This is a genomic window from Pseudomonas shahriarae, assembly GCF_014268455.2.
Lineage (GTDB): Bacteria > Pseudomonadota > Gammaproteobacteria > Pseudomonadales > Pseudomonadaceae > Aquipseudomonas > Aquipseudomonas shahriarae.
Genome location: NZ_CP077085.1, coordinates 1,374,686 through 1,605,371, shown reverse-complemented (window position 1 = coordinate 1,605,371; position 230,686 = coordinate 1,374,686). Strand labels below are relative to the sequence as shown.

At 61.2% G+C, this 230,686-nt stretch carries 205 protein-coding genes (1 of these 205 only partly in view); 79 read left to right on the top strand and 126 right to left on the bottom strand.

Going from position 1 to position 230,686, the window contains the following annotated elements; all coding sequences use genetic code 11:
• Positions 1–38 precede the first annotated feature (38 nt).
• The 7 genes from pcaG to pcaR all read right to left on the bottom strand — a co-directional run bounded on the left by pcaG (position 39) and on the right by pcaR (position 6,841).
• The gene (gene pcaG, locus HU773_RS07145) at positions 39–605 is read right to left on the bottom strand and encodes a protocatechuate 3,4-dioxygenase subunit alpha (RefSeq protein ID WP_057958739.1); all 567 of its coding nucleotides are present in this window, start codon (positions 603–605) and stop codon (positions 39–41) included.
• Position 606: 1 nt separating this feature from the next.
• Complete coding sequence (pcaH, locus tag HU773_RS07140; RefSeq protein WP_120731992.1) at positions 607–1,311, bottom strand: protocatechuate 3,4-dioxygenase subunit beta; 705 nt, start codon at positions 1,309–1,311, stop codon at positions 607–609.
• A 27-nt stretch (positions 1,312–1,338) separates the two neighbouring features.
• Positions 1,339–2,544, bottom strand: coding sequence for a 3-oxoadipyl-CoA thiolase (gene pcaF, locus HU773_RS07135; protein WP_169990665.1), 1,206 nt, complete (start codon positions 2,542–2,544; stop codon positions 1,339–1,341).
• A complete protein-coding gene (locus tag HU773_RS07130) occupies positions 2,541–3,320 on the bottom strand; it encodes a CoA-transferase subunit beta (protein WP_057439814.1) in 780 nt (259 codons plus the stop codon). Before HU773_RS07130 ends, pcaF begins: the two co-directional genes overlap by 4 nt.
• Positions 3,320–4,177, bottom strand: coding sequence for a CoA transferase subunit A (locus HU773_RS07125; RefSeq protein ID WP_057439815.1), 858 nt, complete (start codon positions 4,175–4,177; stop codon positions 3,320–3,322). Before HU773_RS07125 ends, HU773_RS07130 begins: the two co-directional genes overlap by 1 nt.
• A gap of 297 nt (positions 4,178–4,474) precedes the next feature.
• Positions 4,475–5,821 carry a 4-hydroxybenzoate transporter PcaK gene (gene pcaK / locus HU773_RS07120; RefSeq protein ID WP_057958737.1) on the bottom strand — a complete coding sequence of 449 codons (1,347 nt, stop codon included), beginning with the start codon at positions 5,819–5,821 and terminating at the stop codon, positions 4,475–4,477.
• A gap of 177 nt (positions 5,822–5,998) precedes the next feature.
• Positions 5,999–6,841, bottom strand: a complete 843-nt coding sequence (gene pcaR, locus HU773_RS07115) for a pca regulon transcriptional regulator PcaR (protein ID WP_057439816.1) — start codon at positions 6,839–6,841, stop codon at positions 5,999–6,001.
• A gap of 618 nt (positions 6,842–7,459) precedes the next feature.
• Here pcaR and HU773_RS07110 point away from each other — a divergent pair.
• Both HU773_RS07110 and HU773_RS07105 read left to right on the top strand, forming a co-directional pair.
• Entirely contained in the window at positions 7,460–7,660 is a 201-nt protein-coding gene (locus HU773_RS07110; RefSeq protein ID WP_029297082.1) for a hypothetical protein, read from the top strand.
• Between the two features lie 329 nt (positions 7,661–7,989).
• Positions 7,990–9,465, top strand: a complete 1,476-nt coding sequence (locus tag HU773_RS07105; protein WP_057439817.1) for an inorganic phosphate transporter — start codon at positions 7,990–7,992, stop codon at positions 9,463–9,465.
• A 144-nt stretch (positions 9,466–9,609) separates the two neighbouring features.
• On the opposite strand, the gene ccoM is transcribed toward HU773_RS07105, so the two are convergent.
• From ccoM to HU773_RS07095, 3 genes are all read right to left on the bottom strand, one after another.
• Complete coding sequence (gene ccoM, locus HU773_RS27585; protein ID WP_029297086.1) at positions 9,610–9,726, bottom strand: cytochrome c oxidase subunit CcoM; 117 nt, start codon at positions 9,724–9,726, stop codon at positions 9,610–9,612.
• Between the two features lie 143 nt (positions 9,727–9,869).
• On the bottom strand, positions 9,870–10,061 hold the full coding sequence (locus HU773_RS07100) for a hypothetical protein (RefSeq protein ID WP_128593654.1): 192 nt from the start codon (positions 10,059–10,061) through the stop codon (positions 9,870–9,872).
• Between the two features lie 25 nt (positions 10,062–10,086).
• The gene (locus tag HU773_RS07095; protein WP_057958736.1) at positions 10,087–10,428 is read right to left on the bottom strand and encodes a hypothetical protein; all 342 of its coding nucleotides are present in this window, start codon (positions 10,426–10,428) and stop codon (positions 10,087–10,089) included.
• A 218-nt stretch (positions 10,429–10,646) separates the two neighbouring features.
• On the opposite strand from HU773_RS07095, the gene rapA reads away from it, so the two are divergent.
• Together rapA and HU773_RS07085 are read left to right on the top strand one after the other, a co-directional pair.
• A complete protein-coding gene (gene rapA, locus HU773_RS07090) occupies positions 10,647–13,493 on the top strand; it encodes an RNA polymerase-associated protein RapA (protein WP_057439822.1) in 2,847 nt (948 codons plus the stop codon).
• A gap of 612 nt (positions 13,494–14,105) precedes the next feature.
• Complete coding sequence (locus HU773_RS07085) at positions 14,106–15,230, top strand: IS481 family transposase (RefSeq protein ID WP_057961168.1); 1,125 nt, start codon at positions 14,106–14,108, stop codon at positions 15,228–15,230.
• 189 nt (positions 15,231–15,419) lie between these two features.
• On the opposite strand, the gene HU773_RS07080 is transcribed toward HU773_RS07085, so the two are convergent.
• On the bottom strand, positions 15,420–16,766 hold the full coding sequence (locus tag HU773_RS07080) for an MFS transporter (protein WP_057958735.1): 1,347 nt from the start codon (positions 16,764–16,766) through the stop codon (positions 15,420–15,422).
• Between the two features lie 245 nt (positions 16,767–17,011).
• Here HU773_RS07080 and HU773_RS07075 point away from each other — a divergent pair, with 245 nt between their 5' ends.
• The 3 genes from HU773_RS07075 to HU773_RS07065 all read left to right on the top strand — a co-directional run bounded on the left by HU773_RS07075 (position 17,012) and on the right by HU773_RS07065 (position 22,137).
• The gene (locus HU773_RS07075; protein WP_057958734.1) at positions 17,012–17,380 is read left to right on the top strand and encodes a YkgJ family cysteine cluster protein; all 369 of its coding nucleotides are present in this window, start codon (positions 17,012–17,014) and stop codon (positions 17,378–17,380) included.
• 143 nt (positions 17,381–17,523) lie between these two features.
• Positions 17,524–19,767 (top strand): putative bifunctional diguanylate cyclase/phosphodiesterase, encoded by a 2,244-nt coding sequence (locus HU773_RS07070; RefSeq protein WP_057958733.1) that lies wholly within the window; start codon positions 17,524–17,526, stop codon positions 19,765–19,767.
• Positions 19,768–19,956: 189 nt separating this feature from the next.
• Complete coding sequence (locus HU773_RS07065) at positions 19,957–22,137, top strand: hypothetical protein (RefSeq protein WP_057958732.1); 2,181 nt, start codon at positions 19,957–19,959, stop codon at positions 22,135–22,137.
• A gap of 305 nt (positions 22,138–22,442) precedes the next feature.
• Here the strand turns inward: HU773_RS07065 and HU773_RS07060 are convergent, their stop codons facing one another.
• Entirely contained in the window at positions 22,443–22,748 is a 306-nt protein-coding gene (locus tag HU773_RS07060; RefSeq protein ID WP_057958731.1) for a DUF2288 domain-containing protein, read from the bottom strand.
• 340 nt (positions 22,749–23,088) lie between these two features.
• On the opposite strand from HU773_RS07060, the gene HU773_RS07055 reads away from it, so the two are divergent.
• From HU773_RS07055 to HU773_RS07015, 9 genes are all read left to right on the top strand, one after another.
• On the top strand, positions 23,089–24,216 hold the full coding sequence (locus tag HU773_RS07055) for a branched-chain amino acid ABC transporter substrate-binding protein (RefSeq protein WP_057958730.1): 1,128 nt from the start codon (positions 23,089–23,091) through the stop codon (positions 24,214–24,216).
• A 228-nt stretch (positions 24,217–24,444) separates the two neighbouring features.
• A complete protein-coding gene (gene livH, locus HU773_RS07050; protein WP_057958729.1) occupies positions 24,445–25,368 on the top strand; it encodes a high-affinity branched-chain amino acid ABC transporter permease LivH in 924 nt (307 codons plus the stop codon).
• Complete coding sequence (locus HU773_RS07045; RefSeq protein WP_032858082.1) at positions 25,365–26,618, top strand: high-affinity branched-chain amino acid ABC transporter permease LivM; 1,254 nt, start codon at positions 25,365–25,367, stop codon at positions 26,616–26,618. The genes livH and HU773_RS07045 overlap by 4 nt, the downstream gene beginning before the upstream one ends.
• Positions 26,615–27,382, top strand: coding sequence for a high-affinity branched-chain amino acid ABC transporter ATP-binding protein LivG (gene livG / locus HU773_RS07040; protein WP_057958728.1), 768 nt, complete (start codon positions 26,615–26,617; stop codon positions 27,380–27,382). Before HU773_RS07045 ends, livG begins: the two co-directional genes overlap by 4 nt.
• Positions 27,383–28,084 carry an ABC transporter ATP-binding protein gene (locus HU773_RS07035; protein WP_029297115.1) on the top strand — a complete coding sequence of 234 codons (702 nt, stop codon included), beginning with the start codon at positions 27,383–27,385 and terminating at the stop codon, positions 28,082–28,084.
• Between the two features lie 235 nt (positions 28,085–28,319).
• Entirely contained in the window at positions 28,320–28,622 is a 303-nt protein-coding gene (locus tag HU773_RS07030) for a BufA1 family periplasmic bufferin-type metallophore (RefSeq protein ID WP_057439836.1), read from the top strand.
• 24 nt (positions 28,623–28,646) lie between these two features.
• Complete coding sequence (gene bufB, locus HU773_RS07025) at positions 28,647–29,528, top strand: MNIO family bufferin maturase (protein ID WP_057958727.1); 882 nt, start codon at positions 28,647–28,649, stop codon at positions 29,526–29,528.
• Positions 29,525–30,289 carry an HvfC/BufC N-terminal domain-containing protein gene (locus tag HU773_RS07020; RefSeq protein ID WP_057958726.1) on the top strand — a complete coding sequence of 255 codons (765 nt, stop codon included), beginning with the start codon at positions 29,525–29,527 and terminating at the stop codon, positions 30,287–30,289. The genes bufB and HU773_RS07020 overlap by 4 nt, the downstream gene beginning before the upstream one ends.
• Positions 30,286–30,771 (top strand): DoxX family protein, encoded by a 486-nt coding sequence (locus HU773_RS07015; RefSeq protein WP_057958725.1) that lies wholly within the window; start codon positions 30,286–30,288, stop codon positions 30,769–30,771. Before HU773_RS07020 ends, HU773_RS07015 begins: the two co-directional genes overlap by 4 nt.
• Here the strand turns inward: HU773_RS07015 and HU773_RS07010 are convergent.
• Positions 30,768–31,676, bottom strand: a complete 909-nt coding sequence (locus HU773_RS07010; RefSeq protein ID WP_057439842.1) for a LysR family transcriptional regulator — start codon at positions 31,674–31,676, stop codon at positions 30,768–30,770. The genes HU773_RS07015 and HU773_RS07010 overlap by 4 nt on opposite strands.
• Before the next feature lie 104 nt (positions 31,677–31,780).
• Between HU773_RS07010 and HU773_RS07005 the strand changes: the two genes are divergently transcribed.
• Positions 31,781–32,380: a short chain dehydrogenase gene (locus HU773_RS07005; protein ID WP_128593658.1), complete on the top strand. Its 600-nt coding sequence runs from the start codon at positions 31,781–31,783 to the stop codon at positions 32,378–32,380.
• Here the strand turns inward: HU773_RS07005 and HU773_RS07000 are convergent, their stop codons facing one another.
• Positions 32,381–32,737 (bottom strand): hypothetical protein, encoded by a 357-nt coding sequence (locus HU773_RS07000; RefSeq protein WP_057958723.1) that lies wholly within the window; start codon positions 32,735–32,737, stop codon positions 32,381–32,383.
• A 170-nt stretch (positions 32,738–32,907) separates the two neighbouring features.
• On the opposite strand from HU773_RS07000, the gene HU773_RS06995 reads away from it, so the two are divergent.
• Positions 32,908–33,579 carry a COG3650 family protein gene (locus HU773_RS06995; protein ID WP_057958722.1) on the top strand — a complete coding sequence of 224 codons (672 nt, stop codon included), beginning with the start codon at positions 32,908–32,910 and terminating at the stop codon, positions 33,577–33,579.
• A 106-nt stretch (positions 33,580–33,685) separates the two neighbouring features.
• Positions 33,686–35,299, top strand: coding sequence for an NAD(P)/FAD-dependent oxidoreductase (locus HU773_RS06990; RefSeq protein ID WP_057958721.1), 1,614 nt, complete (start codon positions 33,686–33,688; stop codon positions 35,297–35,299).
• 67 nt (positions 35,300–35,366) lie between these two features.
• Here HU773_RS06990 and HU773_RS06985 read toward each other — a convergent pair whose 3' ends face one another.
• Entirely contained in the window at positions 35,367–36,461 is a 1,095-nt protein-coding gene (locus HU773_RS06985) for a PLP-dependent cysteine synthase family protein (protein WP_057958720.1), read from the bottom strand.
• Between the two features lie 216 nt (positions 36,462–36,677).
• Between HU773_RS06985 and nhaA the strand changes: the two genes are divergently transcribed.
• Positions 36,678–37,865, top strand: coding sequence for a Na+/H+ antiporter NhaA (nhaA, locus tag HU773_RS06980; protein WP_057958719.1), 1,188 nt, complete (start codon positions 36,678–36,680; stop codon positions 37,863–37,865).
• A gap of 525 nt (positions 37,866–38,390) precedes the next feature.
• On the opposite strand, the gene HU773_RS06975 is transcribed toward nhaA, so the two are convergent.
• On the bottom strand, positions 38,391–38,855 hold the full coding sequence (locus HU773_RS06975) for an outer membrane lipoprotein (RefSeq protein ID WP_029297142.1): 465 nt from the start codon (positions 38,853–38,855) through the stop codon (positions 38,391–38,393).
• Between the two features lie 157 nt (positions 38,856–39,012).
• On the opposite strand from HU773_RS06975, the gene HU773_RS06970 reads away from it, so the two are divergent.
• Entirely contained in the window at positions 39,013–39,258 is a 246-nt protein-coding gene (locus HU773_RS06970) for a hypothetical protein (RefSeq protein ID WP_057439854.1), read from the top strand.
• Positions 39,259–39,327: 69 nt separating this feature from the next.
• Here HU773_RS06970 and pdxH read toward each other — a convergent pair whose 3' ends face one another.
• The 5 genes from pdxH to dinG form a co-directional block, all read right to left on the bottom strand.
• Positions 39,328–39,975, bottom strand: a complete 648-nt coding sequence (gene pdxH, locus HU773_RS06965; RefSeq protein ID WP_057958718.1) for a pyridoxamine 5'-phosphate oxidase — start codon at positions 39,973–39,975, stop codon at positions 39,328–39,330.
• A 27-nt stretch (positions 39,976–40,002) separates the two neighbouring features.
• Positions 40,003–41,013, bottom strand: coding sequence for an OmpA family protein (locus HU773_RS06960; protein WP_057958717.1), 1,011 nt, complete (start codon positions 41,011–41,013; stop codon positions 40,003–40,005).
• A 139-nt stretch (positions 41,014–41,152) separates the two neighbouring features.
• Entirely contained in the window at positions 41,153–42,298 is a 1,146-nt protein-coding gene (locus HU773_RS06955; protein WP_120734402.1) for a serine hydrolase domain-containing protein, read from the bottom strand.
• Between the two features lie 53 nt (positions 42,299–42,351).
• On the bottom strand, positions 42,352–44,616 hold the full coding sequence (locus tag HU773_RS06950; protein ID WP_115127547.1) for a beta-galactosidase: 2,265 nt from the start codon (positions 44,614–44,616) through the stop codon (positions 42,352–42,354).
• 88 nt (positions 44,617–44,704) lie between these two features.
• Positions 44,705–46,849, bottom strand: a complete 2,145-nt coding sequence (dinG, locus tag HU773_RS06945; RefSeq protein WP_186625574.1) for an ATP-dependent DNA helicase DinG — start codon at positions 46,847–46,849, stop codon at positions 44,705–44,707.
• Between the two features lie 99 nt (positions 46,850–46,948).
• Between dinG and HU773_RS06940 the strand changes: the two genes are divergently transcribed.
• Positions 46,949–47,413, top strand: a complete 465-nt coding sequence (locus tag HU773_RS06940; RefSeq protein WP_057439857.1) for a CopD family protein — start codon at positions 46,949–46,951, stop codon at positions 47,411–47,413.
• A gap of 108 nt (positions 47,414–47,521) precedes the next feature.
• On the opposite strand, the gene HU773_RS06935 is transcribed toward HU773_RS06940, so the two are convergent.
• From HU773_RS06935 to HU773_RS06925, 3 genes are all read right to left on the bottom strand, one after another.
• Entirely contained in the window at positions 47,522–48,280 is a 759-nt protein-coding gene (locus HU773_RS06935) for a collagen-like domain-containing protein (RefSeq protein ID WP_057958715.1), read from the bottom strand.
• On the bottom strand, positions 48,273–48,563 hold the full coding sequence (locus tag HU773_RS06930; RefSeq protein ID WP_057439859.1) for a DUF1145 domain-containing protein: 291 nt from the start codon (positions 48,561–48,563) through the stop codon (positions 48,273–48,275). Before HU773_RS06930 ends, HU773_RS06935 begins: the two co-directional genes overlap by 8 nt.
• A 180-nt stretch (positions 48,564–48,743) precedes the next feature.
• A complete protein-coding gene (locus tag HU773_RS06925; protein ID WP_115127545.1) occupies positions 48,744–49,439 on the bottom strand; it encodes a PA1041 family peptidoglycan-binding anchor lipoprotein in 696 nt (231 codons plus the stop codon).
• A gap of 191 nt (positions 49,440–49,630) precedes the next feature.
• Between HU773_RS06925 and HU773_RS06920 the strand changes: the two genes are divergently transcribed.
• From HU773_RS06920 to HU773_RS06870, 11 genes are all read left to right on the top strand, one after another.
• A complete protein-coding gene (locus HU773_RS06920) occupies positions 49,631–50,128 on the top strand; it encodes a DUF6231 family protein (RefSeq protein ID WP_057439863.1) in 498 nt (165 codons plus the stop codon).
• 2 nt (positions 50,129–50,130) lie between these two features.
• Positions 50,131–50,601 (top strand): YchJ family protein, encoded by a 471-nt coding sequence (locus HU773_RS06915; RefSeq protein ID WP_057439866.1) that lies wholly within the window; start codon positions 50,131–50,133, stop codon positions 50,599–50,601.
• Positions 50,602–50,688: 87 nt separating this feature from the next.
• Positions 50,689–51,180, top strand: coding sequence for an LEA/WHy family protein (locus tag HU773_RS06910; RefSeq protein ID WP_057439868.1), 492 nt, complete (start codon positions 50,689–50,691; stop codon positions 51,178–51,180).
• A complete protein-coding gene (locus HU773_RS06905; RefSeq protein ID WP_003189235.1) occupies positions 51,177–51,377 on the top strand; it encodes an SEC-C metal-binding domain-containing protein in 201 nt (66 codons plus the stop codon). The genes HU773_RS06910 and HU773_RS06905 overlap by 4 nt, the downstream gene beginning before the upstream one ends.
• A gap of 155 nt (positions 51,378–51,532) precedes the next feature.
• On the top strand, positions 51,533–52,177 hold the full coding sequence (locus HU773_RS06900) for a glutathione S-transferase N-terminal domain-containing protein (protein ID WP_115127542.1): 645 nt from the start codon (positions 51,533–51,535) through the stop codon (positions 52,175–52,177).
• Positions 52,178–52,406: 229 nt separating this feature from the next.
• On the top strand, positions 52,407–54,848 hold the full coding sequence (locus tag HU773_RS06895) for a penicillin acylase family protein (RefSeq protein ID WP_186625576.1): 2,442 nt from the start codon (positions 52,407–52,409) through the stop codon (positions 54,846–54,848).
• A gap of 216 nt (positions 54,849–55,064) precedes the next feature.
• Positions 55,065–55,847, top strand: a complete 783-nt coding sequence (locus tag HU773_RS06890) for a transporter substrate-binding domain-containing protein (protein ID WP_057958713.1) — start codon at positions 55,065–55,067, stop codon at positions 55,845–55,847.
• Positions 55,848–55,907: 60 nt separating this feature from the next.
• Entirely contained in the window at positions 55,908–56,636 is a 729-nt protein-coding gene (locus HU773_RS06885) for an ABC transporter permease (protein WP_057439877.1), read from the top strand.
• Positions 56,633–57,343, top strand: a complete 711-nt coding sequence (locus HU773_RS06880) for an ABC transporter permease (RefSeq protein ID WP_057958712.1) — start codon at positions 56,633–56,635, stop codon at positions 57,341–57,343. Before HU773_RS06885 ends, HU773_RS06880 begins: the two co-directional genes overlap by 4 nt.
• 9 nt (positions 57,344–57,352) lie before the next feature.
• On the top strand, positions 57,353–58,471 hold the full coding sequence (locus HU773_RS06875) for a succinylglutamate desuccinylase/aspartoacylase family protein (RefSeq protein WP_057958711.1): 1,119 nt from the start codon (positions 57,353–57,355) through the stop codon (positions 58,469–58,471).
• A gap of 13 nt (positions 58,472–58,484) precedes the next feature.
• Positions 58,485–59,249 carry an ABC transporter ATP-binding protein gene (locus tag HU773_RS06870; RefSeq protein WP_057958710.1) on the top strand — a complete coding sequence of 255 codons (765 nt, stop codon included), beginning with the start codon at positions 58,485–58,487 and terminating at the stop codon, positions 59,247–59,249.
• 186 nt (positions 59,250–59,435) lie between these two features.
• On the opposite strand, the gene HU773_RS06865 is transcribed toward HU773_RS06870, so the two are convergent.
• A complete protein-coding gene (locus HU773_RS06865) occupies positions 59,436–59,633 on the bottom strand; it encodes a hypothetical protein (protein WP_029297182.1) in 198 nt (65 codons plus the stop codon).
• Between the two features lie 107 nt (positions 59,634–59,740).
• Positions 59,741–60,307, bottom strand: coding sequence for a dCTP deaminase (gene dcd, locus HU773_RS06860; RefSeq protein ID WP_003219273.1), 567 nt, complete (start codon positions 60,305–60,307; stop codon positions 59,741–59,743).
• A 392-nt stretch (positions 60,308–60,699) separates the two neighbouring features.
• Here dcd and HU773_RS06855 point away from each other — a divergent pair, with 392 nt between their 5' ends.
• Entirely contained in the window at positions 60,700–60,909 is a 210-nt protein-coding gene (locus HU773_RS06855; RefSeq protein WP_002554837.1) for a cold-shock protein, read from the top strand.
• A gap of 189 nt (positions 60,910–61,098) precedes the next feature.
• Here the strand turns inward: HU773_RS06855 and rpoS are convergent, their stop codons facing one another.
• The 8 genes from rpoS to HU773_RS06815 form a co-directional block, all read right to left on the bottom strand.
• A complete protein-coding gene (gene rpoS, locus HU773_RS06850) occupies positions 61,099–62,103 on the bottom strand; it encodes an RNA polymerase sigma factor RpoS (protein ID WP_186625578.1) in 1,005 nt (334 codons plus the stop codon).
• Between the two features lie 105 nt (positions 62,104–62,208).
• On the bottom strand, positions 62,209–63,042 hold the full coding sequence (locus HU773_RS06845; RefSeq protein ID WP_057958708.1) for a peptidoglycan DD-metalloendopeptidase family protein: 834 nt from the start codon (positions 63,040–63,042) through the stop codon (positions 62,209–62,211).
• A 211-nt stretch (positions 63,043–63,253) separates the two neighbouring features.
• Positions 63,254–63,889 (bottom strand): protein-L-isoaspartate(D-aspartate) O-methyltransferase, encoded by a 636-nt coding sequence (locus HU773_RS06840; protein ID WP_169865481.1) that lies wholly within the window; start codon positions 63,887–63,889, stop codon positions 63,254–63,256.
• Positions 63,890–63,930: 41 nt separating this feature from the next.
• The gene (gene surE, locus HU773_RS06835) at positions 63,931–64,680 is read right to left on the bottom strand and encodes a 5'/3'-nucleotidase SurE (protein WP_057958707.1); all 750 of its coding nucleotides are present in this window, start codon (positions 64,678–64,680) and stop codon (positions 63,931–63,933) included.
• On the bottom strand, positions 64,668–65,726 hold the full coding sequence (gene truD, locus HU773_RS06830) for a tRNA pseudouridine(13) synthase TruD (RefSeq protein WP_169990175.1): 1,059 nt from the start codon (positions 65,724–65,726) through the stop codon (positions 64,668–64,670). Before truD ends, surE begins: the two co-directional genes overlap by 13 nt.
• Positions 65,723–66,196, bottom strand: coding sequence for a 2-C-methyl-D-erythritol 2,4-cyclodiphosphate synthase (gene ispF / locus HU773_RS06825; protein WP_029297241.1), 474 nt, complete (start codon positions 66,194–66,196; stop codon positions 65,723–65,725). Before ispF ends, truD begins: the two co-directional genes overlap by 4 nt.
• Positions 66,197–66,250: 54 nt before the next feature.
• Positions 66,251–67,096, bottom strand: a complete 846-nt coding sequence (gene fghA, locus HU773_RS06820; RefSeq protein WP_057958705.1) for an S-formylglutathione hydrolase — start codon at positions 67,094–67,096, stop codon at positions 66,251–66,253.
• 8 nt (positions 67,097–67,104) lie between these two features.
• Positions 67,105–68,217 (bottom strand): S-(hydroxymethyl)glutathione dehydrogenase/class III alcohol dehydrogenase, encoded by a 1,113-nt coding sequence (locus HU773_RS06815; protein ID WP_057439887.1) that lies wholly within the window; start codon positions 68,215–68,217, stop codon positions 67,105–67,107.
• Between the two features lie 109 nt (positions 68,218–68,326).
• Here HU773_RS06815 and HU773_RS06810 point away from each other — a divergent pair, with 109 nt between their 5' ends.
• Positions 68,327–69,223: a LysR substrate-binding domain-containing protein gene (locus HU773_RS06810; protein ID WP_038446476.1), complete on the top strand. Its 897-nt coding sequence runs from the start codon at positions 68,327–68,329 to the stop codon at positions 69,221–69,223.
• 127 nt (positions 69,224–69,350) lie between these two features.
• Here HU773_RS06810 and ispD read toward each other — a convergent pair whose 3' ends face one another.
• From ispD to rpsB, 23 genes are all read right to left on the bottom strand, one after another.
• Positions 69,351–70,058: a 2-C-methyl-D-erythritol 4-phosphate cytidylyltransferase gene (gene ispD, locus HU773_RS06805; protein WP_057958703.1), complete on the bottom strand. Its 708-nt coding sequence runs from the start codon at positions 70,056–70,058 to the stop codon at positions 69,351–69,353.
• Positions 70,055–70,333, bottom strand: coding sequence for a cell division protein FtsB (ftsB, locus tag HU773_RS06800; protein WP_029297251.1), 279 nt, complete (start codon positions 70,331–70,333; stop codon positions 70,055–70,057). Before ftsB ends, ispD begins: the two co-directional genes overlap by 4 nt.
• Before the next feature lie 171 nt (positions 70,334–70,504).
• Positions 70,505–71,794, bottom strand: coding sequence for a phosphopyruvate hydratase (eno, locus tag HU773_RS06795; RefSeq protein ID WP_029297253.1), 1,290 nt, complete (start codon positions 71,792–71,794; stop codon positions 70,505–70,507).
• Between the two features lie 156 nt (positions 71,795–71,950).
• The gene (gene kdsA / locus HU773_RS06790) at positions 71,951–72,796 is read right to left on the bottom strand and encodes a 3-deoxy-8-phosphooctulonate synthase (RefSeq protein ID WP_057439889.1); all 846 of its coding nucleotides are present in this window, start codon (positions 72,794–72,796) and stop codon (positions 71,951–71,953) included.
• Between the two features lie 5 nt (positions 72,797–72,801).
• Positions 72,802–74,433: a CTP synthase gene (gene pyrG, locus HU773_RS06785; RefSeq protein WP_057439891.1), complete on the bottom strand. Its 1,632-nt coding sequence runs from the start codon at positions 74,431–74,433 to the stop codon at positions 72,802–72,804.
• A 273-nt stretch (positions 74,434–74,706) separates the two neighbouring features.
• Positions 74,707–76,026, bottom strand: a complete 1,320-nt coding sequence (gene tilS, locus HU773_RS06780) for a tRNA lysidine(34) synthetase TilS (protein ID WP_057958702.1) — start codon at positions 76,024–76,026, stop codon at positions 74,707–74,709.
• Positions 76,027–76,184: 158 nt separating this feature from the next.
• A complete protein-coding gene (locus HU773_RS06775; RefSeq protein ID WP_029297260.1) occupies positions 76,185–77,132 on the bottom strand; it encodes an acetyl-CoA carboxylase carboxyltransferase subunit alpha in 948 nt (315 codons plus the stop codon).
• Between the two features lie 139 nt (positions 77,133–77,271).
• On the bottom strand, positions 77,272–80,793 hold the full coding sequence (gene dnaE, locus HU773_RS06770) for a DNA polymerase III subunit alpha (RefSeq protein ID WP_057958701.1): 3,522 nt from the start codon (positions 80,791–80,793) through the stop codon (positions 77,272–77,274).
• A 77-nt stretch (positions 80,794–80,870) separates the two neighbouring features.
• Positions 80,871–81,503 carry a ribonuclease HII gene (rnhB, locus tag HU773_RS06765; protein ID WP_057439893.1) on the bottom strand — a complete coding sequence of 211 codons (633 nt, stop codon included), beginning with the start codon at positions 81,501–81,503 and terminating at the stop codon, positions 80,871–80,873.
• Positions 81,500–82,639, bottom strand: coding sequence for a lipid-A-disaccharide synthase (lpxB, locus tag HU773_RS06760; RefSeq protein WP_128593468.1), 1,140 nt, complete (start codon positions 82,637–82,639; stop codon positions 81,500–81,502). Before lpxB ends, rnhB begins: the two co-directional genes overlap by 4 nt.
• 2 nt (positions 82,640–82,641) lie before the next feature.
• On the bottom strand, positions 82,642–83,418 hold the full coding sequence (gene lpxA / locus HU773_RS06755; protein WP_032858160.1) for an acyl-ACP--UDP-N-acetylglucosamine O-acyltransferase: 777 nt from the start codon (positions 83,416–83,418) through the stop codon (positions 82,642–82,644).
• A complete protein-coding gene (gene fabZ, locus HU773_RS06750; protein WP_029297270.1) occupies positions 83,415–83,855 on the bottom strand; it encodes a 3-hydroxyacyl-ACP dehydratase FabZ in 441 nt (146 codons plus the stop codon). The genes lpxA and fabZ overlap by 4 nt, the downstream gene beginning before the upstream one ends.
• A 110-nt stretch (positions 83,856–83,965) precedes the next feature.
• A complete protein-coding gene (lpxD, locus tag HU773_RS06745) occupies positions 83,966–85,021 on the bottom strand; it encodes a UDP-3-O-(3-hydroxymyristoyl)glucosamine N-acyltransferase (RefSeq protein ID WP_057958699.1) in 1,056 nt (351 codons plus the stop codon).
• Between the two features lie 3 nt (positions 85,022–85,024).
• The gene (locus HU773_RS06740; protein WP_057958698.1) at positions 85,025–85,528 is read right to left on the bottom strand and encodes an OmpH/Skp family outer membrane protein; all 504 of its coding nucleotides are present in this window, start codon (positions 85,526–85,528) and stop codon (positions 85,025–85,027) included.
• 45 nt (positions 85,529–85,573) lie between these two features.
• On the bottom strand, positions 85,574–87,961 hold the full coding sequence (bamA, locus tag HU773_RS06735; RefSeq protein ID WP_120731933.1) for an outer membrane protein assembly factor BamA: 2,388 nt from the start codon (positions 87,959–87,961) through the stop codon (positions 85,574–85,576).
• Positions 87,962–88,035: 74 nt separating this feature from the next.
• Complete coding sequence (gene rseP / locus HU773_RS06730) at positions 88,036–89,388, bottom strand: sigma E protease regulator RseP (RefSeq protein WP_057958696.1); 1,353 nt, start codon at positions 89,386–89,388, stop codon at positions 88,036–88,038.
• Between the two features lie 35 nt (positions 89,389–89,423).
• Positions 89,424–90,614 carry a 1-deoxy-D-xylulose-5-phosphate reductoisomerase gene (gene ispC, locus HU773_RS06725; protein WP_057958695.1) on the bottom strand — a complete coding sequence of 397 codons (1,191 nt, stop codon included), beginning with the start codon at positions 90,612–90,614 and terminating at the stop codon, positions 89,424–89,426.
• The gene (locus HU773_RS06720) at positions 90,611–91,417 is read right to left on the bottom strand and encodes a phosphatidate cytidylyltransferase (RefSeq protein WP_057439903.1); all 807 of its coding nucleotides are present in this window, start codon (positions 91,415–91,417) and stop codon (positions 90,611–90,613) included. The genes ispC and HU773_RS06720 overlap by 4 nt, the downstream gene beginning before the upstream one ends.
• Complete coding sequence (gene uppS / locus HU773_RS06715; protein ID WP_057439905.1) at positions 91,417–92,172, bottom strand: polyprenyl diphosphate synthase; 756 nt, start codon at positions 92,170–92,172, stop codon at positions 91,417–91,419. The genes HU773_RS06720 and uppS overlap by 1 nt, the downstream gene beginning before the upstream one ends.
• Positions 92,173–92,189: 17 nt before the next feature.
• Positions 92,190–92,747, bottom strand: coding sequence for a ribosome recycling factor (frr, locus tag HU773_RS06710; RefSeq protein ID WP_057439907.1), 558 nt, complete (start codon positions 92,745–92,747; stop codon positions 92,190–92,192).
• On the bottom strand, positions 92,744–93,487 hold the full coding sequence (gene pyrH / locus HU773_RS06705) for a UMP kinase (RefSeq protein WP_003172271.1): 744 nt from the start codon (positions 93,485–93,487) through the stop codon (positions 92,744–92,746). The genes frr and pyrH overlap by 4 nt, the downstream gene beginning before the upstream one ends.
• A gap of 211 nt (positions 93,488–93,698) precedes the next feature.
• Positions 93,699–94,562 carry a translation elongation factor Ts gene (gene tsf / locus HU773_RS06700; protein ID WP_003172264.1) on the bottom strand — a complete coding sequence of 288 codons (864 nt, stop codon included), beginning with the start codon at positions 94,560–94,562 and terminating at the stop codon, positions 93,699–93,701.
• A 193-nt stretch (positions 94,563–94,755) separates the two neighbouring features.
• Complete coding sequence (gene rpsB, locus HU773_RS06695) at positions 94,756–95,496, bottom strand: 30S ribosomal protein S2 (protein WP_029297291.1); 741 nt, start codon at positions 95,494–95,496, stop codon at positions 94,756–94,758.
• Positions 95,497–95,882: 386 nt separating this feature from the next.
• Between rpsB and map the strand changes: the two genes are divergently transcribed.
• From map to dapC, 3 genes are all read left to right on the top strand, one after another.
• On the top strand, positions 95,883–96,665 hold the full coding sequence (gene map / locus HU773_RS06690; protein ID WP_032858167.1) for a type I methionyl aminopeptidase: 783 nt from the start codon (positions 95,883–95,885) through the stop codon (positions 96,663–96,665).
• Between the two features lie 67 nt (positions 96,666–96,732).
• The gene (locus HU773_RS06685) at positions 96,733–99,435 is read left to right on the top strand and encodes a [protein-PII] uridylyltransferase (protein WP_057958694.1); all 2,703 of its coding nucleotides are present in this window, start codon (positions 96,733–96,735) and stop codon (positions 99,433–99,435) included.
• Positions 99,436–99,581: 146 nt separating this feature from the next.
• Positions 99,582–100,781 carry a succinyldiaminopimelate transaminase gene (dapC, locus tag HU773_RS06680; protein WP_057958693.1) on the top strand — a complete coding sequence of 400 codons (1,200 nt, stop codon included), beginning with the start codon at positions 99,582–99,584 and terminating at the stop codon, positions 100,779–100,781.
• Between the two features lie 80 nt (positions 100,782–100,861).
• Here the strand turns inward: dapC and HU773_RS06675 are convergent, their stop codons facing one another.
• Entirely contained in the window at positions 100,862–102,505 is a 1,644-nt protein-coding gene (locus HU773_RS06675; RefSeq protein ID WP_057958692.1) for a Na+/H+ antiporter, read from the bottom strand.
• 264 nt (positions 102,506–102,769) lie between these two features.
• Here HU773_RS06675 and HU773_RS06670 point away from each other — a divergent pair, with 264 nt between their 5' ends.
• From HU773_RS06670 to HU773_RS06655, 4 genes are all read left to right on the top strand, one after another.
• Positions 102,770–103,078, top strand: a complete 309-nt coding sequence (locus tag HU773_RS06670) for an arsenate reductase (RefSeq protein ID WP_232545463.1) — start codon at positions 102,770–102,772, stop codon at positions 103,076–103,078.
• A gap of 32 nt (positions 103,079–103,110) precedes the next feature.
• On the top strand, positions 103,111–104,145 hold the full coding sequence (gene dapD, locus HU773_RS06665; protein ID WP_057439915.1) for a 2,3,4,5-tetrahydropyridine-2,6-dicarboxylate N-succinyltransferase: 1,035 nt from the start codon (positions 103,111–103,113) through the stop codon (positions 104,143–104,145).
• A gap of 69 nt (positions 104,146–104,214) precedes the next feature.
• Positions 104,215–105,420: an aminotransferase class V-fold PLP-dependent enzyme gene (locus HU773_RS06660; RefSeq protein ID WP_057439916.1), complete on the top strand. Its 1,206-nt coding sequence runs from the start codon at positions 104,215–104,217 to the stop codon at positions 105,418–105,420.
• Positions 105,417–105,830 (top strand): SufE family protein, encoded by a 414-nt coding sequence (locus HU773_RS06655; RefSeq protein ID WP_128593470.1) that lies wholly within the window; start codon positions 105,417–105,419, stop codon positions 105,828–105,830. The genes HU773_RS06660 and HU773_RS06655 overlap by 4 nt, the downstream gene beginning before the upstream one ends.
• A gap of 55 nt (positions 105,831–105,885) precedes the next feature.
• Here the strand turns inward: HU773_RS06655 and tcdA are convergent, their stop codons facing one another.
• Positions 105,886–106,695, bottom strand: a complete 810-nt coding sequence (gene tcdA / locus HU773_RS06650; protein WP_057441812.1) for a tRNA cyclic N6-threonylcarbamoyladenosine(37) synthase TcdA — start codon at positions 106,693–106,695, stop codon at positions 105,886–105,888.
• A gap of 219 nt (positions 106,696–106,914) precedes the next feature.
• Here tcdA and HU773_RS06645 point away from each other — a divergent pair, with 219 nt between their 5' ends.
• The 4 genes from HU773_RS06645 (at position 106,915) to HU773_RS06630 (ending at position 112,151) form a co-directional block, all read left to right on the top strand.
• Entirely contained in the window at positions 106,915–109,506 is a 2,592-nt protein-coding gene (locus HU773_RS06645; RefSeq protein WP_186625580.1) for a glycosyltransferase, read from the top strand.
• Positions 109,507–109,739: 233 nt separating this feature from the next.
• Entirely contained in the window at positions 109,740–110,891 is a 1,152-nt protein-coding gene (dapE, locus tag HU773_RS06640; protein WP_057958687.1) for a succinyl-diaminopimelate desuccinylase, read from the top strand.
• A complete protein-coding gene (locus tag HU773_RS06635; RefSeq protein ID WP_057958686.1) occupies positions 110,891–111,700 on the top strand; it encodes a putative RNA methyltransferase in 810 nt (269 codons plus the stop codon). Before dapE ends, HU773_RS06635 begins: the two co-directional genes overlap by 1 nt.
• Positions 111,701–111,773: 73 nt before the next feature.
• The gene (locus HU773_RS06630; protein ID WP_057445111.1) at positions 111,774–112,151 is read left to right on the top strand and encodes a hypothetical protein; all 378 of its coding nucleotides are present in this window, start codon (positions 111,774–111,776) and stop codon (positions 112,149–112,151) included.
• Between the two features lie 143 nt (positions 112,152–112,294).
• Here HU773_RS06630 and HU773_RS06625 read toward each other — a convergent pair whose 3' ends face one another.
• Entirely contained in the window at positions 112,295–112,504 is a 210-nt protein-coding gene (locus HU773_RS06625) for a cold-shock protein (protein ID WP_057441757.1), read from the bottom strand.
• Positions 112,505–112,683: 179 nt separating this feature from the next.
• On the opposite strand from HU773_RS06625, the gene plsB reads away from it, so the two are divergent.
• Genes plsB through HU773_RS06610 form a run of 3 tightly spaced genes read left to right on the top strand, consistent with a single transcriptional unit; the run spans position 112,684 to position 116,353 of the window.
• Positions 112,684–115,188, top strand: coding sequence for a glycerol-3-phosphate 1-O-acyltransferase PlsB (gene plsB / locus HU773_RS06620; RefSeq protein ID WP_186625582.1), 2,505 nt, complete (start codon positions 112,684–112,686; stop codon positions 115,186–115,188).
• 51 nt (positions 115,189–115,239) lie between these two features.
• The gene (locus HU773_RS06615) at positions 115,240–115,641 is read left to right on the top strand and encodes a YbaY family lipoprotein (protein ID WP_057958684.1); all 402 of its coding nucleotides are present in this window, start codon (positions 115,240–115,242) and stop codon (positions 115,639–115,641) included.
• Between the two features lie 25 nt (positions 115,642–115,666).
• The gene (locus HU773_RS06610) at positions 115,667–116,353 is read left to right on the top strand and encodes a DUF4197 domain-containing protein (RefSeq protein ID WP_057958683.1); all 687 of its coding nucleotides are present in this window, start codon (positions 115,667–115,669) and stop codon (positions 116,351–116,353) included.
• A gap of 83 nt (positions 116,354–116,436) precedes the next feature.
• Here the strand turns inward: HU773_RS06610 and HU773_RS06605 are convergent, their stop codons facing one another.
• The 3 genes from HU773_RS06605 to HU773_RS06595 all read right to left on the bottom strand — a co-directional run bounded on the left by HU773_RS06605 (position 116,437) and on the right by HU773_RS06595 (position 120,933).
• Positions 116,437–116,619, bottom strand: coding sequence for a hypothetical protein (locus HU773_RS06605; protein ID WP_057958682.1), 183 nt, complete (start codon positions 116,617–116,619; stop codon positions 116,437–116,439).
• A gap of 138 nt (positions 116,620–116,757) precedes the next feature.
• Complete coding sequence (locus HU773_RS06600) at positions 116,758–119,823, bottom strand: efflux RND transporter permease subunit (protein WP_057958681.1); 3,066 nt, start codon at positions 119,821–119,823, stop codon at positions 116,758–116,760.
• Between the two features lie 6 nt (positions 119,824–119,829).
• Complete coding sequence (locus HU773_RS06595) at positions 119,830–120,933, bottom strand: efflux RND transporter periplasmic adaptor subunit (RefSeq protein ID WP_057958680.1); 1,104 nt, start codon at positions 120,931–120,933, stop codon at positions 119,830–119,832.
• A gap of 92 nt (positions 120,934–121,025) precedes the next feature.
• Between HU773_RS06595 and HU773_RS06590 the strand changes: the two genes are divergently transcribed.
• A complete protein-coding gene (locus HU773_RS06590; RefSeq protein ID WP_057958679.1) occupies positions 121,026–121,661 on the top strand; it encodes a TetR/AcrR family transcriptional regulator in 636 nt (211 codons plus the stop codon).
• On the opposite strand, the gene HU773_RS06585 is transcribed toward HU773_RS06590, so the two are convergent.
• Entirely contained in the window at positions 121,639–122,433 is a 795-nt protein-coding gene (locus HU773_RS06585; protein WP_186625584.1) for a class I SAM-dependent methyltransferase, read from the bottom strand. The genes HU773_RS06590 and HU773_RS06585 overlap by 23 nt on opposite strands.
• A gap of 95 nt (positions 122,434–122,528) precedes the next feature.
• Between HU773_RS06585 and HU773_RS06580 the strand changes: the two genes are divergently transcribed.
• The gene (locus HU773_RS06580) at positions 122,529–123,149 is read left to right on the top strand and encodes a hypothetical protein (RefSeq protein WP_057441769.1); all 621 of its coding nucleotides are present in this window, start codon (positions 122,529–122,531) and stop codon (positions 123,147–123,149) included.
• A gap of 3 nt (positions 123,150–123,152) precedes the next feature.
• Here the strand turns inward: HU773_RS06580 and HU773_RS06575 are convergent, their stop codons facing one another.
• From HU773_RS06575 to ppc, 7 genes are all read right to left on the bottom strand, one after another.
• Entirely contained in the window at positions 123,153–123,851 is a 699-nt protein-coding gene (locus HU773_RS06575; RefSeq protein ID WP_120731787.1) for an extensin-like domain-containing protein, read from the bottom strand.
• A gap of 3 nt (positions 123,852–123,854) precedes the next feature.
• The gene (locus HU773_RS06570) at positions 123,855–124,682 is read right to left on the bottom strand and encodes an isocitrate lyase/PEP mutase family protein (protein ID WP_186625586.1); all 828 of its coding nucleotides are present in this window, start codon (positions 124,680–124,682) and stop codon (positions 123,855–123,857) included.
• Between the two features lie 25 nt (positions 124,683–124,707).
• Positions 124,708–125,577 carry a DUF72 domain-containing protein gene (locus HU773_RS06565; protein WP_186625588.1) on the bottom strand — a complete coding sequence of 290 codons (870 nt, stop codon included), beginning with the start codon at positions 125,575–125,577 and terminating at the stop codon, positions 124,708–124,710.
• Entirely contained in the window at positions 125,577–125,897 is a 321-nt protein-coding gene (locus tag HU773_RS06560) for a hypothetical protein (protein WP_057441774.1), read from the bottom strand. Before HU773_RS06560 ends, HU773_RS06565 begins: the two co-directional genes overlap by 1 nt.
• Positions 125,898–126,089: 192 nt before the next feature.
• On the bottom strand, positions 126,090–126,773 hold the full coding sequence (gene tsaB / locus HU773_RS06555; protein ID WP_186625590.1) for a tRNA (adenosine(37)-N6)-threonylcarbamoyltransferase complex dimerization subunit type 1 TsaB: 684 nt from the start codon (positions 126,771–126,773) through the stop codon (positions 126,090–126,092).
• A 90-nt stretch (positions 126,774–126,863) separates the two neighbouring features.
• Complete coding sequence (adk, locus tag HU773_RS06550; protein WP_057441778.1) at positions 126,864–127,511, bottom strand: adenylate kinase; 648 nt, start codon at positions 127,509–127,511, stop codon at positions 126,864–126,866.
• A gap of 293 nt (positions 127,512–127,804) precedes the next feature.
• Entirely contained in the window at positions 127,805–130,450 is a 2,646-nt protein-coding gene (ppc, locus tag HU773_RS06545; protein ID WP_057441780.1) for a phosphoenolpyruvate carboxylase, read from the bottom strand.
• 184 nt (positions 130,451–130,634) lie between these two features.
• Between ppc and HU773_RS06540 the strand changes: the two genes are divergently transcribed.
• The 3 genes from HU773_RS06540 (at position 130,635) to lptF (ending at position 132,534) form a co-directional block, all read left to right on the top strand.
• The gene (locus tag HU773_RS06540; protein ID WP_057441782.1) at positions 130,635–130,979 is read left to right on the top strand and encodes a hypothetical protein; all 345 of its coding nucleotides are present in this window, start codon (positions 130,635–130,637) and stop codon (positions 130,977–130,979) included.
• Positions 130,980–131,271: 292 nt separating this feature from the next.
• Positions 131,272–131,697 carry a DUF4398 domain-containing protein gene (locus HU773_RS06535; RefSeq protein WP_057441784.1) on the top strand — a complete coding sequence of 142 codons (426 nt, stop codon included), beginning with the start codon at positions 131,272–131,274 and terminating at the stop codon, positions 131,695–131,697.
• 54 nt (positions 131,698–131,751) lie between these two features.
• Positions 131,752–132,534 (top strand): lipotoxin F family OmpA-related lipoprotein LptF, encoded by a 783-nt coding sequence (gene lptF, locus HU773_RS06530; RefSeq protein ID WP_057958673.1) that lies wholly within the window; start codon positions 131,752–131,754, stop codon positions 132,532–132,534.
• 85 nt (positions 132,535–132,619) lie between these two features.
• Here the strand turns inward: lptF and HU773_RS06525 are convergent, their stop codons facing one another.
• The 16 genes from HU773_RS06525 to HU773_RS06450 form a co-directional block, all read right to left on the bottom strand.
• The gene (locus tag HU773_RS06525; RefSeq protein ID WP_057445117.1) at positions 132,620–132,934 is read right to left on the bottom strand and encodes a hypothetical protein; all 315 of its coding nucleotides are present in this window, start codon (positions 132,932–132,934) and stop codon (positions 132,620–132,622) included.
• Positions 132,935–133,031: 97 nt separating this feature from the next.
• A complete protein-coding gene (locus HU773_RS06520) occupies positions 133,032–133,358 on the bottom strand; it encodes a PA3694 family proteiin (RefSeq protein WP_057441790.1) in 327 nt (108 codons plus the stop codon).
• On the bottom strand, positions 133,355–134,269 hold the full coding sequence (locus HU773_RS06515) for an alpha/beta hydrolase (protein ID WP_057958671.1): 915 nt from the start codon (positions 134,267–134,269) through the stop codon (positions 133,355–133,357). The genes HU773_RS06520 and HU773_RS06515 overlap by 4 nt, the downstream gene beginning before the upstream one ends.
• Before the next feature lie 143 nt (positions 134,270–134,412).
• On the bottom strand, positions 134,413–135,690 hold the full coding sequence (locus tag HU773_RS06510) for a flavohemoglobin expression-modulating QEGLA motif protein (protein WP_057441794.1): 1,278 nt from the start codon (positions 135,688–135,690) through the stop codon (positions 134,413–134,415).
• Between the two features lie 21 nt (positions 135,691–135,711).
• Entirely contained in the window at positions 135,712–136,260 is a 549-nt protein-coding gene (locus tag HU773_RS06505; RefSeq protein WP_057958670.1) for a hypothetical protein, read from the bottom strand.
• Positions 136,261–136,303: 43 nt separating this feature from the next.
• Positions 136,304–137,020 carry a TetR/AcrR family transcriptional regulator gene (locus HU773_RS06500; RefSeq protein ID WP_081044192.1) on the bottom strand — a complete coding sequence of 239 codons (717 nt, stop codon included), beginning with the start codon at positions 137,018–137,020 and terminating at the stop codon, positions 136,304–136,306.
• Positions 137,021–137,129: 109 nt separating this feature from the next.
• Complete coding sequence (gene lysS, locus HU773_RS06495) at positions 137,130–138,629, bottom strand: lysine--tRNA ligase (protein ID WP_057441798.1); 1,500 nt, start codon at positions 138,627–138,629, stop codon at positions 137,130–137,132.
• A gap of 83 nt (positions 138,630–138,712) precedes the next feature.
• Positions 138,713–139,808, bottom strand: a protein-coding gene (prfB, locus tag HU773_RS06490; protein ID WP_104911704.1) for a peptide chain release factor 2 whose coding sequence is annotated in 2 segments (ribosomal slippage) — positions 138,713–139,735 and positions 139,737–139,808 — 1,095 coding nt in all. Because the reading frame shifts where the segments join, the coding sequence is not laid out codon by codon here.
• Positions 139,809–139,977: 169 nt separating this feature from the next.
• The gene (locus HU773_RS06485) at positions 139,978–140,979 is read right to left on the bottom strand and encodes a diguanylate cyclase (protein WP_057441800.1); all 1,002 of its coding nucleotides are present in this window, start codon (positions 140,977–140,979) and stop codon (positions 139,978–139,980) included.
• A 51-nt stretch (positions 140,980–141,030) separates the two neighbouring features.
• A complete protein-coding gene (locus tag HU773_RS06480) occupies positions 141,031–142,041 on the bottom strand; it encodes a chemotaxis response regulator protein-glutamate methylesterase (RefSeq protein WP_120731778.1) in 1,011 nt (336 codons plus the stop codon).
• Positions 142,038–144,344 carry a hybrid sensor histidine kinase/response regulator gene (locus tag HU773_RS06475; RefSeq protein ID WP_120731776.1) on the bottom strand — a complete coding sequence of 769 codons (2,307 nt, stop codon included), beginning with the start codon at positions 144,342–144,344 and terminating at the stop codon, positions 142,038–142,040. Before HU773_RS06475 ends, HU773_RS06480 begins: the two co-directional genes overlap by 4 nt.
• Positions 144,341–145,036 (bottom strand): chemotaxis protein CheW, encoded by a 696-nt coding sequence (locus tag HU773_RS06470; protein WP_120731774.1) that lies wholly within the window; start codon positions 145,034–145,036, stop codon positions 144,341–144,343. The genes HU773_RS06475 and HU773_RS06470 overlap by 4 nt, the downstream gene beginning before the upstream one ends.
• Complete coding sequence (locus tag HU773_RS06465) at positions 145,033–146,301, bottom strand: CheR family methyltransferase (protein WP_120731772.1); 1,269 nt, start codon at positions 146,299–146,301, stop codon at positions 145,033–145,035. Before HU773_RS06465 ends, HU773_RS06470 begins: the two co-directional genes overlap by 4 nt.
• The gene (locus HU773_RS06460; RefSeq protein WP_128593473.1) at positions 146,301–146,822 is read right to left on the bottom strand and encodes a chemotaxis protein CheW; all 522 of its coding nucleotides are present in this window, start codon (positions 146,820–146,822) and stop codon (positions 146,301–146,303) included. The genes HU773_RS06465 and HU773_RS06460 overlap by 1 nt, the downstream gene beginning before the upstream one ends.
• The gene (locus tag HU773_RS06455; protein WP_057958666.1) at positions 146,822–148,444 is read right to left on the bottom strand and encodes a methyl-accepting chemotaxis protein; all 1,623 of its coding nucleotides are present in this window, start codon (positions 148,442–148,444) and stop codon (positions 146,822–146,824) included. The genes HU773_RS06460 and HU773_RS06455 overlap by 1 nt, the downstream gene beginning before the upstream one ends.
• A 147-nt stretch (positions 148,445–148,591) precedes the next feature.
• Positions 148,592–149,302 (bottom strand): tellurite resistance TerB family protein, encoded by a 711-nt coding sequence (locus tag HU773_RS06450; protein WP_057441810.1) that lies wholly within the window; start codon positions 149,300–149,302, stop codon positions 148,592–148,594.
• A 1,036-nt stretch (positions 149,303–150,338) separates the two neighbouring features.
• Between HU773_RS06450 and HU773_RS06445 the strand changes: the two genes are divergently transcribed.
• Entirely contained in the window at positions 150,339–151,964 is a 1,626-nt protein-coding gene (locus tag HU773_RS06445; protein ID WP_057438023.1) for a glucan biosynthesis protein D, read from the top strand.
• A gap of 49 nt (positions 151,965–152,013) precedes the next feature.
• On the opposite strand, the gene HU773_RS06440 is transcribed toward HU773_RS06445, so the two are convergent.
• Entirely contained in the window at positions 152,014–152,199 is a 186-nt protein-coding gene (locus HU773_RS06440; RefSeq protein ID WP_057959557.1) for a hypothetical protein, read from the bottom strand.
• A 253-nt stretch (positions 152,200–152,452) separates the two neighbouring features.
• Here HU773_RS06440 and HU773_RS06435 point away from each other — a divergent pair, with 253 nt between their 5' ends.
• Positions 152,453–153,049 carry a TetR/AcrR family transcriptional regulator gene (locus HU773_RS06435; protein WP_186626217.1) on the top strand — a complete coding sequence of 199 codons (597 nt, stop codon included), beginning with the start codon at positions 152,453–152,455 and terminating at the stop codon, positions 153,047–153,049.
• Positions 153,050–153,051: 2 nt separating this feature from the next.
• Positions 153,052–154,233 (top strand): DUF418 domain-containing protein, encoded by a 1,182-nt coding sequence (locus HU773_RS06430; RefSeq protein WP_186626218.1) that lies wholly within the window; start codon positions 153,052–153,054, stop codon positions 154,231–154,233.
• A 25-nt stretch (positions 154,234–154,258) separates the two neighbouring features.
• Here the strand turns inward: HU773_RS06430 and HU773_RS06425 are convergent, their stop codons facing one another.
• The 3 genes from HU773_RS06425 to HU773_RS06415 form a co-directional block, all read right to left on the bottom strand.
• Positions 154,259–155,368: an NADH:flavin oxidoreductase/NADH oxidase gene (locus tag HU773_RS06425; RefSeq protein WP_186626219.1), complete on the bottom strand. Its 1,110-nt coding sequence runs from the start codon at positions 155,366–155,368 to the stop codon at positions 154,259–154,261.
• 170 nt (positions 155,369–155,538) lie between these two features.
• Entirely contained in the window at positions 155,539–157,248 is a 1,710-nt protein-coding gene (gene recJ, locus HU773_RS06420) for a single-stranded-DNA-specific exonuclease RecJ (protein ID WP_057959553.1), read from the bottom strand.
• Between the two features lie 249 nt (positions 157,249–157,497).
• Positions 157,498–158,040: a YaeQ family protein gene (locus HU773_RS06415; protein ID WP_057438005.1), complete on the bottom strand. Its 543-nt coding sequence runs from the start codon at positions 158,038–158,040 to the stop codon at positions 157,498–157,500.
• A gap of 147 nt (positions 158,041–158,187) precedes the next feature.
• Between HU773_RS06415 and HU773_RS06410 the strand changes: the two genes are divergently transcribed.
• Together HU773_RS06410 and HU773_RS06405 are read left to right on the top strand one after the other, a co-directional pair.
• On the top strand, positions 158,188–159,387 hold the full coding sequence (locus HU773_RS06410) for a CaiB/BaiF CoA transferase family protein (protein WP_186626220.1): 1,200 nt from the start codon (positions 158,188–158,190) through the stop codon (positions 159,385–159,387).
• Positions 159,388–159,412: 25 nt separating this feature from the next.
• Complete coding sequence (locus HU773_RS06405) at positions 159,413–160,297, top strand: TIGR02285 family protein (protein ID WP_057959552.1); 885 nt, start codon at positions 159,413–159,415, stop codon at positions 160,295–160,297.
• A 170-nt stretch (positions 160,298–160,467) separates the two neighbouring features.
• Here HU773_RS06405 and HU773_RS06400 read toward each other — a convergent pair whose 3' ends face one another.
• Complete coding sequence (locus tag HU773_RS06400) at positions 160,468–160,752, bottom strand: DUF3509 domain-containing protein (RefSeq protein ID WP_057438042.1); 285 nt, start codon at positions 160,750–160,752, stop codon at positions 160,468–160,470.
• A gap of 270 nt (positions 160,753–161,022) precedes the next feature.
• Here HU773_RS06400 and HU773_RS06395 point away from each other — a divergent pair, with 270 nt between their 5' ends.
• Positions 161,023–161,685 (top strand): response regulator, encoded by a 663-nt coding sequence (locus HU773_RS06395; RefSeq protein WP_057959551.1) that lies wholly within the window; start codon positions 161,023–161,025, stop codon positions 161,683–161,685.
• 28 nt (positions 161,686–161,713) lie between these two features.
• On the opposite strand, the gene HU773_RS06390 is transcribed toward HU773_RS06395, so the two are convergent.
• The 12 genes from HU773_RS06390 to ffh all read right to left on the bottom strand — a co-directional run bounded on the left by HU773_RS06390 (position 161,714) and on the right by ffh (position 175,632).
• On the bottom strand, positions 161,714–162,943 hold the full coding sequence (locus tag HU773_RS06390) for an EAL domain-containing response regulator (protein ID WP_128593887.1): 1,230 nt from the start codon (positions 162,941–162,943) through the stop codon (positions 161,714–161,716).
• 72 nt (positions 162,944–163,015) lie between these two features.
• Positions 163,016–166,639, bottom strand: a complete 3,624-nt coding sequence (locus tag HU773_RS06385; protein WP_169990603.1) for an ATP-binding protein — start codon at positions 166,637–166,639, stop codon at positions 163,016–163,018.
• 123 nt (positions 166,640–166,762) lie between these two features.
• Positions 166,763–168,172 (bottom strand): threonine synthase, encoded by a 1,410-nt coding sequence (thrC, locus tag HU773_RS06380; RefSeq protein WP_057959549.1) that lies wholly within the window; start codon positions 168,170–168,172, stop codon positions 166,763–166,765.
• Between the two features lie 66 nt (positions 168,173–168,238).
• A complete protein-coding gene (locus HU773_RS06375; protein WP_029296281.1) occupies positions 168,239–169,543 on the bottom strand; it encodes a homoserine dehydrogenase in 1,305 nt (434 codons plus the stop codon).
• Between the two features lie 127 nt (positions 169,544–169,670).
• Positions 169,671–170,402, bottom strand: a complete 732-nt coding sequence (locus HU773_RS06370; RefSeq protein ID WP_057437999.1) for a thioredoxin fold domain-containing protein — start codon at positions 170,400–170,402, stop codon at positions 169,671–169,673.
• A gap of 141 nt (positions 170,403–170,543) precedes the next feature.
• Entirely contained in the window at positions 170,544–171,440 is an 897-nt protein-coding gene (xerD, locus tag HU773_RS06365; protein WP_057437997.1) for a site-specific tyrosine recombinase XerD, read from the bottom strand.
• Positions 171,441–171,564: 124 nt separating this feature from the next.
• Positions 171,565–171,978 (bottom strand): acyl-CoA thioesterase, encoded by a 414-nt coding sequence (locus tag HU773_RS06360; RefSeq protein ID WP_057437995.1) that lies wholly within the window; start codon positions 171,976–171,978, stop codon positions 171,565–171,567.
• Between the two features lie 82 nt (positions 171,979–172,060).
• Positions 172,061–172,411 (bottom strand): 50S ribosomal protein L19, encoded by a 351-nt coding sequence (rplS, locus tag HU773_RS06355; protein ID WP_003175895.1) that lies wholly within the window; start codon positions 172,409–172,411, stop codon positions 172,061–172,063.
• A gap of 45 nt (positions 172,412–172,456) precedes the next feature.
• Positions 172,457–173,230 carry a tRNA (guanosine(37)-N1)-methyltransferase TrmD gene (gene trmD, locus HU773_RS06350; protein WP_024077235.1) on the bottom strand — a complete coding sequence of 258 codons (774 nt, stop codon included), beginning with the start codon at positions 173,228–173,230 and terminating at the stop codon, positions 172,457–172,459.
• Entirely contained in the window at positions 173,212–173,748 is a 537-nt protein-coding gene (gene rimM / locus HU773_RS06345) for a ribosome maturation factor RimM (RefSeq protein ID WP_010565276.1), read from the bottom strand. Before rimM ends, trmD begins: the two co-directional genes overlap by 19 nt.
• A gap of 5 nt (positions 173,749–173,753) precedes the next feature.
• Positions 173,754–174,005, bottom strand: a complete 252-nt coding sequence (rpsP, locus tag HU773_RS06340) for a 30S ribosomal protein S16 (protein WP_003175899.1) — start codon at positions 174,003–174,005, stop codon at positions 173,754–173,756.
• Positions 174,006–174,255: 250 nt separating this feature from the next.
• Entirely contained in the window at positions 174,256–175,632 is a 1,377-nt protein-coding gene (ffh, locus tag HU773_RS06335; RefSeq protein WP_186626221.1) for a signal recognition particle protein, read from the bottom strand.
• A gap of 233 nt (positions 175,633–175,865) precedes the next feature.
• On the opposite strand from ffh, the gene HU773_RS06330 reads away from it, so the two are divergent.
• The 3 genes from HU773_RS06330 (at position 175,866) to HU773_RS06320 (ending at position 179,586) form a co-directional block, all read left to right on the top strand.
• Positions 175,866–176,678 (top strand): cytochrome C assembly family protein, encoded by an 813-nt coding sequence (locus HU773_RS06330; RefSeq protein WP_057437993.1) that lies wholly within the window; start codon positions 175,866–175,868, stop codon positions 176,676–176,678.
• A gap of 12 nt (positions 176,679–176,690) precedes the next feature.
• Entirely contained in the window at positions 176,691–177,929 is a 1,239-nt protein-coding gene (locus tag HU773_RS06325; protein ID WP_057959548.1) for a transporter associated domain-containing protein, read from the top strand.
• A gap of 346 nt (positions 177,930–178,275) precedes the next feature.
• On the top strand, positions 178,276–179,586 hold the full coding sequence (locus tag HU773_RS06320; RefSeq protein WP_057959547.1) for an MFS transporter: 1,311 nt from the start codon (positions 178,276–178,278) through the stop codon (positions 179,584–179,586).
• A 78-nt stretch (positions 179,587–179,664) separates the two neighbouring features.
• On the opposite strand, the gene purT is transcribed toward HU773_RS06320, so the two are convergent.
• The 5 genes from purT to HU773_RS06295 all read right to left on the bottom strand — a co-directional run bounded on the left by purT (position 179,665) and on the right by HU773_RS06295 (position 182,901).
• Complete coding sequence (gene purT / locus HU773_RS06315) at positions 179,665–180,846, bottom strand: formate-dependent phosphoribosylglycinamide formyltransferase (RefSeq protein ID WP_057959546.1); 1,182 nt, start codon at positions 180,844–180,846, stop codon at positions 179,665–179,667.
• A gap of 69 nt (positions 180,847–180,915) precedes the next feature.
• Positions 180,916–181,383 carry a VUT family protein gene (locus HU773_RS06310; protein ID WP_029296170.1) on the bottom strand — a complete coding sequence of 156 codons (468 nt, stop codon included), beginning with the start codon at positions 181,381–181,383 and terminating at the stop codon, positions 180,916–180,918.
• Positions 181,384–181,526: 143 nt separating this feature from the next.
• Entirely contained in the window at positions 181,527–181,742 is a 216-nt protein-coding gene (locus tag HU773_RS06305) for a DUF1289 domain-containing protein (RefSeq protein ID WP_057437987.1), read from the bottom strand.
• A complete protein-coding gene (locus HU773_RS06300; protein ID WP_186626222.1) occupies positions 181,739–182,263 on the bottom strand; it encodes a gamma carbonic anhydrase family protein in 525 nt (174 codons plus the stop codon). The genes HU773_RS06305 and HU773_RS06300 overlap by 4 nt, the downstream gene beginning before the upstream one ends.
• A gap of 35 nt (positions 182,264–182,298) precedes the next feature.
• Entirely contained in the window at positions 182,299–182,901 is a 603-nt protein-coding gene (locus tag HU773_RS06295) for a CoA pyrophosphatase (protein ID WP_057959545.1), read from the bottom strand.
• A 146-nt stretch (positions 182,902–183,047) separates the two neighbouring features.
• Between HU773_RS06295 and HU773_RS06290 the strand changes: the two genes are divergently transcribed.
• The 8 genes from HU773_RS06290 to HU773_RS06255 all read left to right on the top strand — a co-directional run bounded on the left by HU773_RS06290 (position 183,048) and on the right by HU773_RS06255 (position 197,350).
• Positions 183,048–183,596 (top strand): NUDIX hydrolase, encoded by a 549-nt coding sequence (locus HU773_RS06290; RefSeq protein WP_057959544.1) that lies wholly within the window; start codon positions 183,048–183,050, stop codon positions 183,594–183,596.
• Positions 183,597–183,631: 35 nt separating this feature from the next.
• Positions 183,632–184,135, top strand: coding sequence for a L,D-transpeptidase family protein (locus tag HU773_RS06285; protein ID WP_057437979.1), 504 nt, complete (start codon positions 183,632–183,634; stop codon positions 184,133–184,135).
• A 261-nt stretch (positions 184,136–184,396) separates the two neighbouring features.
• Positions 184,397–185,155, top strand: a complete 759-nt coding sequence (locus tag HU773_RS06280; protein WP_057959542.1) for a GntR family transcriptional regulator — start codon at positions 184,397–184,399, stop codon at positions 185,153–185,155.
• Between the two features lie 9 nt (positions 185,156–185,164).
• Positions 185,165–186,271, top strand: coding sequence for an N-acetylglucosamine-6-phosphate deacetylase (gene nagA, locus HU773_RS06275; protein WP_115127494.1), 1,107 nt, complete (start codon positions 185,165–185,167; stop codon positions 186,269–186,271).
• On the top strand, positions 186,252–187,274 hold the full coding sequence (locus HU773_RS06270) for an SIS domain-containing protein (protein WP_115127493.1): 1,023 nt from the start codon (positions 186,252–186,254) through the stop codon (positions 187,272–187,274). The genes nagA and HU773_RS06270 overlap by 20 nt, the downstream gene beginning before the upstream one ends.
• A 36-nt stretch (positions 187,275–187,310) precedes the next feature.
• Entirely contained in the window at positions 187,311–189,824 is a 2,514-nt protein-coding gene (ptsP, locus tag HU773_RS06265; RefSeq protein WP_057960550.1) for a phosphoenolpyruvate--protein phosphotransferase, read from the top strand.
• A 26-nt stretch (positions 189,825–189,850) separates the two neighbouring features.
• Entirely contained in the window at positions 189,851–191,557 is a 1,707-nt protein-coding gene (nagE, locus tag HU773_RS06260) for an N-acetylglucosamine-specific PTS transporter subunit IIBC (RefSeq protein WP_057960551.1), read from the top strand.
• A gap of 81 nt (positions 191,558–191,638) precedes the next feature.
• Positions 191,639–197,350: a membrane-targeted effector domain-containing toxin gene (locus HU773_RS06255; protein ID WP_186626237.1), complete on the top strand. Its 5,712-nt coding sequence runs from the start codon at positions 191,639–191,641 to the stop codon at positions 197,348–197,350.
• 92 nt (positions 197,351–197,442) lie between these two features.
• On the opposite strand, the gene HU773_RS06250 is transcribed toward HU773_RS06255, so the two are convergent.
• Together HU773_RS06250 and purL are read right to left on the bottom strand one after the other, a co-directional pair.
• On the bottom strand, positions 197,443–197,754 hold the full coding sequence (locus tag HU773_RS06250) for a YqfO family protein (RefSeq protein WP_057437975.1): 312 nt from the start codon (positions 197,752–197,754) through the stop codon (positions 197,443–197,445).
• Between the two features lie 4 nt (positions 197,755–197,758).
• Positions 197,759–201,655 carry a phosphoribosylformylglycinamidine synthase gene (gene purL / locus HU773_RS06245; RefSeq protein WP_115127489.1) on the bottom strand — a complete coding sequence of 1,299 codons (3,897 nt, stop codon included), beginning with the start codon at positions 201,653–201,655 and terminating at the stop codon, positions 197,759–197,761.
• Between the two features lie 287 nt (positions 201,656–201,942).
• Between purL and mltF the strand changes: the two genes are divergently transcribed.
• Positions 201,943–203,403, top strand: coding sequence for a membrane-bound lytic murein transglycosylase MltF (gene mltF, locus HU773_RS06240; RefSeq protein WP_128593877.1), 1,461 nt, complete (start codon positions 201,943–201,945; stop codon positions 203,401–203,403).
• A gap of 138 nt (positions 203,404–203,541) precedes the next feature.
• Here the strand turns inward: mltF and HU773_RS06235 are convergent, their stop codons facing one another.
• The 5 genes from HU773_RS06235 to treP all read right to left on the bottom strand — a co-directional run bounded on the left by HU773_RS06235 (position 203,542) and on the right by treP (position 211,034).
• Positions 203,542–203,826, bottom strand: a complete 285-nt coding sequence (locus HU773_RS06235; RefSeq protein WP_128593878.1) for a PTS sugar transporter subunit IIB — start codon at positions 203,824–203,826, stop codon at positions 203,542–203,544.
• 2 nt (positions 203,827–203,828) lie between these two features.
• Positions 203,829–206,360, bottom strand: a complete 2,532-nt coding sequence (gene ptsP, locus HU773_RS06230; RefSeq protein WP_186626238.1) for a phosphoenolpyruvate--protein phosphotransferase — start codon at positions 206,358–206,360, stop codon at positions 203,829–203,831.
• Between the two features lie 169 nt (positions 206,361–206,529).
• On the bottom strand, positions 206,530–207,750 hold the full coding sequence (locus tag HU773_RS06225; protein WP_128593881.1) for a maltoporin: 1,221 nt from the start codon (positions 207,748–207,750) through the stop codon (positions 206,530–206,532).
• Between the two features lie 72 nt (positions 207,751–207,822).
• A complete protein-coding gene (gene treC, locus HU773_RS06220) occupies positions 207,823–209,472 on the bottom strand; it encodes an alpha,alpha-phosphotrehalase (protein ID WP_186626239.1) in 1,650 nt (549 codons plus the stop codon).
• A 119-nt stretch (positions 209,473–209,591) separates the two neighbouring features.
• Entirely contained in the window at positions 209,592–211,034 is a 1,443-nt protein-coding gene (treP, locus tag HU773_RS06215; RefSeq protein ID WP_057437971.1) for a PTS system trehalose-specific EIIBC component, read from the bottom strand.
• Between the two features lie 200 nt (positions 211,035–211,234).
• On the opposite strand from treP, the gene treR reads away from it, so the two are divergent.
• The 3 genes from treR to HU773_RS06200 all read left to right on the top strand — a co-directional run bounded on the left by treR (position 211,235) and on the right by HU773_RS06200 (position 213,132).
• Positions 211,235–211,939, top strand: coding sequence for a trehalose operon repressor (treR, locus tag HU773_RS06210; RefSeq protein ID WP_186626240.1), 705 nt, complete (start codon positions 211,235–211,237; stop codon positions 211,937–211,939).
• Between the two features lie 22 nt (positions 211,940–211,961).
• Positions 211,962–212,732: an APH(3')-II family aminoglycoside O-phosphotransferase gene (locus HU773_RS06205; protein ID WP_169990401.1), complete on the top strand. Its 771-nt coding sequence runs from the start codon at positions 211,962–211,964 to the stop codon at positions 212,730–212,732.
• An 88-nt stretch (positions 212,733–212,820) separates the two neighbouring features.
• Positions 212,821–213,132, top strand: coding sequence for a hypothetical protein (locus HU773_RS06200; protein ID WP_057960560.1), 312 nt, complete (start codon positions 212,821–212,823; stop codon positions 213,130–213,132).
• Positions 213,133–213,211: 79 nt separating this feature from the next.
• Here HU773_RS06200 and guaA read toward each other — a convergent pair whose 3' ends face one another.
• From guaA to HU773_RS06180, 4 genes are all read right to left on the bottom strand, one after another.
• A complete protein-coding gene (guaA, locus tag HU773_RS06195) occupies positions 213,212–214,789 on the bottom strand; it encodes a glutamine-hydrolyzing GMP synthase (RefSeq protein WP_017134673.1) in 1,578 nt (525 codons plus the stop codon).
• An 81-nt stretch (positions 214,790–214,870) separates the two neighbouring features.
• Positions 214,871–216,340: an IMP dehydrogenase gene (gene guaB / locus HU773_RS06190; protein ID WP_003209646.1), complete on the bottom strand. Its 1,470-nt coding sequence runs from the start codon at positions 216,338–216,340 to the stop codon at positions 214,871–214,873.
• Positions 216,341–216,499: 159 nt separating this feature from the next.
• Positions 216,500–217,048 carry a hypothetical protein gene (locus HU773_RS06185; protein WP_057437964.1) on the bottom strand — a complete coding sequence of 183 codons (549 nt, stop codon included), beginning with the start codon at positions 217,046–217,048 and terminating at the stop codon, positions 216,500–216,502.
• Positions 217,049–217,182: 134 nt separating this feature from the next.
• Entirely contained in the window at positions 217,183–217,950 is a 768-nt protein-coding gene (locus HU773_RS06180; RefSeq protein ID WP_120731745.1) for a sulfite exporter TauE/SafE family protein, read from the bottom strand.
• 99 nt (positions 217,951–218,049) lie between these two features.
• Between HU773_RS06180 and HU773_RS06175 the strand changes: the two genes are divergently transcribed.
• The 4 genes from HU773_RS06175 (at position 218,050) to leuA (ending at position 223,248) form a co-directional block, all read left to right on the top strand.
• On the top strand, positions 218,050–218,940 hold the full coding sequence (locus tag HU773_RS06175) for a LysR family transcriptional regulator (protein ID WP_186626241.1): 891 nt from the start codon (positions 218,050–218,052) through the stop codon (positions 218,938–218,940).
• 30 nt (positions 218,941–218,970) lie between these two features.
• Positions 218,971–220,350: an exodeoxyribonuclease VII large subunit gene (gene xseA, locus HU773_RS06170; RefSeq protein ID WP_186626242.1), complete on the top strand. Its 1,380-nt coding sequence runs from the start codon at positions 218,971–218,973 to the stop codon at positions 220,348–220,350.
• Between the two features lie 3 nt (positions 220,351–220,353).
• A complete protein-coding gene (locus HU773_RS06165) occupies positions 220,354–221,175 on the top strand; it encodes a M23 family metallopeptidase (RefSeq protein WP_128593883.1) in 822 nt (273 codons plus the stop codon).
• Positions 221,176–221,568: 393 nt separating this feature from the next.
• Entirely contained in the window at positions 221,569–223,248 is a 1,680-nt protein-coding gene (leuA, locus tag HU773_RS06160; protein WP_057960565.1) for a 2-isopropylmalate synthase, read from the top strand.
• Positions 223,249–224,101: 853 nt separating this feature from the next.
• Here the strand turns inward: leuA and HU773_RS06155 are convergent.
• From HU773_RS06155 to hisS, 6 genes are all read right to left on the bottom strand, one after another.
• Entirely contained in the window at positions 224,102–224,893 is a 792-nt protein-coding gene (locus HU773_RS06155) for an amidohydrolase (RefSeq protein ID WP_057438035.1), read from the bottom strand.
• Positions 224,881–226,029 carry a pyridoxal phosphate-dependent aminotransferase gene (locus HU773_RS06150; RefSeq protein WP_120731741.1) on the bottom strand — a complete coding sequence of 383 codons (1,149 nt, stop codon included), beginning with the start codon at positions 226,027–226,029 and terminating at the stop codon, positions 224,881–224,883. The genes HU773_RS06155 and HU773_RS06150 overlap by 13 nt, the downstream gene beginning before the upstream one ends.
• A gap of 218 nt (positions 226,030–226,247) precedes the next feature.
• Positions 226,248–227,717, bottom strand: a complete 1,470-nt coding sequence (gene der / locus HU773_RS06145; protein ID WP_057437955.1) for a ribosome biogenesis GTPase Der — start codon at positions 227,715–227,717, stop codon at positions 226,248–226,250.
• Positions 227,718–227,851: 134 nt separating this feature from the next.
• The gene (bamB, locus tag HU773_RS06140) at positions 227,852–229,003 is read right to left on the bottom strand and encodes an outer membrane protein assembly factor BamB (protein WP_057437953.1); all 1,152 of its coding nucleotides are present in this window, start codon (positions 229,001–229,003) and stop codon (positions 227,852–227,854) included.
• Entirely contained in the window at positions 228,996–229,637 is a 642-nt protein-coding gene (locus HU773_RS06135; RefSeq protein WP_057437951.1) for a YfgM family protein, read from the bottom strand. The genes bamB and HU773_RS06135 overlap by 8 nt, the downstream gene beginning before the upstream one ends.
• A gap of 41 nt (positions 229,638–229,678) precedes the next feature.
• Positions 229,679–230,686, bottom strand: the 3' portion of a protein-coding gene (gene hisS / locus HU773_RS06130) for a histidine--tRNA ligase (RefSeq protein ID WP_057437949.1). It continues 282 nt past the right edge of the window; the window shows 1,008 of its 1,290 coding nt (coding positions 283–1,290); the start codon falls outside the window, past its right edge; it ends in the stop codon at positions 229,679–229,681.

Below are 230,686 nucleotides of genomic sequence, written 5' to 3'. Positions count from 1 at the left end.
AGAGCGGGCTTGCCCGCGACAGCGCCCTGGCAGGCAACTCAATAATCGAAAAACACCGTCTCTTCATCGGTGCCCTGAAGCACCACATTCCACTGATACACCCCCGACGCATCCGCCTTGGCAACCAACGTGCCGCGCCGCTCTGCCGGCACACACGCCAGCAACGGGTCATCGCCATTGGCCGCTTCGCCGTCGAAATAAATCCGCGTCAGCAAGTGCTTCACCAAACCACGGGCAAACACCAGCACCACCAAATGCGGCGCCTGGGTCGTACCCTTCAGGCCCGGCACGCTACCGGGCTTGATGGTGCTAAAACGGAAACGCCCTTGCGCATCCACCGGCACCCGGCCAAAGCCTGCGAAACTGGGGTCCAGGGCTTTGTCCTGGTCGTCCTCGGGGTGGTCATATTTACCGGCGGCGTTGGCCTGCCAGACTTCCAGCATGGCATCGTTGACCACCTCGCCATTGCCATCCACCACCTGCCCGGTGATGGCCACACGCTCGCCGAGGGTGCCCGCATTCGCCAGGTCTTCGCAGTTCAACCAGGTCAGGCCGATGTGGTAGTACGGCCCGACGGTGTGGGACGTGGTTGCGTTGAGGGTCATGTCATTTCTCCATCGGCGTGGCGTCGCGGCCGCGCAGGACGATGTCCCAGCGATAGCCGAGGGCATAGTGCGGCACGGTCTTTTCCAGGTCGAAACGGGCGATCAGGCGTTCCTTGGCCGAGGTGTCCGGCACGCAGTTGTAGATCGGGTCATAGGCCAGCAGCGGGTCGCCGGGGAAGTACATCTGGGTCACCAGGCGCGTCAGCACACTGGGGCCGAACAGCGAAAAGTGGATATGCGCCGGGCGCCAGGCGTTGTGGTGATTGCCCCACGGATAGGCGCCGGGCTTGATGGTCTGGAACTGGTACCAGCCATCGGTATCGGTGACGGTGCGACCGGTGCCGGTGAAGTTCGGGTCCAGGGGCGCGTCGTGCTGGTCGCGCTTGTGGTTGTAGCGACCGGCGGCGTTGGCCTGCCAGATCTCCACCAGGATGCCCGGCACAGGCAGGCCGTTTTCATCCAGGACCCGGCCGTGAATGATGATGCGCTCGCCTTGGGGCTCGCCCTCGTGCTGGGCGGTCAGGTCGTTGTCGTGCTCGGCAATGCGTTCGGCGCCGATGGTCGGGCCGGTGATTTCCGACAGCGAATGGGGCAAAAACACCAGCGGCTTGGACGGCGAACGCAGGTTCGTCGACTGGTACGCCGGGTGCAGGTAATCAGGCTGAGTACCCGCTTGCGGGCGCCGGTATCCGGGCTTGTCACTCATGGAGCATTCCTCTTTTTCTTGTAGGTCTCAAACGCGTTCGATGGCCAACGCCAAGCCTTGGCCAACGCCGACACACAGGGTCGCCAGGCCTTTGCTGCCGCCGGTTTTTTCCAGTTGATGCAGGGCCGTCAAGACCAGGCGCGCACCGCTCATGCCCAGGGGATGACCCAAGGCAATCGCGCCGCCGTTGGGATTGACCTGGGGTGCGTCGTCCGCCAGGCCCAACTCACGCAGCACCGCCAAACCCTGGCTGGCGAAGGCTTCGTTGAGTTCGATCACATCAAAGTCGCTGACCGCCAGGCCCAGGCGCTCTACCAACTTGCGCACCGCTGGCACCGGGCCGATGCCCATCACCCGGGGTTCGACCCCGGCACTGGCCATGCCCAACACCCGGGCGCGGGCGGTCAGGCCGTGCTTTTTCACCGCGTCCGCGCTGGCCAGAATCAACGCGGCGGCGCCGTCGTTGACCCCGGAAGCGTTGCCGGCGGTGACGGTCTTGTCCGGGCCGTTGACCGGCTTGAGCTTGGTCAGGGCTTCGAGGGTGGTATCGGCACGCGGGTGTTCGTCGTGCTCCACCAGGGTCTCGCCTTTTTTATGGGCGACCCGTACCGGGACGATTTCTTCAGCGAAAAACCCCGCGGCCTGGGCCATGGCTGTGCGTTGCTGGCTGCGCAAGGCGAAGGCGTCCTGGTCGGCGCGCGAGACGTTGTAATCATCTGCCACGTTATCAGCGGTCTGCGGCATGGCATCCACGCCGTACTGGGCCTTCATCAACGGGTTGATAAAGCGCCAGCCGATGGTGGTGTCTTCCAGCTTCATGTTGCGCGAGAACGCGGCGTCCGCCTTGCCCATCACGAACGGTGCACGGGACATCGACTCGACACCACCGGCAATCGCCAGCTCCATTTCGCCACTGGCAATGGCGCGGAACGCGGTGCCGATGGCGTCCATGCCCGAGGCGCACAAGCGGTTGACCGTCACCCCGGGAATGCTCGGCGGCAGGCCGGCCAGCAGCGCGGCCATGCGCGCCACGTTACGGTTGTCTTCGCCGGACTGGTTGGCGCAACCGAGGAACACTTCGTCGACCGCGTTCCAGTCTACCGACGGGTTGCGCGCCATCAGGGCCTTGATCGGCAGGGCCGCCAGGTCATCGGCGCGCACCGTGGACAGGCCACCGCCGAAACGGCCGATGGGGGTGCGGATCGCATCACAGATAAACACGTCGCGCATCAGGCTTCTCCTGGGGTTTGGCCATGGGCCGCGGCGGTACGGGCTTCAAGATCGCGCAAGGCGTTCAGTTCGACTGGCGTGGGTTCGGCGCTGGTGCTGACCTGCTCGGCAAAGCGGATCGCCCAGCCGGTGGCGGCAATCACTTGCTCGCGGGTCACGCCGGGATGCAAGGCGGTGACCACAAATTCGTGGGTGCCCTCCTCCGGCTCCATGATGCACAGGTCGGTAATAATCCCGACCGGGCCTGCGCCTGGCAGGCCGAGGCGCTTGCGCGAGTCGCCGCCTTCGCCATGGCCGACCGAGGTGATGAAATCCAGTTTGTCGACAAACGAACGGGACGACTGCTTGAGGATGATCAACACGCTCTTGGCGGAGCCGGCAATCTCCGGCGCACCACCGGCACCCGGCAGGCGCACCTTGGGTTGGTGGTAATCACCGACCACCGTGGTGTTGATATTGCCGAAGCGGTCGACCTGGGCTGCGCCGAGAAAACCGACGTCAATGCGCCCGCCTTGCAGCCAGTAGCGAAAAATCTCACCCGTGGGCACGACACTGTCGGCGGTTTCCGCCAACTCGCCGTCGCCAATGGACAGCGGCAGGACCGAGGGCTTGGCGCCAATCGGGCCGGACTCGTAGATCAACACCACATCCGGCGACGACGTCAGGCGGGCCAGGTTGGCGGCCTTGGACGGCAGGCCGATGCCGACGAAGCACACGGCACCGTTCTTCAGGCGGCGCGCGGCGGCGACGGTCATCATTTCATTGGTCGAGTAAGTCATTACTTGGCCTCCTGCGCGGCAGCCAGTTTGGCCTGGAATTGACTGAAGTCAGCGGTACCATGGATGTATTCATTGATCCATGCGGTAAACGTCCCACGGTCCCGAGCGATCGGATCCCAGGCTTGATAGAAGCGATTGTCACGCTCGGTGTAACCGTGGGCGTAGGAAGGGTGCGCGCCCCCTGGTACATGGCACACGGCGGTCAGGGCCCAGGTCGGCAGCACGCAGGCGTTCATGGGGGCGTTGAGGTCGTCGACGATTTCTTCGACGGTGACGATGCAACGCTTGGCCGCCAATGCCGCCTCTTTCTGCACCCCGAGAATCCCCCACAACAGCACGTTGCCCTTGCGGTCGGCCTTTTGCGCATGGATCACGGTGATGTCCGGGCGCACCGACGGCACCGCCGCCAGCACTTCGCCGGTGAAGGGGCAGGTCACGGTCTTGATCAGCGGGTTGACCTTGGGCAGGTCAGAACCGGCATACGCCCGCAGCACCGCGAACGGCAGGCCGGAGGCGCCGGCCACGTAGGCGTTGGCCAGGTCCGCATGGCTGTGTTCTTCGATCTCCAACGGTTGCGGCCATTGCTTTTCCACCGCATCCCGCAGGCGATGCAGGGAACCTACGCCCGGGTTGCCGCCCCAGGAAAAAATCAACTTGCGCGCACAGCCGGCACCGATCAGTTGGTCGTAGATCAGGTCGGGCGTCATGCGCACCAGCGTCAGGTCTTTCTTGCCCTGACGGATGATTTCATGACCTGCCGCTGTAGGGATCAGGTGGGTAAAGCCTTCGAGCGCGACGGTATCGCCGTCATTGACGAACTGCTTTACCGCATCAGCCAGCGAAAGGATTTCAGCCATGGGGTTGGGCTCCCGGTGTAGGTCGAAAAAGGCGCTGGAGGCAGCGCCGAAGTACTTGAAGAGTAAGCCGGGGTCAGGGGTCAAACAATCCGATAATCGACTAACCGTTCGATAATCGAACAGATTGTTACCTGGCTAACATTCCTCCAAACACCCCTGCTTTCCATGCGAACAGCGTCCCTGTGGGAGCGGGCTTGCTCGCGAAGGCGGTGTGTCAGTCAACACACTTTTGTCCTGAGCCACCGCCTTCGCGAGCAAGCCCGCTCCCACATTTTTCAACCGTGCCTGCATTAAGTCTCAGGTGGCGTCGGCGTGGCTGACGAAGCCCTTGATCAATACCGCAGTGGTGGCCAATGCAGCCGGAATCACCAGTGCCGTCAGCACTTGCTCGAAGTTCCAACCCAGCCCCAACAGCGTGGCTCCCATCCACGCACCGAGGATCGCGCCAAAACGGCCAATCCCCAGCATCCAGGACACCCCGGTCGCCCGGCCCTGGGTCGGGTAAAACCGCGCCGCCAACGAAGGCATGGCCGATTGCGCACCGTTGACGCACATCCCGGCGATCAACACCAGGGTGGCCAGGAGGGTGATATTGCCCAGGCTCTGGCCCACGGCGTAGGCAAAGACCCCAGCCAGCAGGTAGAAAGTGCCGATGACCTTGTGCGGATTGAACCGGTCCATGGCCCAGCCCACGCCCACGGCGCTGAGTACCCCGCCAAACTGGAACAACGCGCCGATAAAAGCCGCCTGCTCCATGCTGGCGCCGCTGTCACGCATCAGGGTCGGCAACCAACTGGTCAGCAGGTACACAATCACCAGACCCATAAAGTAGGTGAGCCACAGCAACAGGGTGCCGGCGCTGTAGGTGCCAGAGAAGATCACCGCGAACACATTGCGCGCCTTGACGGTTTTCTGTTCCGGGACGCTGAAGCTGGAAGCCTGGGCGACGGTGGCCGGGTCGATGGGTGACAAGGCCTTGCGCACCTTGTCTGTGCCGCGATTGCGCACCACCAGGTAGCGTGCCGACTCCGGCAGCCACAGCACCAGCACGCCCACCAGGATCAAGGGCAGGATGCCGCCGATCAGCAGCAGGCTGTGCCAGCCGAACATCGGGATCAGCTTGGCCGAGATAAACCCGCCACCGGCCATGCCCAGGTTGAAGCCGCAGAACATGCTGGTCACCAGCAACGACTTGTGGCGCTCCGGGGTGTATTCGGACAGCAACGTCGTGGCGTTCGGCATGCCAGCGCCCAGGCCCAGGCCGGTCAGGAAGCGCAATACCAGCAACTGATCAACGTTGCTGCTATAGGCCGAGGCCAGGCTGAACGCACCGAACACCAGCACGGCGCCGACCAACACCACCTTGCGTCCGAAACGGTCGGCCAACGGGCCTGAACCCAGGGCGCCAAACACCATGCCGATCAACGCGGCACTCATCACCGGGCCGAGGCTGGCACGGTCGATCCCCCAATCCTGGGACAGTGCCGGCGCAATAAAGCCCATGGCCGCGGTATCCAGGCCATCGAGAAAGACAATCAGGAAGCACAGGATCACCACCCGCCATTGATAGCGGGACAGCGGTTGCGCATTGATAAAGGACTGCACGTCCAGACATGTACCAACAGAAGGCGAAGGCTGATTCATTATTTTTATTTCCACACCGATGGCGGGCGGACGACGGCGAGTCGTCATTATTATTGGGGCGAAACCGAAACCGCGGCGGTAGAGGCTGTCGCGGTCAATCACGCTGCCGCGACATTAATGAGCCAGGGGAAACACCGTCAATTCGTCAAACCGGGATCTGTGCGGTCACCGAACAGCTTAAGCAAACAACTGGGCACTCAGCTCCTGGCTGGCGCAGAGCATGCTCGGCAGGAAACGTTGTTCCAGCTCACTGCGGCTGACCCGCCCGGCGTGGGTGCTGACATTCAGCGCAGCCAATACCTGGCCGGACGCGTCATACACCGGCACGGCGATGGAGCGCAGACCCTGCTCCAGTTCCTGGTCGACAATGCACCAGCCCTGTTGCCGCACTTGTTGCAGGCATTCAAGCAAGGCTTGCGGCGTGGTCAGGGTGCGGCTGGTCTTGGTTTGCAGGTCGGCATGGTCCAGGTAGTCCTGCAGCGACGCGTCATCCAGGGCCGCCAGGAGGATTCGGCCCATGGAGGTGCAATAAGCTGGCAGTCGGCCACCGACCGAAAGATCCACCGAAATCAGGCGTTGGGTGGTGGCGGATCGGGCGATATAGAGGATGTCGTCGCCCTCCAGGGTCGCCATGTTGCAGGCTTCATGAAGCTGCTCACTCATGCGGTCCAGGTAAGGCTGGGCAGAAACCGCCAGGGGCGTGGACGACAGATAGGCATGGCCCAGGGTCAGGACCTTGGGCAGCAGGGAGTACGTGCGCCCGTCGGTGGTGGCGTAGCCGAGTTTGATCAAGGTATGCAGGCAACGCCTGACGGCAGCGCGGGGGATTTCCGTGCGATGGCTGATCTGGGCGATGGTCAGGTGCCGCTTGCGCTCCTGGAACGCCTGTACCACGGCCAGCCCGCGGGCCAGGGAGGTCATGAAATCCGGGTCGCCGGTAAACGCCTGGATGCGCTTGGCCGGTGACGCAACGATCGGCGGCGCCACTGAGGCAAAGGAGTTGCGCAATTGATCGTTCATTTCAGGTCCTTTCTCTTATTTTCAAGCGCCATTACAAGCCGGCAGGCAACGGATGTACAAGGCAAGGGCGCCAACATTGGGCGATTATCGGACGGTCATTCGATAATCGCAATTTACGCCGCTGGGCGCTGCCAGGCCCCGCACTGAATTTGTTGCACTCACTTAACCGACGGCGTTCGGCCTGGCAATGTTGACTTAATTAACGACCGTGCAACTGTCACATACAGAGTGTTAGGCAAGTACGGCGTCAAGTTCCCGACATGAGGTGAATAGCAATACAGCTACGCCAAGTTGACGTTTTTTAACTTGTTGACGATAGTCTTATGCAAATGCGCCGCTATAATGCACCCTGTGACAAGGTCGAGTTGGCCTCAAGGGCATGCCTGCCCCCACCAAGCCTCAGCTTTTCCTTGTCCTGGCCTGGGTTGCAGATACCGGGTACTCAGCTCCACAGCCTGCCCATATTTGTGATGTAAAAAGAAAACTGTTGCTACGACAGCTGTTCTTCCCCGGTGCCGTGGCCGCGTGCAATAACTGAAGTGGTTGATCGTGTAATACGCCCATCACTTGCGTCATCGCGCATCACCGGAATCAAACTCAACTCAATTAGGTAACAAAGTGACGAAAGACGAACTGCGCGCGGAACTTGAGCGCCAGGAACAACGTTACAAGGATGTTTACGGCGGGGAAGTCACCACCTACGCCGCCCAACCTGAGCCGGAGCGCAAACCATGGCGCAAACGAGCCAGTCTGCTCGACCAGGCATTTGCCCAGGAAATCCAAAAGATCGAAAAGGACCTCAAGGCCGAAGAGCCATAAGCCTCTCGGACTGAGCCTTCCTGGCAAGTCATTGCCCTGCCAGCCCCCCTGGCAGGGGCGCCCGGGTTTTGCCCTGCAATCGTCAGTTTCGCCGCTCTGACGAAATTTCATACACCTGTTTCAGACCCTTCATCTTAATTGTCGCACCCTGCCACGGCCCCTCTATTCTTTATAAATCAATGAGTTGCCAAACCACCGAAATATCTGGTAGTCGCACCCCTCCTCCAAATTAATTCGTTGAAGAATGTTACCGGCGAGCAGCTAGTGCATAGATTACTGAGGTTTTCTGGCATAATCGCGCCCCCTTACGACCGGGTCATAAAACCTTCATGATCGATTTATTCAGCGGACTGGATGCTTGGGTTCTTGTGAGCCTGTTGCTCGCCCTCGCCTTTGTCCTCGCCTTCGAGTTCATCAATGGCTTTCATGACACCGCTAACGCGGTGGCCACAGTCATCTATACCAAAGCGATGCCGCCGCACCTGGCCGTATTCTTTTCCGGGGTGTTCAACTTCCTCGGCGTGTTGCTCGGCGGGGTGGGCGTTGCCTATGCCATCGTGCACCTGCTGCCGGTGGAGTTGCTGATCAATGTAAACACCGGCCATGGTCTGGCCATGGTGTTTTCATTATTAGCAGCGGCCATCACCTGGAATCTCGGCACCTGGTATTTCGGGATCCCGGCATCCAGCTCCCACACCCTGATCGGTTCGATCCTCGGTGTCGGCCTGGCCAATGCCTTGATCAACGATATTCCGCTGGCAGACGGGGTCAACTGGCAGAAGGCCATTGATATCGGCGCCTCGCTGGTGTTCTCGCCCATGGCCGGCTTCCTGGTCGCAGCCCTGGTGTTGATTGGCCTTAAATGGTGGCGTCCGCTGTCCAAGATGCACAAGACACCGGACCAGCGCCGCAAGCTCGACGACAAGAAACACCCGCCGTTCTGGAACCGCCTGGTACTGGTGATTTCCGCGATGGCCGTGAGTTTCGTGCATGGCTCCAACGACGGCCAGAAAGGTATTGGCCTGATCATGCTGGTGCTGATCGGTATCGTGCCCGCGCAGTTCGTACTCGATCTGGGCAGCACCACTTACCAGATCGAGCGAACCCGCGACGCCACCCTGCACCTCAACCAGTTCTACCAGCGCAACCACGAAACCCTCGGCGAATTCCTTGCCCTGGGCAAAAGTGTCAGAGACGACCTGCCAGGCAAGTTCCGTTGCAACCCGCAACAGACCGAGCCGACCATCAACGCCCTCCTCGGCACATTGAAGGGTGTCTCTGACTACCATTCCTTGACCTCCGACCAGCGCATTGAAGTCCGTCGCTACCTGCTGTGCCTGGACGACACCGCGAAGAAAGTCGGCAAGCTGCCTGGCCTTGATTCCCGCGAGAAGTCGGACCTGGAAAAACTGCGCAAAGACCTGACCGCCACCACCGAATACGCACCGTTCTGGGTAATCCTCGCCGTGGCCCTGGCCCTTGGCCTGGGCACCATGGTGGGCTGGAAGCGCGTGGTACTGACGATTGGCGAGAAGATCGGCAAGCAGGGCATGACCTATGCCCAGGGCATGTCAGCGCAAATCACCACCGCCACCATGATTGGCTTTGCCAATATCTTCGCCCTGCCGGTGTCCACCACCCACGTGCTGTCTTCGGGCGTGGCCGGGACCATGGTCGCGAACAAGAGCGGGCTGCAAGGCGGCACCGTGAAGACCATCCTGATGGCCTGGATCCTGACCCTGCCAGCCACAGTGAGCCTGTCGGCCGGCTTGTTCTGGCTGGCGTCCAAGGCGTTGGGCAGTTAACCGACAACGCAATTAAAAAGGCGTGACCTGCGAGGGTCACGCCTTTTTTTGTGCCTTTGTGGCTAGAGAGCTAAATATCGGGCAAAAAAAAGGGCGACCGAAGTCGCCCAAAATGCCTTGCGTGCTCATGTAACCCGGAAAAACCTATGGTTTTTTACGCTTGTTCGCGTCTTTCCAGATAAAAAATCCAAACCCTACAAAAAACAGCACCATGAGGCCGACAGTCAGCACCCCGGCAAAAACCACATTATCGAAAAACATGACCGGCCTCCTGCTCTTGCCTTGTTGCGATGGGGCTAAGTTAACCAAGAAGTCGGAGGCAGAAATTGACGGGGATCAATGTCGCCCGCAACGGGGCGTAAAGAAGGGAGATAACTGACCTGAATCAATAGATTCAGGGCATTTCAGCGCTTTTTCGGTTTGTTTTTCGACTTTTTCTTCGCCTTGCCCAGCGGCATGGCCTGCTCGAACGCCTGGCGCACGTCATTCAGGCGCTTGTCATTGAGATCGTGGACCCGTTTGGCGCGTTCGGCAGTCAGGTCGATCAGCTTGTCGTCACTCATGGCATGGCTTACGTGGTGGCTGGATTGACTCAATAATGCGTCCTGGCCCGCCCGGGGGTCAAACCTCGACGTCCACCCACAACCCCTGGCGGGGTGCATCCTCGATCAGCGGCGCGACCGGCACGGTGTTATCGGCATTCAGTTCGTCACCAGGAATAGCCAGGTGCTGCTCGGGATCTTCGTCGGCCTCGCGCCGGCGTTTTTGCTGTTCCTGCTGGCGTCGTTGTTCCTCGCGCAGCATCAGGGTCGATTGCTCCGCGTCGCGGTTCTTGAGGTCAATGGTGCTTTCGCTGGAACTCGCCTGCGCAGGCACCACCGGCGGGATATCGGGTTTGGGGCGCACGGGGTCGAGTTGTGACGTGACCGGCACAACACTCAAGGGCAAGATCGGTGGCAGCATAATTATTGGTCTCCTGTCAGCAGGCTGTCGGCTGCTGTACCAGCGACTTGAGCCTGGGGCCGCCAACTTGTGACCCAGTCGTCAGTCGCCAGTGCCCTGCCACCCGTCGAATCGTCCTCTTTCACTCCGGCAAGCGGAGTAGTTTTTGTCAGAGTCCTTTGGCTGGGGGCCTTGTTCCGTTAGAATAGTCGGCTTTTTCACGGCGGGAGTCAGGCAGCATGGCGCAGCAGTATCAACCGGGGCAACGCTGGATTAGTGACAGCGAAGCAGAGCTGGGGTTAGGCACCGTTCTGGCACAGGACGGCCGCTTGTTGACCGTGCTCTATCCGGCCACTGGCGACACCCGCCAGTATGCGCTACGGAATGCGCCCCTCACTCGCGTGAGGTTCTCGCCGGGTGACACCATCACCCACTTCGAAGGCTGGAAGATGACCGTGCGCGAGGTCGACGATGTCGACGGCCTGCTGGTCTACCACGGCCTCAATGGGCAGAACGAGCAGGTCACCCTGCCGGAAACCCAACTGTCGAACTTCATCCAGTTCCGCCTCGCCAGCGACCGTCTGTTCGCCGGCCAGATCGACCCGCTGGCCTGGTTCTCCCTGCGCTACCACACCCTGGAACACACCAGCCGCCAGTTGCAGTCCTCGCTCTGGGGCCTGGGCGGCGTGCGTGCGCAGCCGATTGCGCACCAACTGCACATCGCCCGTGAAGTGGCTGACCGGATCGCGCCACGGGTGCTGCTGGCCGACGAAGTGGGCCTGGGCAAGACCATCGAAGCCGGCCTGGTGATCCATCGCCAACTGCTGTCCGGGCGCGCCAATCGCGTACTGATCCTGGTCCCGGAAAACCTCCAGCACCAATGGCTGGTGGAAATGCGCCGGCGTTTCAACCTGCAGGTCGCGCTGTTCGACGAAGAACGTTTTATCGAAAGCGATGCCAGCAACCCGTTCGAAGACACCCAACTCGCGCTGGTGGCCCTGGAATGGCTGGTGGACGACGAAAAAGCCCAGGACGCACTGTTTGCCGCCGGCTGGGACTTGATGGTGGTCGACGAAGCCCACCACCTGGTCTGGCACGAAGAAAAGGCCAGCGCTGAATACCAACTGGTCGAGCAACTGGCCGAGACCATTCCCGGCGTGCTGCTGCTGACCGCAACCCCGGAACAACTGGGCCAGGACAGCCACTTCGCCCGTCTGCGCCTGCTGGACCCGAACCGTTTCCATGACGTCAAAGCCTTCCGCGCCGAGAGCGAGAACTATCGCCCGGTCGCCGAAGCCGTCCAGGAACTGATGGACAAGGGTCGCCTCTCGCCGGCCGCGCACAAGACTATCCAGGGCTTCCTCGGCAACGAAGGCGAAGCACTGCTGGCTGCCGTCAACGATGGCGACACCGAAGCCAGTGCGCGCCTGGTGCGTGAGCTGCTGGACCGCCACGGCACCGGCCGCGTGCTGTTCCGTAACACCCGCGCCGCCGTACAAGGCTTCCCCGAGCGCAAGTTGCACGCCTACCCGCTGCCGTGCCCGGACGAATACCTGGAACTGCCGCTGGGCGAGCATGCCGAGCTGTACCCGGAAGTCAGCTTCCAGTCGCAACCGGATATAGAAGAAGAAAACCGCTGGTGGCGCTTCGACCCGCGCGTCGAGTGGCTGATCGACCAGCTGAAAATGCTCAAGCGCACCAAAGTCCTGGTGATCTGCGCCCACGCCGAAACCGCCATGGACCTGGAAGACGCCCTGCGCGTGCGTTCCGGCATCCCGGCCACGGTGTTCCACGAGGGCATGAACATCCTCGAACGGGACCGTGCCGCCGCCTACTTCGCGGATGAAGAGTTCGGCGCCCAGGTGCTGATCTGTTCGGAAATCGGCAGTGAAGGCCGCAACTTCCAGTTCGCCCACCATCTGGTGCTGTTCGACCTGCCATCGCACCCGGACTTGCTGGAGCAGCGCATCGGGCGTCTGGACCGGATCGGCCAGAAGCATGTGATCGAGCTGCACGTGCCGTACCTGGAAACCAGCCCGCAAGAGCGGCTGTTCCAGTGGTACCACGAAGCCTTGAATGCCTTCCTTAACACCTGCCCGACCGGCAACGCCTTGCAGCACCAGTTCGGCCCGCGCCTGCTGCCGCTACTGGAAAATGCCGACGACGGCGAATGGCAAGCCCTGATCGACGAAGCCCGCACCGAGCGCGAGCGCCTCGAAGCCGAGCTGCACACCGGCCGCGACCGTTTGCTGGAGCTCAACTCCGGCGGCGCTGGCGAAGGTGATGCGCTGGTCGAGGACATCCTGGAGCAAGACGATCAGTTCACCCTGCCGATCTACATGGAAACCCTGTTCGACGCGTTCGGCATCGACAGCGAAGACCATTCGGAAAACGCACTGATCCTCAAGCCCAGCGAAAAAATGCTCGACGCCAGCTTCCCCCTCGGCGATGACGAAGGCGTGACCATCACTTACGACCGCAACCAGGCGCTGTCTCGCGAAGACATGCAGTTCATTACCTGGGAGCACCCGATGGTCCAGGGCGGCATGGACCTGGTGCTGTCCGGTTCCATGGGCAACACCGCAGTGGCGCTGATCAAGAACAAGGCGCTGAAGCCAGGCACTGTGTTGCTGGAACTGCTCTATGTCAGTGAAGTGGTGGCACCGCGTTCGTTGCAACTGGGTCGCTACCTACCCCCGGCGGCCCTGCGCTGCCTGCTGGATGCCAATGGTAATGACTTGTCGGGCCGGGTGTCCTTCACCACCCTCAACGACCAGTTGGAAAGCGTGCCACGGGCCAGCGCCAACAAGTTCGTGCAGGCCCAGCGCGATCAGCTGACGCCACGGATCAACGCCGGCGAAGAGAAAATCGCCCCGCGCCACGCCGAACGTGTGGCCGAGGCGCAACGTCGCCTGGCAGCAGACACCGACGAAGAGCTGGCGCGCCTGACCGCCCTGCAAGCCGTCAACCCGACCGTACGCGACAGCGAACTGGTTGCCCTGCGCCAACAGCGCGAGCAAGGCCTGGCTATGCTCGACAAGGCGGCGCTGCGGTTGGAGGCGATTCGGGTGTTGGTCGCCGGTTGATCCGCGCCCTGCCCTGATGAACAAAAAGGCCCGCGCAATGCGGGCCTTTTTTATGGGGGGTGTCCTGCCGGTTTACCCCCCAAATCAATATCGGATGACGGCCAGCGTGGTTTAACGGGGCGCCTCAGATCAAGATCAAAAGCAAAGCGAGGCGGCCTGACCTTCGAGGCGTGCGCGTCCTTCTGTGGGAGCTGGCTTGCCTGCGATGGCGGCAGGTCAGCCAATAGATTTATCGACTGATACACCGTCATCGCGGGCAAGCCCGCTCCCACAGGGGAATGCAGCTTCACGCTCTTGCTTTGCTGTTGCTCTGCTTTTGATCTTGATCTGAGGCGCCCCGTTAAACCACGATGGCCGCAGGCAGGCATTGCGCAGTGGGCACCCCGGCATGGATGCCGGGGTAGCCGCGACACGGCCACGGATGGCCGATCGCGGCGGGCCCGCGGAGCAATGCCTGACTGCGGGCATGCCGAGCCTAGGCGAGGCACCGAGTGGTGGGGAAAAAGCGCTTTGGTTACTTTCGCGCTCTTTGTACGGACCGGACACATGGTTGACGGGTGTGCGGGGACATGGTGGACACTTTTGGCGAGCCAACTTCGCCGGAAAGCCATCATGCCCTGGGACACGAGAGATACCATGAGCCTGAAAGAAGAGTTCATTGCCTTAGCACGGCAACCCGGCAGCAATAAACGAGAGCTGTGTCGACGGTTCGGCATCAGTCCGCAAACGGCCTATAAGTGGTTGAAACGCTATGAAATGCAGGGGCAGTCTGGACTGCAAGAGAAGTCCCGAAAACCTGCGACTAGCCCAAAGCTAACCGCGCCAGCTCTGGAAGCGGAAGTCATAGCGCTTAGGCGAGCACATCCCGCTTGGGGCGGACGTACAATCAGCAGCCTTTTGAAAAAGCAGATTGCTCCTAGCACTGTCACCAATGTTCTGCACCGATGCGGGCTGATTCAGCCTGTTCAGAAGGAACAAGAAGCAAAGCTGAGATTTGAACACGATGCACCTAACGATCTTTGGCAGATGGATTTCAAAGGGCACTTCCCGACGCAAGAAGGCCGATGCCATCCGCTGACGTTGCTGGACGATCACTCACGATTCAATTTGGCGATTCAAGCTTGTGATAACGAGCGTGGAATCACAGTGAAGGAAAAGATGATCGAGGTATTCCAGCGCTTTGGTTTACCGGCTCGCATCAACGTTGACAATGGGCCGCCATGGGGCTCGCCACGCAACCCTGGGGAAATCACAGAATTAAGTATCTGGTTGATTCGCTTGGGGATCAGGATCAGCTTCAGTCGTCCTTATCACCCTCAAACCAATGGAAAGATTGAGCGCTTCCATCGTTCACTCAAAGCCGAGGTGCTTGATGGGCGTCAATTCTCCACGATCAAGGATGCTCAAACAGCGTTTGATCAATGGCGTGAGGTCTATAACTTAAAACGCCCTCACCAAGCACTGGACTACAAGGTGCCTATGGACCGGTATCGAGCAAGCCCCTGGGCTTATCCGCAGCAGCTATCGGAGTTTGAATATGGGCCGGATGATGTGCTGGCCAAGGTTTATCACAGCCGATTTCGCTTTCAGAAACGTTACTTCAGCATTGCCAAGGGGCTGGTTGGGCAGCACATCGCAGTTCGGCCTAACCCTGAAAGTGACGGGCTCTTTGACGTCTACTTCTGCCACCATTTCCTACGAACGATCGACGTGAGCAAACCGGACTATGGTTCATAATGTGTCAACTATGTCCCCGCACATGTGTCCACTATGTGTCCGGTCCGTACACGCTCTTCGAAAGTGACCCGCCGTAAGGGCGGAACCAATAGCCGCCGTGACCGCAGCAACGGATATGTACACAAACCCAATAAGCACTAGATAAAAGAGTTGTGTAGATACCTATGCTGCGCTGGCGTCACCTCGGTTTCAAGCAGTAGCCGCCGCCGCCGGCACCTCAACCCTCCCCAACCCATCCTTCATCCGCTTGGCATCGCGCACAAAACACCGCGAAGCCTGGAACAGAAACAGCATGGTCAGGAACAACGCCACCGGAATCAGGTACATGGCGTCATGCAGCCCCACCGCCTTGAACGCCTCGGTCATTTGCTCGGCACCCGCCGCGTACATTGCCGCATGGGCAAAGTGATCGGACAGCGCGCCCACCACCACCGGTCCCATGCCACCCCCCAGCAGATACAGGCCGGCGAAGAACAGCGCCATGGCCGTGGCCCGCAGACGCGGCTCCACCACATCCTGGATCGCCGTGTACACGCAGGTGTAGAAGTTATAGGCAAACAACCAGCCCACACTGAACACCGCGACAAACACCCCGATCTCGATGCGCCCCGCATGCAGGGCCCAGGCAGTGCATACCGTGGAGATAATCAGGCTGAAGGCGGCAAACAGTAAGCGGCCATTGGCAATGCGCTGGTGAATCTTGTCCGCCACCAGGCCGCCCAAGGTCAGGCCGAACAGACCGGTCACGCCGACAATCACCCCGGTCGCCACGGCCGCTTCCTGCAGGGGCATGAGGAAGTAACGTTGCAGCATCGGCACCAGGAACGAGTTGCAGGCATAGGTCGCAAAGTTAAAGCACAGCCCCGCCAGCACCAGCCACAGAAAGGTCGGCACCGCCAGCACGCGCCGGATCGGCCGGTCGACTTTCTCCTGGGAGACTTGCACGGTTTCGGCGGCGCCGCGCTTGGGCTCCTTGATGTAGAACATGAACACCGCAAGGATCAGCCCAGGGACGGCCGCAATAAAGAACGGCGCACGCCAGCTGTCGAACGCCTCGACCATCGCACCGATGGTGAAGAACGCCAGCAACAGGCCCAGGGGCAGGCCCAGCATGAAAATCCCCATGGCCCGGGCGCGACGGTGGGCCGGGAACAGGTCGCCGATCAACGAGTTGGCGGCCGGCGCGTAACTGGCTTCACCAATGCCGATGCCCATGCGCACCAGCAGAAAGGTCCAGAAGCTGCCAACCATGCCGTTGACCGCCGTCAGCGCGCTCCAACTCGCCAGGCCCCAGCCCATCAGCTTGCTGCGCGAGCCGGTATCGGCCAGGCGCCCCAGGGGCAAGCCGGCAATCGCATAGACGATGGTGAATGCGGTGCCGATGATGCCGAGCTGGAAGTCACTGAGGTGCCATTCCATGCGGATCGGCTCGATGATGATCGCCGGGATCGTGCGATCAAAGAAGTTGAACAGGTTGGCCAGGAACAGCAGGAACAGAATGCGCCAGGCATTCGCCGCTTGGGTCGAGTTCTGCATGGGTCCGTCTCTTTTATTGTTATAGAGGCTCGATGCCGACGCATCCTGCCCGGAACCTGCAATCTAGTCAGGCGCGGCGCGGTTGTCTGTAATGATTCGTAAAGCTGATAGGGCGTAATTTCATCCAGGACAGCCGGATTTTCCCGCTAAAAAAATAAGCATGCGCCCCCCTTCCCAAGCGCCTTGGCAGGCATAGAATAGCGAGCCTTCCGCAGTTCCCCCTTACCTCTTATTGATGACGTGCCATGTCCGATGCCAGTCCGTGTCTGAATTGCGGTGCCTGCTGTTCACACTTTCGCGTGTCTTTCTTTTGGGGCGAATGCGCCTCATCAGGCGGCACCGTACCCGATGACCGCGTGGTACAGATCAACCCCACGCGGGTGGCGATGATCGGCACCGACCAGAAACCGGCACGCTGCTGCAGCCTGGAAGGCGAAGTGGGCAGCACCACCCGTTGTTCGATCTACGAGCAGCGTTCCAGCGTGTGCCGGGAGTTCGAGGCCTCATGGAGCCAGGGTGAAGTGAACGTCGATTGCGACGCCGCCCGCGCCGCATTCGGCTTGGCGCCGCTGGAGCAACCGCCTTACGAGTTCGAGCTGCCCATCAGTGCTTAGCACCATTGGCTATGGGGAGCATGCCAAAATCAAAGCAATCAAAATGCCATTACGGCTTGCGATTCCGTTGAGCCTTCTATACTCGATTCCATAGGTCATCGCCACGCGCAGTGACACGAGATGACTCTGCAACGGGACGTGCTATGGAATGGCTGGGTCTGCATTTTTTTACCCCGCTTCCCGAGAGCGGGTATTTATTACTTAATTGCACCCATAACCCCTTCCTGGTGCTACTGGCGTACCTGGTTGCCTGCGCCGCGAGCTTTGGCACCCTGGACATGGCGGAGCGTGTCGGCCACGTTGATAACCTGACGGCAAAACGCCATTGGCGCTGGATCGGTGCCGGTTGCCTGGCCGGCGGGATCTGGTCGACGCACTTCATCAGCATGCTGGCGCTCCAGGCGCCCATCACTATCCATTACGAATGGTTCCTGACGCTGGCTTCATTGGCGATCGCATTGATCGCTTCGTTGTTCGCCATGCAAACCCTCAGTCATGCCCGAATGCGTTTTCATCAGTACCTGACGGCGGCCACCTGCATGGGCCTGGGCATCGCCCTGATGCACTACGTGGGCATGGCCGCCATGCGCTCCGAGGCCCAGGTGTATTTTTCCAGCGGGCTGTTTGGGTTGTCGGTGGCCATTGCCATTGGCGCCAGCCTGGCCGCCTTGCTGTTGTCCCGCTACCTGCGCAATGGCAATGGAATGTTCCACCAACTGCTCAAGTACGCTGCCAGCCTGGTGCTCGGTGCCGGCATTATCAGCATGCACTTCACCGGTATGGCTGCCATGCAATTGCTGCTGCCCACCGGGGCCTTGCCGGCATTGCCCATCGACAACAACCCGACGCAACTGGGCCTGTCGGTGGCCGTCATCACGTTGTTGGTCATCGGCAGCAGCATCAGCGCGGCCCTCGCCGACAAAAAACTGCAGCACAAGGAACGCGACCTGCGTCGGGTCAATGCCCTGCTGACCGAGCTGGACCAGGCGCGCGCATCCCTGCAGCAAGTGGCCCACTACGACGCCCTGACCAGCCTGCTCAATCGCCGGGGCTTCAACCAGATCTTCGCCGAAAGCCTCGCGCAGAAAGCCCAGGCCGAGGGCATGCTGGCGGTGATCTTCCTCGACATCGACCACTTCAAGCGGATCAACGACAGCCTCGGCCATGATGCCGGCGATGAGCTGCTGACAGTCCTGGCCGGCCATATCAAGAGTTCGATACGCAGTCACAATGATGTAGTGGCGCGCTTTGGCGGTGATGAATTCTGCATCCTGATCAACATCCGTCATCGCGACGAAGCGCGGCACATGGCCCAGCGCATCATGCAGAAAATGAAAGAGCCCATCGAGCTGGCTGGCCGGCGCATGGTGATGACCACCAGCATCGGTATCAGCGTGTTTCCCGAGGACGGGACCACCTGCGAGGAACTGCTGAAAACCGCCGACCTGGCGCTGTATCAATCCAAGGATGGCGGGCGCAACAGCTTGAACTTCTTCAGCTCCAACCTGAAAACCCGGGCCTTTCTCGAACTGCAGCTGGAAGAGGAATTGCGCAATGCATTGCGCAACCAAAAGGAACTGGTCCTGCACTACCAACCGATTCTGGACCTGCACAAAGGCAAGGTCACCCGCCTCGAAGCCCTGGTGCGCTGGCAACACCCGCAACATGGGCTGCTGGCGCCCGAACGGTTTATCGGCATCGCCGAAAACAACGGCCTGATCGCCGAGCTGGACAACTGGGTGCTGCGCCAGGCCTGTGCCGACCTGGGTTGGCTGACGGACCAGGGGCACCCGGACCTGGTCATGGCCGTGAATTGTTCGGCCCTGAACCTGGCCCGGGACGAACTGGCAGATGAAATCGAATACGCCTTGCGCAACAGCGGCATCGCCGCCAGCCGCCTGGAGCTGGAAGTGACCGAGAATGCCTTGATGGGCAACATCAGCAGCACCCTGATCCTGCTGCGGCAAATCCGTGCGCTGGGTGTGGCGCTGTCCATCGACGACTTCGGCACCGGCTACTCCTCCCTCTCCTACCTCAAGCGCCTGCCCCTCAACACGCTGAAGATCGACCGCTCCTTTATCCAGGACATTCCCAAGTCCACCTCCGATATGGAGATTGTCCAGGCAATCATCGGCATGGCCCACACCCTGCACCTACAGGTCATTACCGAAGGCGTGGAAACCCAGCAGCAACTGGAGCTGTTGATCAAACATGGCTGCGATTACGTGCAGGGTTACCTGCTCAGTGCAGCGGTGCCGGCCAGTGAAATCAGTGCCGTGATCACGGCACTTGACCAGCGCAACCCGCCGGGCCTGGCGGGCAGCAAGGACACGACCAGCGCCAAGGGTTCATCGACGGGTTCTTCGGTAGTCCGCCCTATTCGCTGAAACGCCAGCATCAGGGCAAATAGCCAGTATTTGATTAAAGAACGCCGACGAACGGCCGATTCATGAGAGTCCAACGTAGCTTTTCCCTAGAAAACCTAGGGTTAAACCCTATCGGGTAAAGTCGCGAACTCTCACTCGGTGATGGCTCTTTGATGTTTTCCGGCCATCCGTCCAGGCACATGGCGCACAATGACTTCTAAAAATAATCCTGTTACCGCGGTATCCGACGTGTTGCTGACAGCGCCTGCGGAAAAACCCTCAGGTTCAAAGTCATTGACCAGTCAACGTGCGCTGGGCACCCAGCAATACCTGTACTTCACCGAAACCAACACCGACCGCATCCTCGACAACCTCGATGGCCTGCGCGACATGGTGTTCCCGCGCCCGCCGCACCTTGACGGTGACAGCGAGCTGCACAGTGAGCAGGAGTTTCCCTCGGTCTGCCTGATCGGCCTGGGGCGCTGTGGTTCCAACATCGCCCTGGATGTGGCGGAACTGGTGTACAACGCCCGCAAGTTTTATCTGAACGAGTTCAGCACCGAAGACAAATCCTACGTTGAAAAGGGCTACAGCCCAGCCCAGTGGATCCGTAACAACTTGCGCCTGGGCGCCAGCAAGGCCAGCAAGCCGGTGTTTCTGGTAGAACCCCTGGTGATGCTCGGCGACCTGGACAAAGACATCGCCGGACGCATCCGTTTCTCGCGCAAGGGCGAGAAAAGCGGCTTTTTGCGCGACTACAGCAAAATGAAAATCATGGACCTGTCGGAAGTGCATGCCGGTGGCGCCGGTAACGCACCGATCCTCGGCCAGTACCTGGCCAAGATCATCCTCAACAAAGACACCCAGCGTTTTTCCAGCCCTGACTGGAAGATGATCCATTCGTACCTGATCGACTCTTGCGGGATCAAGGCCAACCAGTCGCGCCTGTACTTCTCGATCTTCAGCGCCGGCGGCGGCACCGGCTCGGGCATGGCCTCGGAGTTCGGCCTGGCCCAGCAACACTCGTACATGAACAAGACCTTCGACACCAAACCTGCCGACGAGCATGACAGCAAGAGCGGCCATGCCTTTGTGTTCGAGCCGATTTTCACCAGTGGGATCTGCGTGTTGCCGAACATCTCCGATCACCGCAGCGAAATGTCCGAGGCGCTGCATATCAACGCCGGTCGGCTGCTGTGCAAGTACCTGTCGGAGGAATGGGATTTCTCGTACAACTTCGACAATGAAGACAGCAGCGAGGCCAGTGTCAAAGGCCGTATCCGCCCGTGGAACGCGATGATGCTGATCTCCAACGACATCATGCGTTACGCCGAAGAAAGCGACGACGGCAACATCCAGAACATTGACGTCAATGCCATGGAAAAACACGCCAACCAGTACATCTCACAGCAGATCTTCAACATCCTGACGGCTCAGGCGGTGACGACCGACTATGACCAGAACTATTTCCGCCGCGCCGGCATCGACATCGGTGAAACCATTCGCCTGGACGCCAACGACCTGTTCATGAGCCTGGCCGGGCCGGTGGCAATTGCCTACGCCGAGTCGGTGGTCCCGGAAACCCCGGCGCCGAGCAACGACAAGTTCAAGGTGTTTGAAAAAGAGCCGCAGCGCCTGAACATCGACGATTTGTTCTTCCGCTCCATCGACCTGCCCCACTTCAATAAAGTCACCCAGGCCATCGAAGGCATCAGCCTGTTGCCGATCGAATCCAAGCGCTACAAGGCCTCCCTGGAGCAGTACAAGAACTCCGGCTATGACGCAGCGGCCCTGCATGACCTGCACTTCTTCAAGAACTGCTCGTCGGTGGTGTCCATCGTCTCCCTGCCCAAGGACTACAAACTGTCCTATATGGACCTGAACCGGCTCAAGACCCACCTCAACAGCCTGTTCCCCAACACCACCCTCAAGCGCTACGCCCTGGTGATCGGTGCTTCGGCCAACCTGTCGTTGACCACCCTGATCGCCAAGAGCCCGTGCCTGTCGGATGACTTCCTGACGTTGATCGTGGCCTTTATCAAGCGCTGCTTTGCCCGCAACCCGTACCGTTTCGACGAGACCCTGGACAACTCGATCCTGGACTTCATCATCCATGAAGACTTCGACGAGGACCGTATCGACGAGTTGCTCAACGAATTCGAGAACCCGGCGAAGATCCTCGATACCAACTGGTACGCGATCAAGCCGATGTATGAGAAGAAGTACCGCGAGCTGATCAACGACAAAGAGAAGTTTGTCTCGATCAACGACATTCGCCTGTCGCGCGATTGCGTGAAGAAGGCGATCAAGTACCTGCGTGAGATTTATCGTCACCGGATTGGCAAGACCAAGGTGATCTCGCTGAACAACCATACGGGCAAGACCGCCTAGACCGAGGTGCGCCCATCGCGAGCAAGCCCGCTCCCACAGTTGACCGAGTTCCACTCTTGGAATGCGGCTGGATGTGGGGGCTGGCTTGTCTGCGATAGCGGTCTAACCGGCAACAAATACCCCTAACCTTGCCACACCAAGAAACAATTCCCCGGGCCATCCGCGGCCCGCAAAACTGTTCCCCTGACGTTTACGTCACCCTCGCCTGTGACCTTTCTTCACGGCCAGTTGCCATCATGGGCAAAGCGGTTACTCCGCTACACACTTTTAATGGCACACAACTCGCACTATTTCGGTGCGCACGTTTAGTTCGATGCCCTTTCCTGGATCAGAATCCACGGCGAAACCACCACCGCCCACAAGCTCGGATCACGCTCCACCAGGTCCAATGCCCGCGTCGCAGACACTTCGCCAAGGCTCCCGGAGGCCAGCCAGGCGGCCACTTTGTCACGGTTGTCCTCGGCCATTCCCTCGGCCGCTTCGATCAAATCCAGGCCAGCGTCGACCCACAATAGGGCACCCTTGGCAAAGAACGGTTCGAGCTCCTTCCAGGAAATTTCCGCGGTTTCGCCGAGCAGCTTGGCATAGAGGGTGCTAGGTTCTTGCGTCATGGGAACTCACCTGAGGAAAAAATCGGCGCAATCATACCGTCGAGGCTTCCCCAGAAAAACCCAGTTGCAATTGAGGCACCGATTGAAAGTGTCAGGAACGCCAAGGATTGCCCGAGACTCTGGCAAGCACCCGCCGCTATTCTGTCTTTTTCTTTCATTTAAGCGACATACCCGGCGTTTGCCCCCAGCAGCCAGCTTTTCAAGCGATCAACCGGCGCTCTACACTGTACCGGTACAGTTGCCAGGCCGCTGCCGGGGGATATCCGAGATATCTGATCCGGTTCTGTAGCCCACAAGGCCGCTAGAACTATAAAAAATACAACAGTAAGAGTGGAGCACTATGAATAAGGCTACTAAGCAGATTTCCAAACTGTTTGCCGCTATGGTCCTGGCTGGGGTTGCCGGCCATTCGTTCGCAGCTGACACCATCAAGATCGGTATTGCCGGCCCTAAAACCGGCCCTGTGACCCAATACGGCGATATGCAGTTCATGGGCGCCAAGCAAGCCATCAAGGACATCAACGCCAAGGGCGGTGTCGATGGCAAAATGCTTGAGGCCAAGGAATACGACGACGCTTGCGACCCTAAACAAGCCGTTGCCGTCGCCAACAAAGTGGTCAACGACGGCGTCAAGTTCGTGGTCGGCCACCTCTGCTCCAGCTCCACTCAACCTGCAACCGACATCTACGAAGACGAAGGCGTGATCATGATCACTCCGGCGGCTACCAGCCCGGAAATCACCTCCCGTGGCTACAAGCTGATCTTCCGTACCATCGGCCTGGACAGCGCCCAGGGCCCAGCGGCCGGCAACTACATCGCCGACCACGTCAAGCCGAAGGTCGTGGCAGTCCTGCACGACAAGCAACAATACGGTGAAGGCATCGCCACCGCCGTTAAGCAGACCCTCGAGAGCAAAGGCACCAAGGTTGCCGTGTTCGAAGGCCTGAACGCCGGCGACAAGGACTTCTCCTCGATTATCCAGAAGCTCAAGCAAGCCAACGTCGACTTCGTCTACTACGGCGGCTACCACCCAGAACTGGGTCTGATCCTGCGTCAATCCCAGGAAAAAGGCCTGAAAGCCAAGTTCATGGGCCCGGAAGGCGTGGGCAACGACTCCATCTCGCAAATCGCCCAGAAAGCCTCCGAAGGCCTGCTGGTCACCCTGCCGAAATCCTTCGACGCCGACCCTGCGAACAAGGCCATCGTCGACGCACTCAAGGCTGACGGCAAAGACCCAAGCGGTCCGTTCGTGTTCCCAGCCTACTCGGCGGTTGAAATCATCGCGGGCGGCATCGCAGCTGCCAAAAGCGAAGACACCACCAAAGTGGCAGAGGCCATCCACGCGGGCACCTTCAAGACCCCGACCGGCGACCTGAGCTTCGATAAGAACGGCGACCTGAAAGACTTCAAGTTCGTGGTCTACGAATGGCACTTCGGTCAACCAAAAACCGAAGTTTCCCCTCAGTAAGCCAGGCGTTACTGGATAACAAGCCCACTGTGCAAGCAGTGGGTTTTGTTTTACGAGGTTTATGGGCCACGCACCCGCGATCCGGGCGCTGGTTCACCTGAAAATCTTAAAACCGTCACCAGCGGTTCGCTGGCAAATGCTTTGTGCAAATGTGCTCACAGAACACAGCACCGAGCAGGAAGATGACTCCACCAGTGAAATGCGTATCGGGTTTTTAGGAGCGCTGTAATGCCTGAGATCTATCATTTTTTCCAACAGCTGGTTAATGGCCTGACCATTGGCAGCACCTATGCCTTGATAGCCATTGGCTACACAATGGTTTACGGCATCATTGGAATGATCAACTTCGCCCACGGCGAGGTGTACATGATTGGCTCCTACGTGGCGTTTATCGCCATTGCCGGGCTGGCCATGATGGGTATCCACTCCCTGCCGCTGTTAATGACTGCCGCGTTCCTTGCGTCAATCGTCGTAACCAGTGCCTACGGCTACAGTATCGAACGTGTTGCGTACCGCCCCTTGCGTGGCAGCAACCGCCTGATCCCGTTGATTTCTGCCATCGGCATGTCGATTTTCCTGCAGAACACCGTATTGCTGTCCCAGGACTCCAAGGACAAGTCCATTCCCAACCTGATCCCGGGGAGCTTTTCCTTCGGTCCAGGTGGTGCAGAAGAAGTGCTGATTTCCTACATGCAGATCCTGGTCTTCGTCGTCACCCTGGTGGCCATGCTGGGCCTGACCCTGTTCATCTCCCGCTCCCGTCTGGGGCGCGCCTGCCGGGCCTGCGCCGAAGACATCAAGATGGCCAACCTGCTGGGTATCAACACCAACAACATCATTGCCCTGACCTTCGTCATCGGCGCCGCACTGGCCGCCGTCGCTGCCGTGTTGCTGAGCATGCAGTATGGCGTGATCAACCCCAACGCCGGCTTCCTGGTGGGGCTCAAAGCCTTCACTGCGGCGGTCCTCGGCGGCATCGGCAGTATTCCGGGCGCGATGCTCGGCGGGCTGGTGCTGGGTGTGGCCGAAGCCTTTGGTGCCGATATCTTCGGCGACCAGTACAAGGACGTGGTGGCATTCGGTCTATTGGTTCTGGTGCTGTTATTCCGGCCGACCGGCATCCTGGGCCGTCCGGAGGTTGAGAAAGTATGAGCAGATATCTTAAATCGGCGTTTTTCAGCGCCTTGCTGGTATGGGCCGTGGCCTTTCCGGTACTCGGGCTCAAGCTGAGCATTGTCGGGATCAACCTTGAAGTACACGGCACCGGGCCAGTCACCCTGACCATCATTGCCCTGTGCTCGGTGCTGATGTTCCTGCGGGTGCTGTTCACCCAGCAGGTCGGTGCGCTGCTCAAGTCCAACCGTGGCCCGCTGGTCTCGCCCAAGGTCAGCCAGTTCCTGACCCTGCCGCGCACCCAGCGCTACATCATCATCGGCCTGATCGTGGCCGCGTTGATCTGGCCATTCTTCGGCTCCCGTGGTGCGGTGGATATCGCCACCCTGATCCTGATCTACGTGCTGCTGGGCCTGGGCCTGAACATCGTGGTGGGCCTCGCGGGCCTGCTCGACCTGGGTTATGTGGGCTTCTACGCAGTAGGTGCCTACACCTACGCGCTGCTCTCGCACTACCTGGGCTGGAGCTTCTGGATCTGCCTGCCTCTGGCCGGCATGGCGGCGGCCACCTTCGGCTTCCTGCTGGGCTTCCCGGTGTTGCGCCTGCGCGGTGACTACCTGGCCATCGTGACCCTGGGCTTCGGTGAAATCATCCGTCTGTTCCTGCGTAACCTCACCGATATCACCGGCGGCCCCAACGGCATCAGCAGCATTCCCAAGCCAACGTTCTTCGGCTTGTCGTTTGATCGCTCCGCTGCCGAAGGCATGCAGACCTTCCACGAGTACTTCGGGATTGCCTACAACCCGGTGAGCAAGGTGGTGTTCCTGTACCTGGTCGCCCTGTTGCTGGCCCTGGCCGCGCTGTTCGTGATCAACCGCCTGCTGCGCATGCCGATCGGGCGTGCCTGGGAAGCGCTGCGTGAAGACGAAATCGCCTGCCGCGCGCTGGGCCTGAACCCGACCGTCATCAAGCTCTCGGCCTTCACCCTGGGTGCCGCGTTCGCCGGTTTTGCCGGCAGCTTCTTTGCCGCTCGCCAAGGCCTGGTGACACCGGAATCGTTCACCTTCATCGAGTCGGCAATCATCCTCGCCATCGTGGTATTGGGTGGCATGGGCTCGCAGTTGGGCGTGATCCTTGCGGCCATCGTGATGATCCTGCTGCCGGAACTGATGCGTGAATTCAGCGAGTACCGCATGTTGATGTTCGGCGCCATGATGGTGCTGATGATGATCTGGCGCCCTCAAGGCCTGCTGCCCATGCAACGTCCACATATGGAGCTGCGCAAATGAGCCGCGAGATCCTGAAAGTCGAAAACCTGAGCATGCGCTTCGGCGGCTTGCTGGCGGTCAATGGCGTCGCCCTGACCGTCAAAGAGAAACAAGTGGTCGCGTTGATCGGCCCCAACGGCGCCGGCAAGACCACGGTGTTCAACTGCCTGACCGGTTTCTACAAACCGGCCGGTGGCAGCATCCTGCTGGACGGCCAGCCGATCCAGGGCCTGGCCGGTCACGAGATCGCCCGCAAGGGCGTGGTGCGGACCTTCCAGAACGTGCGGTTGTTCAAGGACATGACCGCCGTGGAAAACCTGCTGATCGCCCAGCACCGGCACCTGAACACCAATTTCTTCGCGGGCCTGTTCAAGACCCCGGCGTTCCGCAAGAGCGAGCGCGAGGCCATGGAGTACGCCGCGTACTGGCTGGACAAGGTCAACCTGACCGAGTTTGCCAACCGCCCGGCCGGCACCCTGGCCTACGGTCAGCAACGGCGCCTGGAAATCGCCCGCTGCATGATGACCCGCCCGCGGATCCTGATGCTCGACGAACCGGCTGCCGGCCTCAACCCCAAGGAAACCGAAGACCTCAAGGCGTTGATCGGTGTGCTGCGTGAAGAAAACAACGCCACCGTGCTGCTGATCGAACACGACATGAAACTGGTCATGAGCATTTCCGACCATATCGTCGTGATCAACCAGGGCGCGCCATTGGCCAACGGGACGCCGGAGCAGATCCGCGACAACCCGGAAGTGATCAAAGCCTATTTGGGGGAAGCGTAAATGCTGCAATTCGAAAACGTTTCCACTTTCTACGGCAAGATCCAGGCCCTGCACGACGTCAACGTGGAAGTGCGCCAGGGCGAGATCGTCACCCTGATCGGTGCCAACGGTGCCGGCAAATCCACCTTGCTGATGACCTTGTGCGGCTCGCCCCAGGCTCACAGCGGCAGCATCCGCTATATGGGTGAGGAACTGGTGGGCCAGCACTCTGCGGCGATCATGCGCAAGAGCATTGCCGTGGTCCCGGAAGGCCGTCGGGTGTTTGCCCGCCTGACCGTGGAAGAGAACCTGGCCATGGGCGGGTTCTTTACCGACAAGGGCGACTACCAGGAGCAGATGGACAAGGTGCTGCACCTGTTCCCTCGGCTCAAGGAGCGCTTCAGCCAGCGCGGCGGCACCATGTCCGGTGGCGAACAGCAAATGCTTGCCATCGGCCGTGCGCTGATGAGCAAGCCCAAGCTGCTGCTGTTGGATGAGCCGTCCCTGGGCCTGGCCCCGATCATCATCCAGCAGATCTTCGACATCATCGAGCAACTGCGCAAGGACGGTGTGACGGTGTTCCTGGTGGAACAGAACGCCAACCAGGCACTGAAAATTGCCGACCGCGCCTATGTGTTGGAAAACGGCCGGGTAGTGATGCAGGGCAGCGGCGAACAACTGCTGACCGACCCGAAAGTGCGCGAGGCTTACCTCGGCGGCTAGGGTCTGAATGTGGGAGCGGGCTTGCCCGCGAAGGCGGTGTGTCGGTGCCGGATGGTTTGGCTGACACACCTCTATCGCGAGCAAACCCGCTCCCACATTTGCTTTGTGTGAACCGTAGAATTTGCATTGTTTTAACTTTTATTCGAGCCGCCTGTAACGATCCCCTCCCCCCTTTCTCTAGTGGGGTATGCAAGCACAAACGCTTGCTTACCCACCTCACTGCTGGAGAAACATCATGACCACCCGTTCGCTGTCCGCCGCCACCCTCGTCCTCGCCCTGGGGTCGGCCTTGAGCCTGAGCACCCTGACCACTGTCGCCCATGCCGACGACGCGAAGATGGAAAAATGCTTCGGCGTCGCCCTCAAAGGCAAGAATGACTGCGCCGCAGGCCCCGGCACTACCTGTGCGGGCACCTCGAAAACCGACTACCAGGCCAACGCCTGGAACCTGGTCCCTGAAGGCACCTGCGTGAAGATGGAAAGCCAAACCTCGCCGACAGGTTTTGGCCAACTGGAAGCCTTCAAGGCCAAGTCCTGAATTACCCCTGCCTGAGTACTGACGATGACACTTTCATCCCTGCCTGATGTCGCCCAGGCTCAGGCACCCGGCCTTGCGTGCCGGGCCGGGCTGGGGCTCAAGAGCGAACACTGGCATACAGTGCTCGCCACCCTGCCCGATATTGGTTTTTTTGAAGTCCACGCCGAAAACTACATGGTGGCCGGCGGGCCTTTTCATCACTACCTGGGCCTGATCCGCGAGCAGTATCCGCTGTCACTGCATGGCGTCGGCCTGTCCATCGGCGGCGAAGGCCCGCTGAGCCAGGCCCACCTGGCGCGCCTGGCGGTACTGATCGAGCGCTATCAACCCCAGTCCTTTTCCGAACACCTGGCCTGGTCCAGCCACGGCCCGGTGTTTCTCAACGATCTGCTGCCCCTGGCCTATGACGACGCAACTCTCAAGCGAGTGTGCGAACACGTGGACCAGGTACAAACCACCCTCAAGCGGCCCATGCTGCTGGAGAACCCGTCGACCTACCTGCAGTTCCAACGCTCCACCCTGGATGAAACCGACTTTATCCGCGAGGTCATCCGGCGCACCGGCTGCGGTTTGTTGCTGGACGTGAACAATGTGTATGTGTCCTGCATCAATCATCAGCAGGATCCGTTGGCCTACCTCGATGCGTTGCCTTTGCACGCGGTGGGCGAGATTCATCTGGCAGGCTTTGCCGAAGACAGCGACAGCCTTGGTGATCGCCTGCTGATTGATGATCACGGCGCGCCCATCGACAACGCCGTCTGGCAGTTGTATCAGCAGGCCTTGCAACGCACCGGGCCGGTTGCGACGCTGATCGAGCGCGACAACGATGTACCGGCCTTCAGCGTATTGCACGCCGAAGCCCGGCAAGCCGAGCGCCACTTGCTGGCTGCGGCGGTGCGCCCATGAATGTGCTCGAACAGTTTGCAAAGGCCCTGTTGGCGCCGGGCCAGCCATGCCCGGAGGGTTTGTTCAGCCACAACGGCGCCGATCCCGCCAGCCGTTTTGCGGTGTATCGCAACAACGTCCACAGTTCGTTAATCAGCGCCCTGGCCGACGGTTACCCAGTAACCCGGCAACTGGTGGGCGATGGTTTTTTCCGCGCCATGGCCGGGTTGTATGTCCAGGCCTATCCACCCACCAGCCCACTGCTCAACGAGTACGGCAGCGACCTTGCCGCCTTTATCCAGGGCTTCGCCCCCGCCGCCAGCGTGCCTTACCTGGCGGACGTCGCGCGACTGGAGCACTTGCGGATCAACGCCTATCACGCCGCCGACACACCCGTCGCCGAGCCCCAGGCCGTCATCGACCAACTGCAACAGTTGCCCAGCCTGGGCAACGTACGCCTGCACCTGCACCCCAGCGTCAGCACCCTGCAGTCGAACTATGCCGTGGTGGCGTTATGGGCCGCGCATCAAACCACCGACACCGTCGCCAGCCTCAACCCCTGGCAGGAGCAAAGCGCGTTGATCCTGCGCAACGGCCTGGAGGTCGAGGTATTCGGCATCGACAGCGGCTGCGTGACGTTTATCAACAGCCTGGCCAACGATTGGCCCCTGGAAATGGCGGTGGCGTACGCCCTCGACGCAGCGAGCGAATTTGACCTGCACCACTGCCTGGGACTGCTGATCAACCACCGCGCCATCACCCATATCAAGGTACAACCATGAATACTGCCGCTACGCGCCTGATTGCACGCGCCACCCAAACCTTCGGGAACATCCCCTACAGCCTGATCGCCCTTATTGCACGCTTTTCCATGGCGGCGGTGTTCTGGAAGTCCGGCCAGACCAAGGTCCAGGGCTTTGCCGTCGACCTGGTAGACGGCACCTTCGAACTGGGTGTGCCGCAGTTGGCCAACTCCACCGTGCCGTTGTTTAAAAGTGAATACCACGTACCGTTTGTGCCCGCAGAAGTGGCGGCGTACCTGGCTACGTTCGCCGAGCATTTTTTCCCGGTCCTGATTCTGCTGGGGCTGGCCACGCGCTTTTCGGCCCTGGCCTTGTTGGGTATGACCCTGGTGATCCAGTTGTTTGTCTACCCCGACGCCTACCCGACCCACGGCACCTGGATCGCCTTGCTGCTGCTGTTGATGGCCAAGGGACCAGGACGGGTGTCCATGGATCACTGGATTGCCCGGCGCTGGCGCTAAAGCCGGTCCAATGCCTCGCCATTGCGTTTGAACCAGCCCACCAGGTAATCGGCCAGTACTTGGGTACGGCGTGGCAACCCGCCCTGATAGGGGTGGACCAGGTACATCGGCTGGCTGCGAGTCTGATAATCACGCAGGAGCCAACGCAGCCGGCCGTCAGCCAATTCCATCTGCAACAGATAGGAGGGCAGCCGTGCGATGCCGGCGCCCACCAACGCCGCCTTTTTCAGCAGGTTGTAGTGGTTGGAGGCAAACGTGCCATCCACCCGGACCCGCAGCAATTCGTGTTGCTGGTGATACAGCCACTCTTCGCGACCACTGTAGTGGCTGTTGAGCAAGCAACGGTGGCCGACCAGCTCCGCCGGTGTCAGCGGTTCCCCGTGTTGCTCCAGATAGGCCGGGCTGGCGCAGGTCATTTCATGCCAGGCCAACAGCGGCCTGGCGACCAGCCTTTCATCGTTGGCCACCGCCGAGCGTACTGCCAGATCAAAACCGTCCCGCGCCAGGTCACGATAATTGTTGTTCAGATCCAGCTCGATCTGTACTTGCGGGTACTGCCGGGAAAACTCCAGCAACAGACCATCGAAGAAGGTTTCACCCAGGGAAACCGGAACGGTCATACGCACCGGCCCTGCCACATCGTCCTTGAGTCGCGCCAATGCCTGACGCGCGCGGTCGACCTGGATTACCAATGCCTGGGCCTGGGGTAACAGCGCCGCGCCGGCGGCAGTGAGGCTTAAACGGCGGGTGGTGCGATGCAGCAACACCACCGAAAACTGCGCCTCCAACTGGCTGATGCGCTTGGACAACTGGCCCTTGCTGCACCCCAGTTGCTGGGCGGCCAGGGTAAAACTGCCGGCTTCGATCAACACCGCAAACGCCGCCAGATCATCCATCTCGCTCATGGATTGTTTCCATTTGAAAACCAAAGGTTGCCTATTAGTGCGCTTATCCGCAGAAAAAACCACTCTAGACTCAAGGCTCACCTGAACCTCTAGAGGAACGACACATGAAAATCCTGTTGATTGGCGCCAGCGGCACGGTGGGCTCGGCGGTCAAGGCCGAACTGTCCCAGCGCCATGAAGTGATCAGCATTGGTCGCACGAGCGGCGACTTTCACGTCGATATCAGCGACAGCGCTTCGATCCGCCGACTGTTTGCACAAACCGGCAAGTTCGACGCCCTGGTGTGCGCCGCCGGCAGCGTCAACTTTGTGCCCCTGGGCGAAATGGACGCCAGCCACTTCGACCTCGGCCTGCAAGACAAACTGATGGGCCAGGTCAACCTGCTGCTGATCGGCCGCGAATTTGCCAACGACGGTGCGTCCTTCACCTTCACCAGCGGCATCCTCAACCGCGACCCGATCCGCACCGGCGCCTCGGCGGCGCTGGTCAATGGCGCCATTGATGCTTTCGTCAAAGCGGCGGCAATTGAACTGCCACGAGGCCTGCGGATCAACTCGGTCAGCCCCAACGTACTGCTGGAGGCCATGGGCAGCTATGCGCCTTATTTCCGGGGCTTCAAGCCGGTGCCTGCGGCAGATGTAGCTTTGGCCTACGCCAAGAGTGTGGAAGGCTTACAGACCGGGCAGACTTACATCGTCGGCTGATCACTTGATCAGCGACGGCATCATCTCCAACAACTGATCGCGGGGGATGGAGAACCTCAGGCTCGGACCGTCGAGCACACCCTGGACCGTCGCCGTATTGAGCTGCCGGCCATTGAGGTACAGGGCCATCTGTTTATGCATGGCCGCCTGGGACAGCGCCTTCGTGCGCTCCTGGGCCTGCGGTGTCAGCGTCACATCAACCTCGATAAACTCGGGGTGGAGGGCTTGGGCTTTTTTCAGGGTCAAGGTGATATCGGTGAAGTCGGTCTGTGAGGTATAGAACAGCTTGGCCGGCACCTCGGCCCAGGCCAGGGGTGCCACGCAGGCCAGGGCGAAAAGGGTCCATCGAATGTTCATATGAATGCGCCTTTCGAAAAACTTAAACTTGGCATAAGGCTTCCGTAACATCCACGGGAAAAGGCTTAATTTCAGGCTCCGTTAAAATGCTGCAACCTAATCGCCCATCACCGACTTGTGATGCAGCGCCAGCCTGCGTAACGTGGCGGCACTTGTCAGGAGACCCGATAATGCGTGCCGCCCGTATCCTTGCTCTGTTTGCCCTACTGCCCCTGTTCGCCGCCTGCCAGGTGTTTGAGCGCGACCCGGCCAAGCCGTCCACGGCGGGCCTGACCCGCATGCAGGGCGAGTTGACCGCCATCGGCGATAAACTGCTGTTCCAGCCCTGCCATGACCAGCGCAACTACGTGGTCAACGATACCGGCGGCACCAGCATCCTCCAGGAAGCGGCGTCCCTGGCCGGCCAGCAAGGGGCCTTGTTTGCCGACTTGCGCGGCAAGTTCTCCGGGGTCGCCAGCGGCACCCAGGGCCAGGTGGAGCTGCAGCAGCTGTACCGCGTCGAACGCTCGACCTCGGCCTGTGACGACCCGGACTTCAAGCGCATGATCCTGCGCGCCAACGGCCACAAACCCGCGTGGGCGCTGAATGTCACCAACAAGGGCATGGTCCTGCAGCGCGAGGGCCAGCCACCGCTGCCGGTACCTTATGTGGAAGAGCAACTGGGCGATGGCCGTTTCAACCTCACCACCGAAGCCAACGGCCAGAAGATCGAACTGTGGGTCGCGCCCCAGCGCTGCATCGACAGCGTCAGCGGCAGCCTGCAGCACATGAGCGCCGAACTTCGGATCAACGGCCAGGTGCAGCGTGGCTGCGCGGCGTTTGGCGGCTCGCGAGACGACTGATTCGGCCCTGCGCTGTTTTAGCATGACGGGAAACCGCCGTTGGGGCTTATAATCGCCGGTTTGCAAAACCGCCGGCCCTACCAAACGCCGCATACCGGATCCTGTCATGCTACGAATCACCGAACTCAAGCTGCCCATCGACCATCCCGAAGAAGACCTGCGGCCTGCGATTGTGCAGCGCCTGGGCATCGCCAGTGATGATCTGCTCGATTTCACCCTGTTCAAACGCAGCTACGATGCACGCAAAAAATCATCGGAGCTGTGCTTCATCTACACCGTCGACCTTGAGGTCAAGGGCGAAGCCGCCCTGCTGCTCAAGTTCGCCGACGACCGCAATATCAACGCCGCACCGGATGTCAGCTACAAGGTAGTCGGCCAGGCGCCGGCCGACCTGAGCGAGCGACCGATTGTGGTCGGTTTCGGTCCTTGCGGGATTTTTGCCGGGCTGTTGCTGGCGCAGATGGGTTTCAAGCCGATCATCCTCGAGCGTGGCCGCGAAGTACGCCAGCGCACCAAGGACACCTGGGGCCTGTGGCGCAAAAGCGTACTCAACCCCGAGTCCAACGTGCAGTTCGGCGAGGGCGGCGCCGGGACCTTTTCCGACGGCAAGCTCTACAGCCAGATCAAGGATCCGAAGTTCCACGGGCGCAAGGTGCTGCACGAGTTCGTCAAGGCCGGCGCGCCAGACGAAATCCTTTACGTCAGCAAACCGCATATCGGCACCTTCCGCCTGACCGGCGTGGTAGAAAACATGCGCCAGCAAATCATCGCCCTGGGCGGTGAGGTGCGTTTCGAACAGCGGGTCACCGACGTGCTGATCGAGGACGGCCAGTTAAATGGCGTGGTCGTCGATGGTGGCGAGCAGATCCTCTCCAGGCACGTGATCCTCGCCCTCGGCCACAGTGCCCGCGACACCTTCCGCATGCTCCACGGCCGTGGCGTATACATGGAAGCCAAGCCGTTTTCGGTGGGTTTCCGTATCGAACACCCGCAGTCGCTGATCGACGCCGCGCGCCTGGGCAAGTATGCCGGGCACCCGAAACTGGGGGCGGCCGACTACAAGCTGGTGCACCACGCCAAGAACGGCCGTTCGGTGTACAGCTTCTGCATGTGCCCGGGCGGTACGGTGGTGGCGGCCACTTCCGAGCCAAATCGGGTCGTGACCAATGGCATGAGCCAGTACTCGCGTAACGAGCGCAATGCCAACTCCGGGATCGTGGTCGGTATCACCCCGGAAGTGGACTACCCGGGCGGCCCGCTGGCCGGGATCGAGTTGCAGGAGCGCCTGGAATCCCATGCGTTCATCCTCGGCGGCAGCAACTACGAAGCACCGGCGCAACTGGTGGGTGATTTCATCGCTGGCAAGCCGTCCACCGCTATTGGTAGCGTGGAACCTTCCTACAAGCCGGGCGTTGCCCTCGGCGACTTGGCCCTGGCCTTGCCAGACTTCGCCATCGAGGCCATCCGCGAAGCGTTGCCGGCCTTTGAGAAGCAGATCAAGGGCTACTCGCTGCATGACGCAGTCCTGACCGGGATCGAAACCCGCACTTCGTCGCCACTGCGGATCACCCGCGACGCGTCGATGCAGAGCTTGAATGTGAAAGGCCTGTTCCCGGCGGGTGAAGGCGCAGGTTATGCCGGCGGGATCCTGTCGGCAGGCGTTGACGGGATTCGGATTGCCGAAGCCGTGGCGCGCAACATCCTCGGGATCGAAGCCTGAGTAAACGCGCTCCATTGTGGGAGCGGGCAAGCCCGCCTCCCACAGTGATCGTCATGCGCCAGGCAGTTTAGATATTGGCGCGCAATACGCTGTCCGGCAACGGCTCGCCACGCTCGACACTGGCGGCAACCGCGTCGATCAACTCTTCCAGCGCATACCCCTGCCCAACCAGCCACGCATCGTCGTAGTAGGTCGTGGCATAACGCTCGCCACCGTCACACAGAATCGCCACGATAGACCCCGACTCCCCTGCCGCCTGCATCTGCTGCGCAGCAATCAACGCGCCGATCAGGTTGGTGCCGCTGGATCCCCCGACCCGCCGTCCCAAGCGCTGCGCCAGGTAATGCATGGCGGCCAGCGACAAGGCATCCGGCACCTTGACCATTGCATCAATCACCTTGGGCAGGAACGACGCTTCCACCCGTGGCCGACCAATGCCTTCGATCCGTGAGCCGCAGTCCAGGCGCAAGCTGGCATCACCGCTCTGGTAATACTCGAAGAACACCGAACGCTCGGCGTCGGCACACAACACTCGGGTGCAATGCTGGCGATAACGCACATAGCGCCCCAGAGTCGCCGTGGTACCGCCGGTACCCGGGCTGGAAATCAGCCAGCTCGGCTCTGGATGCCGCTCGAAGCGCAACTGCTGGAAGATCGACTCGGCAATATTGTTGTTCGCCCGCCAGTCGGTAGCCCGTTCGGCATAGGTGAACTGATCCATGAAGTGCCCACCGCTTTCCTGCGCCAGGCGCTCGGATTCGGCGTAGATCTGCGTGGGGTCCTGCACCAGGTGGCTCTTGCCGCCATAGAAGGCGATCTGGGCAATTTTTTCCTGGGACGTGGTGGCCGGCATCACCGCAATAAACGGCAGGCCCAGCAAGCGCGCGAAGTACGCTTCGGAAATCGCGGTGGAGCCACTGGAGGCCTCGATCACCGGCGCGCCGGGCTTGAGCCAGCCGTTGCACAAGGCATACAGGAACAAGGAGCGGGCCAAGCGGTGCTTAAGGCTACCGGTGGGGTGGCTGGACTCATCCTTGAAATACAATTCGATCCCCGGCAAGCCCGGCAATGCCAGTGGGATCAGGTGGGTGTCGGCGCTGCGCTGGAAATCAGCTTCAATAATGCGAATGGCCTCTCGGGCCCACGGACGGTGGTCACTCATGCTCAAGTTCCATTAAGTTTTCAGGCGTGATCTTAGGGTGTTTCCCAAACTGCACACAGATACAGTCATGACTTAATTCGATCCCTAATTGCTAGGCTTTGAGCCAATCCCTAGCACCGCACTTTTATATAACAAAAAAGAATATAACTTTTGTTTTAACAACTAACAGTACGGGTTAGGGTACGCCCCTATTGAACCTTGATTGGAGAGCGTCCCTTGCCTCTGCGTAGCACGTTTACCCGTTTCTTCCAGCTCGAAGCGGCCAGCGGTCTGTTACTGATCGCTGCAGCCGCCTTGGCCCTGATCATCAACAACTCGCCGCTGTCGTCGTTCTACAGCAGCTTTCTTGAAGTGCCCGTCGCCGTACAGATCGGCGCCCTGCAGATCGCGAAGCCATCGCTACTGTGGATCAACGACGGCCTGATGGCCCTGTTCTTCCTGCTGATCGGCCTGGAGGTCAAGCGCGAGCTGCTCGACGGCCATTTGTCCAAGCCTTCCCAGGTTGTGCTGCCAGGGGCTGCGGCCATCGGCGGCATGGTGGTGCCGGCGCTGATCTACTGGGCCTTGAACAAGGATAACCCGGCGGCACTCGGCGGCTGGGCCATCCCGATGGCCACCGATATCGCCTTTGCCCTGGGCGTGCTGGCACTGCTGGGCAAGCGTGTACCGGTGTCGCTGAAGCTGTTCCTGATGACCCTGGCGATCATTGATGACCTGGGAGCCATCATCGTCATTGCGATTTTCTACTCCGGCGAACTGTCCACTGCGTCGCTGGCGGGCGCCGGCGCCTGCCTTGTCGCGTTGATCACCATGAATCGCCTGGGCGTGGTCAAGCTCGGGCCGTACCTGATCATCGGCTTGATCCTGTGGGTCTGCGTGCTCAAGAGCGGTGTTCACGCCACCCTGGCCGGCGTCACCCTGGCGTTCTGCATTCCGCTGCGCACCAAGAACGCCGAGCCCTCGCCCCTGCTCGGCCTGGAACACGCCCTGCACCCGTGGGTGGCATACGGCATCCTGCCGCTGTTCGCCTTTGCCAACGCTGGCGTGTCGCTGGCCGGGGTCAATCTGGAAAGCTTCACCCACCACGTGCCGATGGGTATCGCGGCAGGTTTGCTGGTGGGCAAGACGGTCGGTGTGTTTGGCCTGACCTGGCTCGCCGTGAAAACCGGGCTGGCCGCCCTACCGACCGGCGCCAATTGGGGCCAGGTCATGGGTGTCGCCATCCTGTGTGGCATCGGCTTCACCATGAGCCTGTTTGTCGGCTCACTGGCGTTCTTGCCGGGCAGTAGCGAATACGCCGGGATGGACCGGATGGGCATTCTCACCGGCTCGATCCTCGCGGCATTGATTGGTTATGCCGTGACGGCGATGGCCAGTCGTAAGCAGGTGACAGTCAACGCTTAACGCGTTATGTGGGGGCAGGCCTGTCTTGCCCCCATGCGCTGTTTCAGCCTCTTCTCCCCTCGCTTACAGCACCTTCCTACCTTCTTTCTCCTGCGCCTCCCCTAACGTCGCACACCCGTCTGCAAGAACGGATGTCACGCCCAGGTGGGCAGGATGGCCAACAACAAGGACAGCCCTCTGCTGTCGGGGGCGTGTTCGCCAAATCCTCTCTACGAAAATCCAAAAGAACAAAGAAGATTCGCACCATGAGATATCTGATTGCAGCCTTCGATAAGGTTACTGACCTCCAGGCGTTTGTAGTCGAGCAACATGGCTGGGAGGTCTACAACCTGCCCCCGCTCAACTAACGGCTATAGAAACCTTGGCCGGCAGAGCAATAAATGACTCGGCTCATCACTTCCAACTTACCTGCAACGTTTAACGCGCCCGGCCGAAATCAAAAATCGCATTAAGAAAGTCCTTAGCCGAACCGAAAAAAACCCCGACCAGGCACCCGGTCGGGGTTTTTCTTTTACTGTATGACGCTTAGCGGGTAACGCGGCTGGTCCCATCTACAGTCATGATGCGCACACGGTCGCCGATGCGGAAGATTTCGTTTTCCTGCACCGCCTGGACGTAGGCGCGCATGCTGCCGTCGTCTTCGCGCACGGTGATTTCCACGCCCTGGGTACGGGTCAGGCCTTCTTCGGTGGCCGAGCCCAGCAGGCCGCCCGCCACTGCGCCGATAACGGCAGTCACGATGCTGCCGCGACCGCCACCGATGGCGCTACCGCCAACACCGCCGATGACCGCGCCTGCTGCGCCGCCGATTGGGGTCTTGGTGCCTTCGATCTTGACCGGACGCAGGGATTCGATGGTACCCATGCGCACGCTTTGCACACGACGGGCTTCGTCACGGGAGTACGAGTCGCCGGTCAGACTGGAGGCGCAGCCACCCAGCAGCAACGACATGGTGGTAAAGCAGGCAACCAGCAGAACAGACTTACGCATAGCATCAACTCCAAAGGACATATCTTTATTAGACTCCGCTGCTTGACGCCTGTCACGGCACGGCCCGGAGAAAATTGCTTTCATTCAGCCCCAGTACAGACAGGCTGTATCGCAAAAACCGACAAACGGTAGCACCTACACCCAGACAAGGAATTTCATGGACTACTTCATCATTGTAGCTACCACCGCCGCCGGCCTGTACTTCCACTGGTGGCTCTACCGGCGGATCAAGCGCTGGGTAGATCGCGACCTGGCGCTGTCCCTGGCTGGAGACGATCAGCGCAAGCGCAACTTTATGCTGCAACAGTTGGACCGCGCCAAGGCAGAGAAGGTCAAGCGTAAGGATTTACCACAATGGCTGCAGGACGCAGCCCGGCAATACACACCACAAGCCCCGGAGTAGAGACTTCGGCAGGAACACCTGACTCCAGGCCACAGCGCCCATATGGATTACAGGTGTTTAAAGGCGCACTCAGGGCGCCAGGCGCTCGCGGGTCCAGTCGGTACCCTGCAAGCGATAGTTCAAGCGGTCATGCAAGCGGCTCGCCCGGCCCTGCCAGAACTCGATGCGTTCCGGCAGCAGGCGATAACCCCCCCAGTGCTCCGGGCACGCCGGCTGGGTATCGCTGAAGCGCTGTTCGGTCAGCGTGAGCAAGTCCTGCAATTGCTGGCGATCACGGATCACCTGGCTTTGCGGGGAAGCCCAGGCACCGATGCGGCTGCCCAGGGGTCGCACCTGATAGTAGGCATCCGATTCCTCAGGCGTGACCTTGACCACCCGCCCCTCGATGCGCACCTGGCGCTCCAGGGTCGGCCAGAAGAAGGTCATGGCAGCAAACGGGCGGGCTGCCATTTGCTGACCCTTGGCGCTCTGGTAGTTGGTAAAGAAGGTAAAACCCTGGGCATCCAGGCCCTTGAGCAGCAGGACTCGGCAGTGAGGCCGGCCCTCCTGGTCCACGGTCGCCAGGGTCATCGCGTTGGCCTCCACCGGCGCTTGCTCGGTCTTGACCGCATCGCTGAACCACTGGTGGAACAAGGCAAACGGCTCGTCCGGGGCCTGGGCCTCGCTCAAACCGTCCCGCGTGTAGTCACGGCGCATATCCGCCAATGCCTGGTTCATGGGGCTTTATCCTTCTCGCTCAACTGCTCAGTTTTTCGCCTGGTCGTTTGCCGCTACTTTTTTCGCAGGTGCCGCTGCCTTGGCGGCCACCGGCTTTTTGGCTGCCGGCTTGGCGGCGGCTTTTTTCGCGGCTGGCTTGGCGGCGGTCTTCTTGGCCGGGGTTTTCTTCGCGGCCACGGCTTTCTTGGCCACCGGCGCAGGAGCAACGACGTCCTGTACCGCTACCAGTTCAGGCTTCGGCGGGTTTGGCGAGTTGTACTTGCTCAGCAGTGCCAGCATGGTGGTGCGCTGGGTGAACATGATTTCCATGCGACGGTTCAGGGCGCGGCCCTGGGTGCTGTCGTTGGCGGCGCGGGGCATCAGGTCGCCCATGCCACGCAACATCAGGCGGTCCTGCTTCAGGCCGCTGAGGCTGAAGATCGAAGCGATGGACTGGGCACGCTCCTTGGTCAGGGCCTGGTTCTGCACGGTGTCGATGTGGCCCAGGACCAGCACGGCAGTCTTCGGATCCTTTTCAACGGCCTTGGCGACACGGGTAAACGGACCCAGGGTCACCGGCAACAACATCGCCGGGCGCTTCGGGTTGTACGAACCATCGACCGGGGCAATCACCACCAGTACGTTGTCGCGACGTTCCAGTTGCAGGTTGCTGTCCTTGATCGCGGCGCGCAGGCGTGGCTCGTAGTCATCCAACCAGGCCTGGGTGATTTTCGGGTCTGGCATCGGGATGTTGGTCACATCGACTTTGTTCAGGGGTTTTGGCTTGCTTTCAAACGGCCACCACCATTTGGTGTCGCTTTCAGCCTTGGCCACTACCGGCGCCGCAGCGGGAGCAGGTGTTGCCGCCTTCAGATCGGCCTTGAGATCAGCCTTGGCGTCAGCCGCCTTGGCATCGGCCTTGGCGGTAACGTCCTTGGCCGCCGCCTTGTCGGACCCGAATGACCACCAATGCTCGCCAGACGCATCATTTTGTGGGTTTTGTGCACAGCCAGTAATAGTGAGGCAAAGCGCCAGAGCCAAGGACTTGTTCGATAACATGAGATATCCACAAAATGAGAAAACACAGGGGTCTGAATGACCCGTTAAACGGACGCTTCACGAAGTTTAAAGTAACAATACTTTTCCAGCGTCTTTTGTAGGTGCCTTTTTAACAAAAAAACGCCAGACAGCAAGCTATTTACAGACAACCGGCCAATATTCTTACCAACTTTTGCGCGCGCGGGTCCATAAGTACATACGGCCCCAGTGTATTGGTCACAAAACCAAATGCTACATCATGTTCCGGATCGGCAAAGCCCACGGAACCACCGGCCCCAGGATGCCCAAATGCACGTGGGCCAAGGCCGAACGTCGCGTTGGGCACGTCTGGCTGGTCCAACATGCAACCCAGGCCAAAGCGGGTTTGCGTCAATAAGGTTTTATCCGGCCCAACACTGTGCTCGCGGGTCAGTTGTTCAAGCATATCGGCTTCCAACAAACTTCCGTCCAACAAACCACTATAAAACCCGGCCAAACTGCGCGCATTGCCATGACCATTTGCCGCGGGCTGCTGCATGCGGCGCCATTCAGGCTTGTTAGTGCTGGTTAGTATAGAAGGCGGATTGGTAAACGCCCGGGTAGTCATTGCTTCGGGCTCACGCAGGGTGACCTGTAACAACCGTTGGGCTGCCGCATCCCCCATATTGCCTTTGCTCCGGGCAATGTGGGCGACACGATAAAATTCCTCGTCCGCCAACCCGACATGGAAGTCCAGGCCCAGTGGCCGGGCAACCCGCGCCACAATCGACTCCCCCGGCCCACGCCCATCGGCGCGGCGCAGCAGTTCACCGACCAGCCAGCCATAAGTGATGGCCGCATAGCCATGGCCTTCGCCGGGTGTCCACCAGGGGGTTTCGGCGGCCAGGGCGGTAGTCATCAAAGGCCAGTCATACAGGGCCTCGGCAGGCAATATGTCACGCAACGCGGGCAGCCCGGCCTTATGGCAAAGCAGTTGGCGCAGGGTGATGTTGTGTTTACCTGCCGCAGCGAACTCCGGCCAGTAGTTGGCAACCGGGGCGTCCAACTGCAATTTGCCCTCGGCTACCAGTTGCAGCGCGGTGACGGCGGTGAAGGTCTTGGTGCAGGAGAACAGGTTGGCGATGGTGTCGCTGTGCCAGGCCTCGGCACCGTCCTTGTCGGCAGTGCCGGCCCACAGATCGAGGACGGTTTGCCCGCCAATCTGTACACACAGCGCCGCACCACGCTCCTGAGGGTCGTCAAACAGCGCGGCGAAGGCTTCGCGCACTGCTTCGAATTGAAGCTCGTAATGACCCTGAATCTGCACCTGCATCCCCCTCGGAAAAGTCCTGCGTTAAATGGCGTTCATTGTTCCAGCCATTACTGGCTTTGGGAACCCGTGGCAGCCTGGGCGACCTTGGCTTTTTCAGCTTTGCGGCCCAATTGCTGGATCGCCGCCAGGTTGCTTTTACGCACACTGTCGACAAAACCCTGGAAGGGCACATCGGTGATCCCCACCAGGCCGAAATGGCCATTTTCACCGTCCAGCAATCGCCCGGTCACCGGCTGGTCGAGGTACTGGAACCAGTGCACGCCAACAATCGACGGCTCGGCCATGGCCTGCTTGAGGAACGTCGCGTAAGCCGGGCCACGCGCCTCCTCCCTGGCCAAGGGCGTCAAGCCGCCCCAGAACGGGCCACGGTCGGTCGAGCCGAAGTTGAACTCGCTGATCAATACCGGCTTGTCCAGCCCGCGCAGGGCGGCGAAGTCATAACCGTCCTGGGGCTTGAGGGTGTACATATTGAAGCTCAGTACATCGCAGTACTGGGCGCAGGACGCCACGGCTTCCGGGGTGCTGACCGCATAGCGGCCACCCAGCAGCAGCTGGTTGGGCGCATGCCATTTCAGCGCATCGGAGATGGTCTTGAAGTAGGCGTCAGCGAAGGTCTTCTGGAAGTACTGGAAATCAGCTTCGATTTCCGGGTGCTCGGGGTTGGGTACCGGCGGCTCGAAGCCTGGATCTTCCATCAACTCCCAGCCCGCCAATTGAATACCCCAGGCTTTGGACAGGCCATCTTCGTTACGGTATTTATCGCGCAGTTGCTTGAGGAACGCACGCTTGGCCGGCACATCGGTGGTCATGCGCAGGGTGCCGTAGGCCAGGGCATAGCGGGATTTCGCATCGTTGCCAGGACCGGCCCACGCCAGTTCGTTATCGGCAAAGAAACCGATCAACCAGGGGTCGTCGCGATGGTCACGGGTGGCAATCGCGACCGCCCGCTCGGTGGCCATGGCAAAGCGCGGGTCGAAGGGATCGGGCATGCCGCCCCACCAGTCGATACCGGTGCTGATACTGGTGTAGTCGCCAATGATCGACAGCGGCAAGGTGTAAGGCACGCGATCCGCGCCAACCAGTTGCGGGGCGCTCCAGTTGCCGACGGTGTTGAAACCCCAGGCCTGCAGGCGGTCCAGGGTGTGGCTAACCCAGCGCGCCTGGTCAAACCCCTGGGCTGTGCAGGGCTGGGCCTGGGCTGCCGGGTCGCACGCCTGGCCATAGGTGCGTTGCAGGTTAGCGCCGTAGAAGTCATACCAGCGCCCCACATTGAAGCCACGCCCTACATCCGCGCCATTGCCGCCACGGTTGTCGCCACTGCCGTAATACTTGTCGAAGGGCTCACCCGCCTTGGGCAACGCGCCAAACATCCATTCGCGGCCGGCGACATAGGTCTGGCTGTTGTCCGGGGTCACCGTATTGACGCCCAGGGAGTAGAACGGATGCCCCAGGGGTGTCACCAGGTACCAGCGCCCATCACGCTTTTCGGTACGGAAGAAGCCGCTGGCGTCAAAGGCCGGGCCCTTGGTCCAGCCGCCAAACTTGTCCAGGCCCGCCTTGTCACGCTCCGCAAGCCAGCCCTTGAGCTGTTGCTGCTCCTTGGCGGCCGCGGCTTTCAACTGCTCGTCGCTGCTGACCTTTTCCGGCCAGCGCGCGCGGTTGGACTGCCCGTAGGCATCCACCAACTCACTGTAGGCGGCCTTGAGCACCGGCTCGCTGTCCTGCACGCCAAAGCGCTCCAGCAGGATACTTTGCGGCGCAGCCGGCTGGATCATCGACAGCGTGACCGAGACCACCTGGCTGCGGTCGAGCTCGCCAGCGCTGCCGGCCAGCATCACGCGCTGACCGTCCACGGTGATCGGCATCGGCGGCCCGGCTTTCATACCCTGGCTCAAGGGCGAATTGGCTTGCAGTGGCACCAGCAGCGTTTGCGCAGGTCCCGCCGGCAAATCAATCCGGCTGACCAGGGTCTTGCCGTCGCTGCTCTGCACCTTGACGTACAAGGTCAGCGCCCAGTCCATCGCACTCTGGATACGCAGGCTCATGGCACTCGATTGCGACCAGTCCCACACGCCACTCTGCGGGCTGAGCACCAGGCTCGGTTCCGCCGCCGGGTTGAAGGTGATGCGGCGCAACACCTCGCCTTCCGGGGTCTGCTCGGCGTTGTATTGCGGCAGGCTGGCGTCCTGGGTCGCCACCTTGACCACATCGGCCGGCCGGACAAAGTTGAACAGCGTCTGTTGCCCGGCCGGCGCGGCCAGCAATGGCGCAGCGAACAACAAGGCAAAAAGAGCAGGCAGCGTGCGGATCATACGAACAAGGTTCTCCCAATTGGCCGGTGAATGGCCTGATGACATACATGAGATAGACCACGAAGTGGGCGAATTCGCCCACTGCGGCTTAAGAAATTTCGCGCCGGAAAGGCGGCAAGGCATTCAGGATCGCCTTGCCATAGCGCTGAGTGACCAGACGGCGGTCGAGCAAGGTGATGGTGCCCCGGTCTTCTTCGGTACGCAGCAAGCGACCACAGGCCTGGACCAGCTTCAACGAGGCATCCGGTACCGAGATCTCCATGAACGGATTACCGCCCCGGGCTTCGATCCACTCGGCCAGCGCAGCCTCGACCGGATCATCCGGCACCGAGAACGGGATCTTGGCGATCACCACGTGCTCGCAGTAGGCACCGGGCAGGTCGACACCTTCGGCAAAGCTCGCCAGGCCGAACAGCACGCTGGAGTCCCCGCCATCAACCCGCGCCTTGTGCTTGTTCAGGGTTTCCTGTTTCGACAGGTTGCCCTGGATAAACACCTGTTTGCGCCAGTCGCGGTCGAGGCCGTCGAACACGTCCTGCATCTGTTTACGCGACGAGAACAGCACCAGGGTGCCCTTGGAGCCTTCCACCAGCGACGGCAGGTCACGAATGATTGCCGCGGTGTGGGCCGGCGCATCCCGTGGGTCGGCCTTGAGGTCCGGCACCCGCAGCACGCCAGCGTCAGCGTGATGGAACGGGCTGGGGACCACGGCAGTGACGGCTTTTTTCGGCAGGCCGGCGCGCATGCGGAAGCGGTCGAAGGTGCCCAGGGCCGTCAGGGTGGCCGAGGTCACCAGGGCGCCGTAGGCCACATTCCACAGGTTGCGCCGGAGCATTTCTGCGGCAAGGATCGGGCTGGCGTTGACCTCGATATCGAACAGCGCACCGCTCTCCGACAGCGTCAGCCAGCGGGCCATGGGTGGATTGTCTTCCGGGTCTTCAACGGTGAAGGCCGTCCACAACTCCCAGTTGCCCTGGGCACGGGACAACAGGCTGCCAAACAACGGATACCACTCTTCGGCCTGGTTGCTGGCGATGCCGATATTGACCTCGCCGTCCATGCCTTCCTTGAGCAGGTCGGTGAGGCGGGTGAACAGGTCGGTCAGGCGTGAGAAGCCCTTCTTCAACTCGACGCCCATCTCGCGCATATGCTCGGGAATCAGCCCGCCGACAAAGCGATGGCGTGGCCGCTCGCGACCTTCAACGTCTTCGCCGGGCTTGAAGTCCGCCACCTGTTCGCAGGCGCTGAACATGAACTGTTGCTGGGTCTTGATCTCCCGCGCCAACTCCGGCACCTGTTCGATCAACTTGCCCAGGTCGCCCGGCAGCGGATGCTGGGCCAGCAGCTTGGTGAGGTTCTTGGCGGTGGTTTCCAGCCAGTCAGCGGTGGAACGCAGGCGTGTGTAGTGGGCAAAGTGGCCGATGGCCTTGTCGGGCAGGTGATGGCCTTCGTCGAACACGTAGAGGGTGTCGCGCGGGTCGGGCAGCACGGCGCCGCCGCCCAGGGCCAGGTCAGCCAGGACCATGTCGTGGTTGGTGACAATCACGTCGACCTTGCCCATGCCTTCGCGGGCCTTGTAGAAGGCGCACTGGCCGAAGTTGGGGCAGTGCCGGTTGGTGCACTGGCTATGATCGGTAGTCAGGCGCGCCCAGTCGGCATCTTCAAGGGCGTTGGGCCAGCTGTCGCGGTCGCCGTCCCACCTATTGCCGGCCAGCTTCTCGATCATGCTGGTAAACAGCTTCTGGCTGGCCTCATCGACTTCGATCTTGAAGCCTTCTTCTTCGAACAGCGAGGCCGTGGCGGTTTGCGCGTGGCCTTCCTGCAACAGCACATCCAGCTTGGACAGGCACATATAGCGGCCACGGCCCTTGGCCAGGGCGAAGGTGAAGCTCAGGCCACTGTTGCGCATCAGGTCCGGCAGGTCTTTGTAGACGATCTGCTCTTGCAGGGCCACGGTGGCGGTGGCAATCACCAGGCGCTTGCCGGCGGCCTTGGCAGTGGGAATCGCCGCCAGGCTGTAGGCCACAGTCTTGCCGGTACCGGTGCCGGCCTCGACGGCCACGACCGCAGGGTCGCCACTGCGCCGGCCTTCGTCGTCGGTGTCGATATCCCCGAGGACCTTGGCCACTTCGGCGATCATCAGGCGCTGGCCGTAGCGCGGTTTCAAGCTCTTGGCTTCGAGAAAACGCGAGTAGGCGCCCTGGATCGTGGTTTTGAGTTCAGTGCTGATCATGGATAGTCGGGCGCAAAAAACGCTGGATAAATTTTCAGTGGTTCGGATCGGCCGCTATCATACCCCGCTAATTAATCCCGCGCAGAACGGAGTACCTCAATGACCGTGTTTAGCCTTGCCTACACCCTGCATGTATTGGCCGCCCTGGTATGGGTCGGCGGTATGTTTTTCGCCTGGATGATCCTGCGCCCGGCTGCAATGGCGGCGCTCGACGGCCCTCCACGGCTGAAATTGTGGATGAATGTGTTTCAGCGTTTTTTCGTGTGGGTCTGGGTCGCGGTGCTGATCTTGCCGATCAGTGGCGTCGGCCTGTTGCAACTGCGCTTCAACGGGTTTGAAACCGCGCCGCGTTATGTGCAAGTGATGATGGGCTTGTATGTGGTAATGACCGCGCTGTTTATCCGCATCCAGGCGTTGCAACTGCCTGAACTGCGCACGGCTGTGGCGGCCGAGGACTGGGCGACGGGCGCGCAGGTGCTGGGAAGAATCCGAAAGCTGGTAGGGATCAATCTGATTGTCGGGTTGGTGGTGGTGGGCGTGGCTTCGGCTCGGCCGATGTTCTGAGGTTGTTCCTCAGTGCCTCATCGCGGGCAAGCCCGCTCCCACACTTTGATTTGTGAATACCCAAAAATGTGGGAGCGGGCTTGCCCGCGATGGGCCAGTGCCGATAGCTCAAAGCCGCTGGATGGTCACCGTACCGGCAGGCCCCGCCGGCCCCGCCTGGCCTTCCAGACCCGGCCGGCCTTTCTCGCCGCCGTCGGCGCGGTACACCAGGCAGCCCTTGGACGCGCCGCCCTTGCCCGGCTTGCCGGCCACACCCGGTAAACCACCCGCACCACCCTCGACCCAGACCTTGATCTGCTCACTCGGATAATCCCGCGGCAACTCGATGCGCACCGCCGCCCCCGCCGCCCCCGGCAGCCCGTCGCCGCCGTTGTCACCATTGGCGCCACGTCCGGCCGAACCCCAGGTGCAACCAGGGTCTTCGCCATTGGCACCATCCAGGCCGCTGTAACCCTGGGCACCGGTGCCACCACGGGCATCGACGGACAGCTCTTCTGCAATCAACCCATTGATTCGCAGGGTCAGGTCACGCCCCGGCCGGGCCGGTTTTTCATGGGTGCCGGGCGCGCCACGGGAGGTGATTTGGCTGCCATGCTCCAACTGCGCATGCCGCACCTGCAACTGCAGGGCCGAGGCGCTGGGCACGATGGCAATCCGCGCTTCGCGGCCCAGGTGCAGTTCGTCGACAGTGACCTGGGTGATATTGGCCGGAATCAACAAGGTGCCATAGTCCGCCACTTCCAGGCGCTCCAACTGCAGCACGCTGGTGCTGTTGGGCAAGCGCATCAGCGAGTGAGTCTCGACACTGACGCTTTCGGCCAGGGCAATGGGGCTGACCAGCAGGGCCAGGAGAAAAACCTTACGCATGATTGGCATCCTTGTTGTCTTGGTTAGCCGTAGGCGCAGGCAGGCTCTTTATATGGAACATCCCCAGCAACAGGATCAGCAGGCGGTCACGCCAGGGGTGAGCACGATGTTTGACGCTGGCGTTGAACAACACCAACTCCAGAAGATGGACCAGCAACAACAGGCTGCCGACCAGGTTGACCAACAGATGAAATGGATTAGTCAGCGGTTTGAACAGGTTGACCAGCACCACCGTCCAGAACAGCATCGCCAGCAACTTCCCCAATCCTAGCAACAGCTTCATGCCCTACGCCCCCTTGCACATTATTCTTTGGGCGCACAGTAACGAGTTCTACAGGCGATTTGCCAGTGAAGGATTAAAAAACTTGAGAAGGCTGCGACTTGGCGGCCAGATCGCCGAGATTCGTCTGATACAGCTGTAAGAAATGCCCCTGGCACCGCCCAGGGGCATATCAGAAATGTCTTAGCGGTTGATTTGAATTTCCACGCGACGGTTCTGGGCGCGGCCGTCGGCGGTTTTGTTGTCGGCCACCGGATGGCTCTCACCGGCCCCCGTCACCGACACAAAGTTACTGCGGGGCACGCCGGAGCTGACCAGGTACTCGGTCACCGAACGGGCGCGTTTTTCCGAAAGTTTCTGGTTGTAGGCATCTTTACCGACGCTGTCGGTGTGCCCGCTGACCCGCAACTGCGCAGTCGGTGCTTCCTGTTTCAGGCGTGTGGCAACCGTGTCGAGCTTGGTTTTGTCGGCGGCCGTCAGCCGGGCCGAATCGAACTCGAAGTGCACATCACGAATCACGATGGTCTCTTCCTGGACCACGACCACTTCCTCGACGACGACCGCCTCAGGTACCGGCGGGCAGCCGTTGGCATCCACCTGCACGCCCTTCGGGGTGCCCGGGCACTTGTCGCGACTGTCCGGGACGCCATCCGCGTCTTCGTCACCGTCGCCATGCACCCAGCAATAGGCGCCGGCCATGCCGCCAATCAACAATGCGCCACCGCCAGCCCATGAAGAGCTTTCGGTAGCGCCCAGCGCGGCCCCGGTTACGCCGCCGAGGGCGGCACAGGTGGGCCAGTCGGTTTTTTGCAAGCCTGCGCAACCTGTCAATACTCCGGTTAGCAGAACCAAGGGTAGAGCTGTCCGCATGATGCTCATTTGATTTCTCCTGAGGGGATCGGCCGCAAGCCGATGGGTGGAGTAAAGACCGCTCTTTTCATCTGCGCCAGCCGGCCATACCCCCGTATTCATTGGCCGAGGCCGCTTTTTCCGGTCGACAGGCGAGCGCCCGCTCTAGGCCCGCACGCTCAAGCAGGCTAGTCTTGAAGGTTCTGATGTGAGGATCTTCGATGACCGCCGGCAATTCTTCCCGTACTCCGCAGCAAGCACTCGCTGCCCTGCTTGATCGCCAAGCCCCCAAACGCCTGCTGGTGTTGGGCGCCGGCCACTTCCCGGCGCTGGAGGCATTCCAGCAGGCGCACCCTGACACCGTGGTCTGCGTCGCCGGGCCTGGGCCATTGCCACCTGAGGTGGCCGCCCAGCGATTTGACCTGGCCCTGGTGGTCGATTGCCTGGAGCACCTGTCAAAACGTGCAGGTCTGGAGCTGCTGGGCGGCGTGCGCAACCTCAATGCCAGCCGCATCGCCGTTCTCGCCGACCTTGCCGCCTGCGGCTGGAAGGACACCGACTTTTTCTCCCTGGCCCTGCAGACCAATGAGCAGTTTTGCCGCGACAATCAGGTACTGACGCTGTTTACCTACGATCTGCTTGAATACAAACAAGTGCCGGACTGGCTGAATGCCCGGTTCTGGGCCAACCCGGAAAATTTCGGAAAGTATTGGTGGTAACCATGAGTACATCCATTTGCCCTTGCGGCAGCGGCAACCTGCTGGATGCCTGTTGCGGCCATTACCACACTGGCCACCCCGCGCCGTGCGCCACCGCGTTGATGCGCTCACGCTACAGCGCCTATGTGCTGGGGCTGGTGGATTATCTGGTGGCCACTACGCTACCGGCACAACAGAACGGCCTCGACCGTGATGCCATCGGGGCCTGGAGCGCGCAAAGCACCTGGCTCGGCCTGGAGGTGGAAAGCTCCGAGGTGTTTGGTGGGCAGCCGGAACATGCCTTTGTCACTTTTACCGCACGCTGGCATGACAGCACCGGCGAACACAGCCACCGCGAACAGTCGTCTTTCGTACAGAACGATGGGCGTTGGTACTTTATTGATCCTACGGTGGAGGTGAAGGCCGGGCGTAATGATGCCTGCCTGTGCGGCAGTGGGCAGAAGTTCAAGAAGTGCTGTTCCAGTTACCTTTAAAAACCAAGGACACTGCGTTAAACCACACAACACTCGTCATCGTTGACGACCATCGCCGGCAAGCCGGCTCCTACAAGGGATTGCGTCATGGTCAGCCGATTACGAACCTACAGCTGTTTAATGGTATTGACCGTTGGCCTCTCGGGCTGTGCGTCCTGGTTCGCCGATGACACGCCGCCGCCACAGATCCACCTGGTCAAGGTCGAGTTGGTGCGGGCCAAGCTACTGGAGCAGAAATTCAAGCTGCACTTTCGCGTGGATAACCGTGACGACTCGGACCTCACCGTGCGCGGCCTGATCTATAAGATCAGCCTGGCTGACGTGGAGCTGACCGAGGGCGAATCCAACGAGTGGCTGACCATACCGCCCCATGGCCGGGGATTTTTCAAGGTCACGGTGCGCACCAACCTGTGGCCACAGGTGCGGGAGATCGCCGACCTGCTGAAAAATCCGCACCGCCCCATCCCCTATCGCCTGGAAGGTGAGTTGAAAACCGGATTATTCATCGGTAACGACGTGCACGTGATGCGCAATGGCGAGATAATCCCCGGCGATTTTATTCCGGAGCGACACCAATGACTCAGCAACCCCATGTCCATGGTCCTGACTGCAACCACGATCACGATCACCACGATCACGACCATGGTCATGTCCACGGCCCGAACTGCGGCCATGCCCACCAGGAACCGGTGCGCAACGCATTGAAGGACGTTGGCCGCAACGATCCATGCCCATGCGGCAGCGAGAAGAAGTTCAAGAAGTGCCACGGCGCCTGATACGCGTCCCGCAGGAGCCGGCAAGCCGGCTCCTACAGTTCTATCGTTAGACGCAAATATTTCATTGAATTTTCGGTAGCTGAGCACTACCTATACCTACAGGCACATCAGCGGGCGTCCTGCCCGTTCAAGCATCACCAATCCTGGAGAGCTTCATGATCGACCTGTATTACTGGACCACCCCCAACGGTCACAAGATTTCGTTGTTCCTGGAAGAAGCAGGCCTGCCCTACGAGGTGCACCCGATCAACATCGGCCAGGGCGACCAGTTCAAGCCAGACTTCCTGAAGATCGCTCCCAACAACCGCATTCCTGCCATTGTCGACCAGCACCCGAGCGACGGTGGCGCGCCGATTTCGCTGTTCGAATCCGGAGCCATCCTGCTGTACCTCGCGGAAAAAACCGGCCAGTTCCTGCCCAAGGACCTGCGCGGTCGCCAGGAAGTGCTGCAATGGTTGTTCTGGCAAATGGGCGGCCTGGGCCCGATGGCCGGGCAGAATCACCATTTCAGCCAGTTCGCCCCGGAAAAAATCCCCTACGCGATCAAACGCTACGTCGATGAAACCGCGCGCCTCTATGGCGTGCTCGACCGGCGCCTGGCGGACCGCAGCTTCGTTGCCGGCGAGACCTACAGCATTGCCGATATGGCGATCTACCCGTGGATCGTGTCCCACAAATGGCAGAGCCAGCGCCTGGAAGATTTCCCCCACCTGCATCGCTGGTTCAACCTGATCAAGGAACGCCCGGCGACAGTGCGAGCCTATGACCTGGTGCAGAAGGTCAACCCGCCGAAACCCTGATGCACGCTCCCCCCTGTGGGAGCTGTCGAGCCCCCGGCGAGGCTGCGATGCAGGCGCTGGGGCTGCCAGATACAGCACGATGCTCCTATCGCAGCCTGGCTAAAGCTCGACAGCTCGCACATGTGCTCAATCAAATCCTGAAAATTAGCATCGCCTCCCGCTTGCGTCGGTTCGCCGCGCTCACTAACGTAGCGCCTTTACTGACGCTACCCCCCGCAGGAGCTTTGCCATGGCCTCGCCAGCCCTTTCACGTTTTCTTCCCCGGTTCGGCGTTGCCGCGGCAGTGGCCAGTGCCTTGGGCCTGGCCGGTTGCCAGTCCCTGAACAGCCAGGACACCCTGCCCCCCGTTTCCGGCGTGCAGCCGCTCAAGGGCCTGGCGCAGAATGTTTCCGTACGGCGTAACAGCCAGGGCATGCCGCTGATTGAAAGCAATACCTTCCACGACGCACTGTTCACCCTCGGTTATGTGCACGCCAGCGACCGAATCAACCAGATGGTTACCCTGCGCCTGTTGGCCCAGGGCCGACTGGCGGAGATGTCCGGTCCGGACGTGCTGGATGTCGACCGCTTCATGCGCGCCGTCAACCTGAAGAAAAGCGCCAGCGAGCTGTACAACGCCTCGTCGCCGCGCCTCAAGCGCTTCTTTGAAGTGTATGCCCGCGGGGTCAACGCCTACCTGTTCCGCTACCGCGACAAACTGCCGACGGACCTGGCCCAGACTGGCTACAAGCCCGAGTACTGGAAGCCGGAGGACTCGGCGCTGTTGTTTTGCCTGCTGAATTTCAGTGAGTCGGCCAACCTGCAGGAAGAGTTGTCCGCCCTGGTACTGGCGCAAAAAGTCGGCGCCGACAAACTCGCCTGGCTGACCCCAAGCTACCCGGACGAACCGCTGCCTGTGGCGGAGTCCGACAAGCTCAAGGGCGTCAATCTCGGGCAGATTCCCGGCCTTGCCACGCTCAACAGCATCAACGAACACCTGGGCAGCCTTAACACCCTTGGGGTTTCCACCTCCAGCAACTGGGCCATCGCCCCGCAACGCAGCCGCAGTGGTCGCAGCCTGTTGGCCAACGACCTGTCTACGCCTATGCAGGCGCCGTCCCTGTGGAATTTCGTACAAATCCGCGCGCCGAAATACCAGGCGGTCGGGGTGTCGATTGCCGGGATTCCTACCTTGCTGTCCGGTTTCAACGGCAAGGTGGCGTGGAGCATGAGCCAGGTGTCCGGCGATACCCAGGACCTGTTCCTGGAGAAGGTCAAACGCCAGGGCAGCGCGCTGTACTACGAGCACAACGGCAAATGGCTGCCGACAATCGTGCGTAACGAAACCTTCTTCGCCAAGGGCCAGCGGCCGATTCGCGAGGCGGTGTACGAAACCCGCCACGGACCGTTGCTCAACAGCGCCCAGTCGCTGACCAGCGGTTACGGCCTGGCCCTGCAAACCGCCAGTTTCAAGGACGACAAGAGCCTGGATGCGTTTTTCGACCTGTCCCGGGCGCAGAATGTGGAAAAAGCCTCGGACGCCAGCCGCGAGATTCGGGCCATCGCCCTGAACATGGTATTTGCCGACGCCAGCAATATCGGCTGGCAGGTCACCGGGCGGTTCCCCAACCGCCGCGAAGGTGAAGGCCTGCTGCCCTCGCCGGGCTGGGACGGGCGCTTTGACTGGGACGGCTACGCCGATGCGATGCTGCATCCCTATGACCAGGACCCGCCACAGGGCTGGGTCGGCACGGCCAACCAGCGTACGGTGCCCCACGGCTACGGCATGCAACTGTCCAACTCCTGGGCCGCGCCGGAGCGCAGCGAACGCCTGGCGCAACTGGCCGGCAACGGCAAGCACGACAGCCGCAGCGTGATCGCCATGCAGTACGACCAGACCACGCTGTTCGCCGCCAAACTCAAAAGCATGTTCCAGGCGCCGGGCATGGCCCAGCCACTGAAGCAGGCGATTGATGCCCTGCCTGCCGCTGAGCGGGCCAAGGCGCAGCAGGCCCTGGGCCGCCTGATGGCGTTCGACGGGCGGCTGGCAGCCACCTCGGCCGACGCCGCGATCTACCAACTGTTCCTGCAGGAAAGCGCCAGGCAGATTTTCCTCGACGAGCTGGGCCCGGAATCCAGCGCCACCTGGAAAGCCTTTGTCAGCAACGCCAACCTGTCCTACGCGGCCCAGGCCGACCATCTGCTGGGGCGTGAAGACAGCCCGTTCTGGGACGACCTGCGCACCCCTGGCAAAGAAGACAAACCGGCGATTCTCGCCCGCAGCCTGGCTGCTGCAATCACCGCCGGCGACAGCCAGTTGGGCGCAGATCACAAGGCCTGGCAATGGGGCAAACTGCACAGCTACACCTGGAAAAACACCGGCGGCCAGACGATTCGCGGCCCATTGGCAGCCGGCGGCGATCACAGTACGTTGAACGCAACGCCTTACAATTGGGGGCAGGATTTCGCCACCAGCCAAGTCCAGGCCCTGCGCATGATTGTCGATTTCGGCCAGGTGGAACCGATGATGGGTCAAGGCGGGATCGGCCAATCCGGCAACCCTGCCAGCCCGAACTATGCCAATGGCATTGATCCGTGGCTCAAGGCGCAATACCTGAGCTTCCCGATGCAGCCACAGAACTTTGAAAAGGTGTATGGCAAGACTCGTCTGACCCTGGTTCCGGGAAAGTAATCCCACGTAGGCGCCCCGCCCGCACTGCGATGGTGCTGAAGATTTTTAGCGCCCGATATCGGGCGCTTCCTACGTTACCCTTCGTGTAATCCCGCCAATTAAAAAGACTGTTCAGAACTATGGTGCAGAAATTGCTACTTGCGATTCGTCTGACACCGTTCAGTAACAGTCCTAATCGCGCCACAAGCGCTTATCTTGGTTCCCAGGGATTACATAATGAAAAAAGCATTGCTGACCCTTTCTGCACTCGCACTGTGCATGGCCGCCGGTACCGCCTTGGCCAAGGAATACAAAGAATTGCGTTTTGGTGTGGACCCTTCCTATGCGCCATTTGAATCCAAGGCCGCCGACGGCAGCCTGGTGGGCTTCGATATCGACCTGGGCAATGCCATTTGTGCGGAGCTGAAGGTCACCTGCAAGTGGGTGGAAAGTGACTTTGACGGCATGATCCCGGGCCTGAAAGCCAAGAAGTTCGACGGTGTGATTTCGTCCATGACCGTGACCCCGGCCCGCGAGAAGGTCATCGACTTCTCCAGCGAGCTGTTTTCCGGGCCGACCTCCTATGTATTCAAGAAAGGCTCGGGCCTGAGCGAAGACATCGCCTCTCTCAAGGGCAAGACCGTCGGCTATGAACAAGGCACCATCCAGGAAGCCTACGCCAAGGCTGTGCTGGACAAGGCCGGAGTGAAAACCCAGGCCTACCAGAACCAGGACCAAGTCTATGCCGACCTGACCTCGGGCCGCCTGGATGCGTCGATCCAGGACATGCTGCAGGCCGAACTGGGCTTTCTGAAATCGCCACAAGGGGCGGGCTATGAAGTCAGCAAGCCCGTAGACAGCGAATTGCTGCCCTCCAAGACCGCAGTCGGCATCGCAAAAGGTAACAAAGAGCTCAAAGCCCTTCTGGATAAAGGTATCAAAGCGTTACACGATGATGGCACCTACGCCACCATCCAGAAAAAACACTTCGGCGATCTGAACCTGTACAGCGGCAAATAACGCTGCGGCGCCCGCCGCTCCAAGGGGTGGGCGCACTACCGATTGCCAAAGGCGTACCCCATGTTTGAAGACCTGTTGCAGACCCTCGGGCTTGGCGCGTTCAGCTTGAAAGGGTTTGGCCCGCTGTTGCTGCAAGGCACCTGGATGACCATCAAGCTGTCGGTGCTGTCCCTGGCCGTCAGCGTGCTGCTGGGACTGATCGGCGCCAGCGCCAAGTTGTCGAGCCTGGCGCTGTTGCGCATTCCCGCGCAGCTGTACACCACCTTGATTCGCGGCGTGCCGGACCTGGTGCTGATGCTGTTGATTTTCTACAGCCTGCAAACCTGGCTGACCAGCTTCACCGACTACATGGAATGGGAATACATCGAGATCAACCCGTTCGGCGCCGGGGTGATTACCCTGGGCTTTATCTACGGTGCGTATTTCACCGAGACTTTTCGCGGCGCGATCCTCGCCGTGCCCCGCGGCCAGCTCGAGGCCGCCACGGCCTATGGCCTCAAGCGCGGGCAGCGCTTTCGCTACGTGACCTTCCCGCAAATGATGCGCTTCGCCTTGCCGGGCATTGGCAATAACTGGATGGTGATGCTCAAGGCTACGGCGCTGGTGTCGATCATCGGCCTGGCCGACGTGGTCAAGGCTGCCCAGGATGCCGGCAAAAGTACCTACCAACTGTTCTTTTTCCTGGTAGTGGCGGCCTTGATCTACCTGGCCATTACCAGCGCATCAAACTTCGTCCTGCGCAGGCTGGAAGCCCGTTACGCCGCCGGCTCACGGGAGGCCGTGCGATGATCGAACTGTTGCAGGAGTACTGGCGGCCTTTCCTCTACAGCGATGGCAACCATATGAGCGGCCTGGCCATGACGATGTGGCTGCTCACGGCCTCGATCTGCATGGGTTTCGTGGTGTCGATCCCACTGTCCATCGCCCGCGTCTCACCCAAGCGCTGGGTCCGTTGGCCGGTGCAGTTCTACACCTACCTGTTTCGCGGCACACCGCTCTATATCCAGCTGCTGATCTGCTACACCGGTATCTACAGCCTCGCTGCGGTTCGCGCACAACCATTGCTGGATGCGTTTTTTCGCGACGCGATGAACTGCACCCTTCTGGCCTTTGCCCTCAACACCTGCGCCTACACCACGGAAATCTTCGCCGGAGCCATCCGCAGCATGGCCCATGGTGAGGTCGAAGCGGCGAAAGCCTATGGCCTGAGCGGCTGGAAACTCTACGCCTACGTGATCATGCCGTCGGCCCTGCGCCGTTCATTGCCGTACTACAGTAATGAAGTGATCCTGATGCTGCACTCGACGACGGTAGCCTTTACCGCGACGATCCCGGACATCCTCAAAGTCGCCCGGGACGCCAACTCGGCCACCTTCCTGACTTTCCAATCGTTTGGTATCGCTGCGCTGATCTACCTGACCGTGACCTTTGCCCTGGTCGGTCTGTTTCGTCTGGCGGAGCGGCGCTGGCTGGCCTTTCTCGGGCCGAGCCATTAAGGAGCCCCTATGCGGCAACAGATTCATCCCCTCCTCGCCCCCGTGCCAGGCACGGCACGGCAGATCCACAGCTTTCACTTCGGGCCAGAGCAGGCCGAAGGCAAAATCTACATCCAATCCTCGCTGCACGCCGACGAACTGCCCGGCATGCTGGTGGCCTGGCACTTGAAGGTACGCCTGGCGGAACTGGCTGCAGCCGGCCGCCTGCGCAGCGAAATCGTGCTGGTGCCGGTGGCCAATCCAGTGGGCCTGGAGCAAGTGCTGATGGACATTCCCCTGGGCCGCTACGAGCTGGAGAGCGGGCAGAATTTCAATCGCCTGTTTGTCGACCTCAGTGACGAGGTCGGCAATCAGGTCGAGGGCCGGCTGGGGGATGATCCAAGGCGCAACGTCGCGCTGATCCGCGACAGCCTGCGCCAGGCCCTCGACCGCCATGTACCGGCCACGCAGCTGCAATCCCAGCGCCTGGTGCTGCAACGCCTGGCCTGTGATGCCGATATGGTGCTGGACCTGCATTGCGACTTCGAAGCCGTCGCCCACCTTTACACCACGCCCGAGGCCTGGCCGCAGGTCGAGCCGCTGGCCCGTTACATCGGCGCCGAAGCCTGCCTGCTGGCCACCGATTCCGGGGGGCAATCCTTCGATGAGTGTTTCACCCTGCTCTGGTGGCAATTGCAGCAACGTTTTGGCGAGCGCTTCGAGATTCCCCAGGGCAGTTTTTCCGTGACCCTGGAGTTGCGCGGCCAAGGCGATGTCAATCACGGCCTGGCCAGTCTCGATTGCCAGGCGATCATCGACTATCTGATCCGATTTGGCGCCATCAGCGGCGAACCTGCACCCCTGCCCGACTTGCCCTACCCCGCCACGCCGCTGGCTGCCGTCGAACCGGTGGCAACCCCGCTAGGTGGCTTGCTGGTGTTCCACGCGCTGCCAGGAGAATACCTGGAGGCCGGGCAGTTGGTCGCCGAGGTCATTGACCCCATTCACGACCGCGTCACCCCCGTTCACTGCCGCCATGCCGGCCTGATGTACGCCCGCTCGCTACGGCGCATGGCCACGGCCGGCATGGTGATTGCCCATGTCGCCGGCCTTACGCCCTATCGCAGCGGCTATTTACTATCGCCTTGAGGATGCACGCCCCATGTACAAACTGACCGTTGAAGGCCTGCATAAAAGCTATGGCGACCATGAAGTGCTCAAAGGTGTTTCGCTAAAGGCCAAAAGCGGTGATGTGATCAGCCTGATCGGCGCCAGCGGCTCGGGGAAAAGTACCTTCCTGCGTTGCATCAACTTTCTTGAACAACCCAATGACGGCGCCATTAGCCTGGATGGCCAGCCGATCCGTATGGTCAGCGACCGCCACGGCATGCGCGTGGCCGACGAAGCCGAGCTACAGCGCCTGCGCACCCGCCTGGCGATGGTGTTCCAGCACTTCAACCTGTGGAGCCATATGAGCGTGCTGGAAAACATCAGCATGGCCCCCCGCCGGGTCCTGGGCTGCAGCAAAAAGGACGCCGAGGACCGTGCCCGGCGTTATCTGGAGAAGGTAGGGCTGCCGGCACGGGTGGCCGAGCAGTATCCGGCGTTCCTCTCGGGGGGCCAGCAACAGCGAGTGGCGATCGCACGCGCCCTGGCGATGGAGCCGGAGGTGATGCTGTTCGACGAGCCGACATCGGCCCTCGACCCGGAACTGGTGGGCGAAGTGCTGAAGGTGATCCAGGGCCTGGCTGAAGAGGGGCGGACCATGATCATGGTGACCCACGAGATGAGTTTTGCGCGCAAGGTTTCCAGCCAGGTGCTGTTTTTGCACCACGGGCTGGTGGAGGAGGAAGGCACGCCGGAAGACGTGCTGGGCAACCCGAAAAGCGAGCGTTTGCGGCAGTTTCTAAGTGGCAATCTGAAGTAAGAGGCCAAGGCAAGAGGCCTTACTGTGGCGAGCGGGCTTGCCCGCGTCGGGCTGCGTAGCAGCCCCTGTAACGTTGCCGCCTGTCTTCAGATACACCGCGGCGCCAGGTTTCAGGGCTGCTGCGCAGCCCAACGCGGGCAAGCCCGCTCGCCACCACAAAAGCTACCAGCGGTTTGTGGAGGCCTGTCAGGCCACTGGCGCGGGTGGTGGCTCATCCGGCAGGGTCGGCACACCAGGCTCGGTAGGTTGTTCCGGGGTATCGGGGTCAGGCTGGCCAGGGATGCCGCCGGCGGCGGGGTCGGCCATCAGGGACCAGGCCAGAACACCAATCTGGTTGGGTTCAAGCCGGGCAAGTTCGGCGCTGATTCGCGGGTCGATCTTCATAGGGTACTCCTCAAGCGTGGCTCGGCGCGCTGTGCACGCGCCGAGGCAGTACTCCCAATAGAGTGCCTGCCCGCTGACAAATTCCCTTGCCCTGTAAGACGTTTCGATCAGGTGCGTGGCAGGGTGACGCCGCGCTGGCCCTGGTACTTGCCGCCACGGTCTTTATAGGACACTTCGCACTCTTCGTCGGATTCGAAGAACAGCATCTGTGCGACGCCTTCATTGGCGTAGATCTTGGCCGGCAAGGTGGTGGTGTTGGAAAACTCCAGGGTCACGTGGCCTTCCCATTCCGGCTCAAGCGGAGTCACGTTGACGATAATGCCGCAGCGCGCGTAGGTGCTCTTGCCCAGGCAGATGGTCAGCACATTGCGCGGAATACGGAAGAACTCGACAGTGCGCGCCAGGGCAAAGGAGTTTGGCGGGATGATGCACACGTCGCTCTTCACATCGACGAAACTCTTTTCATCGAAATTTTTCGGATCGACGGTGGCCGAGTTGATGTTGGTGAACACCTTGAACTCATCGGCGCAACGCACATCGTAGCCATAGCTGGAAACCCCGAACGAAATCAGGCGCTCGGCGCCCTCTCCGCGCATCTGGCGCTCGACGAAGGGTTCGATCATGCCGTGCTCTTGCGCCATGCGGCGAATCCACTTGTCCGATTTGATGCTCATGGCGGGTGTCCTGAATAGCGAGGTGGAAAATTCTGTTGGGCATCTTACCGGGGCTGGCCTCGCGGTTCAAAGGACGCGGGGGTTTTTCTTGATTAAGTTGCGCCCGATCACTGTCAGCCGTATGGGGCGGGCCCTGCCCCTGAATTAAAGGGCCGCAGGCCTGTAAAAGGCACCGCCAGTCACGAAAATAGAGAAACCTTCGGAAATACCATTGGCACGTTCCGGAAAAAGGGTTAAGGTGGCGCCACTGTGCTGCTTGTGTCACTGAGAATCTCTACACGATATGTTGAATTTCGATCCAACCATCTCCAAGAATTTTTCCTGCTCTTTGCACTCAGTCTCGGCCAGGGCTTTTCCTGAGTCGCAGTTAACTTTGTCCAAGGAGATACACCATGTCTAATCGCCAAACTGGTACCGTTAAGTGGTTCAACGATGAAAAAGGCTTCGGCTTCATCACTCCACAATCCGGTGACGACCTGTTCGTTCACTTCAAAGCTATCCAATCCGACGGCTTCAAAAGCCTGAAAGAAGGCCAACAGGTTTCTTTCATCGCTACCCGCGGTCAGAAAGGCATGCAAGCTGAAGAAGTTCAAGTTATCTAACTTGTACTGACTTAGTCGAAAGAACCCCGCCCTTAAAAGCGGGGTTTTTTTATGCCTGGAATTTGATGCTGCCCTTGCCAGCGAGAGCCGCCCTCAAGGTCGCCATCGTCGGCAAGCCGGGCTCCCACAACGCAAAACGCCCGGTGCATTCCCATGCACCGGGCGTTCTCATAGCTACCTTACAAGCCGTTACTGAAACAACGACTCACTCGACAAGCCATTCTTCTCCAGGATCTCCCGCAAACGCTTGAGACCCTCAACCTGGATCTGCCGCACCCGCTCGCGGGTCAAGCCGATCTCCAGGCCAACATCCTCCAGGGTACTGCTCTCATGGCCACGTAGACCGAAGCGGCGAATCACCACTTCGCGCTGCTTGTCCGTCAGCTCCGAAAGCCATTGGTCGATGCTCTGCGACAAGTCATCGTCCTGCAACAGCTCACACGGATCCGTTGGTCGGTCATCCGTCAGGGTGTCCAGCAGGGTTTTATCGGAATCCGGACCCAGCGAGACATCGACCGAAGACACACGCTCATTAAGACCCAGCATGCGCTTGACCTCTCCCACCGGTTTTTCCAGCAGGTTGGCGATCTCTTCAGGCGATGGTTCATGATCCAGCTTTTGAGTGAGCTCACGTGCTGCCCGCAGGTACACGTTAAGCTCCTTGACGACATGAATCGGCAACCGGATGGTCCGGGTCTGATTCATGATTGCCCGTTCGATGGTCTGGCGAATCCACCAGGTAGCGTAGGTCGAGAAGCGAAAACCCCGCTCGGGGTCAAACTTCTCCACTGCCCGGATCAGGCCGAGGTTGCCCTCTTCGATCAAGTCCAACAGGGACAGCCCACGATTGACATAGCGTCGGGCGATTTTCACCACCAGTCGCAGATTGCTTTCAATCATGCGCTTGCGCCCAGCAGGATCACCCTTTTGCGACAGTCGCGCAAAATGGACTTCTTCTTCGGGAGTGAGCAAGGGGGAAAAGCCGATTTCATTGAGATACAACTGGGTCGCATCGAGCGCCCGGGTGTAATCAATGTACTTATGCTGTTTTAACGCTGTGGAGTTTTTGGACTTGGTACGAACTGAAGGTACAGCGGGTCCCTCATTCGACATCGAATCCGCACCGATGCCGGTCTCCATAAGGAGAACCTCATCGTCGATGTCAAACTCCGGCGCTTCTTTACTGAGAGCCATTGTTATAGTCCTTTGGTGAGTTCGACCTCAAGCTCAAGCGACGCCTTTATCCTTGGCAACGCTGGAGCCTGTTCCTTCTACGTGAGGGAACAGGCTGACAACACATCAACGCCGGGGTAGGAATTGCAGTGGATCTACAGGCTTACCTTGGCGGCGAATCTCAAAGTGCAGTTTCACCCGGTCTGTACCAGTTGACCCCATCTCGGCAATTGTCTGTCCGACTTTGACTTGCTGCCCCTCCCGAACCAACAACCTGCGGTTATGACCGTAGGCACTGACGTAGGTATCGCTGTGTTTGATGATGACCAATTCGCCGTAGCCCCGTAAACCACTCCCGGCGTATACAACAGTCCCATCAGACGCAGCTAAAACAGGCTGTCCCAAATCCCCGGCGATATCAATGCCTTTATTCAAACTACCGTTTGAAGAGAATTTTCCAATAAGAATGCCATTTGAGGGCCATCCCCAACCCTTCGGCGCAGGCCCCACAGGTGGCAACGGCGCGGGTGCCGGCTTCCTCGCAGCCGCCGGCGCAGCGGTGCCTGCAGGCCGGGTGAAGACCGTCGTCTTGCTGGAAGAAGAAGCCGAGGAACCGGATTTTGTCACAACTGCCGTGGGTGCCGAACCCGTGCGCCCATCGAAACGTATCGTTTGCCCCGGATGTATCGTATAGGGCACCGGGATGTTGTTCCGCGCGGCCAGCGCCTTGTAATCCCAACCATAACGGAAGGCGATCGAGAACATAGTATCGCCCTTGCGCACCACGTACTGCCCGGTGGTCACCGTAGGCCGCTGCGGTGCCGCGCTATTGCGGTCGACGACCCGTGCCCCGCCGCCTGTGTTGGAACAGGCAGCCAACAAGGAACTCAAGACAAGGCCAATCACCAGTCGCTGAAAGCTCGTTTTACTCATACGCTGCGCAATGACTGTGAGACTCACCCGCCGCTCCCTTTGTGGTGGCTGAAACATGAACGCCTGTATCAGGCTTGAAATATGTCGCCAGTATAACTGGCTGCCGGACTTTAACCGGCAACAAGGTAGAAACGAAAAATTCATCTCGTTAAGTAACTACCCAACTTGATGTTGACTCAATGAACCCCGCTGTAAGACACATACCCGGCAATAGAATTCAGTGCGCCGTCATAAATGATCAGGCCAGCGGCCCATTAAGTAACGGCACAAAACGCACTGCCCCCAGGACATGCCGCGAAAAACCTTCTTCTTCGCGCACAATCAACATCAGTTGCTGCACTTCACCCGACCCGACCGGAATCACCAGGCGCCCACCCGGGGCCAGTTGGTCGAGAAGCGCCTGAGGCACATCCGTGGCCACGGCCGTCACGATGATGCCGTTATAGGGCGCCAATGCCGGCCAGCCCTCCCAGCCGTCCCCCCAGCGAAACACCACATTGCGCAGGTTCAATTCCACCAGGCGCTCCTTGGCCCGGTCCTGCAGGACCTTGATCCGCTCGACGGAAAACACCCGCTCCACCAACTGCGAGAGCACGGCGGTCTGGTAGCCGGAGCCGGTGCCGATTTCCAGCACTTTGTCCAGCGGACCCGCCGCCAGCAGCAGCTCGCTCATGCGCGCCACCATGTAGGGCTGGGAGATGGTCTGGTTATGGCCAATGGGCAGCGCGGTGTCTTCATAGGCGCGATGGGCCAGGGCCTCATCGACAAACAGATGACGCGGGGTACGACGGATGACTTCCAACACCTGGGCGTTGGACAGCCCCTCTTCGTAGAGCCGCTGGATCAATCGCTCACGGGTGCGCTGGGAGGTCATGCCGATGCCACGGCGCAACAGGTCGTCCTGTTCACGAGCCATCAGCGCAGCCCCTCCAGCCAGGGATCGAGACCACCGAAGGCATCATTGAAGGTGCGATCAAGTTGTAACGGGGTAATCGAAACATAACCTTGCATCACCGCATGAAAGTCCGTGCCCGGCCCGCCATCCTCGGCGTCGCCCGCTGCAGCAATCCAGTAGCCTTCCCTGCCACGGGGATCGACCACTTTCAGCGGTGCCGCGGCGCGGGCGCGATGGCCCAGGCGGGTCAACTGGATACCGCGAATATGGTCCAGGGGCAGGTTGGGGATATTGACGTTGAGCACTGTACGTGGCGGCAGCACCAGGGTGTCGTGGGCCTCCACCAGTTTGCGCGCGAAGTACGCGGCGGTCGCCAGGTTATCCACCTGGCGCGACGCCAACGAAAAGGCAAATGCCGTGCGTCCCAGGAAACGCCCTTCAAGGGCCGCCGCCACGGTGCCGGAGTACAACACGTCATCGCCCAGGTTGGCGCCCAGGTTGATCCCGGAAACCACTAAATCCGGCTCATCGACCAGCAAACTGTTGATCGCCAGGTGCACGCAATCGGTCGGCGTGCCATTTACGCTGATAAAGCCGTTGGCCAACGTTTGCGGGTGCAAAGGACGGTCGAGCGTCAGCGAACTGCTGGCGCCGCTTTTGTCCTGGTCCGGGGCAACCACCACGCACTCGGCGTAATCGGCCAGCGCAGCATGAAGCGCGGCAAGGCCGGGTGCGGTGACCCCGTCGTCGTTAGATATCAGAATACGCATGGGCTGTCCGTCTGCCCCACCGGCACCAGATCAACAAGCTCGCGCACCAAAACAGTGGCGAAGCATCCGGCCGGCAGGACGAATTCCAATTGCAGAATGTCAGTCTCGGGATAATGCCACGTCAACCCGCCAATGGGCAGTCGCAGAATGCGTCGCTCCTGACTCATGCCGGCTTTGGCCAGCCAATCGCACAGGTCTGCTTCGCTCGCTGCGACGGTTTGCTCCAGCGCATGGGTGGCGCCGCTGGCGGGCGATTCGCCTTCACCCCACTGCGGGCCGGTGGGATGCAGGTCGAGGATGGCCAGGCGCGGATCGCTGCACTCCGCCTCCCCGGCCGGGAAAAAGCTGCGGCTGTCGGTGAACGCCAGCAAGTCACCGACCTGGGCGCGCTGCCATGAACCATCGGCAACCCGCGCCGCCAGCACTTTATTGAACACAAAGCTGCGCGCGGTCGACAGCAGGCGCGAACGCACATTGCGCTGCTCCGGCAAGGCCTTGCGGGTCGCCCAGTCGCGGGCATCGACGACGTTGCCGCCGTTATGGCCAAACCGCTGGGCGCCGAAATAGTTGGGGATACCCTGTTGGGCGATCAGTTGCAGGCGCGCATCGATCGCGGCGTGGTCACCGACCAGTTGGGTCAGGCGCAGGGTAAAACCGTTGGCCGCATGGGCGCCACGCTGCAACTTGCGCTTGTGGCGGGCGGTCTTGAGGATCTTCAGGGTGTCGTTTTCCGCCGCGCTCAGGTCTGGATCGGCCTTGCCGGGCAGTTGCACGCTGAACCACTGGCGGGTCAGCGCCTGGCGATCCTTGAGGCCGGCATAGCTGACCGTGCGCAAGGGCACGCCGGCAGCCTTGGCAATGCGCCGCGCGGCCTCTTCGGTGTTCAGGCCACGCTTTTCCACCCACAGCCACAGGTGCTCGCCTTCGCCGGTCAGCGGGATATCCAGCACCTCGTCCACCTGGAAGTCCTCAGCCGTCGCCTTGAGTACCGCGCTGCCCAGTGCTTCACCATAGGCCCGCGGCCCCAACAGTTGCAGGTCGTTCATGCGCGCAGCAACAAGGCGACGGAGTGCACGGCGATGCCCTCTTCTCGACCGGTAAACCCGAGTTTTTCGGTGGTGGTGGCTTTCACGTTGACTTGATCCAGTTCTATTTGCAGATCGGCGGCAATCACTGCGCGCATCGACTCGATATGCGGGGCCATTTTGGGCGCCTGGGCGACGATGGTGTTATCGACATTACCGACCTTCCAGCCCTTGGCATGGATCAGGCCGACCACATGCCGCAGCAGCACGCGACTGTCCGCGCCCTTGAAGGTGGGATCGGTGTCCGGAAAGTGTTTACCGATATCCCCCAACGCCGCCGCGCCGAGCAAGGCATCGCTCAAGGCATGCAGCACAACGTCGCCGTCGGAATGAGCCAGCAACCCATGGTGGTGCGCAATGCGCACGCCGCCCAGGGTGATGAAGTCGCCTTCGGCGAAACGGTGCACATCATAGCCGTGGCCAATACGCATAAAAAAACGCCCCGAGTTAATTCAGGGCGTGATTCTACCTACTTTTGCCGGACATTAACCGAGCAAAGCACGTCCATGATGACGCAAGTGGTCCTCGATGAAGCTGGCGATAAAGAAGTAGCTGTGGTCATAACCCGGCTGCAGGCGCAGCTCCAGCGGATGGCCGGCGGCCTTGGCGGCTTGTTGCAAGGCCTCGGGCTTGAGCTGGGTGGCGAGGAAGTCGTCGCGATCGCCTTGGTCCACCAGCAACGGCAGTTTTTCCGAGGCTTCGCTGATCAGCACGCAGGCATCCCATTCGCGCCACTTCGAACGCTCTTCCCCCAGGTAGCGGGAAAAAGCCTTCTGCCCCCAAGGGCAATCCATCGGATTGTTGATCGGCGAGAACGCCGACACCGACTGGTAGCGCCCAGGATTGCGCAAGGCACACACCAGCGCACCGTGGCCGCCCATGGAGTGCCCGCTGATGCCACGCTTGTCGGAAGCCGGGAAATGCGCTTCAACCAACGCCGGCAATTCCTGCACTACATAGTCATGCATCCGATAGTGCTTGCTCCACGGCTCTTGCGTGGCATTCAAGTAAAACCCGGCACCCAGGCCAAAATCCCAGGCATTCTCCGGATCGCCCGGTACACCCGGCCCACGGGGGCTGGTGTCCGGCGCGACGATGATTATTCCCAGTTCGGCCGCCATACGTTGCGCGCCGGCCTTTTGCATGAAGTTCTCATCGGTGCAGGTCAGCCCCGACAGCCAGTACAGCACCGGCAACTTGCCGCCCTGCTCCGCCTGGGGTGGCAGGTAGACGGCGAAGGTCATGTCGCAGTCCAGCACATCGGAATGATGTTTGTAACGCTTATGCCAGCCGCCGAAGCTCTTCTGGCATGACAGGTTTTGCAGACTCATGGCCGACCTCAGAAATGGATGACGGTACGAATGCTCTTGCCTTCATGCATCAGGTCGAACGCCTTATTGATATCTTCCAGGCCCATGGTGTGGGTGATGAAGGTATCCAACGGGATTTCGCCGCTCTGGGCCATTTCCACGTAGCTTGGCAACTCGCTGCGGCCACGCACGCCACCGAAGGCCGAACCGCGCCAGACGCGACCGGTCACCAGCTGGAAGGGACGGGTGGAAATTTCCTGGCCGGCCCCGGCGACACCGATGATCACCGACTCGCCCCAACCTTTGTGGCAGCACTCCAGGGCCGCGCGCATCAGTTGGACATTGCCGATGCACTCGAAGGAAAAGTCCACGCCACCGTCGGTCAAATCGACGATAACGTCCTGGATCGGCCGGTCGTAGTCTTTCGGGTTGATGCAGTCGGTGGCGCCCAGTTGCTTGGCGATTTCAAACTTGGCCGGGTTGATGTCGATGGCGATGATACGGCCGGCCTTGGCCTTCACTGCACCGATCACAGCCGACAAGCCAATCCCGCCGAGGCCGAAGATGGCCACGGTATCGCCCGGCTTGACCTTGGCGGTGTTGATCACCGCACCAATACCGGTGGTGACGCCGCAGCCCAGCAGGCAGACTTTTTCCAGCGGAGCTTCTTTAGGAATCTTGGCCACGGAGATTTCCGGCAACACGGTGTATTCGGAAAAGGTCGAAGTACCCATGTAGTGGAAAATCGGCTGGCCCTTGTAGGAGAAGCGCGTAGTGCCGTCCGGCATCAGGCCTTTGCCCTGGGTTGCGCGGATGGCCTGGCACAGGTTGGTCTTGCCCGACAGGCAGAACTTGCACTTGCCGCACTCCGGGGTGTACAGCGGGATCACGTGGTCACCCACGGCTACCGAGGTCACACCCTCGCCAATCGCTTCCACTACCGCACCGCCTTCATGGCCGAGGATCGACGGGAAAATACCCTCCGGATCGGCGCCCGACAGGGTGTAGGCATCGGTATGGCAAACCCCGGAGGCAACCACGCGCAGCAGGACTTCACCGGCCTTGGGCATGGCGACATCCACTTCCACGATCTCCAGTGGTTTCTTGGCTTCAAAGGCGACAGCGGCGCGTGACTTGATCATCCGGGTTTCTCCTGGGGCTTAAAAAGTAAGACGGGCAGTGTAAAACATGGCTCATTGATTAATAATCCAGGCAAAAGCAAAACATTATTGCTGTACTAGGATAATCACCATGCTTGAAAACCGCTGGGAAGGCATTGATGAGTTCGTCGCCGTGGCCGAGTGCAGCCAATTTACCGCGGCCGCCGAACGCCTGGGCGTGTCCTCGTCCCATATCAGCCGCCAGGTGGCACGCCTGGAAGAACGCCTGCAAACCCGCCTGCTCTATCGCAGCACCCGGCGCGTCACGCTGACCGAGGCCGGGCAGACCTTTCTGCAACATTGCCAACGCCTGCAAGACGGACGCGAAGAAGCCTTGCGCGCGGTGGGCGACCTGACCAGTGAACCCAAGGGTATGTTGCGCATGACCTGCGCCGTGGCTTATGGCGAACGTTTTATCGTGCCGTTGGTAACACGCTTCATGGGGCTTTATCCGCAATTGCGGGTGGATATTGAACTGAGCAACCGCCCCCTCGACCTGGTGCATGAAGGCCTGGACCTGGCGATTCGCCTGGGCCGCCTGCAGGATTCACGAATGGTCGCCAGCCGCCTGGCGCCGAGACGCATGTATCTCTGTGCGTCGCCGTCCTACCTGGAGCGGTACGGGCGCCCCCATAGCTTGTCGGAACTGAGCCGGCATAACTGCCTGATCGGCAGTTCGGATATTTGGCAGCTGGCGCAGGACGGACGCGAATTTTCCCAGCGCGTGCAGGGAAACTGGCGCTGCAACAGTGGGCAAGCGGTGCTGGATGCGGCGTTGCAAGGGGTGGGGTTGTGCCAGTTGCCGGACTATTACGTGCTGGAGCACTTGCACAGCGGCGCGCTGGTTTCACTGCTTGAAGCCCATCAACCGCCGAATACGGCAGTGTGGGCGCTGTATCCGCAACAGCGGCATTTATCGCCAAAGGTGCGCAAGTTGGTGGAGTTCTTGAAGGAGGGGTTGGCTGGGCGGCCGGAGTATGGCGGGTGATCTGGGGTGCCTGGCCTGGCCTCATCGCAGGCAAGCCAGCTCCCACACCTGACCGCGTATCTCTGTTGGAATGCGGTCAGGTATGGGAGCTGGATTGCCTGCGATGAAGTCACCTCGGTCCAGCAGCCTACCGGCGATTAGCCCACCGCAACCTAAGCCACTCCAGATCCTCCGGCCGCGTCACCTTGATATTGTCCGCACGCCCTTCCACCAAACGTGGCGCCTGGCCAGACCACTCCATGGCCGAGGCTTCATCGGTGATGAGCGCATCAGCCACCAGGCTATCGGCCAACGCGCGGTGCAAGGCGCCGAGGCGGAACATTTGCGGGGTGTAGGCTTGCCAGATCAGGCTACGGTCAATGGTTTCCACCACCCGCCCCCGCTTGTCGACACGCTTGAGGGTGTCGCGGGCCGGTACGGCGAGCAAGCCACCCACCGGGTCGTCCGCCAACTGCGCCAATAACGTGTCGAGGTCTTCGCGGCTCAGGTTCGGCCGCGCAGCATCGTGCACCAGCACCCAGTCGTCATCGCCGGCGCCCAGGGCATTGAGTTGCAACAGTGCATTGAGCACCGAGCCTGAGCGCTCTGCCCCGCCGTCCGCACGTTGGATACGCGGGTCGGCAGCACACGCCAGGTTGGGCCAGTAAGGATCATCGACCGCCAGACTGACCACCAGCCCCTTGAGGCTCGGATGGTCGAGAAAACAGCCAAGGCTGTGTTCGAGAATAGTGCGCCCGCCCAACTGCAAATACTGCTTGGGACGGTCCGCGGCCATACGGGCACCGACGCCCGCGGCAGGAATCACGGCCCAGAAGGCCGGCAAACAGGCGCTCATTGGGCCAACTGGTAGAGGGTTTCGCCCTCCTTGACCATGCCCAATTCATGACGAGCCCGCTCTTCAACGGTCTCCATGCCTTTTTTCAACTCAAGCACTTCGGCATCGAGCACACGGTTGCGCTCCAGCAACACCTCGTTCTCGGCGTGCTGCGCGGCAATTTGCTGGGTCAGGTCGGTCACCTGCGCCAGACTGCCATTGCCCACCCAAAGGCGGTACTGCAGGCCAGCCAGCAGCAAGAGCAGGACGAGGAACAACCAATTGGGACTGCGCATCGAATATCGGGTATCCAGTGAAAAAAGACAGCCATGCAAAACTTTTGAAGCAACTGATAGCACGAAGCCTGGAAGACCCAGGCTTGTGCTTGATAGGCATCAGATTAGTGCGCAAATTCACTCTACAGCGAGTTTTCCGACACAATCCTTTGTCTTTTTACCATCAACTACTCAGCCGCGAAACTCGCCACGACCGTTGTATTTGGCTTTTCCGCCCAGTTGCTCTTCGATACGCAGCAATTGGTTGTACTTGGAAACGCGGTCGGAACGGCACAGGGAACCGGTTTTGATCTGGCCCGCCGAGGTGCCCACAGCCAGGTCGGCAATGGTCGAATCTTCGGTTTCGCCGGAGCGGTGGGAGATCACGGCGGTGTAGCCCGCAGCCTTGGCCATCTGGATGGCTTCCAGGGTTTCGGTCAGGGTGCCGATCTGGTTGAACTTGATCAGGATCGAGTTGGCGATCTTCTTGTCGATGCCTTCTTTCAGGATCTTGGTGTTGGTCACGAACAGGTCGTCACCGACCAGTTGGATCTTCTCGCCGATCTTGTCGGTAAGGATTTTCCAACCGTCCCAGTCAGACTCGTCCAGGCCGTCTTCGATCGAGATGATCGGGTAGCGCTGGGTCAGGCCCTTCAGGTATTCCGCGAAACCTTCGGAGTTGAACACCTGGCCTTCGCCGGACAGGTTGTACTTGCCATCTTCGTAGAACTCACTGGCCGCGCAGTCCAGGGCCAGGGTCACGTCGGTGCCCAGCTTGTAGCCAGCGTTGGCCACGGCTTCGGAGATCACTTTCAGTGCATCTTCGTTGGACGCCAGGTTCGGTGCAAAACCACCTTCGTCACCCACTGCTGTGCTCAGGCCACGGGCCTTCAGTACCGCTTTGAGGTGATGGAAAATCTCGGTACCCATGCGCAGGCCTTCGGAGAAGGTCTTGGCGCCCACTGGCTGCACCATGAATTCCTGGATATCGACGTTGTTGTCTGCGTGCTCGCCACCGTTGATGATGTTCATCATTGGGACTGGCATCGAGTACACGCCCGGAGTGCCGTTCAGATTGGCAATGTGCGCGTACAGCGGCAGGTCCTGGTCCTGGGCGGCAGCCTTGGCAGCTGCCAGGGATACAGCGAGGATCGCATTGGCGCCGAGGCTGCCTTTGTTTTCAGTGCCGTCGAGCTTGATCATCGCGTGATCGAGGGCTTTCTGGTCCAGCGGGTCCTTGCCCAGCAACAGGTCGCGGATCGGACCGTTGATGTTGGCTACTGCCTTGAGGACACCCTTGCCCAGGTAACGGCTCTTGTCGCCATCACGCAGTTCCAGCGCTTCGCGCGAACCGGTGGAAGCACCGGACGGCGCGCAGGCGCTGCCGATGATGCCGTTATCGAGAAGCACGTCGGCTTCGACGGTGGGGTTGCCACGGGAGTCGAGAACTTCACGACCTTTGATGTCGACGATTTTTGCCATTGTTGTAAACACTCCAAAGTTGACGAAAACGACGCAGCTGAAGGAAATCTTTTGACCGACCGCAAGGGTGGAACAACGGGGCAGGCTTGCAGACGACAAGACTCAGGCCCGGGGGCCTGAGCATAAAGCGCGGAAAGTTTACCGGAGAAACGCGGGTTACGCGGTCTCTACCGTCGGAAAACTCTTGACCAGTTCGTCCAATTGCTTGAGTTGGGCCAGGAATGGCTCCAGCTTGTCCAGGCGCAGAGCGCAAGGACCGTCGCACTTGGCGTTGTCCGGATCCGGGTGGGCTTCCAGGAACAGGCCTGCCAGGGACTGGCTGATACCGGCCTTGGCCAGATCCAGTACCTGGGCACGTCGGCCACCGGCGGAATCGGCTCGACCACCAGGCATTTGCAGCGCATGGGTCACGTCGAAGAACACCGGGTATTCGAACTGTTTCATGATGCCGAAACCAAGCATGTCCACCACGAGGTTGTTGTAGCCGAAGCTCGAACCACGCTCGCAGAGGATCAACTGGTCATTACCCGCTTCCACGCACTTGTTCAGGATGTGTTTCATCTCCTGGGGCGCGAGGAACTGGGCTTTCTTGATATTGATCACAGCGCCGGTCTTGGCCATCGCGACGACCAGGTCGGTCTGGCGCGACAGGAAGGCCGGCAACTGGATGATGTCGCATACCTCGGCGACCACACCAGCCTGTTCAGGCTCGTGGACGTCGGTGATGATCGGCACGCCGAAGGCTTGCTTGATGTCCTGGAAGATCCGCATGCCTTCTTCAAGGCCCGGGCCGCGATAGGAGGTCACGGACGAACGGTTCGCCTTGTCGAAGCTGGCCTTGAATACATAAGGGATACCCAATTTCTCGGTAACCTTTACGTACTCTTCACAGACCTGCATCGCCATGTCGCGGCTTTCCAGCACGTTCATGCCGCCAAACAGCACCATGGGCTTGTCGTTGGCAATTTCGATGTCGCCTACGCGAATGATCTTCTGGGCCATCAGGTTTACGCCTTCTTCTGATGTTGCGTCAGTGCTGCTTTAACGAAACCGCTGAACAACGGGTGACCGTCGCGCGGCGTCGAAGTGAACTCAGGGTGGAACTGGCAAGCGACGAACCATGGATGATCCGGGGCTTCGACCACTTCAACCAGCTTGCCATCACCGGAGCGACCGGAGATTTTCAGGCCAGCCGCTTTGATCTGCGGCAGCAGGTTGTTGTTCACTTCGTAACGGTGACGGTGACGCTCGACGATCACGTCCTTGCCGTAGCAGTCGTGCACCAGCGAGCCGGACTCCAGCAGGCAATCCTGTGCGCCAAGGCGCATGGTGCCGCCCAGGTCGGAGCTTTCGGTACGGGTTTCGACAGCGCCGGTGGCATCTTCCCACTCGGTGATCAGGCCCACGACCGGGTGGCCGCTGGTGTGATCGAACTCGGTGGAGTTGGCGTCTTTCCAGCCCAGCACGTTACGAGCGAACTCGATAACGGCCACTTGCATGCCCAGGCAGATACCCAGGTAAGGCACCTTGTTCTCACGAGCGTACTGCACGGCAGTGATCTTGCCTTCCACGCCACGCAGGCCGAAACCGCCTGGCACGAGGATCGCATCCACACCTTCGAGCAGCGCGGTGCCCTGGTTTTCGATGTCTTCGGAGTCGATGTAGCGCAGGTTGACCTTGGTACGGTTGCTGATGCCCGCGTGGCTCATCGCTTCGATCAGCGACTTGTACGCGTCCAGCAGCTCCATGTACTTGCCAACCATGGCGATGGTGACTTCGTGCTCAGGGTTGAGCTTGGCGTCAACCACCGCTTCCCACTCGGACAGGTCCGCGCCATTGCACTGCAGGCCGAAACGCTCGACCACAAAATCATCCAGGCCCTGGGAATGCAGGATGCCTGGGATCTTGTAGATGGTATCGGCGTCTTCCAGGGCAATCACCGCACGTTCTTCAACGTTGGTGAACTGGGCGATCTTGCGACGCGAGGAAATGTCGATCGGGTGATCGGAGCGGCATACCAGCACGTCCGGCTGCAGGCCGATGGAACGCAGTTCCTTGACCGAGTGCTGGGTAGGCTTGGTTTTGGTTTCGCCAGCGGTGGCGATGTACGGCACCAGGGTCAGGTGCATCAGCATCGCGCGCTTGGCGCCGACTTCGAAACGCAACTGGCGGATGGCTTCGAGGAACGGTTGGGATTCGATGTCACCCACGGTGCCACCGATCTCGACCATCGCCACGTCGGCATCGCCTGCACCCTTGATGATGCGGCGCTTGATTTCGTCGGTGATGTGCGGGATCACCTGGATGGTTGCACCCAGGTAGTCACCACGGCGCTCCTTGCGCAGCACGTGCTCGTAGACACGGCCGGTGGTGAAGTTGTTGTTCTGGGTCATGGTCGTGCGGATGAACCGCTCGTAGTGGCCCAGGTCCAGGTCGGTCTCGGCGCCGTCGTGGGTGACGAACACTTCACCGTGCTGGAACGGGCTCATGGTGCCCGGGTCGACGTTGATGTACGGGTCCAGCTTGAGCATGGTGACCTTAAGTCCCCGCGCCTCCAGGATGGCCGCCAACGAAGCGGAGGCAATGCCTTTCCCCAATGAAGAAACAACACCGCCCGTGACGAATATGTAGCGCGTCATGAAAAACCCTAGAAGTCTGCGTTAAAGCGGTCGGAGCCGCCGGGGAAAGCGAAGGAAGGCCGAAGCCCCCGATCACCTGCATTAATCACAGTGCACCTTTCAAAAAAACCGCCGCGTTGTGACAGACCAGCAATGGAACACCGGTACGTTGATCGCTACACATTTTTTGGAATCGCCCAGCAAAGACTGCTTGGTAATCGGCAACAACTGTGTTTCAGGAGAATCCACAGAAGTTGTATCAAGAAGGGAGCGTAGTCTACCGGAAAGGCGCTATCAGCTCAAACCTTGATCGCAGGTTGGTGGCGCCCAATGTAATTGCCAGTCATCCCCCTGCCCTGTCGAGGCCCCTGCCAGGTTGGCCACGGCCACCAGACGGCTGCCCTGGTACAGCAGCGGCAATCTGCCACGGATAAAGCCCGGTACAGCCGTTTCGTTGAGCAGACGCTTGAGGTCGCGCCGGCCACGGCCGGGCACGTCCATGACTTCACCGCCCTGGCGGTAGCGGATGCTCAAAGGGCCTTCAGGGGCATGCCCGCTGAAATACAACTGCCCGTTGCCAGGTAACTGTAGTGGGTTTTGCGGGTGCGACCAGCTCAAAGGACTGTCGGAAAACTCTGACCAATTGGTAGGTATCCACCAGATACGATCGTTGCAACGCTGCAATTGGCCGTCAGCCAAACGCCACACCGGCTGCGCGTCCTCCTTGGCATCGCGCAAGGCGCTCCAACCAACCCAATGTTCGCTGTCGGGCATCGCCGTCAACGGCGCCAGCCAATAGCGCAGGACGTTGCGCTGCCGAGCGTCGGAAAGATCGCGCAGTGGCGCAAGTGCCAACGATGGCAGCGCCAGCCAGGGAAACGCCGACGGCAGTTGAGCGGCCTGCATATCCAGTTGCGCCAACTCATCGAGCAGCTCCTGGGCCTGCGCCAGATGCCCGGCAGTACGGGCCAGGCTATTCACGGCCTGGGGCCAGCGCGCCGTAAGTACGGGAAACACATGATGGCGCAGGTAATTCCGGGAAAAGCGTGGGTCGCCGTTGGAGGGGTCTTCGATCCAGCTCAACTGCTGCTCGCGGGCGTAAGTTTCCAGTTCGGCTCGCGACACCTCCAGCAGCGGCCGCATCAGGTGCCCCCCACCCAAAGATCGCTGGGCGGGCATGCCGGTGAGGCCCCGCACTCCCGCGCCCCGCAGCAGGCGAAACAGCAAGGTCTCGGCCTGATCGTCACGGTGCTGGCCAGTGAGTAGCAACTCACCTGGGCCGATTGCCTCGGCGAACGCCTGGTAGCGCGCGTCACGGGCCGCACGCTCCAGGCTTGCACCCGATGGCACCTGCACACGCATGACCCGCAGCGGCACACCGGCGGCATCACAGACCGCCTGGCAATGGGCTGGCCACGCGTCGGCCGCAACCTGGAGGCCGTGGTGAACATGGATAGCCTGCAGTGGCGGCAAGGATTGGGTTTTTGCCAGATCGGCAAGGAGGTGCAGCAGAACCGTGGAGTCGAGTCCGCCGGAGTAGGCGATCTGCCAGGCCGGGGCGTCGCGCCAGGGGGCCAGGGTTTGCAGGAGTTTGGCGGTTAGAGTTGGTTTCATCGCACGTTACCGCCGCAAAACTGGAATACGTTAGCCAAGCATATACAACGCCAATGTGGGAACGGGCTTGCCCGCGACAGCGGTGTACCAGTCAACCCATCTGGCACTGACACATTGCTATCGCGGGCAAGCCCGCTCCCACAGGGTAATGCAGTAGCTTAGAGACCGTAGCTCATCAGGCGCTCGTAACGACGGGCCAGCAGCGCCTCGTTGTCGAATTTCTTGAGCATGTCCAACTGCGCGCAGAGTTCGGCGCGGATGGTGGCCGATGCGGCCGCCGGGTCGCGGTGGGCGCCGCCCAGGGGTTCGGCAATCACTTTGTCGACGATACCCAGGCCTTTCAGGCGATCAGCGGTGATCCCCATGGCTTCGGCAGCATCCGGGGCCTTTTCTGCGGTTTTCCACAGGATCGAGGCGCAGCCTTCCGGCGAGATCACCGCATAGGTGGAGTATTGCAGCATGTTCAGTTGGTCGCAGACGCCAATGGCCAGCGCACCACCGGAACCGCCTTCACCGATCACGGTAGCGATGATCGGGGTTTTCAGACGCGCCATCACGCGCAGGTTCCAGGCAATCGCTTCGCTCTGGTTGCGCTCTTCAGCGTCGATGCCTGGGTAGGCGCCAGGGGTGTCGATAAAAGTCAGGATCGGCATTTTGAAACGTTCAGCCATTTCCATCAGGCGGCAGGCCTTGCGGTAGCCTTCCGGACGCGGCATGCCGAAGTTGCGACGCACTTTCTCACGCACTTCACGGCCTTTCTGGTGACCGATCACCATCACTGGCTGGTCATCCAGGCGAGCAATGCCGCCGACAATCGCCGCGTCATCGGAGAAGTGGCGGTCGCCATGCAGCTCGTCGAATTCGGTGAAGATGTGGTCGATGTAGTCCAGGGTGTACGGACGGCGCGGGTGGCGGGCCAGGCGCGCGATCTGCCAACTGGTCAGCTTGCCGAAGATGTCTTCGGTGAGCGTCTTGCTCTTGTCTTGCAGGCGGGAGATTTCATCGCCGATATTCAGCGAATTGTCATTGCCGACCAGGCGCAGCTCTTCGATCTTGGCTTGCAGGTCAGCGATCGGCTGTTCGAAATCAAGAAAATTCGGGTTCATAAGCGTCCGTCTTGGGTCGACGGCCAGGGAGTGCCTGGCCAGCCGGTTGTCTATTCGCGCCCTACCTTAAGGGAGAGGCGCGTCAAGGTCGAGATTAAATGTCGAGTCGAGGTCAGGGGTACAAGGGCAGCCCTGACCGTCAACGGTATTGGAGGAAGACGTTGTCACGCCCGAACTGGTCACGCAATGCTTGAATCAAGCCATCAGCCGGGTCAATTCGCCACGTCTCGCCAAACTGCAACATCGCCTTGGCATCGCTGCCGGTGTACTCCATGGTCACCGGGCACGCACCACGGTGACGTTTGAGCAGATCCCCCAGCCAGCGTAGCTGATCGCCCTTGAGCGCTTCGGTTTTCACCTTCAGGCGCAGGCTTTCGGCCAGGTTGGTGCGGGCATCTTCCATGCTCATTACGCGTTTGATCCGCAGGCGCAGGCCGCCGGAGAAGTCATCGTTGCTGACCTCGCCCTCCACCACCACCATCGCGTCGGTCTGCAACAGCGACTGCGCGGAATGGAACGCATCGGCAAACAGCGACGCTTCGATACGCCCGGAGCGGTCGTCGAGGGTGATGAAACCCATCTTGTCGCCCTTTTTGTTCTTCATTACCCGCAGGGCAATGATCATCCCGGCCACGGTCTGGGTATCGCGCGCCGGTTTCAGGTCGATGATGCGCTGGCGGGCAAAACGCCGGATTTCGCCCTCATATTCGTCAATCGGGTGGCCGGTGAGGTACAGGCCCAGGGTGTCTTTTTCACCCTTGAGGCGTTCCTTGAGGGTCAGCTCCTTGGCCTTACGGTGGTTAGCGTACACATCGGCATCTTCTTCGACGAACAACCCGCCAAACAGGTCGGCATGCCCACTGTCATGGGTGCGGGCGGTTTGTTCAGCGGCCTTGATCGCTTCTTCCATGGCGGTCAGCAGTACCGCGCGGTTACGGTCGATATTGGCCTGGTAGGCCTTCGACTCGTCATGGAAGTACGGACCAAGACGGTCAAGTGCGCCGCTGCGGATCAGGCCATCGAGGGTACGTTTGTTGATGCGCTTGAGGTCGACCCGGGCGCAGAAGTCGAACAGGTCCTTGAACGGACCGTCCTGGCGCGCCTCGGTAATCGCCTCAACCGGGCCTTCGCCCACGCCCTTGATCGCGCCCAGGCCATAGATGATGCGACCTTCGTCGTTCACCGTGAACTTGAACTCCGAGGCGTTCACGTCCGGCGCGTCGAGGCGCAGCTTCATGGTCCGCACTTCTTCGATCAAGGTCACGACCTTGTCGGTGTTGTGCATATCCGCCGACAGCACCGCCGCCATGAACGGCGCCGGGTAGTGGGCCTTAAGCCAGGCAGTCTGGTATGACACCAGGCCGTAGGCGGCGGAGTGGGATTTGTTGAAACCATAACCGGCGAACTTTTCCACCAGGTCAAAGATGTTACCGGCCAGGTCGGCGTCGATATTGTTGGTGGCGCAACCCTCAATGAAGCCGCCGCGCTGCTTGGCCATTTCCTCGGGTTTTTTCTTACCCATGGCCCGGCGCAGCATGTCCGCACCACCAAGGGTGTAGCCGGCCATGACCTGGGCGATCTGCATCACCTGTTCCTGATACAGGATGATGCCGTAGGTCGGTGCCAGTACCGGCTTGAGGCCTTCGTACTGGTAGTCGGAGTGCGGGTAAGCCAGTTCGGCGCGCCCGTGCTTCCGGTTGATAAAGTCGTCCACCATGCCCGATTGCAGCGGGCCCGGACGGAACAGGGCCACCAGTGCGATCAAGTCTTCCAGGCAGTCGGGCTTGAGCTTTTTGATCAGCTCCTTCATGCCGCGGGATTCAAGCTGGAACACCGCAGTGGTTTCGGCTTTTTGCAGCAGCGCGTAGGTAGGTTTGTCGTCCAGTGGGATAAAAGCGATATCCAGCGGCGCTTCATCCACCTTGGCGCGTTCACGGTTGATGGTCTTGAGCGCCCAGTCGATGATCGTCAGGGTACGCAGGCCGAGGAAGTCGAACTTCACCAGGCCGGCCGCCTCCACGTCATCCTTGTCGAACTGGGTTACCAGGCCATCGCCTTCTTCGTCGCAATAGATCGGCGAAAAGTCTGTCAGCTTGGTCGGCGCGATTACCACGCCACCGGCGTGCTTACCAACGTTACGCACCACGCCTTCGAGCTTGCGCGCCATGTCCCAGATTTCGGCGGCTTCTTCATCGACCTTGATGAAGTCGCGCAGGATTTCTTCCTGCTCGTAGGCCTTTTCCAGGGTCATGCCGACTTCAAAGGGGATCATCTTCGACAGACGATCCGCCAGGCCGTAGGACTTGCCCTGCACCCGCGCCACGTCACGAATTACCGCCTTGGCCGCCATGGAACCAAAGGTGATGATCTGGCTTACAGCGTTACGGCCATATTTCTCGGCCACATATTCGATGACACGGTCGCGACCATCCATGCAGAAGTCGACGTCGAAGTCGGGCATCGATACCCGTTCCGGGTTCAGGAACCGTTCGAACAGCAGGTCATATTCCAGCGGGTCGAGGTCGGTGATCTTCTGCACATAAGCCACCAGCGAGCCGGCACCCGACCCCCGGCCAGGGCCCACCGGCACGCCGTTGCTTTTGGCCCACTGGATAAAGTCCATTACGATCAGGAAGTAACCGGGGAACCCCATCTGGATAATGATATCCAGCTCGAAGTTCAGCCGGTCGACATACACCTGGCGCTTGGCCTCGTAGTCTTCGGTGGTGTCCTTGGGCAGCAGGACGGAAAGACGCTCTTCCAGGCCATCGAACGACACCTTGCGGAAATACTCGTCGATGGTCATGCCATCGGGAATCGGGAAGTTGGGCAAAAAGTGTTTGCCCAGCTTCACTTCGATATTGCAGCGCTTGGCAATTTCGACGGAGTTTTCCAGGGCCTCGGGCAAGTCGCTGAACAGCTCAGCCATTTCCTCGGCGCTTTTGAGGTACTGCTCTTCGCTGTAGTTCTTCGAGCGACGCGGATCGTCCAGCGCCCGGCCTTCGCCGATACACACGCGGGTTTCGTGGGCCTCGAAGTCTTCCTTCTTGATAAAACGCACATCGTTGGTGGCGACCAGCGGCGCACCCAGCTTTTCGGCCAGGGCCACGGCAGCGTGCAGGTGCTCTTCGTCGTTGGGGCGATTGGTGCGCTGAACTTCCAGGTAGAAGCGGTCAGGGAACACCGCCATCCACTCCCGGGCGAGCACTTCTGCCTCCTGGGGATTGCCGCCCAGCAAGGCGAGGCCGACCTCCCCTTCCTTGGCAGCCGACAGCATAATCAGCCCTTCGCTGGCCTCGGCTACCCATTCGCGCTCGATGATGATCGAGCCGTTGCGCTGGCCGTCGATAAAACCGCGGGAAATCAGTTCAGTCAGGTTGCGATAACCCACGCCGTTCATCGCCAACAGGCTGATGCGACTCAAGGCGTTATCGGGGTCTTTGTTGGACAGCCACAAGTCGGCGCCGCAGATCGGCTTGATGCCGGCGCCCATGGCGCTCTTGTAGAACTTGACCAGGGAGCACATGTTGTTCTGGTCGGTCACCGCCACGGCCGGCATATTCATGCCCACCAGGGTTTTGACCAGCGGTTTGATCCGTACCAGGCCGTCGACCAGGGAGTATTCAGTGTGCAGGCGCAGGTGAACGAATGAAGCCGGCATAGTGATCCTGTCTAGATACGTGTGAAAACAACAAGGCCCGGATTGTACCGGGCCTTGAGTAAAACATCAGCCTGCGCCTAAAGCTCGACCAGGCTTTCGCGCACCTCATAAGCCTGGCGTACCGGGGCAAACGAGCGGCGGTGGATCGGCGTCGGGCCCAATCGAGCCAGGGCTTCCAGATGAACGGGCGTCGGGTAGCCTTTATGGCCGCCTATGCCATAGCCCGGATAGATCAATTCGAACGCCGCCATCTCACGGTCACGACTGACCTTGGCCAGGATGGAGGCGGCGGCAATTGCCGGCACCTTACTATCACCCTTGACCACCGCCTCGGCCGGCATCGCCAGCTTCGGGCAGCGATTGCCGTCGATCATCGCCAGCTTGGGGGTGATGTGCAGGCCCTCGACGGCGCGCTGCATGGCCAGCATCGTGGCATGCAGGATGTTCAGTTCGTCGATTTCTTCGACTTCGGCCCGGGCGATATGCCAGCTGAGGGCTTTTTCGCAAATTTCATCAAAAAGCTTTTCACGACGGGCTTCGGTGAGCTTCTTCGAGTCGTTGAGACCGAGGATCGGACGATTCGGATCAAGAATCACCGCCGCCGTGACCACCGCGCCGCACAACGGGCCGCGCCCTACTTCATCGACACCGGCGACCAGTTCGTGGGTTTGGGCGACCAGGCTGAAATCCAGGCCCATTTGCGTCTTCATAGGGTTTCCTGCTGGCGGCCGATCAAGGTCAACACGGCGTCTGCGGCCTGGTTCGACGCATCACGGCGCAAGGTACGGTGAATTTCGTCAAAGCCGCGGGTCTGCTCTTCGCCACCATCGATCAACGGCAGAATGGTCTGGGCCAAGGCCTCGGGGGTAGCAGCGTCCTGCAGCAACTCCGGCACCAACAACCGCTGGGCCAGCAGGTTGGGCAAGGAGATGTACGGGCTTTTGACCATGCGCTTGAGAATCCAGTAGGTCAGCGGCGCCAGGCGATAGGCCACAACCATCGGCCGCTTGTAGAGCAAAGCCTCCAGCGTGGCAGTACCGGAGGCGATCAACACCGCATCACAGGCCGCCAGGGCAAGGTGCGAACCACCGTCGAGCAGGGTCAACGGCAGGTCACGTCCTACCAGCAAGGCCTCGATCTGTGCACGCCGTTGCGGGCTGGCGCACGGCAGTACAAACCGCACCCCGGGCTTCAAGGCCAGCAGACGCTCGGCCGCATCGAAAAACAGTGCGCCCAGGCGCCCGACTTCACCGCCACGGCTACCGGGCATCAACGCCACCAGCGGCCCCTCGGGCAGGCCCAACTCGGCGCGGGCGGCGGCGCGATCAGCCTGCAGCGGGATGGTATCGGCAAGGGTGTGGCCGACAAACCTGACCGGCACGCCCTTCTCTTCGTAGAACCGCGCCTCGAAAGGCAGCAGGGTCAGCATCAGGTCGCAGCCTTCGCGGATCTTCAGCACACGCTTCTGCCGCCACGCCCATACGGACGGGCTGACGTAATGCACGGTCTTGATCCCGGCCTGACGCAGTTTGAGTTCGATATTGAGGGTGAAGTCCGGTGCGTCGATACCGATAAAGACGTCCGGTTTTTCTGCGATCAGGGTCTGGATCAGCAGTTTGCGCCGAGCCAGCAGCTCGCGCAGGCGCCCCAGCACTTCCACCAGCCCCATGACCGACAAACGCTCCATGGGAAAGTAGGAAGTCAGGCCTTCGGCCTGCATCAGCGGGCCGCCGACCCCAATGAATTCAACGGCTGGATGCTGCGCCTTGATGGCGCGCATCAGGCCAGCGCCGAGGATATCGCCGGAAGCTTCTCCGGCCACCAATGCAATACGCAGCGTGGCCATGATCAGCGGGTGATGCCGCGAGTCGATGCCTGGATCGAATCGCGGAAGATGGCAACTTCTGGAAACAGCGCCGCCGGCTCGGCCAGCTCGGCCAACGCCTGGTCAACCGTCAGCCCCTGGCGATACACCACTTTGTAAGCGCGGCGCAGGGCGTGGATGGCATCTTCGCTGAAACCACGCCGGCGCATGCCTTCGAAGTTCATGCTGCGGGCTTCGGCAGGGTTGCCAAAAACCGTGACGAACGCCGGCACATCCTTGCCAATAGCGGTACCCATGCCGGAAAAGCTATGGGCACCAATATGACAGTACTGATGCACCAGGGTGAAACCGGAAAGAATCGCCCAGTCGTCAACGTGCACATGGCCGGCCAGCGCAGTGTTATTGACGAGGATGCAGTGGTTGCCGATCACACTGTCGTGACCGATATGGGCGTAGGCCATCACCAGATTGTGATCACCCAGGGTCGTTTCCGCCCGATCCTGCACTGTGCCACGATGAATGGTCACGCCTTCACGAATGATGTTGTGATCACCGATTACCAGGCGGGTTTCCTCACCCTTGTACTTCATGTCCGGCGTATCTTCGCCTACCGAGGAGAACTGGTAGATGCGGTTGTGTTTGCCAATGCGGGTCGGACCCTTGAGGATCACGTGCGGCCCGATGACAGTCCCCTCGCCGATTTCCACACCTGCGCCGATGATCGACCAGGGGCCGACCTCAACGTCGGCGGCCAGCACGGCCGTCGGATCGATGATTGCGCGAGGGTCAATCAAACTCATAGTTTGCGTTCCGCACAGATAATTTCGGCGGAACACACAGGCTTGCCGTCAACAGAGGCCTGGCATTCGAACTTCCAGATCTGGCGCTTGCAGCTCACGAACTTGGCTTCCAGGATCAACTGGTCACCTGGGGTGACCGGGTTGCGGAAGCGCAGCTTGTCGGAGCCCACGAAATAGTAAAGCGTGCCATCGGCAGGCTTGAGGTCGAGCATTTTAAAACCGAGGATACCAGCGGCCTGGGCCATTGCCTCAATGATCAACACGCCCGGCATGATCGGATGCGCGGGAAAGTGACCGTTGAAGAATGGTTCGTTGATGCTGACATTCTTGTAGGCACGAATGCGCTTTTCCTCAACATTCAGTTCCACTACACGGTCCACCAGCAGGAACGGGTAACGGTGAGGCAGGTATTCGCGAATCTCGTTGATGTCCATCATTTCGGGGGGAAGCCTGTAATAAAGATTGGGAGCGCGCGGACTAAGGCACGCCCCTCTAGCAAATCAAGAAGGCAGTCTAGCTGCTGTGCACACTTGATATGGAAATGGTATCAGCCATCTGATGAAACATTACTGCCAGGGGTCACGTCCCCAACACGCTTTTCCAGATGTTTCAGGCGCCGCGCCATGTCGTCGAGCTGCCTTAAACGGGCCGCGCTCTTGCGCCACTCGGCCGCGGGTTGCATCGCTGTACCGGAAGAGTAGGCCCCTGGCTCGGTAATCGAGTGGGTCACCATGGTCATGCCAGTAATGAATACGTTGTCGCAGATTTCAATATGGCCCACCAAGCCGACACCGCCGGCCAGCATGCAATGCTTGCCGATCTTGGTGCTGCCAGAGATGCCGACACACGCGGCCATGGCCGTGTGATCGCCAATCTGTACGTTGTGGGCGATCTGGATCTGGTTGTCCAGCTTCACACCATTGCCAATCACGGTATCGGCCAGGGCCCCGCGATCGACGGCAGTGTTGACGCCAATCTCCACATCATCACCGATCAGCACACCGCCGACCTGGGCGATCTTCTGCCAGATGCCCTTCTCGTTGGCGAAGCCAAAGCCTTCGCCGCCGATCACGGCACCCGACTGAATCACCACTCGCTGCCCGATACGCACATCGTGGTACAGGGTCACGCGCGGCGCGAGCCAGCCACCTGCAGCGATTTCACTGCGGGCACCGATAAAGCAATGAGCGCCGACAGTCACACCGGCGCCAATGCGCGCACCACTCTCGATCACCACAAAAGCCCCGATGCTCGCCGCAGGATCTACCTGAGCATCATCGGCGATGACAGCAGAAGGATGGATACCAGGAGCCGCTTTGGGTTTCGGATCGAACAGGTGCGACACCCGCGCGTAAGCCGCGTAAGGGTCAGCCACCACCAGCGCACTCCCGGCAAACGTCTCGGCGTCAGCGGCCTTCAGCAATACGGCTGCGGCTTGGCTGTCACCCAGGTATTTACGGTATTGGGGATTTGCGAGGAAGCTCAACTGAGCTGGGCCAGCCTCCTGCAAGGTGGCTAGCCCAGTGATTTCCTTCTCCGGGGAGCCACTCAAGGTAGCCCCCAGGAACTCGGCCAATTGACCGAGTTTGATAGTCGCGGTCATGGCTTACTTCAGCTGGTTCATGCGCTCGATCACCTGGCGGGTGATGTCGTATTGAGGTTTGACGTCAATCACGGCGCCACGCTCGAAGACCAGGTCGAAGGCACCTTTCTTGATGACTGCTTCCACGGCGCTGTCGAGTTTTGGCTTCAGTTGCTTGAGCATTTCACGGTCAGCAACAGCCTTGGCTTCGTTCAGCTCCTTGGACTGGAACTGATAGTCACGGGCCTTTTGCTTGAATTCAAGCTCCAGACGCTCGCGCTCGCCTTGCTGCATTTTATCGCCACCGGCGACCAGACGATCCTGGATGCCCTTGGCGCTGCTTTCCAGGGTCTTGAGCTTGGTCAGTTGCGGACCAAATTTCTTCTCGGCATCCACGGCGTACTTCTTGGCCGCATCGGATTCCAGCAGAGCCATCTGATAGTTCAGGACGGCGATTTTCATTTCGGCAAACGCCGGGGTCGCTACCAGCACAGTTGCCAGAAGAACCAATTGAGTCAACTTACGCACGATGCACTCCTACAGAATCCGTTGTCGTTATCTTGGGTCGGACGCTTAGAACGTCTGGCCGAGGGAAAATTGGAAAATCTGGGTTTCAGCGTTATCCGGTTTCTTGACTGGCATCGCCAAGGCGAAGCTCAGAGGACCCAGGGCAGTAATCCAGGTCACACCCACACCCACGGAACTGGCCAGATTGCTCAGGCTGACGTCGTTGCACTGGGTGTTGGACTTCAAGCCGCTTGGGTTACGGATCTGCTCGCACTTGGAGTCGAATACGTTACCCACATCCCAGAATACCGAGGTCCGCAGGGAACGCTGGTCCTTGACGAACGGCAGCGGGAACAGAATTTCCGCACCACCTTGAATCAGCACGTTACCACCGAATGGCAGCGGATCATTGTCCGAGTCACGCACGGTGCCGACGTTACCGGTGTCGGCAAAGCCACGGCTTGGCGTACCACGTGGACCCAGGGTGCTGTCCTTGAAGCCACGTACCGAGTTGAAACCACCGGCGTAGTAGTTCTCGTAGAACGGCAGGCCATCGGTCGAACCGTAGCCATCACCATAGCCCAGTTCCGTGTGCAGGCGCATGGTGTAGTTATCGCTCAACGGCGTGAACAACTGGCCACGGTAGTCGAGTTTGAAGAACGACAGGTCGCTACCAGGGGTGGTGGCTTCCAGGGTCAGGCTCTGGGAATGACCACGGGTCGCCAGCACGCCTTTGTTCAGGGTGGACTCGGACCAACCGGCCGAGGCCTTGAAGTTGAGGAACTTGTCACCTTCGCGGCGGGTGAAGTCGAAGATTTCGTCCACGGTGTAGACACCGGTCTTGATCTCATCCTGCTGCGCGGTCAGGCCGAAGGTCAGACGCGAAGTCTCACTGATCGGGTAGCCCACGTTGACACCGGCACCCAGGCTGTCGATCGCATAGCTTGCAACGTCGACGTCGAGGTCTTTGTAGTCGGTGGTGCGGTAGAAAGCGTTGTAGCCCAGGCTCACACCATCAGCAGTCCAGTAGGGGTCCACATAACCGAAGTTGTAGCGGCTCTGGTATTCACTGCGGGTCAGGCCGATGGAAACCTTGTTACCAGTACCCAGGAAGTTGTTCTGGGTGATCGAGCCACCAAGGATCAGGCCTGCACTCTGTGCAAAACCGACACTGGCGGTGATCGAGCCGGAGGCTTGTTCTTCCACGGCGTAGTTCACGTCGACCTGGTCATCCACACCCGGTACGGCCGGGGTTTCGACGTTGACTTCCTTGAAGAAGCCCAGGCGCTCAAGACGGGTCTTGGACTGGTCGATCAGGTAGGTCGAAGCCCAGCCACCTTCCATCTGACGCATTTCACGACGCAGCACTTCGTCCTCGGACTTGGTGTTGCCACGGAAGTTGATGCGGTTGACGTAGGCACGCTTGCCTGGATCGACGACAAAGGTGATGTCCACAGTGTGGTCATCATCGTGTGGGGTCGGCACGCCGTTGACGTTGGCGAAGGTATAGCCTTCGTTACCCAGGCGACGGGTGATCAGCTCGGAAGTCGTGGTCATCAGCTTGCGCGAGAACACCTGGTCCTTCTGGACCAGCAGCAGGGACTTGACCTGGTCTTCAGGCACTTTCAGGTCGCCGCTGAGCTTCACGTCACGAACGCGGTACTTCTCGCCTTCGTTGACGTTGACGGTGATGTACACGTGTTTCTTGTCCGGGGTGATGGACACCTGGGTCGAAGCGATATCCATGTTGATATAGCCACGGTCCAGGTAGTAGGAACGCAGGCGCTCCAGGTCACCGGAGAGTTTTTCACGGGCGTACTTGTCGTCGTTCTTGAAGAACGACAGCCAGTTGGTGGTCTTGAGTTCGAACAGGTCGATCAGGTCGTCGTCGGCGAACTTGGTGTTACCCACCACGTTGATGTGCTGGATCGCCGCCACAGTGCCTTCGTTGATGTTGACCTTCAGGCCGACACGGTTGCGCGGCTGCGGCACCACTTCGGTTTCCACGGAAGCGGAGTAACGGCCCTGGGCAACGTATTGACGTTGCAGCTCGTTACGCACGCCTTCGAGGGTGGCACGCTGGAAGATCTCGCCTTCGGCCAGGCCGGACTGTTTGAGACCCTTCATCAAGTCTTCAGTGGAGATCGCCTTGTTGCCTTCGATCTCGATACTGGCGACAGAAGGCCGCTCGACGACAGTGATGACCAGGACGTTGCCTTCACGACCCAGTTGGATATCTTGAAAGAAGCCGGTTTTGAACAGCGCACGAGTGGATTCCACCAGGCGACGGTCGTCAGCCTGTTCCCCAACGTTCAACGGCAAGGCGCCAAAGACGCTACCCGCGGAAACCCGCTGGAGGCCGTTGACGCGAATATCGGAGATGGTGAAGGACTCGGCGTGAACTTCGGCGATCATCAATACGGTGAGAACCGCAGTTAGCAGCAGACGTTTCATGAAGTCCTTTCTTATTCCAACTGGCAATAAACAAACTGCCGCAAAATGCGGCAGATTCGCAATTCAGCGAAGCGTTACAGACGTCCCAGATCGTTGACCAAGGCTAACAACATCACCCCGACCACCAAACTGATACCGATCTGTATCCCCCAACCCTGCACCCGATCCGACAAGGGGCGACCACGCACCCACTCGACGAGATAAAACAACAGATGCCCCCCATCCAATACTGGAATGGGCAACAAATTCAGAACTCCTAGGCTAATACTCAGATAAGCCAGGAAATTCAGGAAATCAGCAACGCCCGACTGGGCAGAAGCGCCCGCCACTTTAGCAATGGTTATCGGTCCACTCAAGTTTTTTACCGAGAGCTCGCCGAACAACATTTTCTTCAGCGAATCGAGGGTCAGCACACTCATGGTCCAAGTGCGTCTTGCACCTTCGCCAATTGCAGCCAACGGCCCGAAGCTGACCTCCCGCACCATCGATGGCGGCCATTCGACACCTTTGACCCCGGCACCCAGGTATCCGCCGGCTGCCTTGGCCTCTCCACGCACCGCGAGGGTAACAGGGACGTCGATTTGAGCACCGTCACGCTCAACTTTCAGCACAATTTTCGTATCAGGACGTACACGAACCAGATCGACCACTTGCTGCCAGTCACCCAGCACCTGACCATCCAGGGCCAGCAAACGATCACCGGTCTTCAGGCCGGCCGCCTGGGCCGGCCCCTTCGGATCGAGCTCAGCCAACACCGGCGGCAGTGCCGGGCGCCATGGACGAATGCCGAGGGACTTGATCGGATCAGGCTCATCAGCGCCCTTGAGCCACTTGTCCAGGACCAGCTCGCGCGGTGTCTCGGCCGTGGAGTCCTGCTCGCGCACTACCAGTTGTACGGTGCCGCTCTCACCCAGGCGGCGAACCAACTGCAGATTGACCGCCCCCCAGCCTGTAGTAGGCTCGCCATCAATAGCAACAATTTCCTGCCCGGCGCTCAAACCGGCCTTGGCGGCGATGCTGCCCGCCTCCACCGCACCGATGACCGGCCGCACTTGCTGGCTGCCCAGCATTGCCAGGACCCAGAAGAACACCATGGCCAGCAGGAAGTTGGCGATCGGGCCGGCAGCCACGATAGCGATCCGCTGACGAACGGTCTTGCGATTGAAAGATTGATCCAACTGATCAGCCGGCACTTCGCCTTCGCGCTCGTCGAGCATCTTGACGTAGCCACCCAGGGGAATAGCGGCAATCACGAATTCGGTGCCCTTGCGGTCGTGCCAGCGCAGCAGCGGCATGCCAAAACCCACGGAAAAGCGCAGGACTTTGACGCCACAACGGCGCGCCACCCAGAAATGACCGAATTCGTGGAAAGTGACCAGCACACCCAGAGCAACCAGGGTGCCGATAATCATGTAGAGCGCACTCATCTAATCTCTCCGCATTCCAATCCCGCGCCTGCCGACTAACCTGCGTGGCGTTTCAACCATTGCTCGGCCAAGACCCGGGCCTTGGCATCCGCCTCGAACACGGCGCCCAAATCATTCACGGCAACCACCGGCTCAAGGCTCAAAATTTCCTCGATGATACTCGCGATCTGTGGAAAGCGGATGCGCCGATCAAGAAACGCAGCAACCGCGACCTCATTCGCCGCATTGAGCATCGCCGGAGCGCTGTTGCCCGCCTCTGCCGCCTCACGTGCCAGGCGCAGGCAAGGGAAGCGCTGATCATCCGGTGCTTCGAAATCCAGGCGGGCAATAGCAAACAGGTCCAGGGGCGCCACACCCGAGTCAATCCGCTCTGGCCATGCCAGGGCATTGGCAATCGGCGTGCGCATGTCCGGGTTGCCCAACTGGGCCAGCACCGAGCCATCCACGTAGTCGACCAGGGAATGAATCACACTTTGCGGATGAATCACCACTTCGACCTGATCGGCGCGAGCATCAAACAACCAGCAGGCTTCGATCAGTTCCAGGCCCTTGTTCATCATGCTGGCCGAATCCACCGAGATCTTGCGCCCCATCGACCAATTGGGATGAGCGCAAGCCTGATCGGGAGAGACGTGCTCCAGCTCGGCCAGCGGCGTCTGACGGAACGGGCCGCCAGAGGCTGTCAGCAGGATACGCCGTACGCCGACCTGGCTCAGGCCGCGGGCAAAATCGCCCGGCATGCACTGAAAAATCGCGTTGTGTTCGCTGTCCAGCGGTAACAGTACCGCTGCGCTCTTGCGCACGGCCTGCATAAACAGCGCGCCGGACATGACCAGCGCTTCTTTATTGGCCAACAGGATCTTTTTGCCAGCATCCACCGCTGCGAGGGTTGGACGCAAACCCGCGGCGCCGACAATAGCAGCGACCACGGTATCCACTTCAGAGGCAGCGGACACCTGGCACAAGCCCTCCTCGCCGACCAACACCTGGGTCGACAGGCCCGCGGCCCGCAGATCGTCCTGCAAACCACGGGCAGCGGTCCCGTCCGGCACCACTGCGAACTGCGGCCGGTGCCGCACGCACAGCGCCAACAGCTCGCTCAAGCGACTGAAGCCGGTCAGGGCAAATACCTGGTAGCGCTCAGGGTGACGGGCAATCACATCCAGCGTGCTCAATCCGACCGAGCCGGTTGCCCCCAGCACGGTGACCTGCTGCAGGCGGCTCACGAAGCGGCCATCCACAACAATACGGCAAACACTGGGATCGCCGCCGTCAGGCTGTCGATGCGGTCCAGCACACCGCCATGGCCCGGCAGCAGGTTACTGCTGTCCTTGATGCCCGCCTGGCGCTTGAACATGCTTTCGGTCAGGTCGCCGACCACCGAGATCAGTACGACCACCGCCGCGCCCATCAGGGCCAGGAGGATTTGTTTGCCCCCCCAATCACGCATAACGCCAACAACCAGGGTAATCAACAACGTCAAGGCCAGTCCGCCGTATACCCCTTCCCAGCTCTTGCCGGGGCTGACCGCCGGGGCCAGCTTACGCTTGCCAAAGGCACGGCCGGAGAAGTACGCACCGATATCCGCGCCCCAGACCAGGACCATCACCGCCATGATCAACCAGTTGCCCAGGGCCATATGCTTGATATAGACCAGGCCCTGCCAGGCCGGCAGCAGGATCAGCAGGCCGATCACCAGCTTGCAGGCGACGCTGGACCACTTGCTGCTGGTCCGCGGATAGGTCAATACGAGGAATGTCGCCAACGCCCACCACAGCACCGCTGCCCCGAGCACCCAGGGTGCGACATCCGGCAGGATGTACATCAGGAACAGCAACAACGCGACAACGGCGGCGTACACCACCCGCGGCAGTTGTTCGGCAAACCCTGCCAGGCGCGCCCATTCCCAGGCGCCCAGGGTCACGACCAAACCAATGAACAGCGCAAAGCCTGCGCCTTCGAGCAGGAAAAACCCGCACAGGGCGATCGGCAGCAGGATCAGTGCCGTGATGATTCGTTGTTTAAGCATTAAACCCGGGCTCCAGCTTCGATCTGCTCGCTCGTTTTACCGAAGCGACGCTGACGGGAAGCGAAATCGGCCAGCGCATTACGCATGGCATCGTGTTTGAAGTCCGGCCAGAACAGGTCGGAGAAGTACAATTCGGTATAGGCCAACTGCCACAACAGGAAGTTGCTGATGCGGTGCTCGCCACCGGTACGGATGCACAGGTCCGGCAACGGCAGGTCGCCGGTCACCAGACAGGTTTGCAACAACTCGGGCGTGATGTCTTCCGGCCGCAGATGACCGGCCTGCACTTCACGCGCCAGGCGCTGGGCGGCCTGAGCAATGTCCCACTGCCCGCCATAGTTGGCGGCGATTTGCAGGACGAAGCGGTTGCTGCCAGCAGTGATAGCCTCGGCCTCACGCATGGCCGTCTGCAGTTCCGGATGGAACCGCGAGCGATCGCCGATGATACGCAGGCTGATGTTGTTGTCGTTCAGACGCTTGGCCTCACGACGCAAGGCCTTGAAGAACAGGTCCATCAAGGCGCTGACCTCTTCGGCCGGGCGCTGCCAGTTTTCACTGGAGAAGGCAAACAAGGTCAACACCTCGACCTTGGCCTCGGCACACACCTCGATCACGGCCCGTACCGCATCGACACCCGCTTTATGCCCGGCGACACCCGGCATAAAGCGTTTTTTCGCCCAGCGATTATTCCCATCCATGATGATCGCGACATGGCGCGGCACCACAGAGGGCACAGTCTGCTTGGTCTTTTCCATGAAGGCGTCCTGACCCCTTATACGGCCATCAGGTCCTTTTCTTTCTCTTCCGTGGCCTTGGTGATCAGGGCCTCGGATTCCTTGGTCAACTTATCGATATCGGCGATGGCACGACGTTCTTCGTCTTCGCTGATTTCTTTGTCCTTGACCAGTTTCTTCAGGTCACCCAAGGCATCGCGACGGATGTTGCGCACGGCAACGCGAGCATCTTCAGCTGCGCTGCGCGCCTGCTTGGTGAAGCCCTTGCGGGTTTCTTCGGTCAGGGCCGGCATGGAGATCAGCAGCAACTCACCCAGGTTGGTCGGGTTGAGGTTCAGGCCAGCGCTCTGGATAGCCTTGTCGACAGCAGCGAGCATGTTGCGCTCGAAGGCCACGACCTGCAGGGTGCGCGAGTCTTTTACGGTCACGTTGGCCACGCCGCTCAGCGGGGTGTCGGAGCCGTAGTAAGGCACCATCACGCTGCCCAGGATGCTTGGGTGGGCCTTGCCGGTACGAATCTGGCCAAACGCGTGGTTCAGAGACTCCAGGGATTTTTGCATACGCGCTTGGGCGTCTTTCTTGATTTCATTGATCATTGTTGGCCTTCCTCGATCAGAGTCCCTTCTGCGCCGCCGTGTACGATATTCAGCAGGGCGCCGGGCTTGTTCATGTTAAATACGCGCAGCGGCATCTTATGGTCGCGGCACAGGCAGATTGCCGTCAGGTCCATCACACCCAGCTTGCGATCCAGCACTTCATCATAAGTCAGATGATCGAACTTCTCGGCATGCGGGTCTTTGAATGGATCGGCAGTGTAGACACCATCGACCTTGGTGGCCTTGAGCACTACGTCGGCATCAATTTCGATGGCACGCAGGCAGGCAGCCGAGTCGGTGGTGAAGAACGGGTTGCCGGTACCGGCGGCAAAAATCACCACCTCTTTGGCATTCAGGTGGCGCATGGCTTTGCGCCGATCATAATGATCGGTCACACCCACCATGGAAATGGCCGACATCACGATGGCCGAGATGTTGGCACGCTCCAGGGCGTCGCGCATGGCCAGGGCGTTCATCACAGTGGCCAGCATGCCCATGTGGTCGCCAGTGACCCGATCCATGCCAGCAGCACTGAGCGCGGCGCCACGGAACAGGTTGCCACCACCGATCACCAAGCCGACCTGGACGCCGATACCGACCAGTTGGCCGACTTCCAGCGCCATGCGGTCAAGCACCTTGGGATCGATCCCGAACTCTTCCGAGCCCATCAGGGCCTCGCCGCTAAGCTTGAGTAGAATGCGTTTATAGCGAGCCTGATAACCACTGCCCTGCTGAGCCATTGCGAATCTCTCCTGCGGCGTATTTTTAAAAAATTCTTGGCGAGCCGTTTACGGCTTGCGTTCACTCTAGCTGGACGCTGTCACAGCGCCATCGGAACACGGCTTTGTAAGCCAGTTCCAAAGGGAAGCCAAATAAAATTGAGCATCCCATTTGAAAAGAGGCTGCGCGCGTGAGCGGGCAGCCTCTCTTGGGCGACAGTTGAAAACTGTCTTATTGCTTAGCGGCAGCCAGCTGGGCAGCAACTTCTTCAGCGAAGTTGTCGACCGGCTTCTCGATGCCGTCGCCTACTTTGAAGTAGGTGAAGGAAACGATTTCAGCACCGGCTTTCTTGGCCAGCTCGCCAACCTTGATTTCAGGGTTCTTGACGAACGCCTGCTCAACCAGGCTTGCTTCGGCCAGGAACTTGCTGATACGGCCTTTGACCATGTTCTCAACAATGTTTTCTGGCTTGCCTTTGATTTTTTCTTCGTTCAGCTGCAGGAACACAGCTTTTTCGCGCTCGATCGCTTCGGCAGAAACTTCCGAAGGCAGCAGGAACTCAGGGTTGCTGGCCGCTACGTGCATAGCGATGTCTTTGGCCAGTTCAACGTTGCCGCCCTTGAGGACAACTGCAACACCGATCTTGTTGCCGTGCAGGTAACCACCGACAACATCACCTTCAACGCGCACCAGACGACGGATATTGACGTTTTCGCCAACCTTGCCGACCAGTACCAGACGATCAGCTTCTTGAGCGGCGATCAGCGGAGCGGCGTCAGTCAGTTTGTCGGCGAACGCTTTTTCAACGCTAGCAGCAACAAATGCCTTGAAGTCGTCCTGCAGAGCCAGGAAGTCGGTCTGCGAGTTCACTTCCAGCAGAACGGCAGATTTACCGTCTTCCTTCAGAGCGATAGCGCCTTCAGCAGCGACGTTGCCTGCTTTCTTGGCAGCCTTGATCGCGCCCGAAGCACGCATGTCATCAATGGCTTTTTCGATGTCGCCGTCAGCCTTTTCCAGGGCTTTCTTGCAATCCATCATGCCTTCGCCAGTACGCTCACGCAGTTCTTTAACCAACGCTGCAGTAATTGCTGCCATTTTCAAATTCCTCTTGGATAGGTTTTCAACCATTCCACCCGACTTGTACGGGCGTTCAATTCTTCCCGAACCACCCTTGTTAACCGCTGCACGTTACAGATGCTGTAGCTGTGCCGCTCACAAATGGTTTTCGAGGTGGCAAAAAGGGGGCCAAGCCCCCTTTTTGCTTACTGAGTCAACGCCAGGGCGTCAATTACTCAGCTGCAGCGACCGGTGCTTCTTCAGCAGCGAACTCTACGGTGCCGCCGCCAACATTGTTGCGGCCACGGATTACAGCGTCAGCCATCGAACCCATGTACAGCTGGATAGCGCGGATTGCGTCATCGTTGCCTGGGATGATGTAGTCAACGCCTTCCGGGCTGCTGTTGGTATCGACTACGCCGATAACCGGGATACCCAGCTTGTTGGCTTCGGTGATCGCGATGCGCTCGTGATCAACGTCGATAACGAACAGTGCGTCAGGCAGACCGCCCATGTCCTTGATACCACCCAGGGAACGATCGAGCTTTTCCAGGTCACGGGAGCGCATCAGCGCTTCTTTCTTGGTCAGCTTGGCGAAAGTACCGTCTTCGGCTTGCACTTCAAGGTCACGCAGACGCTTGATGGAAGCACGGATGGTTTTGAAGTTGGTCAGCATGCCGCCCAACCAGCGGTGATCGACGTACGGCGAACCGCAACGTGCTGCTTCTTCAGCAACGATCTTGCCAGCGGAACGCTTGGTGCCGACGAACAGAATCTTGTTTTTGCCCTGAGCCAGGCGCTCTACGAAAGTCAGAGCTTCGTTGAACATTGGCAGGGTTTTTTCAAGGTTGATAATGTGGATCTTGTTACGCGCGCCGAAAATGTACTTACCCATTTTCGGGTTCCAGTAACGGGTCTGGTGACCGAAGTGCACACCGGCCTTCAGCATATCGCGCATGTTGACTTGGGACATGATAGTTCCTTAATAAGTCGGGTTTGGCCTCCACGTATCCCAATGACCAACCAGCGGCTTCAAGGCCTCCGGCACCCAGGTCATCGTGTCGACACGTGTGTGGATTTAAGCTTTGCGGGGTATCCCCGGAAAGCGGCGCATTTTATACCACAGCATCGGCAAAAACGAAACCCGCAATCGCACTTGCTTGCCGCCAGCGCCACCCAAGCCATTGAATCGGGTGAAAATACCCACACCTTATAGAGAGAAGCGATAGCCAGACACTCATGGTTTACACCTTGCGTCTGTTAGAATCGCGTTTTTTGGGCTTGTGCGAACGCTGCACCTTTTTGTCGCACGCCCGTAAACCGTATTGATTTCAGCGCGTCGCGCTAGAGAGAGCCTGTATGACCGTTACCCTGAAAACCGCCGAAGACATCGCAGGTATGCGCGTTGCCGGCAAACTGGCGGCCGACGTACTGGAAATGATTGCCGAACACGTCAAGCCCGGCGTCACCACCGAAGCCCTGGACCGCATCTGCCATGACTATATTGTCGACGTGCAGAAAGCCATCCCCGCGCCGCTGAACTACAAAGGCTTCCCCAAGTCGATCTGTACCTCGATCAACCACGTGGTCTGCCACGGCATCCCAGGCGACAAGCCGCTCAAGGACGGTGACACGCTGAACATCGACGTCACCGTGATCAAGGACGGCTATCACGGCGACACCAGCCGTATGTTCCATGTCGGCAACGTGCCGGTGTGGGCCGAGCGCCTGTCCCAGGTCACCCAGGAATGCATGTACAAGGCCATCGAGCTGGTCAAGCCGGGCTGCCGCCTGGGCGATATCGGAGAAGTGATCCAGAAGCACGCAGAAAAGAACGGCTTCTCGGTAGTCCGTGAGTTCTGCGGCCACGGCATCGGTAAAGTGTTCCACGAAGAGCCACAGATCCTGCACTACGGCCGTGCCGGCACCGGCATGGAACTCAAGGCAGGCATGACGTTTACCATCGAACCGATGATCAACCAGGGCAAGGCCGACACCAAGGTGCTGGGCGACGGCTGGACGGCCATCACCAAGGACCGCAAGCTCTCGGCGCAGTGGGAACATACCCTGCTGGTCACCGAGACGGGCTATGAGATCTTCACCCTGCGCGCCGACGACACGATTCCCCGCGTTTCGGCCTGATGCTTGCAGCGGGCTTTCCAGATAGCAATGTTGTGACCTACACCTAGATAGAAAGGAAAGCCGATCAATGCCCCAGGTGGATCCAGAACTCTTCGACCGTGGCCAGTTCCAGGCGGAACTGGCGCTGAAGGCCAGCCCCATAGCTGCCTTCAAGAAGGCCATCCGCCAGGCCCGCGAGGTGCTCGACGAGCGCTTTCGCAGCGGCCGGGAGATTCGCCGGCTGATCGAGGATCGTGCCTGGTTCGTCGATAACATCCTGCAAAAGGCCTGGGAGCAGTTTGATTGGAGCGAGGACGCCGACATCGCCCTGGTGGCCGTCGGCGGCTACGGCCGTGGCGAACTGCACCCCTACTCCGATATCGACCTGCTGATCCTGCTGGACAGCGCCGACCATGAGATCTTTCGTGACTCCATCGAGCGTTTTCTGACGCTGTTGTGGGATATCGGCCTGGAAGTCGGCCAAAGCGTGCGTTCGGTGGCTGAATGCGCCGAAGAGGCCCGCGCCGACCTGACCGTGGTCACCAACCTGATGGAAAGCCGCACCATCTGCGGCCCCGAGCGTCTGCGCCAGCGCATGCTGGAAGTCACCAGCACCGCGCATATGTGGCCGAGCAAGGAGTTCTTCCTGGCCAAGCGCGCCGAGCAGAAAGCCCGGCATCACAAGTACAACGACACCGAATACAACCTGGAACCCAACGTCAAGGGCTCGCCCGGCGGGCTGCGGGATATCCAGACCATTTTGTGGGTCGCCCGTCGCCAGTACGGCACCCTCAACCTGCGGGCCCTGGCCGGCGAAGGCTTTTTGGTGGAGAGCGAAAACGCCCTGCTGGCCTCGTCCCAGGAGTTCTTGTGGAAGGTGCGCTACGCCCTGCACATGCTGGCCGGACGCTCCGAAGACCGCCTGCTGTTCGACCACCAGCGCTCCATCGCCACCCTGCTGGGCTTCGAGGGCGAAGACGCGAAGACCAGCATCGAAAGCTTCATGCAGCAGTACTACCGGGTGGTCATGAGCATCGCCCAGCTCAGCGACCTGATCATCCAGCACTTCGAAGAAGTAATCCTGGCCCCCGAAGACGAAGCGCCGCCGCAACCGATCAACGCCCGCTTCCAACTGCACGATGGCTATATCGAGGCGCGTAACGACAATGTGTTCAAACGCACGCCGTTTGCCATGCTGGAAATCTTCGTGCTGATGGCCCAGCAACCGGAAATCAAGGGCGTGCGCGCCGATACCATCCGCTTGCTGCGGGAAAACCGTCACCTGATCGACGACGAATTCCGCCACGACATCCGCAACACCAGCCTGTTTATCGAGCTGTTCAAGTGCAAGGTCGGCATTCACCGCAACCTGCGGCGCATGAACCGCTACGGCATCCTCGGGCGCTATCTGCCGGAGTTCGGCTTTATTGTCGGGCAGATGCAACACGACCTGTTCCATATCTATACAGTCGACGCCCACACCCTGAACCTGATCAAACACCTGCGTAAGCTGCAATACACCCAGGTGTCAGAGAAATTCCCGCTGGCCAGTAAGCTAATGGCCAAGTTGCCCAAGCCTGAACTGATCTACCTGGCCGGCCTGTATCACGATATCGGCAAGGGCCGGCATGGCGACCACTCGGAAATCGGCGCAGTGGATGCCGAAGCCTTCTGCCAGCGCCACCAGTTGCCGCAGTGGGACAGCCGCCTGATCGTCTGGCTGGTGCAGAACCACCTGGTGATGTCCACCACCGCCCAGCGCAAGGACTTGTCCGACCCGCAGGTGATCCATGACTTTGCGCAGATCGTCGGCGACGAAACCCGTCTCGACTACCTGTACGTGCTGACCGTCTCCGACATCAACGCCACCAACCCGACCTTGTGGAACTCGTGGCGCGCCAGTCTGTTGCGCCAGCTCTACACCGAGACCAAGCGCGCCTTGCGCCGTGGCCTGGAGAACCCGGTGGACCGCGAAGAGCAGATCCGCCGCACCCAGAACGCGGCCCTGGATATCCTGGTGCGCGGCGGCAACGACCCGGACGATGTCGAGCAGCTCTGGTCGCAGTTGGGGGATGATTACTTCCTGCGCCACACCGCAGGCGACGTGGCCTGGCATACCGACGCGATCCTGCAGCAGCCGGCCGACGGCGGCCCATTGGTGCTGATCAAGGAAACCACCCAGCGCGAGTTCGAAGGCGGCACGCAGATCTTTATCTATGCGCCGGACCAGCATGACTTCTTCGCCGTGACCGTGGCCGCGATGGACCAGCTGAACCTGAACATCCATGACGCGCGGGTCATTACCTCCAGCAGCCAGTTCACCCTCGACACCTATATCGTGCTCGACACCGAAGGCGAGTCCATCGGCGACAACCCCGAACGCGTGAAGAAGATCCGCGAGGGCCTGACCGAGGCCCTGCGCAACCCGGACGACTACCCGACCATCATCCAGCGCCGGGTACCGCGCCAGCTCAAGCACTTCGCCTTTGCGCCCGTGGTGACGATCCACAACGATGCCCAGCGCCCGGTGACGGTACTCGAGCTCAGCGCCCCCGATCGCCCTGGCCTGCTGGCGCGGATCGGCGGGATTTTCCTGGAGTTTGACCTGTCGTTGCAGAACGCCAAGATTGCCACCCTGGGCGAGCGGGTCGAAGACGTGTTTTTTATTACCGATGCCGACAACCAGCCACTGTCCGACCCTGAACTGTGCCGCCGCTTGCAGGACGCCATCGTCGCGCAATTGAGCGTGAATCAGGAGCCTGGCGCGGAGTTGTCCAGAATAACCATTTGAGTTGAATTTAATTTCCCTGTGGACGCGGACCTTGTAGGGGCTGGCTTGCCTGCGATGCGGGCGGCGCGGTGTATCTGGTGCACCGAGGCGATGCCATCGCAGGCAAGCCAGCTCCCACAGGGCCGCGCTCAACGATAGAGGCCCCGATGAACAACGCTCTGAACCAACTGCAACCCTACCCGTTCGAGAAATTGCGTGCCCTGCTGGGCAGCGTCACACCAAACCCGGACAAGCGCCCGATTGCCCTGTCCATTGGTGAACCCAAGCACAAGTCCCCGGATTTTGTAGCCCAGGCCCTGGCCAACAATCTGGATCAGATGGCGGTATACCCCACTACCCTGGGGATCCCCGCGTTGCGCGAGGCTATTGGGGCCTGGTGCGAGCGGCGCTTCGACGTGCCCAAGGGCTGGCTGGACCCGGCGCGCAATATCCTGCCGGTCAATGGCACCCGCGAAGCCCTGTTCGCCTTCACCCAGACCGTGGTCAACCGGGGCGACGATGCCCTGGTGGTCAGCCCGAACCCGTTCTACCAGATCTACGAAGGCGCAGCGTTCCTCGCCGGCGCCAAGCCGCACTACCTGCCGTGCCTGGATGAAAACGGCTTCAACCCGGATTTCGACGCGGTCTCGGCCGACATCTGGAAACGTTGCCAGATCCTGTTCCTGTGCTCCCCCGGCAACCCGACCGGCGCACTGATCCCGGTCGACACCCTGAAAAAACTGATTGCCCTGGCCGACCAGTACGACTTCGTGATCGCCGCCGACGAGTGCTACAGCGAGCTGTACTTCGACGAGCAAACTCCGCCGCCAGGCCTGCTCAGCGCCTGCGTCGAGCTGGGCCGCCAGGACTTCAAGCGCTGCGTGGTGTTCCATAGCCTGTCCAAGCGCTCCAACCTGCCGGGCCTGCGCTCGGGGTTTGTGGCCGGAGATGCGGAAATCCTCAAGGCCTTCCTGCTGTACCGCACTTACCACGGCTGCGCGATGCCGGTGCAAACCCAGCTGGCAAGCATCGCCGCGTGGCAGGACGAGGCTCATGTACAGGCCAATCGTGACCTGTATCGGGAAAAATTCGACGCCGTATTGGCGATTCTCAAGCCGGTACTCGACGTGCAAAACCCCGATGGGGGCTTCTACCTATGGCCGAACGTCGAGGGCGACGATGCCGCGTTCTGCCGCGATTTGTTCGCGGAAGAACATGTGACCGTGGTGCCGGGCTCGTACCTGTCGCGGGAAGTGGATGGCTTCAATCCAGGGGCCGGACGGGTGCGCCTGGCATTGGTTGCGCCATTGACCGAATGTGTTGAAGCCGCCGAACGGATGCGCAACTTCATCCAGCGTCGTCGTTGATGACAGGGGCCGCTCCCGCCCAGGAGCGGCCTGCGCGTTGAGATCGCGCAAGGGCAACAGGGGTAAGTCAGCCCACACGGCTACTTCTGGGTCCCCAGGTTGGCCTCACTCATATCCAGGTCGGCCAGCACTTCGCGCAGCACGTCATCGCCAATCTGGTGGTGACGGCTCAGGCTATACAGCTCCAATCGCTGCGCGCGCAGGGCCTTGAGCCGTAACTTGCGCTCCAGATGATCCATCTGCAGCGCCAGCGCCTGGGCTTCGGCCGAGTCATTGAACACCTCCAGTTGATGGCGATATTCCGACATGATCCGTGCCTTGAGCTCTGCCGCCAGTGCAGCCTGGGCCGCATCCAGGGGCGCCGCGTCGGCGGCCTCCTCTGCTTCCAGGGCATGAATCGCGGCTTCGGCGGTTTTCTTCCAGGCATCACGCACCTCGCCGCGCCGCTTGTCATCCGGGCTCTTCTCGATCCCCCGCAACAACAAGGGCAAGGCGATACAGGCGGCGACCAATGACAACAGGATTACCCCGGCGGCAATGAAGATCAGCAGGTCGCGCTCGGGAAACGCCTGGCCAGGCGCCATCAGCAACGGTACTGACATCACACCGGCCAGGGTCACCGCCCCGCGCACCCCGCCAACCGTCAACAGCCAGCAGGACCGCGCGGTGGGCACCAGTGTCAGCTCACTTTTACCGCGCAGGCGACGCAGCAGACCGGACAGACGCCAAATGCTCTGTACCCAGATAAACCGCAACACCAACAACACCAGGAAGATCGCGATCACGTCCAGGCAGCGATAGAACAAGGTCGGCCACAGCGTGGCTTCGTGACTGGTCACCGCCTTGATGATGTCCGGCAACTGCAGGCCCAGCAGCAGGAAGATCAAACCGTTGAAGGCAAACTCCAGCAACGACCAGACACTGCGATTGAGCAAGCGTGTACTGGTCTGGCGTGGCAGCAGGTCCAGCCAGCTCTGCATCATGCCCGCCGCCACGGCCGAGAGAATCCCCGAGGCGCCCAGGCGTTCAGCCAACACATACGCCGCAAACGGCAGCAGCAACATAAACACCACATGGGTCGCCGGATCATCCCAGCCCCGGGCAATCATCCAGGCCCGCAGGCGCCCCACCAGCCAGCTCAAGGCTACGCCAATGGCCAGGCCACCGACCGCCACCAGCACAAATGTCAGGCTGGCATCGGCCAGGGAAAATACCCCAGTCAACGCCGCCACCAGGGCGAACTTGAAGGTCACCAGGCCCGACGCATCATTCATCAAGGCCTCGCCCTGAAGCATGTGCATCAAAGGCGTGGGCAAGCGGTTCTGGGAAATCGCCGACACCGCCACCGCATCCGTCGGCGACAACACTGCCGCCAGGGCGAAAGCCACCGGCAAGGGAATGCTCGGCAACAACCAGTGGATAAAGTACCCGGCGCCCACCACGGTAAACAGCACCAGCCCCACGGCCAACGTCAGGATCGGCCCACGCAGGCGCCACAGCTCACGCTTGGGCATGCGCCAGCCATCGGAGAACAGCAACGGCGGCAGGAATAGAAACAGAAACAATTCAGGGTCCAACGCCACATGCAGCCCCAGGGTCGGCCACGCCAGCAAGGCACCAGCGGCAATCTGCACCAACGGCAACGGCAAAGGGATCACACGCCCGACCAGACGCGAAACGCTGACCAGCATCAGCAGGATAAGAACGGTGTAGGCGGTTTGCATAAAGCGGGGTTCCTGGACAATCGACTTGCAATGACACACTTGAGGCAACAACGCGCCTTTGAAGTGCCATATTAGCTGCCTATGCTGTTGCCGGGCTTTTGCACATAAGTCGCACCTCGTACCGTAAGGAGTGACGAGCGGCACCGAAACTGTTTTGTCGTGGCATAATCCGTGATCGTTTGTTTCCAGCAGCCCAAAGGGGGCAGTTCCTTGACCGATTCAAGCAAAACATTGCACCTTTTTGGCATCAAAGCCTGCGACACCATGAAAAAGGCCCGTACCTGGCTCGATGAAAATGCCATCAGCTATGAGTTTCATGACTACAAGACGGCCGGTATCGACCGCGAACACTTGACCCAATGGTGCAATGAGCACGGTTGGCAGGTGGTTTTGAACCGTGCAGGCACGACCTTTCGCAAACTCGAAGACGAACGCAAAGCCGATCTCGACCAGGCGAAAGCCGTTGAACTGATGCTCGCACAACCCTCGATGATCAAGCGCCCAGTGCTCGATCTCGGTGACAGAACCCTGATTGGCTTCAAGCCAGATAGTTATTCGGCGGCCCTCAAGTAGGCCAGCCACTTCATTTTTGTAGAGGTAACAGCATGTCCAATTCCCTGTTCAGCCTGGGCTTCGGCGTCGGCACCCAGAACCGCCAAGGTGCTTGGCTGGAAGTGTTTTACGCGCAGCCATTGCTCAACCCTTCGGCCGAAATCGTCGCTGCCATCGCGCCGATCCTTGGCTACACCGAAGGCAACCAGGCGATCACCTTCACCATTGCCCAAGCCTCGCAACTGGCTGATGCACTGAAAAATGTAGATGCCACCCAGGCCGCCCTGCTGACCCGCCTGGCCGAAAGCCACAAGCCGCTGGTCGCCACGTTGTTGGCCGAAGATGCCGCACTGACCTCCACCCCTGAGGCCTACCTCAAGCTGCATCTGCTCTCCCACCGCCTGGTCAAGCCCCATGGCCTGAGCCTGGCGGGTGTGTTCCCGCAACTGCCGAACGTAGCCTGGACCAGCCAGGGTGCGATCGACATCGGCGAACTGGCCGAGCGCCAACTGGAAGCGCGCCTGCGTGGCGAGCTGCTGGAAGTGTTCTCGGTGGACAAGTTCCCGAAAATGACCGACTACGTGGTCCCGGCCGGCGTGCGTATCGCCGATGCCGCACGTCTGCGCCTGGGTGCCTATGTGGGCGAAGGCACCACCGTGATGCACGAAGGCTTCATCAACTTCAATGCGGGCACCGAAGGCCCGGGCATGATTGAAGGCCGTGTATCGGCTGGCGTCTTCGTCGGCAAGGGGTCGGACCTGGGCGGCGGTTGCTCCACCATGGGCACCCTGTCGGGCGGCGGCAACATCGTGATCAAGGTGGGCGAAGGCTGCCTGATCGGCGCCAACGCCGGTATCGGTATCCCATTGGGTGACCGCAACACCGTGGAATCGGGCCTGTACGTGACTGCCGGCACTAAAGTGGCGCTGCTCGATGAGCAGAACCAACTGGTCAAGGTGGTCAAGGCCCGTGAACTGGCTGGCCAGCCGGACCTGCTGTTCCGCCGTAACTCCGAGACCGGTGCCGTGGAGTGCAAAACCCACAAGTCGGCCATCGAACTGAACGCAGCGCTGCACGCTCACAACTAAGCAGCGACTCGATGCCACCGGAGCCGGCCGTGCCTTGCAGCACGGCCGGTTCATATGAGTCTTGAACCCATGCTTGTGCCCTCGCCCTGGCGCGCCGATTTCCCGGCCATCGCCACCTTGCAACGGCAAGACCAGACCTATCTGGACAACGCCGCTACCACGCAAAAACCTCAAGCCCTGCTGGACGCCCTTGGCCATTACTACGCCAATGGCGCGGCCAATGTGCACCGTGCCCAGCATTTGCCAGGCGCCCATGCGACCCAGGCGTTCGAGGACAGTCGCAGCAAAGTGGCGCAATGGCTCAACGTCGGTGACAGCGGGCAGATCATCTTTACCCACGGCGCGACGTCTGCGCTGAACCTCCTGGCCTATGGCCTGGAGCACCTTTTCAACCCGGGCGATGAGCTTGTCATCAGCGCCCTGGAACATCACGCCAACCTGCTGCCCTGGCAGCAACTGGCCAAACGCCGCGAGCTCACGCTGGTGGTGCTGCCCCTCGACGATGAGGGTTTGATCGACCTGCAAGCCGCCGCCACGATGATCGGCCCACGCACCCGCCTGCTGGCGGTGAGCCAGTTGTCCAACGTGCTGGGCGTCTGGCAGCCGTTACCGCAGTTGCTGGCACTGGCCAAGGCCCACGACGCCTTGACCGTGGTGGATGGCGCCCAGGGCATCGTCCACGGCCGCCATGACGTGCAGGCCCTGGGCTGCGACTTCTACGTATTTTCCAGCCACAAACTTTATGGTCCGGACGGCGTCGGCGTGCTTTACGGCCGCACCGAAGCCCTGCATCGGCTGCGCCACTGGCAGTTTGGCGGCGAGATGGTGCAGCAGGCGGACTACCACAGCGCCAGCTTCCGCCCGGCGCCCCTGGGTTTCGAAGCGGGTACGCCACCAATTGCCGGGGTGATTGGCCTCGGGGCGACCCTGGATTACCTCAACTCCCTGGATCAACAGGCGGTGATCGCCCACGAAGCGGCACTGCACGACTACCTCTTGCGCGGCCTACAGGCACGCAAGGGCGTCCATCTGCTGGGCTCGCCGCAAGTCGCCCTGGCCAGCTTTGTGGTAGAGGGCGTGCACAACGCCGACCTCGCCCACCTGCTGACCGAGCAGGGCATCGCGGTACGCGCCGGTCATCACTGTGCGATGCCTTTGCTCAAGAGCCTGCATCTGTCGGGGGCGATCCGGGTTTCCCTGGCGTTGTACAACGACTCCGATGATCTGGAGCGTTTCTTTGAAGCGCTGGATCAGGCCCTGGACATGCTGCGATGAGCCTGCCCGCAGATGCACGTGTCGCGTTGCAGGCCTTTCAGGCCGTCGGCAGCTGGGAGCAACGCGCGCGCTTGTTGATGCAATGGGGCGAGCGGCTGCCGGCGTTGGCGGCTGAAGACAAGGTCGACGCCAACCTGGTGCAGGGCTGTGAAAGCCTGGTGTGGCTGGTGGGATGCTTGCGCGACGACCATTGGCAGTTTGCCGCCAGCAGTGATGCACGCTTGATTCGCGGGTTGGTGGCGTTGCTGCTGGCGCGGGTCAATGGGCTGTCGGCGGAGGATTTACAGGCGGTCGACCTGCCCGACTGGTTCAACCAGCTGGGGCTTTCCCGCCAATTGTCGCCGTCGCGCAGTAATGGCCTGAATGCGGTCCTGCAGCGCATGCGCCAATTGAGCCAAGCACAAAACTGAATGTGGGAGCTGGCTTGCCTGCTCCCACACTGTGATGGATGTCCAGCCGTGAGATTCAGGCGGGCTTGACCCGCTCGGACGGCCTGCGCACCCCAGCCACAATCTTGTCCACCGCCTTGGTCGCCGCGACCATGCCAAAAGTCGCCGTCACCATCATCACCGCGCCAAACCCGCCGGCGCAGTCCAGCTTCACCCCATCACCGACAAAACTCTTTTGCAAACAGATGCTGCCGTCGGGTTTGGGATAGCGCAGTTGTTCGGTGGAGAACACGCAAGGCACGCTGTAGTGCCGGGTCACGGTGCGCGAGAACCCGTAGTCGCGGCGCAAGGTGGAGCGCACTTTCGAGGCCAGCGGGTCGTTGAAGGTGCGGTTCAGGTCGCACACCTGGATCAGCGTCGGGTCAATTTGCCCGCCGGCGCCGCCGGTGGTGATGATCTGGATCTTGCGGCGCTTGCACCAGGCAATCAGCGCCGCCTTGGCGTTGACCGCGTCGATGCAGTCAATCACACAGTCGATGGTCGGCGTGATGTACTCAGCCATGGTGTCGCGGGTTACGAAGTCCGCCACCGCGTGCACCGTGCAAGCGGGGTTGATCGCACGCAGGCGTTCGGCCATCACTTCGACCTTGGGCTTGCCCACCGTGCTGTCCAGGGCGTGCAACTGACGGTTGCTGTTGCTGACGCACACGTCGTCCAGGTCAAACAGCGAAATCTCGCCCACCCCGCAACGGGCCATGGCTTCAGCGGCCCAAGAGCCGACACCGCCCACGCCGACGATGGCCACATGGGCCGCTTTCAAGCGTTCCAGGCCTTCTATGCCATACAAGCGGGCGACGCCGGCAAACCGTGGATCTTCTGTACTCATGACCATTACCCCAAAAACCGGCGCGCATTATAGGGCTACGCAGCGATAAGTTCTAAGCTACAAGCTATAAGTAAAGAACTTACCGACGCTTTGGCTGCCCAATGCCCGGTTTTTCCTGGCTTGCTGTACGCAGAGTGCAGGGCCGATGGTAGGATGCGCGCCGTTCGGCGTACACCAACACGTCTATTCGTTCCACACCCTTTGGAACCCGAAACAGCTATGTCATCGCGTAAATTTGGACTCAACCTGGTGGTGGTGCTGGCAATTGCCGCGCTGTTCACCGGTTTCTGGGCGCTGATCAACCGCCCGGTCACTACCCCCAACTGGCCTCAGCAGATTTCCGGGTTTTCTTACTCGCCGTTCCAGCAGGGCCAGTACCCGCAAAAAGACCAGTACCCGACCGACGAACAAATGCGTCAGGACCTTGCGATCATGAGCAAGCTGACGGACAACATTCGGACCTATTCGGTCGACGGCCCCCTGGGGAATATCCCCAAGCTGGCGGAAGAGTTCGGCCTGCGTGTGACCCTGGGGATCTGGATCAGCCCGGACCTTGAGCGCAACGAGCGCGAAATCCAGCGGGCCATCGAGATCGCCAACAGTTCGCGCAGCGTGGTGCGTGTGGTGGTCGGCAACGAGGCCATCTTCCGCAAGGAGATCACCCCCGAGGAGCTGATTGTCCTGCTGGACCGGGTGCGCGCCGCCGTCAAAGTGCCAGTGACTACCTCCGAGCAGTGGCACATCTGGGAACACAACCCGCAACTGGGCAAGCATGTCGACCTGATCGCCGCGCACGTTCTGCCGTACTGGGAACATGTGCCGATGGCCCAGGCCGGGCAATTCGTCCTCGACCGGGCCAAGGACCTGAAGAAGACCTTCCCGAAAAAGCCACTGCTGCTGTCGGAAGTCGGCTGGCCGAGCAATGGCCGCATGCGCGGTGGCGCGGACGCCTCCCCGGCTGACCAGGCCATTTACCTGCGCACTCTGGTCAACAAGCTTAACCGCCAGGGCTACAACTACTTCGTGATCGAAGCCTTCGACCAACCCTGGAAAGCCAGTGACGAAGGCTCGGTGGGCGCCTACTGGGGCGTGTTCGACGCTGCGCGCCAGCAGAAATTCAACTTTGAAGGGCCGGTCGTGGCGATTCCGCAATGGCGGGTGCTGGCCATCGGCTCGGTGGTGTTGGCACTGCTGTCGCTGACCTTGCTGATGATCGACGGCTCGTCCCTGCGCCAGCGTGGCCGTACCTTCCTGACCTTCATCGCGTTCCTGTGCGGCTCGGTGCTGGTCTGGATCGGCTATGACTACAGCCAGCAATACAGCACGTGGTTCAGCCTGACCGTGGGCTTCTTGCTCGCGCTAGGTGCCATGGGCGTGTTTATCGTGTTGCTGACCGAGGCCCATGAACTGGCGGAAGCGGTCTGGACCCACAAACGCCGGCGTGAATTCCTGCCGGTTGAAGGGGATTCGGACTACCGCCCGAAAGTCTCCATCCATGTGCCGTGCTACAACGAGCCGCCGGAAATGGTCAAACAGACCCTCGACGCCCTGGCCGCCCTCGATTACCCGGACTACGAAGTCCTGATCATCGACAACAACACCAAGGACCCGGCGGTGTGGGAACCGGTACGCGACTACTGCCTGACCCTGGGCCCGCGCTTCAAGTTCTTCCACGTCGCGCCCCTGGCTGGCTTCAAGGGTGGCGCGCTGAACTACCTGATTCCGCACACCGCCAAGGATGCCGAAGTGATCGCGGTGATCGACTCGGACTACTGTGTGTCGCCTAACTGGCTCAAGCACATGGTGCCGCACTTCGCCGACCCGAAAATCGCCGTGGTGCAATCGCCCCAGGATTACCGGGACCAGAACGAAAGCACCTTCAAGAAGCTCTGCTACGCCGAATATAAAGGCTTCTTCCATATCGGCATGGTCACCCGCAACGACCGCGACGCGATCATCCAGCACGGCACCATGACCATGACCCGCCGCTCGGTGCTCGAAGAACTGGGCTGGGCCGACTGGTGCATCTGTGAAGACGCCGAGCTGGGCCTACGGGTATTCGAGAAAGGTCTGTCGGCTGCGTACTACCACACCAGCTACGGCAAGGGCCTGATGCCCGATACCTTTATCGACTTCAAGAAACAGCGGTTCCGCTGGGCCTATGGCGCGATCCAGATCATCAAGCGCCACACCGCCAGCCTGCTGCGCGGCAAGGACACCGAGCTGACCCGTGGCCAGCGCTACCACTTCCTCGCGGGCTGGTTGCCGTGGGTAGCGGACGGCATGAACATCTTCTTCACCGTCGGTGCCCTGTTGTGGTCGGCGGCGATGATCATTGTGCCGACCCGGGTCGACCCGCCGTTGCTGATCTTCGCAATCCCGCCGTTGGCGCTGTTTGTGTTCAAGGTCGGCAAGATCATCTTCCTCTACCGCCGCGCCGTTGGTGTGAACCTCAAGGATGCGTTCTGCGCAGCCCTGGCCGGGTTAGCGTTGTCCCATACCATCGCCAAGGCAGTGCTGTATGGCTTCTTCACCACCAGTATTCCGTTCTTTCGTACACCGAAAAACGCGGATAACCACGGCTTCTGGGTAGCGATTTCCGAAGCCCGCGAAGAGATGTTCATTATGTTGCTGCTGTGGGGCGCGGCGCTGGGGATCTACCTGGTGCAGGGCCTGCCAAGCAATGACATGCGCTTCTGGGTGGTGATGCTGCTGGTGCAATCACTGCCGTATGTGGCGGCGCTGATCATGGCGTTCCTGTCGTCACTGCCGAAACCGGCAGCGGTGGCGGAGCCCGCGACGGCCGCGTAAAAACTTGCGCAATGCACTAAACGGCGGCCTCTGGTCGCCGTTTTGCTATAAGATAACGGCCCTTTATGGGTTCAGGCAGCCACTGCCCCCCCTTGTGGGAGCGGGCTTGCCCGCGATGGCATCGCTGCGGTGCAAGTGCTACACCGCGGCGCCTGCAGCGCGGGCAAGCCCGCTCCCACATTGGATATATTTCACTCTCGTCTTGCGCCCTGACACACCTTCGGAGTTTTCCCATGACGGCCCACGCCGACCTTTCGCCGACCCTCCAACTCGCTATCGACTTGATCCGCCGCCCGTCGGTGACACCGATCGACGCCGATTGCCAGAAGCTGATGATGCAGCGCCTGGGCGACGCCGGCTTTGCGCTTGAGCCGATGCGCATCGAAGATGTGGACAACTTCTGGGCCACCCACGGCAAACACGAAGGCCCGGTGCTGTGCTTCGCCGGCCACACCGACGTGGTCCCGACCGGCCCGGTGCAGGCCTGGCAGAATGACCCGTTCGACGCACTGATCGACGAACACGGCATGTTGTGCGGGCGTGGCGCGGCCGACATGAAGGGCAGCCTGGCCGCGATGCTGGTGGCCTCCGAGCGCTTTGTGAAGGACTACCCGGACCACAAGGGTTCGGTGGCGTTCCTGATCACCAGCGACGAAGAAGGCCCGGCGCACCACGGCACCAAGGCAGTGATCGAGCGCCTGGCAGCACGCAAGGAGCGCCTGGACTGGTGCATCGTCGGTGAACCGTCGAGCACCACCCTGGTGGGCGATGTGGTCAAGAACGGCCGTCGCGGCTCCCTCGGTGCGACCCTGACCGTGCGCGGTGTGCAAGGCCACGTGGCTTACCCGCACCTGGCAAAGAACCCGATCCACCTGGCCGCCCCGGCCCTGGCCGAACTGGCCGCCGAGCATTGGGACAACGGCAATACCTTCTTCCCGCCGACCAGCTTCCAGATTTCCAACCTCAATTCCGGCACCGGCGCCACCAACGTGATCCCGGGTGACCTGACGGCGGTGTTCAACTTCCGTTTCTCCACCGAGTCCACCGTCGAAGGCCTGCAACAGCGGGTCGCGGCGATTCTCGACAAGCATGGCCTGGACTGGCATGTGGAGTGGGCGCTGTCGGGCCTGCCGTTCCTGACCGAGCCGGGCGCGCTGCTCGATGCGGTGTCCGCCAGCATCAAGGCCATTACCGGCCGCGAGACCCAGGCGTCCACCAGTGGCGGCACCTCCGACGGGCGCTTTATCGCGACCCTCGGCACCCAAGTGGTGGAACTGGGCCCGGTCAACGCGACGATCCATCAGGTCAATGAGCGCATTCTGGCCAGCGACCTCGATGTGCTGACCGAAATCTACTACCAGACCCTGATCAAGTTGCTCGCCTGATGCTTGCTTGCCCCATTTGCAGTGCGCCCCTCAATGAGGTGGATAGTGGCGTGGTATGCCCGGCCGGGCACCGGTTCGACCGGGCCCGCCAGGGTTACCTGAACCTGTTGCCGGTGCAGCACAAGAACAGCCGTGACCCAGGCGATAACCTGGCCATGGTGCAAGCGCGCCGCGACTTCCTCAATGCCGGTCACTATGCGCCAGTGGCCAGGCGCCTGGCCGCCCTGGCAGCCGAACGCAAACCCCAGCGCTGGCTGGATATCGGTTGCGGCGAAGGCTACTACACCGCGCAAATCGCCGATGCCCTGCTGCGCGCCGATGGTTATGCCCTGGATATTTCCAAGGAAGCAGTCAAGCGCGCGTGCAAACGCAACCCGACGCTGACTTGGCTGATCGCCAGCATGGCCCGCGTGCCGCTGGCCGACGGCAGTTGCCAGTTCCTCGCCAGCGTGTTCAGCCCCCTGGACTGGCAGGAAGCCAAGCGTCTGCTCAGCCCGGGCGGCGGCCTGATGAAGGTCGGACCGACCAGCGGCCACCTGATGGAACTGCGCGAACGCCTGTACGACGAAGTGCGCGAGTACACCGACGACAAGCACCTGGCCCTGGTGCCAGACGGCATGAGCCTGCAACACAGCGAAGTGCTGGAGTTCAAGCTCAGCCTGGCCGACCCCGGGGACCGCGCCAATCTGCTGGCGATGACCCCCCATGGCTGGCGTGCCAGCGCCGAGCGCCGCGCCCAGGTGATCGAGCAGGCCGAACCGCTGCTGGTCACCGTGTCGATGCGCTACGACTATTTCGTGCTTCAATAACCGACTATTCCGGGCCTTTGCGCCCACCCTGAATCCGCGAATGGATTTTCGAATCCCGCAACGAGGAACATCCATGCGCCAACCCGATATCGAGATTTACCTCAAGGACGCCGACGTCGACTACAAGGCTATCGCCGCCTGGCTCGGCGCTGCCCTGGGGCCGTGCACCGACTGGGTACAGAAGGGCCAGACCTACAAGTGCAAGGCCGGCAATGTGCCAGTGACCTGGCTGCCCAAGGCCGTGGGCAAATGGAACAGCCTGTACCTGGAAAGCGACCAGACCCCGTGGGAAGACGACATCGCCTGCGCCCGTGCGGCCTTTGCCGCGCTGAACGTTGAAGTGCGCTGCGCGCCGGGGACGTGGGTCGAGGAAGAAGGTGAAGAAAGCGCCGACACCTGGATTCGGATCAGCACCGACGGTGAAGAGCAGATCACCTGGAAAACCACCTGATTCTGAACTGTGAACCCAATCAGATGTGGGAGCGGGCTTGCTCGCGAAAGCAGTCAATCAGTCAACCTCTACAGTGACTGATTCAGCGCTTTCGCGAGCAAGCCCGCTCCCACATGGGTTCAGCGGCGTTGCAGAAATCTGCTTTAAAGACCGACTACATCCTCAGCCTGCAAGCCCTTGTCGCCGGTCACCACGGCGTATTCCACCTGCTGGCCCTCGGCCAGGGAGCGGTGGCCTTCACCGCGGATAGCGCGGTAGTGCACAAACACATCCTTGCCATCCTCCCGCTGGATAAAACCATAGCCCTTGGCGTCGTTGAACCACTTCACATTGCCGGTTTCGCGCGTTGTCATCTGTTTGCTCCCACTGGTTTTTATTGTTGAGTCAGTCGCATTGAACTGCCGAGTATAAGACAGGCTCAAAAACGATCAACTCAACTTTACATCGCTGCTTTTTTGCCGATTTTCGGCGAATACGGCACACTACCCGCCCGAGCGCCTGCTCGGTTTTTTCCACTCAAAGCAGCACGCCTATGACCCGCTCCCCGTTCCGCCGTCTGGTATTTGGCACCTTGCGCCGACTGTTGTACCTCTGGGTTCGCTCGGAGACGATCAACCAGTCGTCCCTCACCCTTAACCTGGACCGCAGCCGGCCGGTGTTCTACGTCCTGCAATCGCCCTCCCTGACCGAACTGGCCGTGGTGGATGCCGAGTGCACCAAGGCCGGCTTGCCGCGCCCGGTGCTGCCGGTGTCCGTTGGCCCGTTGATGGAACCGGCGGCGTTCTTCTACCTGACCCCGGACCCGGACTGGCTCGGCCGCCAGGACAAGCGCGGCGCGCCGCCGACCCTGACCCGCCTGGTCAACACCCTGACCGAGCATGCCGAAGAAAACGCCCAGATCATTCCGGCCAGCGTGTTCTGGGGCCAGTCGCCCGCCAGCGAGTCGAGCCCCTGGAAACTGCTGTTCGCCGACAGTTGGGCAGTCACCGGGCGCCTGCGCCGGCTGTTGAGCATCCTGATCCTGGGGCGCAAGACCCGAGTGCAATTCTCTGCGCCAATCAACCTGCGTGAATTGATCGAGCACAATAAAGGTCACGAACGCACCGTACGAATGGCCCAACGCATCCTGCGGGTACACTTTCGCAACCTGAAGACTGCGGTGATCGGCCCCGACCTGTCCCACCGGCGCAACCTGGTCAAAGGCCTGGTGAATATGCCACTGGTGCGCCAGGCGATCCTCGACGAGGCCGAGCGGGAAAAGATCACCCCGGAAAAAGCCAAGGCCCAGGCCCTGCGCTATGGCAACGAAATTGCCTCGGACTACACCTACACCGCCATCCGCTTCCTCGAAGTGGTGCTGAGCTGGTTCTGGAACAAGATCTACGACGGCATCAAGGTCAACAATATCGAAGGTGTGCAAAAGGTCGCCCAGGGCTACGAAGTGATCTACGTGCCCTGCCACCGCAGCCATATCGACTACCTGCTGCTGTCTTACCTCCTATTCAAGAACGGCCTGACCCCGCCGCACATTGCTGCCGGGATTAATCTCAATATGCCGGTGATCGGCAGCCTGTTGCGCCGCGGCGGGGCGTTTTTCATGCGCCGTACCTTCAAGGGCAACCCGCTGTACACCTCGGTGTTCAACGAATACCTGCATACCCTGTTCACCAAGGGCTTCCCGGTGGAGTACTTCGTCGAAGGCGGCCGCTCGCGCACCGGGCGCATGCTGCAACCCAAGACCGGGATGCTGGCGATCACCCTGCGCAGCTTCCTGCGCTCCTCGCGCATGCCCATCGTGTTTGTGCCGGTGTATATCGGCTATGAACGGGTGCTGGAAGGCCGCACCTACCTGGGCGAACTGCGCGGGGCGACGAAAAAGAAAGAGTCGATCTTCGATATCTTCAAGGTCATTGGCGCGCTGAAGCAGCGCTTTGGCCAGGTGGCGGTCAACTTCGGCGAGCCGATCAAGCTGGCGGAATTCCTTGACCAGGAGCAACCGGACTGGCGCGCCCAGGATCTGGCACCGAACTACAAGCCGGCCTGGTTGAATGAGACCACCAACCGCCTCGGCGAGCGCGTGGCCCAGCACCTCAACGAGGCGGCCGCGATCAACCCGGTGAACCTGGTAGCGTTGGCGCTACTGTCCACTAGCCGCCTGGCCCTGGACGACCAGGCCATGGCCCGGGTGCTGGACCTGTACCTGGCGCTGCTGCGCCGGGTGCCCTACTCGCCCCACACCACGCTGCCCGAAGGTGACGGCCAGGCCTTGATCAAGCACGTCAAGGACATGAACCTGCTGTCGGAACAGAGTGATGCCCTGGGCAAGATCCTCTATCTGGACGAGCAAAACGCCGTCCTGATGACCTATTACCGCAACAACGTGCTGCATATCTTCGCCCTGCCGGCGCTGTTGGCCAGCTTCTTCCAGAGCAGCTCGCGCATGAGCCGCGAACAGATCCTGCGCTACACCCGTGCGCTCTATCCGTACCTGCAATCGGAGTTGTTCATCCGCTGGACCCTGGACGAACTTGACGCAGTGGTCGACCAGTGGCTCGAAGCCTTGGTAGAACAAGGTCTGCTGCGCTTTGAAAACAACATCTACCTGCGCCCGGCGCCCAGTTCGCGCAACTTTGTGCTGCTGACCCTGCTGTCCAAGAGCATTGCCCAGACCCTGCAACGCTTCTACATGGCCATTTCCCTGCTGCTCAACAGTGGCCAGAACAGCATCAGCGCCGAAGAGCTGGAAGACTTGTGCACGGTCATGGCCCAGCGCCTGTCGATCCTGCATGGCCTGAATGCCCCGGAGTTCTTCGATAAGAGCCTTTTCCGACATTTTATTCAGACGTTGCTCGAGCAAGATGTGCTGCGTCGCGATGAAGCCGGCAAGTTGAGTTACCACGACCTGCTCGGCGAATTGGCCGAAGGCGCAGCCAAACGGGTGTTGCCGGCGGAGATTCGCCTGTCGATCCGCCAGGTCGCGTTGCACCGCAATGAAGAAGCGCCCGCACCGGACGCCGAGGCGGACGAAACCCGCTAGATTTACCAGGGCGCCAGGGTGTTTCTGGCGCCGTTGACAAGGAGCTGTACCATGAAAAAAATCATCCTCTTGGGCCTGACCGCCCTGCTGGGAGCCTGTCACTCGATGAATCCTGCGCCCAAAGCCAGCCTTGATGGCGAAGTGTTCTACCTGCAACGCATCGCCCTGCCGCCCGCCGCGACCTTGAGCGTCAGCCTGCAGGATGTGTCCCTGGCCGATGCGCCCGCCGTCACCCTGGCCGAGCAGAAAGGCCCGGTCAACGGCCAGGTGCCGCTGCCCTTCCACCTGAGCTACGACCCGGCCCAGGTCAAGCCTGGCCACAGCTATTCGGTCAGCGCTCGCATCGAGCTGGATGGCAAGCTAATGTTTATCACCACCGAGCGCCATTCGGTGCAGTTGAACGGCCAGGATTCCCAGCCGCTGCGCCTGCGCGTTGACGCCGTTGCCCACTGATCCAGTCGATTAAAAGGAAGCGCCCATGCTCCGTAACTCTCTTCGCCTCACCACCTTGTGTGCCGGCCTGCTGCTCGGTGCCAACGCCATGGCCCTGTCCCTCGGTGACCTGTCCCAGGGCGACGCTACCGGCGGCCTCAAGGACGCCCTGACCCAAGGCGCACAGATTGCCGTCAAGCAACTGGGGGCTCCCGGTGGCTTCAGCAACAACCCCGAGGTCAAGATCGGTTTGCCGGGCAAGCTGGAGAAAGCCGCCGGCGCCCTGAAAATGCTCGGCATGGGCGATCAGATCACCCAGCTTGAAGACAGCATGAACAAGGCTGCCGAATCCGCCGTGACCCAGGCCCAGCCGATTCTGGTGAATGCCGTGAAAAACATGAGCGTGAACGACGCCAAGGGCATCCTCAGCGGTGGCCAGGATTCGGCGACCCAGTATCTGGACAAAAGCAGCCGTGAGCAGATCCGCGCCAAGTTCCTGCCGATCGTCAAGCAATCCACGGACAAGGTCGGTGTAGCCCAGCAATACAACGCGCTCGCCAAAAAGGCGCCCCTGGGTTTACTGGGTGGCAAGAGCGACAGCGTCGAAAACTACGTGACTGAGCAAGCGCTGGACGGCTTGTTCAAGATGATTGCCCAACAGGAAGAAAGCATTCGCCAGAACCCGGCAGCCGCCGCGACCAGCCTGGCGAAGAAAGTGTTCGGTGCCCTCTAGGTACACCGTCGGTAACCAACAACAACGCCCCGAATAATTGGGGCGTTGGTGTTATTGCCCAGCGGACATGCCCCTTACTACCATCAGCTGTAGCTGATTTTCCCCTCGTACTTGATGGTACTGGAGAACTGCGGCGGTTGAGCGTGGTGGTGGTGGTGGCAGGGCGGAGGCTTGCATTTGGATTTACCGCGCTTGCCCATTTTGAAGGCCATCATCGGCATCATGCCCAGACCTATACCTATACCACCCATTGCAAATAAACCCATAGGTAATTCCTCGCAGGTTGATAAAGCCTTGTTCTGTAACAACCCCGTTGCCAGAAGAAGGTACCTGTAACTCAGGTACCCCTAAGTGGCAAACACGCAGGAAAAAGTTCCTAAACCCTGTAGCCGATTCACGCAGGCTTATGCCGAGTGCGGCTTGACCCGGAACCACGCCGCATACAGCGCCGGCAAAAACAGCAGCGTCAACGCCGTCGCCACAATCAACCCGCCCATGATCGCCACCGCCATCGGCCCGAAAAACACACTGCGCGACAGCGGGATCATCGCCAACACCGCCGCCAGGGCCGTCAGCACAATCGGCCGGAAGCGCCGCACGGTGGCTTCGATAATCGCCTGCCAAGGCTCCAGGCCCGCCTTGATGTCCTGCTCGATCTGGTCCACCAGGATCACCGAGTTACGCATGATCATCCCCGACAACGCGATGGTCCCCAACATGGCCACGAAGCCAAACGGCTGGCGGAACACCAGCAGGAACAGCGTCACCCCGATCAGCCCCAGCGGCGCGGTCAGGAACACCATGGCCGTGCGCGAGAAGCTGCGCAGTTGTAGCATCAGCAAGGTCAGCACCACCACGATAAACAGCGGCACCCCGGCCTTCACCGAGTTCTGCCCTCGGGCGGAGTCTTCCACGGTGCCGCCCACGTCCAACAGGTAACCGTCCGGCAATTCGGCACGTACATCGGCCAGGGTCGGCAGGATCTGCTGGACCAGGGTCGCCGGTTGCTCCTTGCCGTAGATATCAGCACGTACAGTCACCGTTGGCAGGCGGTTGCGGTGCCAGATAATGCCCTCCTCGAAGCCATATTCCAGGGTGGCGATCTGCGACAGCGCCACGCTGGTGCCGTTGTCGGTCGGCACCGCCAGGCTCGGCAGCAGCGACAGTTCGGTGCGCTCATGCACGGTGCCGCGCAGGAGGATTTCGATCAACTCGTTGTCTTCCCGGTATTGGCTGACGCTGGAGCCGGTCAGGGAACTCTGGAGGAATTTCGACAGGTTGGCGGTGCTCACGCCCAAGGCGCGGGCGCGGTCCTGGTCGACATTGAGGTAGACGATCTTGCTCGGCTCTTCCCAGTCCAGATGCACGTTGACCACGTGGCTGTTCTCACGCACCTTGGCCGCGACCTTGCGCGCCAGGGCCCGCACTTCTTCGATGTGCTCGCCGGTCACGCGGAACTGCACCGGGTAACCAACCGGCGGGCCGTTCTCCAGGCGGGTGACCCGCGAACGCAGGTCGGGGAATTGCTCGTTGAGGGTTTCGATCAACCAGGTGCGCAGGGTTTCGCGCTCCTCGATGGTCTTGGCCAACACCACAAACTGGGCAAAGCTGGCCGCCGGCAGTTGCTGGTCCAGGGGCAGGTAGAAGCGCGGTGAGCCGGTGCCGACATAGGCCACATAGTTTTCGATCCCCTCATGCGCCTTGAGCAAGCCTTCGAGACGCTTGACCTGCTCGGCGGTGCTGCTCAGGGAGGCGCCTTCCGCCAGTTTCAGGTCGACCATCAGTTCCAGGCGCCCGGACGCCGGGAAGAATTGTTGCGGGACAAAACGGAACAGCGCCACCGAGCCGATAAACAGCAGCACGGTCAGCACAATCACGGTTTTGCGGCGGCGCACACACCACTCCACCCAGCGCCTTACGCGCTGGTAGAACGGCGTGCCGTACGGATCCGGCCCATCAGTACCGTGCTTGGCCGCATGAATTTTCGCCAGGTCCGGCAGAAGCTTTTCCCCCAGATACGGCACAAACACCACAGCGGCGACCCACGAGGCCAGCAGCGCGATGGTCACCACCTGAAAGATCGAGCGGGTGTATTCGCCGGTACTCGATTGCGCGGTGGCAATCGGCAGGAAGCCGGCTGCGGTGATCAGCGTACCGGTGAGCATCGGAAACGCCGTACTGGTCCAGGCGAAACTGGCTGCCTTGAGACGGTCGTAGCCCTGCTCCATTTTGATCGCCATCATTTCCACGGCGATGATCGCGTCGTCCACCAACAGGCCCAGGGCCAGGACCAGCGCCCCCAGGGAAATCTTGTGCAGGCCGATCCCCAGGTAATACATGCAGGCAAACGTCATCGCCAACACCAGCGGAATCGCCAATGCCACCACCATGCCGGTGCGCACACCGAGGGAGAAGAAACTCACCAGCAATACAATCGCCAAGGCCTCGGCCAAGACCTGGACGAATTCGCCCACGCTGGTCTTCACCGCAGCCGGCTGGTCCGACACCTTGCGCAGTTCCATGCCTGCCGGAAGGTTCTTCTGCAGGCGTGCGAACTCGCCCTCCAGGGCCTTGCCCAGTATCAGGATATCGCCACCATCGCGCATGGCCACGGCCAGGCCGATTGCGTCGTCCCCCATATAGCGCATACGCGGCGCCGGTGGGTCGTTGAAGCCCCGGTGAATCTCGGCCACATCGCCGATGCGGAAGGTGCGGTCGCCGACGCGGATCGGGAAATTGCGGATCTCTTCGACCGTCTTGAAGTTACCTGACACCCGCAGTTGCACGCGCTCGCTCGGGGTCTCAAAGAACCCGGCGGTGGACACCGCGTTCTGCTCCTGCAACGCCTGCTGCACCGCTGCCAGGGGCAGGCCGAGGGTGGCGAGCTTGAGGTTGGACAGCTCGATCCAGATCTTCTCGTCCTGCAACCCCAGCAGCTCGACCTTGCCCACATCCGGCACCCGTTGCAGCTGGATCTGGATACGGTCGGCGTAGTCCTTGAGCACCGCGTAGTCAAAACCCTCGCCGGTCAGGGCGTAGATATTGCCAAAGGTGGTGCCGAATTCGTCGTTGAAGAACGGGCCCTGGATGTCCGGTGGCAGGGTCTGGCGGATATCGCTGATCTTCTTGCGCACCTGGTACCACAGGTCGGGAATCTGCGCCGAGTGCATCGAGTCCCGCGCCATAAACGTGACCTGGGATTCGCCCGGGCGGGAGAACGAGACAATGCGCTCGTACTCGCCGGTTTCCATCAGTTTCTTTTCAATGCGCTCGGTGACCTGGCGCGAGACTTCCTGGGCCGTGGCCCCTGGCCAGTTGGTCTTGATGACCATGGCTTTGAAGGTGAACGGCGGGTCTTCACTTTGCCCCAGCTTGGTGTAGGACAACGTACCGACGACGGCCAACAGCAGCATCAGGAACAGGACGATCTGGCGATTACGCAACGCCCATTCGGAAAGATTGAAACCCATCGGGGACTACTCCTTGTTGGCCGCCAGATTCACCACCCGGTTGGAGCGATCCACCGGGCGTACTTGCTGGCCCTCATGGAGCACATGGACACCGGCGGCAATCACCCAGTCGGAGGGGCTCAGGCCTTCAAGCACCGGTACGCTTTTTTCGCCGAACGCGCCGATGCGCACCGCCGTGCGCTTGAGGGTGTTATCCGGCTTGACCAGCCAGACGTAGGACGCGCCGTTCTCTGCGCTGAGGGCAGACAGCGGCACCGACAACGGAATCACGCCGTCGGCCTGGATAAAGACCCTCGCGCTCTGCCCCAGCTCCGCCGGGACTTTGCCGGCGTTGAAGGCGACACGGGCGGCGAAGGTGCGCGACTTGGGATCGGCCGCCGGCGACAGCTCGCGAATGCGCCCCTCGAAGCGTTGGTCGGGCTGGCTCCACAGCTCCACGGAGACCGGCTGGCCGACCTTGAAGCGACCGAAGCTCTGCTCCGGGAAGCTGATCAACACTTCACGCTCGCCATCGGTGGCCAGGGTGAACACGGTCTGCCCGGCCGACACCACTTGCCCGACTTCCACTGCACGCTTGGCGACCACGCCATCCTGGGGGGCGCGCAGCACGGCATAGCCGGCCTGGTTATTGGCCACGTCGAATTCAGCCTTGATCTGCTGCAGGCGTGCGACACCAGAACGGTAGAGGTTTTCGGAATTGTCGTACTGGGAACGGCTGACCATCTGACGGTCCATCAGGGTCTTGTAGCGATCACGCTCGGCCCGTACCAGGCTCAGGTTGGCCTCGGCTGCCGTGACCTGGGCACGGGTGGCCTGCAGTTGCAGGCGTACATCCTGGGGGTCGAGCTCTGCCAGCGGCTGGTTGGCCTTGACGCGCTCGCCCTCCTCCACCAGCCGGCGACTGACTTTGCCACCAATGCGAAAGGCCAGGTCCGGCTCATAACGGGCGCGAACCTCGCCTGGATAACTGTCCATTGCCAGCGCCGAGGGCTGTGGCTGCACCACCATGGCCGGGCGGACGGTGGTTTGGGCCGCTTCTTCATGGCCGCAGGCAGCCAATAAAAGAGCAAGGCTGGCAGGCAACGCGAGGTGCAGAAAAATGCTGCGCATGCTGAAGGACCTTTCGCAAATGGTGCTTGGAGTAATTATACTGGCCAGTATGTTATTAATACCAAACTCACCAGTCCAGTATTAAAGTGAAAATGTCCGACAATCCTGTAAACACCAATAGCCCCGGGCGTCCCAAGGACATGGCAAAACGCCAGGCAATCCTCGACGCGGCGAAAATCCTGTTTTTGAGCAATGGTTACGCGAGTACCAGCATGGATGCCGTGGCCGTTGAGGCTGGCGTGTCGAAACTGACGGTCTACAGCCACTTCACCGACAAGGAAACGCTGTTCACCGCCGCCGTTGAGGCCAAGTGCGAAGCACAACTGCCGGTGATGTATTTCGAGTTGCCGGACGACGTGCCAGTGGAGAAGGTGCTGCTGAACATCGCCCGAGGCTTTCACCTGCTGATCAACAGCGAGGAATCGGTGAACCTGCATCGCCTGATGATGACCTCAGGCAATCAGGATCCGAAGCTGTCGCAGATCTTCTTCGAAGCCGGCCCCATGCGGATGTTGCAGGGCATGGAGCGCCTGCTGGGCAAGATCAATCAAAGTGGCGCATTGCGCATCGACAAGCCGTTTACCGCAGCCGAGCACTTCTTTTGCCTGCTCAAGGGCACGGCAAACTTCTGCTTGCTGTATGGCTGCGGCGAACGCTTGAGCGAAGCGGCCGCCGAGGAGCATGTGCAGGAAGTGGTGGGATTGTTTATGCGGGCGTACCGGCCTTGAGCGCTTTCTTCGGATAAATATCGTACCGGCTGGATTTGCCATCCAGCGCATGGCTCGGCTTGGGCCCCTCAATGCACGGCGCCTTGCGTGGGCGCTTCACCACCACCCGGTGGCTGGCCAGGGCCAAGGCCGCCGCGAGCAATGCCGGGGCATCCGGATCGTCACCCACCAGCGGGCGGAACAGGCGCATTTCCTTCTTCACCAGGGCGGTTTTCTCCCGATGGGGAAACATTGGGTCGAGGTAGATCACCTGCGGCAGCTCACCTTCCCAATTACGCATCACCTCGATGGAATTGCCCTTGAGCAGGGTCATCCGCGCAACAATCGGCGCCACTTCAAAATCCTCCGCCCCACGCGCCAGGCCATCTTCGAGCAAGGCACCGATCAACGGCTGACGTTCGATCAGGCTCATCTCGCAGCCCAGGCTGGCCAGCACGAAGGCATCCTTACCCAGGCCGGCCGTGGCATCCAGCACTCGCGGGCGCACGCCTTGGGAGACCCCCACCGCCTTGGCAATCATCTGCCCGCTGCCCCCCCCATAGAGCCGCCGATGGGCAGCACCGCCCTCGACAAAATCCACCCGCACCGGGCCAGGCGCATCCGGGCCCAGCTGTTGCAGCTGCAGGCCATGCTCACCCACTTGCAGGGCAAAATCGGCGTCCGCCAGTTGCAACGGCAGGCCGAGCTGCTCGGCCCAGTGCTGGGCACGGGCCTGAAAACCGTCGGCCAAGGCCTCGACCCGAATGCGGCTGGCCGCGGGTTGTTCGCTCATCGTTTACTACGCTCAAAAATATTAAGGATCGGCAAACAGCGGCCGATAAAAAAGGATCAGGCATTTTGCCAGACCCTGAGCGTCGACCGAGAGAAATGTCAGACATTCATTCCCTATTCACCGGTGTCCTGCCGACCCACAACCACTTCGGCCTGCGCAATACCCAAGCGCTGGCCGGCGTCAGTCATGTGTGGCAGGACTTCTTCGCCCGGGCGTTGGCCGAGCAGCTTGGCCAGGAGCCAGGTGCGCAGCTGGCCGCCGATCCGGTGCCGGTGGATGCCTCGGTCGAACCCAGCGCCGGCAGCGACCTGCTGACGCAAATCGTCACCCAGCGTCATTGCGATGTCCAGGACACCGAGATCGCCCCGCCTGAGCCACTGTTCCTGCCGATTGCCGAGTTCGAACTGGAGTTGCTGCCACCGGCGGCCGTGCCGTTCCCGGAGGATGAAATCGTTGCCCAGCAACGCCAGCAGAACTTCGAGAGTGGCTGGGTACGGCCGATCGTCCTGACCGCCGGCCAGCCATTGCCCGAGCCAGGCCCGGCGCCGCAACCCAAGCCGCTGTTCCTGCCGATTGCCGAATTCGAACTGGACCTGCTGCCACCGGCGGCCGAGCCATACCCCGACGAGGAACTGGTGCAACAGCAAAAGGCCCTGGACTTCGATTGCGGCTGGGCCCGCCCATTGATCCTCAACAACCTGCGCCTGGCGGCCTGACCCTTAGCGGCACACCCACCAACGCCCCATATCCAAATGGAAATGGTTGCGATGGGCGGCGTTGTAATCCGGGCTCAAGACCACGTTGAAATCATTGCACGCACTGTCGCGCACCTGCCGCAAAAAACGCGCGCTGGCCCCCTCTCCTGGCCAATCCTTCAACACATTGATGCTGCGTCCATCCGCCAGGCGAAACCCGGCAATGTCCAGGGCATTGGCCGAGGCATGCTGGCTGAGTCGCCCTTCAGCCCGCCCATACATATTGCGGCAGGCAAAACTGCCGAGGTGATCGACCCGCGTCACCGCCTGGCCAAACACCGCCTGGGCAGCCGGCTGCAAGCTGTGGCGCTCGAACAGGGCAAACGCCACCGCCAAGGGGCAACTGGCGAGAAAACTGCTGCTCAACCCCACCTCCGCGCCCTGAACCCGCAACGTGTTGCGCAATGGGCAAGCCGCATCCGCCGGGCTGTCCGCTTGATGGCTGACCCGCAACCCGGAGGTTTTCAGCACCTGGTCGCACAGGGCGGGATCGTCCTGCAAGCGCCCCAGTTTGAAGCGGGTCAGCAGGTTAGGCGCAGCTTGCACATCCAAGGGCGCCCAGGGGTTCCACTCAGCGGGCAGCGGCACCCAGCCGCGCCAGATGCCTACGAGTAGGCCGCCGGCGAGTAGCAGCAACACACCCAACACTTTGAAAAAAGCCACGTCTCAACCCTTGCACAACTGATTTGCCTGGCTGAACGGCATCGAGCGCTCGGTAAAGGTAAAGGTTCCCAGTTCCTGAACCTCCCGCGCGGCCCTGAAGAACTCCCCATAGGCCGCCAGGGCCATGGCCGAGCCGACGCTGATGCGCTTGACGCCCATCTCGCTCAGTTGCGCCACCGAGAGCTTGAGGCCACCTGACATCAACACATTCACCGGTTTTGGCGCCACCGCCCGCACCACCGCCAATACTTCCTCAGCACTGCGCAGGCCTGGAGCATAAAGCACGTCGGCACCCACTTCGGCGTAGGCCTGCAAACGGCGAATAGTGTCGGGAAAATCCAGGCGACCATGTAGGAGGTTTTCCGCACGGGCCGTCAGCATGAAGGGAAATGGCAAGCTGCGTGCCGCAGCGACGGCAGTCTCGATGCGTTCAACCGACAGATCAAAGGGGTAGATCGGGTCGACCGCAATCCCGGTAGCGTCTTCGATAGAACCGCCGACAATGCCGGTAGCGGCTGCCCGCAACAGGCTCTGGGCACAACCTTGAGGCGTATCGCTGAAGCCGTTTTCCAGGTCCGCCGCCACCGGCAGCGAGGTGGCCTGAACGATCATCCCGGCGTTGCCCAGAGTATCCTCCAGCGATAGCGCGCCTTCAGCATCCGGACGCCCCAGACTGAAGGCAAAACCCGCGCTGGTAGTGGCCAGGGCTTCAAAACCGAGGCTGGCGAGCATCTTGGCGGAACCGGCGTCCCACGGGTTGGGCATCACGAATGCACGATCACGCTCGTGCAGGGCTCGAAAGGATTCGGCGCGAAGGGTTTGGGCATCCATGACTGACTCCAGGCACAAAAGAACCCTAGAGTAACCCCAGTTGCTCCACCGCGGGCTCCCGATGCAACTGCGCCAACGCCGGCAACCCCGGCAACCCCGGCAACCGCTCCATCAATTGCTGATGAAAGCGTATGGCCAGTTGGGCCGCCAGGCGGTTATCCGAGGTGTGCAGGAACACATAAGGCGTGCGCCCCTCCTCAATCCAGCCTGCGACTTTCTCAAGCCACGGCACGAGGAACGGGTCGTTGGCTTCCAGGTCCGGGTGGCCGATAAAGCGTACCTGGGGAAACTGGGTCAACGCCGCTGGCCGGGGCGGTACCTTGGGCTTTTTCGATTGGGCGTGGAGCACCGCTGCCGAAGTCGACGTGCAACTGAACAAAGCTCGTGGATCCAGGCAGATACGCTCGACCCCGCGATCACGCAGCAGGCGGTTGAGGCTGCGCTCGGCGTCACCCTTGGCGAAGAACTCACGATGCCGCACCTCCACCGCCAACGGGCGCTCCAGGCCGTCGATAAACCCTGCCAGCTCCCCCAGCCGCTGCGGGGTGAAGCTGGCCGGCAGTTGCAGCCACAACGGCGACACCCGCTCGCCCAGCGGGCTCATCAACCCAAGAAAGCTTTCGGCGGCGGGCAACTGTTCGCGCAGGTCGGCACTGTGGCTGATATCACCGGGAAATTTGGCGGTAAACCGAAAGTGCGCGGGCATGATCTCGGCCCAGCGCTGCACGGTGGCCACCGAGGGCCGCGCGTAGAAGGTGGTGTTGCCTTCGCAGGCATTGAACACTTGGCAATACAGCCCGAGAAAATCCGTGGCGCGGGCGTCTTGCGGATACAGGTACTCGCGCCAGGCGTTTTCACTCCAGGACGGGCAACCGAGGAAATAAGGCAACAGCATCAGATGTGGATATCGAGACCCAGCACTTCCATATCCCATTCGACAAAGCCGGCAGTGGTCAGGTAGCTGGCCAGGGCCGTAGCGACGTTTTTGCTCATGGAGCGCGGGAAGATCATGTCTTGCTGGCGGGCCGGAACGCCGCCGATACGCGAACCGCTGGCACCTTGGGCACGGGCGGAAACTGCCGCGCCCTGGGAGGTTTCGGGCTGGACTTCAATAAAGTCGGGGGATTCTTCGACGGACTCGTCTACCGTCACGTTCGCCTTGCGTGGCTTGCGCTTGAGGGGGTAGGACTGGGTAGAAAAGCCGTCTATACGCATACATGCAGATCCGCTATCAATGATGGCAATTTAGCGGCACTTTCCTTGGCACGCAAATGCTCTGGTGATAACTAGAACACATAAACGGGCAAAGGTTTAAACCCAGGGACAAATTCTGACGATTGGCGCGAATTGCCTGCGATCAACGGTGGGGCTCGGCAGCTCCCACACTAGAGGCTGAGCGCAATAAGCCTAGAGCCCGCGCTCGGCCTTGGTCTGTGCCACTTTATCGCGCAGGTACACCGGAGCGGCCTGATCAGCCGGGATCGCCTCGCCGCGCTCCCAGGCAAAACGCGCCAGGCTCAGCAGGTCTTCGGCATGGGGCAACATCCCGGCATCCTGGCCGGCCGTGGCCACGGCGATACGTTCGCCATAACCCCACCCCGTACCAGCGCCAAACCAGTCGCCACTGGCATCGGCCGGCAACGCGGCGGCCTCGGGCGGCTGCACGGCCTCGACGCCGACCAGGCGCATCTCACCAGCGGTTTCGCGGTAGCAGCCCCAATAGACCTCATCCATCCGCGCATCAATGGCGGCCGCGACCTGGCGTGCGCCATGTTCACGCAACGCGCGCTGGGCCAACACGGCGAGGTTGGACACCGGCAGTACCGGCCGCTCCAGGGCAAACGCCAGGCCCTGCACCACACCGATGGCGATGCGCACACCGGTGAATGCACCCGGGCCGCGGCCAAAGGCGATGGCGTCTACCGCCGACAGGGCGGTGCCGGCATCGAGCAATAGCTGCTTGATCATCGGCAGCAGCTTTTGCGCGTGCAGGCGCGGGATCACCTCATAGTGGCTCGTGACCTTGCCGTTATGCAGCAGGGCAACGGAGCAAGCTTCAGTCGCGGTGTCCAGGGCCAGCAGGGTGCTCATCGGTATGGGTGTCCAAATCGAAAAAAAGTGCGCCAGTATAAACAACAACGGCCCGCAAGCGGGCCGTTGAACGTCAAGCCAATCGTCAGATCAGTTCAGCGCTTCCAGCACCTTGGCGGTGATGGCTTCCACCGAGCCAACGCCCGGGATGTGGCTGTATTTCGGCTTGCCCTGGGCAGCCGACAGCTTCTGGTAGAACTCTACCAGCGGCTTGGTCTGGGAGTGGTAGACCGACAGGCGATGACGCACGGTTTCTTCGGTGTCGTCTTTGCGCTGCACCAGGTCATCACCGGTTACATCATCCTTGCCAGCCACTTTTGGCGGGTTGTAGACGATGTGGTAGACGCGACCCGAGGCTTCGTGAACGCGGCGACCGGCGATACGCTGGACGATCTCTTCATCTTCAACGGCGATTTCAACCACAGCGTCCAGCTCGACGCCGGCTTTCACCAGGGCTTCGGCCTGGGGAATGGTGCGTGGGAAACCGTCGAACAGGAAACCGTTCTTGCAGTCGTCCTGGCTGATGCGTTCCTTGACCAGGTTGATGATCAGGTCGTCGGAGACCAGGCCACCGCTGTCCATCACGCTCTTGGCGATCAGGCCCAGCTCGGTGCCGGCCTTGACGGCAGCGCGCAGCATGTCGCCAGTGGAGATTTGTGGAATGCCGAACTTTTCAGTGATGAACTTTGCCTGAGTACCTTTACCGGCCCCGGGAGCTCCCAGCAGAATGACGCGCATCGATGTGCTCCTCAATTTTTTATAGAGATGACGCTCGGATTCGCCGCGTGGGGCCAATCTCGTAGAATATGCTCGTAAAAATACGAATCCAGGCCGCCCAACCGGCCAAAGGCTGATCAAGATACACAGCGAGCCCTAACCACACAAGCCGCCAAAAGTCGGAAGAACCCGCACCACACAAGCCTTTTGGTCGCGGTATCCCTTGGTGCAACCCGGACACAAAACCGCCGGCACAGCCCTTTCGGGTCAGCCGGCGGTTTTGTGTGCAAGCCCTTGAGAACACGCCAGAAATGTCAGCCGGTGTTACGCAGCCCGGCGGCAATACCGGCCACGGACACCAGCAGCGCCTGTTCCAGAGGGCTGTCCTGTGTCGCCTCCTGCTGGCGGGAGCGGGCCAGCAGTTCGGCCTGCAACAGGTGCAACGGGTCGAGGTAGGTGTTGCGCAGGCGGATGAACTCCAGGGTGTCGGGGCTATGGGCCAGCAGCTGCGACTGGCCGGTCAGGCCAAGCACCACGGCGCAGGCCTGCGACAATAGGTCGCGTAAATGCGCACCCAATGGCAACAGGTCGGCTTGCACCAGACGCTGGTCATAGAGCCGGGCGATATCGGCGTCAGCCTTGGCCAGGACCATTTCCAGCATGTCGATACGGGTGCGGAAGAACGGCCATTGTTCGCGCATCTGCCCCAGCAATTCACCTTCGCCGCGCTCCAGGGCCTTGCTCAATGCCGCTTCCCAGCCGAGCCAGGCCGGCAGCATCAGGCGGGTCTGGGTCCAGCCGAAGATCCACGGGATTGCACGCAGGCTCTCGATGCCGCCGGCACGGCGCTTGGCCGGGCGACTGCCCAGGGGCAAGCGGCCCAGTTCCTGCTCGGGGGTGGACTGGCGGAAATACTCGACGAACTGCGGATTTTCCCGCACCACTGCGCGATAGGCGCTGACACCATCAGCCGCCAATTCATCCATCAAATGGCGCCAGGCCGGCTCCGGTGGTGGCGGTGGCAATAAGGTCGCCTCCAGCACTGCGGCCAGGTACAGATTGAGGTTCTGCTCAGCGATATCCGGCAAGCCGAACTTGAAACGAATCATCTCGCCCTGCTCGGTGGTGCGGAAACGCCCGGCTACCGAGCCCGGTGGCTGCGACAGAATCGCCGCATGGGCCGGGCCGCCGCCACGGCCCACGGTGCCGCCGCGACCATGGAACAACAACAGTTCCACCTGCTGCTCGCGACAGATATCCACCAGGCGTTCCTGCGCCCGGTACTGGGCCCAGGCCGCAGCCGTGGTGCCGGCGTCCTTGGCCGAGTCCGAATAGCCGATCATCACTTCCTGCGGGCCTTGCAAGCGCGCGCGATAACCGGGCAGCAGCAACAGGCGCTCGATTACCGGGCCGGCGTTGTCCAGGTCGGCCAGGGTCTCGAACAACGGCACCACACGCATCGGCCGCTGCACCCCGGACTCCTTGAGCAGCAACTGCACTGCCAGCACATCGGATGCCGCGCCCGCCATGGAGATGACGTAGGAACCGAGGGAAGCCGCCGGCGCAGCGGCGATTTCCTTACAGGTATTGAGCACTTCGGCGGTATCGGCCGAAGGTTTGAAATACCCCGGCAACAACGGGCGACGATTGGCCAACTCCTTCATCAGGAAGGTGATGCGCGCGTCTTCGTCCCAGTCCTCATAGCGACCCAGACCCAGGTAATCGGTGATTTCGGTCATCGCCGCCGAATGCCGGCTGGAATCCTGGCGTACATCCAGGCGTACCAGGAACAGGCCGAATGTCACTGCACGGCGCAGGCAATCGAGGAGCGGGCCGTCGGCAATCACGCCCATGCCGCAGGCGTGCAGGGACTGGTAGCACAGCTCCAGCGGCTCCAGCAGGTCACGATTGTTTTGCAGCACATCGGCCGGCGCAGGGAGGCTGCCGGTCAACGCCGCGTGCGCCCAATTGCGGGTGGCGCGCAGGCGTTCGCGCAGTTGTTTGAGCAAGGCCCGATAAGGTTCGACGCTATCGCCGACCTTGGCCTGCAACTCAGGGCTGGCCTGCTGCATGGACAGTTCCGAGGCCAGGTGGTCGATATCCCGTAAATACAGATCTGCCGCCATCCAGCGCGCCAGCAGCAGCACTTCACGGGTCACCGGCGCCGTCACGTTGGGGTTGCCGTCACGGTCGCCACCCATCCACGAGGCGAAGCGGATCGGCGCCGCCTCCAGGGGCAGGCGCAGGCCGGTGGCAGCGTGCAAGGCTTGATCGGCCTTGCGCAGGTAGTTGGGGATCGCGTGCCACAGCGAATGCTCGATCACCGCAAAGCCCCACTTGGCCTCGTCCACCGGGGTGGGCCGGGTACGGCGGATTTCTTCGGTGTGCCAGGCTTCGGCGATCAGCCGTTGCAGGCGTTGGCGAATCTGCTCGCGCTCGGCGCTGGTCAGGTCACGGTGATCCTGCAAGGCCAGTTGTGCGGCGATGGCGTCGTATTTCTGGATCAGGGTGCGGCGCGCGACTTCGGTCGGGTGGGCAGTGAGTACCAGCTCGATCTCCAGCCGCGCCAACTGCCGGGCCAGGGATTCGCTGCTGTGGCCCTCACTCTGCAGCCGCGCCAGCAACTCGGGCAGCACCCGCGATTCGAACGGGGCCGGCTGGGACTCATCGCGCCGATGAATCAGTTGGTACTGCTCGGCGATATTGGCCAGGTTGAGGAACTGGTTGAACGCCCGTGCTACCGGCAGCAGCTCGTCTTCCTGCAACTGGTTGAGGCTGGCGCTGAGTTCTTCACCGGCCGCTGCATCCGTGGTCCCGCCCCGGCGATCGGCCTTGGCGCCCTTGCGAATCTGCTCGATCTTGGCGAGGAACTCATCACCGTACTGTTCTCGAATCGTGTTGCCCAGCAATTCACCCAACAGGTGAACATCTTCACGCAAACGTGCATCGATATCGCTCATCAGCCAATCTCCAGCCAGGAATCCGTGATGCTTTGATCTTTAAGAGTGCCGATCAAGCCTTGGTCTGACAAGGAACTTTAAACCTTAGCGGTTGCAGCTAGTCTCAAGGGTACGTCGTCGCGTTATCCACGCTACGACTGGTCACTCATCACCGCCCGCTACCCCGGGCATCACTGAGGTTGCCATGAAAATCCGAGAATTGGCCCAGCAATGGGAAGAAACCGCCAAGGGTCGCCTGACCAAGACCGAATATGCCATCCACCTGGATGTCGAGGCCGCCGCCCGGCTGGCGGCCATCCGCGAGATGTACCCCAAGCGCAGCACCGAGGAATTGCTCGGCGAGCTGATCGGCGCCGCCCTGGAAGAGCTGGAAGCCAGCTTTCCGTATATCCGGGGCCAGCATGTGGTTGCCACCGATGAAGAGGGTGACCCGCTGTATGAAGACGTCGGCCCCACGCCGCGCTTCCTGTCGCTGTCACGGCGCTACCTGCACGACATGTCAGCCACGCCTGACGATCAGAAACACTGATCCACATTCGCTGATAAAAACCATCGCCCAGCGTACCGGGCCTTTCATAGGCCCGGCATACCGCTGCAGGTGGCAAAAGTTCCGATTTTTTATCGCCGCCCCCTCAGTCAGATTTGTTCAGATATTTTTTCGGGCAAATCGCCATCTTTGGCTGAACTATTCAAAAAAGCCTCGGGTCACAGCCAGTAAGCCATCACTTGGAACAGGCGTTTGAAAAGGCACACTGAGCTTCACCGCCAAACGCAGACGCTGAACACCGTAGATGGATTTGATGTTTTTCAGGAGTTATCTAATGGAGTTGAAGACGATGAAGACCAGCACTGCCAAATCCTCGTTTAACCACCTGCGCGGGCTCAAATTGGCCGCGTTGGCAATCGGCACCAGCTTCGTCCTCGCGGGCTGCGCCGGCAACCCGCCGACCGAACAGTACGCAGTGACCCAATCGGCCGTGAACAGCGCTGTAAGCGCTGGCGGTACCGAATACGCTGCCGTGGAAATGAAAGCTGCACAGGACAAGCTCAAGCAAGCCGAGCTGGCCATGCATGACAAGAAATACGACGAAGCCCGTCGTCTGGCCGAGCAGGCTGAGTGGGACGCTCGCGTGGCAGAGCGCAAGGCCCAGGCTGCCAAGGCCGATCTGGCGCTGAAGGATTCTCAGAAGGCTATTGAGGAGCTGCGTAACGAAGGCATGCGCCCTGCTGTGATCCAGCAGAAGTAAGCACCGCCATTGTTTGCATCGCACCCGAAATCGAATTGAAAGGACGACACCACTATGCGTAAACAATTGATGATCCCTGCCCTGCTGGCGATGAGCGTTGCACTGGCGGCTTGCTCCACCCCGCCTAACGCGAACCTGGAAAACGCACGGACCAACTTCTCGGCCCTGCAAGCCAACCCGCAAGCGACCAAAATCGCCGCCCTGGAAACCAAGGACGCCAGCGAATGGCTGGACAAGGCTGACAAGGCGTACCGCGACAAGGAAGACGAGAAGAAGGTCGACCAACTGGCCTACCTGACCAACCAGCGCGTTGAAGTGGCCAAGGACACCATCGCCCTGCGCGAGTCCGAAGCCAAGCTGAAAAACGCTGGCGACCAACGTGCCCGCGCCCTGCTCGAAGCCCGTGACGCGCAGATCAAGCAACTGCAAAGCAGCTTGAACGCCAAGCAGACTGAACGCGGGACCCTGGTGACCTTTGGTGATGTGCTGTTCGCTACCAGCAAGGCTGATCTGAAATCCAGCGGCCTGGTGAACATCAACAAACTGGCGCAATTCCTCCAGGAAAACCCGGATCGTAAAGTCATCGTCGAAGGCTACACCGACAGCACCGGCAGCGATGCCTACAACCAGACCCTGTCCGAGCGCCGCGCTACTTCGGTGCAGGTTGCACTGATCAAGATGGGCGTTAACCCAAGCCGCATCGTGACTGCTGGCTACGGCAAGGCATACCCGGTTGCCGATAACGCCAGCGTTTCGGGCCGTGCCATGAACCGCCGCGTTGAAGTGACCATCTCCAACGACAACCAGCCGGTCAAGCCACGTTCTTCGGTTCAATAACCGACTGACAGCTACTGGTCTGAAAGCCCTGCCTGTGTTCCAGGCAGGGCTTTTTTGCATAAGAACTGCGGGCAGACTCTGCGGATCAGCCGAAATTGATTTGGCTGTTGTTCTCTTGAGGCATCTGCATGCCTTGCTGCTGATCGCCACTCATCTGCTTGCGCAGCGGGTCCTCTTCCTCGTTACCACCGCCACTGCCGCCACTGCCCTGGGAGCCGCCTGCACCTCCCGCACCGCCCAACAGTTGCGCCAGGAGTTTCTTCAGCGCTTCAGGATCCATACCGCCCTGCTGCTGACCGCCTTCGACGCCCTTGCCAACCATATTGCCGGAATCCCCCATGCCGGCGCTGCCGAAGTTACCGAACCCGCTGCCACCACCGCCTACTCCATTAATACTCATAGTGATACTCCACGTAATTAAGGGTTACTCGTCAGCGCTGCTGACGACCCAATCAGTGGTGTCATACGGAATATGGTTCCAAAAACTACCGGCAGGCTCACTCCTGCAGTTGCGGGGTTTCCTGGCCCATGCAACGCACCGCCTGCTTCTTGCTGTTTACCAGCACGCCCGTCAGCCCCTTTTGCTCGGTATCGAACAGCACCAGCACACCGTCGACGCATTGCGCCACTTGGGGGGCCGGGGTCAGGGAAACTTTGTAGTCCTCGCCGGGCACGGTCTTGAGCATGGTGTAGTCGCTGAGCAGCAACGCATCCTCAGGCTTGGCGAAGTGCAGGTAGCCGTAGTACCACAGGCAGCCAACGGTACCGATGATGGTGCCGATGCCGGTGAGGATCAGGGGGATCATGTTGCGTTCTTCGCTCATTGCGGGCTCTCTGATGATTCGGTTTTAGGATTGGCAGCCGCCGGATAATTGGGAATTTCCCCCAGGCGGCGCAAACCGTTGAAATGCTGCGGATCGTCAAGATAGCGCAGCATTACGGTTTGCCAGGTCTTGTCGGCAAAGGTCTGCACGTGACCGCCCCGGGTCAGTTGCAACACCCTTGGCGGCGGCGCAGCTTGATACAGACGGATGCCGTTGGAAAGCGGCACGATCGGATCATCCAGACTGTGGAACAGCAGTTTCGGCACGCCAGTCAGCTGTGGCATGCCATGGATCGCACTGTCGGCGTCTGGCACCAGCCACGACAACGGCACCTGGAACGGCCATGTTAGCCAGGAAGTGCTCAGGGCGAATTGCCCTACATCACGATAACTGGCGGGCACGCCATCGAGCACCAGCGCTTTGAGCCGGGGCTGTCGCTCGGGGTGTGCGGCCAGGTAATGCACGGCCAACGCCCCGCCCAGGCTCTGGCCGAGGACCACCAGCGGCTGCCCTTGGGTTTCAGGGGCCTGGTCGAGCCACTGGAAGGCGGCATCCAGATCCTGGTAAATGGCCGGCAACGAAGGTTTGCCTTCTGACACGCCATAGCCGCGATAGTCCAGCATCAGCACTTGATAGCCCTGGGCCGGCAACCACCAACTGCCGCCCAGGTGCCCGGAGAGGTTGCCCCCATTACCGTGCAGGTGCAGCACCGTGCCCTTGAGCGGCACGCCGGCCTTGGCTGGCAGCCACCAGGCCCGCAACTTCAGGCCATCGGCGGTGGTCAGGGTGACGTCACGGTATTCCAGGCGCGCCTGCTGTGGACTGAACGGCAGGCCGGGCTCGGGGTAGAACAGCAGCGAGCTGCAGCCATTGAGGGTGAGGAGCAGGCATAGAATGCCGAGGAGTCTCATCCGTTGAAACCTCGCAAATGGGTGGGGACACAACCCTGATAATCAATGAAGACTAACTGTGGGAGCTGGCTGTCAGTTACTCCACCGGTGGCTGACAGACCGCGATCGCAGGCAAGCCTGCTCCCACAGTTGATGGGATTTGGTCAGAGGATATTGGAGTAATCCGCCTCGATCCGGTCCAGGCTCAGGTGGTTAAGGAAGTTGGAGAAGCACATCCATGCCGACAGCGCGTTCATGTCACGGAACTGATCCGGCAGGTATTTGGGCGGCACCACCAGGCCTTCGTCCACCAACTGGCGCAAAGTACGCATGTCTTCCAGGGTGGTCTTGCCGCAGAACAACAGCGGCACCTGCTCCAGCTTGCCCTTGCGCACGGCCAGCTGGATATAGTTGTAGACCATGATAAAGCCCTTGAGGTACGACAGATCCTTGGTAAACGGCAGCCCCGTCGGCGTCGAGCCGCGGAACACCCGGCTGGCGTTGCCGTAGCTCTCGGCCATTTCAAAGCCTTGCTCGCGGAAGAACTCGAACACCTGCAGGAAATCGGCGCCCTCTTCCACCATATGGATCGCGCGGGTGCGGTTGGTCAGCTTGCGCAGGCGGCTGGGGTAAGAGGCAAAGGTGATGATCTCCATCAAGATTGCCAGGCCTTCCTGGGTCACGGTCGACGACGGTGGGCCCTTGGACAGGAAGGTGCAGATCGGCTGGTTCTGGCCATTGAGGGTGGTGCCCACATGGACCAGCCCTTCGTGCACTTCCAGGGCCCGCACATCCCGCTCGTTGAACATCGCATCGGCGCGGATCTTGATGTAGTCGGCGCCCGCCGCCGCGTCGGCAACGATGCCGTCGGACTCAAACACGCGAATGGTTTCTTCGGCTTCGCCAAACACTTTGTTCAGGCGGCTTTGCAGCAGGCCCACAGCGTCCTTGGCGGTCAGGGTCTTGGCTTCGTCCTTGAGGTCGCCACGACCGTCGATGTTATTCAGGTAGTCGGAAAGCATCAGGCCCAGGTCGGCCAGGGTCGGGTCGCCGGCATGGAACGCATCGGAGGCGGCGCCGTAAAGCTCCTGGGAAATCAGGCCGAAATCCTCGGTGCCACGGGCTTCGAGCATGCGCACCACCATGCGGTACTCCTTGCACATGCGCCGCATGATCTGCCCGACCGGGTTGAACTGGCCCAATTGGCGGGTGATATCGCGCTCGATGTTCTGGAACTCCAGCTTCACCTTGCTGGAATCGAACGACAGTGGCCGGTTCAGGTAATAGTCGCGATCCACGGCCGGCATGTGCTTGCCCTTGCCCTGGAGGAAGCCCTTGCGAATGTTGTCGTCCCACTTCACGGCGTCGAGGACGCGAATCGGTGTCTGCGCCAGCACAATGCGATCGGACAAGGTGCGTATCGTCTGCTGGTAATCGTCCACCCGGTGCTCCCTCTTTAAACGTTATTTGCCCACATGTTTATAGCGTACGGCTTCGACAAACACGTCGGCGTTGGCCGGATCATCCAGGTAAGCCAGGATCTGGCTCATGGGGCTGTCGATCAATATGCCGTCACCTTCGACGGTATCCACGTGGCTGCCAATAAGGATTTTCTGCGCGATGGCCTGGTTGATTGCCTCGGGGTCGAGGTTGTAGACCACCAATTCGCGGGCATTATTCAATTCAAAGCCGGCGAGGATAAAATGCCCACCCAGCTTGTCCGGCAGCGGTGCCGACAGGTACCAGCGGTTGCCGTGGCGGGACACGCTGAACAAATATTCGTCGCGCTTGACCGGGTTGGTTTGCGAAGTGCTCACCGCCTTGTAGCGATGCTGTCCAGCGCGGCTGATCTGCAGGTCGAGCGGTTCGCCCCAGGCGTTCCTGCTGGCCCACTTGCCCAGCAGCGCGTCAGGTGCGGCCTCACTGGCCGGAAGGGGCTCCTTGAAGGTCACCAGGCAGCCGCTCAGGAGCAGCAACACCATTGCGGTCACAACCACACGCCAGGTTTTCATCCATCACTCCACAGCTGTTTTGGGTGGCCCGGCTCCCACACGACTAGACCGAGGCCAGTACCAGGTGCATGTAACGCTTGAGAATCTCGAGCATTTCTTCGCCAGTCAGGGCCTCGGGCTCGAACAGCAGGCCCTGATATTCCATCCGACTGATAATCGCCGTCAACACTTTGGCATCTTGCTGGGGTTCGCGGGAGCCCAATACCTGGAAAAACTGGCAAGTGCCCTGCAACAGAATCTGCTGATGGGAGCGCACCAGGTCGGCCAGGCGCGGGTTCAACAAGGCCTCCTGGCGAAACGCCTGCTCGGCCATCAGGTACTCGCGACGGTTAAGCAGTTGGCGCAGGACGTAATCAGCGGTCAGCCGCGCAATATCGTCGGCCAGTTGCGAGCGCGACTCGGCGCTGCCATCACCATAAGCCACCATCTCGCGCAGCAAGCCCTCATTGCGCACCCACAACTTGCCCATGAACGCCGCACTGCGCTCCACGTACTGGGCAAAGGTGTCGGTAAGCAGGTCGTCGATATCCTTGAAGTAGTAGGTGGTGGCCGACAACGGCACACCCGCCTCCGCCGCCACCGCCCGATGGCGCACGGCGCGCACGCCGTCGCGCACGACAATGCGCATCGCTGCATCGAGGATGTCTTGCCGACGCTGCTCGCTGCCCTGGCGACTGGCCTTGCGCCCTTGGTACTGAACACTTTCAGCCACGGCGGCAGCAATGCCAGCGGCGCCTTCTTGAGCCATTACGCGCTTCACGAAAGATCGTCCTCTCCTATCAACAGAAGCCTGGCGCCGTTTGCTTGACGTTAGTTCAGGCCCCACAAAAAAGCCGCCTTATAAAAGGCGGCTTGATGATTTACTGCGGTTACGCTTGCGGCCGCATATGCGGGAACAAGATGACATCGCGGATCGACGGTGAGTTGGTGAGCAACATCACCAGACGGTCGATACCGATCCCTTCACCAGCCGTTGGCGGCATGCCGTACTCCAGCGCGCGCACGAAGTCGGCGTCGTAGTGCATGGCTTCGTCGTCACCGGCGTCCTTGTCGGCCACCTGGGCCATGAAACGCTCGGCCTGGTCTTCCGCGTCGTTAAGCTCGGAGTAGGCGTTGGCGATTTCGCGACCACCGATAAACAGCTCGAAACGGTCGGTGACGTTCGGGTTGTCGTCGTTGCGACGGGCCAGCGGCGACACTTCGAACGGGTACTGGGTGATGAAGTGCGGCTGCTCCAGCTTGTGCTCCACCAGCTCTTCGAAAATCATCACCTGCAGCTTGCCCAGGCCTTCGAAGCCCAGGACCTTGGCCCCGGCTTTCTTGGCGATGGCGCGAGCCTTGTCGATGTCGTTCAGGTCGTCAGCGGTCAGCTCAGGGTTGTACTTGAGGATCGAGTCGAACACCGACAGGCGCACGAACGGCTCGCCGAAATGGAACACCTTGTCGCCGTAAGGCACGTCGGTGCTGCCCAGGACCAGTTGCGCCAGCTCGCGGAACAGTTCTTCGGTCAGGTCCATGTTGTCTTCGTAGTCGGCGTAGGCCTGGTAGAACTCCAACATGGTGAATTCCGGGTTGTGACGGGTCGAGACACCTTCGTTACGGAAGTTGCGGTTGATCTCGAACACCTTCTCAAAACCACCCACCACCAGGCGCTTGAGGTACAGCTCCGGCGCGATACGCAGGAACATTTCCAGGTCCAGGGCATTGTGGTGGGTTTCGAACGGCTTGGCTGCGGCGCCGCCCGGGATGGTCTGCAGCATCGGCGTCTCGACTTCGAGGAAGTCACGCGCCATCAGGAAGCTGCGGATGTGCGCGATTACTTGCGAACGCACGCGGAAGGTCTGGCGCACTTCTTCGTTGACGATCAGGTCAACGTAGCGCTGGCGATAGCGCTGCTCGGTGTCGGTCAGGCCGTGGTGCTTGTCCGGCAGCGGGCGCAGCGACTTGGTCAGCAGGCGCACGTTGGTCATTTCGACGTACAGGTCGCCCTTGCCGGAACGGGCCAGGGTGCCTTCGGCGGCAATGATGTCGCCCATGTCCCAGGTTTTCACCGAGGCCAGGGTTTCTTCCGGGAGGGTCTTGCGGTTGACGTAGACCTGGATGCGCCCGGTCATGTCCTGGATCACCATGAACGAGCCACGGTTGAGCATGATGCGACCTGCCACCTTGACCGGGATCGCCGCTTCAGCCAGCTCTTCCTTGGTCTTGTCCGCGTACTGCTTCTGCAAGGCATCGCAGTAGTTTTCGCGGCGGAAGTCATTGGGGAAGGCATTGCCCTTGGCGCGCTCGGCAGCAAGCTTTTCCTTGCGCAGGGCGATCAGGGAGTTTTCTTCCTGTTGCAGGGCCTGGTCGAGTTGTTGGTCGCTCATGTCTTTAAATTTTCCATCACAGGTTCGTTGCCCCCAGGCCTTCGGCCTGGGGATCGCGGGCAAGCCCGCTCCCACAGAGGGTGTTACAGGCCGGACTTCAGGCTCGCTTCCAGGTATTCGTCGATATCGCCGTCGAGTACCTTGTCGCAGTCGCTGCGTTCGATGTTAGTGCGCAGATCCTTGATCCGCGAAGCATCAAGCACATACGAACGGATCTGGTGACCCCAGCCGATATCCGACTTGGTGTCTTCCAGCGCCTGGGAAGCGGCGTTGCGCTTCTGCATTTCCTGCTCGTACAACTTGGCCCGCAGCATTTTCATGGCGGTGTCCTTGTTGGCGTGCTGGGAACGTTCGTTCTGGCAGCTGACCACGGTATTGGTCGGAACGTGGGTGATACGTACGGCCGAGTCAGTGGTGTTTACGTGCTGACCACCGGCACCGGAGGAACGGTAGGTGTCGATCCGCAGGTCGGCCGGGTTGATCTCGATTTCCACCTTGTCGTCGATCTCTGGGGAGACGAAAACGGCGGAGAACGAAGTGTGGCGACGGTTGCCGGAGTCGAACGGACTCTTGCGCACCAGACGGTGTACGCCGATCTCGGTCCGCAGCCAGCCAAAGGCGTATTCACCCTTGATATGCACGGTCGCGCCCTTGATACCGGCGACTTCACCGGCGGACAGCTCCATGATGGTCGCTTCGAAACCGCGTTTGTCAGCCCAGCGCAGGTACATGCGCAGCAGGATGTTGGCCCAGTCCTGGGCTTCGGTGCCACCGGAACCGGCCTGGATATCCAGGTAGGCGTTGTTCGGGTCCATTTCGTGGCTGAACATGCGGCGGAATTCAAGCTTGGCGAGGTTGTCCTCGAGACGGGCCAGCTCGGCGACGACATCGCCCACTGCGCCTTCGTCGTTTTCTTCGACGGCCATGTCCAGCAGGTCGCGGCAATCGCCCAGACCGGTGTTCAACTCGTCGAGGGTGTCGACGATCTGCGCCAGCGCAGCGCGCTCGCGGCCCAGTTCCTGGGCGTATTCAGGTTTGTTCCAGACAGCCGGATCTTCAAGCTCGCGATTGACTTCGGTCAGACGCTCATGCTTTTGATCGTAGTCAAAGATACCCCCGAATAGTTTCGGAGCGCTCGGACAGGTCCTTGATGGTGTTCAGGATCGGGTTGATTTCCATGGCGGGCAGCACTCGTTGGCGAACTTTTGAAAGCCGGCGAGTATAACGGCAAAAGGCTGGAAACGGCAGTCCGCTTGGCCGAAAAGGCCGGGTTTGTGTGATATCTACAGGCCGATAACGATCAAAGTTGGGAGCGGGCTCCCACATTGGGTTGGCGGTGTCCTGCAGGCTATTCGATCCCCACCTGGTTGCGCCCATTATGCTTGGCCAGATACAACCCCTTGTCCGCCGCCGAGATCAATTGCCGGCAATCAGTCCCCAGCAGCGGCGTCATGGTCGCCAGGCCAATGCTGATGGTCAGGCTCGCCCCTTCAGAGGGTGCGATATGCGGGATTTTCAACGCGGCAACAGCCTGGCGCAGTTTCTCCGCCACCAACCGCGCACCGCCCGGCGAGGTGTTGGGCAACACCAGGGCAAACTCCTCGCCCCCGTAGCGCGCCGGCAGGTCCGAAGGACGGCTGCTGGCGTCACGGATGCTCGCCGCCACCTTACGCAGCGCCTCGTCTCCTTCCAGGTGGCCAAAGCTGTCGTTGTAGGTCTTGAAGAAGTCCACGTCGATCATCAACAACGACAACTGGGTCTGGTCCCGCATGGCGCGCCGCCATTCCAGCTCCAGGTATTCGTCGAAATGCCGGCGGTTGGACAGCCCGGTCAAACCGTCGGAGTTCATCAACCGCTGCAGCACCAGGTTGGTGTCCAGCAGTTGTTGCTGGCTGACCCGCAATGCACGGTAGGCCGCATCCCGCTGCAACAGGGTCATGTAGGAGCGCGAGTGGTAGCGGATACGCGCCACCAGTTCGATGTTGTCCGGCAGTTTCACCAGGTAATCATTGGCCCCGGCGGCAAACGCGGCGCTCTTGATCAGCGGGTCTTCCTTGGTCGAGAGCACGATGATCGGGATGTTCTGCGTCGCCGGGTGGTTGCGGTATTCGCGCACCAGGGTCAGGCCGTCCAGCCCGGGCATGACCAGGTCCTGGAGAATCACCGTCGGCTTGATGCGGATCGCCTGGGAGATGGCCTGGTGGGGGTCGGCACAGAAGTGGAAGTCGATATTCTCCTCATGGGCCAGACCGCGTCGCACGGCTTCGCCGATCATCGCCTGGTCGTCCACCAGCAACACCATGGCGGCGTTTTCGTCGGTCTTGAAGTCGTCGAGCTGTAAATCATTCATTTGCGGTCACCTGAATTACTACGTGCAGGCCAGGACAGCGAGTTATATCGGTCATTTTGCGAATACCTCCAGCAATCGTGGCGCAATTCTGTCCAACGGGCGAATCTCAACAGCGGCATCAATCGCCGCCGCCGCTTTGGGCATGCCGTAAACCGCACAGCTCTGCTGATCCTGAGCGATGGTCAGATAGCCCTGCTGACGCATCAATTTGAGTCCCTGGGCTCCGTCACGTCCCATGCCGGTCAGTAATACGCCGACGGCATCGCCGTTCCAATGGCTGGCGACGCTCTCGAAAAACACGTCGATGGACGGCCGATAAATCTCGTTCACGGGTTCCGCCGTGTAGGCCAACGTGCCGTTTTTCAGCAGCCGGATATGATGATTGGTGCCGGCCAGCAATACCACGCCGCTTTGCGGTGGCTCACCTTCGCGTGCCAGGCGCACCGGCAGGCCCGAGGCGCTGCTCAGCCACTCGGCCATGCCGGCGGCGAACACCTGGTCCACATGCTGCACCAGCACAATGGCTGCCGCAAAGTTCCGAGGCAAGCCCTTGAGCAGGGTTTCCAGCGCCGCCGGGCCGCCCGCCGAAGAGCCGATCGCGACCAGGCTCTGGCGCTTGCCCGTCCCCCGCGGATGCACAGGTTCGGCCCGCACCCGGCTGCCCCGCTGGCCGATCAGCCAGCCAATATTGAGGATCTTGCGCAACAGGGGCGCGGCCGCCTCCTTGGCATCGCCAACCCCCAATGCCGGGGTGTCCACCACATCCAGGGCACCATGGCCCATGGCTTCAAACACGCGGCTGACATTCTGCTGGCGATCCACCGTAACGATAACGATAGCGCATGGCGTCTCGGCCATGATCTGCCGGGTGGCCTCGACGCCATCCATCACCGGCATGATCAGGTCCATCAGGATCAGGTCCGGGGTCAGCTCGGCACAGCGCTGCACCGCTTCCAGGCCATTGGTGGCAACCCACACTACTTGATGGGCCGGTTCGAAGCTCAAGGCCCGGCGCAAGGCCTCGACCGCCAGGGGCATGTCATTGACGATGGCGATCTTCATGCCCGGGCGCCTCCAATCAGTTCCACCACCGCATCGAGCAGGGCGTCATCATGGAAACTGGCCTTGGCCAGGTAATAGTCGGCGCCGGCATCCAGGCCGCGCCGCCGGTCTTCTTCACGATCCTTGTAGGACACCACCATCACCGGCAGCGACTGCAGGCGAGTGTCACGGCGTAAAAGTGTGACCAATTCGATACCGTCCATGCGTGGCATATCAATGTCAGTAATCAGCAGGTCGAAGTCTTCGGAACGCAGAGCATTCCAGCCATCCATGCCATCGACGGCGACCGCCACCTCATATCCACGATTAAGTAATAGCTTGCGCTGCAGTTCACGCACGGTAAGCGAGTCATCCACCACCAGGATGCGCTTGCGCGTGGCCTCGACGGTTTGCTGCGCGCGGCGGGCAATGCGTTCCAGGCGGCCGGTGTTGAGCAGCTTGTCCACCGAGCGCAGCATGTCTTCGACATCGACGATCAACACCACCGAGCCGTCATCCAGCAGCGCACCGGCAGAAATGTCCTGCACCTTGCCCAGGCGATCGTCCAGCGGCAGCACCACCAGGGTGCGCTCGCCGATAAACCGCTCTACGGCAATCCCGTACACCGCATCGCGCTCGCGGATTACCACGACCTTGAGGGTATCCTGGCTGGTCTGCCCGGGCGGGCGCTGCAACAACTGGCTGGCCGCGACCAGGCCGACATGCCGGCCTTCGTGCCAGAAATGCTGGCGGCCTTCCAGTTGCACGATTTCGTCGGGTTCCAGGTCGCACATACGCTCGATATGGGCCAGGGGGAAGGCGTAGGCTTCTTCGCCAACCTCCACCACCAGGCTGCGCACCACCGACAAGGTCAGCGGCACTTCCAGATGGAAGCGGCTGCCCTGCCCTGCCGTCTGCTCCAGTACCACCGCACCGCGCAGTTGGCGGACCATGTGTTGCACCGCATCCAGGCCGACACCGCGCCCGGAGACTTCGGTCACCTTGTCGCGCAGGCTGAAGCCCGGCAGGAACAGGAAGGTCAGCAATTCCTCTTCGCTCAGGCGCAAGGCGGTTTCCAGTGGCGACAGATTGCGCTCGACAATACTGTCGCGCAGGCGCGCAAGGTCCACGCCGTTACCGTCATCACTCAATTCCAGTACCAACAGGCCAGCCTGGTGCGAGGCACGCAGGCGGATCAGGCCTTCGGCCGGCTTGCCCGCCAGCAGGCGCTGCTCGGGCATCTCAATGCCGTGATCGACGGCATTGCGCAACAAATGGGTCAGCGGCGCTTCGAGTTTTTCCAGGACATCACGGTCAACCTGAGTCTTCTCGCCTTCGATTTCCAGGCGCACCTGCTTGCCCAGGCTGCGGCCCAGGTCGCGCACCATGCGCGCCTGTCCCGCCAGCACATCGGCAAACGGGCGCATGCGGCACGCCAGCGCGGTGTCATACAACACCTGGGCGCGCTGCCCGGCCTGCCAGCCGAACTCATCCAGTTCGGCGGACTTTTCCGCCAGCAGCAACTGCGCTTCGCTCAACAGGCGGCGGGCATCGGCCAGGGCTTCCTGGGCTTCAAGGCTCAGGTCGACGGTCTTGAGCTGGCCATCCAGGTTGTCCAGGGCCCGGGCGCTATTGCTTTGGATGCGCTTGAGGCGTTGCAGGCTGGACAGGTAAGGCTTGAGCCGCTGGGTTTCCACCAGGGATTTGCTGGACAGGTCCAACAGGCTGTTCAAGCGCTCGGCGGTGACCCGCAACACCCGCTCGCCACCTTCGGTCATACGTTTGTTGTGGCGCGGCGCATCACTGCTGACCGGCGGCGCGACCTCCGGCTCCGGGGGCAATAGCAGCGATTCTTCAAGGGACGGCAGCGGCTGCGCGAGCGGCGCAGCCACGGGCGGCGGCGGCGGCGGTGCAACCACCTTGGCCATGGGTTGCGACGGGTCCAGCAAGCGTTCCATCAGCGCCACATACGCCTGGATATCGGCCGGGCCCACGGTGTTGCCCGGTGTGGCGATGCGCATCAGCAGGTCGGTGCCCTGCAACAACGCGTCGATATGTTCGGGTTGCAGAAACAGCCGGCTTTCCTGGGCGCTGACCAGGCAGTCTTCCATCACGTGAGCCACGCTGACGCCGGCATCGACCCCGACAATCCGCGCCGCGCCTTTGAGCGAATGCGCCGCACGCATGCACGCCTCAAGTTGGTCGGCCTGGGTCGGGTTGCGTTCCAGGGCCAGCAGGCCGGCACTCAGGACCTGGGTCTGGGCATCGGCTTCCAGGCTGAACAGCTCCAGCAGCGAGGCGTCGCGCATCTGGTCGGGGGTCATGACAGGCTCCGGGTCACGGCAGACAGCAGTTGCGTCTCGTCCAGCCAGCGCAGGCTGCGGCCCTTGAACGGCAACACACCCTGGGTGTAGCGCGCACTGGCCTGGGTGCCGGAGGCAGACGCGGCTTTCAGGGTGCGCTCATCAATGGCATGGATGCCATCCACTTCATCCACCGGCACCACTACCGGGCCATCCTGCGCGGCGATGATCAGCATGCGCGGCATGATCCGCCCGCCACTGGCGCCGCCGCTGCTGTCGAGCCCGAGCAGCTCCACCAGGGACAGGCAGGCCACCAGAGCACCGCGCACATTGGCGACCCCGAGCAAGGCCCGCGAGCGCTGGTGGGGCAAGGAATGGATCGGCTGCAGGGGCGCCACTTCCACCAGGCAGCGAGTGGCGATGCCCAGCCATTCCTCGCCCAGGCGGAACATCAGCAAGGACCGGGTGGCCACCTCGTCGTCCGCCTGTGTCGCAGCGCCAGGGTGACGATCCTCTTGCTGCAATGCATAGCGATCCAGCAGGCGAGTGGCCGCTGCCGAATACACCGCACAATTGCGGCAGTGGATATGCTCGGCCAGCAACGGGCAGGATTTATCGCCGTGGATCCCGATGCGGTTCCAGCAATCGTCAATGGCCTGGGTATCGGCGACCGTCAGGTTCAGGCCGGTGTCCGGGGATGCGGAGCTACTCATCGTTTACGCTCACTGTCAGCGGCTCGCTCGCTACGGGCAGCACGGGCTTGCAAGCGCCGCGCCCCCGCCGTATCGCCCTGGGATTCCAGCAGTGCGGCCAGGTGCATCAAGGCCTGCGGATGCTGGGGTTCCAGGTACAAGGCTTTTCGATAATACCCCTGGGCTTCCAGGGCGCTACCCGCCACATCGCTGAGCAGGCCCAGCCAGTAAAACACCTGGGCCGCCGGCGGATGACTCTGCAGGTACAGCTCACAGGCAGCACGGGCCTCAAGGCTCTTGCCTTCATTGGCCAGGGTTGCGATCTGCCCGAGCAGATCGGCAGCATCCGAATGCACTGGCGCAGGCTTGATCGGCGCCACCGGCGCTGCGAATGCACTGAAGGCTCGCGGTTTACTCGCAATCGGCGCTGCGCTGCGTTGCGGCAGCGGCGCCGGTATGGTGGTGAAGACCGGCTCAGGCGGCGCGGCTTCGGCGTGGCGACTGAAGGCAAACGACTGCGGCACACCAATCGAGCGCATGCCCAGGCGCCCCAACAGGCTGCCTTCGGCCGGGCCGATAAACAGCACGCCGTCGACATGGGTCAGGCCCTTGAGCACTTCAAAGACCTGCTTCTGGGTCGGCTGGTCGAAGTAGATCAGCAGGTTGCGGCAGAACACAAAGTCATAAGTCGGCTCATTGGCCAGCAACTGCGGGTCCAGCAGGTTGCCCACTTGCAGGCGCACTTGCTCACGCACCCGGTCGGCGACGCGATAGCCGTCGCTCTCGGCGCTGAAATGCCGCTCACGAAACTCGAGGTCCTGGCCACGGAAGGAGTTCTTGCCATACACCCCGCGCCGCGCGCGCTCCACCGACAATGGGCTGACGTCCATGCCTTGCACCTTGAACTGGTGGGGCGAAAGGCCCGCATCGAGCAGGGCCATGGCGATGGAATAGGGTTCCTCGCCGGTGGAACACGGCAGGCTGAGAATGCGCAAGGCGCGCATATGCTTGATTTCGCCCAGCCGTGTCACCGCCAGCCGCGCCAGGGTGGCAAAGGATTCGGGATAACGGAAAAACCAGGTTTCGGGGACGATCACCGCTTCGATCAGCGCCTGCTGTTCCTCGCTGCTGGTTTGCAGGCGTTGCCAGTACTGATCGGCACTCAGCCCCTGCAACGCCTGGCTGCGCTGGCGCACGGCGCGCTCGATGATGGCTTCGCCCACCGAGGCGACATCCAGGCCGATGCGTTCCTTGAGGAAGTCGAAGAAGCGTTGATCATTGCTCATCACGCCTCCCCAACGGTCAGGTCGGGGGCAAACAGCAAAGCGCAGACCTCGGGGGTCAGCAGGTCGGCGACGCCGATCCACTGCATCAGCCCCCGCTCGTCTTCGCGCACCGGCCCCAGGTAGGGCGCCTGGCGATTGTCCAGGCCGTAGGGCTGGAAGTCCGCCGGGTCGCAGCGCAGGGTGTCAGTGGCCTGTTCGAGGATCAGCCCCAGCCAGCGCGGCTCCAGCCAGGTTTCTGGCCGATAGTTGACCAATACCAGACGCGTACTGGTGCGGGCCTGGGCCGATGTACCAAAGGTCAGGGCGCTGAGGTCGATCACCGGCACCATGTTGCCGCGATGGGCAAAGATCCCGGCGACCCACACCGGCGCATGGGCAATCGGCTTGAGTGGCAGGCGCGGCAGCACCTCGGCCACTTCCGTGGCCTTGAGGGCGTAGCGCTCGCTGCCGATATGAAACACCAGGAACAAGGCTTTTTTGGCTGCTGTCATCGCGCCGCGTTTCGCCGCTGGATCGCTCATCAGACTTTAAAACGCGACACGCCGCTGCGCAGACCCACCGCAACCTGGCTCAGTTCATCAATGGCAAAACTGGCCTGGCGCAGGGACTCCACGGTCTGGCTGCTGGCATCGCCCAATTGCACCAAGGCATGGTTGATCTGCTCGGCCCCCGTGGCCTGGGCCTGCATGCCCTCGTTGACCATCAGCACCCGCGGCGCCAGGGCCTGGACCTGATGGATGATCTGCGACAGTTGCTCGCCGACCTGCTGCACCTCGAACATCCCGCGACGGACCTCTTCGGAGAACTTGTCCATGCCCATCACGCCGGCCGATACCGCCGATTGGATCTCGCGCACCATCTGCTCGATATCGTAGGTGGCCACGGCGGTCTGGTCGGCCAGACGCCGTACTTCGGTGGCGACCACGGCAAAGCCGCGCCCGTACTCACCGGCCTTTTCGGCCTCGATGGCGGCGTTGAGGGACAGCAGGTTGGTCTGGTCGGCCACCTTGACGATGGTCACGACCACCTGGTTGATGTTGCCGGCCTTCTCGTTGAGGATCGCCAGCTTGGCGTTGACCAGATCGGCGGCCCCCATCACCGAGTGCATGGTTTCTTCCATTCGGGCCAGGCCTTGCTGGCCGGAACCGGCGGCCACCGAGGCCTGGTCGGCGGCGGTAGACACTTCGGTCATGGTGCGCACCAGGTCCTTGGACGTGGCGGCAATTTCCCGCGAGGTGGCGCCGATTTCGGTGGTAGTGGCGGCCGTTTCGGTAGCCGTGGCCTGTTGCTGCTTGGAGGTGGCCGCAATCTCGGTCACCGAGGTGGTGACCTGCACCGACGAACGCTGGGCCTGGGATACCAGAGCGGTCAGCTCGGTCATCATGTCATTGAAGCCGGTTTCCACGGCACCGAACTCGTCCTTGCGGTCCAGGTTCAGGCGCTTGCTCAGATCACCGGTGCGCATGGTTTCGAGGATATCGACGATGCGGTTCATCGGCGCCATGATCGCGCGCATCAGCAGCAGCCCGCACAGGCCGGCGGCGAGGATCGCCAGGAGCAGCGACACGCCCATACCGATTTTCGCTGCAGCCACGGCATCATCAATGGCCGCGGTGGCGTTGTCCGCGACTGCTTTGTTCTCGTTGATGATGTCATTGAGCTTCAAGCGCCCGGCGATCCAGGCCGGGGTCAGTCGCTCGTCGAACATCTTGACCGCTTCGGCTTCCTTGTTGGCCGCATGCAGCTCCAGGACCTGGGCAAGTACTTGGTTGTACTTCTGGTGCAGGGCTTCAAAGGTGTCGAACTCAGTACGATCCTGGCCGATATTGACCGTCTTGGCGTAACTGGCCATATGCTGCTCCAGCTGCGCCTCGAACGTCTTGTAATCCTGCCTATCCTCGTCGGAAATGCCCTGGTGCTCGCGCAACCCGATCAATTCCTGGGTCTGCAGGTAGCTGTCGACCCAGGCGCTACGGATCATCGAGCTGAAAAACACCCCCGGTACGGCGTCGTCGCGTACTACGTTTTCGCTCGCTTCGATCTTCAGCAACCGTGAATACGAGACCACAACCATCAGCAGCATGATGGCGATAATCACCGCAAAGCTCGCCAAGATGCGTTGGCGCAAGGTCCAGTTCTTCACAGTAATTCCTCGAAGGCCGATCAAATGCCGGGGAGTATAGCTGAGGCCGTGCCATCATTTATCAATGGGTTGTGGGCCAAGTCTCACGAAATATAAAAACACCCCGCAACCTGGACGGTGACGGGGTAGTTTTCTGTACGGGGCGAGTCAGAGCGTGGCTTGGCGTACCTGTTTTTCCAGTTCGATCTTGAGGCCCGGCTCCAGCTTGAGTTGGCGGGCCAATTCGTCGAGGTAGGACTTCTCCATGAAGTTCTCCTCGTCCACCAGCATGACGCTGGCGATGTACATTTCGGCGGCCATCTCCGGGGTGCTGGCAGCCCGGGCGACATCGGTGGGATCCAGGGGCTTGTTGAGTTCGGCATGCAGCCAGCGTTGCAGTTCCTGGTCGTTGTCCAGCTTGACGAATTCGCCTTCGATCAACGCACGCTCGCGCTCGTCCACATGGCCGTCGGCCTTGGCAGCGGCCACCAGGGCCTTGAGGATGGCCTGGCTATGCAGTTCGACCTGGGCCGGTGGCAGGCGATCGAGGGTCTGCGGTTCGCCTTTGGGCGCGCCGGCCTGTTGTGCCTGCCAGTTGCCGTAGGCCTTGTAGGCAATCACGCCTAATGCGGCAAGACCACCATAGGTGAGGGCTTTGCCACCAAAGTTGCGGGCCTTTTTGTTGCCCAATAGCAGGCCCATGGCCCCGGCGGCCAATGCCCCGCCACCTGCGCCACCGAGCAGGCTGCCGAGCCCGCCACCGCCGAGCAGGCCGCCCAAGGCACCTTTGTCATCGCCTTTGCGTTGACCGCCAGTTTTGTTTTGCAGCATGTCCTGGCCGGACTTGAGCAACTGATCAAGCAATCCACGGGTATTCATTCATAGCCTCCAGAGACTTGGGTTCATAGGGTTGATAGGCCTTCAGCGTAAAACTAAGTGCCAATAATCCTGGATATAGAGTGCTTCCAGATGTAACTCAACTGCGATGGTTTTGGGTCGGTGTACATATCCATTGCTGCGGTCACGGCGGCTATTGGTTCCGCTCTTACAGCGGGTCACTTTTGGAAAAGAGCCCGGAGTGCCGGCCCAGCCAAAAGTAACCAAAAGGGCTCTTGCCCCACCACTCGGCACCTCGCCCAGGCTCGGTGTGCCCGTCATCCGACATTAATTTGGGGGGCCGCCGCGATGGGCCATCCATGGCCCAGCGCGGCTAAACCGGCGTCCTGCCGGTTTACCCCCCAAATCAATATCGGATGACGGCCAGCGTGGTTTAACGGGGCGCCTCAGATCAAAATCAAAAGCAAAGCGAGGCGGCCTGACAGCCGACCTGATCGTCGAGATGTACGCATATACCTGTGGGAGCTGGCCTTGCTGTTGCTCTGCTTTTGATCTGGCTTTTGATCTTAGGCGCCCCGTTAAACCACGATGGCCGCAGGCAGGTATTGCGCAGTGGGCACCCCGGCATGGATGCCGGGGTAGCCGCGACACGGCCATGGATGGCCGATCGCGGCGGGCCCACGGAGCAATGCCTGACTGCGGGCATGCCGAGCCTAGGCGAGGCACCGAGTGGTGGGGCAGGAGCCCTTTTGGTTACTTTTGGCTGGGCCGGCACTCCGGGCTCTTTTCCAAAAGTGACCCGCTGTAAGAGCGGAACCAATAGCCGCCGTGACCGCAGCAATGGATATACACACCGACCCAAAGCCATCCCCAGCAAATCCCCCCTGCTGACACGTCTTGTTTCATATGCAACGCCATCATCCCGCTATCAATCAATTTTCCTTCCCCACCGAACCCCTTAAGCTATTCAGCATCTGTTTAATGTCCGTTGCGTTTGGCCGAAGGCATGTCCGAACCGTAATTTCTGATCCAGCACGCGCCAGGAACGGCACGGGATTGCTCACCACAGGTTGTATTTATGCACCGCAGGAATTTGCTCAAAGCGTCCATGGCCATCGCGGCCTACACCGGGCTGTCAGCCAGTGGTCTGCTGGCCGCCCAGGCCTGGGCCGGGAATCGTGCAGCCGATGGCGACGCCAAGGCGTTCGACTTCGACTGGCTCAAGCTGCAGGCCAAGCAACTGGCTGGTAAGCAGTATCAGGACACCCGCCAGGTGCTGCCGCCGACCCTGGCGACCATGACCCCGCAGAATTTCAATGCCATCGGCTACGACGGTAATCATTCGCTGTGGAAAGACCTCAAAGGCCAGCTGGACGTGCAGTTTTTCCACGTCGGCATGGGTTTCAAGACCCCGGTGCGCATGCACAGTGTCGACCCCAAGACCCGCCAGGCGCGGGAGGTGCATTTCCGTCCGTCGCTGTTCAATTATGAAAAAACCACGGTCGATACCAAGCAGCTCAAGGGCGACTTGGGTTTTTCCGGCTTCAAGCTGTTCAAGGCCCCGGAACTGGACCGCCACGACGTGGTGTCTTTCCTTGGCGCCAGCTATTTCCGTGCGGTGGATAACACCGGCCAGTACGGTCTTTCGGCACGCGGCCTGGCCATCGACACCTACGCCAATAAACGCGAAGAGTTCCCCGATTTCACCCAGTTCTGGTTCGAGACGCCGGACAAGGACAGCACCCGTTTCGTGGTCTACGCCCTGCTCGACTCGCCGAGCGCCACCGGTGCCTATCGTTTTGATATCGACTGCCAGGCCACCCAGGTGGTGATGGCCATCGACGCCCATATCAATGCGCGCACGGCAATCCAGCAGATGGGCATCGCGCCGATGACCAGCATGTTCAGTTGCGGCACCCATGAGCGGCGCATGTGCGACACCATCCACCCGCAGATCCACGACTCCGATCGCCTGGCGATGTGGCGCGGCAACGGCGAGTGGATCTGCCGCCCGCTGAACAACCCAGCCACTCTGCAGTTCAATGCCTTCGCCGATAAAGACCCGAAAGGTTTCGGCCTGGTGCAGACCGACCATGAGTTCGCCAGTTACCAGGACACCGTCGACTGGTACAGCAAGCGCCCAAGCCTGTGGGTGGAGCCGACCACCGCGTGGGGCGAAGGCTCTGTCGATCTGCTGGAAATTCCTACGACCGGCGAGACCATGGACAACATCGTCGCCTTCTGGACCCCGAAAAAACCGGTGGCCGCCGGCGACTCCCTGACCTTTGGCTACAAGCTCTACTGGAGCGCCCTGCCCCCGGTCAGCACACCGTTGGCACAAGTCAACGCCACCCGCTCCGGCATGGGCGGCTTCACCGAAGGCTGGGCGCCGGGTGAGCATTACCCACCGGTCTGGGCCCGCCGTTTTGCCGTGGACTTCAAGGGCGGTGGCCTCGACCGCCTGCCCGCAGGCACCGGGATCGAGCCTGTGGTCACCTGCTCCCATGGCGAAGTGAAAGACTTCAGCGTGCTGGTGCTCGACGACATCAAGGGCTACCGCATTCTCTTCGACTGGTACCCGACCAGCGACAGCGTTGCGCCGGTGGAGATGCGCCTGTTCATCCGCACCAATGACCGGACCTTGAGTGAAACCTGGTTGTACCAGTACTTCCCGCCCGCACCGGACAAGCGCAAGTACAGCTGATGCCCAACGTTCCCACGCTCATTGCGGCGTGGGAACGCCCCCACCCGGTTCAAAAACGCGAAATACTCCTCATCGCACCAATCAAATAACGCATTGCAATTTGATCGTTTTCGGTCAAGGCACGGTACTGCTCTAGCAACTGCGCCTCGTCCGAGCTCAACCGGCGGCCATGCAACGACAGCTTGCGGCTGAAAAAAAGCACCAGAACCCCTGCGACACCAATGGACTTGACCATGGACTGTTTCTCCGTGTGATAAACAACAACTCCCGATGCCCATAACCCTGTCCGCGAAGTGCAATGCCTCAGCGCGTAAACAGACTGACTTCCTGGGCCAGAAGCCGTCTTACTTCAAGCGTAGAAACTATCCTGGCGCTTGTGAGATTTTTTTAGAGTATTCACTTAAATAATGATCTCGAAGCAAAAAGCTTGCAGGTAATTCTTACGCCTTATAAATTGAGTGACCACTCAATTAATGAATGAGGCAGGCATGCGCACCCCTGACCCCCAGCAACGCGAAAGCAAACGCATGGCCCTGCTGGATGCCGCGTCCCAGTGTTTTGCCGAGGCCGGTTTTGTCGCCACGCGCACCGCTGATATCTGTGCCCGGGCCGGTATGAGCGCGGGCAATTTGTTCCACTATTTCGCCAGCAAGCACGAGGTGCTGCTGGCGCTGGTGGCCCGTGAAGGCGCACAGATCCAACAGGCCATGGCGCCGTTGGCCAAGGCGGCTAATCCGATGGCGCAGTTACTGGCTTTCCTCGATCAGGTCTGCCAATTGGCCTGCGACCGCCACTACGCCGGCCTGGCGCTGGAGATCTCGGCCCTGGGCCATCGTGACGAAGCCGTGGCGCGCCTGGTGAAGGCCAATGACCGCACCTTGCGTGACGGCCTGGAAGCCCTGGTACGGGCGGCTGACCAGGCCGGGCAATTGCACACCGCGCTGAGCGTGCCCGAAGCAGCCAACTGGCTGGCGGCCTTGATCGATGGCATGTTCGCCCGGGTGGCGGCCGACCCGGACTTTCACCCCGAGCAGCAGACCACGGTCCTGCGGGGCCTGGTGGTTCACCTACTGCAGGGGCGTTGAGCATGCCAGCCACGGCCAACGCGCGCTTGGTCCAGGTCGATGCGCTGCGCGGGTTTGCCTTGTTCGGCATTCTCAGCGTCAATATCTGGGCCTTTGCCGATCCCTACTACGCTTCGACCTCCAGCAACCCGACCTACGCCAGCGTGCTCGATCACGGGGTGCGGCTGCTGGTGGCGTGGTTGTTCGAGACCAAGTTCTACCTGCTGTTTTCCTTTCTGTTTGGCTACAGCTTCACCCTGCAAATGGCCGCCGCCGAACGTGCCGAAGCAGCATTCGTCCCACGCATGCTGCGCCGGCAACTGGCCCTGTTGATACTCGGCCTGGCCCATGGCGCGCTGTTGTATTACGGCGAGATTCTCTCGACTTATGCCCTGTTGGGCCTGGTGCTGCTGGCCGCCCGCAACCTGTCAGCGGCCCGCGCCCGGCGGTGGGCTATCGGTCTGGTGGTGGTCGCTTGTTCATTGTGGATGGTGCTGGGTGTCTTACAGGGCCTGGAAGGGCAATGGATCGGCACTGGCCATGGCGAGGCCCAGGCAAAACTCGCGGCATTTTCCGCCGGAGCCCTGCAGACCGTGCAATTTCACAGCCGGGAAGTATGGGCCACGGTGCCTGCGTTATGGCTATTGCAAGGGCCCAGCGCCCTGGCGATGTTCCTGTTCGGTTACGCCGCCGGGCGCCAGCAGTGGCTGGCCTCTTCACAGGCCTGGGCACCCCGTACCCGGCGTCTGCTGCTAATGACCGCCCCACTGGGCCTGCTCGGTGCGCTGGTCTACGCCCTGACCGCCGCTTACAGACCAGGCGGCGGCCTGGAAACCTTTGCCTTCGGCCTCGGCCAACTGACAGCACCGCTGCTGACTGCCACCTATTGCCTAGGGATGCTGGCGCTGTTCAACACCGCCACTGGCGCAAGGCTGTGTGCGTGCCTGGCGCCGCTGGGCAAGATGGCCTTGAGCAATTACCTCATGCAATCCATGGTCCTCGGGCTGTTATTCACCGGCTACGGTGCGGGCTGGGTCAATCAGGTCGAGCCCTGGTTGCTGCTCCCCATGGCGGCCGCGATTTTTATCCTGCAAATGGGGTTGAGCGCGCACTGGCTACGCCGCCATCCCTATGGGCCATTCGAGTGGTTGTTGCGGGCCGCGACGTTGCTGGCCTGGCCACAGTGGCGACGTGAGGCCCGCTGACCCGGCGGGCCAGCGGCTGGAGGGGTTACTTGTTGCGCAAATCCGACTCATGGATCGGCTGGTCGCGGTGGGTAGCCCGCTGGTACTGCGCCGGCCAGGTCGCCTTGCGGCCGCCCAGGTCGTCATCGGCGTGCAGCGGCCAGTACGGATCACGCAGCAGTTCCCGGGCCAGGAAGATGATATCGGCCTGGCAGGTGCGCAGAATATGCTCGGCCTGGGCCGGTTCGGTAATCATCCCGACCGTGCCGGTGGCCATGCCGGATTCCTTGCGCACGCGCTCGGCAAAGCGCGTTTGATAACCGGGGCCGATGGGGATTTCGGCATTGGCGGCGGTGCCACCGGAGGACACGTCGATCAGGTCCACGCCCAGGTCTTTCAGGCGGCGCGCCAGTTCCACGGTTTCGTCGGGGTTCCAGCCGTCTTCCACCCAGTCGGTGGCCGAGACGCGTACAAACAGCGGCAGCTCTTGCGGCCACACATCGCGCACCGCCTGGGTGACTTGCAGCACCAGGCGGATGCGGTTTTCAAAGGAACCGCCATATTGATCCTGGCGCTGATTGCTCAGAGGCGAAAGAAATTGATGCAGCAGATAACCATGGGCCGCATGGATTTCCACCACTTCGAAACCGGCGGTCAGGGCACGCTTGGCGGCCGCCACAAAGTCGCTGATCACCTGCTGGATTTGCCCCTCATCGAGCTGCCGGGGGGCGGTGTGCTGAGGGTCGAAGGCTATCGGCGAAGGGCCAACAGGCACCCAGCCACCGTCTTCGGGCTTGACGCTGCCATGCTTGCCGATCCACGGCCGATGGGTGCTGGCCTTGCGCCCGGCGTGGGCCAGTTGAATACCCGCCACCGCGCCCTGGGCGCTGATAAAGCGTGTGATGCGCTGCAGCGGCTCAATCTGGGCATCGTTCCACAGGCCCAGGTCCTGGGCGGTGATGCGGCCATCGGCAGTAACGGCGGTGGCTTCGCTGAAAATCAGCCCGGCGCCGCCAACGGCGCGGCTGCCCAGGTGCACCAGGTGCCAGTCGTTGGCCAGCCCATCGACGGCGGAGTACTGGCACATCGGCGATACGGCAATGCGGTTGAGCAGGGTCAATTGGCGCAGGGTATAGGGTTCAAGCAACAGACTCATGGGGCACCTCTTCTCGTATCCGGTGGGCATTGGCTCCAGGGTTCTGTCTGACCGGTACGCGTGACGAGAAGATGAAAGGCCCGTCCCCTTCGGGCTAAAAAACAGACAAGGTCACAAGACCAATCACACAGTGCTTAGAGACTAGTCGACAACCGGGGATTGCACAGGGTTCAGCGCGGTTCGATGTGGGCAATCATCAATTGCACGGTTTCCTGGCCGCGGAACTCATTGACGTCGAGCTTGTAGGCCAACTCCACCCAGCGAATGGTCGGGTTCGGCCACACCTCGCGGTCGATGCCAAAGGCAATGCCATCGAGCTTCACCGCGCCGCACTCACTCTTGAGCACTACCTTGAGGTGCCGCTCGCCCACCACCCGCTGCTCCACCAGTTGAAACACCCCATGAAACAACGGCTCGGGAAAGTGCTGGCCCCAGGGCCCGGCGTTGCGCAGGGCACGGGCCAGTTCCAGGTGGAACTCTTCCACCGCCAGGGTGCCATCGGACAACAGGCGCCCCGTCAGGTCTTCTTCACGCAGTTGCCGGCGCACTTCGGCGTCGAAGGCTTCGGCGAACAACGGGAAGTTGGCTTCAGGCAAGGTCAGGCCCGCCGCCATGGCGTGGCCGCCGTACTTGGCGATCAGGTTCGGGTGCTGGCTGGCCACCACTGCCAGGGCATCACGGATATGAAAGCCCGGCACCGAACGCCCGGAGCCCTTGAGCAGGCCATCACCGGCATCGGCAAAGGCAATGGTCGGGCGGAAATAGCGCTCTTTCATACGCGAGGCGAGAATCCCGATCACACCCTGGTGCCATTCCGGGTCGAACAGGCACAGACCAAATGGCATCGACTCCACCGGCAAGTCCTTGAGCTGGGCCAGGGCCTCGCGCTGCATGCCCTGCTCGATGGCTTTGCGGTCCTGGTTCATGCCGTCCAACTGCGCGGCCATTTCCCGGGCCAGGGCGAAGTCGCTGGTGAGCAGGCATTCGATGCCCAGGCTCATGTCATCCAGGCGCCCGGCCGCATTCAGCCGTGGGCCGAGGATAAAACCCAGGTCGGTTGAGGTGATACGTGCGTGGTCGCGCTTGGCCACTTCCAGGATCGCCTTGATCCCCGGCCGCGCACGCCCGGCGCGGATCCGCTCCAGGCCTTGATGGACCAGGATGCGGTTGTTGGCATCCAGCGGCACCACGTCGGCCACGCTGCCCAGGGCCACCAGGTCGAGCAACTCGCCGATATTGGGCTGCGGCTGCTTGTCGTACCAGCCCAGGCTGCGCAGGCGCGCGCGCAGGGCCATCAGCACGTAGAAAATCACCCCGACGCCCGCCAGGGCCTTGCTGGGGAACCCGCAACCGGGCTGGTTCGGGTTGACGATGGCATCGGCTGCCGGCAGTTCATCGCCGGGCAAGTGGTGGTCGGTGACCAGCACCTTGAGACCCGCCGCCTTCGCCGCCGCCACACCCTCGACACTGGAGATGCCGTTGTCCACGGTAATCAGCAAGTGCGGCTCGCGCTGCAAGGCCACGGCGACGATTTCCGGGGTCAGGCCGTAGCCGTATTCGAAGCGGTTGGGCACCAGGTAATCCACATGGGCCGCCCCGAGCAGGCGCAGGCCGAGGGTGCCCACGGTGCTGGCGGTGGCGCCATCGGCGTCGAAGTCGCCGACGATCAGGATGCGCTGGCGCTGCTCCAGGGCCGTCACCAGCAAATCCACGGCAGCCTCAATCCCTTTGAGCTGCTGATAGGGAATCAGCCGCGCCAGGCTTTTATCCAGCTCATCCTGCGAGGTCACGCCACGGGCGGCGTAGAGACGGGTCAGCAACGGTGGCAATTCACCGAGGAACGGCAGGACAGCGGGCAATGGGCGGGGATCGATGCGCATGGGGTGATGGGGGCTTCTGTGCAATACAACGGTTAAAAAACACTATGAGTAACGACAAACATCAAATGTGGGAGCGGGCTTGTGTGGGAGCGGGCTTGCTCGCGAAAGCAGTGGGTCAGTCAACATCAATGCTTGCTGGGCCGACGTCTTCGCGAGCAAGCCCGCTCCCACATGTGATCTTCGCTGCTTTGAAGATTGCCTTCGCTTAACTGGGCAAGCCAGCTCCCACACAAACCCGTCCTGACAGGATCAGCCGCGTTCGCCGACCAGCCACTGCAGTTGCACTTCGTGCTGGCCGCGGTCATCGGTGACGAAAATCGTGCCTTCGCTGATCATCACATCCCACTTGATCACCCGGGGCATGTCCTTGGCCAGGGTTTCCAGAATTTCCTGGGGCACGGCGGCGATATGCACGTTTTTCAGGTTGTTGGCCACCGGCACCACCTTGCCTTCCCACACCCGCAGGCTGCCGTAGGCCAGCAAGCTGGTACGTTCGGTACGGCGCGAACACCAGGTCAGGCGGTCGGCATCGGGCTGGCCGACTTCGATCCAGTGCAAAACCCGATCATCCAGGCTTTTTTCCCACAGGGCTGGTTCGTCTACATCTGACAGTCCGCGACCAAACGACAACTGCTCGTTGTACCAAAGGGCGTAGGCCAGCAAACGCACGGTCATGCGTTCTTCGGTTTCCGAGGGGTGACGGGCGATGGTTTGCTTGACGCTCTCGTACACCGAACGATCGAGGTCGGTCAGGTTGAGTTCAAACTTGTAGGTCGTGGACGGCTGGGCCATGAACGGACTTCTAGAGACAGGGAAAGGCGGCCAGTCTAACCGATGGCGGGGTCATTCAACGAATCCTGCGCTGCATCATCCTTATCCCTGCAGCACTCGCCTATGTTAAAAGGCAATACATACCTTCCTGCGTTAGTAAGGATCCTCATGTCGTTTACCGCCAAACCGCTCGCCGGCCTGAAAGTCATCGAACTGGGCACCCTGATCGCCGGTCCGTTCGCCTCGCGCATCTGCGCCGAGTTCGGTGCCCAAGTGATCAAGGTCGAATCCCCCGACGGCGGCGACCCGCTGCGCAAATGGCGCAAGCTGTATGAAGGCACGTCGCTGTGGTGGTTTGTCCAGGCACGCAATAAACAGTCCCTGACCCTCAACCTCAAGCATCCCGAGGGGCTGGCGATCCTCAAGCAGTTGCTGGCAGACGCCGACATCCTGATCGAGAATTTCCGCCCCGGCGTCCTGGAAAAACTCGGCCTGAGCTGGGACACCCTGCACGCCCTCAACCCCAAGCTGGTAATGGTACGGCTCTCGGGCTTTGGCCAGACCGGGCCGATGAAGGATCAACCGGGCTTCGGCGCGGTCGGTGAATCCATGGGTGGCCTGCGCTACATCACCGGCTTCGAAGACCGCCCGCCGGTGCGCACCGGGATTTCCATCGGCGACTCCATCGCCGCGCTGTGGGCGGTGATTGGCGCGCTCATGGCCCTGCGCCATCGCGAGGTCAACGGCGGCCTCGGTCAAGTGGTGGATGTGGCGCTGTATGAAGCGATCTTCGCGATGATGGAAAGCATGATCCCCGAGTTCGATGTGTTCGGGTTTATCCGCGAGCGCACCGGCAACATCATGCCGGGCATTACCCCGTCATCAATCCATACCACCGCCGATGGCAAGCATGTGCAGATTGGCGCCAATGGCGATGCAATCTTCAAGCGCTTCATGCTGACCATTGGCCGTGAAGACCTGGCCAATGACCCACAACTGGCCAGCAATGATGGCCGCGATAGCCGGCGCGACGAGCTGTACGGCGTAATCGACCGCTGGGTCAACAGCTTGCCACTGGCCCAGGTGGTGGCGCAGTTGAACCAGGCCGAAGTGCCTGCCAGCCGGATTTACAGCGCCGAAGATATGCTGGGCGACCCGCAATACCTCGCCCGGGAAATGTTCCTCAAGGCCCAGTTGCCCGACGGCAAGGATTTCAAGATGCCCGGCATCGTGCCCAAGCTCTCGGACACCCCAGGCAGTTGCGAGTGGGTCGGGCCAGAGCTGGGCGAACACAATGCCGTGGTTCTGCAATCCCTGGGCTACGACAGCGACGCCGTGGCCCGTTTGCGCAAGGATGGCGCGATCTGATGCCCCGTGGAGCACTCTCAAGATAATGGCCGGCCGTTTTATCAGGGCGTTGCGGCGCCTATGGCTCATCGCCCCGCTGCTGGGGATGCTGCCGCTCTCGAGCCAGGCACAGGACACCCTGACCTGGCTGGTGCGTGACCTGCCACCGATGACCATTTTCGATGGCCCGCAAAAGGGCCAGGGCAGCGTCGATAAACTGCTGCCGCTGTTGATCGAGCGCCTGCCGCAGTATCGCCACCAGATCCTGCACGTCAATCGCGCCCGAGGCCTGCAAATGCTCAACACGCCCTCCTTCACCTGCGATCCATCGTTGGTATGGACCCCCGTGCGGGCCAGGAACATTGTGTTTTCCGCACCGGCGTTCGCCGTACTGAGCAATGGCATTGCGATTCGCCGCAACCAGCAGGACGCCCTGGCAAGCTATGTGGTGGATGGCCAGTTCGATCTGGTGAGGTTCCTCGATGTGCAGCAGATGCGTCTTGGAATCGTCGCCGAGCGTAGCTACGGACCTGGGGTTGACGAACAGTTGAATCACGCCGATCCGCTCAAGCTGACCCCCCATTACGGTAACGATGCACTGGGCAGCTTGCTGCAGATGCAGCGCCTGGGGCGGCTGGAAGCCGTGTTGGGCTACTGGACGGAAATCCGATACCAGGCAGCGCAACAGGGTATTGATCCGCAAGACCTGGTGTTCTATCCGATCAAGGGCACGGCGCGCTATCAGCGGATTCATATCGGTTGCTCGGACACCCCGATGGGGCGCGAGGCCATTAGCCATATCAATCGCGAGTTGCAGAATATTCCCCAGGAGACGTTGCGCCAGACCTACGCCAACGGGCTGGACCCGCTGATGCGCGAGCGGTACCTCAAGGACAACCCGAGGTTTTTCAGCGAAACGCCGCTGCCCTGATAAATCCCGGGCAAAAAGAAACCCCGAGCAGTGGGGAGACAACTCGGGGTTAAACGTGGCCTACAAAGACCAGTACAACAAGCTACAAGCACCGGAGCACAATGCTTGATCCTGCTGTTACATGGTCTGACTGGCCTTCCTGTAGGAAGGTTCCGAAGATAAAAATTTCTTCACGCCTGGACGCTGATGCGCGTCTGGGCGGCATTGCGCAAGGCCGCGATTACCGAAGGTTCCAGGCGCCCTTCGGCGATTTTCAGGTCGCGGAGCAGGCAGTCCACCACGTCCACCAAGGCGCGTTTGTCGGTCAATTGCGCACGATCCACTTCGCGTTCGACCACGATTGCGCCCGTGGGGCTCTTCACTGTCACCAGGCTCTCGCCGTGTACACCCGAGGTAGTCAGCGTGACCTGATAAGGGCTCAGCGCTTCACCGAGCAATAGGCTGATACTTTCCATCTCGATCACCACTCAATCATGAGAAAAATAAATAACCAGTGTAGGCGCGAGCTTGCTTGCGAAAAACCTGAGAGCGCCACGTTCGTTCAGGATGCCCTACATTATCGTTGACGTTTTTCGCGAGCAAGCTCGCGCCTACAGATAAGTGACCTACGCCAAAAGCACAAAGTTCGCCTTTGAGCTGAGCTTATCGAGCATGCATGGCCAATATGACAGAGAGAAAACAGCCGCCGACAGGCTAGAATCCCCTGATTATTGCCGGAGTCCGCCGTGAGAGACGCGTCTGAACAGCCCTTGCGTATTGTCATCGCCGACGATCATCCGATTTTCCTGATCGGTTTGCGGGCAGTGCTGGAGCGCGACGAGCAGGTGCGCATCGTCGGTGAGGCCACCTCGCCCCAGGCCCTGGCCGCCCTGCTGCAACGCTGCCCCTGCGATGTACTGGTCACCGATTTCATGATGCCCGCCGAACCCCAGGCCGACGGCCTGCGCCTGATCGAACACCTGCGCCGGCATTACCCGGACCTGCCGATTGTGGTGGTGACCATGCTCAACAACGCCGGCCTGTTCCACTCGATCCTGGAACTGGGGGTCATGGGTCTGTTGAGCAAGGCCAGCCTGGCCGACGAGTTGCCCGAAGCCATCGACAAGGTGCGCCAGCAGCGGCCCTATGTGGCCCGCACCATTGAACAGGCGCTCGCCCTGGCCGGTGCAGTGGGGGCTGATCGCCTGCACTCGCAGCACCAGTTGTCACCCCGGGAACTGGAGGTGATCCGCCTGCTGGCAGGTGGCAAGACGGTGGGCGAGATTGCCGCGCACCTCAATCGCAGCAAGCAGACCGTCAGCGCGCAGAAAGTCAGTGCCATGCGCAAGCTGGGGTTGATCAGCGATGCCGCGTTGTTCATCTATGTGCAGGAACACGGGTTGGCCTAGGTTTGTGCAGCGGCCGGCTTGCCGGCTCCTACAAGGCAATCGCCGTAGATTTCGCCAGCCAGTGTTGCAGCGCCTGGGCACTCATCGGATGAGCGATCAGGCAACCCTGCAGCCAGGCCGGCCCCAGCGCGCGCACCGCGTCACGGTCGGCGGGGGTTTCAATTCCGGTCACGACCACGCCAACCCCCAGGTGCTGGGCCATGCTCATGGCCCCGGCGACCACCGCACACTTGCGTTCGTCACCCGCCATCCCGCTGGCAAACGCCGGGGGAATCTTCAGCTCGGTGAACGGCAGCTCCAGCAACCGCTGCAGGCTGGTACCGCCGATGCCGAAATCGCCAATGGACAACTTGCAACCGATCATCCGCAGGCGCAGCAAACCGGTGACATGGGCGCTGTCGGTCTTCAGGCGCGAGGTTTCCACCAGTTCCAGGGTGAGGTTGCGCGCCGGGACGGCAAAGCGCTGCAGCAGGCCTTGCAGCGTGAGCGCGAAGTGTTCCTGATCCAGCAACCGCCCGGGAATGTTGACTGACACCGGCAGTTCCAGGCCCGTGTCCCGGGTCACCTGGGCGCATAGGCGCAACACCTGGTCCAGCACGTACCAGGTAAAGGCCTGCTCCAGGCCGGCCAACTCCAGCAGCGGCAGAAACTCGCTGGGCATCAACTGGCCATGCTCCGGGTCTTGCCAGCGCGCCAACGCCTCCACGCCTTGCAGATCACCGGCCTGGCTGACGATGGGTTGGTAGCAGACACGGGCGTAACGCTCAAAGGCGGCCTCGCCGACCTCAGCGCAAAGTTTCTCGGTCGCGAATTCACTCACTCCCAGCATCTGGTGCACACGCTCCCAGGACAGCGCTTGCGGGCTCGGCCGCAAGCGTTGCCGGCAGGCATCGAGCATCTGCCCGATGGAAGTGGCGGAAGCCGGCTTGGGCATGCACCCCAATACGTTCAACCCCGCATGACGCGCCATGCTCGCCACGCCTTCCAGTACATCCGGTTCGGCGTCGCTCAACAGGACCAGGACCTGGGCCTGGCTGTGCTCAGCCATTTCGCGGATCAGCCCCAGTGAGTCGCCATGCTCCAGGTACAGATCGCAGATGGCGATATCCACCGGCCCCTTGCTCGCCAGCGACTGGCGGGCGACCTCGACGCTGTCGGCCGTAAGCACGTTGAACACGCCGTTGGCGTTGAGCATCTGGTGCAGGGCCATCAGCTGGAACGGGTGATCTTCGAGAATCAGGACTTTGAGTGAGCGCATGGAAAACTCTGGGGCTGCGTGCAGGATGGCCCACATTAGCCAAAACCCGGACGCGACCACATAGGACGCGTCCTATTCTTGCTCCAGATAAGGCTGAATCTCCTCTCGCAGTGCCAGCAATGCCTGCGACAAGGCTTGCCAGCGCACTGGCAGCTCAGCGTCGCGGTGTTCCCGCGCACTGCTTTCAAGGGCGATGCAGGCCTTGGCCAGCGGCAGCGCATCCACCAGGCAACAAATGCCCTTGAGGCGATGCAGGCTGGCCCGCACCTGCACCAGGTCGTGCTCGGCCATGGCGTTGCCCAACAGATGGTGCTCGTGCTCCAAATTGTTCGCCAACTCCTGCAACATGCTTTGCAGAATCGGCCCGTCGGCCTGGGTCATCTTGCGCAGGGCCTGCAGGTCGAAGGCCGGCACCGCCGTGACCCGGGCCAGCACCCGCGCCCACTGCTCCAGGGTCACCGGCTTGACCAGCAGCACATCCATACCCGCCTGCTGGTCGCGCTGGCTTTCGTCCTCCTGGGCCGCAGCGGTGCAGCCAATCAACGCGCAGCGCGGGCGCTGCTCCTGGGTTTCGATCTGGCGAATAGCCTCGGCCAGGGCATAACCGGACATGCCCGGCATATGACAATCAGTCACCAGCACGTCGAACGCCTCGCTGCGCCAACGCTGCAATGCGGCCTCGGCACTATTGAGGGCCACCACCTGGTGCCCGAGGAATTGCAACTGCTGGACCAGCACCAAGCGGTTGGCCGGCAGGTCGTCGACAATCAGCACCGACAGCACCCGGCCCGCAGCCAGCACCGGCGCGGCGGCCACCGGCGCCGGCAGGTCGTCACTGCCGACCCGGTCCAGGCGCAGGTCGATACACACGGTGGTGCCTTCGCCCAGGGTGCTGCGCAGGGTGATTTGCCCGCCCATCAGGTCCACCAGTTGCTGGCAGATACTCAAACCCAGCCCGGTGCCGCCATGTTCGGCGGCCGTCAGCGGGCTGCCCTGGATAAACGGCCGGAACACTCGTGCCTGCTGTTCGACGCTGATGCCGGGGCCAGTATCTTCGACGCACAGGTGCAAGTATTCGTGACCCTCACCATCCACCTGGCAGGCGACACGCATACGCACATCTCCGCTTTGCGTGAACTTCAGCGCATTGCCCAAAAGGTTATGCATGACCTGGCGCAGGCGCAGCGGGTCGAACCAGTAAAAGCCTTGGGCCTGGGGATCGAACGCCAGGGTCAGGTGCAGGCCCTTTTTCTGCGCAGTGGCTTCAAACAGGCGCTGGATACCTTCGAAGAAACCTTTCAGGTCAGTGGTCTGTGGCGCCAATTGCAGATGGCCGGCTTCGATCTTCGCCAGATCAAGGCTATCGCCCATCAGGGCAATCAACTCCCGTGCCGAGCGATGGGCCACCTGCAACGCCTCGGAAACAGGGGCGCCCGAGGCCAGGGCGCGCTCCTGTTCCAGCTCCAGCAGGCCGATAATCGCCGTCATCGGCGTACGAATCTCATGACTGAGGTTCGACACAAAGGCACTCTTGGCGTAGTTCGCTTCATCGGCAGCGCGACGCGCGTCCATCAGTTGGGTTTCCAGGACCTTGCGCTCGTTGATATCGACCCAGCCCCCGAGCAAACCCCGCAACTGGCCCTCGGCATCGTAAAACGGCACGGTCCATTGATAGACATGGGCGATACCGCCGTTGAACTCCAGTTGGCGGTCGATAAACAACGATTGCTGCGTCTCCAGTTGCTCCATGTGCCCCACATGCAGGCGCAAGGCGGTGGCGGCCGGCAAAATTCCACTCTCCGGCAGGGTCAGGCCCTGGATCAGTTCAAGCCGGGTGGCCAACTGCTGTTCATAGCTTTTGTTGCAGGTGACCAAACGGCCAGCGAGGTCACGCACAAACACCGGGTTGGGCATGCCATCGAGCAGGGCGCGCTTGAACGCCAGTTGGTCATTGAGCCGTCGCTCGGCCTCCACACGCTGGCGAATCTGACGCTTGAGCCGGCTGTTCCAGACCAGAGATACCAGCACAAACAGCAACGCCGTGGCGACCGTCCAATAGGCCCATGGCGGCACACGCTGCCAGGCGGGCACCGGGACCGCCACCGCGCCCATCCAGCGCAGGCGCAACGCGCTCAGTTCGGCTACCGGCAAGGCTTCCAGGGCCTTGTTCAAAATACTCAGCAGCTCGGGATGGTCCTTGCGCACTGCCAGGTTGTCACTGGACCACTTGCCATCGACACTGCGACCGACCCGCAACTCATCGTTCGGATAACTCTGCACCTCGACTTCACTCTGGATGGTCGCAGCCGCTTCTCCCCGGGCTACCAGAGCGCGGGCCTCGGTGTAGTTGGCCACCGAGCGCAGGCGGATCTGCGGGTATTCACGCCGGATGTCGCCTTCGAGCACATGCCGCGCCGGCAGCGCCAACACCTCGCCCGAAAGCTGGCTGAGGCTGGTCAGCGGTGGCGTATCAAGACGCTCGACAAACACCCAGCCGGCACCGCCAAAGCCGTGGCTGAAATCCAGAAACCGCCGGCGTTCGGTGCTTTCCACCAGGGTAGTGCTCATATCCGCACTGCCCTTTTCCAGGATAGCCAGGGTCTGCGCGGTGGAAAACACTTCCTCCATGACGAACTGCAAACCGGTCATGCGCGACAGGCGATTGAGCAGATCGACATTCAGCCCGACCCAGCGCCCGTCCTTGTCTTTGAACACATAGGGCGAGTATTGCTGGGACGCCACCACCACATGGGGATGCTGCAGCACCCAGGCCTGCTCGGCGGCCGACAGGGGAATACGCTCACCGACGACGTCCACCCCCAGCCCGGTGGTCCAACGGGCCAGGATCTCACGGCGCACCGAGTCATCAATGCTCTGCAACGCCCGGTCCATCATCTTGCCCAGCAAGGGATCGGCCTGGCGCGTGGCGAAGGCAAAACCAATCGGCGCCAGGCGGCTTTGCTCCTTGATCTGCATGCTCAGGTAAGGACGCAGGGACTTGTAGGCGCGCACGATCACTTCATTGCCGATAAACGCATCCACATCACCCTGCTCCAGGGCTTCGAGGCCGCTATAGAGATTGGGCGCCAGCATGATGTGGCTTTGCGGGTAGGCGGCATGCACGTTCTTGACGTTGGCGTAGCCATCGAGCAACACCACCTTCTTGTCCTGGAGTGCGTCGTTTGGCGTGGCGTCGGCACCGCGCGTCACCACCACCGAACGGTCGGGCATATAGTCCGCCGTAAAGGCCAGGCCGGGCACGTCACGTTCATAGCCGTTGGCGCTGGTGAGGATATCAATCGTCCCGGCGCGCAGGGCCTCCACGGCCTGGGCCCGCTCGGCGAAGCCCATCACCTGCATCGACACGCCGAGTCGCGCCCCCACCAGGCTCAAGTAGTCGGCACTGATGCCCTGGTAGCGATTACGATCGCGGGTGATGTCGATGGGTTGGTAGTCATCAATGGAAATCCCCACCCTCAGGGTTCGGTGTTGCGCCAGCCACTGGCGCTCGGCGGGTGCCAGGGGGATGGGCGCCAGGGTGATAAACGCCGGCACCAGATTGAACGGCAGGCTGACGGCGGCCAGGCTTGCAGGCAGGTGGCCGAGCAGCAGCGCGCTCAGTAGGCACAGGTGCCATCGGGTCGTGAACCGCACCGTAGGGGTTTCCTTGTGGGTTATTTTTGGTTCGGTGGACATATCCGTTGCAGGGGTAACGGGGCGCCCCGGATCAAAAACAGGGTGCGATACCCGCCAAGAAAAACGGCGCTTCCCCATCTCTGGACAAGCGCCGTTTGCCTTATTCGTGCAGCCTTTCAGAACTCAGAGCGGCTTACCACGATTGCCATGCTGGCTGACGAACGCCTGAATAGCCTTCAGGTCATTAGGCAATACCGTGCAACGCTCTTCCCGCTCAAACAGGTCAGCCAGGTGCGGCGGCAGTTCCAGAGCCTTGCCGACACCGGCCTTCTGCACCGCCTCAGGGAATTTCACCGGGTGGGCCGTGCCGAGGATCACCATCGGGATGTCCAGGCTGCGCCGGCATTCGCGCGCGGCCTTGACGCCAATGGCGGTGTGCGGGTCCAGCAGCTCGCCGGTCTGGGCATAGACTTCAGCGATGGTCTCGCAGGTCTGGGCATCGTCCACGGCCAGGGAGTCGAACAGCTTGCGGGTTTCGGTCCAGCGCTCCTGATCGACGCTGAAACCACCACCCTGCTTGAAGCTGTCCATCAGGCCGGCCAGGGCCGCGCCGTTACGACCGTGCATGTCGAACAGCAGGCGTTCGAAGTTCGACGAGACCATGATGTCCATCGACGGCGACAGGGTCGCGTGCAGGGTTTCCTTGACGTACTGGTTGCCGCTCATGAAGCGGTGCAGGATGTCGTTGCGGTTGGTGGCGACGATCAACTGGTTGATCGGCAGGCCCATGTTGCGTGCCAGGTAACCGGCGAAGATATCGCCAAAGTTGCCGGTCGGCACCGAGAACGACACCGAACGTGCCGGCCCGCCCAGCTGCAGCGAGGCGTGGAAGTAGTAGACGATCTGGGCCATGATCCGCGCCCAGTTGATCGAGTTCACCGCAACCAGACGCGTGCCTTTGAGGAAGCTCTGGTCAGCAAAGCTGGCCTTGACCATTTCCTGGCAGTCGTCGAAGTTGCCTTCGACCGCGATATTGTGGATGTTCTCGCCGAAGATGGTCGTCATCTGCCGGCGCTGCACCTCCGATACGCGGTTGTGCGGGTGCAGGATGAAGATGTCGACGTTTTCGCAGTGCTTGCAGCCTTCGATGGCCGCCGAGCCGGTATCACCGGAGGTGGCACCGATGATCACCACGCGCTCGCCGCGTTTCTCCAGCACGTAATCCAGCAGGCGACCGAGCAGTTGCAGGGCGAAATCCTTGAACGCCAGGGTCGGGCCGTGGAACAGCTCCAGCACCCATTCGTTGCCGTTCAGCTGACGCAGCGGGGCGATGGCGTTGTGCGAGAACACGCCGTAGGTTTCTTCGAGGATCTTCTTGAAATCGGCATCGGGGATGCTGCCGGTAACGAACGGGCGCATGACCCGGAACGCCAGCTCGTGGTACGGCAGGCCAGCCCAGGAGGCGATTTCTTCCTGGGTGAAGCGTGGCAGGTTTTCCGGCACGTACAGGCCACCGTCAGTGGCGAGGCCTGCGAGCAGGACGTCTTCGAAATTCAGGGCCGGTGCCTGGCCGCGGGTGCTGATGTAACGCATGACTGGCTCCTCTACAACATTCTTGAACAGAGGCCGCCGAACCTGCGGGGCCTCTGCAACCTATCGTTAGTTCAGGTGTTCGACGCGGATCCGCACCACCGGCCCGACCACGCCCTGCAGGGCTTCCAGCGCGGCAATGGCATCGTTCATGTGCTGTTCCAGCACACGGTGAGTCAGCAGGATCATGGGCACCAGGCCGTCGTGTTCTTCGACTTCCTTCTGCATGATCGACTCAATGTTGATGCCGCGCTCCGAGAGGATGCTGGCCACCTGGGCCAACACGCCCGGGTGGTCCTTGGCCTGGATCCGCAGGTAGTAGGAGCTTTCGCAGGCTTCGATCGGCAGGATCGGGTGGGCCGACAGCGAATCCGGCTGGAAGGCCAGGTGCGGCACGCGGTTTTCCGGGTCGCTGGTCATGGCGCGGACCACGTCCACCAGGTCGGCGATCACCGACGAAGCCGTCGGCTCCATGCCGGCACCGGCGCCGTAGAACAGGGTCGAACCGGCCGCATCACCATTGACCATCACCGCGTTCATCACGCCATTGACGTTGGCGATCAGGCGGTCGGCCGGAATCAGGGTCGGGTGCACGCGCAATTCGATACCGGCAGCGGTGCTGCGCGCCACGCCCAGGTGCTTGATGCGGTAGCCCAGGGCTTCGGCGTAGTTCACGTCGGCGGTGGTCAGCTTGGTTATGCCTTCGGTATAGGCCTTGTCGAACTGCAGCGGGATACCAAAGGCGATGGACGCCAGGATGGTCAGCTTGTGCGCCGCGTCGATACCTTCTACGTCAAACGTCGGGTCGGCTTCGGCGTAACCCAGGGCCTGGGCCTCGGCCAGCACGTCTTCGAAGGTACGGCCCTTCTCGCGCATTTCGGTAAGGATGAAGTTACCGGTGCCGTTGATGATGCCCGCAACCCAGTTGATACGGTTGGCCGACAGGCCTTCGCGGATCGCCTTGATCACCGGGATACCGCCAGCGACGGCGGCTTCGAACGCCACGATCACGCCCTTCTCGCGGGCCTTGGCGAAGATTTCGTTGCCGTGCACGGCAATCAGCGCCTTGTTGGCGGTAACCACGTGCTTGCCGTTTTCGATGGCCTTGAGCACCAACTCACGGGCGACGGTGTAGCCGCCGACCAACTCGATGACGATGTCGATTTCAGGGTTCGTGGCCACATCGAAGACATCGTTGGTAATCGCAATACCGGTCGTTTGGTACTGAGGCTTTGGCGTACGCATGGCAATTTGTGCCACTTCAATCCCGCGCCCTGCACGGCGGGAAATCTCCTCAGCGTTACGCTGAAGTACGTTCAAGGTGCCGCCACCGACGGTCCCTAACCCACAGATGCCTACTTTGACCGGTTTCACTGAAGAACTCCCCATGAAACGGCCGACTCAAGGTCGGCCGTGAAAAACAGCCGCACAACTGCGGCTCTCTGTTAACGACCCGTCGACGTGTCGGCGGGCCTGATCGTCAAAGGCTCGACAATACTGTTTATTTGGCACCCAGTGCCAGTTTGGCGACTTGTGGCGCAGGCTGGTAGCCCGGAATCACCTGGCCGTCGGCCAAGACGATGGCCGGCGTACCGTTCACCCCGATGGACTGACCCAGAGCGTACTGCTTGGAAACCGGATTGGCACACTTGGCGGACTTGATTTCTTTGCCATCGACCATCTTGTCCATGGCTGCTTTCTTGTCGGTTGCGCACCATACCGCTTGCAGTTGCTCGTCGCCCGGCGAACCGAGGCCCTGGCGCGGGAACGCTACGTAACGCACTTCGACACCCATCTTGTTCAGCGCAGGTATCTCGGCGTGCAGCTTGTGGCAGTACGGGCAAGTGGTGTCGGTGAAGACGGTGATGTGGGTCTTGGTTTCGCCAATCGCGGGGTAGACCACGGTCTCGGCCACCGGGATACCGTTGATCAGCTTGGAGATCCCAACGCGCTCGGCCTTCTCGGTGAGGTTGACCGGCTTGCCGTCTTTCAACTGGAACAGGTAGCCCTGGACGATGTACTGACCGTCGGCGCTGGCATACAGCACGCGGCTGCCCTTGAGCTTGACCTCATACAGGCCGGCCATCGGGCTGGCGCTGATGCTTTCGACCGGAGTTTCGAGCTGGAGGCTTTCCAGACTCTTACGGATTGTCTTCTCGGCGGCGTCATCGGCGACGGCAAAGGTTGAAACCAACGCAATGGCTGCGGCGGCAAAAATCTGGGTCAAGCGCATGGGAACTCCTGAAGGCAGATGCAGGGACGAAGGCCAGGACGCCGATCTGGAAACACGGCTCGGGACCGTCCCCTTTGCAAACCGGCAAAGCCTACCACAATTGGGCGCCAGGGCAGACGCTGGCGGCCAAATTGGGGCCTGTCAGCCCCTTGGGTGATGTTTGGCATGCAGGTCCTGCAACCTTGCCCGCGCCACATGGGTATAAATCTGCGTGGTGGACAGGTCGCTATGGCCCAGCAGCATCTGCACCACGCGCAAATCCGCGCCATGGTTGAGCAGATGGGTGGCAAATGCATGGCGCAGGGTGTGGGGGGACAGCGACTTACCGATCCCGGCGACCTTGGCCTGGTGCTTGATGCGATGCCAGAAGGTCTGGCGGGTCATCTGCTCGCCGCGCAGGCTGGGGAACAGCACGTCACTGGGGCGCCCGCCGAGCAGCTCGCTGCGGGCATCGCGCATATAGCGCTCGACCCACACGATTGCCTCTTCGCCCATGGGCACCAGGCGCTCCTTGCTGCCCTTGCCCATCACCCGCAACACACCCTGGCGCAGATTGACCTGCTCCAGGGTCAGGCTGATCAGCTCGGTGACGCGCAGGCCGCAGGCATACAAGACTTCCAGCATCGCGCGGTCGCGCTGACCGATGGCTTCGCTCAGGTCGGGCGCAGCCAGCAGGGCTTCGACGTCGGCTTCTGACAGGGACTTGGGCAAGGGCCTGCCGAGTTGCGGCATATCGACTTGCAGGGTCGGGTCAACAGCAATCAGCTTTTCCCGCAGCAAATAGCGATAAAACCCACGCACTCCCGAGAGGAATCGCGCAGTGGAGCGCGGCTTGTAGTTCTGCTCAAGGCGCCAGGCCAGGTGATCGAGGATCAACTCACGCCCGGCGTGGCTCAGCTCGAGGTTTCTCTCCAGCAACCAGCCATTGAACAGGGCCAGGTCGCTGCGGTAGGACTGGCGCGTGTTGTCCGACAGGCCTTTTTCCAGCCAGAGGGCGTCGAGGAAGCGGTCGATCAGGGGATGGTCAATGGCGGGCATGGGGGCTCAGGCTGAGTACTTTAGTGTCTGGTAGATCCTATCGCAGGCAAGCCCGCGCCCCCAGGGAAATGCATGGCTAATGTGGGAGATGGCTGGCCTGCGATAGCGGCGACGCGGTCTCGGATCAGTCTACAAACCCAGGCAGCACTGGCACCGGGCGCTTATCGTCATCAATTGCGACAAAGCTGAACACACCCTGGATCGCCTTCTCGCGGCCATCGGCACTCATGCTCTCGACAAACACCTCCACTTCCACCTTGAGGCTGGTGTTACCGACTTTGATCACGCGGCCAATCAGCTCGACGATGGAACCGGCCGGGATCGCGTGATTGAAGTCGATACGGTCGGTAGACACCGTCACCAGCGGCAAACGGCAAAACCGCGTGGCGGTGATGAACGACACTTCATCCATCCAGGCCAATGCAGTACCGCCAAACAGCGTGTTGTGGTGGTTGGTGGTCGGCGGAAATACGGCTTTGGTTACATGGGTCACGGACAGGTCGGTGCGGCGCTGGATTTCTTCGAGGCGGGTAGTCATGAACGGGTTCCGGGCAAGGGGCAAATTTCAGGCACAAAAAAGCAGCCCGTAGGCTGCTTTTTTCTGCATCGGGAAGCTGGACTTAAGCCAGTTTTTCCTTGATGCGAGCTGCTTTACCGGACAGGTCACGCAGGTAGTACAGCTTGGCTTTACGTACGTCACCGCGACGTTTAACGGCCATGCTGTCGATTTGCGGGCTGTAGGTCTGGAAAGTACGCTCTACGCCAACACCGTTGGAGATTTTACGAACAGTGAAAGCACTGTTCACACCACGGTTACGCTTGGCGATTACGACGCCTTCGAACGCTTGCAGACGCGAACGGTCGCCTTCCTTCACTTTCACCTGAACGACAATGGTGTCGCCCGGGGCAAAGGTAGGGATCTCTTTGGTCATCTGCTCTGCTTCGAGTGCAAGGATGATTTTGTTAGTCATGCTGTGCTCCTAAGGTAGATCGTCGGATCTACCATCGATACGTTGTTAACTATCGTCCCGCGCGAGGATGTATTCCTCGAGCAGCTTCTTCTCTTCTCCAGAAAGCGAGCGGCTTTCCAGAAGATCGGCGCGTCGTTCATAGGTCCGACCAAGGGACTGCTGTAAACGCCAACGCCGGATGTGTGCGTGATTGCCACTTAGCAACACGTCGGGAACACGCTGATCCGCATACACCTCCGGTCGGGTGTAGTGCGGGCAATCCAGCAAACCATCCGTGAAGGAATCTTCCTCCGCGGAGTCCGCATGCCCTAAAGCTCCAGGCAGCAGTCGTGTAACCGCATCTATCAGGACCATCGCCGGCAGCTCACCGCCAGACAGGACATAGTCCCCAATCGACCACTCTTCATCGACATGAGCTTCAATAAAACGCTCGTCAATGCCTTCATAGCGACCGGCAATCAGGATCAGTGCTTCCTCATTCGCCAGTTCGCGTACCGCCGCCTGTTTCAGCTGACGGCCTTGAGGGGACAGGTAAATTACCTTCGCCTTCTCCCCTGCTGCTGCCTTGGCCTGAACCAGGGCGTCTTCCAGGGGCTTGATCTTCATCACCATGCCCGGGCCACCGCCAAATGGGCGATCGTCCACAGTGTGATGTCGATCCGTCGTGTAGTCTCGCGGGTTCCAACAAGTGAGCTGCAAGAGCCCTTGTTTCACCGCCCGACTGGTGATGCCGTACTCGCTGATGGCAGAAAACATCTCGGGAAACAAACTGATCACTTCAATGCGCAAATTAGCCACGCTTAGAAGTCCGCGTCCCATTCCACCTTCATCTCGCCCGCTGCCAGGTCGACAGCCAACACGCATTGCTCGGTATAGGGCAACAGGCGTTCGCGATCATCCAGGCTGCCAGCGCAAGGCTTGACCACCATTACATCATTGGCGCCGGTTTCCAGAAGATGGTCGATTTTCCCGAGCAATTGCCCGAGTTGATCAATAACCTTCAGACCTTCCAGCTGGTACCAGTAGTACTCGCCGTCGGTCAATTCAGGGAACAGGTTGCGCGGCACGCAGATCTCATAACCGGCCAGAAGACGCGCTTCTTCACGATCATCGAGACCCTTGAGCTTTGCGACCAGGAACTTATCGTTCCCGCGTCCACTGACCAGCTCGACCTGTTTCACACTACCTTCGCGCTTGAGCGTCCAGGTCTTGTACTGCAACAGGTTTTCAGTCGGATCAGTAAAGGAATACACCTTCACTTCGCCGCGAACGCCATGAACAGAGTAAATCTTGCCGATAACGATCAAATCATCAGCAACAGCTGGCGTCGCGTTCATATTGCTCAGGCTGCGGCCTTAGCCGAGTCCTTCAACAACTTGGCAACACGCTCGGAAGGCTGTGCACCAACGCTCAGCCAGTAGGCTACGCGCTCTTGGTTCACGGACAGACGAACTTCTTGACCACGAGCAACAGGGTTGAAGAAACCAACCTGTTCCTTGTGCGAACCGTCGCGCGGGTTGCGGCTGTCGGTTACGGTCAAGTGGTAAAACGGGCGCTTTTTGGAGCCGCCAAGGGCAAGACGGATTGTTAGCATGTGAACATCGTTCCTGTAGTCGGTGCTGCAAATCTAAATGCACAGCGGGCATGGGTGCCCGAAAGGCCGCATATTCTAAGGAATATCCGGACTTTTGCAAATGTCTTTTTCCGGCGCCTGACCGCGTGCCATTCAGATCTGCTATAGAGCCGTCGGTTAAAACGGCGAGTCAGCTCCCGCCAACGGCGGGTTTGCTGGAGATCCCACATCCTTGTGGGTCTGCGCAAGAGCAAGCCCTTGCGCGAATTCTTTACATCTTCGGCATGCCACGGCCGGGCATCATACCGCCCATGCCGCGCATCATTTTGGCCATGCCGCCTTTGGCGGAGAATTTCTTCATCATCTTTTGCATCTGCTTGTGCTGCTTGATCAAGCGACCGATGTCCTGCACCTGGGTGCCGGAACCCATGGCGATCCGACGTTTGCGCGAACCGCTGATCAGCTCAGGGTCGCGGCGCTCGGCCGGGGTCATGGAGTTGATGATGGCTTCCATCTGCTTGAACTGCTTCTCTGCCGCACCCTGGGCATTGCCTATTTGCGCCAGGTTCACACCGCCGATGTTCGGCAGCTTGTCCATCAGGCCGCCGAGGCCGCCCATGTTCTTCATCTGTTGCAACTGATCGCGGAAGTCTTCGAGGTCGAAGCCCTTGCCCTTTTTCAGCTTCTTGGCCAGTTTGTCGGCCTTGTCCTTGTCGAGGGTCTGCTCGGCCTGCTCGATCAGGCTGAGCACGTCGCCCATGCCGAGGATCCGCGAGGCAATCCGCTCAGGGTGGAACGGCTCGAGCGCTTCGGTCTTCTCGCCCATACCGATGAACTTGATCGGCTTGCCGGTGATTGCGCGCACCGACAGTGCGGCACCGCCACGGGCATCACCGTCGACCTTGGTCAGGATCACGCCGGTCAGCGGCAGGGCATCACCAAAGGCCTTGGCGGTGTTCGCCGCGTCCTGGCCGGTCATGGCATCGACCACGAACAGGGTTTCTACCGGGTTGATCGCGGCATGCAGCGCCTTGATCTCGCCCATCATCTCTTCGTCGATGTGCAGGCGACCGGCGGTATCGACGATCACCACGTCGATGAACTTGAGCTTGGCTTCTTTAATGGCAGCGTTGGCGATGTCGACCGGCTTCTGGCTCAGGTCGGACGGGAAAAAGGTCACGCCGATTTCACCGGCGAGCATTTCCAGCTGCTTGATCGCGGCCGGACGGTACACGTCCGCCGACACCACCATCACGGATTTTTTCTTGCGCTCTTTAAGGAAGCGCGCCAGCTTGGCAGCGGTGGTGGTCTTGCCCGCCCCCTGCAAACCGGCCATCAACACCACGGCCGGCGGCACGGCGCTGAGGTTCAGGTCTTCGTTGGCCGCACCCATCAGGCTTTCGAGCTCGGCCTGGACGACCTTCACAAAGGCCTGGCCCGGCGTCAGGCTGCGGGACACTTCAGTGCCGACCGCACGCTCCTTGACCGAGTTGACGAAATCCTTGACCACAGGCAAGGCAACGTCGGCTTCGAGCAACGCCATGCGCACTTCGCGCAGGGTGTCTTTAATATTGTCCTCGGTCAGCTTGGCCTTGCCGGTGACATGGCGCAGCGTCTGCGAGAGACGGTCAGTCAAGTTTTCAAACATGCGCGATCCTTTCAGGCCCTATTCATCGAAGTGCATCGGTAGACCGAGGTAATGGCGGCCCAGGCTGTGTAAATCGCTATTAAAAACAGCGCTTGGCGAGCCTGCGGCGTGGGCAGGTCGCGGATTATAGCGAAGACTGCCGTCATGCACACCCGCTGTCTGGCCCGCTGGTCTTTCGTGGAACGCAGGTGTGTGCCAAACTCATCGGCTTTCGGGCTTGCCTAACAGGATTTATGCTCCCTTTGTCACCCAGTTTGCTACCCAGTCTCGCCGCCGCACTCTTGTATGCCGCTGCGACCCTCTACCAGGGCACCCGTCTGGCCCAACGCGCCAGGGCGGACAAACGCCTGCTGGCCGGCCTCGGCGTGTTCGCCTTGCTGGCCCACGCTGCCAGCCTGTTCACCCACCTGATGACACCAGTGGGCCTGGGCCTGGATTTTTTCAGCGCCGCCAGCCTGATTGCCGCTGCGGTCATTGCCTTGACGCTGCTGGCCTGCGCGCGGATCCCGGTGGAGAACCTGCTGTTGCTGCTCTTCCCCCTGGGGATGCTGACAGTGCTGCTGGCGCAATTTGCCCCCACCGGCACGGTGCAGGTGATCGACGAGGAGCCGGGCATCCTCGCGCATATCCTGCTGTCGATCCTCGCCTACGGCATGTTCACCATCGCCGTGTTCCAGGCGTTGCTGCTGCTCTTGCAGGACCACCAGCTCAAGCACAAGCACCCTTCCGGGCTGATCAAGAACTTCCCGCCGCTGCAGACCATGGAAAGCCTGCTGTTCGGTTTCCTCTGGGCCGGCTGGACGCTGCTGTCGCTGTCGCTGATTTCCGGCTGGCTGTTCGTCGAGAACCTGTTCGCCCAGCACCTGGTGCACAAAACCCTGCTGGCGTGCCTGGCCTGGGTGGTGTTCAGCGTGCTGCTGTGGGGCCGCAATCGCCTGGGCTGGCGCGGGCACAAGGCGATCCGCTGGACCCTGGCCGGCTTCTGCCTGCTGATGCTGGCGTATTTCGGCAGCAAGCTGGTTCGCGAATTCATCCTGCATATCTGACGGGCGGCAATCATGCACAACTTGCCCCTTGAGCCGATGCTCGCGGTAGTCGCGCTGCTGGTCTTGTGGTCGGCGCTGTTTACCGCCATCGAGGCGGCCCAGCTCCATTTGCTGGCCCTGCGCCCCGGTACGCGGCAGGGCGACAAGGCCGCCGCCCGCCTCAACTTCCCGCGCAACAGCCTGATCCTGTGCAACACCCTGTGCCGCGCGGTGGTGGTGATTCTGTGCACCCTGCTGGCGATCTATGCCTGGGCCGAAAACGGTCCCTGGCTGGGTTGGCTGGTCTCCAGCGGGCTGTTGCTGGTGCTGGCCGACTACCTGCCGCGCACCCTCGCCACCCGCTATCCGCACGCGGTGCTGGGGTTTGGCAATACGCTGCTGGGTGTGCCGCTGAAAATCCTCTATCCCCTGGCCTGGCTGCTCAATGGCCTCAGCCTGCTGTTGCTGCGCCCTTTCGAACGCAAGTCGGGGATCGTCAAGAAAAGCGACGAGCCACAGAGCGACCCGTCCGACGAGCAAGCCTCAGACGCGAACGACGACCCTCGGCCGGGTATGCCGGGTATCCACGCCCTGGACAACATTACCGTCAATGACATCCTGGTGCCGCGCAGCGAAGTCGATGGCATCAACCTCGACGACCCTATCGAGGAGATCATCGAACAACTGCGCAGCTCCAAGCGCACGCGGCTGCCGGTGTTCCACAGCGATATCAACCAGGTCGAGGCGGTGCTCAACACCCGGCAGATCCAGCACCTGCTGCCCGATGCCAGCCTGACCAAGGAAGCCCTGCTCGCAGCCTGCCACGAGCCGTACTTCGTCCCGGAAAGCACGCCGCTGCAGCTGCAATTGCTCAACTTCCACAAGCAGCAACGCCGCCTGGGCATGGTGGTGGACGAATACGGCGAAGTGCTGGGCATCGTCACCCTGGAAGACATTCTGGAAGAGATCGTCGGCGAATTCGAAAGCGAGCAGAGCCTGGATAACCCGCTGATCCAGCCCCAGCCTGACGGCCGCTATGTGATCGACGGTGCCGTATCGATCCGCGAGCTGAACAAGTGCCTGGGCTGGCACCTGCCCAGCGACGGCCCCAAGACCCTCAACGGCCTGGTGACCGAAGCACTGGAGACCATTCCCGATTGCTCGGTGTGCGTGAAGATCGGCCGTTATCGCCTGGAAATCCTCGAAACTGAAGACAATCGGGTGAGCAAGGTGCTGATCTGGCATATCGGCTCAGCGCCGATTGCCACCTGACTCACGGTGGACAAGCCCGTGTGGAAGCGGGCTTGCCCGCGATAGCCTCACCTCAGTGTCACTGATACACCGAGGCGCCCGCTTCTCCCACATTTGATCTTTTCAGCCCCTAAGACCGCGCTCCAGCCCTTGTTTGCAGCGCAACCCCCTTCCTATAATCAATCGCGCTTACCCAAGCCCCGCCCGACCGCGTGCTATCCGCACTGAGCGTGTCCAGGCACCGCAACCCCGTGTCTGACCGGTACCCGCTCCCATCCCGAGCCAACGCCGCGCACTGCCCTGATCCATGGGTGCAAGACCAATAATAATCCGCGCCAAGCGCGCAATGACCATCAGGGATACCTCAATGAGCACCACCTATAACGAGGCCGCTCCCGCCGCCCCGACCAACTCGACCAGCCGGGTCGCCACCGCGAGCATCATCGGCACCGCCATCGAGTTCTACGACTTCTATATCTACGCCACGGCCGCCGCGCTGGTGATCGGCCCGGTGTTCTTCCCGCAGAATTCCGGCACCGCGCAGATGCTGGCGGCGTTCCTGACCTTCGGTATCGCCTTTATCGCGCGGCCACTGGGTTCGGCGCTGTTCGGCCACTTCGGTGACCGCATCGGGCGCAAGTCGACGCTGGTGGCCTCCTTGCTGCTGATGGGCGTGTGCACCACCCTGATCGGCCTGTTGCCGGGTTACGACACCATTGGTGCCTGGGCCCCGATCCTGCTGTGCGTGCTGCGTTTCGGCCAGGGCCTGGGGCTGGGCGGGGAATGGGGCGGCGCCGCGCTGCTGGCCACCGAAAACGCGCCCAAGGGCAAGCGTGCCTGGTTCGGCATGTTCCCGCAGTTGGGGCCTTCCATTGGCTTTTTGGCGGCCAATGGGCTGTTCCTGATCCTGGCGATGAACCTGGACGATGAACAATTCCGTAGCTGGGGCTGGCGCATTCCGTTCCTGCTCAGCGCCGCGCTGGTGATGGTGGGCCTGTATGCGCGCCTCAAACTGCATGAAACCCCGGTGTTCGCCAACGCCGTGGCCAAGGAAAAACCAGTAAAAGTGCCGCTGGTGGAGCTGTTCAGCCAGCATTGGTTGCAGGTGCTGCTGGGCGCGGCCGCGATGGTGGTGTGCTATGCGCTGTTCTATATCACTACGGCGTTTTCCCTGAGCTATGGCGTGAGCACCCTGGGCTACAGCCGCGAAACCTTCCTCGCCCTGCTGTGCTTTGCCGTGTTGTTCATGGGCGCGGCCACACCGCTGGCAGCCCTGGCCAGTGACCGCTATGGGCGCAAGCCGGTGTTGATCGTCGGTGCGGTGCTGGCGATTCTGTCGGGTTTCACCATGGAACCATTGCTGACCCACGGCTCGACCTGGGCCGTGGCGCTGTTCCTGTGCCTGGAACTGTTCCTGATGGGCGTGACCTTTGCGCCGATGGGGGCTTTGTTACCGGAACTGTTTCCGACACGCGTGCGTTATACCGGGGCGTCGGCGGCGTATAACCTGGGCGGGATTGTCGGGGCTTCGGCCGCACCGTTTTTCGCGACCAAACTGGTGGCGATGGGTGGGCTGAGTTATGTCGGCGGGTATGTGTCGGCGGCAGCGTTGCTCAGTTTGATTGCGGTGCTGTGCCTGAAAGAGACGCGGGATAACGATTTGAACAAGGTCGCCTGATAGACCGCTATCGCGGGTAACCCCGCCCCCACACTGGAACGCCTTCCACATGTGGGAGCGGGCTTGCCCGCGATGCTTTTACAGCTCTACAACCACCGCTTGAGAAGCACGGGTCGCCTTGGCCCGGGCAGCCTCGATCGACTCATCCCGCGCCAACGCCACGCCCATGCGGCGCTGACCATTCACTTCTGGCTTGCCGAACAGACGCAGTGCGGTATCCGGCTCGCTCAGGGCCGCGCCGAGGTTGGCGAACGCCGTCCGGGTCGATTGCCCCTCCACCAGAATCACCGCCGAAGCCGAAGGCCCGAACTGGCGGATCAATGGGATCGGCAGGCCAAGAATCGCCCGCGCGTGCAGGGCAAACTGCGACAAGTCCTGGGAAATCAGGGTCACCAGCCCGGTGTCGTGAGGGCGCGGCGAGACTTCGCTGAACCACACCTGGTCGCCCTTGATAAACAGCTCGACCCCAAACAGACCACGACCACCCAGGGCCTCGGTCACGGCTTTGGCGACGCGCTCGGATTCGGCCAGGGCCGCCGGGCTCATGGCCTGGGGCTGCCAGGATTCCTGGTAGTCGCCCTTCTCCTGACGATGACCCACAGGCGCGCAGAAGGTGGTGCCACCGACGTGACGCACGGTCAGCAGGGTGATTTCGTAGTCGAAGTCGATAAACCCTTCGATGATCACCCGACCTTTACCTGCACGCCCGCCTTCCTGGGCGTAGTCCCAGGCTTTCTGCACGTCATCGGCGCTACGCAACAGGCTTTGGCCCTTGCCCGACGAACTCATCACCGGCTTGACCACGCAGGGGAAGCCGAGGTCTTCGACGGCCTTGCGGTAGTCTTCCACGGTGTCGGCAAAATGGTACGGCGAGGTCGGCAGGTCCAGCTCTTCAGCGGCCAGGCGGCGGATGCCTTCACGGTTCATGGTCAACAGCGCCGCACGGGCGGTGGGGATCACGGTAAAGCCTTCAGCCTCCAGTTCCACCAGGGTGCCGGTGGCAATGGCTTCGATTTCCGGGACGATGAAGTGCGGCTTTTCCGCCTCGATCACCGCACGCAGGGCTGCGCCGTCGAGCATGTTGATCACGTGGCTGCGATGCGCCACCTGCATGGCCGGCGCGTTGGCGTAGCGATCCACGGCAATCACTTCAACGCCCAGGCGCTGCAGCTCAATTACCACTTCCTTGCCCAGCTCACCGCAGCCACACATCAATACGCGGGTCGCGGTTGGCGACAATGGAGTTCCGATTCGGGTCATCTCAGGTCCTCAGGGGAGCGGATCAGGGGGAGAAAGGCCGGCATTTTACATGAACGGCGGGCATTGGCCTCAGTTGGCGACACGCTGGCGCCGCAAACGCCAGGCCATGGCCAGCCACACCACGGTGACCCCGGCAAATTTCGAGGCCAGGGCGGTACCGACCACCGCCGGCGTCAACGCGCCGATCAGGCCAAAAAAGATAAAGGTATCGAGGGGAATGCTCAGCGCCGAGCTGATCCACAGCCGGTCATGCAACGGGCGCTTGGTGATGCTGAAGACCAGCCAGTCGATGCACTCGGAGACCGCGAACGCCGTGGCGCTGGCCAGGGCGATGGACGGATCGGAGGTGATGTAGGACAGCACCAGCGCCGCGAGCATGGCGATAATCGCCCCGTGGCCGAAGCGCGTTTGCACCATGTCCCGCAGGATAAACACCAGGCCACCCCAGGCGGACCAGATGACATCCAGGTGCGGGGCGGTGGAAAAGGCGAAGTTGATCAGCACGACGCTGCTGATATAGGCGATCAGGAAGAGCATGGGGCGAGGGACCTGTGGGTAATGCGCACAGGGTACACAATTAAAGGGATGTCGTCTGGAGGGGCCTCATCGCAGGCAAGCCAGCTCCCACATTGGAATGCATTTCAAAATGAGGGAGCTGGCTTGCCTGCGATAGCGCCCTGTCAGGCGCCAGATTTCCCAGGAATCATCCACAACACCCCACTGGCTTTCGCCCGCTCATGACATAACCCCAGCACCACCCGGCGCTCGGCGTTGTCCATGCGGCTCCAACGGGTGATTTCGTCGACATTGCGCTGGCAACCGGTGCAGATATCGTCGTCATCCAGCGCACAAATGCTCACGCAGGGCGAGGCGACGGGGCGTTCAACCGGGTTCATTCCGGCTGCTCGACCAGGTCACGGGCGTAGCGCTGAGAGTTATGCACATAGTGCGCAGCACTGGCCTCCAGCATGTTCTTCTGTTGCTCGGTCAATTCCCGCACCACCTTGCCGGGGGAGCCCATTACCAGCGAGCCATCAGGGATTTCCTTGCCTTCGCCGATCAACGAATTGGCGCCGATGATGCAGTGCCGGCCAATCTTGGCGCCGTTGAGGATCACCGCATTGATGCCAATCAGGCTGTAGTCGCCGACGGTACAGCCATGCAGCATGGCGTTATGCCCCACCGTCACACCGGTGCCCAGGGTCAGCGGGTAGCCCATGTCTGTGTGCATCACGCTGCCGTCCTGCACGTTGCTGTTCTTGCCGATCAGGATCAGTTCGTTGTCGCCACGCAACACCGCGTTGAACCAGACGTTGGCGCCCTCCTCCAGCTTGACCTTACCCACCAGCGTGGCATTGGGGGCTACCCAGCTGTGTGGATGTGTCTCGACGCGGGCATCGCCCAGGCGGTATTTCATGGTCTTCCCTCACGGCTTGCCATTCAAACGATGGCTTAAGTATTGATAAAGCTTTTCGGCGGACGGTGCAGGCTGATGTCGGCATCGTCATAGAGCAGGTTGATCAACTCGACGATCATGATCGCCGTCAGGCCCCAGATCTTGTATTCACCAAAGCGATAGCTGGGCACGTACCAACTGCGGCCCTGGTAGTCGATACGGTGGGTGTGCTCACGCGGGTCCTGGCGGAAAAACTCCAGGGGCACGCTGAATACGGCGGCAATCTCGGCATCGTTGGCCAGGTATTCGACATAGTCGGGGATCACACCCACATACGGGGTCACGCGGATGCCGTGCAGGGAGATCAGGGGGCTCAAGGGCCCGATCACTTCCACCAGGCCCGGTGGCAGGCCGATTTCCTCTTCGGCCTCGCGCAGCGCGGTGAACACCAGGTCCGGGTCTTCGGGGTCACGGCGCCCACCCGGAAACGCCACTTCGCCGCCATGGGTCGACAGGCCGCTGGCACGCAGGGTCAGGATCAGCTCGGGTTCGTCACTGCGGGTAATCGGCACCAGCACGGCGGCCTCGGGGAAACGGCTGTCAGTTTCCAGCGTGCGTGGCGTGTGATTGGTTACCCGGCGAAGTAGCTCGTCCAGCATGAGTCATCTCGATCTGTTGGCTACCTTGCATCATGCACCAAAGCGTACGGGTGCCCAACCCCAAAACCCCGGCCGTGTCGCTAAACGACAACTTGCAGGCCACTGCCCTGCACGCCAAGATAGGCGCAGTCCCCAGGAACCCAAGCATGAACTTCTGCAGCCAGTGCGGTAAACCGGTCATCCAGCGCATTCCCGAAGGCGACGCGCGCCTGCGTTATGTGTGTGACCACTGTCAGACCATTCACTATCAGAATCCCAATATCGTCGCCGGCACCCTGCCCGTCTGGGGCAACCAAGTGCTGCTGTGCCGGCGCGCCATCGAGCCGCGCCTGGGCTACTGGACCCTGCCGGCAGGTTTTATGGAAAACGGCGAGACCGTGGAACAGGGCGCAATGCGCGAAACCCTCGAAGAAGCCTGCGCCAGGGTGCGCAACCTGACGATCTACACGCTGATCGACGTACCGCACATCAGCCAGGTGCATATCTTCTACCGCGCCGAACTGATCGACCTGGACTTTGCCGCCGGCCCCGAGAGCCTGGAAGTCAAACTGTTCGATGAAGCGGACATCCCTTGGTCCGACCTGGCTTTCCGCACGGTACGGCGTACCCTAGAATGCTTTTTCGCCGACCGTCGGCAACAGGTGTTTCCCGTGCGCAGCGAATCGGTGCCACCCTTGACTCACCCTGCACAATAACAATCGAAGGTCACCGTCAAAGGGATACCGCTGCAATGCGTTGGTTGCTTGCTCTGCTCTGCCTGTCGTTCGTCACCCTGTCGTCAGCCACCACCCTGCAAACCCTGGGCGGTAAAACCGTCGATAAGATCCTGGTGCTCAAGTCCGCCCATCAGTTGCAACTGATCCACGACGGCAAACCGCTGAAGACCTACCGCATCTCCCTGGGCAAGAACCCCAAGGGCCACAAGCTGATCGAAGGCGACCGCCGCACCCCGGAAGGCTTCTACTGGATCGACTGGCGCAAGACCAGCGACCGTTTCAACCTGTCCATGCATATCTCCTACCCCAATATCAGCGATGCCGCCCGCGCCCGCCGCGAAGGGGTCAAGCCCGGCAGCATGATCATGATCCACGGCACGCCAGACAGTGAGGAGTATCCGGAACAGTGGTTCCACACCCTGGACTGGACCGACGGCTGCATCGGCATGCGCAATGTCGACATGCGCGAAGTGTGGAACCTGGTCAAGGACGGCACGATGATCGAGATCCGTCCGTAACTTCGACCGTTGGTAAAATAATTCAAAAAAAACCTGCCTCTGCCACAGCCCCTGCCGGTGAATACCATTTCATCGGCGGGGGCTGTGCGTTTCTGCGCGCGACAAAGACCTCTCTAATACCACTTGATACCACCCCCTGAAAAAGTGCCCTGCAAGCCGGTTCCGCACGCTTTTGGCGGCATTGACATGGTATTTAAGTGGTATTAATTTCCGGCCATTACCGGGCGACAACACTCCAATAACGCATCGGAAACCCTACAGATGAATCCCATCCAGACCCTGCGTCCTGACGACCGACAATCCACGCCGTTGTACCTGCAACTGGCCCGCAACCTCGAAGCGGCGATCCATGCTGGCCAGTGGAAATCCGAGCAGGCCTTGCCCTCGGAGCGTGTGCTCAGCGAGCAGTTGGGTATTTCCCGGGTCACCGCCCGTAAAGCGCTGGAAGTGTTGTTTGCCCAAGGCCTGATCCGCCGCAGCCAGGGCTCTGGCACGTTTATTACGCCACGCCTGGAACAGCCGCTGTCACGCCTCTCGGGGTTCAGCGAAATGCTGCGGCTCAAGGGGTTTGCCCCCAGCTCCCAGTGGCTGGTGCGCGAGATCACCCCGCCGACCCACGAAGAGCTGATCCGCCTGTGCCTGTCGCCCACCGACAAAGTGGCGCGGCTCAAGCGCCTGCGCAAGGCAGATGACACCGTGATGGCCATTGAAATGAGCGCCCTGCCCGCCTCGATCGTGCCCACCCCCCAGGCCATCGGCAGCTCGCTCTACGAATACCTGGAAGGCATCGGCAAACCGGTGGTGCGGGCCCTGCAACATATCCAGGCCATCAACGCCTCGGATGAGTTCGCCGCCCTGGTGGGCATCGCCCCCGGCACCGCCATGCTGCTGATGACCCGAGTCGGCTACACCGCCGACAACACGCCGATCGAAATCACCGACACCTACTGCCGCAACGACTACTACGACTTTGTCGCTGAGCTGCGTAGGTACGACTTTTCCGCCGAACTGCGGCCTTAGAGAACTGCCATGTCCGAAGACAATATCCTCACGCCCCACGGCTGGATGCGCGGCCGCCTGGTGCACCACGAAGGCCGGGTCAGCGCCGTCGAAGGTGTGCCTTGCGACCCGGCCGACAACGACCTGCCCTACCTGCTGCCGGGTTTTATCGACCTGCATGTACACGGCGGCGGCGGCAAGGACATCATGGAAGGCCGCAGTGCCTTCGAGACCATCACCCGCACCCATGTGCGCTTCGGCACCACTTCGCTGCTGGCCACCACCATGACTGCACCGGTCGAGGAAATCTCCCGCGTGCTCGGCGAACTCGGCCAGTTCTGCGAAAACCGTCCAAGCGGCAGCGCCCGGGTGCTGGGGGTGCATCTGGAAGGCCCCTACATCAACCCAGGAAAGCTCGGCGCACAGCCCAACTTTGCCCACACGGCATTGATGGCCGAGGTCGAGGAGTACCTGCGCCTGGCACCGATCCGGGTCATCACCATTGCCCCGGAAATCGCCGGGCATGACGGTCTGATCCGCACCCTCAGCCAACGCGGCGTGCGCATGCAGATCGGCCATACCCTGGGCAGCTATGAAGAAGGCGTCGCAGCGCTGGCCGCCGGCGCCACCAGCTTCACCCACCTGTACAACGCCATGAGCCCGCTGCATCACCGCGAGCCGGGCATCGTCGGTGCCGCACTGGCCCACGCGCAATACGCCGAGCTGATCCCGGACCTGTTGCACGTACACCCCGGGGCCATGCGCGTGGCCCTGCGTTCGATTCCCTGCCTGTACTGCGTCACCGACTCCACCGCCGCCGCCGGCATGCCCGACGGCGAATACAAGCTGGGCAGCCACACCGTGACCAAATGCCTGGGCGGTGTACGCCTGGCCGACGGCACCCTGGCCGGCAGCACCCTGACCATGGATCAGGCGCTGCGCAACCTGGTGAAGATCGGCCTGCCCATCAGCGAAGCCTCACAGCGCCTGTCGCAATTTCCTGCGGATTACCTGGGCCTGGAACAACGCGGCCGCCTGCAACCCGGCAGCTTTGCCGACTGCGTGCGCCTGGACCGCTCCCTGCACCTCACCGACGTAATGGTCGAAGGAGAAACCATTGACTTCAAAAATGCTTGAAGAGGCCCTGTCCTCCTGTGAGGCCGTCGCGGCCCAACTGCAATGCCTCGACCCGCTGCTGGCCGAGGTCGCCGGCCGCCTGCGCCGCCAGCCGCCGCAAGTGGCGATGACCGTCGCCCGTGGCAGTTCGGACCACGCCGCCAGTTACTTCGCCTACCTGACCATGCAGCATGTGGGCGTTCCCGTGGCGTCGCTGCCGATGTCGGTGGTGACCCTGGCGCAGGCGCCGCTGAAAGTCAGCGGCCAGGCGGCCTTCGGCTTCTCTCAGTCGGGGCAGAGCCCGGACCTGGTCAACAGCCTGCGCCTGCTGCGCAAGCGCGGGGCCTTGAGTGTGTCGATGGTCAACGCTGAAGACTCGCCCCTGGAAGCCGCCTGCGAATTCCATGTGCCGCTGTGCGCCGGCCCCGAGCGTAGCGTGGCCGCGACCAAGAGTTTTATCGCCACCTTGAGCGCCAGCGCCCAACTGGTCGGGCACTGGAATCAGGAAGACGGCCTGCTCGAAGCTTGCCACGCCCTGCCTGCCGGCCTGCGCGAAGCGGCGACCCAGGATTGGAGCCTGGCCATCGACGCCCTGCGCGACTGCCAGCGCCTGATGGTCATCGGCCGTGGCGCCGGGTTTGCCATCGCTCAGGAAGCCGCGCTCAAGCTCAAGGAAACCTCGGCGATCCAGGCCGAAGCCTTCAGCAGCGCCGAAGTGCGCCACGGGCCGATGGCCTTGATCGACGATAACTACCCGTTGCTGGTGTTCGCCCCGCGCGGCGCCGAACAGCCGGGCCTGCTGAGCCTGGCCACGGAAATGCGCCAGCGCGGGGCTCGGGTGCTGCTGGCCGCGCCCGACGATATCGCCGAACGCGACCTGACCCTCAGCCGCGCCGAACACCCGGCCCTGGACCCGATCCTGGCAATCCAGAGCTTCTACGTGATGGCCGCCGGCCTGGCGCAGGCCCGGGGCATGGACCCGGACCAGCCCCGCCACCTGAGCAAAGTCACTCGCACCCACTGAGTTGATTTCTGTCGTTTCCTGATGAGTACCGTGCCCATGCCCGACAATAATAATGACCTCACCCTCAGCGCCCCCCTCAGCGGGCCAGTGCTGACCCTGGGCAATGTGCCTGACGACGTGTTCGCCAGTGGCGCCATGGGCGACGGGATTGCCATCGACCCCCTCAACGATTGCCTGCATGCGCCGTGTGCCGGGGTCGTGATCCACGTTGCCCGTACCGGCCACGCCCTGACTATCCGCGCCGACAATGGCGCCGAGGTGCTGCTGCATGTGGGCATCGACACCGTCGAACTGCAAGGCGAAGGCTTTGCCTTGCTGGTCCAGCAAGGCGCACGGGTCAGCAATGGGCAGCCCCTGGTGCGCTTTGACCTGGATCGCATCGCCCGCCAGTGCAAAAGCCTGGTCAGCCTGATCATCCTCACTAACGGTGAGCAGTTCGAACTGCGCCCCGTGGCCGTGAACGCCGTCAAGGTCGGCGAAGCCCTGCTGCGCATCGTTGCGCGTCAGGCTGGCGTCGTGCAGCCCGTGATGGCCGACACCGCCGAGGCGCACGCCAGTGCCAGCGTGCGCATCACCCATCGCGGCGGCCTGCATGCGCGGCCCGCAGCGCTGATCCGCAAGACCGCCCAGGGTTTCAGCAGCCTGTCGCAGCTGCATTTCGCCGGCAAATCGGCGTCGTGCGCCAGCCTGATCGGCTTGATGGGGCTGGGCATTGGTGAACAGGATGAAGTGCAGGTCACGTGCCGTGGCCAGGATTGCGACGCGGCGCTGCAGGCACTGGTCGCCGCCCTTTCGCTCACCACTGCCGAAGCCGTACAGGCCCCGGTGATAGCCGCTGCGCGTCCAGTCAACCGTGAAGCAGGCGTATTGCAAGGGGTGTGCGCCGCGCCGGGCCTGGTCTGCGGGCCGTTGTTCCGGCTCAACAGCATCGAGTTGCCAGAAGACCCACGTAACCATGCGCGCCATGAGCAGTTGCAGCACCTGGACAGCGCCCTGGAACAGGTGCGCGGCGAAATCCGCAATACCCTGGAGCACGCCCGCCAGCGCCAGGCCGTCGAGGAAGAAGAGATCTTCGCCGCCCACCTGGCGCTGCTGGAAGACCCGACCCTGCTGGAGGCCGCCACCGCTGCCATCGAGCACGGCAGCGCCGCCACCCATGCCTGGCGCGATGCGATCCAGGCCCAATGCGCGGTGTTGCTGGGCTTGGGCAAGCCGTTGTTTGCCGAACGTGCCAACGACCTGCGGGACTTGCAGCAACGGGTGCTGCGCGCACTGCTGGGCGAAGCCTGGCAGTTCGAATTGCCCGCCGGCGCGATTGTTGTCGCCCACGAGCTGACGCCTTCGGACCTGCTGCAACTGAGCGCGCAAAACGCGGCCGGTATCTGCATGGCCGAAGGCGGCGCCACGTCCCATGTGGCGATCCTGGCCAGGGGCAAAGACTTGCCCTGCGTGGTGGCGCTGGGCAGTGAAGTATTGGCAATAACCCAAGGGCAACGGGTGGTGCTGGACGCCGCCAATGGGCGCCTGGAACTCAACCCGGACGATGCCCGCCACGCCCAGGTCCACCAGATCCGCGATGCGCAGAAACAGCGGCGCCAGCTGCAACAGGCCCAGGCCCATGCTGCCGCCAGCACCCTGGATGGCGTGGGCATTGAAGTGGCCGCCAATGTCGCCTCCAGCAGCGAGGCGCAGATCGCCTATGACAACGGCGCCGATGGCGTGGGTCTGTTGCGCACCGAGTTTCTGTTTGTCGACCGCCGCACCGCGCCCGATGAACAGGAACAGCGCCAGGCCTATCAAGCGGTAATGGACGCCATGGGCGACAAATCGGTGATCATCCGCACCATTGATGTCGGCGGCGACAAGCAACTCGACTACCTGCCCTTGCCCGCCGAAGCCAATCCGGTACTGGGCCTGCGCGGTATTCGCATGGCCCAGGTGCGCCCGGAACTGCTCGACCAGCAACTGCGTGCCCTGCTGCAGGTCAGCCCGTTGCAACGTTGCCGGATCCTGTTGCCGATGGTCAGTGAAGTCGACGAGTTGCTGCACATTCGCCAGCGCCTCGATGAACTGTGCGCCGAACTGCAACTGACCCAGCGCCCGGAACTGGGGGTGATGATCGAAGTCCCGGCCGCCGCGCTGATGGCTGAGCAACTGGCCGAGCACGCGGACTTTTTGTCGATCGGCACCAATGACCTGTCCCAGTACACCCTGGCCATGGACCGCGACCACGCCGGCCTCGCCGCGCGGGTCGATGCGTTGCACCCGGCGCTGCTGCGCCTGATCGCCCAGACCTGCAGCGGCGCGGCTAAACACGGGCGCTGGGTCGGTGTGTGCGGTGCCCTCGCTTCCGACCCGCTGGCCACCCCCGTGCTGGTGGGCCTGGGGGTGCGGGAGCTGTCCGTCAGCCCGCCGCAGATTGCCGCCATCAAAGACCGCGTGCGTCACCTCGACGCCGCGCAATGCCGGCAACTGAGCCAGGCCCTGCTCAACCTGAGCAGCGCCGGCGCCGTGCGCCAAGCCTGCCAACACCATTGGCCGTTGAGCTGACAACAACAAGAAAAAGGAGACTCGCCATGTACCAATTGTTTATCGAAGGCCTGCAACGCCTGGGCCGTGCGCTGATGCTACCCATCGCCATCCTGCCGATTGCCGGCCTGCTGCTGCGCCTGGGTGACACCGACCTGTTGAACATCGCGGTGATGCACGACGCCGGGCAAGCGATCTTTGCCAACCTGGCGCTGATCTTCGCCATCGGCATCGCCGTGGGCTTTGCCCGCGACAACAACGGCACCGCCGGACTGGCCGGAGCCATTGGCTACCTGGTGATGGTCTCCACCCTCAAGGTCATGGACAGCACCATCAACATGGGCATGCTCGCCGGGATCGTCAGCGGGCTGATGGCCGGGGCCCTGTACAACCGCTTCAAGGACATCAAGCTGCCGGAGTACCTGGCGTTCTTTGGCGGGCGACGCTTTGTGCCGATTGTCACCGGGTTCTCGGCGGTGGGCCTGGGGGTGATCTTCGGCCTGATCTGGCCGCCGGTGCAGCACGGCATCAACAGTTTTGGCGTGCTGCTGATGGAAAGCGGCAGCCTCGGCGCCTTTGTGTTCGGCGTGTTCAACCGCTTGCTGATCGTCACCGGGCTGCACCATATCCTCAACAACATGGCCTGGTTTGTGTTTGGCAGCTTCACTGATCCGGCCACCGGCGCAGTGGTCACCGGCGACCTGACCCGCTACTTTGCCGGCGACCCCAAAGGCGGCCAGTTCATGACCGGCATGTTCCCGGTGATGCTCTTCGGCCTGCCCGCCGCGTGCCTGGCGATGTACCGCAACGCCCTGCCGGAGCGGCGCAAGATCATGGGCGGGATCTTCCTGTCGATGGCCCTGACCTCATTCCTCACCGGGGTCACCGAGCCGATCGAATTCGCCTTTATGTTCCTCGCGCCGTTCCTGTACCTGCTGCATGCGCTGCTCACCGGCCTGTCGATGGCGGTCACCAACCTGCTGGATATTCACCTGGGCTTTACCTTCTCCGGTGGGTTCATCGACATGGTCCTGGGCTGGGGCAAATCCACCAATGGCTGGCTGGTGATCCCGGTGGGCCTCGCCTACGCGGTGATCTACTACAGCGTGTTCAACTACTGCATCCGTCGCTTCAACCTGAAGACCCCTGGCCGTGAAGACATCCAGGTGGTACAGGCCGAAGCGATGAGTGATAACCAGCGGGCCAGTGCCTACATCCGCGCCCTGGGCGGTGCCGACAACCTGCTCAGCGTCGGCGCCTGCACCACCCGTCTGCGCCTGGACATGGTCGACCGTAACAAGGCCGTGGACGCCGAGCTCAAGGCCCTGGGGGCGATGGCCGTGGTGCGCCCCGGCAATGGCGGCAGCTTGCAGGTGGTGGTGGGGCCGATGGCCGACAGCATTGCCGATGAGATTCGCTTGGCCATGCCGACAGCCGGCCAGCCCTCGCCCTCATCTCCCAGCCCTCAGCCCGCGGTGGCCAACGTTGCCCCGCCCCAGGCCGAACAATGGCTGAACGCACTGGGCGGCGGCGACAATGTGCTGCAGCTCGATTGCGTGGCCATGACCCGTCTGCGCCTGCGCCTGGCCGATGACCGGGCATTGTCGGAATCCCAGCTCAAGACCCTTGGTTGCCAGGGCATCAGCCGGCTCGACGGCGGTATCTGGCACCTGCTGGTGGGCGAGTCGGCCCAAGGCTTGAGCACTGCCCTCAAGGCCCTTGCCAGCCGCGACCCGGTGCGTACCGGGGCCTGAGCCCGCTACTTATCTACCGCCCTGCCCAGGGCACGGCTGCCCATGCTGAGGGTTCTTATCCTCAGCATGGAGAGCGTGCCTGTGAGCACCACATCCCCAACCTTTGAAGGCATCAAAGGCAACCTCAATCAGATCGGTCATCACCTGCTTCAAGTCGATGCGCCGCTAGTGCCCGAACACAAACCCTCTGCTGCACTGGCCTATCTGGAAAAACTCAACGGCATGCTGATGTCCTATCGGCAGCTGTATCTGAACAAGAGCCGGCCGCTCTACCGAGGGCTTACCCAGAGCAACCTGGCCAGCCGCGTGGCAACGCTCAAGACCACGCTCAACGCCCATCTGCAGCACCTCGACCGCTATGAGCAGATAGATGGCAAGCCACGCAAATCCTTTATGACCTTTGAAGCCGGGTACGTCGCCCTGGCCCATGCAACAACCCTCAGTGCCGAGGACCGCCTGTTGCACCCGCAACAGCAGGCCTTGCTTGGGCGTATAGCGCAGGGCATAACCCTGCGCCCGGGGCTGTATGCGCTGACCTTGCGTTATCAGGAACAGAGCGTCGAGCTGGCGGGGGCCTTCGTGGTGACCGAGAAGTCCAGCCCGGTGCCCAGCGATCTGAGTTCTGCACTGCCCCTGGGTGAGGTAATGCTGTTTACCCCCACCCGCGGGATCGAGTGCCTGGGCTCCCTGGCGCAATTGAATACGCACTTGCGCCAAGGCATGGACGATGCCGAGCAACGGCGCGACTTCATGCAACTGCTGCCCGTGCGTTATCGCGATATAACACCGGCCGCGATCTGGCCGCTGGAATTGACGCCGATCGACAAGACCCCGCTGTTTGAACACACCGACGCCGCCCTGATCGCCAAGCGCACCCAGGACATCGAGCGGGCGCTGAGCCTGGTCGACAATCCGCAGCCGTCAGCCGCTCAACTGATCAGTGACCTGGATCGCGCCATCAGCGCCTCTGTGCCGGACATCAGCCCACGCCTGGCATGGCGCGCCCGCCGCTTGCTGGAGCGCTACCTGCGCCAGAGCGCACCGGACTGGTACCGCAGCGCCAGTGCAGACCGTCGGGCCACACTCGCCACCCACTTGGCGAGCTACAACGAGGCACGCCAGCATCTGCTCGACCTGCTGAGTCCGGTCACCAGCCCCGAGGCACTGGCCCGCTACCAACTGCTCGAACGCCTGAGCGATGAGCTGGACATCCAAGACCTGATGCCCGAGCACCTGGTGATCAACACCCGGCGCTACGTGGACCCCATCGGCGAGTACGAACATGACCGCAACCTGATCGACCTGGCCCTGCGCGGCCTGCAAACCGGCGATGCACTGGCGGGCTCGGACTTTCTCAACAAAACCACACTCACCTACCGGGATGCCGTGTTGCCCAAGGCCTATCGGGACCTGACACCCGCCTGGCTGGCGCAGACGCTGAGCACCCTGCAGCCACGTATCGACTTTGCCGACGCCCAGCAGCAGATGCACGGCAAACCCGCCGTCAGCCGGGCAATCGAACAGATGCTCGACCAGCGGATCAACGCGCTGGCCTACACGGCCTTGCTTCAGGGGCACCTCACTGAAGAGGACTTCCAGTTGGTGCAGAGCCTGCGCCAAGACACCGACCCGCGCCTGAGCGCCGCCACCCTGTCGCTGCACGAAGCCCAGTTGCAGGATATGTGGGTGCTGTGCCAGACCGATGCCAACGGCAGCGTGATCCGTGTGCTGTTATGCACCCCCGAGGCACCGCGCGAGCAGCAGTTTCAGGCATTCGACAGTGAGATCGCGTGCCAGAACCATATCCTCGGCTGGAGCCAGGACAGCGGCGGCCTCACCGACTACCTGATCAAGCGGGTTGCCCTGCGTTTTCGCGATGCAATGAAACAGGTATTGACGGGCCTGAGCTTCAAGTTTCACGCCCGGGAATACACACAGATCCGCTTTGGCAATATCGGCAAGCATGCCGACTGCCTCCAGGCCATGTCGGCCCATGTCCTGGCAACCCGGGTCGATGACTATGAATTCGGCACCCCGAACTGGTATCGCTCCACCAGCGTCGACAACCGCCAGAAACTGCTGAAACTGGCGCAAGACAGCGAAGGCGCACTGCAGGCCTACAACGACTTCCCGCTGTCCGATGCACAGGTTCCCAGCTTCTCCACCTACGTGCACGAACGGGCCAGAAAACGCCTGAACGAACTGCTCGGACGCCGTCAGAACGACATCGACCCCGATACGGTCTGGGCCTTCTCGCCCCCGGCGCTGCTCGCCTCATGGACCCCCACCCCCCTGACCTACACCCAGCTGTACCGCGATGGCTACGCCGACGGCGTAGGCTTTCTTGACGAGAAATTTTCGCGCGCCGCTCGCTTCAAAGGCCCGCCCGGTGTTGACCTGAGCCCGCTGACCGCTGAAAAGGTCGCCCGCTCGATCACCGGCACCTGGGTTGGCCAACACTACATCAACGAAGTCAAACGCCGGCTGCTCAACGCCGGCAGTGCCGACTATGCCTTGCGGCGCAATGCCACCCTGAGCATTACACAACGGCAGATGCAGAACGCCGCCCTGGAATGCCGCCTGCAAGGGCATATCGCCGGGGTCGATGGCGACTGGCTGGAACGCAGCATTGCCAGCATGGGCGATACCCGCACCGAGGTCCGTGGCACCTACGCCCTCCACCGCTTGCTGGTAGACGGCGAATGGGTGATCGATAACTTCCTCTTCAGCCACGCCGGTTTCCCGACGTTGCTTTACACCCCAAACGCCCCCGATGGCATCAGCTTTCGTGAGGCGCGACAGTTCAACTATCTGCTGAAAAAGACTCCCGGCATGGTCGGCTATTTCACCCTGCGGGTCGGTGCTCAATCCCAGGCGCGCGTACGCAACTTCCTGGAAGAGGCCAAGGCGCAATTACCCGAGGACTTGAACAAAACCTCCGTGAGTCCGCCGCGCTACGACTCGACCCACGGGCAAACCCCATTACTGGATCTGCGCCAGGCGCTGTACGACATGAAGCAGCAGCGCAAGATTGACGACGTTGAAGGCACCACGGCGAATCGCAGCCAGATGATCAGCAGTATTCTGTGGACCTGCGTGGAGTGGGTCAGCGGTATCGCTACCGCGCCGTTCCCCACCCTCAGCCTGAGCCTGGGCATGCTGTTGGCATTCAAGGACGGCATGCTGGCGCTGCACGCCTATCAGCAGGGCGATACGGGGGCGGCCGTGGAACACTTGATCGGTTACGTGCTCAACAGCGCCGGGGCGGCTTTTACCGATCTGCGCCCGGCCCTGGTGTCGCTCAAACAACTGGTAAAACCGGCCGTGCGCCCGGCCACCGAGGCTGCGGCGGCGCTGAACGAGGTCTTGAAGCTGATCCAGCCACTAGAGCCCAAGCCGCTGGCGCTTGAGGACATGCAAGCCGTGCTGTTCGGTGGCGAAGGCCTGTGGGCAAAAAAGACCCCCGACCCGATCGGCCGTTATTTGCTGTACCGCCTGGACCCGGCGACCGGCAGACTGGTTTCCACTACCCGCCTCGCCGCCCCCGATGCGCAAGGCGTCTGGCGGCGTACCGGGGTGACTGGCGGCGCGCCGAAATATGAAAAGCTGCCCGAGCCACCCGAGCCATTGAAGAACTATGAAATCCCGGCGAAGTACGCGGGCAAACTGGAGCTGGCCCTGAACCCGGATGTACGGGCCGGGATAGTGCAGCGAACCGAATGGGAGTTCGGCTCCCGGGACGTCGCACTGGAGAATGCTGCCCGAGACTTGAAAGCGGTGCGCGCCGCCTACTTGCAACAGGCCGAGCAACTGACAGCCGACGCCCGCCACTTTTTCAAACATCTCGCCCCACTACCAGCCCGCACCGATGTGCCGGCCATCGGCGCCGACACGTCCTTCTCGCAATGGATCGCCAGCAATGCCTTTGCCGGGAACAAGCCCCTGGTCATCGGCGCGATACCCGGCTCCATTGCCGCTAAACAACTGCTGATCACGCAGATGGACAGCTTGCTCAACCAAGGCTTCAAACACCTGTACATCGAGCACCTGCCAGCCGATATATTCCGGGCGAAACTGGAGAAGCTGAACAGCGGGAAATCCTGGCAACATATCCAACGGCACCTGAAAACCATCGATACCGCCTTGGGTTTTGCCGAGAATGCCGAATACTCCTACGTGGCCCTGGTGCGCAAGGCCCAGGAAAAGGGCATGAAGATCAGGGCCCTGGACGCATCCACCTCCTATCTACTGGATGACGTCCTGCAAATGGCCGACACCCCGACCACCACGCCCCGGGACAACGGGATCAGGAACTTCTACTCCCACAAAGCCCTCGAGACCGACGCCATCGACACACCCGGTGAGCGCTGGGTGGCCCTGGTGGATTCATCGCGCCTGCGCACTTTCGATGACACCCCCGGCCTGGCCGACTTGCAAGGTGCCGTTGCCCTGCGGGTGGACGACGTGGCCCCGGGCCAACCCGTGGGGATCTGGCTCGACACCGCCGGTGCCATTGCGGGCGATCCCTTGGCCAAGGGCGATTACCGCCTGGCCCTGCAGACCGCGTACAAGGCACCCGAACCCGCAGCGTCGTCCAGTGCGGCGACTGCCGCGGTCGTGGCGCATTACAGCGACTACGACATTCCCCTACCGCTCAGGGACAACCTTGCGCAACAGATCGTCGCCCACCGCGGGTTGGACAGCCGCTACTTTGCGCTGAATCCGCACGAGCGCGAAGCATTCCAGGCCTTCCAGAGCGCCAGGGATCGCCTGAGTAGCGATGCCCAGGCCTACCTGGCCAGCCAGGTACCGCCGGCAAGACCAGACCCGGCCGAACTGGCCGCCCACACGACCCCAGAGGCATTTCTGGAAAAACTGCGTCAAAGCGAGTTCCCGGGGCTGATCCTTGGTGAAGGGCACCAGGAGCAATCCAGCAAGCGCTGGCTGCGCGACCACATGAAAAAACTCAAGGAACTGGAGTTCAAGACGCTGTACGTCGAACACCTGCTGACCGATATGCATCAGGCGGACCTGGACATGTTCCTCAGCACGCAGCGGCTGCCGGACACACTCAAGCGCTACCTCACACGGCTGGATCGCGGCCATATGCCAGGCTACAACGGCGACGATACCTACACCGAAGTCATCCAGGTGGCGGCCAGGCATGGCCTGCGCATCCGGGCCCTGGACTGCACGGCCAGTTACCACGTCAAGGGGCTGCGGGACACGGTGCAGTCGCGCAACCAGATGTTCAGCTACTTCGCATCGCAGGTGATCAAGGCCGACCAGGCGGCCCACGGGCCGCATAAATGGCTGGCCTTCATCGGCAGCGCCCACACCAACATCAACCTGGGGGTGCCCGGCCTGGCGGAGCTGCAAGGCGCCGTCAGCCTGCAAATCCGGGACACGGCCCCGGCACTGGCGCAGAACATTCGCCCCGGTACTTGGGAGACGTTTGCCGAAGGCCTGACGCCTTACACCCGAGCCCTGCGCAGCGATTTCATCCTGGACGCCGGCGTAGAAGGCATCAAGGCCCCCTCCCCCTTCGTCCCCGCGGACAGGACACGCCTGAACCGTCCCGGCCTGTTCCTGATCGAACGCCCGTCGCCGGCGCAGAGCAACCTGCTGCATCGTTCCCGCAGCGGGGAAATCGTCTCGACACCGATCAAGGTCGACCACAACGGCCTGTTTTATGTCGAGCGCTGGGAGCCGATGCAGGGCAAGCGGTTCGGCTACGAAAACCTGTTGATCAGCGCCTTGAAGGCTGAAGTGGGGCTGGTGCCCGCACCGTGAGTGATTGAGGCTTGCCCATGGCGGCATGATCGCCCACAAAAAAACCCGCTGGCCAAGTCGGCCCAGCGGGTTTTCTGTCTACAGCCGGCCGATCAGAAATCCGCCAGCTGCCACACCTCATAAGCCGGTGTTTCATAGGGGTGGCTGAGCTTCAACGCAGCGACAACTGCCTTGATCAACTCATCAGCCACCACCAGCTCGACCTTCCATTCTTCAACCACTTCGACCTGGCCCACCTGCCCGATAAACGGCTGGCTGCCGTCCATCGGGCGGAATTGGCCCTGGCCCAGCACTTGCCAGGCACAGCTGTCGTAGTCGCCGATGCGCCCGCCACCGGCCGCGAAGACGGCGCTTTTCACCGCCTCCACATGGCTGTCGGGCACAAAGAAGCTGAGCTTGTACACGGCCTTAGTTCACCCACACACGAGCGTTACGGAACATGCGCATCCACGCACCGTCTTCGTTCCACTCTTCCGGGCGCCACGAGTTCTGCACCGCGCGGAACACACGCTCCGGGTGCGGCATCATGATGGTCACACGACCGTCGCGGCTGGTCAGCCCGGTGATCCCGCGCGGCGAGCCGTTCGGGTTGGCCGGGTAGTTTTCGGTGACCTTGCCGTGGTTGTCGACAAAGCGCAGGGCCACGGTGCCGGACAGGTCGGCTTCGAGCAGCGCTTCTTCGCTGGCGAACTCGGCATGGCCTTCACCGTGGGCAATGGCGATTGGCATGCGCGAACCGGCCATGCCTTGCAGGAAGATCGAGTTCGATTCCTGCACCTGCACCATGGCCACACGGGCCTCGAACTGCTCGGAACGGTTACGCACAAAGTGCGGCCAGAACTCGCTGCCCGGGATCAGTTCGTGGAGGTTGGACATCATCTGGCAACCGTTGCACACACCCAGGGTGAAGCTGTCGTTACGCTCGAAGAACCCCTGGAACGCATCGCGGGCACGGCTGTTGAACAGGGCCGACTTGGCCCAGCCTTCACCGGCACCCAGCACGTCGCCATAGGAGAAACCGCCGCAGGCCACCAGGCCCTTGAACTCATTGAGGTCAACACGACCGGCGAGGATATCGCTCATGTGCACGTCAATCGCATTGAAGCCGGCACGGTCGAACGCGGCCGCCATTTCCACCTGGCCGTTGACGCCCTGCTCACGCAGCACGGCAACCTGTGGGCGGATGCCTTTCTTGATGTACGGCGCGGCGATGTCCTGGTTGACGTCGAAGCTGAGCTTGGTGCTCAGGCCCGGGTTGTCTTCTTCCAGGATCACGTCGAATTCCTGCTCGGCACAGGCGACGTTATCGCGCAGGCGCTGGATCTGGTAGCTGGTCTCGGCCCACTGGCGTTGCAGCAGGCGGCGCTGGCCTTCAAACACGGTGTCGCCGTTGAACACGATGTTGATCACACCGTTGTTGATCGGCTGGCCGACCACGGCCACGCAGTCGCCCAGGCCAGCGGCGCTGAACTGTGCAAGCACGTCCGGGGTGGCGTCCTGGCGCACCTGGATGACCGCGCCCAATTCTTCGTTGAACAGGATGGCAGCGATGTCAGCGGAAGTTTCCGCCAGGCCGTCGAGGTTCAGGCTCAGGCCGCAGTGACCGGCGAAAGCCATTTCCACGACGCTGGTCAGCAAACCACCGTCGGAACGGTCGTGGTAAGCCAGCAGGTGGCCATCGGCATTCAGGCCCTGGATCACGGCGAAGAAGGCTTTGAGGTCTTCGGCGTCATCGACGTCCGGCGCCTGCTTGCCGAGCTTGCCGTGGGTCTGGGCAAGGATCGAGGCGCCCATGCGGTTCTGGCCACGACCGAGGTCGATCAGGATCAGGTCGGTGGTGCCCTTGTCCATGCGCAGTTGCGGGGTCAGGGTCTGGCGGACATCGGTGACTGGCGCAAAGCCGGTGACGATCAGCGACAGCGGCGAGGTAACGCTCTTGTCGGTGCCTTCATCGTTCCAACGGGTGGCCATGGACATGGAGTCCTTGCCCACCGGAATGGTGATCCCCAGTTCCGGGCACAGCTCCATGCCGACTGCCTTGACGGTGTCGTACAGGCGCGCATCTTCACCGGGGTGGCCGGCAGCGGACATCCAGTTGGCCGACAGCTTGATATCGGACAGCTTGCCAATACGCGATGCGGCGATGTTGGTGATGGTTTCACCAATGGCCATGCGGCCCGACGCCGGGGCGTCCAGCAGGGCCAGCGGGGTACGCTCGCCCATGGCCATGGCTTCACCGGTGTACACATCAAAGCTGGTGGCGGTCACGGCAACGTCAGCCACCGGTACCTGCCATGGGCCGACCATCTGGTCACGGGCAACCAGACCGGTGATGGTGCGGTCGCCGATGGTGATCAGGAAGCTTTTGCTCGCCACGGCCGGGTGGTGCAGCACGCGCTCGATGCTGTCGGTCAGGTCCAGGCTGCTTGGGTCGAAATCATCGCCCAGCTCGGCTTCACGTACCGCCGAACGGTGCATGCGCGGGGCCTTGCCCAGCAGCACTTCGAGGGGCATGTCCACCGGGCTGTTGCCGAAGTGGCTGTCGGTCACGGTCAATTGCGGCTCGGCAGTCGCTTCGCCGACCACGGCAAACGGGCAACGCTCCCGTTCGCAGATGGCCTGGAAGCGCGCGAAGTCTTCAGGGCCGACCGCCAGTACGTAACGTTCCTGGGATTCGTTGCTCCAGATTTCGTGCGGGGCCATGCCCGGCTCGTCGTTTGGAATATTGCGCAGTTCGAAACGGCCGCCACGGTCGCCGTCATTGACCAGTTCCGGGAAGGCGTTGGACAAACCGCCGGCGCCGACGTCGTGGATAAAGCTGATGGGGTTCTTGTCACCCAACTGCCAGCAACGGTCGATGACTTCCTGGCAACGGCGTTCCATCTCAGGGTTTTCGCGCTGAACAGAAGCAAAGTCCAGGTCCGCCGAGCTGGTGCCGGTGGCCATGGAGGAAGCCGCGCCGCCGCCAAGGCCGATCAACATGGCCGGGCCGCCGAGCACGATCAGCTTCGAGCCGACGAGGATCTCGCCCTTCTGCACGTGGTCTTCACGGATGTTGCCCATACCGCCGGCCAACATGATCGGCTTGTGGTAACCGCGCACTTCATCGCCACGGGGGGTGGTGATGGACTGCTCGAAGGTACGGAAATAACCGGTCAGGGCCGGACGCCCGAATTCGTTGTTGAACGCGGCGCCGCCCAGCGGGCCTTCGATCATGATGTCGAGTGCGGTAACGATGCGCTCAGGCTTGCCGTATGGCACTTCCCACGGCTGTTCGAAGCCTGGGATCTGCAGGTTGGACACGGTGAAACCGGTCAGGCCCGCCTTGGGCTTGGCGCCACGGCCGGTGGCGCCCTCGTCGCGGATCTCGCCGCCCGAGCCGGTGGCTGCGCCCGGGAACGGGGCAATCGCGGTCGGGTGGTTGTGGGTTTCAACCTTCATCAGGATGTGCACCGGCTCCTGCACCGCGCCGTACTGGCGGGTTTCCGGGTCCGGGAAGAAACGGCCGGCGACAGAGCCGACGATCACCGAGGCGTTGTCTTTATAAGCCGACAGAACGCCTTCGCTGTGCATCACGTAGGTGTTCTTGATCATGCCGAACAGGCTTTTTTCCTGGCTCTGGCCGTCGATATCCCAACTGGCGTTGAAAATCTTGTGGCGGCAGTGCTCGGAGTTGGCCTGGGCGAACATCATCAGTTCGATGTCGTGGGGGTTGCGCTGCAAACCGTTGAAGGCGTTGACCAGGTAGTCGATCTCGTCTTCGGCCAGGGCCAGGCCCAGCTCGGTGTTGGCCTTCTCGAGGGCGGCGCGGCCACCGCCGAGCACGTCAATCGCGGTCAGCGGCTTGGGCTCGGCATGGCTGAACAGGCCGGCAGCCTGTTCCAGTTGGCTGACGATGATCTGGGTCATGCGGTCGTGCAGGCTGCTGGCAATCAGCTCGGCTTCGGCATCGCTGAACTGGCCAGCCACGTAGAAGGCGATCCCGCGTTCCAGGCGCTGGATTTTTTCCAGGCCACAGTTGCGGGCGATATCGCTGGCCTTGCTCGACCAGGGCGAGATGGTGCCGAACCGTGGCAGAACCAGGAACAAGCGGCCAGTCGGCTCTTGAACGGGAACGCTGGGGCCGTACTTCAGAAGGCGTGCCAGCACTTGCTGTTCGTCGGCGGTCAAAACGCCGTTAACGTCGGCGAAGTGAGCAAATTCAGCATACAAGCCAGTGACAGCTGGAACCTTCTGGCTCAGTTGCTCAAGGAGTTTGCTGTGGCGAAAGGCAGAAAGGGCAGGAGCGCCGCGCAGGATCAACATCTTCGGGACAGCCTCGGGAAGGGGGTGTGCTTTGAGGCCGTGCATTCTAGCGTAAACCTGCGCCAACGGCACCCGAAACGGTGCCGCTGGCCGCTGCCGAACGTCAGTTGGCACAGATTGCACGGTATCGGGGCGTTTTCCAGGGTGGCCGACGCAGTTATTTTCACCCTCACCATTGCGCCCCAGGCCACGTTTCTGCGGGCTGCAGCACAGTTTCCCAGGCGCTAGCAGACAACTCCCATGCTGTCGAGATATGGCGCCGTGGGCCGTTTGCGTATACTGCCCAGATGTTCTCCCCAACTGCTTTGCGCCCGCGATGTGCCAAATGGCTCCTCGCCACCGGACTCTTCCTGATGCTCAGCGCCTGTGTTGATAAGCCCAGCACGCTCGAGCGAATCAAGGAGGATGGCGTATTGCGGGTGGTCACCCGAAACAGCCCGGCCACCTATTTCCAGGACCGCAACGGCGAAACCGGTTTCGAATACGAACTGGTCAAGCGCTTTGCCGACGACCTGGGGGTCAAGCTTGAAATCGAGACCGCCGACAACCTCGATGACCTGTTCGACCAGTTGGGCAAACCCGACGGTCCGGTATTGGCCGCCGCTGGCCTGGTCAGCAGCGAGCAGCGTAAACAACAGGTGCGCTTTTCCCATGCGTACCTGGAAGTCACCCCGCAGATCATCTATCGCAACGGCCAATCCCGCCCCACCAATGCGGCCGACCTGGTGGGCAAAAAGATCATGGTGCTCAAGGGCAGCACCCATGCCGAGCAACTGGCCGAGCTGAAAAAGCAGAATCCTGCGATTGAATACGAAGAGTCCGATGCCGTTGAAGTGGTCGACCTGCTGCGCATGGTCGATGAAGGGCAGATCGACCTGACCCTGGTCGACTCCAATGAAGTGGCGATGAACCAGGTGTACTTCCCCAACGTGCGGGTGGCCTTCGATCTGGGCAACGCCAGCAACCAGAGCTGGGCCGTGGCTGCCGGTGAAGACAACAGCCTGCTCAACGAGGTCAACAGCTACCTCGACAAGGTCGAGAAGAACGGCACCCTGCAGCGCCTCAAGGATCGTTATTACGGGCATGTGGATGTACTGGGGTACGTCGGTGCCTACACCTTTGCCCAGCACTTGCAGCAGCGCCTGCCCAAGTACGAGAAGTTCTTCAAGACCTCGGCCAAGGAAGAAAAGGTCGATTGGCGGCTACTGGCAGCCATTGGTTACCAGGAATCGCTGTGGCAACCGACCGTCACTTCCAAGACCGGCGTGCGCGGCCTGATGATGCTGACCCAGAACACCGCCCAGGCCATGGGCGTGTCCAACCGCCTGGATGCGCGGCAGAGCATCAAGGGTGGCGCCAAGTACCTGGCGATGATCAAGAGCGAACTGGACGACAAGATTCTCGAACCTGACCGCACCTGGTTTGCCCTGGCGGCCTATAACGTCGGCGGCGGTCACCTGGATGACGCGCGCAAGCTGGCGCAAAAGGAAGGCCTGAATCCGAACAAGTGGCTGGACGTGAAGAAAATGCTGCCGCGCCTGTCGCAGAAGCAGTGGTACAGCAAGACCCGCTACGGCTACGCCCGGGGCGGCGAGCCGGTGCACTTCGTGGCCAACATCCGCCGTTATTACGACATCCTGACCTGGGTGACCCAGCCGCAGCTGGAGGGCAACCAGATGGTGGAAGGCAACCTGCATGTGCCGGGCGTGGACAAGACCAAGCCGCCGCAAGATACCCCCCAACTCTGACCCCTGGGAACGATCAGACAGCACAAAACCCAATGTGGGAGCGGGCTTGCCCGCGATAGCGGTGGGTCAGTTGATGAGTATTTGACTGACCCACCGCTATCGCGAGCAAGCCCGCTCCCACATTTATTTTGTGGTGTTCTACAGGCCAGTGATCAGATGCACCACCCCGCCCGCCAGCACCATCACCGCCGTGATACCCGCCGCCTTCAGCGCCGCCTCGTCCACTAGCGCCGGGTCCTGTAGCTGCACGCGGGTCCGCGTCAACGCCACCCGCTGCTGCGTCTTGAGATTCGCCGCCCCGCCCAATGCACTCAGCACCGCCGGCGCCAACATGCCGTCAGCCTTCGGCTCGGCAACCGCCGTTTCCGCCACCAGGTCCGGGGTCAGGGCTTTCCAGAACGCCTGCTGCAATTTCTCGAACATATTCAGTTCTCCACAACCAATGAGGTTTCGACGGTCGCTGCGTGGTACAGGCTCAGAGCCTCGCGCACCTGGGCGGCCTCTTCCAGGTTCAACACCTGGTGGGCGATCAGTTGGCAGTCCGCCAGGTCCAGGTCACGCACGGTGGCCTTGATACTCGGGATCAACGGTACGCTGACAGACAACTCGTCCACCCCCAGCCCGATCAACATCGGCACCGCCAGTGTTTCGGACGCCAGCGCGCCACACACACCCACCCACTTGCCATGGGCATGGGCGGCCTTGACCGTGGTGGCGATCAGGCGCAGCACCGCCGGGTGAAAGCTGTCGGCCTGGCTGGCCAGGCGCGGGTGGTCGCGGTCCATGGCCAGGGTGTATTGGGTCAGGTCATTGGTGCCGATCGAGAAAAAGTCCACATGGGGCGCAAACACATCCGCCATCAATGCCGCCGACGGCACCTCAATCATGATCCCCAGCTTCGGCAGCTCGGCAAGCCCCAGGGCCAGCGCTTCCTCTTCGAGGATCTGCCGGGCCTGATGCAGCTCCGACAACAGGCTGACCATCGGCAACATGATATGCAGCCGCGCCAGGCCCGCGCTGGCAAGGATTGCGCGGAACTGCTCGCGCAGCAGTTGCGGGCGCTCCAGGCACAGGCGAATGCCGCGCAGGCCAAGAAAGGGGTTGGTCTCGCTGTCCATCGGCACATAGGCCAAGGGTTTGTCACCGCCCACATCCAGCGTGCGTACCACCAGATTGCGCTCGGTGCCCAAGACACCGGCAATGGCGCTGTAGGTCTGGGCCTGTTCCTGCGGGCTCGGCGCGCGGTTGCGGTCCAGGTAGAGAAACTCCGAGCGCAACAGCCCGACCCCCTCGGCCCCCAGGACCAGGGCTTGCTGCACCTCCTGCAGCGAAGCGACGTTGGCGGTCACCTCAATATGATGACCATCGCGAGTGATGGCGGCCAAGGCGGCCTGCTGCAGATCGCGCTGGTGGCGCACAACCTGCTGCTCGCGCGCAGCCCGCAGCGTCTCGATCACCGCCAGGTCCGGGTCGAGGTGCAGTTCGCCTTTGTCGGCGTCCAGCAACACGGGCTTGCCATCGGGCAACGCCAGGACCTGGGCCGACACACCGCACATCGCCGGCAAGCCCAGGGCGCGAGCAAGAATGGCGACGTGGCTGGTGGCCCCTCCGGCCACGGTGATAAACCCCAGCACCTTGCCCGGATCGAGGCTGGCGGTTTGCGAGGGGGTCAATTGCTCGGCAATCAGGATGGCCTGCTCCGGCAACTCCCAGGCGCCGTCTTGAACCCCGAGGATCAGCTTGAGCACGCGCTGGCCAACATCCGCCATGTCGGCGGCGCGTTCGGCCAGCAGGGGGCTGCCTGATTGCTCGAACAGCCCGGCGGTAGCGAGTGTGGCGCTGTTCCAGGCAAACGCGGCGCTCTTGCCTTCGGCGAGCAGGGCGTGGGCTTGTTCAAGCAGGGTCGGGTCTTCGAGCAATTCCTGATGGGCACGGAAAATCTCTACCTGGGCACTGCCGCCGGGCTTGTCCTGCAACGCCTGCAGCGCCTGGGTTGCAGCGCACAAGCCACGTTCCAGGGCGGCCCGTTCCAGCGCCTCGCCAGCCCCCTCTTCAGGCACATTCAGCTGCGGCTCGGCCACCTGCACTACTTGGCCAAACGCCGAACCGGGCGACGCACAGACGCCGCGCAACACGCTCGCCGACGACAGCGGCGCGACCGGTTTAACCTCCTCGGCCAGCACCGCTACGGTTTCGCCACAGCCCTCCAGCAACAGCGCGACCAGCGCCTGGATCGCCGCCTCGGCGTCCTGCCCCGCGGCGCTGACTTGCAAGGTATCGCCCTGCACCGTCTGCAACGCCATGATCGCCACCAGGGACTTGGCGTTGGCGCTCTGGGTTTGCTTGTGCAGGCAGATGCTCGCATTGAAGCCCTTGGCCGCCTGGGCCAGCACCGCCGCCGGGCGGGCATGCAGGCCGTTGGCATTGGGCAACGTGAGGGGTTTGGAAAACAGTGCGTCGCCCTCCTCTTCCTCGTCGTTGGCCGCACGGATTACCGGGGTCACCCGCAGCAACGGTTGCCCGGCGGCGACGAGTCCGGTGTCCGTCGCCAGCAGCACAAATGGCTCGCCGCTGACCACCAGCATCAGGGTCAGCAGGCTGCGAGCATTGAGCGCGATAAAGTCGGCATCAAACTCGATCAACGGCTGACCCGCCTCGACCCGCTGGCCTTCCTCGACCAGCCGGGTGAAGCCCTTGCCCGCCAGGTTCACGGTATCCAGGCCGATATGCATCAGCACCTGCACGCCGTAGTCGTCGGTGACGCTGACCGCATGCCCACTGTCCTGGACATTGCTGATCACCCCGGCCAGCGGCGCGCAGAGGGTCTGCGAGGTGGGGTCGATACACACGCCATCGCCGATCAGGCGACTGGAGAACACCGGATCCGGCACCTGGTCCAGGGGCAACAGCACACCCGCCAGGGGCGCCAGCAGTTCCAGGGGTTGAGTTGTGGTCATGACATCACCTGCTGTTTGGTTCTGTAAAAATCATCGGCCGAGTACAAATCCCGGGGTGAAATGGGCCCCAGTGGGAGCTGGCTTGCCTGCGATTGCATCAATACGGTTGCACTGGAACACCGAGCCGCCGGTATCGCGGGCAAGCCCGGCTCCCACATAAAGCCGGTGTTTATTTCCACCAGTATTCGACCTGCACACCGAAGTTGGAGCCATGCCGCGCGGTGCCATAGGAGCCGGTGTCGGACAACGCCGAACCCGCCGCCAGTTCGTTGGCCGCACGCTTGGCCGCTTCGTTCCAGGTGGCATAGGTGTAGTACAAACGCACCTCCGGCCGCGCCCAGAAATCCGGGCCTTTGGGCGACCAGGTCGGGGCGAAGGTGAATTTGCTGAGTTTGCGCGTGCCGCCGCTGGCGTCGACCTGATCATGTCCCAGTTCGGTGACCAGCTTGAACTGCTCGCTGATGGCATACGCCGGGCGCACACCGATGGACATCCAGGTCTGGTCCTGGCTGCCGGGGCGCACGTCTTTCTGGTACACCGCCTCGACCTGGCCGCCAAAACGCGGGGTCACTTGCCAGTCGAAAAACTCCACCGCGCGGTAGCTTTTGCTGCTGCGCTCCAGTGCCGTGTTGCCGGTGTAGCCAAGGCCAGTGCCCGGCCCTTCGCCGTACTGCAGGGCGAACTTGTTCTTGCCTCCGAGGAACGCGGCCTGCACATGCTGCGCAGTGAGGGCCCAGCCGCTGTGGGTGTCGCGCCCGCCCGCCTGTTCGATATAGCTCAGGCCCAGCTCCAGCTCGCCGCCGGGGTTGGTCTTGAAGCCTGCGACGTTGAAGTCGTGACGGGTGGCGTATTCCTTCTGGTACAGGTTGTCCTTGCGCGACAGGGCGTAGCTGTATTTCAGATCGCCGATCAGCACGTCCTCGATGCCGCCGCCGGTGGCGCTCTGGTTCCAGTAGTAGAAGTCGGAAATATGGATGTCATTACGTTTGTAGTAGCGCCGGCCGGCCCACAATGAGCCGCCATTGAGGCTGGGCATATTCGACCACTGCGCATACATCTGCGGCATGCGCGCCGAGCCGTTGTTTTCGCCCTGGAACTTCAGCTCGCGGTCGTACTTGTTGTACAGCGAGGCCATGGCATCCACGCTCAGCACCGAGCCGTCACCCAGGGTGAACAGGTCCTGGCGCAACTCCAGCTCGGCATATTGTTCGCATTCGTTGCCCAGGCGGTATTTGGATTGGGCGCCCGGCAGTTGGAAACATTGCTGCGGGCCGCTGCCGGTCGAGGTGCCGGCGCCGCTGCGCAGGTAGCCGGCAAATTCCAGGGCATGCGCCGCCAGGGGCAGGGTCAGACAGGATGCAACGAGGCCCAGCTTTATTGTTGTTTTCATGAAGCGCTCCATTATTTTTTCTTATTTTTTCCCTGTCGGAGCCGGCAAGCCGGCGCCTGAAAAGGGGATGTTTCAGTCGGTCAGGTGCAGCACAAAAGACTCGTAAGGACGCAAGATGACCGTGTCCGTGGGCACCGGGCAGTCGGGGTAGTTGCTGATCAGCAGGCGTTGCTCACTCGCCGCGCTGATCAGGTTGTTGGGCAACTGGATTTCGCAGGGCTGGCCATAGAAGTTGTTCAGCACCAACAGGCGCTCGCCATGGCCTTCACGCAGGTACGCCCAGACCTTGTCGTGGTCTTGCAGCAGTTGGCGGTAGACGCCTTCTTGAATCAGCGGCTCAAGGCGCCGCAAGGCGATCAGCGCGCGGTAGTGATGCAGCACCGAATCCGGGTCATCCAGCTGGCTCTGGACATTGATCTGCGCCGCATTGGCCGGGATGCCGATCCACGGTTCAGCGCGGCTGAAGCCGGCATTGGCCTGGCTGCTATCCCACTGCATCGGCGTGCGGCCGTTATCGCGGGATTTCTGCATGATCGCGGCCATGCTCGAGGCCTCGGACTCACCGGCATCGCGCTTGAGGCGGTAGATGTTGAGGGTCTCGACATCACGGTACTGCTCGATGCTGTCGAAGCCCGGATTGGTCATGCCCAGCTCTTCGCCCTGGTACACAAACGGCGTGCCCTGGAGGAAGTGCAGGGCCGTGGCGAGCATCTTGGCTGAGACCACGCGGTGCTCGCCGTCATCGCCAAAGCGCGAGACCACCCGCGGCTGATCATGGTTGCACCAGAACAACGCGTTCCAGCCGCCCCCGGCCTGCATGCCCAGTTGCCAGTCGGAGAAAATCCGTTTGAGTTGCTGGAAGTCGAAGTCGGCGCGCACCCACTTTTGCAGGTTGGGGTAATCGACTTTCAGGTGATGAAAGTTGAAGGTCATCGACAGCTCTTTCGACTCTGGTCGCGAGTAGCGAATGCAGTGTTCGAGGCTGGTGGAGGACATCTCGCCAACGTTGATCAGCGCGTGGCCCTCGAACACTTCGCGGTGCATTTCCTGCAGGTAGGCATGCACGTTCGGCCCATCGGTGTAGAAGCGCCGGCCGTCGCTGTTGTCTTCGGGGAAATCCGCCGGCTTGGAGATCAGGTTGATCACGTCCAGACGGAAGCCGCCCACGCCCTTGTCACGCCAGAAGCGCATGAGCTTGTAGACTTCGGCGCGCACCTTGGGGTTGTCCCAATTGAGGTCGGCCTGGGTGTGGTCGAACAGGTGCAGGAAGTACTGGCCGGTCTGCGCCTCGTATTCCCAGGCCGAGCCGCCGAACTTGGATTCCCAGTTATTGGGCTGGTCGCGCCAGATGTAGAAGTCGCGGTACGGGTTGTCGAGGCTGCTGCGCGCCTGCTGGAACCACTCGTGCTCGATGGAGGTGTGGTTGACCACGATATCGAGCATCAGCTTGATGCCGCGCTTGGCCGCTTCGCTGATCAGCAGGTCGCAGTCGGCCATGGTCCCGTAGCTGGGGTCGATGGCGTAGTAGTCGCTGATGTCATAGCCATTGTCGCGCTGGGGCGAGCGCAGGAACGGGGTGATCCACAGGCAATCGACGCCCAGCCACTGGAGGTAGTCGAGTTTGTCCACGATGCCCAGCAGGTCACCGGTGGCGTTACCCGCATGGCTGTGGAAGCTTTTGGGGTAGATCTGGTAGATCACCGAGTGTTGCCAGTCTTGCATGGTGGGCTCCTTCAGTAGAGTGGTGTGCTGGTCTTGCGGGCCTCATCGCGGGCAAGCCCGGCTCCCACAGGGGAACGCATTCCAGATGTGGGAGCTGGCTTGCCTGCGATGGCGATCTATCAGGCGACGCGATAACCCGGCCGAACAATTTTCATGCTCAACCCACAGGTCAGAACAAACGGCACGACAATCGCGATGACCATGCCGATCACAAACATCGCGATGGATTGCGGCACGATCGAAATAAATCCGGGCAGGCCGCCCACGCCGATGGCCGAGGCCTGCACCTTGTTCAGCGAGAGGAAAATGCTGCCCAGGGCCGAGCCCAGCAGGGCGGCATAGAACGGGAACTTGAAGCGCAGGTTCACCCCAAACATCGCCGGCTCAGTGATGCCGAAGTAAGCGGAAATCGCCGAGGTCGAGGCCATGCTTTTATCCCGCGCATTGCGGCTCATGTAGAACACCCCGAGGGCCGCGCTGCCCTGGGCCAGGTTGGACATGACAATCATCGGCCAGATAAACGTGCCGCCCTGGGTCGAGATCAGCTGCAGGTCCACGGCAAGGAACATGTGGTGCATGCCGGTAATCACCAGCGGCGCATACAGCAGGCCGAAAATCGCCCCGCCCACCATTGGCGCCAGGTCAAACAGAGTGACCACGCCTTCGGTGATCAGGATGCCGAGGTGCCGGGTCACCGGGCCGATGATTGCCAGGGCCAGCACGCCGGTGACGACGATGGTGGTGATCGGCACGACGAGCAATTGGATGGCATTCGGCACCCGCGCCCGCAGCCATTTTTCAATCACGCTCATGACGTAGGCGGCCATCAGGATCGGCAGGATCTGGCCTTGATAGCCGACCTTCTCGATCTGGAACCAGCCCAGAATATCGAAGTACGGCAAGCTCTGGCCGTCGAGCCCGGCCACCGCCTTGCCGTAGTTCCAGGCGTTGAGCAAGTCCGGGTGGACCAGCATCAGGCCGAGCACGATGCCGAGGATTTCACTGCCGCCAAAGCGCTTGGCCGCCGACCAGCCCACCAGCGCCGGGAGGAACACAAACGAGGTGTTGGCCATCAGGTTGATCAGGCTCCACAGGCCATCCAGGTTCGGATAAGCCTCGAGCAAGGTCTGGCCCTCAATGAACATGCCCTTGGCGCCCATCAGGTTGTTGATGCCCATCAGCAGGCCGGCAATGATCAGCGCCGGCAGGATCGGCATGAACACATCGGAGAACACCCGCACCAGGCGCTGCATGGCGTTGGTCTTGTCGGCGCCCTTCTTCTTCACATCGGCAATGGTGGCGGCGGCCAGGCCAGTCTGCTCGCGCAAGGCGGCGTAGACCTTTTCGACTTCGCCGGGGCCGATGACGATCTGGAACAGACCGCCGGTGAAGAACGAGCCCTTGACCAGGTCGACCTGGTTCAACGCACTGCCGTTGACCAGGCTCGGGTCCTTGAGGGCCAGGCGCAGGCGCGTCACGCAGTGGGCCGCCTGCTCAAGGTTATCGCTGCCCCCGAGGTTCTGGAGAATCTCGCGGGCGATGTTGGAATAGTCGTGGCTCATGCTTGTTCTTCCACTTTAGATTCTTGTTATTGGCAGCATGCCGAGGGCAAAAGTACTCGTACAGACGAGTTAAAGCAACAACTCGTCTGTACGAGTTACAAAAATAGTCGCCCACCGCTTTCCAAGGGGCCAATGGACAAAGCCCGCCTCTGCCACTAAGGTTCCTGCCTTGAAAGCAAACGCGGCACAGAGCCCTCTCCATGAGTAAATACAACCAGATCTACACCGATCTGCTTGCCAGCATCACCACCGAACGCCTGCAACGCGGCACGCGCCTGCCCTCCGAAACCGAATTGATGGACACCTACCAGGCCAGCCGTGGCACCGTGCGCCGGGCCATCGAGCAATTGCAGGAGCGTGGGTTCGCGCAAAAAATCCATGGCAAGGGCACCTTCGTGCTGTCGCCCAACCCGATTGAGTTTCAACTGGGCGGCATCGTCAGCTTCCACGAAACCCACGCCGACCTGGGCGATGATGTACGCACCGAAGTGGTCGAGTTCACCCAACTCCCGCTGGAAGGCTCGCTGCTGCAACATATCGAGGCCGAGGCCGGCACCCTGATTACCCGCATCAAACGGGTGCGGCGCATCGGCGGCAAACGGGTGATCCTCGACATCAACCACTTCGTCGCCGAGTTGATCCCCGGATTGGACCAGGCGATTGCCGAGCAGTCGATCTACGCCTTCATCGAACAGACCCTGCATCTGCAGATCAGCTACGCCCAGCGCACCATCGAAGCCCTGCCCCGCAGCAAGGACGACCAGGCGCACCTGGACCTCGACGGCCAGAGCCATGTGATTGTGGTGAGCAACCAGACATTTTTGCAGGACGGGCGGCAGTTCGAATACACCGAGTCGCGGCATACGCTGGATAAGTTTTACTTCTCGGATATTGCACGGCGCTAAAGCAGGAAAAAGGAAAAGCCCTGTGAATATTCCAAACAAATGGCGTGAACAGTTCCCCCATGCGCTGATCGAGCAGCAGGCCATCGGCGAGTCGCGGGCTGACGTCTTCCGGCTACGCAGGGACAACGGCACGGACCTGTTCCTGAAGGCCGAGCCCCTCGTAGAACACGCCGAGCTTGCCGATGAAATCGAGCGCCTTCACTGGCTGCAACAGCAGGGCCTGCCGGCGCCGGTGGTGCTGGATGAGGTGCAGGAAAACCTTCACCACTGGCTGCTGATGAGCGCCATCCCGGGACAGGACCTGGCCAGTAGCAGTGACCTTTCTGCCGCGCAGATCATCGACATCCTGGCCAACGCCCTGCGTACATTGCACCAGATCCCCGTGGCGCAATGCCCCTTCGATCACACCCTGGAACTGCGCATCACCGTCGCCCAGGCACATATCAACGCCGGGCTGATTGATGTAACGGACTTCGACGATGAGCGATTGGGACGTAGCGCCACCGATGTGTTCGCCGAACTCCTGTCGACACGGCCCACCACCCATGACTTGGTGGTAACCCACGGCGACGCCTGCCTGCCGAACTTCATGGCAGCGGACGGTCACTTCAGTGGTTTTATCGACTGCGGCCGCCTGGGGGTCAGTGACCGTTATCAAGATCTGGCCCTGGCGGCCCGCAGTGTCGAGCGCAACTTGGGGCAGGAATGGGTCAGGCCGTTCTTTGAGAGGTATGGTGTGGAACCTGATGAGCAGCGAATGGCTTTTTACTGCCTGTTGGATGAGTTTTTCTAGTTACTCCTGAGCAGCCCTCGACACTACCTCGACAAGCTCGCTGATACGACGCATACGATATCCGAGCCAAACCATGAGGAAGAACGCCATGCTCACGAAGAGCCTGTTGCTGAGTTTTTGCGCTGTGTTATTGATTGGCTGCACAGGCAGGGGCTTTCAACCTCCGCCGCCGGAATTTACCAATTGGAAGAAGAACGGAGTGTCTGAAGAAGGCGTCAAGAGTGCTATGACCGCCTGCGGCTATACCAACCTGACAGGGACAGGGGACAGGACGCCGATTGACCAGGTGCTCACGCAGTTTTATTGCATGAAAGACGCCGGCTTCAAGCGCACAGATAACATCGACCTGTGCAAGGAAGGCCGCATCGGCGAATCACCGGTGTGCGAAGGCCGCCGGTAACCCATTACCAAAAGCCCGCAATTAAGCGGGCTTCAGGGTACTTTTTGCTAGAGGGTGCCGGTCAGTGCCGGACGCCTGATCATTCCCACTCAATCGTCGCCGGCGGCTTGCTCGACACGTCATACGTCACGCGCGAGATACCTTCGATTTCATTGATGATACGGCCGCTGACAGTCTCCAGCAGTTCGTACGGCAGGTGTGCCCAGCGGGCGGTCATGAAGTCGATGGTTTCTACGGCACGCAGGGCCACGACCCAGGCGTAGCGACGGCCATCGCCGACCACCCCAACCGATTTCACCGGCTGGAACACGACGAAGGCCTGGCTGACTTTGTGGTACCAGTCGGCCTTGCGCAGTTCTTCGATGAAGATGTGGTCGGCACGACGCAGCAGGTCGGCGTATTCCTTTTTCACTTCACCGAGGATGCGCACGCCCAGGCCCGGGCCTGGGAATGGGTGGCGGTAGACCATGTCGTACGGCAGGCCCAGTTCCAGGCCCAGACGGCGGACTTCGTCCTTGAACAGTTCGCGCAGCGGTTCTACCAGCTTGAGGTTCATTTCCTCAGGCAGGCCACCCACGTTGTGGTGGGACTTGATCACGTGGGCCTTGCCGCTCTTGGCGCCGGCCGACTCGATCACGTCGGGGTAGATGGTGCCCTGGGCGAGGTACTTGATGTTGTCCAGTTTGTTGGACTGGGCATCGAAGACGTCGATGAAAGTGCGGCCGATGATCTTGCGCTTCTTCTCTGGGTCGGACTCGCCGGCCAGGTTGTTGAGGAACTGATCTTCGGCGTTGGCACGGATCACCTTGACGCCCATGTTCTCGGCGAACATGGCCATCACTTGCTCGCCTTCGTGCAGGCGCAGCAGGCCGTTGTCGACGAATACGCAAGTCAGTTGGTCGCCGATGGCCTTGTGCAGCAGCGCAGCAACCACGGAGGAGTCAACGCCGCCGGACAGGCCGAGCAGGACGTTATCAGTACCGACCTGGGCACGCACGTTGGCGATGGCGTCTTCAGCGATCTTCGACGGGGTCCACAGGGCTTCGCACTGGCAGATGTCGAGGATGAAGCGCGACAGGATGCGGCCGCCCTGCTTGGTGTGGGTCACTTCCGGGTGGAACTGCACGCCGTAGTAGCCGCGCTCGTCGTTGAACATGCCGGCAATCGGGCAGCTCGGCGTGCTGGCCAGGATGTGGAAGTCTTCCGGCATCTTGGTGACCTTGTCACCGTGGCTCATCCAGACGTCGAGGCCGAACAGGCCGTCGGCGTCGATGTGGTCTTCGATGCCGTCCAGCAGGCGGCTCTTGCCGACCACGTCGACACGGGCGTAACCGAATTCACGCAGTTCGGAACCTTCAACCTTGCCGCCCAGTTGCTCGGCCATGGTCTGCATGCCGTAGCAGATACCGAAGACCGGCACGCCCAGGTCAAACACCGCTTGCGGGCAACGCGGGCTGTTGGCTTCGTGCACGGACTCGGGGCCACCGGCCAGGATGACACCTTTAGGGGCGAATTCGCGGATCGCTTCGTCATCCATGTCGAACGGGTGCAGTTCGCAGTACACACCGATTTCACGCACGCGGCGGGCGATCAGTTGGGTGTACTGGGAACCGAAGTCGAGGATCAGGATGCGGTGGGCGTGAATGTCGAGGGCCATGAAGTCAGTCTCGTCTAATGAATCAGAAACAACTCGGGGCTGAAAGAACAGCCCCGGTTACTTAACGTTTTGCTGGAAGCCTCAACCTACGCGGTAGTTTGGCGCTTCCTTGGTGATCTGCACGTCGTGGACATGGGATTCAGCCATGCCGGCGCCGGTGATCCGTACGAACTCTGGCTTGGTGCGCATTTCTTCGATGTCGGCGCTGCCGGTGTAGCCCATCGAGGAACGCAGGCCGCCCATCAGCTGATGGATGATGGCGCTCAGGGTGCCCTTGTACGGCACACGGCCTTCGATGCCTTCCGGTACGAGCTTCTCGGCGCCTGCCGAGGAGTCCTGGAAGTAACGATCGGAGGAACCTTGCGCCTGGGACATGGCGCCCAGCGAACCCATGCCACGGTAAGCCTTGTAGGAACGGCCCTGGAACAGTTCGATCTCGCCTGGTGCTTCTTCGGTACCGGCGAACATCGAGCCCATCATCACGCAGGAGGCACCGGCTACGATGGCCTTGGACAGGTCACCGGAGAAACGGATGCCGCCGTCGGCGATCAACGGTACGCCAGTGCCTTCAAGGGCAGCGGCAACATTGGCGATGGCGCTGATTTGCGGCACGCCCACACCGGCGACGATCCGCGTGGTGCAGATCGAGCCAGGGCCGATACCGACCTTGACCGCGTCAGCGCCCGCTTCGGCCAGGGCCTTGGCCGCTGCGCCGGTGGCGATGTTGCCGCCGATCACCTGTACGTCAGGGAAGTTCTGCTTGACCCAGCGCACGCGGTCGATCACGCCTTTGGAGTGACCGTGGGCGGTGTCGACCACCACCACGTCAACCCCGGCAGCGACCAGGGCCGCAACGCGGTCGCCGGTGTCTTTACCAGTACCAACGGCGGCGCCAACGCGCAGACGACCTTGGTCATCCTTGCTGGCCAGCGGGTAAGCCTTGGCTTTTTCGATGTCGTTGACGGTCATCATGCCTTTGAGGGCGAATTTGTCGTCGACGATCAGCACGCGCTCGATGCGGTGCTTGTGCAGCAGTTCACGCACATCGTTCTTGTCGGCGCCTTCCTTGACCGTGACGAGGCGCTCTTTAGGCGTCATCACTTCACGGACGGTGACTTCAAGACGATTTTCGAAGCGCACGTCACGGGAAGTGACGATGCCGACCAGGTCGCCATCATGCAGCACGGGAACACCGGAGATGTTGTGCAGGCGGGTCAGGTCGAACAGGTCGCGTACGGTGGCGTCGGCTTCGATGGTGATTGGATCTTTCACCACACCGGCTTCGTAACGCTTGACCTTGCGCACTTCGGCAGCTTGCTGCTCGATGGTCATGTTCTTGTGGATGATGCCGATGCCGCCTTCCTGAGCCATGGCGATTGCCAAACGGGCTTCAGTGACGGTGTCCATGGCAGCGGAAACCAGGGGAATATTCAGCTCGATGCCACGGGTTAGGCGGGTCTTGAGACTGACTTCGTTAGGAAGCACCTCGGAATAACCGGGCACTAAGAGAATGTCGTCGAATGTCAGAGCTTCTTGGCTGATACGCAGCATCGCGGGGGCTCCCGAGCGGGAAAATGGAAGCGCGTCATTATACTCAGACACCTCTCGGGCCTCAACGTAAAACTCTGACAAACTTGGTAATACTGATAGATGGGGAATTTCCAGGCCCTGATCGTTCCCAGGCGGAGCGTGGGAATGATCGGGGCGCTCCTAGAGTTCGACTTTGACCCAGCTGATTTTCTGATCGAGCCAGTCGGCAAACTCGTCGATAAAGCTCTGCTTGAAGCCCGCTTCCGCCCAGTTGTTGAAGATGAAGCCCAGGTTGGAGAAACCGCATTCCTGCAGGAACAGAAACCCGTTGATGTCATCTTCATGCCCACACAACGGGCAGGTGAAGTTGTCGGTGTGGCCGGGCATCCAGTCTTCCAGGCTGTCGAACAGCGCCTCGCCGACTTCTTTAAGGCATTCCGGGCAGCCGGCTTCTTCGAGAAAGCCCTTGGCCGGGGTGTAGATGCAGCGTTTGTAGATGATTTCCAGGCCATTGACCGGCTCGTTGAACGGCAGCGCCTCGGGGTGCAGCACCACGGCGCGGGCACCGTCGGCCAGGGCGTAGCCCATGCGGTTGCCGGTGCGCCCGCAGGTGGTCAGTTCTTCCTTGATGATGTTCTTGCGCACCAGCCAGCGCACGATGGCCCGGGCGCGGGGTTCGTGGACGGGCAAGGTGGAGATTTTCGGGACAAGGATGCTTTGGGAATTCATGGGAGTCCTGCGGTGTGGCGTCTGACGCCATCGCGGGCAAGCCGCTCCCACACTCGATTGCATTTCAATGTGGGAGCGGGCTCGCCCGCGATGAGGCCCTAGAGCCCGGCAGCTTAATCCCTGACACCCACAGGTCAAGTACTCAAATACCGCCCAATCAAGGCAATGCCACTGGCCAGCACCAACCATGTCACCAAGCGCACAAACGCCTCACGGGACATGCGCAGGGTCAATCGCCGCCCCGCCCACAGCCCCAGGGCCATCGCCGGCAACAGGCACACCGCCAACATCAGCAACGGCAACTCGGCATACACCCCGGCGATCAAAAACAGACTCAGGCGCACCACCGTGCTCGCGCTGATCAGCGCGCTTTGGGTCGCCCGCGCGCCGTCCTTGGGCAGGCGGCTGTTCAGATAGATCGCATATAAAAAGCCGCCACTGCCAAACAACGCACCAAACAATCCGCCCACCACGCCCATGGGGACCGACCAGCCGGCAGCCAGGGCCGTGGGCTTGGCCCTTACCGCCAGGCTGTAGATGGCATAGGTGCTGATAAACAGGCCCATCAACAGCAGCAGCAGGTCGGAGTGCAGGTTGAGCAAGAAGATCACGCCGAGGGTGCAGCCAATCGCCATGCACGGCAGTAACCGCAACAGCTCCGGCTTGACCACATCCCGCCGCGATTGCAGTAGGTTGCCAAAGGCCGCGACGAAATCCAGCAGCACCAGCAGCGGGATGATCTGCGACAGCGGCATAAACATAATCAGGATCGGCCCGGCCACCAGCGCCGTGCCGAAGCCGGCGATGCCAAACACGATGTAGGCCAGGGCAATCCCCAGGCCGATTACCAACCAGTCCAGCGCCCCGAACGACCACTGCCCCATCAATTCAACCAGGCTCATGCAATATTCCTTGTCAGCGATGGCCCTCACTTTAGCCAAGCGGATGGGTTGCGACTAATATCTTCCAAGCCCTCCACCTATCTCGAAAAGGCATGACTCGTGATTTCCACCCGGCAACTGCGTTACTTCGTCGAAATCGCCGAGAGCGGCAGCTTCAGCGCCGCCGCCGAGCGCCTGTTTGTCGCGCAATCGGCCCTTAGCCGGCAGATCAAGGAGCTGGAAATTATCCTGCAAACCCCGCTGTTCGAGCGCACCGCCCGCCAACCCAGACTGACCGCCGCCGGCGAGGCGTTTTATCCACGGGCGCGCAACCTGCTGGGCGAGTTGCACAAGGCCAGTGAACTGGCGACCCAGGTCGGCCACGGCCAGCTCGGCACCCTGCGCCTGAGCCACTCCAGCACAGTGCCGATGAGTGGGCGGGTACTGCGCGGGATCAGCACCTGGCTGGAACAGTGCCCAGGGGTGTCGATGGATATCGTCAAACTGTCCTCCGAAGCGCAGTTGGAAGACATTGCCGATGGTCGCCTGGAGGTCGGCCTGCTGCGCCTGCCGGTACTGCGTCAGCGCGAAGGGGTGCGCATCGTGTCTTTATATAAGGAGCCACTGTTGCTGGCCGTGCCGCCGGCGCACCCTTTGGCCCGGCACACATCGGCCATTGAACTGGCACAGCTGAAAGACGAAGCGTTTATCTCGATCCCCCACCCGCAACGCGGAGGTCTGAGTTATCTGTCGGCCGAATTGTGCATGCGTGCCGGATTTTTCCCCAAGGCCGCACGGGTGATGTCACGCAAGACCACCCAGTTGCAACTGATCCAGGCCGGGTTTGGCATCGCCCTGCTGCCCGAGTCGATGCGCGATATTGCCCCAGCCAATATTCACTTCCTGCCCCTGGCCGACCCCGATTGCCACAGCACCGTGGCCCTGGCCTGCGCGCAGGCGCCGAGCGCGTTGGTGGCGCAGTTCTGTCAAACCTTGGGCGAATGCCTATAAACTGCCGCCCATGACTAAAGATCTCTTCCCATGATTAAAGACCCGTTTGCCCGCCTGGGCCTGGACCGCGAAGTCCTGACTGTCAGCCAGCTCAACGGCCGCGCGCGGGTGTTGCTGGAAGACGTGTTCACCAATATCTGGGTCGAAGGCGAGATCTCCAACCTCGCCCGCCCCGCCTCCGGCCATGTGTACTTCACCCTCAAGGACAGCGGCGCACAGGTGCGTTGTGCACTGTTTCGCAACAATGCCGCACGGGTGCGTCAGGCGCTGAAGGATGGCCTGGCGGTCAAGGTGCGGGGCAAGGTCTCGCTGTTCGAGGGCCGTGGCGACTATCAGTTGATCCTCGACACCGTGGAACCGGCCGGTGATGGCGCGTTGCGCCTGGCCTTCGATGCCTTGAAGGAAAAGCTCAGCGCCGAAGGCTTGTTCAGTGCCGAGCGCAAGGTGGCGCTACCGGCCCATCCACGCCGCATCGGGATTATCAGCTCGCCCACGGGCGCGGTGATTCGCGACATCATCAGCGTGTTCGGCCGCCGTGCACCGAACGTGCAACTGACCCTGATCCCCACCGCCGTGCAAGGCCGCGAAGCCGTGGCGCAGATTGTCCGCGCCCTCAAGCTGGCGGATGCCCGTGGCTTCGACGCGCTGATCCTGGCCCGTGGCGGCGGCTCCCTGGAAGACCTCTGGTGCTTCAACGAAGAAGCCGTGGCGCGGGCCATTGATGCCTGTGTCACGCCCATCGTCAGTGCGGTCGGCCATGAGACCGATGTGTCCATCAGTGACTTCGTGGCCGATGTGCGTGCGCCTACGCCGTCGGCGGCGGCTGAGTTGCTGGCGCCGGATGCGAGCAATCTGGTGCGCCAGGTCGAAAGCCTGCACCGGCGCCTGGTGATGCTGATGCGCAATCGCCTGACCCACGACCGCCTGCGCCTGGAAGGCATGGCCCGCCGCCTGCGTCACCCCGGTGAGCGCCTGCGCCAGCAGGCCCAGCGCCTGGATGACCTGGATATGCGCCTGCGCCGCGCGTTCGAGCGCAGCCTCAACACCCGCCGCGAACGCCTGATCCGCCTGGAAACGCGCCTGGCCGGCCAGCATCCGGGGCGGCAACTGGCCCTGCTGCGCCAGCGCCTGGACAGCCTCGCCGAGCGCCTGCCCCGGGCCATGCGCGAAGGGCTCAAGGCCCGTCGTCTGCAACTGCAAAGCCAGGTGCAGACGTTGCAGGTGGTCAGCCCGCTGGCGACCCTGGGCCGTGGCTACAGCATCCTGCTGGACGAGCGCGGCCAGGCGATTCGCAATGCCGCGCAAACCCACACCGGCCAACGCCTGACCGCGCGCCTCGGTGAAGGCCAATTGCAAGTGCGGGTGGAAGATAACCACCTGACACCCGTCACCCTTTCATTACTGGATTGATTGATGCCTCGTCTATTTAGCCTGCTGATGCTGCTGTGCCTCGCCTTCAATGCCCACGCCGACAGCTACATCACCCGCACCCTGAACAAGCCGGTACCCGGCGGTGTGGCCGTGGTCGACCTGGGCCCCGCCGCCGCCGCACCGAAAGCCACCTACCAGGGCAAACCGGTGCTGGTGGTCAAGGAACAGGACAACTGGCTGGCGATTGTCGGCATCCCATTGACGGTAAAGCCCGGTAACGAGCGCATCAGCAGCGGTGGGCGCACCCTGCCGTTTATCGTCGGTTTCAAGAAGTACCCGGAACAGCGCATCACCCTGAAGAACAAAAGCCAGGTCAACCCCGCTCCGGCGCAGCTCAAGCGCATCGAAGGCGAACTGGCCGTGCAACTCAAGGCTTACCGCAGCTTCAGCCCGAACCTGCCAAGCAACCTGGTGTTGGACAAACCAGTGAACGGCCCGCTGTCGAGCAAGTTCGGCGTGCGTCGCTTCTTCAACGGTGAAGAACGCAACCCGCACTCGGGCCTGGACTTCGCGGTGCCTGCCGGCACGCCGATCAAGACCCCGGCCAATGGCAAGGTGATTCTGGTGGGCAATTATTTCTTCAACGGCAATACGGTGTTTGTCGACCATGGCCAGGGCTTTATCAGCATGTTCTGCCATATGTCGAAGATTGACGTGAAGGTGGGCCAGCAATTGGTGCGTGGAACGGTGGTGGGCAAGGTCGGGGCGACGGGCCGGGCGACCGGGCCGCATATGCACTGGAATATCAGCTTGAATGATGCGCGGGTCGATCCGGCGATCTTTATTGGGGCGTTCCAGCCTTGATGTGATCGCTGGGCATACGGGCGTTATCGCGGTGCAACGATTCAACGTGCCCGCGATGACGCCAGCTCAATTCCACTGATTGCGCATCCTTAAACCCTCACGCAAACAAAACAAAGCCTTGAGCGTTTCTCAACCATAAAATCTCGTTTCCCACAGAAATAGCAGAACTTCTCTCAATTTTTTTCGACTGCTTGCCATCTTTCACCCCGACGGTTAGGGTTGAGCTTATGAAAACCTCTCACACCCTCATTCAGCTCCGCCAGCACCGCAGCCTGTGCCTCGTCAGCGCACGACTGCCAGGCTGAATCGATCTGCCTCGTCCCCGGTTTGCATCCCTAATAAACGCTTTCTGGCAGGCCGCCTCTTCTCGGCCCTACAACAAGGATTCTTCTGATGAGCATGCTCAAAGACCCGTCTTCGAAATACCGCGCATTCCCGACCATTGATATCCCGGACCGCACCTGGCCGTCGAAGACCATCACCACCGCGCCGATCTGGTGCAGCTCCGACTTGCGCGACGGCAACCAGTCGCTGATCGAACCGATGGATGCGGTGAAAAAACTGCGCTTCTGGAAAACCCTGGTCGCGGTGGGCGTAAAGGAAATCGAAGCCTCGTTCCCGGCCGCTTCGCAGACCGACTTTGACTTCGTGCGCACCCTGATCGAAGACAACCACATCCCCGAGGACACCACCATCCAGGTGCTGACCCAGGGCCGTGAAGACTTGATCGCCCGCACCTTCGAATCCCTGCGCGGCGCCAAGAAAGCCATCGTGCACTTGTACAACGCCACCTCGCCGTCCTTCCGCCGTATTGTGTTCAACCAGGACAAGGACGGGATCAAGGCCATCGCGGTCGACGCGGCCAAGCTGTTCGTCAAGTACGCCGCCCAGCAGCCGGAAACCCAGTGGACCTTCGAATACTCCCCGGAGACCTTCAGCGCTACTGAACTGGAATTCGCCAAGGAAGTGTGTGACGCGGTGATCGAGGTGTGGAACCCGACGCCTGAGCACAAGATGATCCTCAACCTGCCGGCCACTGTGGAATGCGCCACGCCGAATATCTATGCCGACCAGATCGAGTGGTTTGGTCGCCATATCAACCGTCGTGACAGCGTGATCATCAGCCTGCACACCCATAACGACCGTGGCACCGGTGTCGCGGCTACCGAGTTGGGCCTGATGGCTGGCGCCGACCGTGTTGAAGGCTGCCTGTTCGGCAACGGCGAGCGTACCGGTAACGTTGACCTGGTCACTGTGGCGTTGAACCTCTACACCCAGGGTGTGGACCCTGAGCTGGACTTCTCCGACATCGACGGCGTGCGCAAAGTGGTCGAGGAATGCAACCAGATCCCGGTGCACCCACGTCACCCATATGTCGGCGACCTGGTCCACACCGCATTCTCCGGCTCCCACCAGGACGCGATCCGCAAGGGCTTCGCCCAGCAGAAACCGGATACCTTGTGGGAAGTGCCGTACCTGCCAATCGACCCGGCCGACATTGGCCGCAGCTACGAGGCGGTGATCCGCGTCAACAGCCAGTCGGGCAAAGGCGGCATCGCCTACCTGCTGGAGCAGGAATACGGCATCAGCTTGCCACGCCGCATGCAGATCGAGTTCAGCCAGGTGGTACAGGCCGAAACCGACCGTGTGGGCCTGGAAATGACCGCCGCGCAGATCCACGCGTTGTTGCAGCGTGAATACCTGCAAGCCAACACCCCGTACGCGTTGGTCAGCCATCGCCTGCAGGAAGAAAACGGCAACAGCTCGGTAGAAGTCGAAGTCTCCGGCAAGGGCCAGGGCGAAACCAACCTGCGCTGGCACGGCAAGGGCAATGGCGCACTGGAAGCACTGGTGGCCGGCCTGCCGATTGGGGTCGAGATCATGGACTACAACGAACATGCGATCGGCGCGGGGACCAATGCCAAGGCCGCGGCTTACATCGAGCTGCGCGTGAACGGCGAACGCCCGGTGCATGGCGTGGGGATTGATGAAAACATCACCACCGCCAGCTTCAAGGCGGTGTTCAGCGCCCTGAACCGCTCGTTGAGCCAGCTGGAAGCGAAAGCAGCGTAACTGACCGCTGAAAAGCCAAAGGCCCCTGGATGCAAATCCAGGGGCCTTTTTAGTTTGGGGTTGTGGTGGTGGCCTCATCGCGGCATAGGTATCTACACAACTTTTTTTTCTAGTGCTTATTGGGTTTGTGTACATATCCGTTGCTGCGGTCATGGCCACTTAGGGTTCCGCCCTGACGGCCAGCGTGGTTTAACGGGGCGCCTAAGATCAAAAGCCAGATCAAAAGCAGAACAACAGCAACAGCAACAGCAAAGCCGGGGCGCGAAGCTGCATTCCCCCTTGTGGGAGCTGGCTTGCCTGCGAAGGCGGTGTATCAGCCAATACATTTATCGACTGATACACCGCCTTCGCAGGCAAGCCAGCTCCCACAGGTATATGCGTACATCTCGACGATCAGGTCGGCTGTCAGGCCGCCTCGCTTTGCTTTTGATCTTAGGCGCCCCGTTAAACCACGCTGGCCGTCATCCGATATTGATTTTGGGGGTAACCCGGCAGGACGCCGGGTTAGCCGCGCTGGGCCATGGATGGCCCATCGCGGCGGCCCCCCAAATCAATGTCGGATGACGGGCACACCGAGCCTGGGCGAGGTGCCGAGTGGTGGGGCAAGAGCCCTTTTGGTTACTTTTGGCTGGGCCGGCACTCCGGGCTCTTTTCCAAAAGTGACCCGCCGTAAGGGCGGAACCAATAGCCGCCGTGACCGAAGCAACGGATATGTACACAAACCTAAGAATCACTAAAAAAATCTGTAGATACCTATGCTCATCGCGGGCAAGCCCGCTCCCACATTTGGAATGCATTCCCCTGTGGGAGCGGGCTTGCCCGCGATAGCTATCCCACTGACAACAGGCCCCTGTCAGACAAACTGAAAACTATCGGCATCCAGATTTGCCGGAAACCGCGTGCGATAGTCCGCCAATTGCGCCGCCTCCAGGCACACCTGGAACACCCCGTCCGCCTCCCCTGCGCTCAGCAGGCTTTCGCCCTGAAAGTCCAGGACCTGGCTGTCGCCGGTGTAGGCAAAGCCCTTGCCATCCGTACCCACTCGGTTCACCGCCGCCACATAACACAGGTTTTCGATGGCCCGAGCCGGCAACAGGCGGTTCCAGTGCTGGCGCCGTGCACCCGGCCAGTTGGCGGTATACAGCAGCAGGTCAGTGTCCTGGGCATCACGGCTCCACACCGGGAAGCGCAGGTCATAGCAGATCAGCGGGCGAACCCGCCAACCCTTGAGTTCGAATTGCACCTGGCGCTCGCCGGGGGTGTAGTGATTGTGTTCACCGGCCATGCGAAACAGGTGGCGCTTGTCGTAGTGCAACACTTCGCCATCGGGCCGCGCCCACAACAGGCGGTTGCGGTGGCTGCCGTCAGCGGCCTGGATGATCACGCTGCCGGTAATCACCGCGTTGTACTTCCGCGCCTGGGTCTTGAGCCATTCATGGGTCGGGCCGTTTTCGGCTTCGGCCAGCAATTGGGACTCCATGGAAAAGCCGGTGGTGAACATTTCCGGCAGCACGATCAGGTCGGCGCCCCTGGCCTGCTCCAGCAGCAGCTCGAAATGCTCCAGGTTGGCCTGGCGGTCATGCCAGGCCAGGGTGGTCTGCACCAGTGCAATGTTCAGGTCGGGTAAAGCACTCAGATCACGCATAGTTTCTCGGCTGCTTGACGCAGCGTCTCCTCGCGTTTGGCAAAGCACAGGCGCACCAGGCGCTGGCCTTGGGGTGGGGTCCGATAGAACACCGAGACCGGAATTGTCGCCACGCCATGCTCGCGAGTCATCCACAGCGACATGGCCACGTCATCCAGGTCCGGGCGAATCTGTGAGTAATCCACCAGTTGAAAGTAAGTACCGGCTACCCGCGTAAAACTGAAACGCGAGGGGGCCAGCAGATCGCAGAACAGGTCACGTTTGGCCTGGTAGAAAGCGGGCAGTTCCTCGACATGCTCCGGGTGTTCGGCCATAAAGTCGGCCAGGGCATACTGCAATGGCGTAACACCGCAGAAACTGACGTATTGATGCACCTTGCGCAGCTCCGCACTCAAGGCCGCTGGCGCCACCACGTAGCCGGTCTTCCAGCCGGTGACGTGGTAGGTCTTGCCAAAGGAGCTGACCACGAACGCGCGCTGATACAGCTCTTCGTGGGCCAGGACGCTGACGTGGGGTACGCCATCGAATACCAGGTGCTCGTAGACCTCATCGCTGACCAGATAGATATCGCGATCGCGGATCAGCTCGGCCAATTGGTCGAGCTCGGCGCGAGTGATCAGGGCACCACTGGGATTGTGCGGGGTGTTGAGGATGATCATGCGTGTACGCGGGGTCAGCGCGGCCTTGATCTGTTCGAAATCCAGGCTGAAATCCGCCAGCCCCAGTTGCACATGCACGCAACGCCCTCCAGCCAGCTCCACCGAAGGCTCGTAGCTGTCGTAGCACGGGTCAAAGACAATCACCTCGTCACCGCTGCGGATCACTGCCTGGATCGCACAGAAGATTGCCTGGGTGGCGCCGGGGGTGATGGTCACTTCGCTGTCGGGATTGACCGACACGCCGTAGCTGCGAGCGATCTTGGCTGCCACTTGCTGGCGCAGGGCCGGCAGGCCGGTCATCGGCGCGTATTGGTTATGACCACTGGCAACGTGTTTGCCCACCGCGTCGAGCAAGGCCTGGGGACCATTGAAATCAGGAAAACCCTGGGACAGGTTCAACGCGCCGGTTTCGACAGCGAGTTGCGACATGGTGGTGAAAATGGTGGTGCCGACATTCGGCAACTTGCTGGTGATCATGCGGTGGGCCCCTGGCGGTGAGTTACAAGTTGTAAGCTGCATGCGCCGAGGGGTCAATCGTGAGGCACAAAAAAGGGCTCATTCAGAGCCCTTTTTGGGTAACGCCTAACGTCTGTAGGAATTGGCTTGCCTGGGATGGCGCTGGGTCAGTCAGCAGGTTGGTGTCTGATCTATCGCTATCGCGGGCAAGCCCACTCCCACACAAGCCCACTCCACTGTCAGCGGCGGTCTTTACGCTTTTTGTCAGCCTTTTTGTTGTGGCTCATCAAGCGACGTTTCTTGTTCACTTGGCGGTCAGTCAGGCTGTTCTTGTTACCTTCGTACGGGTTCTCGCCACCTTTGAACTCGATGCGGATCGGTGTGCCGACCAGCTTCAAGACACGGCGGTAAGTGTTTTCCAGGTAACGCACGTAGGACTTGGGCACCTTCTCGATCTGGTTACCGTGGATCACGATAATCGGCGGGTTGGCACCACCCAAGTGGGCGTAACGCAGCTTGATCCGGCGGTTGTTGACCATCGGTGGCGCGTGTTCGCCCACCGCGTCTTCAAGGATCTGGGTCAGGCGATTGGTCGGCCAGCGGGTGACCGCCGACTTGAACGAGTTCTGTACCGAAGCGTAGAGGTTGCCCACGCCAGTACCGTGCAGCGCCGAGATAAAGTGGATATCGGCGAAGTCGACGAAGAACAACCGGCGCTGCAGCTCGACCTTGACGAAGTCACGCTCGCTTGGGGTCATGCCGTCCCATTTGTTGATCGCGATCACCAATGCCCGACCAGCCTCCAGGGCAAAGCCCAGCAGGTTGAGGTCGTGGTCGACCACGCCTTCGCGGGCGTCCATCACGAAGATCACCACGTTGGCGTCTTTGATCGCCTGCAGGGTTTTGACCACCGAAAACTTTTCAACTTCCTCGTGGATCTTGCCGCGCTTGCGCACACCGGCGGTGTCGATCAGCGTGTACTTCTCGTCGTTCCGCTCGAACGGGATGTAGATGCTGTCGCGGGTGGTGCCGGGCTGGTCGTAGACGATTACCCGGTCTTCACCGAGCATGCGGTTGACCAGGGTCGACTTGCCCACGTTGGGGCGGCCGATGATAGCGATCTTGATCCCGTCTTTTTCACTCGGGCCAGGAATGCGCTTGGCTTCCTCACCTTCAGCGACGATCTCTTCTTCGCCTTCAACTTCTTCGGCGTCATCCTTGGGGAAGTCGCGCAGGGCGATTTCCAGCATCTGGGTGATACCGCGACCGTGGGCACCGGCGACAGGAATCGCGTCACCCAGGCCCATCGGGCTGAATTCGGCACGGGCCGCTTCAGGATCGATGTTGTCGATCTTGTTGGCGATCAAATAGGAGCGCTTGTTACGTTTGCGCAAGTGCTCGCCGATCATCTGGTCGGCGGCGGTGTAGCCCGCACGGGCGTCCACCAGGAACAACACGACATCGGCTTCTTCAATGGCCAGCAGCGACTGCTCGGCCATCTTTTCGTCCATGCCATGCTCGTCACCGGAGATACCACCGGTGTCGACAATAATATAGGAGCGCCCTTGCCACTTTGCCTCACCGTATTGGCGATCACGGGTCAGACCGGACAAGTCGCCGACGATGGCGTCACGAGTCCTGGTCAGGCGGTTGAACAAGGTGGACTTGCCGACGTTAGGTCGGCCCACCAGGGCGATTACGGGAACCATGCGGCTCTCCACTGCGTTATTTCAGAAAATACAAAAGCCGCTGCAAGGCAGCGGCTGGTGCTCGGGGCAACACCCGAAGGTGTCGCATGCCCTGCCGAAGCAGGGCCGCCTGGGGGTTACCCCAAGCATAGTTCTTACTTGATGGTCAGGGCTTCCAGCTTGCCGCTGTTACCAAACACATAAAGCATGTTGCCTACTACCAGCGGACGCGCACGCAGGCCGTCGCTGTCGATACGTTCACGGCCGACAAAGCGACCATCTACCTGGCTCAGCAGGTGCAGGTAACCTTCCAGGTCGCCTACCGCTACATAGCTGGAGAACACTTCCGGAGCCGACAGTTGACGGCGAGCCAGCGAGTCATTGCTCCACAGGGCTGTGGTGGAACGCTCATCGACGCTTTCAACGGTGCCCGATGCCAGGCTCACGTAGACGCTGCCAAAACCTTGGGCGACACCGGCGTAGCTGGAGGCATCACGCTGCCAGAGGACGCGGCCGCTTTGCAGGTCCAGCGCCGCGACACGGCCCTGGTAAGTGGCGACGTACAGGGTTTCACCCGAAAGCAGCAAGCCGCCGTCGATGTCCACCACACGGTCCAGCTCGGAACGACCTTGCGGAATGGCGACCCGCGATTCCCAGGCTGGCACGCCGTTCTGGGTATCCAGGGCGACCACTTTACCGGTCGAAAGACCTGCCAGCGCCAGGTTATTGGTCACAACCGGACCACTGGTACCGCGCAACGTCAACACCGCAGGGGTGCTGTCGTACAGCCAGCGCTGCTCGCCGGTGTTGGCGTCAAGACCGATGACACGGTCATCCTGGGTCTGCACCACGACGATATCGCCGTTGGTGGCAGGCGGTGCGAGGACTTCACTGGTCACGCGAGCGCGCCATTTCTCTTCACCGGTGCTCGAATCCAGGGCCACGACTTCGCCTTTCAGCGTGCCGATCATCACCATGCCGTAACCCACGCCGACGGCGCCGGAAACAGGCAACTCGAGGTCTTTCTTCCACTTGACGTCGCCGTTCATGCGATCCATGGAGATCACCACGCCGGTCACGTCAGCGGCCACAATGTTGTCACCGTCGATTGCCGGTACCAACATGTTGTAGGTGTCGCCCTGGCCGTCACCGATAGAGCGGCTCCACTGCTTTTGCAGGACCACTTCTTCCTTGAAGCTGGTCAGCTCGGCCGGAGGCAGTTCTTTTTTGCTGTTGCTGCTGCAACCCGCGGCCAAAACGGCCAGAGCCAGCAATGCTGCATGTTTCCAACGGATCACGTCACGCATCCCCTTTGGCCAAGTCGTCCAGCTTGATTTGTAAGCCACCGACCGCTGCTTCATCAGACAGCGCAGCCTTGGCTTTTTGGTACGCAGCATTGGCTTCGTCGGTACGACCCAATTGGACCAGCAGGTCGCCCTTGAGCTCTTCGCGAGTGGCTACAAATGCCTTGTCAGCATCGCCGTCGAGCAGTTTCAGTGCTTCGTCGGCCTTGTTTTGTGCGGCCAGGACCTGGGCCAGGCGCTGACGTGCGATTTCACCCAGGGTCGGGTTGCTCGGCTTGTCGGCGATGGCTTTGAGCTCGGAGGCTGCATCATCCAGCTTGCCGGTATCGACCGCGACTTTCGCGACGAACAGGCTACCGTATTGGGCGTAGGTGCTACCGCCAAATTCGTTTTTCAGCTTGCCGGCCAGGTCCGCCACTTGGGCAGGATCAGGCTTGCCGGTAGGCGTCAGCGTGGTTTCCAGCAATTGCTGATAGAGCATCGAGGCGCCTTGCGACTGATTGCCCTGATACTTCTGGAACGCCTGCCAACCGAACACCACCACCAGCGCCAGCAGGCCGCCAGTTACCAGGGGTTTGCCGTTACGCTGCCACCAGTCTTTGAACTCGGCCAGCTGATCATCTTCAGTACTCGACACCCCAATACTCCTTAATCGCTAAATTCGGCTGTTTGACAGCTTCAACCCTGCACGATGCAGGTGGCCAAGTGCGCGGCAAGCGCATCAAAGGCAATGCTTTGTTGTTCGCCCTGGCCACGCAGGGGTTTGACACTTACCACTTGCTGGGCCAGTTCATCGTCGCCCAGGATCAGCGCGTACAACGCGCCGCTCTTGTCGGCTTTCTTGAATTGGCTCTTGAAGCTGCCAGCGCCGGCATTGACCTGCAGGCGCAGGTTCGGCAGTTGGTCGCGCAACTGTTCGCTCAAGGCCAGGCCAGCCAGTTCGGCTGCCTCGCCAAAGGCGCACAGGTACACGTCCACCTGACGGGAAATTTCTTCAGGGATCTGCTCCAGGGTTTCCAGCAGCAGGATCAGCCGCTCGATGCCCATGGCAAAACCCACGCCCGTGGTCGGCTTGCCACCCATCTGCTCAACCAGACCGTCGTAACGACCACCGGCACACACGGTGCCCTGGGCGCCGAGCTTGTCAGTGACCCACTCAAACACGGTCTTGCTGTAGTAATCGAGGCCGCGCACCAACTTGGGGTTGATCACGTAGGGAATCCCGGCCGCATCCAGGCGTGCCTTGAGGCCCTCAAAGTGCGTGCGGGACTCGTCGTCCAGGTAATCGGCCATTTTCGGCGCGTCGACCAGCACAGCCTGGGTCTCGGCGTTCTTGGTATCAAGGACGCGCAATGGGTTGGTCTTCAGGCGACGCTGGCTGTCTTCATCGAGCTTGTCCAGGTGAGCGGACAGGTACTCGACCAGGGCTTCACGGTAACGGCCACGGGACTCGCTGGTGCCCAGGCTGTTGAGCTCGAGCTTGACCGCGTCGCGGATGCCCAGTTGGCCCCACAGGCGCCAGGTCAGCACGATCAGCTCGGCGTCGATATCCGGGCCATCGAGGTTAAAGACTTCGCAACCGATCTGGTGAAACTGGCGATAACGGCCTTTTTGTGGGCGCTCGTGGCGGAACATCGGGCCGATGTACCACAGTTTCTGGGTCTGGCCACCACCGGTGATGCCATG

Coding starts and splice junctions, on each gene's coding strand:
- HU773_RS06625 (WP_057441757.1), bottom strand. CDS start 112,504: ATGACAACGCGCGAAACCGGCAATGTGAAGTGGTTCAACGACGCCAAG.
- ispF (WP_029297241.1), bottom strand. CDS start 66,196: ATGCGTATTGGCCACGGCTATGATGTGCACCGTTTCGCCGAAGGCGAC.
- nagE (WP_057960551.1), top strand. CDS start 189,851: ATGTACCAATTGTTTATCGAAGGCCTGCAACGCCTGGGCCGTGCGCTG.
- HU773_RS07005 (WP_128593658.1), top strand. CDS start 31,781: ATGAAAATCCTGTTGATTGGCGCCAGCGGCACGGTGGGCTCGGCGGTC.
- HU773_RS06775 (WP_029297260.1), bottom strand. CDS start 77,132: ATGAACCCGAATTTTCTTGATTTCGAACAGCCGATCGCTGACCTGCAA.
- rpsP (WP_003175899.1), bottom strand. CDS start 174,005: ATGCTAACAATCCGTCTTGCCCTTGGCGGCTCCAAAAAGCGCCCGTTT.
- HU773_RS06880 (WP_057958712.1), top strand. CDS start 56,633: ATGATCGAACTGTTGCAGGAGTACTGGCGGCCTTTCCTCTACAGCGAT.
- HU773_RS06400 (WP_057438042.1), bottom strand. CDS start 160,752: ATGGAAAGTATCAGCCTATTGCTCGGTGAAGCGCTGAGCCCTTATCAG.
- HU773_RS06670 (WP_232545463.1), top strand. CDS start 102,770: ATGAAAAAGGCCCGTACCTGGCTCGATGAAAATGCCATCAGCTATGAG.
- truD (WP_169990175.1), bottom strand. CDS start 65,726: ATGAACGACCTGCAACTGTTGGGGCCGCGGGCCTATGGTGAAGCACTG.
- HU773_RS06935 (WP_057958715.1), bottom strand. CDS start 48,280: ATGCGTAAGGTTTTTCTCCTGGCCCTGCTGGTCAGCCCCATTGCCCTG.
- HU773_RS06425 (WP_186626219.1), bottom strand. CDS start 155,368: ATGAGTCTGTTGCTTGAACCCTATACCCTGCGCCAATTGACCCTGCTC.
- rapA (WP_057439822.1), top strand. CDS start 10,647: ATGGCGCAGCAGTATCAACCGGGGCAACGCTGGATTAGTGACAGCGAA.
- HU773_RS06565 (WP_186625588.1), bottom strand. CDS start 125,577: ATGCTGTTGCCTTATTTCCTCGGTTGCCCGTCCTGGAGTGAAAACGCC.
- HU773_RS06605 (WP_057958682.1), bottom strand. CDS start 116,619: ATGGGTTTATTTGCAATGGGTGGTATAGGTATAGGTCTGGGCATGATG.
- HU773_RS07105 (WP_057439817.1), top strand. CDS start 7,990: ATGATCGATTTATTCAGCGGACTGGATGCTTGGGTTCTTGTGAGCCTG.
- bamA (WP_120731933.1), bottom strand. CDS start 87,961: ATGAAACGTCTGCTGCTAACTGCGGTTCTCACCGTATTGATGATCGCC.
- HU773_RS07085 (WP_057961168.1), top strand. CDS start 14,106: ATGCCCTGGGACACGAGAGATACCATGAGCCTGAAAGAAGAGTTCATT.
- pyrG (WP_057439891.1), bottom strand. CDS start 74,433: ATGACGCGCTACATATTCGTCACGGGCGGTGTTGTTTCTTCATTGGGG.
- HU773_RS06460 (WP_128593473.1), bottom strand. CDS start 146,822: ATGAGCGATCCAGCGGCGAAACGCGGCGCGATGACAGCAGCCAAAAAA.
- kdsA (WP_057439889.1), bottom strand. CDS start 72,796: ATGGCCCAGAAGATCATTCGCGTAGGCGACATCGAAATTGCCAACGAC.
- HU773_RS06430 (WP_186626218.1), top strand. CDS start 153,052: ATGCCAGCCACGGCCAACGCGCGCTTGGTCCAGGTCGATGCGCTGCGC.
- HU773_RS06310 (WP_029296170.1), bottom strand. CDS start 181,383: ATGCTCTTCCTGATCGCCTATATCAGCAGCGTCGTGCTGATCAACTTC.
- tcdA (WP_057441812.1), bottom strand. CDS start 106,695: ATGAGTACAGAAGATCCACGGTTTGCCGGCGTCGCCCGCTTGTATGGC.
- HU773_RS06505 (WP_057958670.1), bottom strand. CDS start 136,260: ATGAAAACCTGGCGTGTGGTTGTGACCGCAATGGTGTTGCTGCTCCTG.
- pcaH (WP_120731992.1), bottom strand. CDS start 1,311: ATGAGTGACAAGCCCGGATACCGGCGCCCGCAAGCGGGTACTCAGCCT.
- HU773_RS06560 (WP_057441774.1), bottom strand. CDS start 125,897: ATGCGTATAGACGGCTTTTCTACCCAGTCCTACCCCCTCAAGCGCAAG.
- HU773_RS06910 (WP_057439868.1), top strand. CDS start 50,689: ATGGTCAGCCGATTACGAACCTACAGCTGTTTAATGGTATTGACCGTT.
- HU773_RS06295 (WP_057959545.1), bottom strand. CDS start 182,901: ATGCTGGACGAGCTACTTCGCCGGGTAACCAATCACACGCCACGCACG.
- HU773_RS06580 (WP_057441769.1), top strand. CDS start 122,529: ATGTCAGACATTCATTCCCTATTCACCGGTGTCCTGCCGACCCACAAC.
- HU773_RS06990 (WP_057958721.1), top strand. CDS start 33,686: ATGCTACGAATCACCGAACTCAAGCTGCCCATCGACCATCCCGAAGAA.
- ftsB (WP_029297251.1), bottom strand. CDS start 70,333: ATGCGCAGTCCCAATTGGTTGTTCCTCGTCCTGCTCTTGCTGCTGGCT.
- HU773_RS06920 (WP_057439863.1), top strand. CDS start 49,631: ATGACCGCCGGCAATTCTTCCCGTACTCCGCAGCAAGCACTCGCTGCC.
- HU773_RS06180 (WP_120731745.1), bottom strand. CDS start 217,950: ATGAGCCTGGTTGAATTGATGGGGCAGTGGTCGTTCGGGGCGCTGGAC.
- HU773_RS07075 (WP_057958734.1), top strand. CDS start 17,012: ATGTCCGATGCCAGTCCGTGTCTGAATTGCGGTGCCTGCTGTTCACAC.
- HU773_RS06900 (WP_115127542.1), top strand. CDS start 51,533: ATGATCGACCTGTATTACTGGACCACCCCCAACGGTCACAAGATTTCG.
- HU773_RS06915 (WP_057439866.1), top strand. CDS start 50,131: ATGAGTACATCCATTTGCCCTTGCGGCAGCGGCAACCTGCTGGATGCC.
- HU773_RS06280 (WP_057959542.1), top strand. CDS start 184,397: ATGAATCCCATCCAGACCCTGCGTCCTGACGACCGACAATCCACGCCG.
- nagA (WP_115127494.1), top strand. CDS start 185,165: ATGTCCGAAGACAATATCCTCACGCCCCACGGCTGGATGCGCGGCCGC.
- treC (WP_186626239.1), bottom strand. CDS start 209,472: ATGCAAGACTGGCAACACTCGGTGATCTACCAGATCTACCCCAAAAGC.
- fghA (WP_057958705.1), bottom strand. CDS start 67,096: ATGAGTCTGCAAAACCTGTCATGCCAGAAGAGCTTCGGCGGCTGGCAT.
- HU773_RS06840 (WP_169865481.1), bottom strand. CDS start 63,889: ATGACCTCCCAGCGCACCCGTGAGCGATTGATCCAGCGGCTCTACGAA.
- HU773_RS06440 (WP_057959557.1), bottom strand. CDS start 152,199: ATGGTCAAGTCCATTGGTGTCGCAGGGGTTCTGGTGCTTTTTTTCAGC.
- HU773_RS06985 (WP_057958720.1), bottom strand. CDS start 36,461: ATGAGTGACCACCGTCCGTGGGCCCGAGAGGCCATTCGCATTATTGAA.
- HU773_RS06515 (WP_057958671.1), bottom strand. CDS start 134,269: ATGAGACTCCTCGGCATTCTATGCCTGCTCCTCACCCTCAATGGCTGC.
- HU773_RS06470 (WP_120731774.1), bottom strand. CDS start 145,036: ATGAGTAGCTCCGCATCCCCGGACACCGGCCTGAACCTGACGGTCGCC.
- lysS (WP_057441798.1), bottom strand. CDS start 138,629: ATGAGCGACCAACAACTCGACCAGGCCCTGCAACAGGAAGAAAACTCC.
- HU773_RS06675 (WP_057958692.1), bottom strand. CDS start 102,505: ATGCAAACCGCCTACACCGTTCTTATCCTGCTGATGCTGGTCAGCGTT.
- fabZ (WP_029297270.1), bottom strand. CDS start 83,855: ATGATGGACATCAACGAGATTCGCGAATACCTGCCTCACCGTTACCCG.
- HU773_RS07020 (WP_057958726.1), top strand. CDS start 29,525: ATGAATGTGCTCGAACAGTTTGCAAAGGCCCTGTTGGCGCCGGGCCAG.
- HU773_RS07125 (WP_057439815.1), bottom strand. CDS start 4,177: ATGGCTGAAATCCTTTCGCTGGCTGATGCGGTAAAGCAGTTCGTCAAT.
- HU773_RS06325 (WP_057959548.1), top strand. CDS start 176,691: ATGCACAACTTGCCCCTTGAGCCGATGCTCGCGGTAGTCGCGCTGCTG.
- lptF (WP_057958673.1), top strand. CDS start 131,752: ATGCGTAAACAATTGATGATCCCTGCCCTGCTGGCGATGAGCGTTGCA.
- xerD (WP_057437997.1), bottom strand. CDS start 171,440: ATGCCCGCCATTGACCATCCCCTGATCGACCGCTTCCTCGACGCCCTC.
- HU773_RS06890 (WP_057958713.1), top strand. CDS start 55,065: ATGAAAAAAGCATTGCTGACCCTTTCTGCACTCGCACTGTGCATGGCC.
- guaA (WP_017134673.1), bottom strand. CDS start 214,789: ATGGCCCTCGACATTCACGCCCACCGCATCCTGATCCTCGACTTCGGT.
- der (WP_057437955.1), bottom strand. CDS start 227,717: ATGGTTCCCGTAATCGCCCTGGTGGGCCGACCTAACGTCGGCAAGTCC.
- HU773_RS06415 (WP_057438005.1), bottom strand. CDS start 158,040: ATGGCCCAGCCGTCCACGACCTACAAGTTTGAACTCAACCTGACCGAC.
- HU773_RS06870 (WP_057958710.1), top strand. CDS start 58,485: ATGTACAAACTGACCGTTGAAGGCCTGCATAAAAGCTATGGCGACCAT.
- HU773_RS06200 (WP_057960560.1), top strand. CDS start 212,821: ATGCTCACGAAGAGCCTGTTGCTGAGTTTTTGCGCTGTGTTATTGATT.
- HU773_RS06975 (WP_029297142.1), bottom strand. CDS start 38,855: ATGCGTAAGTCTGTTCTGCTGGTTGCCTGCTTTACCACCATGTCGTTG.
- HU773_RS06950 (WP_115127547.1), bottom strand. CDS start 44,616: ATGATCCGCACGCTGCCTGCTCTTTTTGCCTTGTTGTTCGCTGCGCCA.
- HU773_RS06595 (WP_057958680.1), bottom strand. CDS start 120,933: ATGCGCAGCATTTTTCTGCACCTCGCGTTGCCTGCCAGCCTTGCTCTT.
- HU773_RS06970 (WP_057439854.1), top strand. CDS start 39,013: ATGGACTACTTCATCATTGTAGCTACCACCGCCGCCGGCCTGTACTTC.
- ppc (WP_057441780.1), bottom strand. CDS start 130,450: ATGAGCGATATCGATGCACGTTTGCGTGAAGATGTTCACCTGTTGGGT.
- HU773_RS06885 (WP_057439877.1), top strand. CDS start 55,908: ATGTTTGAAGACCTGTTGCAGACCCTCGGGCTTGGCGCGTTCAGCTTG.
- HU773_RS06610 (WP_057958683.1), top strand. CDS start 115,667: ATGCTCCGTAACTCTCTTCGCCTCACCACCTTGTGTGCCGGCCTGCTG.
- rplS (WP_003175895.1), bottom strand. CDS start 172,411: ATGACTAACAAAATCATCCTTGCACTCGAAGCAGAGCAGATGACCAAA.
- HU773_RS06520 (WP_057441790.1), bottom strand. CDS start 133,358: ATGAGCGAAGAACGCAACATGATCCCCCTGATCCTCACCGGCATCGGC.
- HU773_RS06585 (WP_186625584.1), bottom strand. CDS start 122,433: ATGAGCGAACAACCCGCGGCCAGCCGCATTCGGGTCGAGGCCTTGGCC.
- HU773_RS06525 (WP_057445117.1), bottom strand. CDS start 132,934: ATGAGTATTAATGGAGTAGGCGGTGGTGGCAGCGGGTTCGGTAACTTC.
- eno (WP_029297253.1), bottom strand. CDS start 71,794: ATGGCAAAAATCGTCGACATCAAAGGTCGTGAAGTTCTCGACTCCCGT.
- HU773_RS06615 (WP_057958684.1), top strand. CDS start 115,240: ATGAAAAAAATCATCCTCTTGGGCCTGACCGCCCTGCTGGGAGCCTGT.
- dapD (WP_057439915.1), top strand. CDS start 103,111: ATGTCCAATTCCCTGTTCAGCCTGGGCTTCGGCGTCGGCACCCAGAAC.
- HU773_RS06905 (WP_003189235.1), top strand. CDS start 51,177: ATGACTCAGCAACCCCATGTCCATGGTCCTGACTGCAACCACGATCAC.
- HU773_RS06720 (WP_057439903.1), bottom strand. CDS start 91,417: ATGCTTAAACAACGAATCATCACGGCACTGATCCTGCTGCCGATCGCC.
- HU773_RS06305 (WP_057437987.1), bottom strand. CDS start 181,742: ATGAACCCGGTTGAACGCCCCGTCGCCTCGCCCTGCGTGAGCATTTGT.
- rimM (WP_010565276.1), bottom strand. CDS start 173,748: ATGAACGCGACGCCAGCTGTTGCTGATGATTTGATCGTTATCGGCAAG.
- HU773_RS06660 (WP_057439916.1), top strand. CDS start 104,215: ATGCTTGTGCCCTCGCCCTGGCGCGCCGATTTCCCGGCCATCGCCACC.
- HU773_RS06925 (WP_115127545.1), bottom strand. CDS start 49,439: ATGAGCATCATGCGGACAGCTCTACCCTTGGTTCTGCTAACCGGAGTA.
- ptsP (WP_186626238.1), bottom strand. CDS start 206,360: ATGACCACAACTCAACCCCTGGAACTGCTGGCGCCCCTGGCGGGTGTG.
- HU773_RS07015 (WP_057958725.1), top strand. CDS start 30,286: ATGAATACTGCCGCTACGCGCCTGATTGCACGCGCCACCCAAACCTTC.
- HU773_RS06300 (WP_186626222.1), bottom strand. CDS start 182,263: ATGAAATACCGCCTGGGCGATGCCCGCGTCGAGACACATCCACACAGC.
- purT (WP_057959546.1), bottom strand. CDS start 180,846: ATGACCCGAATCGGAACTCCATTGTCGCCAACCGCGACCCGCGTATTG.
- map (WP_032858167.1), top strand. CDS start 95,883: ATGACCGTTACCCTGAAAACCGCCGAAGACATCGCAGGTATGCGCGTT.
- pcaG (WP_057958739.1), bottom strand. CDS start 605: ATGACCCTCAACGCAACCACGTCCCACACCGTCGGGCCGTACTACCAC.
- bamB (WP_057437953.1), bottom strand. CDS start 229,003: ATGCGTGACGTGATCCGTTGGAAACATGCAGCATTGCTGGCTCTGGCC.
- guaB (WP_003209646.1), bottom strand. CDS start 216,340: ATGCTGCGTATCAGCCAAGAAGCTCTGACATTCGACGACATTCTCTTA.
- lpxB (WP_128593468.1), bottom strand. CDS start 82,639: ATGGCCACGCTGCGTATTGCATTGGTGGCCGGAGAAGCTTCCGGCGAT.
- HU773_RS06535 (WP_057441784.1), top strand. CDS start 131,272: ATGGAGTTGAAGACGATGAAGACCAGCACTGCCAAATCCTCGTTTAAC.
- HU773_RS07010 (WP_057439842.1), bottom strand. CDS start 31,676: ATGAGCGAGATGGATGATCTGGCGGCGTTTGCGGTGTTGATCGAAGCC.
- HU773_RS06480 (WP_120731778.1), bottom strand. CDS start 142,041: ATGAAGATCGCCATCGTCAATGACATGCCCCTGGCGGTCGAGGCCTTG.
- HU773_RS06960 (WP_057958717.1), bottom strand. CDS start 41,013: ATGTTATCGAACAAGTCCTTGGCTCTGGCGCTTTGCCTCACTATTACT.
- pyrH (WP_003172271.1), bottom strand. CDS start 93,487: ATGGCTCAGCAGGGCAGTGGTTATCAGGCTCGCTATAAACGCATTCTA.
- pcaK (WP_057958737.1), bottom strand. CDS start 5,821: ATGAATCAGCCTTCGCCTTCTGTTGGTACATGTCTGGACGTGCAGTCC.
- HU773_RS07065 (WP_057958732.1), top strand. CDS start 19,957: ATGACTTCTAAAAATAATCCTGTTACCGCGGTATCCGACGTGTTGCTG.
- HU773_RS06330 (WP_057437993.1), top strand. CDS start 175,866: ATGCTCCCTTTGTCACCCAGTTTGCTACCCAGTCTCGCCGCCGCACTC.
- uppS (WP_057439905.1), bottom strand. CDS start 92,172: ATGGAAAAGACCAAGCAGACTGTGCCCTCTGTGGTGCCGCGCCATGTC.
- HU773_RS07000 (WP_057958723.1), bottom strand. CDS start 32,737: ATGAACATTCGATGGACCCTTTTCGCCCTGGCCTGCGTGGCACCCCTG.
- purL (WP_115127489.1), bottom strand. CDS start 201,655: ATGTTGATCCTGCGCGGCGCTCCTGCCCTTTCTGCCTTTCGCCACAGC.
- tsaB (WP_186625590.1), bottom strand. CDS start 126,773: ATGAGCACCCTGCTGGCCCTGGACACCGCGACTGAAGCTTGCTCCGTT.
- HU773_RS07130 (WP_057439814.1), bottom strand. CDS start 3,320: ATGACTTACTCGACCAATGAAATGATGACCGTCGCCGCCGCGCGCCGC.
- ffh (WP_186626221.1), bottom strand. CDS start 175,632: ATGTTTGAAAACTTGACTGACCGTCTCTCGCAGACGCTGCGCCATGTC.
- HU773_RS06645 (WP_186625580.1), top strand. CDS start 106,915: ATGTCATCGCGTAAATTTGGACTCAACCTGGTGGTGGTGCTGGCAATT.
- trmD (WP_024077235.1), bottom strand. CDS start 173,230: ATGGGACGCGGACTTCTAAGCGTGGCTAATTTGCGCATTGAAGTGATC.
- HU773_RS06385 (WP_169990603.1), bottom strand. CDS start 166,639: ATGTCCACCGAACCAAAAATAACCCACAAGGAAACCCCTACGGTGCGG.
- pcaR (WP_057439816.1), bottom strand. CDS start 6,841: ATGAACGATCAATTGCGCAACTCCTTTGCCTCAGTGGCGCCGCCGATC.
- leuA (WP_057960565.1), top strand. CDS start 221,569: ATGAGCATGCTCAAAGACCCGTCTTCGAAATACCGCGCATTCCCGACC.
- HU773_RS06370 (WP_057437999.1), bottom strand. CDS start 170,402: ATGCGCTTGACCCAGATTTTTGCCGCCGCAGCCATTGCGTTGGTTTCA.
- adk (WP_057441778.1), bottom strand. CDS start 127,511: ATGCGCGTCATTCTGCTGGGAGCTCCCGGGGCCGGTAAAGGTACTCAG.
- HU773_RS06435 (WP_186626217.1), top strand. CDS start 152,453: ATGCGCACCCCTGACCCCCAGCAACGCGAAAGCAAACGCATGGCCCTG.
- HU773_RS06810 (WP_038446476.1), top strand. CDS start 68,327: ATGCTTGAAAACCGCTGGGAAGGCATTGATGAGTTCGTCGCCGTGGCC.
- lpxD (WP_057958699.1), bottom strand. CDS start 85,021: ATGACCGCGACTATCAAACTCGGTCAATTGGCCGAGTTCCTGGGGGCT.
- HU773_RS07045 (WP_032858082.1), top strand. CDS start 25,365: ATGAGCAGATATCTTAAATCGGCGTTTTTCAGCGCCTTGCTGGTATGG.
- treP (WP_057437971.1), bottom strand. CDS start 211,034: ATGAGCCACGACTATTCCAACATCGCCCGCGAGATTCTCCAGAACCTC.
- treR (WP_186626240.1), top strand. CDS start 211,235: ATGAGTAAATACAACCAGATCTACACCGATCTGCTTGCCAGCATCACC.
- HU773_RS06865 (WP_029297182.1), bottom strand. CDS start 59,633: ATGAAGATCGACCCGCGAATCAGCGCCGAACTTGCCCGGCTTGAACCC.
- HU773_RS06185 (WP_057437964.1), bottom strand. CDS start 217,048: ATGAATTCCCAAAGCATCCTTGTCCCGAAAATCTCCACCTTGCCCGTC.
- HU773_RS06390 (WP_128593887.1), bottom strand. CDS start 162,943: ATGCGCTCACTCAAAGTCCTGATTCTCGAAGATCACCCGTTCCAGCTG.
- HU773_RS06995 (WP_057958722.1), top strand. CDS start 32,908: ATGCGTGCCGCCCGTATCCTTGCTCTGTTTGCCCTACTGCCCCTGTTC.
- HU773_RS06815 (WP_057439887.1), bottom strand. CDS start 68,217: ATGATCAAGTCACGCGCCGCTGTCGCCTTTGAAGCCAAGAAACCACTG.
- rpsB (WP_029297291.1), bottom strand. CDS start 95,496: ATGTCCCAAGTCAACATGCGCGATATGCTGAAGGCCGGTGTGCACTTC.
- frr (WP_057439907.1), bottom strand. CDS start 92,747: ATGATCAATGAAATCAAGAAAGACGCCCAAGCGCGTATGCAAAAATCC.
- HU773_RS06405 (WP_057959552.1), top strand. CDS start 159,413: ATGGCCGGCCGTTTTATCAGGGCGTTGCGGCGCCTATGGCTCATCGCC.
- HU773_RS07035 (WP_029297115.1), top strand. CDS start 27,383: ATGCTGCAATTCGAAAACGTTTCCACTTTCTACGGCAAGATCCAGGCC.
- livH (WP_057958729.1), top strand. CDS start 24,445: ATGCCTGAGATCTATCATTTTTTCCAACAGCTGGTTAATGGCCTGACC.
- HU773_RS06940 (WP_057439857.1), top strand. CDS start 46,949: ATGACCGTGTTTAGCCTTGCCTACACCCTGCATGTATTGGCCGCCCTG.
- HU773_RS06285 (WP_057437979.1), top strand. CDS start 183,632: ATGCGTTGGTTGCTTGCTCTGCTCTGCCTGTCGTTCGTCACCCTGTCG.
- pdxH (WP_057958718.1), bottom strand. CDS start 39,975: ATGAACCAGGCATTGGCGGATATGCGCCGTGACTACACGCGGGACGGT.
- dinG (WP_186625574.1), bottom strand. CDS start 46,849: ATGATCAGCACTGAACTCAAAACCACGATCCAGGGCGCCTACTCGCGT.
- plsB (WP_186625582.1), top strand. CDS start 112,684: ATGACCCGCTCCCCGTTCCGCCGTCTGGTATTTGGCACCTTGCGCCGA.
- HU773_RS06165 (WP_128593883.1), top strand. CDS start 220,354: ATGCCTCGTCTATTTAGCCTGCTGATGCTGCTGTGCCTCGCCTTCAAT.
- HU773_RS06155 (WP_057438035.1), bottom strand. CDS start 224,893: ATGCGTGATCTGAGTGCTTTACCCGACCTGAACATTGCACTGGTGCAG.
- HU773_RS06465 (WP_120731772.1), bottom strand. CDS start 146,301: ATGAGCAATGATCAACGCTTCTTCGACTTCCTCAAGGAACGCATCGGC.
- tilS (WP_057958702.1), bottom strand. CDS start 76,026: ATGAAACCAACTCTAACCGCCAAACTCCTGCAAACCCTGGCCCCCTGG.
- thrC (WP_057959549.1), bottom strand. CDS start 168,172: ATGCGTTACATCAGCACCCGCGGCCAGGCACCGGCCCTGAATTTCGAA.
- HU773_RS06630 (WP_057445111.1), top strand. CDS start 111,774: ATGCGCCAACCCGATATCGAGATTTACCTCAAGGACGCCGACGTCGAC.
- HU773_RS06485 (WP_057441800.1), bottom strand. CDS start 140,979: ATGAATGATTTACAGCTCGACGACTTCAAGACCGACGAAAACGCCGCC.
- HU773_RS07030 (WP_057439836.1), top strand. CDS start 28,320: ATGACCACCCGTTCGCTGTCCGCCGCCACCCTCGTCCTCGCCCTGGGG.
- HU773_RS06540 (WP_057441782.1), top strand. CDS start 130,635: ATGAAAATCCGAGAATTGGCCCAGCAATGGGAAGAAACCGCCAAGGGT.
- HU773_RS06600 (WP_057958681.1), bottom strand. CDS start 119,823: ATGGGTTTCAATCTTTCCGAATGGGCGTTGCGTAATCGCCAGATCGTC.
- HU773_RS07055 (WP_057958730.1), top strand. CDS start 23,089: ATGAATAAGGCTACTAAGCAGATTTCCAAACTGTTTGCCGCTATGGTC.
- rpoS (WP_186625578.1), bottom strand. CDS start 62,103: ATGGCTCTCAGTAAAGAAGCGCCGGAGTTTGACATCGACGATGAGGTT.
- HU773_RS06150 (WP_120731741.1), bottom strand. CDS start 226,029: ATGATCACCAGCAAGTTGCCGAATGTCGGCACCACCATTTTCACCACC.
- mltF (WP_128593877.1), top strand. CDS start 201,943: ATGTTCTCCCCAACTGCTTTGCGCCCGCGATGTGCCAAATGGCTCCTC.
- HU773_RS06635 (WP_057958686.1), top strand. CDS start 110,891: ATGCTTGCTTGCCCCATTTGCAGTGCGCCCCTCAATGAGGTGGATAGT.
- ptsP (WP_057960550.1), top strand. CDS start 187,311: ATGCCCGACAATAATAATGACCTCACCCTCAGCGCCCCCCTCAGCGGG.
- livG (WP_057958728.1), top strand. CDS start 26,615: ATGAGCCGCGAGATCCTGAAAGTCGAAAACCTGAGCATGCGCTTCGGC.
- HU773_RS06475 (WP_120731776.1), bottom strand. CDS start 144,344: ATGACCCCCGACCAGATGCGCGACGCCTCGCTGCTGGAGCTGTTCAGC.
- HU773_RS06570 (WP_186625586.1), bottom strand. CDS start 124,682: ATGGATGCCCAAACCCTTCGCGCCGAATCCTTTCGAGCCCTGCACGAG.
- HU773_RS06855 (WP_002554837.1), top strand. CDS start 60,700: ATGTCTAATCGCCAAACTGGTACCGTTAAGTGGTTCAACGATGAAAAA.
- recJ (WP_057959553.1), bottom strand. CDS start 157,248: ATGCGCATCGATCCCCGCCCATTGCCCGCTGTCCTGCCGTTCCTCGGT.
- HU773_RS06235 (WP_128593878.1), bottom strand. CDS start 203,826: ATGTTCGAGAAATTGCAGCAGGCGTTCTGGAAAGCCCTGACCCCGGAC.
- lpxA (WP_032858160.1), bottom strand. CDS start 83,418: ATGAGTTTGATTGACCCTCGCGCAATCATCGATCCGACGGCCGTGCTG.
- surE (WP_057958707.1), bottom strand. CDS start 64,680: ATGCGTATTCTGATATCTAACGACGACGGGGTCACCGCACCCGGCCTT.
- HU773_RS07080 (WP_057958735.1), bottom strand. CDS start 16,766: ATGCAGAACTCGACCCAAGCGGCGAATGCCTGGCGCATTCTGTTCCTG.
- bufB (WP_057958727.1), top strand. CDS start 28,647: ATGACACTTTCATCCCTGCCTGATGTCGCCCAGGCTCAGGCACCCGGC.
- ccoM (WP_029297086.1), bottom strand. CDS start 9,726: ATGTTTTTCGATAATGTGGTTTTTGCCGGGGTGCTGACTGTCGGCCTC.
- HU773_RS06360 (WP_057437995.1), bottom strand. CDS start 171,978: ATGACTACCCGCCTCGAAGAAATCCAGCGCCGCACCGACCTGTCCGTG.
- HU773_RS06875 (WP_057958711.1), top strand. CDS start 57,353: ATGCGGCAACAGATTCATCCCCTCCTCGCCCCCGTGCCAGGCACGGCA.
- HU773_RS06225 (WP_128593881.1), bottom strand. CDS start 207,750: ATGAAAACAACAATAAAGCTGGGCCTCGTTGCATCCTGTCTGACCCTG.
- dcd (WP_003219273.1), bottom strand. CDS start 60,307: ATGAGCATCAAATCGGACAAGTGGATTCGCCGCATGGCGCAAGAGCAC.
- HU773_RS07095 (WP_057958736.1), bottom strand. CDS start 10,428: ATGCTGCCACCGATCTTGCCCTTGAGTGTTGTGCCGGTCACGTCACAA.
- HU773_RS06930 (WP_057439859.1), bottom strand. CDS start 48,563: ATGAAGCTGTTGCTAGGATTGGGGAAGTTGCTGGCGATGCTGTTCTGG.
- xseA (WP_186626242.1), top strand. CDS start 218,971: ATGATTAAAGACCCGTTTGCCCGCCTGGGCCTGGACCGCGAAGTCCTG.
- HU773_RS06290 (WP_057959544.1), top strand. CDS start 183,048: ATGAACTTCTGCAGCCAGTGCGGTAAACCGGTCATCCAGCGCATTCCC.
- tsf (WP_003172264.1), bottom strand. CDS start 94,562: ATGGCAGCAATTACTGCAGCGTTGGTTAAAGAACTGCGTGAGCGTACT.
- HU773_RS06450 (WP_057441810.1), bottom strand. CDS start 149,302: ATGAATACCCGTGGATTGCTTGATCAGTTGCTCAAGTCCGGCCAGGAC.
- ispD (WP_057958703.1), bottom strand. CDS start 70,058: ATGAGCGCCTGTTTGCCGGCCTTCTGGGCCGTGATTCCTGCCGCGGGC.
- HU773_RS06320 (WP_057959547.1), top strand. CDS start 178,276: ATGAGCACCACCTATAACGAGGCCGCTCCCGCCGCCCCGACCAACTCG.
- dnaE (WP_057958701.1), bottom strand. CDS start 80,793: ATGCCGGCTTCATTCGTTCACCTGCGCCTGCACACTGAATACTCCCTG.
- HU773_RS07070 (WP_057958733.1), top strand. CDS start 17,524: ATGGAATGGCTGGGTCTGCATTTTTTTACCCCGCTTCCCGAGAGCGGG.
- HU773_RS06445 (WP_057438023.1), top strand. CDS start 150,339: ATGCACCGCAGGAATTTGCTCAAAGCGTCCATGGCCATCGCGGCCTAC.
- dapE (WP_057958687.1), top strand. CDS start 109,740: ATGACGGCCCACGCCGACCTTTCGCCGACCCTCCAACTCGCTATCGAC.
- HU773_RS06895 (WP_186625576.1), top strand. CDS start 52,407: ATGGCCTCGCCAGCCCTTTCACGTTTTCTTCCCCGGTTCGGCGTTGCC.
- HU773_RS06685 (WP_057958694.1), top strand. CDS start 96,733: ATGCCCCAGGTGGATCCAGAACTCTTCGACCGTGGCCAGTTCCAGGCG.
- HU773_RS06410 (WP_186626220.1), top strand. CDS start 158,188: ATGTCGTTTACCGCCAAACCGCTCGCCGGCCTGAAAGTCATCGAACTG.
- dapC (WP_057958693.1), top strand. CDS start 99,582: ATGAACAACGCTCTGAACCAACTGCAACCCTACCCGTTCGAGAAATTG.
- HU773_RS06590 (WP_057958679.1), top strand. CDS start 121,026: ATGTCCGACAATCCTGTAAACACCAATAGCCCCGGGCGTCCCAAGGAC.
- HU773_RS07060 (WP_057958731.1), bottom strand. CDS start 22,748: ATGACGCAAGAACCTAGCACCCTCTATGCCAAGCTGCTCGGCGAAACC.
- rnhB (WP_057439893.1), bottom strand. CDS start 81,503: ATGAAGACGCAAATGGGCCTGGATTTCAGCCTGGTCGCCCAAACCCAC.
- rseP (WP_057958696.1), bottom strand. CDS start 89,388: ATGAGTGCGCTCTACATGATTATCGGCACCCTGGTTGCTCTGGGTGTG.
- HU773_RS06655 (WP_128593470.1), top strand. CDS start 105,417: ATGAGCCTGCCCGCAGATGCACGTGTCGCGTTGCAGGCCTTTCAGGCC.